Raw genomic sequence first — 230686 nt, 5'->3', positions numbered from 1 at the left:
GCGGTCTATGGGCAGTAGCCTATACGGAAATTGTTCAGGGGCTCTTTGCCATGATCGGAATTCTGGGAATTGCCGGCGTTGTATTGCTTAATTACGGAGATGTCACCTTCAACCCGGACTGGTGGAATGTAAACAAGCTGTTCAGCAAAGGAGGCGTAGAATTTTGGGCTCTTTATCTCGTCCTTGCATTAGGGGATATTCCTGCCGCCGATCTTGGACAGCGGGTGGCGGGGGCTAAAAATCCGCGAGTGGCTTACCTGAGCATGATTATCGCCGGCTGTGTGATTATTGCGATCAGTTGGATTCCGGGGATGCTTGGTGAAGCTTTTAGAACGATTTTTCCCAACAGCGAGAATCCCGAAAAGTTGATGCTGACCTTCGCGGAAGGGTATTTCCATCCGATCATCGCAGGTGTTTTTCTAACCGCCATGGCTGCAATGGGAATGTCTACTTTGGCCGCTTGTTATGTTGCCTCTGCAGGGATTTGGACAAAAAATATTTATCTTGATTTTATCAACTCACATTTCGCACCCTAACAAGGTCAAAACAAAGGATTTTTTATTTAGTTTTTCAGAATAACTTTTTGACCAACACGACGAGCGATGGCTATCCTTTTTTTACCATCGCTGGTCGTTCCGTATGACGTTACACGTAAATGCTCTCATCCAGCCCCAACCCCTGCAGAATCCTTCGTTGTTCAGGGGTGAGGGAGCGATCCAGTGAGCGTTGGATGCGTCCATCCGGCAGCTCCAGGAGGACGACGTTCACATATTGAAACAGCTGGAAAATCGCCTGCCCCGTCGGTCGGGTCAGCTTGCGGCCTCCGGCGCCCTTTAATGGGTGTTCGGGTGTGATGAACTGGCGCACCCGGCGCTGAAAGACGCGGTAAATGGCCAAGGCCAAGAGAAACAAATAGCCCAATACCGCAACTCGTTCTGGCTTTTTGACATAGATCTCATCCGTGAAAAAAGGGTCTTTCAAAAAAGCGAAGTTCATTTCCACCGAGATCTGCCCTTTATACAGCTTCAAGATCTCTTGGGCATCCATTTGTTGGCCCTTCCATTCCTCCGGAACGGTCGTGACGAGGACAAACCGGGACGCTTTCCGTCTTGCCTGTTCCCACGCGTTTTGGTCGAATTCGACGTCAAGGCGCAAGAGATACCGCGTCTCCATCTCGGGTTCCGCCCCTTTTTTCGGCCGTCCGCGCCGTTTTTTCGGGCGTACGATCTCTTCGACCGCGGCCTCAACCCGATGAAACCGTGGGCGAAGGGACGTCTTGAGGGACGCCAAGGCTTGTTCAGCGTCTTCCCGGCACGAGAAAGGGTGGCGCTCCCAATGGGCTTGTTCCTCGCGAAGAAGCTCCGCTTCTTTGGTTCGTTCTTTTTCAAGCGTCTTTCCTTTTCGCTGGTCGAGCGCGCTCGATTCAACAACGATCAGCCGAACGGGGTGGCCTTCATAGGTGGAGGATGTTTCCCATACCCGGTACGTGGCGCCGTTTCTCTCCGCCAACGTAAAGGGATCGCTCCACGTCGTGTCCTCAGCATCCGCTTCGGCCAGCGCGGTTTTCACGATCCGGAGCGACGAAGGGCCTCTGGTGATCAAAAAGGCGTTGGCCGCTTTGGTTTGCGCCAGGGTCTCTTTCGTCATCGCGGCGGAATCGGCCACGTAAATCCATTCGTCTTCGATTTTGGCCTGCTTCAGCTGTTCATGGACACGAGACAGCACCTCGGGATTCCATGTTTTATCGGGCAGGTTGCCGTCGTGCACATCGCCGTAAAACGGGATGCCGTCCTCGTTGCCGACCAGTCCGAAGCCGATCTGTTTTTGCCAACGATGATGGCGGTTATAGCCATGTGTGATCTGCAAAGCCTCTAATGAGGCCGATTCATACGCGCCGTAAACCGTCTTGTCCGTCGTATCGGCGTGAAAGGCTCGGAGGGAAAGGCCTTCTTTGCGATAAATGTGAATCAAGCAAGTGCTGATCACCTTGTGAATGTCGGCCTCATACAAGCGGTCGAGATGACGAGCCAAGGCATCGTCGTTCAACCAGGAAGGATGGAGACCGGGACGGATGAGTTTCTCTAGATCGATCTCCTGAGCCCATCGTTCCACGTGAACGAGGGCTTGCCGGCCGTCAAACAGATTGTAGATGATGGCCTGAACGGCATCGCTGACTCGAGTCTGGCACTGTGGATCAACGGGAACGAGATGGTCAATCAATTGGGGCAGGCCCAGTTTCTTGAATAGGGCACTTATTATATTCAAATAATCATTACGATAGACCTTTTTGACTTGAACGTTCATGAGAGAAAAACTCCTTCACTTTCCTTGTGTGTCAAGGATTCATTCGACGATGGACACAAAAAATCCTCCCGATTTTCGTTGGGAGGGTGCGAAATGTGAGTTATCAATCCAAATCCAGACCCCAAAAAGCTGCTGCGCATATCCCGCATGGCTATTGCTGCCAGTGCGCTGATTGGGTTGCTGCTCGCTTTGGGTTTCCAAAAAGGTGATCGATCTTGCGTATCTGGCATGGGATATCGTCTTTGTTACTTTGTTTTGGCCTCTTGTTCTCGGACCTTTCTGGAAGCGAATTAGCACTCCGGCGGTTTGGGCAAGCGTATCCGTTGGGATTCTTTATTACGTCATTACTTCGATTGTCGGCGTTCCCGGACCGGTTTCCTCTTCCGAAGGCTTTTTGGGATTGCTGTCCGAGCTTTGGCACATGCCGGTATTCTCGGGCACGATCATTTCGGGTATCACGATTGTTTTGGTCAGCTACCTTATCCCACCGTCTCACGAAGTTGTGGAAATTCATAAGAGAGAAAGAAGGCCTACGGACGAAGAGTTAGAACAAAGAAAAACAGAAAATAATTTATCGAATTAATAAAAATTTTGTTAATTATTTTATATAGTTAAGGAGTGGTTGTATGTTAACAATTCTAGATTTTGTAATTATCTTTACGTACTTTGCGGTTCTAATAGGTATCGGTTATTTGAGCGCAAAGAAAATTAATAATGAGGCCGATTTTCTTGTCGCCGGCAGAAGATTAGGTCATGGTTTATATGTTCCTGCGATGGCAGCAGTAGTCTTAGGCGGCGCCTCCACTCTTGGAAGTGCATCTTTAGGGTATAAACACGGAATTTCTGGTATGTGGTTAGTCTTTATGATTGGTTTGGGGATAATGGGAATGGGATTTCTATTTTCAAAAAAAATTAATCAATTTAGAAGTCTTTAGTGTTAGTGAATTGCTGGGAGTTAGATTTGGGCCAAACAGTCGCTATATTAGCGGTTTTATCATGGCGGTATATGACATGATGGTTGCTGTTACAACCGTTATAGCGATTGGAGTTTTGTTTTCATCCCTGTTTGATTGGAACAACTTTATATCAATGATAGTAGGCGGAGTCGTTGTGATCCTATACACTCTATTAGGAGGGATGTGGGCAGTCACATTAACGGATGTGATTCAATTCTGGATTATGACAATTGGTTTGATCGTATTACTCCTTCCCCTTGGTATTTATAAAGCTGGAGGTATTTCGGAGGTCGCAAGCAAGTTAGACCCACAATTTCTATCCTTGACGAATATCGGAGGAAAAACGATTTTTGCCTTTTTCTTGTTATATTTCTTCGGTATGATGATTGGACAAGATATATGGCAAAGAGCGTTTACTGCTAAAAATGAAAAAGTACTGAGAAATGGTACCGTCTTAGCTGGAGTGTATTGTATAATCTATGGAATTACGATGGCTGTTATTGGTATGATAGCCAATATTCTTATTCCAGATCTTGAAGATTCTCAACAAGCCCTTCCTCAACTCATTCTAAATATTCTTCCGTCTGGATTAATCGGTTTGCTAATCGCAGCGGTTGCTTCTGCGATTATGTCTACCGCATCGGGAACAATTATGGCTACATCAACAATTATTGTAAATGACTTCATTTTGCCTAAAAATAATAAGATGAGTTCAGAAAAAGAAAAGATTCGGTTAACGAGAATTGTAACATTGCTGGTGGGTGTTGTGATCATCGTTATCTCATTGTGGCTACAGGATGTTGTGGTTGCACTGGATATAGCGTATGCGCTGTTATCTGGAAGTATATTTCTACCTGTTATCGCTGCTCTGTTTTGGAAAAGTGTTACTTCCAAAGTAACGATGATTTCCATGTTGGTTAGTGCAATTGTTGTTATTTTGGATTTAATTGTGGAAGGAGTATCATCGCTTAATGCAATTATTTATGGATTAATATCTAGCATCATCACGATGTATATAGGAACAAAGATGCATTCGCAGAGAAAATGGAAGAATCATGAAAACAATATAAACTTGTAACTGTAGATGAGCAAATTCGCTAACATAAATTGACAATCAAACAAAAAAGGAGACATGAACCGGACTCCTTGGTTAGAATAGATGTGCTACCAACTACCCACAAGGAGGTTCATGTCTCATGAATAGATTAGCACATCACCAAGGAATCTACAAGTTTTTCTTAGCGTTGGGATTGGCGCTGTATTTCTCGAAACCGGTTCTGAAGCCTCTCGTTCACATTGTCGATGCCTTGACCACCAAGGGATTTTCGGGAACGTTGACCGATGTCCATCACTGGAGTTTTCATCCGAATCATCGAACCACGTTGAGCCACTTTTTCACGAAAAGCCCTTGGAACGAGGAAAGACTGCTTGAGAAGCTTCAAGAGTGGATCCTTTGCCGGGTCGAACGCCTAACCAAACGGAAGAATCAGCCCCTTTTCATTTCGATCGATGATACGATTTGCCAAAAAACGAAGCCTTCGTCACGGGCAACGCACGCCATGCAAGGGTGCGACTGGCACTACTCGCACAAGGATCATCAATCGGTCTGGGGGCATTCGCTCGTTTGGCTGATGGTGCACACCTTCACGCAAGCGTTTCCGTTCGCGTTCCGCTTGTATGACAAGAAGGCGAGAAGAAGCAAAATCGACCTAGCGATCGAGATGCTTTCCTCGATCAAGGTGAAGCTGGCTCAGCCGGTGTATGTGCTTATGGACTCTTGGTATCCGTCCAAAAAGTTCATCGAAGCCTGTCTGAAAAAGGGATTCCATGTCATCGCGATGCTCAAGACGAACCGGATTCTCTACCCGAAAGGCATCGCGGTCCAAGCAAAGCAGTTTGCCCGCTATATCGAGTCCAAAGACACCCGCCTCGTCACGGTGGGTCAGGAGCGTTACCGCGTGTATCGCTATGAGGGGGCGATCCATGGCCTCGATGATGCGGTGGTGCTGCTGGCTTGGAAAGCGGATCATCCAATGACACCCGAACATCTTCATTGCGTCTTGAGCATCGACCGGGAGCTGAGCGAAGAAGACATCTTGCGTTACTACGCCCAGCGTTGGACGATCGAATGCTTTTTCCGGCAGGCGAAAGACCAGCTGAAGCTCGATGGATATCGGGTTCGCCACATTCGGGCGGTGAAACGGTATTGGGCGGTGGTGCTGTTGGCCTGCGTGTACAGCATCGCCGAATCCCAACAAAACCTTTCCGCTGGACTGGAGCTTCTTCGATCGCGGAAAGGCCACAGCGTCGTAGAGTTCATTTATGACGCCGCAAAGCAAGATATTCCCATTGATGTGATCAAAAAACAGCTCCATGTCGCCTAAGGGGTACCCTGTTTGTCTCTTAGAACATGGAAATTATTGTAATTAAAAATGCTCATCTACAGTTAAGATGATGGATTGTTTATGTGCATTATGCATTCGCTATGCGTTTGTGAACATGCTCTTAATGCATTGCAAAAGCAGTCTATATAAGTTGAATTAAAGATTTACAACTGAACACACAAACGATCGATCGTTTGTTCTGGTTTCTGGTTGATTCGCTGAATAAAGGCTTGGACATTCTTTCTAATTTCTTGCACACTCGAATAGAACACGTTGTAAATCACGTCTGATTTCAGCCATTTCCATAGCCCTTCAATCAAGTTCAATTGCGGACTGTATGGTGGCAAAAAGACGAGCTCTAACCGATCTTCGTGTTCTTTTAAAAATGGCTGAATGAGTTTGGCATGGTGAATTCGAGCGTTATCTAAAATCATCACTATTTTGCCTGTGGGATAGCGTTCTAACACAAGTTGAAGAAATCGAAGAAATGTTTCCGCGTCATAGCGTTCTTCTTCGATGCAAAACACTTCCCCTGTTTCGTAGTTCAACGTGCCAATCAGCTTCAGCCCTTGATGTTTTCCAAACGTCGGAATGATTCGTTGTTTTCCTTTGACAAACCATGTTTTTTGAATCGCTTGGTAATCACGAATCATCGACTCATCTTGAAAGAGGACATGGGCGATGTTCCCATCTACCAGTTTTTTTTTACTTCAGGGAAGGTGATTTCGACGAATTCTTTTTGTTTCTCTTCATCGGCATTGGCTAGTGTATAGGTCGGTTTCGTATAGCTTAGCCCTAACCGATGCAGAATGTCACTTGTTCCGCGAAGCGTGTATGTTGGCCCCCACTTTTGTTGAATGAGTTCAGCGATTATCGCAAGCGTCCAATTATATTTTGCTTCGAATCCCACATCTACGGGGAGCTGATGTTCAATGATCAAAGCCAGCTCTTTTTCCTGCTCAGGGGTCAATCGACGTGGGGCGCCAGGTGAGTATTTCATCTCCAGTCCATCAAGACCGCGCTGGGCGTAGGCATGAATATAGTTATAAATAGTTTTCTTGGATCGACCAATAATCGTTGCGATTTCTCCTTTGGTATATCCCTGCAAATGAAGATAAATCGCTTGGTAGCGTTCATATGCTCGTTTACTTTTTGCTTCTTTCATGGCAGTGGACAACTTTTCGATCTCGTCTTTGTGATTTGGCATCATATTTTCTCTCCGTTCCCCTATTTTCTCTTTGTATTTATTCGCCGTGGAACGGGAGAAAACCTTTATTTCAATTTATATAGTATCTTGTTCATGATCTAAAAAAACCACCCACTTATTTTCGTTCTGAATTTTATATGCAACTGCTTCTAAGTCAACATTGTTCTCATAATATCCTAAATGAAGATGCTGATTTGGATCAAATTTCACGTTGATCCACTCCCGTCTCTTAATGCACCAACCAAATTTTTCGATTCTGCATCCCTAAACTTGATTTGATTATAATATCCTTCCACAAAATTCAACAATGCTTCCCGCCTTTTGAATAACTTGCTACTAGCTTCTAGCACGATTAACCTGGAACATAACAAAGAGAGAGCTGCGCGGCATTCCACTCATATTCAAGAGACTAGCCAGAAAACATCAATAAAGCAGAACTTCTTGATAATGGCAAAAAAGAGAGCCGCATCATGTTCGTTTTGCCGACGGCTCTCTTTTTATGCAATCGATTCACCTCTTAAAATGGAAACATTGTCATGTGCCAAACTTATTTTTATCCTCTCAGCGAGGACATCCTTTTAAAAGAGCACCTTCATTTTACCATTGATTCCCTTAGGCAGCAAGGGGCGGTTTTGCCCCCCCACGAACCCTGCAAAAAATAAATTGCTGTTATGCAAACTAGACGTATGGAACAAAATCGTCAAACGTCCAAACCATTGATATATCAACATCGTACTTTAGTTTGTGAAAGTAAAATAACGCTACACACCTATGGCCATTTTTGGCTGGTTTTGGACTGTGCAAAAATAAAAGGAAGACTTGTCCGCCTATTGTCAATATGCTGGAATGATTGATGAAATATGATCCCCTGCATATATATCTTTTCCCTTTTTAATCAGCTCTAACATAAACGGCTAAGTAACGAAACTCTCCGTGTTTTTCATTGCTAATGGTTGAATAATGATGCCATTGCATTTTATACATCCCTTTTATGACAATCGGTTCTTCACGGTTTTTTGTCGTTCCTGCTGACGCACGTTCCAGCCATTTCAACTTCCCAGTGATGATCCGATTTTCATGGATGCGAAACTCGCAGTCCACCGTATTGGATCGCATCGGCTCAGTCCAGTACAAGTGGTCATTCGTTAGCAGCACAACGATCCCGTAGACATTCCTTCTCCCCATCGTTATTCGCTCTAACTTTTCCACTTGCGCCAAAAAATCATAACGCCCTTGATCCTCAGCGCCGTGATGCTTCAATTCAATCGTTTGCGCGTTTTGTCTTATCGTGGCCCGAGCGAGCTTGTTCATTAAACAAATCGCGTATTGGCACCCACTTTCCGGTTCTTCAACCCACAAATCGATCAAATAATCATGAAAACGTTTGTTCTCTTCGACGCGGAATTTTTCTTGAAACTGAAATTTTAATGACTGTTTAAACGCTTCTTTTGAAGCAAAAAATGGATGCTTTTGCGATAGACGTTTCAATTCCTCGTGAATAGAAAACATCATTCTTCTCCTTCCCTTATCTATAGTTGCTGCCCAAGCGCCATGTTACAAGTTCAGCCAATCGACTGCGTAAACTTGCATTTCGGGTAATTACTGCAACCTTTGAATGTCCCGTATTTTCCTTTCCGAACGATCAGAACACCGCCACATTTCGGACAACGGTTTTGCTGTATCTGTTGTTGCAGCTGTTCCTGCTTTGTCCGAATCGTCTGCACGTGCCGCTTTTTCATCTTTTTTTCCTGCTGCTTGTTTTTAACAAGCGCCCAGTCCGAGTTGTAAGAGCCGATCGGCGTATCAATTTTAAACCAGCTTAGCCGCTTAACATACAATTTTTCAAAATGTTCTTCCCCATTCGAATCATCGTCGACAACATCACAATTGATAGGCATCGTGTTCAAACATATAATGGTGAATAGCGTAGATAAGCAAACTACAGAACTATCCATCCTTCATTTATCATACATCTCGCAGCATTTCTTATCCCCTTATAACTAATTCTTCCATTACCAAAAAAAGGAGTGGAAAGTATCAAAATAGATCGTTCATTGCTAAATGTAATTTTATAAAGTGTATATTGCTCATGTTTAAAATTCCACGTACTAACAATTTCAATCGTTGAAGAGAAATAGTTTAGCATCATTTCAGTGAGCGTTCGATCATAAGATACAATGAGCTTTACATTTTGATTTTCAATGATTGTTTTACGAATAAGGGAAAGTCTGTTGTTGGCCACTTCATCATAATAATCATTTACAGAACTCCAAATAGATTCATAAGGTTTTATGCTTTTTTTAGACGGCTTGGGCAATGGCATCATTTCACCAAGAAAATGATTGGAACTTTCTCTCCCTAATTGCTTTGCATAAAAAATGTAATCATTAATATTTTCAACAGTTACATCTCTTCCTTCGAATTCCAAAATAAAAGCCGCTATATAGCGCCAAACATTAGGGCCTATCCATGATGATAACGGTATATGGTACAAATCTTCCCAAACATGCCGAAAATCCATTTGAAGATGAAACTTTGAGCGAATCTCTAAACTTTGTTCAAGCGTTTTCGTACGGTGTCTCCATATTTCTGCCCCACCTTCTTCAACCCCAAGAAACCAAACCGGGGCATTGACATTTCCGTAGCCAATCCAATTATACAAACATGAACGAACCAGTCTCTCAAAAGAAGTTGAAGTTTCCAGCCTTATTTCTTGCTGCTTCATTTCGTTGCTGTCATGGTTCAAATTTGCGCCAGTTTGTATCATTTCAGCACTTTTCCCTGACATAGACATCATGGCAATCTCAATCGCTTCCCTTAACCGTTGCTCAGAAAAATTGGCAATGTTTATCCATCCTCGTGGATCAACGTTATATCCTTTTTTCTTTATGATTTCACTATCCATATACTTGCCATTTACATATCCGTTTCCACTAGGGGATAACTCTCTAGCTAATATTTTCCCCTTTTGTAAGCTTTCTGGATAAACATAATTTACTCGATTATTGCTTATAGGCTTTTCTTGTAATTGCTTAAATGATCGAAAAATAGCTTTCTTATGCTCAAAACTCAGCATGTTCATTCCTCTCCCCCTATATCTTTATACAATGCTTCTTGGCCAGCGCGATTCCCGATTCACGGGAAAAAGCAGGACTCGCCACACCTTCGCCGTAAGCAGTGTGAAATGGTAATGATACTCTATCGGCTTCGTTTTAAACCTCCCAAATAACCAAATCCTTTCGTACCAGGCAGTTTTCTGCAATAAAAATCTTTACCGTTTTCTCTTTCGCCGTTTCTCCATTTATCCAACTCCGCTAGACGGAATATTGCCATCCGAATAGGCATTTCTATTTTGATCCCCACGCACCGCCCCTCCTCAGTCCGTCAACTGTTTTGATTCCCTAATTCCAGTTTATCTGTCACAAACGCTTCAACTCATCAAACACCCTATCCTTAATGTTCGTTGATGTAATGGGTAATAAGTCAATTTCCTTTGAAATAACTTCTTGAATTTTACCATATTTTTCCGAAGTTTTTTCGTCATTTGGAACGGTTCTAAACACTCCATTTTCAGATTCATGATTAGTAAAGTTATTGCCATCATATAAAGGCCAATAGAAAAACCAATGTTCAGAAACGCTCGGCGGTTTATCCCAATGTTCAAGGGTTGAATATACGTATTTGCATAACGTCATCCGTGGTTCTTCTTCAAATGAGATTTCAACTGCATAGATTGGGTCGTTTTTCAACCCATTCCCCGACTGACAAGGAGGGGCGGAATCTCTCTGATATATATAAGTTGCAATTTTGTTTTACATGGCATTGTTCGCTCTTCTTGTCACCGTGCCAGCTTGTTAGGTGATAAAGTAAAGACGGGACATGGAGGTCGGAAATTCTTTATTACAACCTATATAGCTTGATAAAAGATTGAATGAACCAGCCTCGATACTCGCGGTCAGATTTCTGACGTAAAAATTGTGGGATCACCGGAACAAATCCACATTCAACCGATTGACGGTCCAATTCCGCCAACAGTTTATCGACACTCTCGTACGTTTTTCGCACAACCTCAAAAGCGTTTTTTATGTTCTCTCGTATACTAACGGAATTCATAATACCACTCCTTTTCAATACGATTGGCACTTAAATGAAAAAATTGTTCATCTGTATAAAAATGAAAGTAGGAGCAGTGGTCAACTAAAGGACAAGCAAGGCTTTGAAAGTTTTGAAAACGATCAAATCCCTTTTTTCTCAATAAAGCAGTCAAATCTTTCAGCATTAACCTTTCAAACTCATTCAATGTTTCATTTTTTTGCACGTACACCAATTGATGGAACACTTCTTGCCACGATAAATATCCGAAATGAACACCGCTTGGCAGTTTTCTGTCTTCCATCACCTTTTTAGCAATCATATTCACTTCTGGTTCCGTTCCTAATAAGAGCAAAAACTTTGGCGTCTGTCCTTTACCCTTTAATAAATCACTCGCTTCTCGCTCCAATTGATCGTCTGATGATAAAGGACTATGGTATTTCACTTCGATTCCTATGATCAAATGATCAAATTCAAGTAAAACATCGATTTCACTTCTTTCTCCCTTGACCCAAAACTTAACCTTATCCCCTATAAACTCGTCTTTTTGCATCTCCAAACCATTTATGAACACCGTTTGATCAGTTTGAGAAAAAAATACAGCCTTGCTTAAAATCGGCTGAATCCCTTTGTGAAAAGGGAGATAACGCGACGTACCAAATACGTTCGCTGTCAGCTGATCTTCAAGCCGCTCGCTTAAATTCGAACCGTCTGATGATATTTTTCCATGTATTTCCGCTAACAAACTTTCTCCTCCTGTCTCCATTCATACATCATCACTTACTGAGTCAATTCTGAATAATCGGCGCGCAAATAAATTTTATAGTCGCTTATTTTCAAATTGTATTCTTTTAAAAAAATATTGGATCGAAACCCGTGGTGCTAGTTGAGCGTCAGCGCTCAACCAGCCCTAGTGTGACCAAGGAATAAGCCAACAAGATGCCATCGAGTGCCACTTCAAACCCGGCAATGGAATTCGCTCGAATGTCGGTGATCCGGTATTGGTCTACGAGAATCGAAAACACCGTCTCGATGACTTTGCGTTTTTTCCTGATCCATTCTTCCCATGCCTTGGATGGGCCGTGCTTTTGATTGTGTCGAGACGGTGTCCAGAACGCGGCTTGGTGTTCTTCGTACAGCTTTTCTCGAAGAGCGTGGCTGATGTACCCTTTGTCCCCAAAGTTGTAGGGATGAGGGATTTGAGTCATCACCGTTTCAGCGGCTTTGACGTCGTGGCAGGACGCTTCCGTCACGACATAGCCCATGGCCAGCCCTTGATTGGTCACTTGAAGATGCAGCTTGAAACCGTAGTACCATTGCTTTTTGGAAGCACAATACCCCATATCCGCGATCCCTCGAAATCGCTTGACGCGCTGCATTCTTGCGGGATGGCACAACGGAAGAGGCAAGCTGTCGACGACCGCATAAGCATGGTGTTGGCCACGTTTCGCCAGCTCATGACGGATCCATTTGATGGCGAAACCAAGCGCCCGGCAGCGGCGGTTGTATCGGGAGCGTTCAAGAAACGAGCCGTTTGTGAACAAATTTCCCGTGACAAAACGATGCCAGGCTCGTTCGGAAGAAAAGCCCAGCAGCTTCCCCAAAAGGTGAACCGCCATGACCACTTCGTCTTCTTGCTTGACCAAGTGACGGTTGCGGCGATGAAGATACATTTGAATCAACGACAGTTGGGCAGAAACAAAACAGAAAATAGCGGCATATTGTTTTTGAAGTTTGGCTGGATCTGTAGTAAAATGAAAGTGCTCTTGCATGGGGGATCTCTCCTTTCGAATGTTGGGTGACACTTTCATTCTACTGGAGATCCGCCAGCAAGGGCTATTTTTATGCTTGTCTGAGTTTTATCTAGCACCACGGGTTGGATCGAAGTATTCGCACTTAAGTGCTGCCCACGGCTGTGTGCACATGCGGCGAAACGAGCCTCCTCCCCCTGCCCCAGAGTGTACTTTTTACTGACCTTCTAGCGATCACAAATATATAAAAACAGTTGTCCCAATTCCCCTTCCTCTAACTTTCGGATTAGGCTGCCCAACTCCCTATAGAATGAAGGATAAATGCTGCTAATGCTTTCTATTTCGTATTGCAACGCTTCTTCAGATGATGCCGATTGTATCCCCGTTAGTAATTGCCTTTGCTTCTCGACAGGGTATCCTTTTTCGTTCATAAATATTAGTACATTCTTGATTTGTTGAATAAATAACGGGGAGTTCTCGGTCCATTCATCAATTCGTTTCCGCCAATCCCCATTTTGTATGCTAGAGTTTTCAGATGAATTCTTTTCAAACAGCTGTTTTAAGGCATAATATAACTCTTTCGCTTCCGCTTCTGAAAGGGTAACTCCCTTGCCCATTTTCGCATGTGAGGCATCCCAATCCCGTATATCATATTTCGGAGGATATCCATTCCAACTCACAAGATTTAGTTCCTTATTCCATCCTTTAGGTGAACTAGACAACGTCGCAATTCGTTTTTTGATTTCAAACTGAATCGTTGCCAAACAAACCGCTCCTTTATTTGGAATATATACTTGAATCAAAGCCAAAGGCATCGTAATCTTCTTTATAGAAATTTCTTACAAAAGGACAAATACTTCTAAAGTTGCGGCCAGTATACATCAACTGCACTTCTTTTTTCGCTCTAGTAATTGCAACATAAAGAACTTTCTTTTCATCATTCAGTATAGCTTCCAAATCCGCCCTGTAGCCGTCACTATTTTTATTGTCTCCGGCTCGTTTATCCAGTTCCTCAATCCTCTTTTTATTCGGATAATGATCACGGTCAAAATGAATCAAAAATACATAATCAAACTCAAGACCTTTGACGCTATATGCATCTGTAAACAAAATCGGCTTTTTTTGTTTGTTCAAGTCAAATCTTCTTCCATATTGGGATGAGGTGATGACATCAAAGTGTTTCTTTAATTCCATAAGAACCGAGCATTGACTAATCGCGTATGTATCTCCATCATGGCGGTGGATAACAGCAATTGTCGCATCCGGATCGTTTTTCTGAATCACTTTTACTTGGTTTACTAGATGACAACTCAGTTCTTTCGAGCTCTGGAAAAAGTAAATCGACGGTTTTTTTCCTTCCCTTACAAAACGTTGGTCATCCAAACGGTCGTTTTCTGCATCAATGAACTCCAAACTGCTCGCCAGTTTCATGATTTGTTTTGTTGATCGGTAGTTTGTTCGCAAGTTTCTCGTTTTTCTCCCCTCGATGTGCAACCCTAAATCCCGATAAGAGAACGGGCTTCGTCTGTAAATACGTTGCTTCGGATCACCGGAGACAACAATTGATTTTTTGGCCAATCCGACCAATGCTTTTAATTGCATCGCCTGCAAATCCTGAACTTCATCGACAAAAATATAGTCGTACTTCAATGAATCGGGAATATCGTCAAAATATTTCAGCAGCAACAAAGCATAATCTTCTAAATCTAAATGATCGTGAAACTGTTTTTTTAACATTTTCTCATATTCCTTATACAAATAGAAAATCGTTCGGCGCTGCTCTTTTGTTAATCGCGGGATATTCCCCCTTCCCGCCCGTTCACAATGATAATACAATTCCTCTGTGACAAAACCGTTCGCTTTCATCCAAAGAATTTCATCCATTAAAAACGTCCCCGCATGGGTTTTGTAAAGTTTTTGTTCCAACGGCAACTTTTTATATTCTTCGCTTTCCATAAACGTATCTACAAGCGCTATCGTACGGCGTGTAATGGCGTCCTCGTAGCGCCGCAAGTTTTCAAGGTTGATCCGTAAAAACTCTGCGTTTGGAAAACCTATTTCCCTTAAAATCCTCGCTGCCATATAGTGAAAAGTTTCCATATGCAAGGTATGTTTGTCTTTGATCTCATGAAACTTGCTTGATTGCTCGATTCGTTTTCTGGCATCTTCAACAAGCGTCGTATTAAACGAACAATATAAAATGCGCTTCGGTTCATTTTCCTGTTCCATGACTTTTATCAACTTATAAATCAATGTAAGACTTTTTCCAGTTCCTGCTGAACCGTTGATCAACATTTGGTCTTCGTCTTGCTGGACAACGGAAATTTGTTCAGGGCTTAGTGTAATATTAGGCAACAGGCCATGAGCATCGAAGTAATTTTGCCAAGCCCGCGCCGATCGTCTGGCAAAGTCTAGGCGCTTCTTACGGAGATCAGCTGTCGTTTGCATCGATGACATACTCACCGTCCTTACAAACGTGGAGGAATGGACACATGCGGCAATGTTGTCCGCTTCTTGCTTCGATTTCCTTTGTTTGAACACTTGCAAGAAATTCCTTTATATGCTCGTCAATTCGGAAGGTGTCATGGTCATATTGATATTTCGCTTTCCAATTTTTTGTGACCATATATTTGCTTCCCAAGCGTTGAAGCCGTTTCATTGCCTTTGGATAGTAAATATTTTGATATGATTTATACGTTCTCAGACTGGATGGATAGGTTGTATCCAACAAGTTCTGCTTGTGCGCATTTGTCCATTGCGGAAATAAAGGGAATATGGTCTCCCGCACCAACGCTTCTCCATCCCCTTGTTCAGCAAGAAGTTTGCCGATGATCGCAAAAGCTTGCTGCTGATGAAAATCGCTTTCGTAAATTGGATGATGTTCAACAAACGCATTGAAAAAGAATTTCCGTTGGCAAAAATCGCTGTCTAGCCATAGCAAATCGGGAATAGCCTGCAACGGTTCTTTCGGTATCTCCTCTTGGACAACAGTCTCTTCTTCCCATTTCCACTCCTCAGGTTGCTCCTGTGCAACTTCTGCTGTTCCCCCATACAATTCCTGTAAGATAGTGAAATAAACGCTTGGTCTGTTATGTTCGTACAAATCTTTAATATAGCTAAAAGTAATTTGTCCCTTGCCGTACGCTAGAAGATGATAAATGGAATATAGTGCAGTATTTCTTGTAACATTCCGTGAATAATAATCAACTACAAGCGCATTCATCCGCATGATTCGATTCCCAGCAACAAATGAACGGCGAATGCATTCTTTCAACCAACTATGCGTCAATAAGTGGGGCATTTCAGACTGTTCCCAAGGAAACGTTCGCAACGATAAGTCTGTTACGTGAATATTATGTGCAATCAACGTTTTGCCAATCAACTGATCAATGTTTACAATTTGTGGACTGTCTTGGTCGTCTTCTTCCTCATCCTGCACTGCACCTAAGTGCAATGTAATAAATTGGTACAACTCTTCCATCGTAAACTCCCAGTCGGCAGGAATCAAAATGGAAAATAACTTTTCCATCTTTTGTTTAGCACTAGGTTCCCATTGGCCGCTTACAGCCACATAGATGTCGTTCAGTTCTTTAATATACACCCTCACATTTCTCTTTTCCCTTTCCCCCAATAGCAGGCGGTTCACTTTTCGAGCCAAATCTTTTGTGCATTCGATCAACTGCTTGACTGTAATTTTGTATCGAGACTGATGCACATATGGAAAACAGCGAAACGGATTGCTTAAATAACGCTTCAGTCGGTGGCTCCCCGCCTGTTCCTTCGCTGTTTCATCAAATACGCGGCTGACTTCCTGAAGATCAACAAGCGCTTGCAGACGCTCCATGATATCTTGAAAACTTTTCACACCGTCCATATAACTGCGCAAATCAATCAGCAACGTCAATGCTTGCGTGCCGTTTACATGTCCAGACTGCACCCACCCTGACGTCATCATATTCACATAATCGTCATAAGTTAAGAAAATGCCATTATTTGTTTTTCTGCAGTTTTGCAAAGACAAGAAAAATTGTCCATAGCGGCTGGCGTAAAAATGATCATTTCTAGCGCAATTTGTGTATATGTTTAAATCTTCTTCAAATTTAGCCACCACTTCATGATGGTTTTTTACAATTGGATGTTTTTGCAAATACTCTTTAAATTCCGTCGTATGATCAAAAGTGAGAAAACGAACGTGGTGCAATGGATCTTCCTGATCTAGAAAACGATCGCCCAAATAGCGAGCAAATTTGGCGCCTCGGCGCGGCTGGGAATTCTCGACGCATTCCCAACGGCTATACTCGCTTCCGCTCACCCGCTCATAAATTTTACGCCATGTTTGATAAACATTTGGAGCATGGGGATTAAATGGAATATAAAATATGACATGCAATCCTATTTGTTGCAATTGATAAAACATCATCATCCGTACAGCATCAATGTAATCGAAATGATGAACACATACGGTATGAATGTCAGTATCAATATTCAATGTCTCCGCCATTTTTTTCTTGGTCAGATGGGCTCGTTCTTGCCGATAGCTGACGACGATAGGGTCATGTCTGAGCTGCTCGAACATGCCAATCAGAAATTTTTGTTCTTCCTTCAGCTGCATGCTCGGAAAGTCAAACAACCGCGTCATCCCCATTTCGATTAAAAAACGGAGAGATAAATAAAAATCGCGAACCTTCTTCTCTAAATAGTTCATCGATTCTTCCGAAGCATGTTGATGAATGTATTGGCGTATCATCGACCGCAAATAGATTTCAGTATGTGGATGATTCCAATGAGGAAACAGCTTCCTTACAAACGAATGATATGCCAGTACTTGGCTTTTCGATGCCCCGGTGACACTTCTCAAATACTGTGCCAACGCAGTACTTTGCGTAAGATGGATTTCGCCTTCGCGGATTCTGAACCGTTCGTAAAAATGTGTTGTATGCTGGTAGTACTTGACTTCAAACAACCAACATCTCCCCGCTTTCTAACAAGTCACTCCAACACTGCGCTTGATATGGATTCATTGGGGAAGAGCTGTTTACATAAACCGCCTTTCGCGCCCGCGTCAACGCTACGTACAGCAGCCGAGCTTCTTCGCCGATCAATTCTTTCTTTTCTGATCTGGCGTATTCATTGTAATAATTATTTTCAAACTCCATATCATCCCAACGAATGCTGTATCCGAGTTTCCACTGCGCTCGATCAGAAATTAACATCACATCCGTTTCCCCTTGCTTAATAAACGGATGGCGCGTCAAGGGCATGAGCACATAGTCAAACTCCAATCCTTTTGCCTTGTGGACGGTCATCACTTTGATCCGGTGATTGACACCCCTCGTTATTTTCAGCTCATTCTCCGAAGCATCTGTTGCCATTTTGATTGCTAAAAATTTCTCCAGATCATAGAAAGATGCGCGAAAATCGCCAAATTCCTTTTTGATGAAAAAAATAAGGCGGTCCAAGTTCATTTTGTATTCCTTCATTTTCGCAATGGCTTCTTTCCGATGCATCTCCACATCTCCATCAGGAAACCGGGATCTCAACTGGTTATAGTAGCGCAGCCGAAAGACTTCATGCGGCCGAACTTCATCAATGATGTTTTGCAACACAGCAAGGGCGGATGATGTGTTCCATTGGCATTCCCACCGTTCCATATTGTCAAATGTCTGCAATAAATCAAGAATAAAAGACGTTTCCGGCGTATAAGCTGATAACACTCTGGCGATAGTCAGTTCATTCTCTCCATAAGAGCTTTGGTGAAAGAGATAACGATCCTTCGGAACATACGGGTGGGTAAACCTCCGGATCAACAGGTAAAATTCCCTTACTGGCAATGAACGGTAAAAAGTTCCTGACATAGTTGCTTCACAAAAGAACCCCATATTCTCAACTCTATCCACCATTTCCAAAACTTCACGGTTTGAGCGGACTAAGATGGCAACATCTTCGCGATACAAACGGTGAAGCAAGCATTTTAGAGCGGGATCACCCATATCTAACGCAACTAATCCTTCTTCTCCCTCTTTGCAACCTTCCTCTTTCGCCGGAAGCAGCTTGTCCGTATCATCAAAAGGAAACTTTTCAACGACTTTTGTCCATTTCCGAAATAAGGCATTCAATTGTGTTAATAATGTCGGTGATGATCGGTAATTTTTCTGCAGCGAATACTCTTTATACACTTGATTGGCTGTTTTCAGCTGCTGTTGCAACTGAAGAAACGCTGTATAGTCCGCGCCCCGGAACCGATAAATGCTTTGCTTCACATCCCCAACCACAAACAACTGACAACCATACTTCTCTGCCAACCAACTGATGAATGCTGTCTGTGATTCATCCGTATCCTGGAATTCATCGACAAACAAATAACGGATCGGCAAATCGAGTTGATCGGAAGAAAGATTCTTAAGCGACGCTAGACGGCTGATTAGATCACTAATTTCCAACGTTTCCTCCTTCTTTTTCTGTTCATCAAGCTCCTGAATAACACGTTTCATGACATAATCGGCAAATTCATGAAACCCACAGCTGTCTGTCCCGAAATCAAGCTGCCCAATCGCTTCAACAGAAAGCGATTTGTTATGCAACTGCTCAATCATAACGATAAAAGAACGAATGATTTGATAGTGGGGAATATGCCGAAAACGTTCGTATATCTCCGGGTATTCAACCGAGAACTGGTCAATATACTTCTCGATCAGCCTTCTCCGCTCATGTTTATAACTCCTCACTTCCATCGACCGCGAAAAACCTAGCGTTTGCCCTTCTGTCACGAGAAACTCCCTAGCAAACGAGTGAATGGTGCCGATAAACATCCGTCCTGCTTCTTCCATCCACTCTAAATATTTTTTATCCTTCGTCAAATCGTAATAGTTTTTTATCTTTTCTAACAACTTTGAACGTAGATTGGATGCAGCTTCGTTTGTAAACGTGATCATGACAACTGAACGCAAATCGAGATCCCCTTGCATATGCTTAAGAAACATGATCCGGTTGATCATCGTCGTTGTTTTTCCCGTCCCTGCTCCTGCCTTCACAATATAATGCCCGTGGCCATAGGCATGTTCGAGTTCATACTGTCCTTTATTAAAAGCACTGTTTTGATCAAGATAATCCAATAATTGAGAGTCATTAACTTTGCCATCTTCAATCACTGCCCATACCCGTTCCCATTCTGGTGCATAGCGAACAATAGAAACTTGGAGCAATTCTTTCTTATATGCTTCATGCAAAATCGGATCCTCTAATAATTCGTACGGATCATCAAACGCAAGCAAATACACCTTGCGGCCGCTTTGGATATATTGCCGAAGTTCACTTGCTCGTATTTGCCGAATATCAGATGAAAATAGCAGGACAGAATATTTGGCCTCATTCATGGTATACACTCCTAATATTTATAGACAGTAACTTGCATCCCTATTTTATACTAAAATAGCGGTTTAGTTACAGAATTTATATACTAATGCATCTGTTCTGAACAATGGCCAGGTGAATCAATCGCCCCTCAGTCCCCCCTGACACATGAGGAGACGAGAGGCGACTAAAACAAATAAAAATTTTCCCAACAGAACTGGCTTTCAAAAGCTCGATACTAGAACGAAAAAGGTTGTAAAAAATCGTAATGCTTGCTTATAGTGAAATCTACACCTGTACTAGCCGACTGCATAACTTTTAGACCCCATTCATCAAATAGACCATTTATTGCATGATTACGCATTCATCGGCCAGTCTTTATATTGCCGTTCCGCTTGCTCCATGAACTTATTTGTTAAGAACTGCAATTGTTGTCCCGTAATTTTCTCTTTCATGAGCACTTGCTTGACAGCTAATTTCACTTTGGCATAGACATCGCGGCGGTGAGGACTCGTCCAGTCTACGGCTAATTGTTTCTTTAAGGCGTTGACCACCTTATGGATTAAACTCGCAAGAAACTCGTTTGAGAACGCTTCCTGCTCCATAGCCGTGATCGCTTTGTAAAATTCAATTTCTTCCTCTGACAGTCCTAAGTCGTGCCGCTTGCGTATTTCTTCTTCCATTTCTTTGCGCATGTTAATCATGACTCTGACCACATCGGCCGCCTGGATGACTCGATTATGATAATCTCTCAACGTTTTCTCTAACAGTTCGCTTAACGCCTTTGACTGTGGGCTTCCTTGGCTAAATGTCACTTTGATTTGGTCCTCTAAAAGTTTTTTCAGCAACTTTAAGCGCAAGTCTACATGCTCTTTTTTCGTTAAATCTGCCAAGAACGCATCGTCCAATATGCTGATATCTGGGCGTTCAATTCCTGCTATTTGGAAAATGTCAACGGTTTCTTTCGCTAATAGACTATTGTCAATCAGTTCTGATAATCGCTCTTCTAATGTTTTGTTTTCCTTAGATCCCCCAGTTGACGGGCGTAAATGTTTGCGAAGCTGCGCTTTCATCATGCAATAAAGCATGACCTCATCTGCTAGTTCAAGCACTTCTGGTTGATGTTTCACCAACTGATACGATTTTTCCAGTTTGGTGGCTGCTTGGATATATTCCTCGGGATCTCGGTTTAAAAGAATGTTAACAAGAGCTGCAATGAAGTCTTCGCGCTCTATCTTTGGTTTTGCCCGCCAGTTTTGCACATCAATCTCGCTAGGAATAAATCCTCTTACTGCCTTCAGATGTTCCATAAAGATGCTAACGGCCTCAGAAATATCGTAAGTAGGACTTCCCGTTCCGCCGCTTTGCGTATATTTATGAGTTGCTTCTTTCAGAGAAGTGGCGATGCCAATATAATCAACGACGACTCCGCCTTCTTTTCCCGGAAACACACGGTTTACACGGGCAATGGCTTGCATAAGATTGTGTCCCCTCATTGGCTTATCGACATAAAGGTAAGAAAGCGGTTTTGCGTCCATTCCTGTTAACCACATATCGACGACAATGACAAATTTCAAAGGGTCTTCTGGGTCACGAAGTTTGGCTTTCACTTCTTCTTGCTCTTTTTTCGACTTAATATGCGCATATTTGCTTCCCGGCTGGACTTCGCGCCACTCTTTAGGATCCTTTGATACATCCCCTGTCATAATCACTTCAACAGGAGGGCATTCCGGAATTTCTCTTAGATAGTTATACAAATCCACCGCAATGCGCCGGCTCATGCAGACAATCATCGCTTTTTGAAATGGATTGGCGACTTGGTTAAAATGTGATACGATATCTTTGGCTAAACGACGGAGCCGTTTTGGAGTACCGACGACTTTTTCCAGAGCGGCCCATTTTCTTTTATAGTTCTCTGACTCTTCATCGTCTCCCCCTGCTTCTTCGATAATTTCTCTGTATTTTTCATCAATGTCCTCAGTAGATAAATCAAGAGGAATTAGGCGGCTCTCATAGTAAATAGGCAATGTCGCTTTGTCTTCGACCGCCTGAGCCATATCGTAGCGGTGGATAATATGTCCGAAAATTTCTTCTGTATTGTTATCAACAAAATCGACCGGGGTTCCCGTAAATCCAATATAGGAAGCGTTCGGCAAAGCATAACGCAACTGAGCGGCAAATCCGCCCGCAAAACCGGCTTGGGTACGGTGTGCTTCATCGGCAATCACAACAATGTTTCGTCTTTCCGATAAAACAGGGTGTCGGGTTTCTCCTTCTTTTTTACGGAATTTTTCAATAGTGGAGAAAATAATTTGCCCCGCTTCCCCTCTCAGTAATGTTCGCAACTGTTCGGTATTTTCCGCGTGATGCACATGGCCGATGTATGATTTCCCTTGCACAAACGTATCATGCAACTGTTCGTCTAGGTCATTACGATCCACTTGAATGACAATAGATGGATTTTCCATTTCCGGGTGGCGAGACAAAATTCCTGCGAAAAATAACATGCTTAGCGATTTACCCGAACCCGTTGTATGATACATTACCCCGATTTTCCGATCCCCATCCGGACGTGTTGCACGGATCGCTTCATTGACAGCGAAGTTTACGCCAAAAAATTGGTGATATTTCGCGCCAATTTTTGTAATTTTACTTCCTTCCTCCAAAAAGACAATAAAATTACGAATGTAGTTTAATAGACGGTCTTTTGGAAATAATCCTTCAATCAGCGTGCGCATCGTATTGGCGCGGTTGTTATCGACATTTCGCCCATCAATCGATTTCCATGAGGCAAAGAAATCGTAATCGGCAAACGGCATTCCATGCTTCGTTTCCACGTTATCGGAAATGACAACAAAAGCGTTGTAGTTAAATAATTGCGAGATATCATACGTATAGTTTTGGATTTGGGTATATGCATCATAAACAGTCGCCTGCTCGCTGTTCGGGTTTTTTAACTCAAATACAATCAGCGGCAAACCATTAATATATATAACGATATCTGGACGGCGGGACATGCGTCCTTCAATCGGCAATTGATTGACCACTAAAAAGTCATTGTTCTCCGGATGTTCCCAATCGATCGGGAAAACGTGAGGCGTGTACGTTTCGTCGTTTACCTCATAAGAAAACTCAAGTCCTTTCGTCAACATTTGGTGAAAATGCATATTTCGGTTAATCAGTTTTACCCCATCCGGCGCCGTTAAAATTTGAGCAAGCCTTTTGATTTCTTGATCCGGTATGACCGGATAAGCCTTCTTTAAGAAGGCTTCCAACCGACCGTAAAGAACTACTTCGTGAAGACTGTCCCGCTCTCCGCGCTGAAACAATTCCTGCGCATGAAGATAGTCATAACCTAACCGTTTTAAACGTTCAATCGTCGTCTCTTCAAATTCCGTTTCACCCAGAGGTCTCGTTGCCATGCTGCTTGCACCTCCTAGTCGAATTTAAGTTTGTTTAAAGTACTTCTTCTACTTGTTTTTCTGCTTTAGATACATCAATTTCACCTGATAAAAGGCGAGGGAGGAGATAGTCTCTTAACTCCTGTAATTCTTCAATTTCTTTTGTATTACCTTCTATTAATGCATCAAACTTCGACACATGGTTTTCAAAATTATCAAGAACTTCTTGAGGTGGCCGGATAAATTTGAGTTGTTCAATATCCTTTTTGCTAATGGAATTAAATACTGTACCTGAACCGTATTGATCTTCAAAAGCAAATATTCTTTTAAGTGTGTACAGTAAAAACGAGTTATGCCCACTTTTGGAATTAAGCGCAGATAAACCTCGACCGATTACCAATTTACTATTAGCAATATTTATCCGTCCAACTGGAGCGCGTACACTCAAAAGGATGTCTCCCTTATTTGCAACTCGTAATTCTTGTGTGCAGTAAACCGTATGAACTGGAAAACGAGTACCAAAGTCTTTGACCCCTTGATGAAATGGCAATCCTTTTCTTTCTCGATTGTAGAATTCAGACTTTGGAGACTGTCCCATTAGGATATTAGCAAATTCTTTAAGACTGCTTACTTTCCATCCACCCGGAATCATCCCTAATTCCGACTCCACAAACTCCCCATCTTGAAACGGTCCAAAATCAACAAACCAATGCTTGTAAAGTGTCATGGCCATTTCTTCGAGGGTTTGGTTCATCTTTAAGTTGAGTTCGATTTTGTCGTCCAGTCCGCTTAATATTGAAATTATTCTTTTTTGCGTTTTTAGATCTGGTATAGGTATTTCCAAAGATCTAAGAGTTGTGGAAGGACTTGCTATAGCAGGGACACCTGTACTATTTGTATTCTTTAGTAATTCATACTGACCTTTTGGCGATTTAAAATAATAGTAAACATATAATGGTTCCACTATCTCTTTATTACATGTTAATTTCATTTGACTTTGTGAAATAATATACTTCTTATATTTCCCGTTTTTTGGGATAATTCCAACCTGTCCTAAAGTACCTCGGTGTGTAAAGATTATGTCATCAGGATAAACTAGGCTACTTTTTAGTTCTTGTGCCTTTTCTTCGGTAAGAAAAACAAATTCAGATTCATCGAACCTTCCATTCTTTAAATTCACACCTCTAATTACTGGGACTCCGCTATCCACAAAATTATCTGATTTTATCCTAGAACCAAAAGGCCCCATTGCGATCGCATTACTTATATTAGCCTTAATATCATCGATCTTTAGAATCTTCCACTCGCTCACATCAAGCCCTCCAAGTCTTTCTTAATCTTTTCTTGAAGGCGATTCGATTCTTCAAACTGTTCTAAAAGACGCTGAGTTAATTCAGCCATTTTTTCTTCAAACGGTACATCGTCTTCATTGGATACTTCCGTCCCAACATAAATCCCCGGTGTTAATTTGTAGTCATTGGCTCGTACTTCATCAATTGTTGCAACTTTACAAAAACCAGCAACATCCTCATATTGTTCTGCTTCTTCGTATTTATAAGCATGATAAACAGCTGCGATTTTATCAATTTCCTCTTTAGACAGCGCTTTTTGCTTGCGGCTGACGAGCGTTCCCATTTTACGGGCATCGATAAACAAAATCTCATTTTTTCTTGCCCGATAGCCGTTTTTGCCGTCACGGTTTTTGCTTAAAAAGAATAAGCAACATGGAATGCCTGTGGTAAAGAACAGTTTTTCAGGCAATTGAACAATGCAGTCAATATATCCTTCATCCACTAATTTTTGACGGACCTCTTTTTCCTCTTTCACATTCGTGGTCATCGCTCCGTTTGCCATGACAAAGCCTGCTGTACCTGTATCATTTAAATGATATAGGAAGTGTTGCATCCACATATAGTTCGCATTGCTGTTTGTGACTGGTCCGATTAAGCGAGGGTCATTTTTTGATAAACGGTCTGCTCCCCAGTCTTTTTGGTTAAACGGCGGATTGGCAATCACGTAATCGGCCTTTAAATCAGGGAACTGATCGTTTAACAGCGAGTCTCCTAAACGAATTTCCGCATTGATGCCATGCAATAAAACGTTCATTTTTCCAAGACGTACGGTCGTTACCACATTTTCTTGCCCATAAAACGAAAGAGCATGTTTGTTCGGCGCATATTCTTCACTTTGTATAAACATCCCGCCGCTTCCGCACGCGGGGTCAAACACAATCCCGCTTTTCGGCTCCAGCATGGCAACAAGCAATTTAACGATACTTGACGGTGTAAAGAATTCTCCGCCTCTGTTGCCTTCGGAAGCGGCAAACGAACTAATAAAATACTCATATGTACGGCCCAGTATATCGACACTGTCATCCGTATTGGCGCTAAATACATCACGGGAAAAAATTTCGATTAATCCCGCCACGTTTTCAGGCGGCAAGTTCGAACCTTGGTAAATTCGCGGCAATATGCCTTCCAGTTCTGGGTTTTCCTCTTCAAGACGCTTCATCGCGTTATCAAGAATCTCTTTAATATTCGGCTGTTTGGCGTTTTTCATAATATAAGACCAACTTGCTTCTTCAGGCACTACAAAGACGTTTTCTGCCTTATATTGGTCCGGGTCAGTGATGATGACTTGTCGCATTTCATCATCTTCCGTATACCAATCGCTGCTTGGATCTTTGACGATTTGCTCCAATTCTTTTCGACGCTGTTCGTATTTATTAGAAAGGTAGCGTAAAAAGATCAACGGAAGTACATAGTGTTTATAATCTGCAGGAGCTACACTCCCGCGCATTTTATTGGCTGCTTCAAACAAATCCTTCTGAAAATCAATGTCTGCTTTTACAGTCATATTCTGTTCACCCCTGTTAGTTTCAAAATATAGAAAGAACCGTTCTTTTCAACGCAGTTGAAACAATCCAAGCATGTTTGACCATGGGCTCAGATCTATTTTACTAAAACATTCCGGAAAACAATATCGAAATTTGTCGAAACAAAAATTGATCATCATGCACACCACTTGTTCATGGAGGTGCGACCTTGTTTTTCGGTCATACCTGCATGGTCATGCATCATTCACTCCCCCATCATCCCCACCACTTCGCGAAACACGGCCGATGGCTGCCTGCGGAGCAGGTCGGCGGGGATTGTTTTGTGCTTTGCGCCGTTTGTGATGATGAGTCGGCCGCTTTCCAGGCGGATGGACACGTTTTTGACGCGGTACGCGATGATCTTGGACGCCTGATCCAAGTAGCGGGCGTCAAGGTCGAAGCGGATGCGGTCGGACAGCCGCCGCAGTATGCGCCAAAGGGCGATTTCCTCGCTTGATTTCATGAACAGTTCCGGCAGTTCTTTCGCCTGTTTGAGCGTGTTGAGCGTCGTCATCGCATAGACGGCGACGCCGTAGCCGACGGGACGGATGACGTGCTGGAGAAAGTGCCAGCTTTCGACTTCAAAGCGAACGTATTCGTCATCACTTCGTTTCGGCAGTTCGGCGACGGCCGAGCGTTTGACGATGTTCACGGCAGTGATTTTGCCAAAGCACGTGACCCCGTTTTGCGGGGCGGCTCCTTGTTTCGGGTAAAGGGCGATGTAGCGCGCATTTTGCCAGCCTTTTTTCAGCTGCTTCACCGGGATATGGTAGAAGCGGTGTTTTCGGTAGACTTCGTAATGCCGCGCGCTTGGAACCATGCCGACAAGCACATGCTCGTCGAACGCCGACCGCCATTCTTCGATGATCCCTTGCGGAAGGATGCCTTCTTGTTGCAGTTCTTCGGGATTCTTTTCAATCAGCCGCTCGATGAACTGCTCGACGAGGCGGGTGGCGTTTGGCAAAAACGGCAGGCCGCCGATGTTGACGTCGTTGATGCTTTTGTACAGCGGGTGCGCTTGGTAGCTGTCCTCGTCATGCCACGGGAACAGCACGTAGGCGCCAAAGGCGGTGCGCTCGTATGGGCCGCCGCGGCGGGCGACAAGGGAATCGCGGTAGCGGTGCATCGTGTTGATGTCGTCTTCCATCGGGCCCGGCATTCCGTACCGTTTTTCATACGCGCTGCCGGAAACGGCGAAATCGAGGCGGTATTTGGCGTCGAAAATGGTAGTTGAACTCACATTTCACACCTTAACAAGGTCAAAACAAAGGATTTTTTATTTAGTTTTTCAGAATAACTTTTTGGTCAACACGACGAGCGATGGTAATCCTTTTTTTACCATCGCTCGTCGTTCCGTATAACGTTACACGTAGATGCTCTCATCCATGCCCAATCCCTGCAGAATCCTTCGCTGATCCGGGTTGAGGGAGAGATCCAGTGAGCGTTGGATGCGTCCATCCGGCAGCTTGAGCAGGACGACGTTCACATATTGAAACAGCTGAAAAATTGCCTGCCCCGTCGGCCGGGTCAGCTTGCGGCCTCCAGGACCCTTCAAACGGGTGTTCTGGTGTAATGAACTGACGCACCCGGCGCTGAAAAACGCGGTAAATGGCCAAGGCCAACAGAAACAAATAGCCTAATACCGCCACTCGTTCTGATTTTTTGACGTAAATCTCATCCGTGAAAAACGGATCTTTCAAAAACGCGAAGTTCATTTCCACCGAGATTTGCCCTTTATACAGCTTCAAGATCTCTTGGGCATCCATTTGTTGGCCCTTCCATTCCTTCGGAACGGTCGTGACAAGGACAAAGCGGGACGCTCTTTCCGTCTCGCCTGTTCCCGCGTATTTTGGTCGAACTCGACGTCAAGGAGCAAGAGATCCAGCCTCTTCATCGACGATGGGCGCAAAAAATCCTCCCGATTTTCGTCGGGAGGGTGCAAAAAGTGAGTGATTAAGCTTTTCCTTGCATCCTACAAAATTTAGTAAATAGTCGCCTCCCTGCATAATACCCCATTGCCCCAATATAAATGGGAATCATAAAGACAACAGACGGATAAAAAGGAAGCGACGTAACCATTGCAATTCCTAAAACAACTGTCCAACCCCACTTCACTCCCCATCTTCTCTCAAAATAAGAAACAAACACTTCTGTCACTGCGCATATAAGAAAAATAGCCAATGCCGCAAACGGTAAAATGGCAATGACAAAGGCAAAATCACTAAACAAAGAGAGAGAAAACGTGAACATGACAAACGCCCACAAAACCTCTACAAAAAATTTTTTCACTCATACTATCCCCTTATTATATAAATATAAAGTTGCAATCTTGCTTTACATGGCATTGTTTGCCCTTCTTGTCAACGTGCCCGCTTGTCAGGTGATAAAAACGGGACATCAATATCGAAAATTCTTTATTTAAATGCAAAATTACTTGCCCACTGCGATTTTTTTATTGGGGTACCAAGGAAATAAATAATTGACATTTGTACCTGCAACATCAGGATCAAATTGATACAGAGTTTTCCACGTTCCCCCGTTATCTGATCTATAAATTTCATGCCAAGGATACTGATCATGGCTACCACTAATATAAGTAACTCCACTCTTTTGAATATTTAAACTATAACTGTAATCAATATTTGGTGGAGCCCCCATGTAAAATGGTAATCCAACAGAATGAGAAATTTGAAACTGTGCTTCGCCCGGTGTAATCCATTCCTTTACAGCCGTTATACCTGATGTCCCAGCATTTTGCCTTGCCAATTCATTTGAACCGCATGTGCCATTATCGTTTTTATTATAACGGATAGAATCTCTTGTATATTTTGAAAATCCATAGGACCCATCCCGCCAATAAATCGAAAGATCAATTCGAGTACGATATGTGCTAGCAGACGCGGAAAAATTACGATTATCTCCTCCATAGCAGTAACCGTCTGGCGCAGATATTTTAGCCGGCTTAATGAATGTGGTATTGCGATAAGAAGTTACGGGGTCAACTGCAAATGTTGAGAATGACTTAGAGAATTCCTGAAAATGCGTATTACGCTTATCAATTACTTGCTTCAAAGGGATTAGGATAACATGATTTTTTTCATCTTCAACTACTTTGCCTTTTGCTTCGTCAAATTTTTTTACTTTTTCGATTCCTTCAATGGTATACATATATTCTCGACCAAAAGACACATTAAAGTCTTTAAACTCACTCTGTGAAACAATCATTATTGGCTCACCATCACGGTAAACTGTATAATTTTGAATATGTGGTATATCTGACCAATCAATTTTTATCATTCTTTCGTTCAAAAACATATCTACCTTCACACTATCATTCGATAGAGGATGTAATGTGTTTGTAATAATATTCATTTTAGTCAATAAACGATCGTCTTTATCAAATGCAGCTAAAACATACTCATACATTTCACCCATTACTAGGTTTTTGTGAATAAACTCCCTTTCATTTCCCTCATACAAAACTGCTCCATTTTTATCATATAAAACATATTTCTTAGCATTAGAAATTTGTTTCCAGGTTAAACGCAAGCTATCCTTGTGTTTTTCAATTGAATACACCTCAATATAATCCGAGAAACCGTTAGTAACAGTGCCAAGAGATAATAATAAAATAATAATGGTTGCTAACGAAATCGTTTTCTTCATAAAAGAAATCCCACTCCAATCTCATTTCGGGATATCATCCAAGCGACTGAGCGGTTCCTAGAGCATATCCATGAGCGTCTGGAGGAATTGTTGCAATGTTTAGAGTTTGTAATGAATGGAAAGTTCACTCTTGGTGTTGCATGTATATGAGGGCAGGTAAACGTCGCAGCATCTTTCACATTGGTTGAGGGATCATCGCTTGTTCGAATTCCAAATCAACTTCCCGTAAATGAACAATGAACATCCCTTGTTCAATGGTCCCAACTTATTAAACAAGCCAAACCATTATTACAGCTATCCCCTTTGTCGAACTATAATTTTTCCGCTCATGAAAATACACCTCCTCTAATGCTTTTTAACAATTATATTTTCCAAAAAAAAAAGTCAAGAAGAATCGCTACTAAAAATTCAACATTACTCGACAAACAAGTTGAACCCGTGGTGCTAGATAAAACTCAGACAAGTATAAAAATAGCCCTTGCTGGCAGATCTCCTGTAGAATGAAAGTGTGACCCATCATTCGAAAGGAGGAATCCCCCATGCAAGAGCACTTTCATTTTACTACAGATCCAACCAAACTGCCAAAACAATATGCCGCCATTTTCTGTTTTGTTTCTGCCCAACTGTCGTTGATTCAAATGTATCTTCATCGTCGCAATCGTCACTTGGATCAAAACGTTTGCTTCCGTAAAAGCGATATTCATAAACGCCCAGAGGAAATGCTACAATGCTTGAGGTGTGCAATGTCATCGCAAAGTTGACTTTTCAAGGTTCATTTTCTGGTCGCACCCCTCCCCCATCATCCCCACCACTTCGCGAAACACGGCCGACGGCTGCCTGCGGAGCAGGTCGGCGGGGATTGTTTTGTGCTTTGCGCCGTTTGTGATGATGAGACGGCCGCTTTCCAGGCGGATGGACACGTTTTTGACGCGGTATGCGGTGATTTTGGACGCCTGATCCAAGTAGCGGGCGTCAAGGTCGAAGCGGATGCGGTCGGACAGCCGCCGCAGGATGCGCCAAAGGGCGATTTCGTCGCTTGATTTCATGAACAGTTCGGGCAGTTCTTTCGCCTGCTTGAGCGTGTTGAGCGTCGTCATCGCATAAACGGCGATGCCGTAGCCGACAGGGCGAATGACGTGTTGGAGAAAGTTCCAGCTTTCGACTTCGAAGCGAACGTATTCGTCATCGCTTCGTTTTGGCAGTTCGGCGATGGCCGAGCGTTTGACGATGTTCACAGCGGTGATTTTGCCAAAGCACGTGACCCCGTTTTGCGGGGCGGCTCCTTGTTTCGGGTAAAGAGCGATGTAGCGCGCGTTTTGCCAGCCTTTTTTCAGCTGCTTGACTGGGATGTGGTAGAAGCGGTGCTTCACGTAGGCTTCGTAATGCCGCGCGCTTGGCACCATGCCGACAAGCACATGCTCGTCGAACGCCGACCGCCATTCTTCGATGATCCCTTGCGGCAGGATGCCTTCTTGTTGCAGTTCTTCAGGATTGTTTTCGATCAACCGCTCGATGAACTGCTCGACGAGGCGGGTGGCGTTCGGCAAAAACGGCAGGCCGCCGATGTTGACGTCGTTGATGCTTTTGTACAGCGGGTGCGCTTGGTAGCTGTCTTCGTCATGCCACGGGAACAGCACGTAGGCGCCAAAGGCGGTGCGCTCGTACGGGCCGCCGCGGCGGGCGACAAGGGAATCACGGTAGCGGTGCATCGTGTTGATGTCGTCTTCCATCGGGCCCGGCATTCCGTACCGTTTTTCGTATGAGCTGCCGGAAACGGCGAAATCAAGGCGGTATTTGGCGTCGAAAATGTAGTTGAACGTATAGTCTTTTCCCTTCTTTTCAATCGCCAAAACCGTGTCGGGCATTTGCGGGACGGTCGGCAGCCTCCCTTCGTACAGCTGGTACGTGAGCGTGATTCGCTCGCCCGTGTGCGGATGTTCGTACACTTGCTTGGCGGAGCGGGTTTTGTCGAGATGGACGAACAATCCCAAGCGGTTCACTTGGATGACGTTTTGACTGATGAGTCTGTATTTTTTCCCGAGAAGCTGCCCGAGTTTTAGAAACGTCCAGTACTCGTACAGCGTCGCCACGTCTTTGACGGACATTCGGTACAGCGTTCCCTGCAAGGCGAGGCCGCGGGTGATGAGGAGAAACAGCTGATAAGCGTCGCGGTATCCAGGCGCCATTTGCAGGACGAGGCTCGCAACAGAGCGGTCAAGCCGCCCGATCGGCCGCCAAAAGGAGTGGCGGAGACGGGTTTCGAGGGCGCGGATCATCGATTGGATGCGCTCCAGCAAATCCGGATCCGGTTCTGTTTCGTACCGCTTTTGTTTCCCTTGCACGTGTTCGAACAAATCGCGCAGCTTCTCGGCAAGGCGCGTCATCATCCATTTGACGAACCGGTTTTCGAGCGTGTCGTACGTCAGTTCTTGTTTCGCTTTGAGCCCCGATTGCGGCATGACGGTTCGACTTCCAATGTCGATGCCGCGTTTGACATCGCGGAACACATGCGGCCGCTTGCGCAAATCGTTTCTTCCTGCCGCATCCAAACGGCCGAGCTGGTCGCCGCGCACCCTCACATGGACGGTCGACAGTTGATGGTGCGGCTGCCGCTCGATATGGCGAATGGCCTGCAAAAAATCGCCGATATGCGCCTCCATAAGCCGGAAAAACTCGCTTCGGGACGGCGCGCCGTCCCTCTTCGCCTTCGCTCGCTGGTACGTGCGCTTGATGAAGTGAAAGGCCAAGTTGTAGATTTCTTCGCTTACTTCGTCAAGAAGGATTTGGTAGTCTTGTTTATATGTCAGCTTCGTCGGAAAAATTTCGATCGTCACGTCCAAAATGGAACGGCTGCCGTCGCGGATTTCAAATGTCGACAGCCCGACTTCATTCGGGAAGTGAAGATTTCCCATCAACACCGCCTGTCCGCCGATGTCAACACGGCTGATGGCGTTTCTCAGCGCTGGCGACTCATGGTAAAAGGAGAGCACTCGGTCGGTTTTCGGAACGACAAGCAGCTGATAGACGCCGTTTTCAAAGAAAATCGGGCGGTGGCCGCCCGACCAGTCGACAAGCGCCCCCGCGTCAACGTCGAACAGTTTGACGTCGAGCACCCCTTCGCCGCTCGCGAAAAACTCCATCGTCTCGTGGAAATCGAGGCGGCGGTACTGCTGAAGCCCTTCGTATTGTTCGTGGTACGGCTTTCCTTTGATTACGAGCGTGAGATGGTTCGTTTCGATATGGACGAGCTCATAGTCGTCACGCCCCAAGCCAGAACGAAGTGAAGCCATCGTCCTCTAACCTCCGCAGCATGCGCCAAATTTTCTCCGCGCTTTTTGGATAGCGGGCGTACGACACATCAAGCGCACCGCTGTAGTCCCCGTCCGGTTCAAAGCCGGCGCAAAGGACAAACAGTGCTTTGAGCGCCCGCTCGAGCCGCGCGTCGCTTCCTGAAAGGCGCGGCAACATTTTTTGCATGAGGCAATAGTCGAACGCCTTGTCAAATTCCATCAGCTTTCCTTCTTCGTTGTAAGCAAGGTAGAAGCAAATTTCGTCGCGGACGCGGTAGCCGATGTGCGCCCCGAGCGGCTCAAGGATGCGGTTGATGTCCACGAGCTGTTTCGTCGCGTCTTCTACCAGCTTTGGATAATCGGCATATACATCTTTCAAATGCAAATACCGCGCCGCGAACAGCTCCTGCCCGACAGGTTGGGGTGCAACGGTCGGCACATCGCGCAAAAAGTCGAGATGGTCGAGACGGACACGGTTGAACTCGATCGTGTTCGCGCGGTCGAGCACTTTTTTGCTGAAGGGATGGGTCGTCTCGTCCATGTTGACCGTGCCGATGATGTAGACGTTCGGTGGGAGAAAAAGGTCGCGCCCCGCCATTTCTCTCGGCAGCAGCCGCGACGACGTGATGTGCCCATTTTCCCAGCGGCGGCTTTCCATGACGCTCAGCACATCGCTGAAGTAATGCTCGACGCGGGCGAGGTTCATCTCGTCCAACACGACGAAATACGGTTTGTCGGGATGGTTCTCGGCTTCGATGATGACGTTCGCAAGCGGCCCAGGCTTGAACTCGCCTTTAATGTCGACATAGCCAAGCAAATCGGAGCCGTCGTTCCAGTCCGGGCGGACGGGGATCAAGGCGAAGCGGCCGTTGTCTTCCGTGGCGCCGACGCTCTCGGCGAGCCATTGAACGATTTTCGTTTTCCCCGTTCCGGAAATGCCGGATAAGATGACAAACGGTTTCGTTTTTAATGAAAGAAAGAGGTTGGCCACTTCCTCTTTTGTGTAATAAAAACCTTTGGCGGATATGTATGAATGAATATGCTCAACCGCCTCCCGATAGGAAAAGGCCTGCTCGGGCGGTGTCATTGGTTCTGTTCGCTCTACATACTGTCGGTAATAATCGATCATCGTTTCGAGGTCGCGCGCGAGTTGTTCATCGGATGGCATATCCCCAAACGAATAGGCGATATACGCCGCCACCGACCGTTCGTAGTCTTTCGCCCGTTTGCTTTCGCCAAGACGGATGTCATCATCGGTCCGCACGCGCTCTTCGGCAGGAATGAGTTGGCGGATGCCGCGCTTCACCCGCTCCATTTCGTCTTTCGGCGTCTCCGTCACTCCTTGGGCAAGCGTCAAATAGAGACGGCGCATATCTTCGCTGAACAAGTAGACGATATAATAGCCGCGCTGCGTCGAATCCGTCACTTCTTGGTCCATCACCGCCACCCACGGCACGTCGGTCCAATTCCCTTGACCGACCGACCCTTTCACCATATACCGGTCAGGCAGCAGAAACGGCAGCGCTTTCAACACCTCTGGAATCGCCCGCGTCACTAACTGAAACGTCCGCCGCTCTTTCGACAGTTTTTCCTGCTTGTCTTGCTCGTAGATGGCCATCACTTCACGGAACAGATCGTGCAATGACATTGGAAATAGCTCCTCCGTGTAGAATTTTCATTCTTCTTTTCTATTTTTCTTCTATTCTACTAAAAAATCAGCTCTCTTAACTAGTAGGAGAGCCGCTTTTTCGAGCATTCACGGAGGAGAAGCGCGTTGAAGGGACACATTCGTCTTGGTGATATCTCTCTTTCATCTCCCCAAACGCCCGATCGGGTTGGGCGGCGATGAATATGGCGGGAGGCAAGGAAAAGCTCCTCATCGTAAGGGAGACAGAAACGCCTACGAGAAGATTCAAACCTCCATCGCACGGTTTAAGAAAGCGTGTGCATAGAAGAGCAAAAGATGTTTATGCTACACTAGGGATGAGAAATTCCGGCGCCGTTTTTCGGCGAATCGTTTGGAGGCGGCATTAGGCCGCAAGCGGATTTGTCAATATGGTTCAAGGGAGGAATGGAACGATGAGATCCCCCGCCCTATTTCTCGCTCACGGTTCGCCGATATTGGCGATCGAGGACAATGCGTACACGGCGTTTTTGGGCAAACTCGGGGAAGGAATTCGCCCGCAGGCGGTCGTCGTCTTTACCGCGCATTGGATGACGCGCCAACCGACGGTTTCGGCGGTTAAGGGAACGTATGACATGATTTATGATTTTTCCGGGTTTCCGCGCGAGCTGTATGAAGTGGTTTATCTGGCGCGCGGGTCGGTCGAGTGGGCGGAGCGCGTGCGCAGCCATTTGGCGGGCGTAACGGCGGAAGTGGCGGTTGATTCCACGCGCGGGCTGGATCACGGTTCTTGGGTGTTGTTGCACCGTCTATTTCCCAACGCTGACATCCCAGTCGTGCAAGCGTCGGTCGTGCCGTGGTGGACGCCAAAACAATTGTTCCAGCTCGGGGAAGCGCTGCGCCCGCTGCGGGATGAGGGCGTGATGATCATCGGCAGCGGCGGGACGGTGCACAATTTGATGGCGCTCCGTTGGGAAGGTCACGCTGAAGCGGACGCGTGGGCCATGGCGTTTGATGATTGGCTCCTCAGCCAATCCGCCGCCCATAGTGAAGAGGTGTTCGAGTATGAGAACAAAGCGCCGTACGCCAAGCAAGCTGTGCCCACACCCGAACACCTCGCGCCGTATTGGATCGCCTACGGGGCAGGCGATCGCGGCGGGGCGCCGCGCGTGTTGTTCCGTGAATACCAACACGGAAACTTAAGCCTAATGGCCGTGACATTTTAAAAGGAAAACCCGCTCCCCCGTTTCAACGCATGGGGGCGGGCTGTTTCCTAGGCCGAAAGCAACGCTGTTACTTCCCGCAGCACTTTTTATACTTTTTCCCGCTGCCGCACGGACATGGGTCGTTGCGGCCGATTTTTCGCTCTTTTCGGCGGTATGGGATGTTGGTCGGCCGCGGAGGTGTTTGCAGCACGGCTTGAAAATGGCGATACCGCTGCTCGGCAATGGCTTTCCACGTTTCCAACTTCGGGTGATCGATCTCTAGAATCGTATAATAGGCGTACGCGTTCTGTTCGACATCAATCATCCAAGAACGCCCTCGTTTTTCCGCTCTTTTTACATACTGCTCTACTTCTGGGAACGCCTCTTTATCCAGCTGATGGCAAAGTGCCTCAAAGCAAAATGCTTGGAGGTCATCATCGCGCTGCTTGGAAAAGACTTCTCGCAATACACGCACGGCCTGTTTAGATTTGATGTTGGCGAGCACATGAATAGCGGACAGCGCCGTGTCTTCCTGAAACGCATATGGGCGCACCGCTTCGATCGTTTCTTCACGTTGGAACATCGATAAGGTGGAAACGGCTTGATCAACAAGCACATCTCCGTCTTGTTGTTCCAACAGTCGGGCGAGGCGGGGAATATATTCAGCGGCGCCGATGAGCGAGATCGCATACACCGCCAAAATGCCGTCATACGAAAACCAAGGCTGTTGCTCGTTTTTCATCCATGTCAGACCGATATCTTCCTTCGTCATCCATCCGCGTTCAACGAGAATGCGCACGGCTTGTTTGGCTACTAAAAACCAATCGTGATTGTGAAACTCTTCCTCGTGCAAATGCGAAAGCACTGAAAAATAGTGTTCCCATACGTCATCTTCCGTTCCTTCTAAAGCAAGGCGGACGGCTCGCTGCCAAGACCGCGGGAAGTGAGGGAGCAGCTGTTCTCCGTATTTTTCGAGCTGGGCGGCTGGAAACGGGAAAAACCAACGGATGTACTTCGTTGCGTCTTTCATGGTCAACAACTGCTCAAGCGCTCGGTCGGTCAACGGCTGTTTGGAGATGCCGTACAAAATCATCCTCCGTGTTTCTTCGTTGTCCGCCGTTACAGCCTCATCCACCAAACGCTCCACAAGCGCGGCTGGAATATCCGGATACTCTTCGATTGCGTCAAACGCAAACTGGCGGAGGACAGGATGGTCGCTAAACAAATGCGGCTCGATTGTTTGAATAAAGGACATGATCACACCTTCTTTTTTTCTGAAATTTCACCCCGTCGCTGACAGAATATCGACATTCAACCTCCTTGCGACGGGTTTGCGGGTTCTTCCTTCATACATGGAACACAAGCAGCGGCCGATGCGATGGAAATGGGCAGCCAATGGAGCTCTTGGTCATTTCAAACATCACAGCATCTCCTCCTCTATCATCATAGACAAAATCCGCTTGATTTGAAACCGTTTTTCCTTCTCGCAAACTCGCTTGTTTGATATACTAGAAGTGGAAGGAGGTGAAGAGGGTGGAAGAAAAAACGATATTGGCGCAAATTTTGCAAGTGCTTGATTTGTACGCGGCGGATATGCGCAAGCAGTTCGAAGCGCTCCATGAGAAATTCGACTCGCTCCAACGCCAAGTCCAAGCGTTGAATGAAAAAACGGATGAAATGGACAAGCGCATCGAGGAGATGGATGGACGGTTTGAGCGGCAGATCGCCCAGTTGGAGCGCACCGTGAACGAACGGTTCGAACGGCTCGAAGCGAAACTCGGCCACATCCGCGTCGAACTAGTTGAAACACAAGAAACGGTCGACTTCCACTCCGTCAAAATCGCCCAGCACGATCGAAAAATCCGCCATTTGCTTCACGCTCGATAAATCCTCCACTGCCATCATGCCCCCGCCCTGATGGAAGGGCGGGGGCGTTCGCATCAAGAAAGCTCTCGGGCAAGGTCGGCCGCCAAGGCGGCGTTGTTTTTCACTAAGGCGATGTTTGCTTTTAAGCTTTTCCCTTCGGTTAACGTTTTCACACGGTCAAGCAAAAACGGGGTGACCGCTTTGCCGGTGATGTGCTTTTCTTCTGCTTCCTTGAGCGCTTGTTCGATGATGGCGGTGATATACGACTCCTCGAGCTCCTCTTCTTTTGGGACGGGATTGGCGATCACAACACCGCCGTTTAACCCAAGCTTCCATTTCGTTTCGAGGAACTGGGCGATCTCTTCCACGCTGTCGAGGCGATAGTCGACGCGAAACGGGCTCGTCCGCGAATAGAACGCCGGCAGGACGTCCGTCTGATAGCCGATGACCGGAACGCCGTGCGTCTCGAGGTATTCAAGCGTCAAGCCTAAATCCAAAATCGATTTCGCCCCGGCGCAGACGACCGCGACGTTGGTGCGCGAGAGTTCCTGCAAGTCAGCCGAGATGTCCATCGTCTGTTCGGCACCGCGGTGCACGCCGCCGATGCCGCCGGTCGCAAACACGCGGATGCCCGCCATCTGGGCGCAAATCATCGTCCCCGCCACGGTCGTCGCCCCGTGTTTCTTCATGGCGACGACATACGGCAAGTCGCGGCGGCTCACTTTTTCAATATCGCGGCTTGTACCTAACTGTTCAAGTTCGTCTTCAGTCAATCCAATTTTGATGTTTCCGTTTAAAATGGCGATCGTCGCCGGCACAGCGCCGCGGTCGCGGATGATCCGTTCGACGTCTTTCGCCGTCTGCACGTTTTCCGGATACGGCATGCCGTGCGAGATGATCGTTGATTCCAAGGCGACGATCGGTTTTTGTTCTGCTTTAGCTTGAGCGACTTCTTCGGAAAAGACGAGAAAATCATGCATATCACTTCGTTCTCCCTTCGCAAAAATACCGCGCATAGGCGGCTTGCAACAGGTGTTCATTCAAAGCGGGATGCACCGTTTCGGCCGTTTGCAGCGTAAGCGCCGCGCTGCTCATCCCAAAGCGGCAGGCGTCTTCCACCGTATGTCCGCCTAAGACGCCGTACAAAAATCCAGCCGCAAAGGCGTCGCCCGCTCCGGTGGCGTCGGTGACCTCAACCTTCGGCGCCGCAATCGCTTCTGTTTCCCCTTGCTTGGTGGCGTACGCGACGCCGTTTGCGCCGCGCGTGATGACAACATTCTGGGCGCCGGCGTGAAGGATCGCTTTCATGATGTCGCCCGTATGCCCATCTTTTCCCACAAATGCCTTCGCCTCCGCTTCATTCGTGACAAACCACGTCACACCAGACAAATCGCTGGGCAATCGCTTCACTTTTGGAACCGACACCGTCACAACACAAAGCGGGATGTCCTCTTGGCGGCATTGTGCAATCACCGAACGAATGACAGCCTTCGGGAAATTCGTGTCAAGCACGACCGCAGAAATCGGACCGAGCCGAGTCCATTGCTGCTTTAGCCATTCTTCCCCCACTGTATCATAAATGGCCATATCCGCCAAGGCGAGAACCATCTCGCCGCGTTCATCGAGCACCGCTGTATACGTCCCGGTGTTCGCTTTTGGCGTTCGCACGATGAAGCTCGTATTGACATATCGGCTCGTCACGTCAACGAGCCACTGTCCATCGCGATCATCGCCAACGGTGCTGACGAGCGAAACAGATTGAGCAAGCCGCCCTAAGTTTTCGGCGATGTTTCTCGCCACCCCGCCCGCGGTTTGCGTCGTGGTGACGGGATGAGACGTGCCGAGCCGAAACGAAGTGAGCAACCGCGCCTTTCGGTCGACGTTCGCCCCGCCAATGCAGACGATCGAGGCCGCTTGCCGCATGCCTTTTCCCTCCTCTCCCAATGAACACCGCTGTCCTCCTTCCGCTCTCCCAAAACAAGGAAAACGATTTCAAACAAGCAGGCAGCTGCTCTTGTCGAAGCCTCACTGCCCATTGTACCATATGCCGTCCTGCATAAAGAAAGCACCCCGCCAAAACGACGGGATGCCGACTTTCGGACATTTAGTTTTTGTACGCGCAATACGGACGCAGTTTGACGCCGATCAGGCTGCCGAGGAAAGCAAAGACAAACCATGCCCAGCCGTGGGCGCTGAACGAGGCAATGCCGCCGAAATACGCGCCGATATTGCAGCCGAACGCCAGCCGGGCGCCGTATCCCATCATCAGCCCGCCGATCAGCGCACCGATCGTCATGCGCGTCGGACGCTTCCATTGCACGGGCTTCGTATAGCGGCCCGCGAGCGCTGCCGCCAATAAGGCGCCGACCATCAAGCTGATGTCCATCACGGTCGTTGTATCGTAGTAGAGGGGATTTGCGAGCGCCTGCCGTTTCGCTTCATCTTGCCAGTACGCCCAAGCGGTCGGATCGACGCCAAATAGCTGCACGAACTTCGCTCCCCAAAGGGCGAAGGCGGATGTAATGCCCCACGGCTTGCCGCTAATCATCAGCACAAGCGCGTTCGTTACAGCCAAGAGCAACGCCCCGACCAGAAGCGACCATGGCCCTTTGTAAATCGCTTTCCAGCCATGACGGTTCTCAAGCGATGTAGCAACGAGTTGGCCATAGCGCCGTTTTTCCACCACGGTCACCACATAGTAGACCGCTGCCAACAAAACCAACTGAAGCAAAAACCCTCCCAAGGGGCCGAACTCGCCAATGAACGAGAACGGCTTCCATTGCGGCATCTTCGCCCACACGTCAAAGTGGGTCGTCGCAATGACGGAGCCAGCGATGAACCCGATGAGCGTCACGATGCCGTTCGCATCGCCCCCGCCGATATGGTACAACGTCCCGGACGCGCAGCCGTCGCCAAGCTGCATGCCGATGCCAAACAGGAAGGCGCCGACGATGACTGATACCCCCACGCCAAATACATACCCTGACACCGGGTGGCCGAGCGCTGAGCCTTTCACGAGCAGCGGCAAAAACAACGCGCTGGCTGCCGCCATCATGATCATCTGTGCCCGAATGCCTTCCCCTTGGCGGTATAGAATAAACTTTCGCCATGCGGATGTAAAGCCAAAATGCGCCTGGTACAATACAAATCCACCAAACGCTCCCAGCACATACAAAAGCGCCTGTTGCCAGGAAACACGGCTATATAAGAACAACGTTCCACCGATCAATATGAGGCAGGAAACAGCAATAATCCACGCAGTCGGATGTTTCGGGGCGTTCGCTGCTTGTTTCGCGCGAACGTCTCGTTGTTGTGCGGTCATTTCCACGATGCGTTCCCCCTTTTGTTTTGGTTGATGAACGTATTCTATAATACTATAAAACCAATTGATTTGCTACGATTTAAACTAAAAAGTTTCAATGTTGCGGCCGGTCGGGTATAATAGCAGACGAACATTTTCTTCGGAAGGAGATGACCATGTGGAACGAGTTTAAAAAATTCGCCGTCCGCGGCAATGTCATCGACTTGGCCGTCGGGGTCATTATCGGCGGGGCATTTGGCAAAATCGTGTCTTCGCTCGTCAATGACATCATCATGCCGCTCGTCGGCTTATTGTTGGGAGGCATCAATTTCAGCGGCCTGTCGTGGAAAGTCGGCAAAGCGGAAGTGAAATATGGGGCGTTTATCCAAACGGTCGTCGACTTTTTGATCATCGCGTTTTCGATTTTCCTGTTTGTGAAATTGATCAACACGCTGTATGAACGGGTGAAAAAGCAGGAAGAGGTGAAGGAAACCGCGCCGACGCTGACGAAAGAGGAGGAGCTATTGACAGAGATTCGCGATTTGTTAAAGCAGCAGCGGGAAACGCTGTGAAAGCCTGTCTCGGAGGTGGACAGGCTTTCATGGCGCTGAAACTTCTCAATCGGGTTGATGGAATGGCGGCGAACCTGAAAATCGCAGCCACCCCATCGATGTCCGTTTTCATCGAAGCGCCGCGCTCCCGTCAAAGCAGCCAATATGCGAGCGGCGCGGTGAGGATGAGCGTCAAGACGGTGCGTTCGAACCAGATGACCAGCAGCCTCGGCAAGCTGAGCGGAATTTCTGTAGATAAAATGCATGGAATGACAGCGGAAAAGAATAGGATCGCCGAGACGGATACAACAGCAATAATGAATTTTGTGACAAGCGGAGCTTCGGTGACAAGCAAAGCGGGCAAAAACATTTCCGCGATTTCAATGGCCGAAGCTTTCGCAGCCAACAGCGGTTCAGGGATTTGCAACAGAAGGGTGAATGGGTAGAACAGGTAGCCCAACCAGTCAAACAACGGCGTATATTCAGCGAGCAACAGCCCGATCAGTCCGACTGACATAATGGACGGCAAAATGCCCATCGTCATGATGAAGCCATCTCGCAAGTTCTCCCATATGTTTGTCCCAATCCCTTTTGACTGTCCTACCGCTTTCATCGCCTCGGACCAAGCTTGCTTCATATAGCTTCCCGTCACTTTTTGTTCGGGATCTCCTTTGCCATCGTAATACTCGTCGCTCATGCGGCTCAGCGGCCAAAGCCGGGCGGTAAGCGCTGTGACGGCAAACGTCACGAGAAAGGTCACCCAAAAATACGTGTTCCAGATTGGCATGAGCCCCAATGTTTTCGCGACAACAACCATGAACGTCACCGATACGGTGGAAAAGCCGGTAGCGATGATCGCTGCTTCTTTCACGGTGTATTTGCCTTCTTTGAACACTTTATTGGTGATCAATAGACCGATCGAGTAGCTGCCGACAAAGGAGGCGACGGCGTCGATCGCCGAACGGCCCGGCGTTTTCCAAATCGGACGCATGATGGGCTGCATCCATACGCCGACAAATTCTAAAAGCCCGTAGCCAACGAGCATGGCGAGAAAGACGGAGCCAATCGGCACAAGAAGTCCGACGGAAATGACGAGCTTGTCATATAAGAACGGGCCCATATTCGGCTGAAACAACCATGACGGACCGATGCGAAACACCAACATGACAGCCACGATCAATCCAAGTACTTTGAGAATGGAAAAAACAGCGGTGACAATGTCTTTGTTCCACGTCTTATTATAGAATGGATAAACCGCTCCAAGGGCAATAACCATAAGTGCATAATACGGAACGAGTCCTGGAAAATGCTCGCGAATCCATGTCACAATATGATCGAGCAAAATCGATGATGTGCCGCCGATGGACACCGGGACGAAAAATACGAAAATGCCGATGGCGCTAAAGACGAAAAACTTCCATGCCCCGCTGGCCGGCGTTGGCGTCGGCACGGATGGCGCTATATTTGTATCCGCTTTCATCTTTCTCCACCCCCATTGTCCTTTTTACCCCAACTTGCGCGGCCGGAAGCATAGCCGCTTCCGGTCGCCAAACGCTTCGACGAAAGAACGTTTCCCTTTTAGATGCACACCTTGCCTTCTTTCACCACCACCCCCCCGCCTTTGATCACCGTCTCAATATGGTTGACTCCGTAATGGTACATGATCTGCACATAATTCGGAACGTTGAACATGACCAAATCCGCCTTCTTCCCCGGCTCGAGGCTGCCGACAAGATGCGCGCGGCCGATGGCGTGGGCGGCATTGATCGTGGCGGCGGCCATCGCTTCAGCGTGAGTCATGCCCATATGCAGGCAGGCCAGGCTCATGACAAGCGGGAGCGAGACGGTCGGCGACGAACCAGGGTTGCAGTCGGTCGCCAAAGCGACGGGAACGCCGGCGTCGATCAAACGGCGGGCATCGGCGGCTTTTGTCATTAAGAAAAAGGCGGTGCCGGGCAAAAGGACGCCGATGACGCCACGATCGGCCATGCGGCGGATTCCTTCGTCTGACGCGCGAAGCAGGTGGTCCGCGGATATCGCGCCGACTTCGGCGGCCAGTTCCGCCCCGCCGTACGGTTCGATTTCATCAGCGTGAATTTTCGGCGTCAAGCCGTGCGCTTTCCCTGCTTCCAAAATGAGGCGGGCTTGTTCGGGCGTAAACACGCCGCGCTCACAAAAGACGTCGTTGAACTCGGCGAGCCCAAGGCGGGCCACTTCGGGAATCATCTCGTCGATGATCAGGCGGACGTATTCATCCGGATCGTGCTTCCACTCCGGCGGAACGGCGTGGGCGCCAAGAAACGTGGAGACGACATCGACCGGGTGGGTGTCATCGAGACGCTTTGCGACGTTAAGCTGCTTGATTTCGTGCTCAAGGCTTAACCCATAGCCGCTTTTTGCTTCGACGGTCGTGACCCCATGAAGCAAAAACTGATCGAGCCGCCGCTTGCTTTCCTCATACAACATCTCTTCCGACGCCTCGCGCGTCGCTTTTGTCGTGGCATGAATGCCGCCGCCGGCGTTCATGATTTCCATGTACGTCGCCCCGCCGAGCCGCATCGTCCATTCGTGTTCGCGGCTGCCGGCGTAAACGAGATGGGTGTGCGGGTCGATGAGCCCAGGCGTCACCGTTTTGTCCTTGGCGTCGATGACGTCAGCTTCGGCGAGCCGATCGGCAAATTGGCGGGCCAGTTCATCGTCCGTCCCAACCGCCATGATCACTCCGTTTTCGATCCAGACGCTGCCGTTTTCGATGATGCCTAGATCGCTCATCTTCTCCTTGACGAGCGGAGCCGCGGAGCTTCCCGCCAGCGTCACGAGCTGGCGGGCGCGGCGGACAAAAAGCGGGCGCATATGGATCCCCCTTTCTACTTGAGCATCGGCATATCGATGCCTTTTTCTTTCGCCGTCCGGATGGCGAGCTCATAGCCGGCATCGGCGTGGCGGACCACACCAAGCCCCGGGTCGGTCGTCAACACCCGTTCCAACCGTTTTTCCGCCTCTTTCGTGCCGTCGGCGACGATGACCATGCCGGCGTGAATCGAGTAGCCCATGCCGACGCCGCCGCCGTGGTGAACCGACACCCAGCTCGCGCCCCCAACCGCATTCAACAGCGCGTTTAAAATCGGCCAGTCGGCGATGGCGTCGCTTCCGTCTTTCATTCCTTCCGTCTCCCGGTTCGGCGAAGCGACGGAGCCCGAATCCAAATGATCGCGGCCGATGACGATCGGCGCTTTCAGCTCGCCTTTGGCCACCATGTCGTTGATGATTTTGCCAAATTTCGCCCGCTCGCCGTAGCCGAGCCAACAAATGCGCGCCGGCAGCCCTTGGAATTGAATGCGTTTTTGCGCCATGCGAATCCAATGGCAAAGCCGCTCATTGTCGCGAAATTCACGCAAAATGACTTCATCGGTTTTGTAAATATCCTCAGGGTCGCCCGAGAGCGCCACCCAGCGGAACGGCCCTTTTCCTTCGCAAAAGAGCGGGCGGATGTAGGCCGGCACAAAGCCCGGGAAGGAAAAGGCGTCGTCCACCCCTTCGTCTTTTGCCACTTGGCGGATGTTGTTGCCGTAATCAAACGTCACCGCCCCTTGCTTTTGCATCGCCAGCATCGCCCGCACATGCGCGGCGATCGACTGTTTTGCACGGGCGATGTACTGCTTCGGATCGCGCGCCCTGAGTTCGGCGGCCTCATCAAGCGTAAGGCCAGCCGGGATGTAGCCGTTTAACGGATCATGGGCGGACGTTTGATCGGTCAAGACGTCCGGAACAAAGCCCATTTCGACGAGACGCGGCAACACTTCAGCCGCATTGCCGACAAGGCCGATTGACAGCGCTTTTTTCTCTTCCTTCGCTCGTTTCGCCATCGCAAGCGCCGCCTCCAAGCTGTCGGTCATCGTGTCGAGGTATTTCGTATCAAGGCGGCGCTGAATGCGGGCCGGATCGATTTCGACAGCGAGGCAGACGCCGCCGTTCATCGTCACCGCGAGCGGCTGCGCCCCGCCCATGCCGCCAAGGCCGGCGGTTAGCGTGATCGTCCCGGCGAGCGTGCCGCCAAAGTGCTGGCGTGCCACTTCGGCAAACGTTTCATACGTTCCTTGAACGATTCCTTGGCTGCCGATGTAAATCCAGCTGCCAGCCGTCATTTGTCCGTACATGATCAATCCTTTTTTGTCGAGCTCATGGAAATGATCCCACGTCGCCCATGCGGGCACGAGGTTGGAGTTGGCGATCAGCACGCGCGGGGCGTCCGGATGCGTGCGAAATACCGCCACCGGCTTGCCGGATTGAATGAGCAACGTTTCATCGTTTTCTAAACGAAGAAGGGTGTCCACAATCGCCTCGTAACATTCCCAGTTGCGCGCCGCCTTGCCGATGCCGCCGTAGACGATCAATTCATCCGGCCGCTCGGCGACATCGGGATGCAAATTGTTGTTCAGCATCCGCAGCGCCGCTTCTTGAATCCATCCTTTCGCCCACCGCTCAGTTCCCGCGGGCGGGCTGACGGTCCGTTTTTCTGCCATCGTCATCCTCTCCTTTTTCCTCTTTGCTTTTGATTGTAAGGGAGCAAAGAAGGAGAAGATAGGCGCACGTCTTTTAAAAGTGATCACATTTTTTTGAATTTTCTATTTCCTCTCCGTTTTATTTGTTCATTTTTTTCGATATCGATCCATTTCTTTTGAAATAGACGCCGCCCCCTCTCGCCCGCGATCCGGCAAGACTGCGCTTTGTCACAGACAAAACCGCCTACCGCGGCGATGGCGGTTTCGGCCGTTGTTCGTCGCGGTAGGCGGTCGGCGTCTCATTCAGTTCGGCTTTGAAGACGCGCGTCAAATAATGGGCGGTGCGAAACCCGGTTTGTTCGGCGATTTCTTTGATCGACAAGTCCGTCTGCCGAAGCAGCCGCTTCGCTTCCTCAAGCCGCCGATTCGTCAGCCACTGGCGAAACGTCACGCCCCGCTTTTTCGACAACAAATGGCTGAAATACGCGGGACTGCGCCCGGCAGCGGCCGCGACCCGCTCAAGCGTGAGCGACGGATCGCGAAAATGCGCCTCCATATAGCGGAGGCCGCGCTCCACGGCGTCGACGCGCGCATCTTCCTCGGCCTGCTTGGCCTCGTGGAACAACCGATATAAAAATAAAATCAATTCTTGAACGATGCGATACAAGACGGGATTGTACAAAATGTCTTGAAAGATGCGCATATATTCCCGCTCGGTTCCGCCGCGGTCAAGGCCGTATGTTTTCATAAACCGGCGGATTTGCGCCAAGATGCTTGTCAGCCGCGTCCGCACCATCTCCGGACTCGGAAACGGCGGCGACCAGTGCCAAAACTCGCGCTGCAGCCACCGTTTCACCGCTTCGTGGTCGAACCGCTCGAGCATTTCGATCCATTGCCGCTGCTCCTCGGGCGTCAAAAACGGATCGAGCTCACGCCACTGTTCGTATTCCGAAGCGGGAGCGATCACTTGGCGATAGCCAATGAAAAACGTCGTCTCGAGCAACCGGCGCGCCGCTTGGTATTGCGCGCGCACCGTCCTCCGGCCATCAGGCGGCATCACGACAACCGCGAGCGGCTCATGATGATCTTCCTCCCAATCGCGCAGCAGCTTCCACGCCTCTTCTTTCCCGTCGCCCGGCAAATCGGGAAGCAGGCAAACCGCCATACGGGTGAGCGGCAATACACGCGCCCGTCCGCGAAACGGGTAATCCATCAAGAAACGGATCACTTCTTGAGACAAAGCGGGCTGTTCCGCCTGCACAAGCCATACATGCGCGGAGGCCGCGGAAGGAACATCGCAAAATAAGGAGCGGTAATCGTCGTGATGGGCGTCCAACCCCGTCGGCAAGCCTAGGCGCCCCGGGGAACGCGACGCCGCCGTCCGCAGCGCCTGCTTCAGCTTGGCGGGCTCAAGCGGCTTCACAAGCAAATCGACGCATTGCCAGTCGATGGCTTGTTTCGCCCGCGCGAACGTCGCCTCGGCCGTTGCGGCAATCACCCGTTGGCAAAACAAGCGGACGTGGGCGGTCGCCTGCGGCCATCGTTCATACGGAATCATGTCGAGTTCGACGTACAACAGCTCCGGCGCCTCCCGCTCCAAGACGGCCATCATCTCCTCCACGGTGGCTGCCGTATACACCCGCTCAATCGGCAAGGAATACGCGGACACGAGCCAGCGGATCGCTTCCCGTTCTTTGTCGTCCCGTTCGGCAATGACCAATTTCACGTTCTCACCGCCTTGGCTGCAAGCGTTGAAAATGAAGGAGCGCTTCCATGCAAAAGGCGGCGGCCAACGCCACCGTTTTTCCGCCTTCATCCAAGAGTGGATTGACTTCGCAAAGGTCGACGCTGATCGTTTTCGGATGGGAAACGATTCGGCGGATGAGCGCGCGCGCCAGAGACGGGGCGAGCCCAAACGGCGACGGCGCGCTCACCCCCGGCGCGGCGGCTGCGCTGATGGCGTCCATGCAAAAGGTGAGCATCACCGCATCATGATCGGCGGCAAACTTCTCGATTTGTTCATAGGCAGCCTCGATCGGCCCTGCGGTCAGCTCGTCTTCCAGCATGTAACGGCACCGATACGTCTCGGCGTCCGCAAACAGCGCCGCCGTGTTGCCGAGCCGCTGAATGCCAAGGCAGAAGTAGCTCACTCGATCGTCTTGATCCAATATTTGCCGAAACATCGTCCCCGATGTCGGGCCGTCATCGTACGGGCGCAAGTCGAAATGGGCGTCAATGTTGAGGATGCCAAGGCGGGCATCCGTCCCAAGCGCTTCCCGGACGCCCAAGTAATGCCCATACGCCGTCTCATGGCCGCCGCCGATCACGATAGGCGCCATGTTGTGTTGCAGCAGGCGGGCGACCGCCTTCCCAAGTTCCGTCTGGCTTTGTTCGAGCCGTTCATCGACGCAAACGACATCGCCTGCGTCATAGACAACGACCCCTTCCGGAAGATGCCAAGGCAGCCGGGCCAGCGCGGCTTTGACGGCGGCAGGCGCCTCTTTCGCCCCTTGGCGTCCTTGGTTGCGGCGCACGCCTTCGTCGCACGCAAACCCGATGAACGCGGCCGCCCGTTCTGCCGCTGTCTCCAATGGTTGGGACAAGTCGAGCAGGCGAATGCGCTGATGAAGGCGAAACGCCCGTTCATCGCTCACGCTGTCAACCCGCCCGGTCCAACGGCCGGCGTCTGGCGGTTGATACATAAGACCCTCTCCTTTCCATCATCCGCTGTTTGTTTCTTTCGCCGCCGCTTTGCCGTACTCCTCCCTTGCGCACGAAAAAGAGGAAATCGCCGCCGTTTGGCGAATAAAACATCCATGAGCTCATTTCGCTCACCACCCGATGAAAATCGCTGCTTTAGGATCCATGATGTTCACCGAAACGATCCGCGGGCGGCGTTTTGCCCTCCATCCGGGCATGAAAATGACCCCATTTTCATGGAAACGCAATGGATGACAGAAAGGATGTTCGAGATGAAGCCAATTACCAACTTGCATGACGTCATTGCCGGAAAAAGCGCGCCGCCGCCGTGCGATGAGACGCTCGGCGTCCGCCTGGCGGAAGCCCGTGACGGCTATGCGAAAGGGGTATGGACGATCCATGAATCGCTCCTCAACGGCAACGGGGTGATCATGGGCGGGTTCGTCGGAGCGGCGGCGGATATTCTCATGGCGTATGCGGTGACCACCTTGCTTCGCGATGACCAGCTGCACGCGTCCATCAACTTGCAGACGACGTTTCACCGCCCCGCGGCGGCAGGGGAAGCTGAAGTGGAAGCGCGAGTGGAAAAGTTCGGGAAAACTGTCGCCTACGTGACTGCCGTCGTCCGGCAAAACGGCAAAGAAGTGGCGAGCGCGACCTCCTCGGTGCTGATTATGGATAAACCGTAAAAAAGCGCTTTCGTTTATGGAAGGGAAGTGAAACGCTGGCGCCGAGGCAGACGCCAAACCGGTCCAACTGAATCGGGCTGTTGGCAGCAGCCATGCCTAGAAGCGTTCGATCGGCAACCTGTTTCGCCCCGCCATCCAAGGATGAACATGTCACTTGTGAAGATGTCCGCTTTTTCCCAAGCGGGATCGAGCGCAACGAGCGAAGCGCCGGAGAAAGCGCTGTCAAAAACAGCCGCCCTCCGGCGCTTTTCGTTTGCTTGTCATCCCTGGACAAACGTTTTCGGCATGACGACCGCGACGACTTGACCGCGGGCGCACAGTTCGCCGTTGGCGAACACCTCGGTGTCCACTTGCCATTTTTTCGGGTGAATCTCCGTCACCGTTCCGACGGCGACAAGCGGCACGCCATGCGGCGTCGGCTTGACAAAGTCGACATGAAGCGACGCGGTGACAAAGCGCGGCGGCGTTTCCCCGCTTCCCGGCTCATGGCCGTTTTTCCGATGCAAGGCGAGCGCCGCCGACCCGGTGCCATGGCAGTCGATGAGCGAGGCGATCAGCCCGCCGTACACAAACCCGGGGATCGCCGTATGTTCCGGGCGCGGCGTATAGACGGTCACCGTTTTGTCTCCGTCCCAGCCGGTGCGGAAATGATGGCCTTGCTCATTCAACCGTCCGCAGCCGTAGCACCAGGCGAATTCATCCGGGTAGTCGTCTTGAATGGCGCGAATGACTTGCGGCTCCATCTGTTCTCCTCCTCTCCCCTTTACCTATACGCGGTGCACTCCCTATTTTCCTTCTTGCACGGCAAAAGGCGGCCATCGGTATGGCCACCTTCCCCTTCGTTCATTGCGCCGGCTCGTAAAACTCGATCCATTCGCCGTCCGGACCAAGGAAAAATAAGTATTTCGCCCCGTTTGGGAGCGTTGTAATTTCATCCCACACTAGCGGGACGCCGAGCGACTGAAGCCGTTCTTTTTCCTGCTCGATGCCTTCGACCGTAAACGCCACGTGGTGCACTTTTCCTTCCGTCGGCAAATCCGGGTTGTATCCTTCGATCAGCTCGACGACGATCGAGCCGTCAATCCCTAAAAACGCCAATTTCATCGTTCCGTTCGTATGAATCATTTCGTCGAGCAGCTCCAGGCCGACGACGTTTTGGTAAAATGCCTTTGATGTCTCGATGTCTTTCACTTGAATGCCGACATGCTCAAATTTTTTGACTGCCATTCGTCCTCTTCCTTTCTATGACTCCATTAACCATACAGCTTGTAAATACGGCGTCATCCGCATTGGAAAAACCCCTTTTTTCCCAAGCTCTGTCCATATGTAGCGATCAAGGGCGTACGGTCCGTCCGCCTTCCATTCGTCCGCCTCGCTGTCGGTCAACAACACTGAAAAGGTTGTCCCTTGCGCTTTCCCATACAAGTGGGTATATCCGCCCCCGCGGTCGACATAAACCGCCGCTTCAGGGTCAAACCGAATCAGCTCCGCCTGCACGCAGCGCATGACATGAACGGCGAACGCAGCGGCACGGAGATGAGCGGCCATGCAAGCTCGGATCGACATGTCCCTCTCCACTATTTCCCCCTTCACCCCCTATCGACAAAAACCCCTTTCGCCTCGGAATGATGCGAAAGGGGACAGCCGTTCTTATCATCCAAAGCGAGACCGCTTTGCGGGTGTTAGCACCTTGCCGGCGGCAGGTTGCTGTGGGGTCATCAAGCCCGTTCTCTCGCCCACTCTTGATAAGACGTATGATCATTTGTCTTTCATGTTACCATATCGAATCCCATAGAAGCAATCGCTTTTTTGTTTATTCCGCCACTTCCGGCTGCTCGGCCGTGACGCCGACATCTTTCCACGTCAGCTTCGAGCTCGGGTCAACCGTAAAGTTGGCGACGCGGTTGTTGACTGCGTAGATGGCGGAACGATACAACGTTGGGATGACCGGCACTTCTTCGTTCATTAGCTTTTGCCACTCGCTGTAAATTTTCCGGCGATACTCCTTGTCAAACGCCTGCTCGGAATGGCCTTTTTCTAGCAGCTCATCATTTTTCTCGTTCACCCAACGCGAGTAGTTGAACATGACGTTGCGGCCGTACAATCCGTACGGGTCGACGTCCGTTCCCGTTGCCCAAGCGGCAGCGTAAACATCCACTTTCGGGTCATCTTTTTCAACCATGTCATAGAACGAGTTGAACTCCGCCAGACGGCCGTCCACCAATTGGACATCCAAGCCAACGTCTTTCCAGCATTGCATGTAAAACTTCGCCAACGGCTCGGCAATATCGCCGCCGCTCATCGCCAAAAAGTTGATCGTAAACTTTTTGCCGTTCGGATCTTCGCGCAAGCCGTCGCCGTCCACATCTTTATAGCCGGCCTCATCAAGCAGCTGTTTTGCTTTTTCCGGATTATACGTGTACCCTTTGATCGAGCTGTCATGGTATCCCGGGAACGACGGCGGGATCAGCGTGGTCGCCGGGAAGCGCAAGCCGTGGTACAAGCGATCAGCCACTTCTTGGTTGTTGATGGCGTACGCCATGGCTTGGCGCAGCTTTTTGTTCTGGAATTTCGGATTGTCCATCACATTTTCTTGCTTTTTCGCATCCCAATGGCCGAGTTTAAAGCCGATATAGTTGTACGCCAAATCCACTCTACCGATAAACTGAATGTTTTTCGTCCCTTTCGCGTTCAAATATTGGTCAGTCGGGAACTCAGCGACGTCAATTTCGCCTTTTTTCAGCGCTTGCAGGACGACTTGCGGGCTGACGACTTTCAAAATGACGCCTTCCAAGTTCGGTTTGCCAGCCCAGTAGTCATCATTGCGAACAAACTCTACCGACTCGCCCGGAACGATTTTCTTCACTTTAAACGGACCGAACCCGATCGGGTTTTTCCGGATTTTATCCGATTTCGCCAAGTCTTTGATCGGAATGTCTTTCAAGTAATGCTTCGGCAGCGGATACGCCCAAATGCCAGTCAACACCGACGGATTGGCCTGTTTCCATGTGATCGTCAACGTCTTTTTGTCGATGACTTTAATGCCGGAAATTTTATCCGCTTTGCCGCTGTGATATTCTTCCATCCCGACGATCCCTTGGATGAGCGCATCGCCATAGCGGACGCCGGTGTAATCTTTATGGCCGATGACCAAATACGCATACTCCAAGTCTTCAGCGGTCACCGGCTGGCCGTCATGCCAATTCACATTGTCTTTAATATGGATTGTCATCGTCTTTTTATCATCCGACAACTCATACGTGGCAGCCCCATCATTTGTAATTTCATAGTCACCGTTCGTCCGAAAAAGCGACTCGTCAAAAAATTACAAAATCTCTGCGTCGGGCGCTCCGGTGTAGAATGCATAGCTGAGCGTCCCTTCAAACGGCGTATCGGACACAAGGCCGTATTTCAACACGCCGCCATCGATGATTTTCCCGTCGTTTTTCACCGTCATCGGGAATTTGCTGATGTCTTCCTTCTGAGCCGCCGGTTTTTCGTTATTGTTGCCCTTTCCGCTCGTTGTGTCGGATTTGCCCGTGCACCCGGCGAGCACGAGCAAGAGCGCGGCGAGAGCCGCCAGCCATTTTCTCTTCACATTTTCTTCCCCCTTATCCTAGTCGTTGTCTTGCATCAGCCGCACGTTTCACCGCTTGGCCGATGAAATTTATGCACAGCATCATCACCAAAATGAGCAATGATGCAGGCAGCCATACCCACCATTTGTTTTGCAGCACATCGGGATTGGTCGCATAGCTGACCAGCGTCCCAAGGCTTGGCGTGCTTTCCGGCAGCCCGAACCCCAAGTATGTAAGACCTGACTCAATGCCGATGTTGCCAGCTAAGTTCAACGTCAAATTGACGATGATAATGGAGCTTAAGTTCGGCAAAATTTGAAACAAAATGATTTTCCAATCCGGCGTCCCGAGCGTCTTGGATGCGCTGACATAGTCCAATTCCCGCTCGGCAAGCGTCTTGGCGCGAATGAGCCGGGCTTTGCCCGTCCATAAAAACGCGCTCATAATCAAAATGAACGTCGCCACATTGTATTTCGGGACGATGGCTACAAAGACGATCACCAGCATTAAAAACGGCAAGACGAGAATAAAATCGATGATGCGCATGATGACGTTGTCGATCCAGCCGCCGAAATAGCCGGCCACAAGCCCCACCACAAGGCCGATCGCACCTGTGATTAGCGTAATCGCCAGGCCGATCGTAAAGGAATTGCGGGCTCCAATGATCAGCTGGCCGAACACATCGCGGCCGCCATAATCGGTGCCAAGCCAATGTTCCGCCGATGGCGGTGAATAAATGGCCAAAAAGTCTACCTTTACAATTTCCTCTTGGTCTAAAAAAATGGAAGCGCCGTAGACAATCAGCAAAATGACGGACAATATAATGAGCGAAACAAGAGCCAGCCGATCGCGGACGAGCTCCCGCCACATAATCGAAAGAGCGGAAGGGCTTTTCTCACAGGCTATTTCAACTGGAGCAGGACGGTTCACCTCAATTTTCATATTCCACGCCCCTCCCTTACTCAATGCGAATGCGCGGATCGACCGCACTTAAAATAATGTCAGAAAGCAAGGTCCCCACAAGCGTCGCGACCCCGGAAATCATCACAAGCGCCGTTACGACGCTGTAGTCGCGCTGCATAATCGACTGCAAAAACAGTTGTCCAAGCCCTGGATAACTGTAAATGGACTCTAAAAACACGGAACCGCCGATGAGACCCGTAATTTCATAGCCTAAAAACGCTGCGATCGGCAAAAACGAATTGCGCAAAATGTGCCGCCAGTAAATCTGGCGTTCTGGAACGCCCTTGGCGCGCGCTGTTTTCACGAAATCTTTCACTTTCGTATCAATGATTTCGCTTCGCAAATATTGAATGGTGACGACCGTGTTGATGAGCGCGCCCGATAAAGCCGGAAGCATGAGATGATTCAACTTGCTTCAACATTTTTTGTAATTTGATCCTTATCATATATGATTATTTAGAACATAAATTTGTTTGACTATATTAATGTTTCAAACGCTCAGCTTTTTTTGCTTTGTTGAATGCGCATCGAAAAAAATCGCCTTTACTCGACAAACAAAGGAGGGCGATGCCGTTTCATTTTTCTTCCGCTCCGTAATGTGTAAGCCAAAATACAAAAACGCAGATGCCCATGACGAGACATCTGCGTTTTTTCTTATTTAAACGCCCGCGCCGCCTGCACCGCTTTTTTCCATCCTTCATAGAGCGCGGTCCGCTTGGCGTCGTCCATCTTCGGTTCAAAGCGGCGATCCAGCTGCCATTGGGCGGCGATGTCGTCCCGGCTGTTCCAATAGCCGACGGCCAATCCGGCCAAATACGCCGCACCCAAGGCCGTCGTTTCATTCACGACCGGCCGTTCGACCGGAACGGCCAGCAAATCGCTCTGGAACTGCATGAGGAAGTTGTTTTTCACCGCCCCGCCGTCAACGCGCAGCGTCGTCAGCGAGATGCCGGAATCGGCTTCCATGGCGGCGAGCACATCTTTTGTCTGGTAGGCGAGCGATTCCAAGGTGGCCCGGATGAAATGCTCCTTCGTCGTGCCGCGCGTGAGGCCAAACACCGCCCCGCGCACCTCGCTGTCCCAATACGGCGTGCCAAGACCGACGAACGCTGGGACGACATACACCCCGTCGGTCGACTCGACTTTTTCAGCGTACGCTTCGCTGTCCGCTGCCGTTTTGATCATCCGCAAGCCGTCGCGCAGCCATTGAATGGCCGAACCGGCGACGAAAATGCTGCCTTCAAGGGCGTATTCAACCTTGCCGTCAATTCCCCAGGCGATCGTCGTGAGCAGCCCGTGTTTCGACGCGACCGCCTTCGAACCGGTGTTCATGAGCATAAAGCAACCGGTGCCGTACGTATTTTTCGCCATCCCTTCCGCAAAGCACGCCTGGCCGAACAAAGCTGCCTGCTGGTCGCCCGCGGCTCCCGCGATCGGCACCTCCACGCCGAAGAAATGGTAGGGGACGGTTTTCGCGTACACTTCCGACGACGGCCGAACCTCAGGAAGCATCGCCTTCGGTACGCCTAGGATATCAAGCAGCTCGTCATCCCACTCGAGCGTATGAATGTTGAACATTAATGTGCGCGACGCGTTCGAGTAGTCGGTCACATGGGCGCGGCCGCCGGACAGCTTCCAAATGAGCCACGTATCGATCGTGCCGAAAAGCAATTCGCCGCGCTCCGCCCGTTCGCGCGCTCCGTCGACATGATCCAAAATCCATTTCACTTTTGTCCCGGAAAAATAGGCGTCAATAAGCAAGCCGGTTTTTTTGCGAAACAACGGGTCATACCCTTTCGCCTTCAGTTCATCGCAAATATCGGCCGTCTGCCGCGACTGCCAGACGATGGCGTTGTAAATCGGGTTGCCGGTGTCTTTCTCCCACACCACCGTCGTCTCCCGCTGGTTTGTAATCCCGATCCCTGCCACTTGTTCCGGCTTCACTTGCGCCTCGGACAAAACGCTCGCAATGACAGCAAGCACCGATCCCCAAATTTCATTGGCGTTGTGCTCGACCCAGCCGGGCTGCGGAAAATATTGCGTAAACTCTTTTTGCGCCATATGGACGATTTCGCCCTTTTGATTGAACAAAATCGCGCGCGAGCTCGTTGTGCCTTGGTCGATGGCTAACATGTATTGATTCATGACATTCTTCTCCCTTCTCCTTGATTTGTTTGCAACCCCCGTACGCCAACTAGAGAGAACGGCGGCTTGCGGCGCTCACTGTCTTTCCTTTTGTCATCTTCGGCGCCGCCAAAACGACTGCGGTTGCCGCCAGCACTCCCCATAATGCGGCTGACGGTTTTCCCAAGAAAACGGCTTTATAGACCAAACTGCCTAACGCACCCCCAAGCAGCGGCCCGATGATCGGCACCCACGCATACGCCCAATTCGATGACCCTTTCCCTGGGATTGGCAACAAAAAGTGAGCTAACCGAGGCCCAAAGTCTCGAGCGGGATTAATGGCGTATCCCGTCGTACCGCCGAGCGACAGTCCAATCGCCACGATCAAAAAACCAACGATAAATGGATTGAGCCCATCAGCGAATTTGTTGGCGCCAATGGCCAAGATGGCCAAAACCAACACAAACGTTCCGATGATCTCGCTAAGCAAGTTGGCAGCCGTATTCGGCACGGCCGGACCCGTCGCAAACACGCCAAGCTTGACACCCGGGTCGTCTGTTTCCTTCCAATGCGGCCAATAGTGGAGATAGACGACGGCAGCCCCAACCATAGCGCCAAGTACTTGTGCCAACACATAGCCAGGGACATCTTTCCATGGAAAATCGCCGCTTATGGCCAATGCCACTGTCAGCGCTGGATTGAGATGGGCGCCACTATACCGGCCGACAGCGTATACGGCCACGGCCACCGCCAGCCCCCACCCCATCGTAATGACAATCCAGCCCGAATTGGCCGCATATGATTTCTTTAAATTGACCCCGGCGCACACACCAGCGCCGAAAATGATGAGCAGTGCCGTACCGATGAATTCCCCTAAAAATGGCGACATTTGTTCTCTTCCCCCTTTTCATTCGTGATTTCCTCTGCTATTTCCTGCTTGGGCGGCCCCTCCGGAGGGTTAGCCGTTGGGTGGAAAAACAAAAACCCACACACTTCCCCGCTCATCAACGAGGAATATGTGTGGGTCTCCGCTTCTCCACCACAACATTATTAACTTGCTTTTAGCATATCATCTGTTGAAAACGCTGTCAACCTATTTCTTCGGCAAAATTTGCACGTAATCGAAGTCGAGCGTATCGACCGCGTCTTCGATATGAAGGCGGGTGATGAACCGGTACGACCGGCCGGGGCGCGATGGCGGCAAGGTTTCCGGAATCGTGTAGGAAAACGGGATCTCCTTTTTCTCGCCCGGCTTGATCGAAAACGCTCCGGCCGCCGGAATGACGGCGACAATGTCATCCAGTTCCTTGCCGTTTTCGATCGTTTTTTGCACGAGCTCCACATCGAGCCGCTCGATCATTTGTTCCACCGTTCCGCCGTAAATGTGGACGATCCCTTGAATCATTTCCCCCTGGCGCCATAACGATTTATTTAAGATCAAGTCGACGTGCGCCGACCCGACTCCGACTCTTGACATCATTTTGCGCAATAACACCGCAGTCACCTCTTTGTCTCTCTTGTCATATCATCATACGAAAAAACGAAGCCGCCTGTTTCAACGCGAGCCAAAAAAGAAACAGACGATGCTGGCGCGGCACGTCTGCCCCTGGGAGAAACAGGGACGAATGCGGCTTATTTTGTTACCGCTTACATTCGAGATTACCGCATTCGCCTTCCGCTGTCAATTGGTTATTCGTACACATTTTCGTTTTCGATAATGTAATCGATCCGAATGACCGGGACGTCCTGTTGCTCGACTTCCGCAACAATCAAGCCGACGCGGTCATTATAGATGCAAAACATATCCTGCCCTTTGCGAAACGCCGACTCTCCGTACGAAAGAACCATGTGGTAAATTTTATTGTCGCTGAAATAGCGGCGGCTGACCCGGTTGCCCAATCGAACGATCACTTCTTTTCCCGCGATTTTTCCGCGGTACATCCGCTTCTCCCCCTTTTCGTCGTTCCTATTCCAATGTATGGCCGTTGTTGCCTGCTCATGACTTTTTTCTCCCCAGCGGCCCGCTTTCCTTTTCAACGCATTGTTTTTCGGGCCGGCAAACAATTTTTTTCGGAAATTTCCTTTCTTTTGCTTGACGCGGCCACCCGCGGTAGTGTATAGTAAAGTCATCACATAACAGAATATATTTCAGGCATTCAACATGAAGATGCATCTTGGATGGCTGTGAAGTATATTTTGTTATTTGATAAAAATCTTGAGGTTAGCCGAACAGGCTAAAGGTATTAGGAGGAATTCAGTATTATGCAACGTGGTAAAGTAAAATGGTTTAACAACGAAAAAGGTTACGGTTTCATCGAAGTGGAAGGCGGTTCCGACGTATTCGTCCACTTCACGGCGATCCAAGGTGAAGGGTTCAAAACGTTAGAAGAAGGCCAAGAAGTTTCGTTTGAAATCGTCCAAGGAAACCGCGGACCGCAAGCAGCGAACGTTGTCAAATTATAAGACTTCGTTGACATAGACGAGAGAACGGGAGCGGAACGAGAGGCACTCTGTTTAAGCAGGGTGCCTTTTTCATTACGATTTGCATAGATTCCATCAAACGGCAAACAATAAAGAAAGGGAGGTGTTCATATGGCCAGACGCGATGCCGACATACATACGGGATACAACGACGTAAAGCAAGTGGAAATGTTCGTCGAGACGGCGGAGAAAATGGTCGGCCAGGCGACGATGCAGCTCGACCCCGAGATGCTTCGCCACGCCGAACAAGCGGTGAAAAACGCCCGCGACCAACTTGCGCGCGCCCGCCAAGAAGCAACGGGCGTCGACGGTGATTTTCTCGCCCGTTGCGAACAAACATTGGCCCGCGCCGAACACCAGCTTCGCGAGGCGCAGCAATAACAGCAAAACGGAGCTTCGCTTGGCGAAGCTCTTTTTGCACCATCTATAAGGCGGAGGACAAACAGCGATTTCCTTTTGGAGTGAAAAGAAGAACAGCTTTTGAGGTTTCTCCATGTTAAAACGTATGTTCTGTCAATCACCGGCCTTCGCAGCGCATCCGCTTCCTCCGTTCAAACGCCAAAGCTTGCCTGGTCGCAGCCGGCACCGCCCCAGGCTCGCGAAAGCGCAGATTGGGGCTCCTATCGCCCGCACCAACCGCCTCTTGAAAAAAATTCCTTCATTACCGACGCGGACGCGGCGGCGCTGATAGAAGCATCTCCCCGTACTGCCGCATTTGTTCCCCGACCGTGCATTGCTGGATGCAAAACGATTGGGCGTACGTTTTGCCGTACTCTTTCCGGAACGTGCTTTTTAAAAAGCAGCCATCGCAGTACGTTTCCTCCAGCCAAGCGATTTGGTCCAATATTTCTTTGCGTCGGTTCCGCTTCTTTCCCATACGACCTTACCCTTTCCCTGTCAATTCCGTTCGGCTTGTGATGATCTGCCCTTCAAGCGCCTGGCGAGCGAGCGAATCCGCCTCTTTATTTTGTTTGCGCGAAATCGGCTCGTACGCCGGTTCGATGTGAAGTTCGCGCATTTTCGCTTCAATGCGGTCAAGCCAGATGTTGAAATCGTCCTCAAAACACGGCCAATCGCCGGACAGCTGCTTTAACACGACGTGGGAGTCGCCGCGGAACGTCACCGGCAAATGATGAACACCAAGTTCCTCGAGCAGCTGCATGACAAACCAAAACGCCGCATACTCTGCCTCATTATTGGATTTGATTTCGCCGAGCCGGCGGTTGGCGCGCAACCGGTAGCGATGATCGTTTTGCTTATAGTATACGACCGCGCCGGCGCCGCCTTGGGACGTCTCATGGTCAAAGCCGCCGTCGAAATACACAACGATCTCATGCGGCTCGCCGGCGATCTCCTCAAGCAGCTTTTGCAGCTCTTTTTTTGACCACACCGTGCCGTTTCGATCGATGAACTCCACTGTTTTCGTCCGCCCGGTTTTTTCAAAATCATCCGCCAAAGCGAGCGCCTTTTTGGCATCGACCCAATCGGAGACAAGAAACGCCTCTTGTTTTTTCGGCGTGATATACGTCCAGTGGATTTGTACGTCCAACGCATTGTCACCCTTCCGCGTGGCGATGATCGGAGCTGGTTTTTATTTTACCACACTTGCGCCCTTGTTCATTACCTAATATTATGCGCAAATTCTTCTTGTATCAACCATTTTGCCGCAGGCGCCCATCTTTTTTCCAAAATATCTATCTTTTTCGGCCTACTTGTGGTACACTAGCGGCTAGCACCCAAAATGAGATGGGGCGCAAGCATATGAAGAGGGAGGATTCGAATTGAAGCGTCAAACCATAGCCGATCTGAGTCTGCTCATGGTGACGTTCGTCTGGGGGGCGACGTTCGTCGTCGTCCAAAATGCCATTTCGTTTTTGGAGCCGTTGTCGTTTAACGCCGTTCGCTTCAGTTTGGCCGGCTTGTTGCTTCTCACCTGGATCGCTGCCGCTTCCCGCCCACTCTTCGGCCAGTTGTCATGGCGAGTCATCGGCGCTGGAGCGTGGATGGGGCTATGGCTGTTTTGTGGCTACGCATTCCAAACGATCGGACTGTTGTATACCACTTCCTCGAAAGCCGGCTTTATTACCGGACTGAGCGTTGTGCTCGTTCCATTGTTTTCCTTTTTGATTTTAAAGCAAAAACCGTCTGTGAATGCGGTCGTTGGAGCGGCACTTGCCGCGTTCGGCCTGTATTGGCTGACAGGGGGAGCGGAGCTGTCGTTCAATCAGGGCGATTTCTTTGTCTTTCTTTGTGCTGTTTCCTTTGCCATGCACATTATCGTCACCGGCCGCTATTCCTCTCAGCATTCGACGATGCTGTTGACCATGGTGCAAATTTTTACCGTCGGCATCCTCTGTTTCTTCTTTGCCTTTTGGTTTGAAGACGCCGCGCAAATGTGGAATATGGCGGTGCTCCGCCGTCCGGAAGTATGGGGGGCGCTCGCTGTGACATCGTTGTTGGCGACGACCGCGGCGTTTCTCATCCAAACGGCGGTGCAAAAATATACGACTCCCGCCCATGTCGCGCTGATTTTCGCCATGGAGCCGGTGTTCGCCGCTTTGACCGCCTACCTTTGGGCTGGAGAGCGGCTGTCGCCATCGGCCTGGCTTGGCGGCGCTGCGATTTTGGCCGGCATGATTTTCGCCGAACTGCCAAGCATGCGCCTCTGGGGCAGACGGTGGCGGGAAAAGCGGAACATCCCATCGTAGCCGCAACGATTGCTCTTAGCGAAAAACAGTGAAGCTTTCCTCCTTTGCTTATATTTTGACCAAGGGCGGCCATACTATCCGTAAAGAGCGGAGGTGAGAGCAATGACCAAAAACGGCGGCCGAAACCGCGGCACGAAGGCGCCGGGCGTCAACCCGCAAGGCTTTGGCCAAGACGGAACGTTCACCCCGGATCCAAAAAGCAAGCTTGAGAACGCAGCGAAAAAGCTCAACACAAAATAAAAGCAGGCTTCCCGATATGGGAGCCTGCTTTTTGTCGTTATTATTTCACTTTCGCCAATTTTTCGCGCAACACCATTTGCAAAATGCCGCCGTGGCGATAGTAGTCGATTTCGACTTCACTGTCAAAGCGGACGATGACCTCAAATTCTTTCTTCTCACCCGTATCCGGGTTCGTCGCCGTCACTTTGACGAGATCGCGCGGTTTGACGTTTTCATCGATGTGAATGTCGAACACTTCTTTACCCGTCAAGCCGAGCGTCTCCGCATTTTCGCCTTCTTTGAATTGCAGCGGCAGGACGCCCATCAAAACGAGGTTCGAGCGGTGGATGCGCTCAAAGCTTTCGGCGATGACCGTTTTAATGCCGAGCAAGAACGTCCCTTTCGCCGCCCAGTCGCGCGAGCTGCCCATGCCGTAGTCTTTGCCGGCGATGACGACAAGCCCAGTGCCGTCTTGTTTGTATCTCATGCACGCATCGTACATCGACATCACTTCGCCGGTCGGCCAGTACGTCGTATAGCCGCCTTCCGTGCCCGGCGCGATTTGGTTGCGGATGCGGATGTTGGCGAACGTGCCGCGCATCATCACTTCATGGTTGCCGCGCCGCGAACCGTACGAGTTGAAATCTTTCGGCTCGACGCCTTTCGAGATCAAGTATTGGCCTGCCGGCGTGTTTTTGCCGATCGACCCAGCTGGCGAAATATGGTCAGTCGTGACCGAATCGCCGAACTTGCCGACGACGCGCAAGCCGGTGAGAGGTTCGACTTTGCGCACTTCCGGCGACAAGCCTTCAAAGAACGGCGGATTTTGAATGTACGTCGAGTTTTCATCCCATTGGTACAGCGGCTCATCCGTCGTTTCGATGGCGTTCCAGCGCGGATTGCCGTCGAACACGCGCTCATATTCTTTGCGGAACAGTTCCGGATCGACCGCTTGCTTGACGACATTCTTCACTTCTTCCATCGACGGCCAAATGTCGCGGAAATAGACGTCGTTGCCGTCTTTGTCTTTGCCAATCGGCTCGTTAAGCAAGTCAATGTCGACCGTGCCGGCGAGCGCATAGGCGACAACAAGCGGCGGCGATGCCAAATAGTTGCCTTTGACAAGCGGGTGGATGCGGCCTTCAAAGTTCCGGTTGCCGGACAGGACGCTTGTCACGAGCAGATCGCTTTCCGCGAGCGCTTTTTCGAGCTCCGGCGCAAGCGGACCTGAGTTGCCGATGCATGTCGTGCAGCCGTAGCCGACAATGTTGAAACCGAGCTGCTCAAGATACGGCAACAAGCCCGAATCGCGCAAATAGCCGGTGACGACTTTCGAGCCCGGCGCGAGCGACGTTTTCACGTATTTCGGCACTTGCAAGCCTTTTTCGACCGCTTTTTTCGCCACTAAACCAGCGGCGACAAGCACGTACGGGTTCGACGTGTTCGTACAGCTTGTGATGGCCGCGATGACGACAGCGCCCGTTTTCAATTTCACTTGTTCGCCGTTCAGCTCGACCGTAATTTCCCGCTCCAAGTCCGCTTCCGTCAAGCCAAAGCCTTGGTTGCCTTGCGGCGCTTTCACCGCGTCGCGGAACGACTGTTTCATTTTCGAGAGCGGGATCAAGTCTTGCGGCCGTTTCGGGCCAGACAAGTTCGTTTCAATTTCCGACAAGTTGATTTCCACCACATCCGTAAACACCGGCTCCGGTGCATCCGGCGTGTAGAACAAACCGTTCGCTTTGCAATACGCTTCGACGACTTGAACGTGATGTTCGTCGCGGCCGGTCAAGCGCAAATAGTCAAGCGCTTCAGCGTCGACCGGGAAGAAGCCGCACGTTGCCCCGTATTCCGGCGCCATGTTGGCAATCGTCGCCCGGTCGGCAAGCGGCAAAGTCGCTACTCCTGGTCCGAAAAATTCAACGAATTTGCCGACGACGCCTTTTTTCCGGAGCACTTGCGTCACCTTAAGCGCCAAGTCCGTGGCCGTCGCTCCGTCCGGCAGCTTGCCTGTCAGGCGGACGCCGATGACTTCCGGCACCGGGAAGTACGACGGTTGGCCGAGCATGCCGGCTTCCGCTTCAATGCCGCCGACCCCCCAACCGAGGACGCCGAGGCCGTTGATCATCGTCGTATGCGAGTCCGTGCCGACAAGCGTATCCGGGAACGCTTCGTACTCGCCGTTTTCCCCTTCGACCGCGTGAACGACGCTGGCCAAATATTCCAAGTTCACTTGGTGGACGATCCCCGTTGCCGGCGGAACGGCACGATAGTTGTTAAACGCTTTTTGCGCCCATTTCAAAAACTTGTACCGTTCGGCGTTCCGTTTGAATTCCAAATCCATGTTGTACTCCAGCGCATCGTCTGACCCGTAGCGGTCGACTTGCACCGAGTGGTCGATAACGAGATCGACCGGAATTTCCGGGTTGATTTCGTACGGGTCGCCGCCTAGATCCGCCATCGCTTTGCGCATCGAAGCCAAATCGACGACGGCCGGCACGCCGGTGAAGTCTTGCAAAATGACGCGCGACGGCTTAAACGGCACGTCGATGTCTTTCATTTCCGGCGTTCCCCATTTCGCCAAGTTTTCGACGTGCTCTTTCGTGATGACGCGGCCGTCGACTTGGCGAAGCACCGATTCAAGCAATACTTTGATCGAGTACGGCAGGCGGCTCACCTGGCCGATGCCCGCTTCTTCAAGCGCTTGCAAACGGTAGTAGTTGTACGTTTTGCCGTTTACAACAAACGAAGAGCGGGCGTTGAACACATCTTGTTTCGCCATATGTATAACCCCCTTCACTTCACAATAATACTATACTATTTTTTCGCACAAAAGTCGAAAAAATAGCATGAATTCTCCCAATCCCCATAAAGTTCGGCACGACTTTATCTTATTATAGAACAGCACAAGTTGTAAATAATGATTTCCAATGTCTCGCCATATTACTTCCTTACCGCGGCAAAAGAGGAATAAGGCGCCCGTTTCGTCGCAAACTAGAAGCGGAGGTGAAACGAATGGCAAAGCGAAAAGCAAACCACGTGATCCCTGGCATGAACGCCGCCAAAGCGCAAGGAATGGGAGCCGGCTACAATGAAGAGTTTTCCAATGAACCACTGACAGAAGCCCAGCGCCAAAACAACAAAAAACGAAAAAAGAACCAATAGCATGGCGGCCATTTCGCCATCCCGGACTGCCATAGCATGCAAAAAGGGAATGACCGCCGCCGGCATTCCCTTACTCGTTCTCATTGACTTCGTCAACGATCGCCTGCAAATCGCTGCGGAATTTCTCAAGCTGCATGCGCTGCGTTTCCGAGGCGACTTCAAGCGCGTTTTCAATTTGTGCAAACGCTTCGTTCACTTCCTGCCGCAAATGGGCTAACTGATGGCCGTAATCGGCTTGATCGCGGACGAGATGGTCATGCCACTCTTTTGCCTCCATCGTCGCCTTTTGCGCCGCCTGAAACGCGTCTTGCTTCGTTTTATGATAAACCATGGCTCGTTCCTCCTTCGCAGTCATCGCGGTCATCCACTACTTATCGTTTCAAACCGGGCGCAAATTATGCGCCGAATAAGCAAAAGCACAACGCCGCATGCTAACGGACAAAGGAGGGACAACAAATGACGAACAAAAACGACGGCAAAGATATGCGCAAAAACGCCCCAAAAGGCGACAATCCTGGGCAGCCGGAGCCGCTTGACGGTTCGAAAAAAGTGAAGAACCGCAATCACACGCGGCAAAAGCACAACACAAGCCACGATATGTGACGAAAACAAGCGGAGTTTCCTTATCTCCGTTTAGCCGCGCCCGGCGGCAGCCGGGCGGGCTGAACGGCTGGTGTCATTATGTTTACATAATAAAATTATTGTAAAATCAACAAAGAAGGCGGTCGCTAGAACAGCCCGTTGCCGCCCGCCTTGGGTTCATTCCCGTTGAAGCGAATCATCCTCACCCGGTCAACAAGCCGGCCGACGGCGATTATGATTCGGCTGTTTGCCGCTTGAGCGCTTCATACAGCTCCACGAATTCAGCGGCTAAGTCCTTGACCGTGATCGCCGTCATGAAATGATCTTGGGCATGCACCACAAGAATCGTCACCACCGGCTGCCGCTATGCACAAAACAAAAGAACGAGGCCTTATTCGACCCCGTTCATCTCGTGAAGACATGGTGCCCGATGCGAATCGTCACCGGACGCGACAACATCCATTTGTCTTTTGTGATTTTCGGATTGTAGAAATAAAGCGAGCCGCGGCGATCGTTTGGGAATAAGGCCAGCGCCTTGTCGACCGCCTCGTAATCCTGCTTGGTCGGCTGAATGCGGGTCAATTTCCCCGTTTTGGCTGGTACAAACGCATAGCCGGATTTCGTTTTTTGATAAATGACGCCGCGCACCGTCTTTGGAAACTCCGGATGCTTTGTGCGGTTTAAAACCACAAGCGCCACTTCCACCTTGCCGACAAACGGCTCGCTCGAACCGGTCTCCGCTTGCACAAGCTGGGCGAGAAGCTTCCGGTCAGCGGCGCTTAATGAGATCGATTTCTTCTTTGCCGGCGCCGAAGCCGATCGCTTCGCCGCAGCCGGCACTTTCAGCCTTTCTCCGGCATAAATGGCATCGCTTTTTAAGTGATTTAACAACTTTAACGAAGCAACCGTAGTATGATATTGTTTGGCGATCTTCGACAACGTATCGCCTTTTTTCACTTGATAGTATGTATACGAGCCAGCCGCTTCCGCCGACAGCCCATGAGAGCTTAACGCCATACAGCAAGTGATCGCGAGCGCTGCAATCGTCTTTTTCACTCTGCGCATCCCCCTCATCGTTGCCTTTTGGCTTTTTTCTGTTTACTAGATTAGCAGGCAAAGAAGGGAACGTCACTGTATATCTTTTCCATACAAAGCGGCCGGCGGCTTTCCATCCATTGGCGCTGTAAGGCGGGACAAGCTTTTTTACAGTTGCATTACAGTTGCGTTACACTTCATAACAAGCCGCCGTTTGAAACTTGCCAAACAGCAAGCTTTTCGACATAATAGTAGACGAATCTTGCCTATGGCAAAACAGTTGATCATCATGTTGGGGTGGGGATCGTGCTGACCGGATGGTTTCTTTGGTTTATTTTGCTTTGGGTCGTCTTTTTGCTTGTCATGATGTCGATCGGCGGCTTTTTCATGTTCCGCAAGTTTTTGAAGCGGCTGCCGAAAGAAGATGGGAAATCGGAGCTCGACTGGCAGGAATATTACATTGAACAGACGCGTCATCTATGGGGGGAAGAAGAAAAAGCGCTGCTTGAGGAATTGGTTCGCCCTGTGCCGGAATTGTTCCGCGACGTCGCGCGGCAAAAGATCGCCGGCAAAATCGGCGAGCTTGCGCTCAAGGAACAGGCGCCGCGCATCACACGCGACTTGCTCATCCGCGGGTATATTATCGCGACGCCAAAGCGCGACCATAAGTTTTTGATCCGGACATTGCAGGCGAAGAACATCGATCTCGCCCCTTATAAACATTTATTGGAAAGCCGCTGACGTTCCGCCTTTCGTCTAAGGCTGACCGGCAGCTTTCGTCTGTTTCAGCATGAAAAAAGCGGCCCAAACAAGCAGCTTTTTAGGCCGGGACCGACGACTTCAGCTCCGTCTGCGGGACAATTCCAGGGAAGCGAAGTGAAGTGGCTTGGCGCAACAAAAAAGGGAGCTGTCCATCAGCGGGACAGCTCTTTATGTCAGCACTGGCGGTTTCAGCTGCGCCGCCAGCTTTCTATACGAAACGTACATCGCAATCCGCCATGGGACGATCATCGAAAACGCGAGCAAATAAAACATGCCGCTTAACTGGCGGTAGTCGATCGTTCGTCCTAAATACGTTTTCAAGCCAAGACGAATGACAATCAACCCGAGCAAAATCCAAATAAAGGATTTTGAGCGTTTCAAATAAATCTCATTGCCGCGGATTTCAAATTTCGACGTTTTAATGAGAAACAGCGAGAAAAACAGGCCGAGAATGACCGCCTCGATCAGTTCCCCGCGCGTAACGCGAAAGACCGGATCGATGAACATCAGCGCTCCGGTGCTCATAAACAGCGGTGGCAAAATAATTTTTTTGGCATTCGTCGGCTTTTCCGACGCCTTCATGCGCACAAAAAAGATGAAAAACGCCATCACAACGGCGATGAGCGATGTAACAAGCGCCAAAGCCATCACCTTCTTCCGACAAAATTCACGGACAACGCCATTATAGCAAAAAGCACTTCGCTTGCCTATCGTGCTCTAAAGCCGCCTCCGGCCAACATCGCGCCAGCGCCCCTCCTCTTCCTTGCCATGAGAAGCGCCCCCAGCTGTCTTCGGTCATAAGCCGGCGCCTTCCTATGCCGTACGGAGCCGAAGCCCGCTTACAAAAGACGGGCAATCGCCTCGAGCACGCGGGTTTCTTCAAACGGCTTGACGATGAAGTCGGCCGCTCCGGCTTCAATGGCCTCAACGACCATACGCTGCTGCCCGAGCGCCGAGCAGATGATGATTTTCGCCCCGGGATCGATCTCCCTAATCGCCCGCACCGCTTCAATCCCATTCATGACCGGCATCGTAATGTCCATGATGACAAGATCGGGGCGCAGCCGGCGATACAGCTCGACCGCCTCTTTGCCGTTTTCCGCCTCACCGGCTACGGTGTGATCCGTTTTTTCCAATATGCGCGCCAGCGTTACCCGCATAAACTTCGCATCGTCAGCAATTAAAATGGCAGCCATCTTTCCATCGCCCTCTCCTCAACGATATTCCTCCAACAACAGCCGCACAAAGGGCGGCTCCATCGCCGCTAAAAACCAGTAAATCCGCCAAACAAGCTTGTCGTATAAGCAATCAGCTTTGTCATCCAGTCAAAGTACAAAACGACGCCCATCGCCACCATGACATAGCCGCCCGCCTTCATGATGGATGCGCTATGGCGGCGGATCCATTGCAGCTTGCCGATAAAAAACGACAACATGAAAAACGGAACGGCAAATCCGAGCGTATAAGCAAGCATATACATCATTCCTGAGCCCGGGTTGGTGGCGGCTAGAGCGACAACCGCCACCAAAATCGGCCCCATGCACGGCGTCCAACCGGCGGCAAACGCCATGCCGATCAGCACGGAGCCGACATATCCCGATGGCCGTTCACGAAACGAAATGCGCCGGTCTTTCAGCAAAAACGCCGGCTTCCACAGCCCGGCGACGACGAGGCCGAGAGCGACGATCACGACCGCGCCGATTTGCCGGATCGCATCTTGATAATCAACAAACAGCCTTCCAAGAAGCGAGGTGCCAAAGCCAAGCGAGATAAAAATGAGCGAGAAGCCGAGCAAAAAGCAAAGCGTATGCCATAAGCTGCGGCGGTTCAGCATCGCGTTTTCCTCTTTCAACTCGCTGACCGACACGCCGGTGATATACGATAAAAACGCCGGATAAAGCGGCAAGCAGCACGGGGAAATAAACGACAAAAACCCGGCGCCGAACGCTAAAAATAGATTGAGATCATTCATTGGTGAACCAGCCCCTGCTTTTTTACTTTTTATTTTAGCAGAATTCCTTCTTCCCGTAACATGTTTCTCATTGTTCCTGGTCAATTTTTCTATTTTCCATTTTTGCGTTCACTGATAAAATAGTATAAAGCACCATACACAATACTTCAAGCAAAGGACGGTCGATTCGTGCCGAAATGCAAATTGTTGACCTTGATTGAACAAAAGCGGATGGAGCTTGTCGACACGGTGGCCAAAACGGGGTTAAACTCGGCGGCGGCCATGAAAATCAGCAAAGAACTTGACACGTTGCTCAATGCCTATCAACGCGAACAAACCAAGCGGCGAAAGCAAAGCGCCTCCCGCTAGGCGGGACATGGCGCTTTCTTCTTTTTGTTCCAAGCAGGGGCGGCAAAACGCCGCCATTTACGCATGGACGTCGACGAGGCCGTTTTGCAGCAAGTACATTTGGTAGTAAAGCCCTTTTTGCGCCAGCAGTTGCTGATGCGTACCGCGCTCGATGATTTCGCCGCGGTGGAGGACGAAAATTTGATCGGCGTCTTGAATCGTTGATAGACGGTGGGCGATGACGATCGTCGTCCGCCCTTTCCGCATGCGCATGAGCGCATCTTGAATCGCTTCCTCTGTTTCGGTGTCAATATGGGCGGTCGCCTCATCGAGCACCAAAATTTTCGGATCAGCAGCGATCGTGCGAGCAAAGGAAAGAAGCTGGCGCTGACCGCTTGATAACGTCGCCCCGCGCTCGGCGAGCACATGGTCGTAACGATCGGGCAATTGCTCAATAAACGCATCGGCCTGCACGAGCCGAGCGGCCTCCTGAATGGCTTCGTCGTCCAGTTCCTGATTATACATGCGAATGTTCTCTTTGACCGTCCCGTAAAACAAAAACGGATCTTGCAAGACAAGGCCGAGGCGGCGGCGCAGCTCGGCGCGCGAGTAATCGCGGATCGACCGGCCGTCAAGCAAAATATCGCCGCGGTCAAACTCATAAAAGCGCATGAGCAAGTTGATGATCGAACTTTTGCCGCTGCCGGTATGGCCGACAAACGCGACCGTCTGACCTGGACGGATGACAAACGACAGCCGTTTCAGCACATCCCGTTTGCCATCGTAGGAAAAGCTGACATCCCGAAATTCGATTTCCCCGCGCTCGATCGCATGCGGCGACCAGTTTGGATTGGCCGGCGCCTCTTCTTGATGATCAAGAAGGGCAAACACGCGAGAGGCGGAAACGATCGCCTGCTGGTAAAGAGACAGGCGCATCATCATTTGCGTCACCGGTTCGAAAAAGCGCTCCAAATAGTTGACAAACGCATACAGCACGCCGATCTCAACTGGGCCATCAAGCGCCGTGATGCCAAAAAAGCTGAGAACCACTATGATTGACAACATATACACCACATCGATCGCCGGTCGAAGCAGCAGTCCATCGAGGTGGATGTTTTTCATCCCCGCCTTGTAATGCGCTTCATTGACGGCGGCAAACTCTTGATATAAACGGCGCTGCTGGCGGAACGCTTGAATGACGGCCATTCCTTGCAGCGATTCGTTCAATTTGGCGTTCAGTTCGCTCAGCCGTTCGCGCATCTCTTGATAAAACACCGAGCTGTAGCGTCGGTATGTGTGCATGATGAACGCGATCGCCGGGAGGATGAACAGGCAAAACAACGCAAGCTTAGCATCAAGCGAAAACATGGCGACAAACACGCCGATGACAAACAAGCCGTTTTGCACAAAGGCCGCTAGGACGCTGATGAACATGTCCTTGATCGCTTCTGTATCGTTCGTCACCCGCGAAACGATGCTTCCGCCCGGCGTCCGGTCAAAATAGCTCATCCCGAGCCGGTGCACTTTCGCAAACACATCCATCCGCAGCGCTTGAATGACGTGCAAAGCGAGCCGCTGAAACTCGACAAGCTGGAAGTAGGAAATGATCGTTTTCAAGACGAGCACGCCGAGATAGGCGGCGGCCAGCGCCGCCACCGGTCCAAAAGCAAGGCGGCCCGGCACCAAATAGTCGTCAATGAACACTTTCACCAAATACGGGCCGGAAAGCTCCCCGGCCGTTGCCAACAGAAGAAGCGTAAACGCAAGCGCAGTTTCTTTTTTGTATCTTCCCATATAAGCGAGCAGCCGCCATAAAACGCGCCGCTGCTCTTTTGTTGTCAACCATCGGTCGTTCATCCACTTCCCCCTATCTCCACAAACAACTTGTGTTTTCATGTTTTTCGATCCGCTCGTTTTTGGCGGGAGCTCGAACGTTCAGGTCTGTTGTTACTCCGCAAGCGCCTCAAGCTGCTGGCGTCGGTGCATGTCACGATACCAGCCGTCTTCTGCCATCAGCTGCTCGTGCGTTCCGGCCTGCACAATTCGCCCCCCGTCAAAGACGAGAATCCAATCGGCATGCTCAACCGCGCTTAAACGATGAGCGGCGATGATCGTCGTTTTTCCGCGCCGCTCCTGTTTGAGCGCCGCTAAAATCCGCGCCTCGGTCTTCGCATCCACGGCCGACAACGCATCATCAAAAATGAGCACTTCCGGGTCAATGAGAAGCGCCCGGGCGATGGACAGCCGCTGTTTTTGCCCACCGGATAGGGAAACGCCGCGCTCGCCGATGACCGTCTCATACCCGTCGGGAAACTGCAAAATGTCCTCATGAATGTCGGCCAGCCGCGCCGCCCGGACGACCTCGTCCTCTCTGGCTTCCGGCTTGGCAAAGGCAATGTTGTCGCGGACAGAGGCAGAAAACAAGAAATGGTCTTGCGGCACGTAGCCGATCGCCGAACGGAGCGCGAAAAGCGTATAATCGCGGATGTCGCGGCCGCCGAAGCGAATCTCGCCGTCATAGCCGTCAAACTCGCGCAGCAGCAGGCGAAGCAGCGTCGTTTTGCCCGCCCCGGTTTTGCCGACGACGCCAAGCGTCGCCCCGCGCTCCAGCGAAAAACGAATGTCCGCGAGCGCCGGCTTTGTCTCTCCCGGATAGACGAACCGGCGAACACGGTATTCAATGTCCCCTTTCGGCGGGACATCTACGGCATCGGGGTGCTCGATGATTTCATCTTGTTCAGCCAACAGCGCCCGCACCCGGTCGTACGAAGCGCGCCCTCGCTCAACAATGTTAAACAGCCAGCCGAACGCCAACATCGGCCAAATGAGCAGGCCAAGGTAGGTCGTAAACGACACAAGCTCGCCGATCGTCAATTCGCCCGCCAAAACCATTTGGCTGCCAAACGCCACAGCGAGAAAAAACGACAGCCCAACAAGCAGCCCGATCGTCGGATCAAACAAGGCGTCAATTTTGGCGACGGCAACGTTTTTCGCCACGACGTCTTCCGATTGACGGCGAAACGCCTCGACATCGTGTTCCTCATAGCCGAACGCCTTGATGACGCGGATGCCGCTGACGCTTTCCTGCACCTTGTCGTTCAGCGACGAAAACGCCGCTTGCGCCGTTAAAAACCGACGATGGAGCATCGTCCCATAGCGGCTCGTCGCCGCCGCCATCACGGGCATCGGCAATAGGCTGATGAGCGTCAGCTTCCAGCTGATCGAAAACGCCATCGTCGCCAACACGAACCCGCCAAGCGTCACTGAGTCAACAAGCGTCAAAATGCCGCTTCCGGCCGTCTGCTGAATCGCCTGCAAATCGTTGGTCGCATGGGCCATCAAATCGCCGATCCGCTTCCGCTGGTAAAACGACGGCGACATGTTCGTAAAATGCTGATACAGCTCGTTGCGCAGCTGGCGGGCAAGCTTGACCGCCGAACCGAAAATGAAAATGCGCCAAGCGTAGCGGAGCCCGTAAAGCGCCGCCGCAACGGCGGCGAGGACGGCGATCCAGCGGATGAGCACTTCTTTTGTCATCGTGCCGTTTTTCATATGATCGACCAACAGGCCGAGCACTTTCGGCGGGACGGTCTCCAAAAACGCCACGATGACAAGCACGAAAATGCCGGTGATATACGCCTTCTTTTCTTGACGGAAAAACCAAAACAAATCGCGAAACACGCGCATAAGGCCCGCCCTCCTTTCATTTGGCTGACGAACAATCGCCATATTATTGTAACAAAACTAGAAAAATTTTGAAAGAACATTTTGGCAAAATAAAAAGACACTCTCGATCGAGTGTCCGTTTCGCTTATTTCAGTTGATTGTTCATCATTTTCATCATCTGATTGATTTTCTTCTGGGATGGCGTCATTCCCATTTGCATCATCATCATGCGAATCATTTGTTCATTGATCGGCGGGTTTTTCTTCAAATAATTGATCATCGTTTTGCGGGCGACGAAAAATCCGATCGCCACCCCGGCGATGAGCGCCAGCACGCCAACGAGAATCGTACCCCACATAACAGCGATTTTCCTCCTTCTTGTTGTCTCCCTAACAGTGTACTAAACGATGCGTCATTAGACAATATTTCGCGGCAAAAATCTTTTCATTACGCAAATTTTCTTCCTTGTCGAGGCGCAGACAGCCAGTAGTAATCGACAAAATCGGCGTCGACCGCCAAAAACGTCGGCGAAATCCGAGCGAGCGCCCGTCCGATGTCCGCGGCAAGCGGCGCGCTGTCAGCGACAAGAAGCAAGCGGCGCTTTTGCACGACAAGCAACGCTTCCTCGCCGGAATCGTTTTGCAAAACAAACATATTGCGCTCCAAATTTTTGCCGACGCGGCCGGCAAAATATTGCTTTAAGCCAAGTTCCAGGCGCGAAAATGACAGCCGTTCGGTGATAAATTCGACTTGCTTGCGGCAAATCGCCTTCAGCGGCGCTTTCGCGTATTGATGCTCACGAAGCAGTTCGACAATTTTTTCTGCCCGATGGCGGTAATGCGACGCCACATCGTCATTCAACAAATAAATCCAATAGCGGACCATGCCCCATCCCCCATTTCTGTTCAATCTATTTTCTATTATAGAAAATGAAAGGGGAAAAATATGTCTATTAACGGCAAGTTTTTTCACTAACATTGTCGATTTTTGTTTGCGATGGCCATGCGGCCGCAAACAGGCCAACAAACAAGCCTTTGTCCTCGATTCAACCCCGAAAATACTTGACCAAAGCGCAGCCATCTTTCACAAAAACAAGCTGCCCCTGCAACAACGCAAGGGCAGCTTTTCCGGTTACTTGCCGAGCAGCGCTTTTGTGCGGCGGACGACGTTGTCAACCGTAAAGCCATACTCGGCCATGATTTTCTCTCCCGGAGCGGAAGCACCGAATCGGTCGATGGCCAAAATGTCGCCCTCGGCGCCGACGTAGCGCTCCCAACCGAGCGACGCGCCCATTTCAATGGCGAGCCGCTTCGTCACGGCCGGCGGAAGCACTTCATCGCGGTACGATTTTGGCTGCGCTTCGAAGCGGTCCCACGATGGCATGCTGATGACGGAGACATGGATGCCCTCAGCGGCAAGCGCTTCTTGCGCTTTGACGGCCAGACCGACTTCCGAGCCAGTCGCCAACAACAGCGCCTCCGGAGCACCGTTTTTCGCCGGTGAAACGACGTACGCACCTTTTTTCACGCCTTCATACGCCAACTCAGCTGTTGCCGCCAACGTCGGCACATCTTGACGCGTCAAGACGAGCGCAGTCGGCTTGTCCGTCGATTCGAGCGCCAGCCGCCATGCGGCCGCCGTTTCGTTTGCGTCAGCCGGACGGATGACCGACAAGTTCGGCATCGCCCGAAGCGAAGCGAGATGTTCGATCGGCTCGTGCGTCGGGCCGTCTTCGCCGACGGCGATGCTGTCGTGCGTCAAGACGTAGATGACCGGCAAGCCCATCAGCGCCGCCAAGCGGATCGCCGGACGCAAATAGTCAGAGAACACGAAGAACGTGCCGCCGAACACTTTCAATCCGCCGTGAAGCGCCATGCCATTGAGCGCCGCCCCCATGGCAAACTCGCGCACGCCAAACCAAATGTTGCGCCCTTCGTAGCTGTCCGGCAAGAAGTTGCCGCCGCCTTTGATGAGCGTTTTATTCGAGCTTGCCAAGTCCGCCGAACCGCCAAACAATTGCGGCACCGCTTTGGCGATGGCGTTGATCACGTCCCCGGACGATGAGCGGGTCGCCAGGCTTTTGCCTGCTTCGTATACCGGCAAAGAAGCTTCCCATCCATCTGGCAGTTTGCCTTCGATCGCTCGCTTCAATTGGGCGGCCAGTTCCGGATGGGCCTGTTCATAGGCGGCGAGCTGCTCATTCCATTCCGCCTCTTTTTTCGCTCCCGGCTCTTGCACCGTCGCACGGAAGTGGGCGTACACTTCTTCTGGCACGTAAAAATCTTCCGCAAATGTCCAACGATACGCCTCTTTCGTCAGCTTCGCCTCTTGGGCGCCGAGCGGAGCGCCGTGGACGCCGGACGTGCCCGCTTTATTTGGCGCGCCGTAGCCAATCGTCGTTTTGACTTCAATGAGCGTCGGCCGGCTGAGGTCCGCCCGCGCCTCCTCGAGCGCTTTGGCGATTTCTTCAATATTGTTGCCGTCCTCAACGCGCAAATATTGCCAACCGTACGCTTGGAAACGTTGGGCGACGTTTTCCGAGAACGACAGGTTGAGCTCCCCGTCCAGCGAAATGTCGTTCGAGTCATACAGGACGATCAGACGGCCGAGCTTCAAGTGGCCGGCGAGTGACGCCGCTTCGCTCGCCACTCCTTCCATCAAATCGCCATCGCCGCAAATGGCGTACGTATAATGATTGATAATCTCAAACCCGTCGCGGTTGTATGTAGCGGCCAAATGCCGCTCCGCCATCGCCATGCCGACCGCCATCGCGATCCCTTGGCCAAGCGGTCCCGTCGTCGCTTCCACGCCCGGCGTATGGCCGTATTCCGGATGGCCCGGCGTTTTGCTTCCCCATTGACGGAATTGTTTCAAATCATCCATCGATACGTCGTAGCCGCTTAAATGAAGCAAGCTGTACAATAACATCGACCCGTGCCCGGCTGACAAGACAAACCGGTCGCGGTTGAACCAGTTTGGATTCGCCGGGTTATGATTCATAAATTTCGTCCAAAGCGTGTACGCCATCGGCGCCGCGCCCATCGGCATGCCCGGGTGCCCGGATTTCGCTTTTTCGATCGCGTCAATCGACAGCGTTCGAATCGTCGTAATCGCCAACTCCTCGATTGAATGCGCCATCGTCTTCCTCCCTTTCATCAACATGGTGTCATTTACTATCATATAGAAAATCGATCGGCTTGTACAACGTTATTTTCCGAGCCACCCCTCTTTCGACCGTTTAATGGAAGCGCCGCCGCTGGCTTTCCTTTAATTTTTTCGGCGTCACGTCGTTGCCGTTCGGGTCAATGACGGTCACTGTATGGAGCATATCGGTCATCGCCTTGCGGAACGCTTGAATGTACTCACGGCGCAGCTTCGCTTGCTCGAAGGCCTCTTCGGCCGACAAGCCGGCCGTTTTCGCTTTTTTCGCCAGTTCATTGATGCGGGCTAATTTATGTTTGGCAAGCATTGATCATCTTCTCCTATCTGCCATATTCTCACTCTGTTTTATCTTATCTGATCAACCGGGAAGATGGCAACGATGGCATCTTGGCTTCCTTTGCCCGCTCGCCGCTTTAGGGTCAGGCGCAGTACACGATCAACGCCGCCTTTGTTGCTCGTCCATATATTCCTGGTAACGCCGATGGACGGTCGCCTTGGACGCCTCGTAACCGAAGCTTCGCATCGTCGCGGCGATATCGGCAAACGTCAGTCCGCGCTCGCGCAAGCGGACGATCTCCTCAACCGGCAGATCAATTCGATCGCGCCCGGCGTTTTCGCCCCGGCGCCTTAGGTTCCGCTCCGGTCGGTAGCCGCTGGCGATGGCTCGCTGCATGCCACGCTTAATTTTGGCGTTATGTATTTTTCTTTGGTACTCCTCGACAATCGCGATGATGGATAACACCATCTCATCGGCCTCCGACAGCGGCATCTCCCCGCGGTGGCTGGCGCTGTATATTTTCACCCCTTGCTTTTTCAAGCAATGCAGCACCGCCATGCGCGCATGGCCGCGCCCAAGCCGCGTTTCATCTTGAATGAGCAGCACATCGACCTCGCCTTCCTCGCAAAGCGAAAGCAGCTCCAACACGCCGTCGCGGTCGGCTTCATAACCGCTCGCCTGCTCGGCGATCACTTTAACGACTTCAAATCCACACTCGGCCGCCAGTCGCTCGAGCTCATCTCGTTGCCTCGCGAGCGACGTTTCCTGTTCAGCTTTGTCCGTGCTGACTCGGCAGTAAATGACCGCCCTCATGGCCAATCCCTTCTTTCCATCACTGATTGACGGCCACCGAGCCGCCCTGCTTTGATTTTAACACAGGAATGACAATTTGTTCACCGGCGGCAAGACGCGGGCTCGGCAAATGGTTGACATCGACGACCCAGCGGATGAACTCATCAGGCGGCATATGGTGTTCCTGTTCGTACTGTTTTGCCAGCCCCCAAAGCGTATCGCCGGGAGCGACCGTGATCGTCACGTATTCTTTTTTATCGACCGGGCTGCTGGCGTAAACGAACCCTGCCAACACGAGCGCAAACAAAAATGAAAACAAAACATAGTGCAGCAACGTTTTCCCCATTCTCCCCACCCTTTCTAGAATGTTTGTTCGCTTTCCTTCATTATAGTCAAGAACATTTGTTTGTGTCAATAAAAAACTCGAACTTATGTTTGTTTTTTCGTCTTCCGCATGGTATAATGAAGGCAAATGATGTGGCGAGAGGTGTGAAACCATGACGAAACTGTCAAAACGACAACAGCAAATTTTAGAGTTTATTAAACAGGAAGTAAAAACAAAAGGCTATCCTCCGTCGGTGCGGGAAATTGGGGAAGCGGTTGGACTGGCGTCAAGTTCGACGGTCCACGGGCATCTCGCGCGCCTAGAAAGCAAAGGGTACATCCGCCGCGACCCGACAAAGCCGCGCGCCATTGAAATTTTGGACAACGATATGGCCAAGGAGAGAGAAAAAGAGGAGATCATCTCGGTGCCGATCATCGGCAAGGTGACGGCCGGTCAACCGATTACAGCGGTGGAAAACATCGAAGGCTACTTTCCGCTGCCGAAGCGGCTCGCCGCTGGCGAGGAGCAGCTGTTTATGCTTGAAGTGATGGGCGACAGCATGATCGAAGCCGGCATTCTCGACGGCGACTACGTCATCGTCCGCCAGCAGTCATCGGCCAACAACGGCGACATCGTCGTCGCCATGACGGAAGACAACGAGGCGACGGTGAAGCGGTTTTTCAAGGAAAAAGACCACATCCGCCTGCAGCCGGAAAACGCCCATCTTGAGCCGATCATCGTCCGCGACTGCACGATTCTCGGCAAAGTGATCGGCGTCTATCGCCTGTTCGACTGACTCGTGCCGGCCTGCGCCCATAAAAAAGCTGCCCTGAAAAAAAACGGGGCAGCTTTTTTATGAATCAGTAGAGTTCCATATATTGGTCCAATTCCCATTGATGAACCGTTGTCCGATACATATCCCACTCAATTTCTTTCGCCTCGACGAAATGCTCGAACAAATGTTTGCCGAGCGCTTGGACGATCACTTCGTCCGATTTCAAATTTTCGAGCGCTTCGATGAGCGTGGCCGGCAAATCGACAATGCCTTCTTCGAGCCGTTCTTCTTTCGTCATGACGTAAATGTTTCGGTCGACCGGCGCCGGAGGAGTCAGTTTGTTGCGAATGCCGTCGAGCCCCGCGGCAAGGAGGACCGCCATCGCCAAATACGGGTTCGCCGACGGGTCGACGCTGCGCACTTCGATGCGCGTGCTCATGCCGCGCGAAGCCGGAATGCGGATGAGCGGGCTGCGGTTGCGCGCTGACCAAGCGACGTAGCACGGCGCTTCATAGCCTGGAACAAGCCGCTTGTACGAGTTGACGGTCGGGTTCGTCACCGCCGTAAAGTTCGGCGCATGCTTCAGCACACCGGCGATAAACTGCCGCGCCGTATCGCTCAACTGCAAATCGCCGTTCGGATCGAAAAAGGCGTTTTCGTTGTTGCGGAACAACGACAAGTTGCAATGCATCCCGGAACCGTTAATGCCAAAAATCGGCTTCGGCATAAACGTCGCGTGCAGCCCGTGTTTGCGGGCGATCGTTTTGACAACGAGCTTAAACGTTTGAATGTCGTCGCACGCTTTGATGGCATGGGCGTATTTAAAATCGATCTCGTGCTGGCCCGGGGCAACTTCATGGTGCGATGCTTCAATTTCAAAGCCCATTTCCTCAAGCTCGAGCACGATGTCGCGCCGGCAGTTTTCCCCGAGATCGGTCGGCGCCAAGTCGAAATAGCCGCCGCGGTCGTTCAGTTCCATCGTCGGCCGGCCATTTTCATCGAGCTTAAAGAGGAAAAACTCCGGCTCCGCCCCTAAGTTGAACGCCGTAAAACCGAGCGCTTCCATCTCTTTCAGCACCCGCTTCAAGTTGTAGCGTGGGCAGCCTTCAAACGGCGTGCCGTCCGGATTGTAAATATCGCAGATGAAGCGGGCCACTTTTCCTTTTTCCGATGTCCACGGGAAGATAACGAACGTGTCCAAGTCCGGATACAAATACATGTCCGATTCTTCGATGCGGACGAATCCTTCGATCGAGGAGCCGTCGAACATCATTTTGTTGTTGAGCGCTTTTTCGATTTGGCTGACCGGAATTTCGACGTTTTTGATCGTGCCTAAAATATCCGTAAATTGCAGGCGGATGTATTTGACGTTTTCTTCTTTGACGATGCGCATAATGTCTTCGCGCGTATATTTTGCCATGATTGAAACTCCTCCCCGGCTCCGAAATCATTTCTCAATCCTTAGTGAAAGAAGCGAGCGAGATCTCCTTGGCGAAGCGATGCGCGCTGGAACCGCCCGGCCTGCAGCAATTCATTCCGCAAAATTTCCCGCAGCTCTTCGTCGGACAACTTCGGTTTTCCGACCTTCTCGATTTTTTCGCGCTGCTCTTGGCGTCCTTCCTCCCGCGCGGCAAAAAGTTGCTTAATGCCGGCCAAGTTGACGCCTTGGTCGATTAAATCTTTAATTTCAAGCAAACGGTCAATGTCATTGAGCGAAAACAGCCGCCGGTTGCCTTCCGTGCGCGCCGGCGTGACAAGGCCATGCTCTTCGTAATAACGGATTTGGCGGGCGGATAAGTCAGTCAGCTGCATCACGATCCCAATCGGAAACAATGGCATGGAACGACGAATATGACTGCTCATGCCAATTCCTCCTCGCTTTTGATACCTTCATTTTACCATAATGTCAAGAAACGAGTCAATGAAGCGTTACATTTTCTCACAAACAAATCAACTGCTGTTCAAGCAAACGGTGGACGGCTGAACAAATGGCGATTTTGACGTGTGAATACGTCAGCCCGCCTTGCACGTAGGCGACATATGGCGGCCGCAGCGGCCCGTCTGCCGTTAGCTCGATGCTCGCGCCCTGCACGAACGTGCCTGCCGCCATGATGACTTTGTCCTCATAGCCGGGCATCTCGCTTGGATACGGGGTGAAATGGGCGTTGACGGGAGAAGCGGCTTGGATGGCTTGGCAAAAAGCGACCATTTGTTCTGGATCGTCAAAGCGGACCGATTGCACGAGGTCTGTGCGCTTCTCCTTCCACGACGGCGATGTCGAAAGCCCGATGCGCTCGAGCATCGCCGCCGTAAACACCGCCCCCTTGAGCGCCTGGCCCACGGTGTGCGGCGCAAGGAAAAAGCCTTGATACATATCCGGCAAGTTGTAAAGCGACGGACCGACTTCCGCCCCGATGCCCGGCGAGGTCATCCGGTAAGCGCACGCTTCGACGTATTTTTGCCTCCCAACGATATAGCCGCCTGTTTTCGCCAAGCCCCCGCCCGGGTTTTTAATGAGGGAGCCGGCCATCAAATCGGCGCCGACATGACACGGCTCTTTCTCCTCCACAAACTCGCCGTAGCAGTTGTCGACAAACACGACGACGTCGGGCTTAATCGCTTTGACAAAAGCGATCATCTCCGCGATTTCGTCGACCGTAAACGACGGGCGTGTCGCATAGCCGCGCGAACGTTGAATGCCGATCATTTTCGTCCGCTCGTTCATCGCCCCGCGCACCGCCGGAAAATCAACGGCCCCGTCCGCCGTAAGCGGCACGCTTCGGTAGCGGATGCCAAACTCTTTCAGCGAGCCGACGCCGCGGCCGCGGACGCCGACGATTTCCTCAAGCGTATCGTACGGAGCGCCGGTGATGTAAAGCAGTTCATCGCCCGGGCGCAACACGCCAAACAGCGCGATGGCAATCGCGTGCGTGCCGGAGATGATTTGCGGGCGCACAAGCCCCGCTTCCGCCCCGAATACATCGGCGTAAATGCGGTCAAGCGTATCGCGGCCGATATCGTCATAGCCATACCCGGTCGATGGGATGAAATGCCCGTCGCTCACTTGATGGCGGCGGAAACTGTCGAGCACGCGATATTGGTTCGCATCGACCATCCGGTCGATGCGCCGGTGGATCGGCGCAATTTGCTGTTCAACTTCCTCAACAAGTGCAGCGATCGTTTCTCCATGTTTCCATTGTGTCCAAAACATCGATGAACCCTTTCTACCGTTGGAATGATTGCAATTCCCCATACAAGGGATGCGCTGGCAGCACGTACCCTTGGCAGTCGTACGTGCCCCTTTGTTCATTATAATGCCATTCGTGCAAAATGGTGTCCGATTTTAGCTGGGCGAGCAGTTTTCCTTCCCCGCTCGGGATCGATACGTCATAATGAACCATTTGCCGTTTCACCGCTTCTTCAATAAAGCGGCGGAGCCGGTCGACATCGGCAGCCGAGAGCGCGCTCATCACGATCGCATCGGTTGTCGTCGGGAGAAATTCCAGCGTTTGCCGGTCGCTTTTATTGTAAACGGTGACGGCCGGAATGGAAGAAGCCCCTAGTTCCGCCAAGAGCCGCGATACCGTCCGCTCATGCTCGGCGTAGTCCGGATGCGACGAATCGACGACGTGAAGCAATAAATCCGCTTCCTTCACTTCTTCAAGCGTCGAGCGAAACGCAGCGACAAGCGTCGTCGGCAAGTTTTGGATGAACCCGACCGTATCGGTGAGAAGCACCGTATAGCCGCATGGCAAGACGCATTTGCGCGTCAACGGGTCGAGCGTGGCAAACAGCAAGTTTTCCTCGAACGAATCGGCGGCGGTCAGCCGGTTGAAAATCGTCGACTTGCCGGCGTTCGTATAGCCGACAAGCGCCACTTGAAAGGCGCGGTTTTTTTGCCGGCGCTCGCGGTAGCGTTCGCGATGCTCAGCCACCCGGCGAAGTTCGCCTTTAATATCGTCAATGCGGCGGCGAATGTGACGGCGGTCGGTCTCCAGCTTCGTCTCCCCCGGACCGCGCGTGCCGATGCCGCCGCCCAAGCGGGACAGCGCCTCCCCTTGGCCGCTAAGGCGCGGCAGCATATACTCCAGCTGGGCGAGCTCGACTTGCAGCTTTCCTTCTTTTGAGCGGGCGCGCCTTGCAAAAATGTCTAAAATGAGCTGCGTCCGGTCAATCACTTTCACCTCGCCAAGCATGTTCGTCAAATTGCGCGCTTGGCTTGGAGAGAGCTCGCTGTTGAAAATAACCACGTCCGGTTCCAGCTGCTTGACTATGGCGGCGAGCTCTTCCGTTTTCCCTTTTCCGATATACGTCGCCGGGTGCGGCGCTTCACGTTTTTGCGTCACCTCTGCCACAACCTCGCCGTTCGCCGTCGCAACGAGCGAAGCGAGCTCCTCCATCGAATAGCGAAACCGTTCATCATCGACACCAGCGAGCTGGCAGCCGACAAGGATCGCTTGTTCACGGCTCATGGCATCCCCCTTCCTTTCCCTCGCGGCGAACATGTTCTCTACGTTCATGATACCAAATCCCACCGTCGGTCTGCTAGTTCGTTCCAAAAAAACGATTGATTTTCCGCCGCTTTTGCCTCTACAATGATACAAGAACACGACACGGAAAGGAACAGCACGAATGACGTGGGAAGTATTGAGCATCATCGGCACGATCGCCTTTGCCATCAGCGGGGCGATCGTCGCGATGGAAGAGGAGTACGATTTGCTTGGGGTGTACATTTTAGGGATTGTCACCGCTTTTGGCGGCGGGGCGGTGCGCAATTTGTTGATCGGGGTCCCCGTGTCGGCGTTATGGGAACAGCAGCCGCTCTTTCTTGTCGCTTTGGCGGCCATGACAGTTGTGTATTTGTTCCCAAAGCAAATGCTGCCGCCGTGGAAGCGGTGGGGCAACTTTTTTGACGCCCTTGGGTTGTCCGCGTTCGCCATTCAAGGGGCGCTGCATGCCGTCAACATGGGGCATCCATTAAGCGCGGTCATCGTCGCCGCGGTGTTGACCGGAAGCGGCGGCGGCATGATCCGTGACGTGTTGGCGGGAAGAAAGCCGCTCGTGTTGCGCGCAGAAATTTATGCCGCCTGGGCCATTCTCGCCGGTCTCGCCGTTGGGCTGAAATGGGCCGAATCGCCCATGGAGCTGTATGTGCTGTTGATTGTCGTCGCCGCCCTCCGCATTTTGTCGTACACATACGGTTGGAAGCTGCCGCGGCGGGCGGTTGGAGAAAAAGCGGGCGAGCAATGATCAAACGGCAAAAACAACATCTACTCATTGATTCGTACGAAAAGATAGACGGCTCCTCGCTTTTATATAGATGCAATTTAAAGCTTTGCCATTTTTCTTTTTTACCGGTCATTTCATCCGACTGTCGAGTGACCGAACAACGCTGCTTAAAGACCCATATATGGGTCTGTGAAGCAGGCGGTTGTTCGGTCCTCCGTCACGCCAAGGCGTGACGGAGAAGCCTGTGGCTTTCCTCCGACAGTCGAAAAGGGGAAAACCGCTTTTCCGTCAAGGATATGTTAAACTTCTTCGTTGCATCTATATAGTTTGCTGACGCTTTCCTTTACGCGCTTTGCCCGCTTCGCACCGCCACGACCACCCCAGCAACGATCAGCGCCCCACCAAGCCAAAACGAGGCGGTGAGCTCCTCATGCAACAGCAGCCAGCCAAAGAGCGAGCCGACAAGCGGCTGGAAAAAGAAAAAGAGCGAGCCGACGCCGGCGTCGATCATTTCCATCCCTTTGTTCCAAAGAAAAAATGCCCCCGCCGTCGATACAACGCCAAGATACAACACTCCAAGGGCGACGGGAACGCTCCAATGGCTCGCGGCAAGCCCTGGCCCTTCGGCGAACATCATCGGGGTCATGCCAATGAATGCCACAAAAATGGCATACGTAGTGACCGAAAACACGGACAGGCGAGCTGACGCCATTTTCACCAGCACCGACAACAGCGCCCAAGTGATCGCCGCGCCGACTAACGCCATATTTCCAGCGAACGTCGACTCCCCGCTGCCCCCGAGGCCAACGATGACGATGACACCCGCTGTCGCCAGTAGCAGCGCGGCCATTTTCCGCCATGTAAGCGCCTCGCCAAGCAGCCAGCGGGCAAACAAGACGACAAACGCCGGCGTTGAGGCGGTAATGAGCGAAGCAGTATGGGCGTTCGACCATTTCGTGCCGACAAACTGCAAGGAAATAGAAACGACGTAGCCGATGATTCCGATCGCGATGACCATTCCCCAATCACGCCCGTTTTTCGGCGGGCGCTCGCGTTTCACCGCGGCGATGGCACCGAGCACAATCAAGGCAACGGCGTAGCGCAGCCAGACGAGCGTAAACGACGGAATGTAGTCCAACACGTATTTGCTCACGACGTACATCCCGCCCCAAATGCTGGCAGCAAGCGATAAACACAAGGAAGCGAGAACAGGTTGTTTCATGGCATCGATCCCCCTATGCGTTCTTCTTTCTGCTGCTGACATCAAAGGCGAAGCCGTTATTTCCAGAGATGGCAGTCAAACAAGGCTGTTCTCCATCAGCTACACATCGCTTTCTTCCGGAGGAAACACAGGGGCGAGTGGAACCGTCAAATCCGGTTGCCAAAACGAAACCAGCTCATCGCTTGGCCCGAAAACCGCTCGCTGTTGAAATCGTCCATCTTGCCAGCTGAGCACTTCGATCGTTCGATTGCTGGGGTCTACCATCCAATATTCATGCACCCCATATTTTTCGTATAAATAGTATTTCTGGTTTCGATCGCGCAGGGCGGTGCTTGGCGACAGCACTTCCACAACGAGATCGGGAGCCCCTTTCATTCGCCGATTCCCGATTTGCTCAACCCGACAAACGACTGATAAATCCGGCTGAACAACCGTTTTCGCCATCCGTTCCGGCTCTTCAGGATCAAGCTGAACATTAAACGGGGCAAGAATAACATGACAGCCGCGCGCCTGAAAATACGAAGCCAATGCAAGGTGCAGTTGTCCGACCACATACTGGTGCTCAAACGACGGAGACGCCAATAAATAGGGAACGCCATCGATCAGTTCCCAATTTCCTTCCCAATGTTCAATGTCGCCATACGTGTAAAACGGCTTCTCCTTCTGCACTGCGCTTCCCCTTTCACTTTCTTTTCTTTCATCTTATCACACGGCACTGGCTCCGTCCCATACTTTTATGTTCCCGTCACGAAAGAAAAAACAGCGGGCGCCCCCGCTGTCGAGCGTGTGTCAAACAAATGTTTTTTCCACGCGTTGCTCTTACTCCCGCTCGATGATCGTGGCCGTCGCCATCCCGTGGCCGATGCAAATCGTCAATAGCCCATAGCGGCCGCCGCGCCGTTCAAGTTCATGAACAAGCGACGTCATGAGCTTCGCACCGGTGGCGCCGAGCGGATGGCCAAGCGCAATGGCGCCGCCGTTGACATTCACCTTCTCAAGCGGAGCGCCGATTTCTTTTTGCCAGGCGAGCACGACCGGGGCGAACGCTTCGTTGATTTCAATGAGGTCGATGTCATCGATCGAGAGGCCGGCTTTTTTCAGCACTTGCCTCGTCGCCGGAATGACGCCATCCAGCATGTACATTGGGTCGGAGCCGACGACCGTTTGCGCGACAATGCGCGCTTTCGGCTTCAGTCCGAACCGCCTCGCCGCCTCCCGTTCCATCAAAAGCACAGCGGCCGCCCCGTCGCTCATTTGGCTCGCATTGCCGGCGGTGATGACGCCGTCTTCTTGAAACACCGGCTTGAGCGCGGCGAGCGCTTCCGGTGATGTATCGGCCCGCGGCCCTTCATCATCGGTGACAAGGATTTCGCGGCCATCGCGGTCAAGCCCTTTCACCGGAACGATTTCGGCGCGAAATTTCCCCTCGCGCAAGGCGGCCAAGGCGCGCCGATGGCTTTCGTAGGCATAGGCATCCAGCTCCGCGCGCGTCAGGCCGTATTTTTTGGCGATCCGCTCAGCCGAGACGCCCTGGTGGATGAATTCGTATTTTTCATGAAGCGACGGCGGAATCGTCTGCTCGTTGCCATCGCTTAAAATCGGCACTTTCGTCATGCTTTCGACTCCGGCGGCGATCGTGACATCCATATCGCCAGAGCGGATTTCCTGGGCGGCGAAATGAATCGCCTGCTGCCCCGAGCCGCACATTCGGTTGATTTGCACGGCCGGCACTTCGATCGGGAATCCGGCCTCGAGCGCCGCCAGCCGGCCGATGTTGTACCCTTGTTCGGCGATCGGCGTCACGCAGCCCATGACGATGTCTTCGACCATCCGTTTCTCAATGCCCGCCCGGCGCACGACTTCATCGAGCACCACCGCGGCAAGATGCACCGGATGAACATCCCGGAAGACGCCGTTTCGCTTGCCGACCGGCGTCCTGACGGCTTCCACAATCACCGCTTCACGCACCATTTTCTCCTCCTTGTTGATGTTGTCAACGCCACGCCTTGACGGCGCAGCCGCACCGTTGTATCCAACGATGCACCGCGGCGCCGCCAAACGAGCCCGTTTCTGTCCACCTCTCCGTGAGAGGCGCTTGTTCATTTTGCATACGTATAGAACCCTTTCCCTGTTTTCCGCCCTAAATGCCCGGCTTCAACGAGCTTGCGCAAAAGCTGCGGCGCCCGGAACCGGTCGCCGTATGCTTCCGTCATGTTTTCACTCACAAACAGGAGCGTATCAAGCCCGACCATGTCGGCGAGCTCAAAGGGACCCATCGGATAATTGAGGCCAAGCCGCACCGCTTTGTCGATATCCTCAGCGGAAGCAACTCCTTCTTCGTACATGCGGATGCATTCAATCATATGGGCGGCAAGCGCCCGTGTCGTCACAAACCCTTGCCGGTCTTTCACGACGACCGTTTCTTTGCCAAGCTCCACAGACAGCCGACGGATGGCGTCGACTGTGTCGTCGGAAGTCGTCTCACCTTTCACAATTTCGATCAACTTCATCACTGGCGCCGGATTGAACCAATGCATGCCGATGACGTTCTCCGGCCGGTTGGTCGCGGCGGCAAGCGCCGTGACGCTCAGCTCGGATGTGTTGGTCGCTAAAATGGCGTCCGGCTTCGCCAGTTGATCAAGCTGCTGAAACACGTCTTTTTTCAGCGCCAAGTTTTCCGGCACGGCTTCGATGACGACATCCGCCCCGCGCACCGCTTCGGCCAAATCGACGGTCGAGCGGATGCGCCCGAGCGCCGCTCGCGCTTCCGGCTCGGACAGCCCGCCGGTTTTGACAAAGCGGCGCAAGCTTTTTTCCGCCGAAGCGAGCCCATTTTGCAAGGCCGCTTCGGACACGTCATATAAATACACCGTTTTTCCCGCCATCGCCGCCGTTTGCGCGATGCCGCTTCCCATCACCCCGGCGCCGATGACCGCAATGGTGTCTGCCACGGTGTCCGCCTCCTTTACTCCTTCGCCGCATCGGCATAGCGCGCTGCCATCTCATCGCGCAGTTTCCGCTTCAAAAACTTGCCGACGCTCGTTTTCGGAATTTCATCGAGAAACACAATGTCATCCGGCAGCCACCATTTTGTAAATTGCGGGCGCAAAAAGTCGTACAGCTCTTCTTTTGTCACGCTTTTGCCTTCTTTCAGCACGACGCAGGCAATCGGGCGCTCTTGCCATTTCGGATGCGGCACAGCGACGACCGCCGCTTCGAACACCGCCTCATGGGCCATAAGCGCATTCTCCAAATCAACCGATGAAATCCATTCGCCGCCGCTTTTAATGACATCCTTCGTCCGGTCGACAATTTTCACAAACCCTTCTTCGTCCACGGTGACGACATCGCCGGTATGGAGCCAGCCATCGCGAAATGCTTCGTTCGTTCTCTCATCGTTGTAATACTCGGCCGCAATCCACGGACCGCGCAAGCAAAGCTCGCCCATTTCCTGGCCGTCCCAGCGAACCGGCCCGTTTTGGCCGATCACTTTCATCTCAAGCCCCGGCGCAAGCAGCCCTTGCTTGGCGCGAATGTCCAGTTTCTCCTCGTACGACAGCCCGTCTTGATAGCTTTTCGGGCGTGAAACAAGCACAAGCGGGCTCGTTTCCGTCATGCCGTACGCGTGAATGAACGGAATGCCGTATTTTTCTTCAAACGCGCGGATGATCCCTTTCGGCGCGGCTGAACCGCCGCAAATGACGCGCGTCAGGCTGCTGACGTCATAGTTTCCTTTCTCCAACTCTTGCAACAGCCCGAGCCAAATCGTCGGCACGCCGGCGGTGATCGTCACTCGTTCGGCGTCAATCAGCTCGGCAAGCACTTTCGGTGTAAACGCCGGGCCCGGCATAACGATCGTCGAACCGAACCAAGTGGCGGCAAACGGCAGCCCCCACGCGTTGACATGGAACATCGGTACGACCGGCATGACGACATCGCGCTCGCACAGCCCTTGCGTATCAGCCAGCCCTAACGCCATCGCGTGCAAGACGGTGCTGCGGTGCGTATACACAACCCCTTTCGGATTACCCGTTGTCGCCGACGTATAACACATACCAGCCGGTTGGTATTCATCGAGGTCTTTTAAGAACGGAAACGCTGGGTCGCCCTCGGCAAGCAGTTTCTCGTAATGATACACTGGCGACAACGTTGTTTCCGGCAGCTCGTCGGCATCGGTCATGACGATGAAAGCGCGTACGTTCGGGATCTCGTCCTTGATCGCTTCAATTGCCGGCAGCAAATCATCATCGATCAGCAGCACACGGTCATCGGCGTGGTTGATGATGTAAGAGATATGCTGCGGCGAGAGGCGGATGTTGATCGTATGGAGCACCGCCCCGATGCCGGGAATGGCAAAATACGCTTCCAAATGGCGGTGATGATTCCAAGCGAACGTGCCAACGCGGTCGCCGACTTCAACCCCGATCCGCTTCAACACGCTTGACAGCCTGCGCGTCCGCTCGCCGATCTCCTTGTATGTATGGCGGACGATGCCGCCTTTCATGCGCGAAACGACTTGTTTTTTCGGGAAAAACAACTCCGCCCGCTCGAGCATCATGGAAATGTTTAACGGTGTTTTCATCTCGGTCATTCCTCCCCCTTTACCAAATGCGCATGTTCATTGACTTTAGGCGGCTCCCCGCCGCCCCATTGGCCATCCGGCCCATGCGCAGCCGTCCACACGCCGCCCGGCTGCAGCCGAACGAGATGGCGGAGCCGGCCGTCAGCAAACAGCGCCTTCGCCTCACCCGTCTCCAGCACCGGGGCAAGGCAGACGTCGACCGCTTCGGCGAACGCGCTCCACTCATCCAATGTCTTTTCACGGAACAAGGCGGCGAGCTCGTCATATACGGCTTCCCCCGATCGCGCCGGCGCCCATTGCGCCTCCGTCCATTCCGGATGGCCGACCGCCTCGCAAAACCGCCGCCAAAAGTGCGGCTCGAGCGCCGCTAAACTCATATAACGGCCGTCTTTTGTCTCGTACAGCTGATAGCACACCACCTCCCCGGAAAGCTCGACAAGGCCGTTGCCCGGCCCGCCGCCGTGCTCAATGGCAAAATGGCCAGCCATCATCGCGACCAATCCGTCCACAAGCGAGACGTCAAGATAAGCCCCCTTGCCGGTCCGCTCGCGGGCAAACAGCGCCGCCAACACGCGCTCGGCCGCCGCCATGCCGCCGATAAAATCGGCAAGCGTGATCTTCGGATGAACCGGTCGGCCGCGTTCATCGGCCAGCTGCGCCAATAAGCCGGAGAGCGCCATATAGTTTAAATCATGGCTGCCAAGCAATGAGCGGCCGCTCTGTTGACCGAAGCCGCTGATCGAGCAATAGATGATTTGTTCGTTCATGCGGCACATATCGTCATAACCGAGCCCAAGCCGCGCCATCACCCCGGGGCGGAAGCTTTCGATCACCACATCGGCGCGGGCGGCGAGCCGCCGGGCTTGCTCGCGCCCCGCCTCCGTCTTTAAATCAAGAGCGACGCTTTGTTTACCGGCGTTATAGGCGGCAAACAACCGGCCCTCGGCGAACGGGCGCAGCCGGTCGCCGGACGGCGGCTCGATTTTGATGACGTCCGCTCCGAGCTGCGCGAGGCGCCAGCTCGCAAACGGGCCGGGCAAGTAATGGGAAAAATCAACGACTACAATGCCATGAAGCATATCTTTCCCTCTCTCTACAAATCTAGCTGCCGGGCGATGATCGTTTTCATCATCTCGTTCGTCCCGGCGTAGATGGCGCTTACGGGAATGTCGCGATAGCGCCGGGCAATCTCGTATTCTTCCATATAGCCGTAGCCGCCGTGCAGCTGCATCGCCTCGGCGGCGACGCGTTTCGCCATCTCGGTGATCCACCATTTCGCCATCGACACTTCCGTGACGATCTGTTTTCCCGCCATATGCTCCTCGATGACACGATCGACAAACGTGCGCCCGAGGGCGATGTCGGTCGCCATTTCGGCAAGGCGGAACTGGACGGTCTGAAACTCGCTCACCCGTTTGCCGAACGCCGTGCGCTGTTTGACATATTGCTTCGTCAAGGAAAACATCACTTCCGCCGCCGTTTGGGCGGCAATGGCGACAACGAGCCGCTCCTGCTGGAGCTTTTCCATCAAGTAGTAAAATCCTTTTCCTTCTTCGCCGAGCAAGTTATGCGCCGGTACTTTCGCATCCTGGAAAAACAGCTCAGCGGTATCTTGGGCGTGCAGTCCGACTTTCTCAAGCTTCCGGCCGCGCGTAAACCCCGGCGTGTCGCGCTCGACGACAAGCAGGCTGATGCCGCGGTGCGGCGGCTTTGCCTGCGGATCGGTTTTGCAGGCGACGACGATCAAGTCGGCATGAATGCCGTTCGTGATAAACGTTTTTTGTCCGTTGACGATGTAGTAGTCACCGTCTTTTACTGCCGTTGTCGAAATGTTGGCCAAATCCGAACCCGCCCCCGGCTCGGTCATGGCGATCGCCGTGATGAGCTCGCCGGTGACGCATTTTGGCAGCCATTTTTGTTTTTGCTCCTCCGTTCCGTACGATGCGATATACGGCGTGACAATGTCGTTGTGCAAGCCGATGCCGACGAGGCTCGATCCAACTTTTTCTAGTTCTTCGTTAATGACAACCGAATAGGCAAAATCGGCGTTTAGACCCCCATACTTCTCATCGACCCAGGGGCAAAGAAAGCCGTTCTCGCCCATCTTCGCCCAAAACGAACGCGGAATGATGCCGCGCTTCTCCCAATCGTTATAATGCGGGTACGCTTCTTTTTCCAAAAACTTGCGAAACGCCGCGCGGAACATATGGTGCTCCTCACGCAAATAGCGAGCCGTCACCCGTTCATCCCTCTCTTCTGTTCGGTCACTTTTTCTCTGTTCCGCCCGCCGCCTGTTTTTTCAGCTGTTCGCGCAACAAAAACTTTTGGATTTTCCCGCTCGCGTTGCGGGGCAGAGCATCGATGAAATAGTAGGCGCGCGGACGTTTGTACGGAGCAAGGCGGTCGCTCGTTTTGCAAAACTGCTCGAGCTCATCGGCGGTCAGGAGGTCATCTTTTTTGACGACGAAGGCGACGACTTTTTCGCCCCACAGCTCATCCGGCTCGCCGAGCACAGCGACATCAAGCACTTTCGGATGCTCGTACAACACGTCCTCGACTTCGCGCGGATAGACGTTTTCCCCGCCGCTGATCACCATGTCATCGACTCGGTCGGCGACATACAAGTAGCCGTCTTCATCAAGGTAGCCGAGATCGCCCGAATGATACCAGCCTTTGTACAACGCTTTTTCCGTCGCTTCCTCGCGCTTGTAGTAGCCGGCCATCATGCACGGCCCGCGCATCACAATTTCACCGACTTCATATGGCGGCAGCACATCGTCTGGGTCGGACGGCCCGTCTTCACGCGCGCGGACGACGCGGATCTCATGGTTCAGGCAGGCGCGTCCAGCGGAACCGGCTTTTTTCAGCTGCTCGTCTTCCAGCAAAAACGTCACCGCCGGCCCCATCTCGGTCATGCCGTACGCTTGAATCAGCTCGATGCCGAGCCGCTCTTGGCACTGCCTGACAAGCGCTGGCGCCATCGGGGCGGCGCCGTATAGGCCGAGGCGAAGCGAAGATAAATCGTAACCGCTTACATTCTCCTGCAAGATCATGTTCCACATCGTCGGGGCTCCGAATAGGATCGTAATCCGCTCCCGTTCGATCGTTTCAAGCACCAGCTTGGCGTCAAAATGGTGCAAAATGACGCTCGCCGCTCCGGCATGCACGCGCGGCAGCAAGCAGCAATGCAGCTCGGCGCAATGGAACAGCGGCGCTGCCGCCAGCCCGCGATCCGTCTCGCGGATGCGCATGACGCCATGGCAAATGACGCTTTGCTCGATCATGTCGCGGTGACGGTGCATCACTCCTTTTGGACGTCCCGTTGTGCCGCTTGTATACATAATGGCATAAAGATCGCTCTCATCCACATGAACACGCGGCGCTTCCCCTAGGGCCCGCGCGGCCTGCTCGTGAGCGTTTTTGGCAAACGGCGGCGGATCGCGGTCGATCGACCAAAATGACACGTGCGGGAAACGGCTGTGAATCGCGGCAAGTTCCGGTTCCACCGCCCGTTCAAACAGCACGATTTTCGGCTCGGCGTCCGTCAAAATATAGGCGATTTCTTCCGCCCTCAGCCGAAAGTTGATCGGATTGAACACCGCGCCGATTTTGGAGCAGGCAAACAAGGCGGTCGCGAGCTCAAGCGTATTGTACAGCACCGTCGAAACGCGGTCTCCTTTGCGGACGCCCGCTTCCAAAAACGCGTTCGCCCACCGGTTCACTTCCCTCTCCCATTCGGCGTACGTATAGCGGCGTCCGGTCGCCGCGTCGACGACCGCCTCCCGGTTTGGAAACTTTCGCACTGTCTGGGAAAACATCTCCCCAATCGTCATGTACAAGCGCCTTTCCCCCTTTTCTCCGAATGGACGCAGGGCGTGCAGATCCACTAGACAGATCATTCAGATAAATAGGTGTATGATGCCCCCGCTGTTTATGTATTCGCTCTTTTTGATCGCATTCCTCTTTTTTGCGGCACAAAAAAGAAAGGAAGACCTCTTTCTTTCGACAAGAAAAAGAAAGAGGCGCCTCCTTTGCTTTTTTTCATCTCGCGCCGAGAAGACCCCCACTTCCACGCGTGAGCGTAGGTGGGAGAGCGTTCAAGCATGAATCACTAAATCGCGGTCACGGATCGTCATCAGCTCTTTTTTGTCGTAGCGCCCTTCATGAAGAAGGCGGACCGCCTGCTTGCGGATCGCTTTTTCGATTAAGTTGCGCACATAGCGGCCGTTGCTGAACTTGAGGCGGCCGGTCGCTTCCAGCGTCCCTTCGAGATGAATGTACAGTTTCCGCTCCGCTTCCGGCGTCATTTCATACTCGCGTTCGCGCAGCATTTGCTTGGCGATTTGCACAAGCTCCTCGACCGTATAATCGGGAAACTCGATCGTGAGAGGAAAGCGCGACGGCAAGCCGGGATTTAGCGACAAAAAGTAGTCCATTTCTTTCGGATAGCCGGCCAAAATCACAACCAAGTCGTCGCAATAGTCTTCCATCCCTTTGACAAGCGTGTCAATCGCTTCTTTGCCGAAATCTTTTTCGCCCCCGCGGGCGAGCGAATACGCTTCATCGATGAACAAAATTCCGCCGCGCGCTTTTTTGATCAAATCGCGCGTTTTGCTCGCCGTATGCCCGATGTACTCTCCGACCAAATCGGCCCGCTCCGCCTCGATGAAATGCCCTTTGGACAGCACGTTCATCTCAAAAAACAGCTTGCCGAGCAAGCGCGCCACCGTCGTTTTGCCGGTGCCGGGATTGCCTTTGAAAATCATATGGAGCGCCTGGCGGTTGGCCTTTAAGCCGTTCTCCTTGCGCAGCCGGTTGATGTACAGCCAGGCGTAAATTTCCTTGATGATTTTTTTGACATGATCAAGGCCGATCAGTTGATCAAGCTCCTTTTGAATATTGCGGAGCGCCTGATGCTCTTCGCCATCGAGCCAGTCGTTTCTCTCTTCTTTCACTAAATGGTTTACCGTTTTGGAGTTCAACACGATGTTGATTTGCCCTTTCGCCTTGTTCATCGTCAATTCTGACAAGGGGCGTCACCTCGCTTCCCGTTTTCTGCCATCCGCACCCGTTCCGACTTGGCTTTTGACGCCTTGCCTTTTCGTTACTAGTATACGTACGCCACCGCCGATCCGTGACAATCGCCCAAACGAACAGCGGGTCGGCTATAGCGGAAAAAGTTTGTATATGTTTATTCACAAAAGCGGCGGTTTACGCATCTGAATTCACCTCGTCCCTCACTTCCCTTCGGGTGACGCAGGAGCTTGTCGATCAAATAGCGGGCGCGGAAGGAAAACGGAAAATGGCAAAAGGCGCCCTCCGCGAAGGAAGGCGCCTTTTTTTCGGCGGCGTATGTACCGTCGGTCTTACTGTTCGGTTTCAAAATGGATGTTCCGCTCCGGCGCAAACGTCGAAATGGCGTGCTTGTAAATGAGCTGTTGTTTTCCTTGCACTTCCAAAAGTACGGTGAAGTTGTCAAACCCTTTAATGTACCCGCGCAGTTGGAAGCCGTTCAATAAGAAGACGGTCACTTGAATGCCCTCTTTGCGCAGCTGGTTTAAAAACTGGTCTTGAATATTGATCGCATTTTTCATCAAACGTCCTCCTCTTTTCTCTCTAAGGATATACTTATATATTCGCTTCAAGTTGAAGCTTTCCTGCTACATAGCGAGAAATTTCCTGCACCTTGGCGGCGAACTGCCCGGCGTCGGTCATGTCAAACCATTTCACCGGCATTTGGTTGCGAAACCAAGTGAGCTGCCGTTTCGCATAGCGGCGCGAATTTTGTTTCAGCTGCTCGATCGCTTCATCAAGGGAAACGCGGCCGTCAAAATAGTCGTACAGCTCCTTGTAGCCGATGGCTTGCACCGCCTGGCAGTCGCGCAGGCCGCGGTCATAAAGCGCTCTCGCCTCTTCGATCAACCCTGCGGCGATCATCTCATCGACCCGCTCGTTGATGCGGCGGTAAAGCGCCTCCCGCTCCGCCGTCAAGCCAACGATGGCCGCCTCATACAAAAGCCGCTTTGACTGCCCTTGCTGCCACTCGCTGAACGGCTTCCCGGTGCAATGATACACTTCTAAGGCGCGGATGACGCGGCGGATGTTGTGCGGATGAATGCGGGCCGCACTTATTGGATCAACCGCCTCAAGCCGCCGGTGAAGCGCTTCGGCTCCTTGCTCGGCCGCCAGCTGTTTGAGCGCCCGGCGGTACGCTTCGTCGGAAGGGGCGGCGGAAAATTGGTAATCGTAAAGGGCTGCCTGAATGTACAGCCCGGTGCCGCCGACGATGATCGGCAGCCGGCCGCGCGCCGAAATCTCGGTGATGAGCGCACGGCAAAGCCGCTGAAATTCGACGACGGAAAACGGTTCGCACGGCTCTTTGATGTCCAGCAAATGATGCGGGATTCCTTCCATCTCATCGGGCTTCACTTTCGCCGTGCCAATGTCCATCCCTTTATAAATTTGCATCGAATCGCCGCTGATGACCTCTCCGCCCAGCTTTTTCGCCAACGCGATGCCGAGCTTCGTTTTGCCGACCGCCGTCGGCCCGACGATGACGGCGACTTTTTCAGCCATAGCGTGTCACTGCTTTCTGTTGTGGGACTTGTGTCAACCATCATTATACATAAAAACAGCTGTGCATGGAACCATTTCTTTCATACGTTTTCGCCATCCACAAATCGTTTTATACATGGCAGCGCGAAAAATCGCCTTTCTTCCCTTTCGCCATAACCATATGGAAAAAAATGAACGCCATAAAAGGCGCTCATCATAATGAAAACTTGTTGACAATCGCCTGCAAATCGTCCGCCATTTTCGAGAGCGACGCGGCCGAAGCTGAAATTTCCTCCATCGAGGCCAGCTGTTCCTCGGTCGCCGCCGACACCTCCTGCGCACCGGCCGATGTCGACTCGGCCACGTCGGCGACAAGCCGGACGGAGCGCACCATTTGCTCCGAAGAAGAGACCATGTCGCTGACCGCGGTGGATACGTCGCGGATTTGCGCCGCAACTTCGTCCACGGCGGCGCGAATGCGGGCGAACATTTCTCCCGAGGCGCGAATGACGTTCGTTCCGGCCGTCACTTCGTTGACGACCGACTCCATCGATTGGACGGCATGGACCGTTTCTTCTTGAATGGCAGCGATCAATTCCGCGATTTGCTGGGCCGATTGGGCCGATTGCTCGGCGAGCTTCCGCACTTCGTCAGCGACGACGGCAAAGCCGCGCCCGTGCTCGCCGGCGCGCGCCGCCTCAATGGCGGCGTTTAAGGCGAGCAAGTTCGTCTGCGCCGCGATGCTGCGGATTGCTTCGATGATCGAGCCGATTTGCTCGGAACGGTGGCCAAGCCCTTTAATGAGGTCAGCCAGCCGCTCGACCGTATCGTTCACTTTGTTCATTTGCGCGACGCCCGCCTCGATCGTTTGCCCGCCCTCAGCCGCTTGTCTCGACGCCTCACTAGCGATGGCGGACACGCTTTGCGCCCGTCCGGAAATTTGCTCGATTCTCTCAGACATCGAATCGACGGCGGCGGACGTTTCTTCCACGCTTTGCATTTGCTTGTCCATGCCGGAAGCAACGCCCTGAATCGTCATGGCGATTTGCTCGGTCGCCTTGCTCGTCTGTTCGGCGCTCGCTGCCAGCTCCTCCGACGAAGCGGCGACTTGCTCGGCGTTTTGCGCCACTTCTTGGAGCACTTCGCGCAAGTTTTTCGCCATTTGCTCAAACGAAGCGGCGAGTGCGCCAATTTCATCGCGGTTGCGAACCGAGAGCCGCCCGTCCGTCAAATCGCCGGCAGCGATCCGCTTCGCCGCTTCCGACAGCGCCAATAGCGGGCGGGAAAGCGAGCGGCTGATCCAATAGTTGGCAATCGCGCCGACCGCCACGGTCAATATGCCCACAACGATAATGAACTTCTGCACATCTGAAGCTTCATCATCCGCTTTTTTGCTTGCTTTGTTCATCTCCGACTGCTGGCTGGAAATAAGCCGGGAAACGACGTCATCGAACTGATTTGTAATGTCTCGACCCGTCGTCACAATGAGTGCATTGTATTCCGCCGTTTTGTTTTGATCTTTTAAATCAAACGTTTTTTGCCCCAGTTCGTAAAACTGCTGCTCCAATAAATCAAGCTGAGCCAGCCATTGTTTTGTTTGGGCTTGCGTCAACTCCGCCGCAAGTTTTTCGCTTATTTTCTTGTACTCCTCATGCGCTTTTTCAAAGTTTTTCCTTGACGTCTCATCGCCAGTCAACAAATAGCCGCGCATGCTGCCGACTTGGCGGCGGATGAGCACCTCCAGCTCCTTGACGTTGACGAGCTTCGGCACCCGTTTGTCAATGACATCGGTATATGTACCGTTCAGTTTGGAAATTTCGTAATAAGAAAAGCCGACTAGCCATACAATCAATACGTAGACAAGGCCAAACCCAGCCAGCAGTTTTTTGCGCACGGTCATTTTCATGTTCATTGGCAAATCCTCCGTCTGTGAATCAGTATGTTGTTCCATCTACATTATCGGATGATCACAGACAATGTTTAGGGTTTTTTTGGCTCTTTCGCCATCTTTGATGAAAAGGCCTGCTTCATTGAGAAAATCAACTGGATTTTCTCAATGAGCCTCCTCTTTCACCGTAAACTCGCAAGGAGAGCAAACCGGCCGCCCCCATGCCGCTTCCCCGCCTTACGCCGTTCCTTCCGGCTGCCACGTGTTTCGGCCGGTTTCGGCTTCATCATGAATGAAAAGCGAGGTGACAAGCGCGGCGATGCTGCCAATGAGGCCGAATAAAAACAAATGATGGATGCCGGTCATAAACGTCGGCGCCTTCGTCAAAAACGCTCCCATGACGGTCACGCCGATCGCCGTGCCGATATTGCGGCAAAACATAAAAAAGGACGTCGCGATTCCTTTTTCATGGACGTCCGCAAGCTGCTGCGAGCCGATGACGCCGACGGTCGAGGTCAACCCAAACGACAGCCCTTGGACAAACATGACGAAAAACACATACCAAAACCCGTGACTTTCGTTCAGCAGCGCCAGAAGCAAGCCGGACGCAACCAGCAGCACATTGCCGATGATGAGAAGCGGACGGTAGCCATAGCGCAAAATCCATTTCCCGGCCGGCACGGCGGCGATCATCCAACCAACGGACGAGCCGAGCAAAGCGACGCCGCTGATAAATACCGATAAATGAGCAACATTTTGCAAAAAGAGCGGAATGTAGCTTGACGTGCCAAACAGCGCGACGCAGCTGACAAAGCCGTTAATGTTCATCCATTTGAGCGTGCGGTGATGAACAAGTGAAAGCGGCACGAGCGGAGACGGCTGCCGTTTTTCGAAAAAGTAAAACACCATGAGCAAGAGCGCACCGGCCGCCCCGTACCACCATTGTCCGCGCTTCGCAACAGTGACGAGCAAAAGCAGGCTGACTGCGGCGGCAAATAACACCGCCCCCATATAGTCAACCGCCGCCCGCTTCGGTTCATATACTTCTTTATATGGAAACAACGTCACAAGCGAGAGCAGGCAAATGGGAATGTTGACATAAAAAATCCAGCGCCATGTCGCGTATTCGACAAACAGCGAGCCTAAAAGCGGCGCCAAGACGGCGGAAATCCCCCACATGGCGGTAAAAAACGCCTGGATCTTTCCGCGCCTTTCCACCGGAAACAAATCGCCGGCGATAATGGCCGGAAACGGCATCATAAACCCGGCGCCGACCCCTTGTACGGCGCGGAACAGGACGAGTTGCACCATATTTTGCGACAAACCGCAAAGAAGCGAGCCAATCAAAAATACAATGATGCCAAAGCTGAATACGTTTTTGCGGCCAAACAGGTCGGACAGACGGCCGGCAATCGGTGACAGGACGGTTGTCGTAATCATGTATGACGCAAACGCCCATGCATAAAGGGAGAATCCCCCAAGTTCTTTGGCGATGATCGGCATCGTCGTGTTCATGATCGTCGTATCCATCGAGGCGACGAGCATGGCCAGCACAATGCTCACCATCACGGACAGACGGCTGTTCATACCAATGCCCTCCTTTTTGATCATCTATGAATATCTTATTTTACATGATGAATCATCATGGCACCAAATGATACGCGCCAGAAAGCCGGACTATTTGTACTTGTTGCTGTTTTTTGTTGCCTTAAAGCAGAAAGCCTCAAAACCGCTAACCCGTTTTTCCGCGGCATCATCCTGCATCTTTTTTGGATTCGGCTTTCACTCGCACGAACAACAAAAAAGCTGTTCACCGAAGCGCCTAAGGCTTCGCACGAACAGCTGCGTTAATCGTCTTTCATTTAGTTGATGACCCGAACCGCTTTTACATACCGCGTTTTCCAATAGGATGACGTCAGCGACGAATACGCAACACCCAACGAAACGGTCGCGTTGATCATTTGCCCGTTGCCAGCGTAAATGCCGACATGGTTGATCGTCCCATTTGAATCGGTGTCAAAAAAGACGAGATCGCCTTTTTGCAATTGGTTAAACGACACCGTTCTTCCGGCTTGCGCTTGAGCGGTGGATGTGCGCGGCAGCGAAATGCCGGCTTCGCTGAAGACGCGCATCGTAAACGATGAGCAGTCAAACACATCGGTGCGCGACGGGCTTGCTCCGTACAAATAACGCGCCCCTAAATATTTTTCCGCAATATCGATGATTCGGTCGGCAAGCGATGCGGACGACTCAGTGGCAGCCGAGTTGGCGGCCGATACTTGCTGCTTGGCCTCCCGGACATCAGTCGTTCCGCCCGCCACTTTAATGGCTTGGCCAATGCGGATGGTGTTCGGGTTTGTAATTTGCGGATTCAGTGCCAATAGACGGTCGACCGTCGTTTGAAACTTGTTCGCAATCTCAAGCAGCGTATCCCCCGCCTGCACGATATACCGGCCGCTTGTCGGCACGGCTGCCGGCTGCACATTGTATGTATTGGAACGTTCCTGTTCCCCTGCTACTTGCAGCTTCTGCCCGGCGCGAATGAAGTCTGGGTTCGTAATGCTTGGATTAAGCTTGAGCAACGCATCCACAGTCGTGCTAAACTTGCGGGCGATTCCGCTTAGCGTATCACCAGGCTCGACCGTATATGTATTCGAAGAAGTTTCGTTTGATTTATTTGGTTCATTGACGCGCAATACTTGTCCGGGAAAAATCAAATCCGAAGACAAACCGTTTTCTTGCTTTAACGCTGCGACCGTCGTGCCGGATTGCCGGGCAATCTTCCAAAGCGTATCGCCTTTTTGCACCGTATAGCTCGCCGCCGATGCCGCGTGGCCGGCCAACAGCGAGCCGATCAACGTGCTTGTCAATACAACCGTCTTTTTCATGCTGCATCCCCCTATGACGTCGATATGGATCTTTATCTATCCAGCCGCTTAGCCAAAATTCGCTATCACTCTACAAAATTCACCACGTATTCCTACACATGAGCCATTATAGTAAAATCAAAGCAATCCGTCTGTAACAGAAAGAATAAAAGTAGATTACAAAACGATTACAAAAAGCGCCCCCTTTGTCGCGCAAAGGGGGCGCAGGCTACATCACCCGTTTAAATAGTTTTTCAATTTCATATGTCGAAAAATGAACGATGATCGGCCGGCCGTGGGGACAAGTAAATGGGTCCGTTGTCTGCCGCAGCGCCTCAAGCAAAGCGAACAGTTCATCCTGGCGCAAATGTTGGTTTGCTTTAATGGCGCGCTTGCAGCTCATTAAGATCGCCGCTTGTTCGCGCAATTGCTTGATGTCGACCGTTTTGGCCGCCAACACTTGTTCGATCATTTCCTCGATGATTTCCTTTTCTCTCCCTTTCGGAAACCACGTCGGATGGGAGCGAACGAGAAACGCCCGCGGCCCAAACGGCTCAAGAAACACGCCGCAGCGCGCCAACTCATTGCGGCAGGCGGCGATCCGCTCGTACTCGTCGGCTGGATATTCAAACATCAACGGAACGAGCAGCTCCTGCACTTCCTTCGTGGCTTCGCCAAGTTTTTCCCGGAAATATTCATAGTTGATCCGCTCTTGAGCCGCATGCTGATCGATCATATACAGCCCATGTTCGTTCTCCGCCAAAATGTACGTCCCATGCAATTGTCCGATCGGATAAAGCGGCGGCAGGCGATCGGCCGCCGCTTTATCCTCCGCTTGCCCATCTGTCGGCAAGCGGAGGGCGCGCCGCTCTTCTCCCACCTCTTCCTCCTGCTTTCGCTCGAAAGCGGGCCCATGTTCGTCCGGTATTCCCCATTCATCCGTCTGCACAGCCGCGGATGGCCGCTCAGCCGGTGCGTCACCGGTTAGCGGCGCAAAAGGGGCGGTCGCATCTTCCCCGCCGCCGATGTCGCTCGATAAGACAGACGGCTCGCGGACGCGATGAGTGAACGTCCAAGCCGCCTGCTCCGCCTTTGGTTTTGCCATCTTGCTGTCGGCAGATACGGACGGAATGAGCGTCCGCTCGCGAAATGCCTGGCGGATGGCGTCTGTGACGAGCTCATTCAGCTCTGCTTCCTTGCTAAAGCGGACTTCGAGCTTTGCCGGATGGACGTTGACGTCGACAAGCACCGGATCCATTTCAATGGATAAAAACACAATCGGATAGCGGCCAATCGGCAAGAGCGTATGGTAGCCGGCTTCAATCGCTTTCATGAGCGGCACGCTGCGCACATAGCGGCCATTGACAACAAGCGAGATGTAGTTGCGCGAGGCGCGCGTCACGTCCGGCGGCGAAATGTAGCCGCGAACGGTAAAATCGAGCGATTCCGCTTCGATGGGGATCATTTGTCTCGCCGTCTCGGCGCCGTAAATAGCGGCGAGCACGTGCCGGACATCGCCGCTGCCATTGGTGGCAAGCAATGTTTTGCCCTGGTGGCGGAGGCGAAATGATACGTCCGGATGGGCGAGCGCTAGCCGGTTGACGACGTCGGCCGCATGGCCGAGCTCGGTGTGGATCGTTTTCATATATTTCAAGCGCGCTGGGGTGTTGAAAAACAAGTTCGATACGGTAATATCCGTTCCTTTGCGCCCCGCCGCCCGCTCGCGGGAGACGAGTGCGCCGCCTTGAAGCACAAGCTTCGTTCCCGGTCCGCTGCCCGTGCCGGTCGTCAGCTCCACTTCGGATACAGAAGCGATGCTCGGCAGCGCCTCACCGCGGAACCCGAGCGTGCGGATGCGGAACAAATCGTGCTCGTTGTGAATTTTGCTTGTCGCATGGCGTTCAAAAGCGAGCAAGCAGTCGTCTTCCTCCATGCCGTCGCCGTTGTCGATGACGCGGATTTTCGCCATTCCCGCCTCTTCAAGCTCGATGTTGATGACCGTACTATGGGCATCAATGGCGTTTTCCACCAACTCCTTGACGACCGAAGCCGGCCGCTCGACGACCTCGCCGGCGGCGATTTTGTTTGCCAGCAGGTCATCGAGCTTGCGGATGCGTCCCATCGGGCCTCCCTCCTTTACTTGAGGAGCTTTTGCAGTTCATACAGTTTGTTGAGCGCCTCAAGCGGCGTCATCTCGAGCAAATTGATCTCTTTCAGCGCCGCGAGCGCCTTTTTCTCTTTGCTTGAAAGAGGCGGCTCCACAGGCGCCGGGGCAAGGTCAGGAAACATGCTCAGCTGCTCAAACGCCGCTTCCGCCAAAACGCCCTCCCGCGCCGCGCCGGCTGACGGACGGGAGGCCTTCTCGCGCTCAACCTTGCTGCCGACGTCTAACGCTTCGTTCCCCTGAAAAGCCAAACCCGCTTCCGCCAAAGCGCCATCGTCCATCCTGCCTGCGGCGGCTTCCTGTTTTCCCGCCGCTTTCTCCAGTTCCGCTAAAATGGCCCGCGCGCGTTCAATGAGCGAAGCCGGCAGCCCGGCCAGTTCGGCGACGTGAATGCCGTAGCTCTTGTCGGCCGGCCCGTCGGCGATTTGATGCAAAAAGACGACTTTGCCGTTTTCCTCGATGGCGCGGGCATGGACGTTCGAAAGCCGCGGGAGCGAACGCTCCAAGGCGGTGAGTTCATGGTAGTGGGTGCTAAATAGTGTTTTCGCGCCGATATGGTCGTGAATGTACTCAATGATCGCCTGGGCGAGCGCCATGCCGTCGTACGTCGATGTGCCGCGCCCGATTTCATCAAACAAAATGAGGCTGTTTTGCGTCGCATGAGCGATGGCGTGGCGCGCCTCCAACATTTCGACCATAAACGTGCTTTGTCCTGCCGACAGGTCGTCAGCAGCGCCGATGCGGGTGAACACTTGGTCAAAAATGGGCAGCACCGCCCGCTCGGCGGGAACGAAACAGCCGATTTGCGCCATGACGGCGGTGAGCGCCACTTGCCGCATGTACGTGCTTTTTCCAGCCATGTTCGGTCCAGTGATGAGCAGCATTTCCCGCTCGCGGTTCATGTAGCAGTCATTCGGCACGTACATTTGCGCGCCGAGCACTTTTTCGACAACCGGGTGGCGGCCGCCTTGAATCACCAAGACGCGCTCCGTGGAAAACTGCGGACGCACGTAGCGATACTCGTCGCTGATCGTTGCGAATGATTGAAGCACATCAAGCTCGGCAATGGCTTTCGCCAACGTCTGCAGGCGCGGGATGTATTGCTTCACCTGCTCGCGAATGGCGACAAACAGTTCATATTCGAGTTCGATGCTTTTTTCTTCCGCCTCCAAAATGAGCGCCTCTTTTTCCTTCAACTCCGGGGTGATAAACCGCTCGGCGTTGGCGAGCGTCTGCTTCCGCTCGTAACGTCCTTCCGGAACAAGGGGGAGATTGGGCTTTGTCACTTCAATATAGTAGCCAAACACTCGGTTGTAGCCGACTTTGAGCGATTTGATGCCGGTCGCTTCCCGCTCCTTCGCCTCAAGTTCAGCGATCCACGCTTTGCCGTTGCGGCTCGCATCGCGGTAGCGGTCGAGCTGCTTGTCATATCCGTCTTTGATGAGGTTCCCTTCTTTGACGGAAAGCGGCGGCTGTTCTTGAATCGAGCGCTCGAGCAAATCGACGAGCTCTTCGCACGGGTCAAGGCGCTCGCACAGCTTGTCCGCTTCAGCGAGCGGCAGTGCGCCGACCGTCTGGCGGAGCGCCGGCACTTGAAGAAGCGACTTTTTCAGCTGCACGAGATCGCGGGCATTGGCGTTGCCGTAGGAGACACGGCCGACAAGGCGCTCAATGTCGTAAACACCGCGCAGCCTGTCGCGCAGCTCCTGCCGTTCAAAATAGCTCGTTTTCAACGTTTCCACAAAATCGAGGCGCCGTTCGATTTCGCGCCGATCAATGAGCGGCCGGTCCAGCCATTGTTTTAAGAGCCGCCCGCCCATCGCTGTCACCGTTTCATCCAAAAGCCATAACAACGAGCCTTTCCTTCCTTTTGACCGCACCGTTTCGACCAATTCCAAATGCAGCTTGGAATGTCGGTCCATTTTCATATAGTGGTCAACTTGATACAACTCAGCCGGCTGCAAATGATCGAGCCGCCGCTTTTGCGTGCGGACGAGGTAATGAAGCAAGCGGGCTGCGGCCTGCCGCAGCTTTTCTTGCGCCACATGGCCGATGACGCCGTTCCATTCGTCGCATAGAGATGTGTCGTCCTCATAAGAGACCGCCGCCCCGTACCGCTCTTTCAGCTCGCGCACCCACTCTTCGCCGCTGTCTGTGGCAACGATGATCTCCCGCGCTCCAACGGCGTGCAATTCGTTTGCCGCTTCCTCCCACGAAGAAAGAAGCGTCAACCGGACCTCGCCGGTCGACAAATCGGCGTAAGCCAATCCGTATGTACCATCAGCAAACGGCGTGAGCGCCGCCAAGTAGTGGTTTTCCTTCTCGGTGAGCCCTTTGCCTTCCATGAGCGTCCCTGGGGTGATGAGCTGCACCACTTCGCGGCGAACGACGCCTTTGGCCGTTTTCGGGTCTTCGACTTGTTCGCAAATGGCGACTTTATATCCCTTTTCGATTAACTGTTCAATATATCCTTGCGCCGAATGGTACGGCACCCCGCACATCGGCACCCGTTCATCGCCGCCGCCATCGCGGCTTGTGAGCGTAATTTCCAGCTCTTGCGCCGCCTTGATGGCGTCGTCAAAAAACAGTTCGTAAAAATCGCCAAGCCGGAAAAATAAAAACGCGTCCGGATATTGCGCTTTAATGTGCAAATATTGCTGAATCATCGGTGTGTACGATGGCATCGCTTCTCCCCAACCTTTTCGGCCCGAAGGCTCGTTGATTGCGCTACTATTATAACAAGCGGCAAAAGAAAAAACTAGGAAAGAAATTTCCTAGTTTTATTCTTCTTCGCCAAGCAGCAAATCTGGGCTTAAATCTTCTAATTCTTCATCAAGGTCATCCTCGTCGCAAAAATCGTCGTCCTTGCCGCAGCCTTCCGGATTGATGGCAACGCACACCTTCGTTTCGCCGATCACTTCGGCGACAAACTCCCGCTCAACATCGACGACGATTTTATTGCCGTTTGGCGAAATCGTGCATTCGAGGCAGTTCGGCTGCTGGATGACGCGGACGATGACATCGGTGTCATCGCTGATTAAATGATCTTTGTCGCGATATTTTAATTTGACGACGTCCGTATACGACACCGTTTCGGTGACGACTTCGGTTTTTGTATTGTGGTTGTACGAATACCAGACGTTGATGTCATAATGGCCGTGAATTTCGACCGTTTTATCGCATTTTTTCGCTTCATAACGGTGGTTGATGATCCAGCAGCCGAGAATGCTTGACGGGCGGTTCGGCGCCGTCACCGTATGGGTCGATTGTGTAAACTTGCGGCCTTTGCCGACAACAGCTTTCGTAATAATTTCTCTGTATTCAGACATCGAACGGAACCCTCCTCAAATGAATCTTCATTTCATCCTATGCGCCATCTCCGCTAATGTGCACAGCAAATGAATCATTATTCCGTATAGTTCATTGTATGCGCCTGCTCCGTTCGATGTGCCTTCTTTTTTGCCGCCAGATAGCCGCCCGCGGTTCGGGGAAAGGGAGAGCGCGCCCATAAGAAAAAAAGCGCCCCAAAGGACGCTTTTGAGCCGCATGCCATTAATGGCAGCCGCCGTGTTTGTTGTAGCGAAGCGCGGCGCCGGTTTCGCCGCGCAGCACGTCGCCGCCCGTCGAAGCGAGAATTTCATCGGTCACCGTATTCGAAATCGTCGAGGCGACGAGCTGAAGCAGGTCGTTCACATCGGATTGGGACTGCTGGAATTCGCTGACGATCGGGATTTGCGACAACTCTTCGTAAATGGCGTCAATTTTGGCCTCAACCTGTTTCAGCGCTTCATGTTTTCCGTAATGCTGAAGGTTGACCGCTTGCTTTTGCAGCGATTTCAGCTCGTTGATCAACGTGCGCACTTTTTCGTTTTGGTGGATTTTTTCTTCCGCTCGTTTGAAAAAGTCGACTTCTTCCGTTTCGGCGATCATTTTCGCCAGCTGCTTCGCCTGGGCCAAGATATCATCCCGCGTATATTTTGCCATGTTCGTTCACCTCGATCGCTTCATTGACTAGCTCGCCCGTCAGCGTCCACGTCTTTGCCTGCGTAATGCGCACGTTGACCAATTGGCCAATGAGCGATTTGGGGCCGACGAAGTGGACGAGCTTGTTTTTGCGCGTATAACCCGCCAATACATCCGGATTCGTTTTGCTTTCGCCTTCCACAAGCACTTCGACGACTTGCCCTTCGTATTGCTTCATTTTCTTGGCCGCGATTTCTTGAACAAGGTCGTTGAGACGCTTGAGCCGCTCTTTTTTCACTTCCATCGGCACGTTGTCCTTCATGTTCGCCGCCGGCGTGCCTTCGCGCGGTGAATAGATGAACGTGTAGGCAGAGTCAAATTCGACTTCACGGTAAAGCGACAGCGTTTCTTCAAACTGCTCGTCCGTCTCGTTCGGGAAGCCGACGATAATATCCGTCGTCAACGCGACATCCGGAATGGCGGCTTTGATTTTGCGAACGAGCTCCAAGTACTCCTCGCGCGTATATTTGCGGCCCATCATTTTTAAAATTTCCGTGCTGCCCGATTGCACCGGCAAATGGATATGCTCAACCAAGTTGCCGCGTTTGGCGAGCACTTCGATGAGCCGGTCGTCAAAGTCGCGCGGATGGCTCGTTGTGAAGCGGATGCGCGCAATGTCAATTTTGCGCAGCTCATCCATTAAATCGCCAAGGCCGTACTGGATGTCGGTGAAATCTTTTCCGTAAGCGTTGACGTTTTGCCCAAGGAGCGTAATTTCTTTATAGCCTTGGGCGGCGAGCTGGCGCACTTCTTGGATGATGTCTTCCGGACGGCGGCTTCGCTCTTTGCCGCGCGTGTACGGAACGATGCAGTACGTGCAAAACTTGTCACAGCCGTACATAATGTTGACCCATGCTTTAATCTTCCCTTTGCGCACTTTCGGCAAGTTTTCAACAACGTCGCCCTCTTTCGACCATACTTCGACGACCATTTCTTTCGACATGTACGCCTCATGCAAAATGTACGGCAGGCGATGGATGTTGTGCGTGCCGAAAATAAGGTCGACGTATTGGTATTGCTTTAAAATTTTCTTGACAACCGATTCTTCTTGCGACATACAGCCGCACACGCCGAGCAATAAGTCCGGGTTCGTCGTTTTGAGCGGCTTTAAGTAGCCGAGCTCGCCAAACACTTTGTTTTCCGCGTTTTCACGGATCGCGCACGTGTTGAGCAAAATGACGTTTGCCTCTTCCGGACGGTCGGTCGGCTCATAGCCGAGCGCCATGAAAATGCCGGCCATCACTTCCGTATCGTGCTCGTTCATTTGACAGCCATACGTGCGGATGTAAAACTTCCGTCCGCGCCCCATGCCGCGAAACTCTTCAGGAATCGCAAAGTCTTTGACGTACTTGACTTCCTCTTTGCCGCGTTTCTTCGCCTCTTTTAAATTCGGCGGGAGAAACACGCTCGTGAAATATTTCTCATAGTCTTTCGTCGTTTTTTCTTTCAGCCGGTCCAAGGCGGATTTTCTGTCCGCTGGATGGCTTTCGGTTTTGATTTGTCCCGTTTGCTCCAAACGTTGTTTTTCGTTCATAGCAATCTCCTTTCTTCACAAAATCATTCGATCATCCGGGACGAGCGGCCGCCTTTTCCTGTGCAGCCGGCCTCGCCTCGGCAAATTTCTTCCAACCACACACTACCATAGTATATCGCGAGCGGCAAGGAAACACAATGGGGTTTGTTCCGGAGGACCGGAACATGTCATGATAACAAAAAACACCCAATGAGGCAAGCCTCCATCGGGTGCAAATGGTTTCCATTTTTACATAAACTCTGCTACGAGTTCGGCGAACTTTTCTTTGCTCATTTTCAGCTCCGCCTCGGCAAGCGGCGCCTCGCTGTAGCCTGGCACAAGCTCTTGGTACGACTTTTGTTCTTTGTTTTGATAAATGATCCCGGTGACGAGCCCATCGTATTTCATGACCGTCTGCATCGCCATCTCCCGGTCGGACGGGTCGTATCCTTCGATGTCGCTCACCTTGATGAGCCGCTCTTTGAACCACTCGTACGTATTCACTTTGTTGTACGTCACGCACGGGCTGAAGACGTTGATGAGCGCAAAGCCTTTATGCTTGACGCCTTCCTCAATCAAGCTCGTCAATTCTTTTAAATCGCTTGAGAAACCTTGCGCGACAAACGTCGCTCCGGCGCTTAACGCGATCTCGAGCGGCGACAAAGCCGGCTCGATCGACCCGTGCGGCGTGCTTTTTGTTTGGAAGCCGGCAGCACTGCGCGGCGATGTTTGTCCTTTCGTCAACCCGTAAATTTGGTTGTCCATGACGATGTATGTGATGTCGATGTTGCGGCGAATGGCATGAACCGTGTGCCCCATGCCGATCGCGAATCCGTCGCCATCCCCGCCGGCGGCGATGACCGTCAAATCGCGGTTCGCCATTTTCACTCCTTGCGCCAGCGGCAAAACGCGGCCGTGCGTGCCGTGAAAGCCGTAAGAGTGAATGTAGCCGGAAATGCGGCCCGAGCAGCCGATCCCGGAAATGACCGCGAGTTCGTGCGGCTCCAACCCGAGATTGGCGGCCGCGCGCTGGATGGCGGCCTGCACGGAAAAGTCGCCGCACCCCGGACACCAGTTCGGTTTCACATCATTGCGGAAATCTTTAAAGGTGGCCATTGCGCTAACAACTCCTTGCATTTAGTATAGACGTCGCCCGGCAAGAACGGATTGCCGTCGAATTTTAAGACGCTGGCGATTTTATCAGCGTGCCCGACGTTCATTTTCAACAAGTTCGCCAGCTGCCCGGTGGCGTTTTGCTCGACGACGACGACTCGTTTCGCTTTCTCGACAAGCGGCCGCACGTCGTCAACCGGGAACGGATGAAGCAGACGGATGTGCGCATGGTTGACTTTGACGCCATCTTGCTCGAGCCGCTCCATCGCTTCTTCAATGGCTCCGCGCGTCGATAAAAAGCCAACAAGGAGCAAATCCGGTTCTTCGTGGCGGAGTTGTTTGTGCACCGGCGTCGGGAAGTGGATGTGCTCGAGTTTGCGCATCCGTTTTTCCATTTGCGCCCGGCGGTTTGCCGCCGTCTCTGACGGGCGGCCTGTTTCGGCGTGTTCGACCCCGGTGACATGGTGGATGCCGTATTTTGTTCCCGGCAGCACCCGCGGCGAAACACCGTCCGGCGTGATTTCATACCGTTTGAAGTTGTCTTTGTCCGGAAGCGGCGGCAGCTCACCATTCATCAGCTTGCCGCGGCGGATCTCGATCCGATCGTAATCAAGCGGCTCAACCGTCTGCTTGCCGAGCGACAGCTGCAAATCCGACAGGAAAATGACCGGGCATTGGTATTCCTCGGCTAAGTTGAACGCTTCCGCCATATCGTAAAACGCTTCTTCGACCGTGCTTGGCGCCATGACAATTTTGGGAATTTCCCCGTGCGTGCCATAGATCATCGCGAGCAAATCCGACTGCTCTTGCTTTGTCGGCAAGCCGGTGCTTGGACCGCCCCGCTGCGTATCGACGACAACAAGCGGTGTTTCCGTCATCCCGGCCAGCCCAATCGCTTCGGCCATAAGCGACAACCCGGGTCCGGCCGAAGCGGTGAACGCCCGCACGCCCGCATAGTTGGCGCCGATCGCCATCGTACAGGCGGCGATTTCATCTTCTGTCTGGATGACCGCGCCCCCAAAATCCGGCAGCTTTTTAATCAAATACTCCATAATCTCCGAAGCTGGGGTGATCGGATAGGCGGCCATAAAGCGCGCCCCGCCGGCAATGGCGCCCAAGGCGATGGCATCGTTGCCAATCATGAACATTCGCCGTTTGCCGTCGGCTTTGGCTAGTTTCATCGTTTTCGTCGAACCATCGAGCTGCTCTTTCATATATTGCGCTCCAGCGCGAATCGCTTCCATGTTTTTCTCAACGACTTGCGCCCCTTTGCGCCCAAATGTATCAACGACAACACTTTCGAACACGGCGGCGTCCAAATCGAGCACCGCACTTGTCGCGCCGATGGCAACCATGTTTTTCATCAGCGGATTGCCAAGCTGTGTGGCGATATCGGTGAACGGAACGGCGTAAAGCGCCACTCCTTTTCCTTCCGGAATCACCGGATTGAATTTGGCGTCCGCCATGACGATGCCGCCGTCACGCAGCTCGTGGAAGTTGAAGTCGATCGTCTCTTGGTCGAACGCCACCAAGATGTCCAAATCATCAGCGACCGCCCGCACCGGTTTTGTGCTGACGCGAATTTTGTTGTTCGTATGACCCCCTTTGATGCGTGAAGAAAAATGGCGGTATCCATATAAGTAATATCCGAGGCGGTTCAGCGCTGTGGAGAAAATTTCCCCTGTACTTTCAATTCCTTCCCCTTGCTGGCCGCCCACCTTCCATGACAGCTGTTCGATCATGCATTACACCCCTTTATATTCACTCCAGCCTTTCGCTACTATTGTACCACTTTTCTGACAAGGAAACTACCATTTTGGACGCCTTTTTCAGCCGGCGCCGCCGATGCCCTGTCTTCTATTCTAGGATACGCAGAGCCGATACTCAGTGATATTCGTCACTCCGGCAAATGGGCGTAGAAGTTGCCGAATAAAAAGCGGGATACTTGCTCGGTGGAGTAATGCTTGTACAACTCGTTGACAAGCCGCGCATATTCCCTTACCGTTCCAAGGCCGGCGACCGTCTCCGTGATGCCATCGAAGTCAGAACCAAACCCGACGTTGTTTTCCCCCCCGAGCGCGCATATATGGTCGAGATGGCGAAGCACATCAGCGATCATCGCCTCGTTTTTCTTCGCCGTCAAAAAATACGGAACGAAATTAATGCCGATCATGCCGTCTTTTTCGATCAACGCTTTAATCTGCTCGTCGGTTAAGTTGCGTGGATGCGGGCATAGACGATGCACGTTGGAATGGGAAGCGATGGGGAACCGAGCCATCTCGATGACATCCCAAAACGCTTTCTCCGATAAGTGGGACACATCGACCCATCGTTTTGCTTCATTAAGAAGCGCAACGACTTGCCGGCCAAACGCCGTCAGCCCGGCGCCGCGCTTCTCCCACGCTCCGTCAGCGACAGCGTTCGGGAAGTTCCATGTCAACCCTACGGAAGCGACGCCGAGGCGAAGGAGCGTCTTTAGCTTGACAAGGTTGGCGCCGATGGCGTCGCACCCTTCCAGCGTCAACATGGCGCCGACTTCCTCTTTTTTAAGGGCGGCGATATCCCGTCTCGTCCGCACGAACTTCACAGACGGAAACGCCTCGATCACATGGGTAAAGAAGATATCCACCATCTCCAGCGCAACAGTGAACCGGGCTTCCTCCGGCACCGTTTCCGGTATGTAGATGGCAAAGCATTGCACTTTCACCCCTGCTTCCGCCATCCCGGAAAGAGTGACGTGAAGCGAAGCTCCGTCGTAAAACGACAGAGACCGATCTTGCCATAACTTCATCAACACATCGCAATGGGCATCGAAGATCATTCCGTTCCCCCCTTGAAAAAGCAAAAATAACCTGCCTGCCTTCGCAGCCGAAGGCGCCAACAGGTTATAGCCGCCATTGTCTGATCATCCAGTTAACGAGGTTCGACAATCAATTTGATCGCTGTCCGCTCTTCTCCATCGATGATAATATCCGTAAACGCCGGAATGCAAATCAAGTCCATGCCGCTCGGTGCCACAAACCCTCGTGCGATCGCTACTGCTTTAACGGCTTGGTTCAATGCACCTGCGCCAATCGCTTGAATTTCCGCCGCGCCGCGCTCGCGCAGCACCCCGGCAAGTGCACCAGCTACAGAGTTCGGATTCGATTTTGCTGAAACTTTTAATATTTCCATTCCTAGCTCCTCCCTCGTTTCCTTGGAAAATGATTTCGGTAAAAGGTCTTCATTGTAACTATATTCACTGTTTCGACAACTATTCCTGCATGGGAGGAGGACATTTTAAAAAATTTTTAAAAGATGGACTATTCAAAATAAGGGTGGTCATCGTTAATGATCAACCGTTCAATGCGAAACGCCCGTCCGCTTTTTTCGTCGACATCAACAAAGACGGCATTCAATTGGCTTCGTCCTTCCTTGACGTCGAAACGAACTGGCAGGCCGGTTAAAAATTTGCGCAGCACCGCCTCTCGATCGACGCCTAAAATGCCGTCGTATGGACCGGTCATGCCAACGTCGGTAATGTACGCCGTCCCTCTTGGCAAAATGCGGTTATCGGCCGTCTGGACGTGTGTATGCGTGCCGATGACCGCGGATACGCGGCCGTCTAAGTACCAGCCCATCGCCTGTTTTTCACTCGTCGCCTCGGCATGGAAATCGACGATGATGACCGGCGTGCGCGCGGAGGCGGCGGCGATCAGCTCGTCCGCCTTTTGAAATGGGCAGTCAATCGCCGGCAAAAACGCTCGCCCTTGCAAATTGATGACCGCCGCTTCGCCATGCTCGGTCGGCACAAAGACGATGCCTTTTCCCGGCGTGCCGGGCGGGTAATTCGCCGGGCGGATCAGCGCCTTCGCCTGATCGATAAACTCAAAAATATCGCGTTTGTCCCATGCGTGATTGCCCAACGTGATCACATGAGCCCCCCAAGCGAGAAGCGCCCGGTAAATCGGTTCGGTGATTCCTTTCCCGCCGGCGGCGTTTTCGCCGTTGATCACAACAACGTCCGGCCGATGTTTTTCCTTCAGCCTTGGCAAATAGTGCTCCACCATTTTTTGCCCCGGCAAACCGACGACGTCGCCGATAAATAAAATTCTCATCCTTGATCCCTTTCTAAACGAAACATATCGCCTTGCATCTATCTCCGCATCGCTATACCCTCCTATTTTACGCACAAAAAAAGAAAGTGGCAATAGCCACTTTATTTCGCGTATTCGACCGCCCGCGTTTCGCGGATGACCGTCACTTTAATATGGCCCGGGTAATCGAGCTCTTCTTCGATTCGTTTGCGGATGTCACGCGCCAGCCGGTGCGCTTCCAAATCGTCGATCATATCTGGTTTGACCATAATGCGCACTTCACGTCCAGCTTGAATGGCGTACGATTTTTCCACGCCTTCGTACGATTCGGCGATTTCTTCAAGCTTCTCTAGACGACGGATATAGTTTTCCAGCGTTTCGCTGCGCGCTCCCGGCCGCGCCGCCGACAGCGCATCGGCCGCCGCGACGAGCACAGCGATGACCGACGTCGGTTCCGTATCGCCATGGTGGGAAGCGATGCTGTTGATGACGACCGGATGTTCTTTATACTTCGTCGCCAGCTCAACGCCGATTTCCACATGGCTTCCTTCCACTTCGTGGTCGATCGCTTTGCCAATGTCATGAAGCAAGCCGGCCCGGCGCGCCAGCATTTCGTCCTCCCCAAGCTCGGCCGCCATCAGTCCGGCTAAAAACGCCACTTCCACCGAATGTTTCAGCACGTTTTGTCCGTAGCTCGTTCGGAACTTGAGCCGCCCTAAAATTTTGATCAAATCCGGATGCAAGCCGTGAACACCGACTTCAAACGTCGTCTGTTCGCCGACTTCGCGGATATGCTCATCCACTTCGCGGCGCGCCTTTTCGACCATTTCCTCAATGCGCGCTGGATGGATGCGGCCATCTTGCACAAGCTTATCGAGCGCGATGCGCGCCGTCTCGCGGCGAATCGGGTCAAATCCGGACAAAATGACCGCTTCCGGCGTATCGTCGATGATCAAATCGATGCCGGTCAACGTCTCGAGCGTGCGGATGTTCCGCCCTTCGCGCCCGATGATCCGCCCTTTCATTTCGTCGTTTGGCAAATTGACGACGGAAACCGTCGTTTCGGCGACATGGTCGGCGGCGCAACGTTGGATGGCAAGCGACAAAATCGCCTTTGCCCGTTTGTCTGCCTCCTCTTTCGCCCGCGTTTCCGCCTCTTTGATCATCATCGCAATCTCATGCGACAGCTCTTTCTCAACGCGCTCTAAAATGAGCTGGCGGGCATCGTCGCGCGTCAGGCCGGAAATGCGTTCAAGTTCGGCTTGTTGTTGTTTGACGAGCGCTTCCACTTTGCTTTCCATTTGTTCAATATGCTGTTGTCTTTCGTTCAACGCTTCTTCCTTTGCCTCAAGCAACGCCTCACGTTTGTTGAGCGCTTCATCTTTGCGGTCGAGATTTTCCTCCTTTTGCATCAGGCGGTTTTCTTGTTTTTGGAGCTCGCTTCTCCGGTCGCGGATATCACGCTCCGCCTCCGTACGCAGTTTATGAATCTCGTCTTTCGCTTCGAGAAGCGCTTCTTTTTTCAAGGCGTCCGCCTCGCGTTTCGCCTCCTCAATCAGCTGTTCGGCAGCGGCTTTCGCCCCGCCGATTTTCGCTTCGGCAATCGATTTGCGAACAAAAAAGCCAACAACGGCACCAATGACTAAGGCAAGCAAAGCGGAGATGATGATCGAACCCATCGTTTCACCTCCTCTTGCTGTTCGGTTTCCTTTCGTTCTCTCTTCTCACCGCCATGACCGGCGCAGATGGACATTCCCGTTTTCAATCCATTAGCTCAGTCGCTTGGCATCACAATCGACCCGCGCAGCCTTCCGCACGAAGGCGGTCCGCCGCAGCGGGCGGGCGTATGGCCCTGCCGCGCGTATGGACAAATATACATGTTCATTGTAAAGGCGGCAATAGGAATTGTCAAGATATTACACCGACGCGCCTAGAGGATGACAACGGAACAAGACCGTTCCGCCCGCCGTCCTTTTTAGGCTTATCGCTCTCCTTGGCAGGCCGGACGGATGGAAAAAGGCGCCCCAGCCACTTGCCAGGACGCCTTGTGCCGTTATTCTTCAAGCAATCCGAACCCGTCTTGCTGCGGTTCGCTCGTTCCCTCTTCAACGTCGATGCCGTAATGCTGGCGGATGGCGCGGGCGATCTCATCGGCGATGTGCGGGTTTTCCTTCAAAAATTGCTTCGCGTTTTCCCGCCCTTGGCCAAGCCGCTCGTCTTTGTACGAATACCACGAACCGCTTTTTTGCACGATGTCCAATTCGGACGCCATGTCGAGAATTTCCCCTTCGCGGGAAATGCCTTCGCCGTACATAATGTCGACGTCAGCCGTTTTAAATGGCGGCGCAACTTTGTTTTTGACGACTTTAATTTTTGTCTTGTTGCCGACCATATCATTGCCTTGCTTAATTTGCTCGGCGCGGCGCACCTCTAGGCGGACGGAAGCGTAAAACTTGAGCGCCCGCCCGCCCGGCGTCGTTTCCGGATTGCCAAACATGACGCCGACTTTTTCGCGAATTTGGTTGATGAAGATGGCGATCGTTTTCGATTTGTTAATGGCGCCAGACAGCTTGCGAAGCGCCTGGGACATAAGCCGCGCTTGCAAGCCGACATGGGCGTCGCCCATCTCCCCTTCAATTTCCGCTTTCGGCACAAGCGCCGCCACCGAGTCGATGACGATAATATCGACCGCGCCGCTTCGCACGAGCGCTTCCGCGATTTCGAGCGCCTGCTCGCCCGTGTCAGGCTGGGAAAGCAGCAATTCATCGATATTGACCCCTAATTTTTGTGCATAGATGGGGTCGAGCGATAGCGATAGGTAATAGTCACCCTCGGCATTACCCGGAGGGGCTATTTTCCCCCGCTTCACACCGTGCGTGCGAGTTTCCCCGCACACGGCGTTCCATCGAGTACCCCGGTTACTAATCCGCTCTAGACTTTACTAGTGTACGCACTTTCTGTATTCCTCGAGTTTCCTTATTGTGTAATGGCGTACATCTTGTCTTGTAGGTCGCGGAATTCCTGCTCCGACCTAGGAATGATTAGTTCTTGAAACGTTTGGTTGATAGTATCAAATCCTTTCTAGCGGATTTGTACCATACACGTTTTTAGTCAGTTTTGCTCACCGAAACCCTTACGGATTTCCTCATGGCTTCCTAATCATTGTCTGGGTTAGTAACCTAGGGTACTCGACTATGCCCCTTCGCTCCGCAGGAGTTACCCTGCTTCATCACTACTACGGGCTGCTGCCCCACCCCTTCAGCAGTCATTTCCTCCTGCTTAGCGGCATCGGGATGCGCATCCCTTGGCATCCGCTGGGGTGGTTCACCTGTACCGCATCACCTATCCTTGCATGCTCCCTTAGGCTCCACCTCTGACCCGTCAGCCGCCTTTCTGCCCATGGTTGGAGGGCTCAAGGCAAAGATCCTCTACGGGATCAATCCAGACTCGGCAAACACGAATACCTCATCCAGGGCTGAACCTCACTTAGGAGGTGAGCGCCTTCTTTTTTCGGCGCCCCACGCCTTACGAGCCGTACTTCCGGTGGTTCGTTCCAACGCTATGCGTTCTCTAGCCATAGGAGCTTTATGGACCCCCGGCTACTTCGCTAACCGCTTCTCAGGTCTGCTTTTCGCCGTCCTCTCCGAGCTTCGTACAGCCATGTTGCGCACCATGACCGCACGTCGGGGTATTAGGGCGGGAATGCCAACCTTCATTCCCGTCTCGGATTTTCACCGAGCTCTCGGTGATGCAGTTAGGACCTACTCATGCTCAGTCCCGCTGACTTTTCGCACGGCGTTTCCGCCATACTTCAGTCAGCAACAGGTCGCACCGTGCTCTGCGTCGATGAAAGCTGCTTGCCCGCCCCGCTTTTGCACTTCCGCGATCGCGTGAAGGGCAACGGTCGTTTTCCCGGACGATTCCGGGCCGTAAATTTCCACAATCCGCCCGCGCGGATAGCCGCCGACGCCTAACGCGATGTCGAGCGCCAGCGAACCGCTCGGCACGACCGACACTTTGCGGTCGACTTGCTCGCCGAGCTTCATGATGGCCCCCTTGCCAAACTGTCGTTCAATTTGTTTTAATGCCTGCTCCAATGCAGCTTGACGATCTTGGTTCACTAACCTACTCCTCCTTATTCTAGGACTACTTATACTATACCGCGTTTTGCGGCCATTGCCAAGCAAAAAACGAACGTCCATTCGTTTTTTCGGTGGAGAAACTAGCAACAATCGCCATACTCATGCGGTGGAAAAAACGATGTGCGGTGGAGAATGGAGAAGGAAGGGGGCGGCCGATCAGCAGTCGGCCGCGAGCATCTCAAGCAGAAAAAAACAGCCGTATTTGGCGGTGCGGATGCGAATGGCATCACGCGTGCCGGACAGCGTCAGACGGTGGACAGTTGCATCGCGCCCGCGGACGGCGATGCCGATATACACGGTGCCGGGCGGGTGGCCCTCAAGCGGATCGGGTCCGGCGACGCCGGTGAAGCTGATGCCGATATCCGCATCGCACATCGCGCGGACGTTTTCAGCAAGCAAACGGGCGCACGGCTCGCTCACCGCCCCTTCTGCCTCAAGTAGCGTGCGCGGTATGCCAAGCACCTGTTCTTTGACGCCGTTTGTGTAGCAGACGACACCGCCCTGCACGACTTGAGACGCGCCGGGGATGGCGGTGAGCTGTTCGAGGAAAAGGCCGCCGGTCAAACTTTCGGCCGACGCGATCGTCCATCCTCTTTCTTTTAACCGCTCGAGCGTCTTTGTAAACAACGTTTCATCGTTATATCCGTAGCAGTGGCGGCCGACGCGCGCCAAAATGGCCGCTTCCACTTCGTCAAGAAGCCGCTTCGCCTCCGCCTCATCCTGATGCTTCGCTGTCAGACGAAGCGTCACTTCACCGTCGCCGGCCAGCGGCGCGATCGTCGGATTCGACTGGGCGTCGATCAAATCCGCAATCGCCGTCTCGAGCGCTGATTCACCGATGCCAAAAAAGCGGAGCACGCGCGACTCGATGCGCTCGGAAAGCGAAAACGTACGGCGCAAAAAGGCGTTTCCGTATTTTTTGAACATCGGCCGCATTTCTTTCGGCGGCCCGGGCAGCAACATGTACGTAATGCCGTCTGCCACAAGCGCCATCCCTGGCGCCATGCCGTGCTCGTTTTTCAGCACCGTCGATCCTTCCAAGACGAGCGCCTGCTTTTTATTGTTTTCTGTCATCGGCCGGTTTGTGCGGGCAAAATACGCCTCAATCGCTCGGAGCGCTTCCTCGTCGATCACGAGTCGGCGGCCAAGCAAACGGGCGATCGTCTCCTTCGTTAAATCGTCTTTCGTCGGGCCGAGACCGCCGGTGAAAATGATGAGGTTCGCTCTCGTTTGCGCCGTTTTCACCGCCTGTTCGAGGCGGCCGGCGTTGTCGCCGACGACGGTATGGAAATAGACGTTAATGCCAAGCATCGCCAGCTGCTGCGACAAAAACTGGGCGTTCGTATTGGCGATTTGCCCAAGCAACAGCTCGGAGCCAACGGCAATGATCTCCGCGTTCAACAGACTTTCTCCCCCTTTGCGGCCGGCTATTTCGAATGGGAAAACGCATGTCTGTTTTTCGCAAAATAATCCCAGCCAGACCAAATCGTGAAAATGACCGCCACCCACAGCGCCAATTCAGCGAACGGAAACGAAATGAGCGAGAAAGGGAAGTTATGTAACAATAAAGCGGAAATGGCGACAATTTGCGTCCATGTCTTGATTTTGCCAAGCATGTTGGCAGCGACGACTTCCCCCTCGCCGGCAAGCACGAGCCGCAAGCCGGTGACGGCAAACTCGCGGCTGATGATGACAATCACCATCCACGCCGGAACGGCCCCGAGCTCGACAAGCACGATCAGCGCCGCCGACACAAGCAATTTATCGGCAAGCGGATCTAAAAATTTTCCTAAATTCGTCACCAACCCGTATTTGCGGGCATAGTAGCCATCGATCCAGTCCGTCGCTGAGGCGATGATGAAAATGAGCGCGCCGGCAAGATGGGCCACCGGAAGCTCTGTCCCGCCGATTTGGATGCTTCCCCACCCGAACGGAACGAGCATCACGATCAAGAAAAACGGGATGAGCATAATGCGCGCTACCGTAATTTTATTCGGCAAGTTCACCACAAATACCTCCGCTCATTCAACATCGTTCAGTCCGTGCGAAAAGCAGGCGCCTTCCTGCGGAAAAGCGCCCTGTTCCATCATTTCTTCAACACGAAATGCAGCTTTTGGTATACTTCCTCTTTCGGGGCAAACGGATAGGCAAACGGCTGGCCGTTTACCTTCATGTCGACGTCCAGCGTACGCCCGATTTTCACCCATACTTCGCTTTCGGCCGACAGATCGAACGTTTTCGTCTGCCCGCTTGTCAAGTTTCCGCGGTAAAACGTATGGCCTTTCGTATTGTATACTTCGACCCATGACGTTCCTTTGGATGAAAGCTCGATGGAAAACGCGCCGGAGCTTTCGACTTCAATCGTCGCCGTGTTGCCGCGCTTTTCCGTCACATTCATCGCCGCAGCCGGCTGTTCTTCTTCGCCAGTCGGCGCTGGCTGTTCATTTTGCTGTCCGTTTTCATTCGTTGCCTTCTCGTCCGTTTCCTTCGCCGGCTGCTTTTGTTTCGCTTGCTCAAGCGGCGAATGTTTCGGCTTTTCGACCTCCGCTGTTTTTGGGCTTGTCTTTGTCGGCGGCTCATTTGCGGCGCCGTGCTGGAGCAGCACCCAAACGAGGACTGCCGCCCCGATGACGACCGCCGCGACAACCACTTTCGGCAGCCAATCGAGCCATTTCGTCCCCTCGGCAGACAGTTGCTGGTGCGTCTTCACGCGCGACAGCGTCTGCGGAATGTCATCTTGATAAGACTGGGGAATGTCCTGTTTATACTGTTCAAACAGCTCATCCGGATCAAGCCCGACCGCTTCAGCATATTGCCGGATGAAGGCACGCACATAAAAATTTCCAGGCATGATGGCATAGTTGCCTTCTTCGATGCCGATCAAATACCGCTTTTGAATTTTCGTCATCTCCTGCAGCTCGTCCAAACTCATCTTTTTTTCTTCCCGTGCTTCCCGCAAACGTTTTCCTAGTTCCGTCAACGGCCAACACCTTCCACTTTTTTTAAATTAAAACCCAAATTCGGAAAACCCGTCATCGCCCAACAATGACGGGCGGTCAATCGCTTCGTAGGAAATATCTTCGTCCGGTTCATGGCGCAGCTCAATCATATAATCAAAATCATCGAGCGTGTATTCCGTATGGCGAACAAACATGTCCGGATGCTCGACGACTTTCGTCGCCTCAAGGCGCATGAGCTCACGGATGAGCTGCCAGTGCTGCTCGTTCCCGCGGCGCGTTGAGACGATGCCGTCGATAATGAAAATGTTGTCCTCGCTATACTCATCTTCCATCAACTGCGTGCGAACCGTCTGTTTAATCAGCGTCGATGAAACAAACAGCCATCGTTTGTTGGCGCACACGCTGGCGGCGACGATCGATTCTGTCTTGCCGACGCGCGGCATCCCGCGGATGCCGATGAGCTTATGCCCTTTTTCTTTAAAAAGTTCCGCCATAAAATCGACAAGCAGTCCAAGTTCATCACGGACGAAGCGGAACGTTTTTTTGTCATCGGCATCGCGCTGGATATAACGGCCGTGGCGGACGGCGAGGCGGTCGAGCAGCTTCGGCTGGCGCAGCTTCGTCACCGTAATGTTGTCCATCGTCCGCAAGATCGTCGCCAACCGTTCAATTTGCTCGTTATTGTCGCACAAAAGCAACATGCCGCGGCGCGAATCCCGGACACCGTTGATCGTCACGATGTTAATGGACAACATACCGAGCAGCGAAGCAACGTCGCCGAGCAACCCCGGGCGGTTGACATGAATTTCATATTCCAAATACCATTCCTGCTTGCCCATCCCGTCTCCTCCCTTGCCGGTGTCCGCACGAACGCCTTATGCTAAGTTCATACTACTATAATTATAAATGGAAAAGCAACCGAAAAGGAGGAAGAAAAAAGAGAGGGAGGCCCCTCTCTTTTACCGGGTGATTATTTTTGTTGGACCAGCTTGACCATCATGTTGGCAAGGGCGTGCTGCTCTTTTTCATCCGCAACGCTCCAAAGATCAGCGAGCACCCGTTCTTCCGGGTTTTTCGGGTCGACGTGTTTCGCCAAATAATCCCCGATTTGGTAAGCGACATCTGTGATCACTTGCTGGGTCAATCCTTGCTGTTGCGCTTGTTCTAAACGTTCCGCCAAAAAGTCTTTCCATTGTTCAAAGTTATCCAGTACCGACATGTCAATCCCTCCTTGTTGAATGTTTCAAGGATAGTTTGCCTGCCGAACCGGAAAATATACGTTCAACAATACCAGCCGCCGTTGACGGAAATGACTTGGCCGGTGATATACGAAGCGCCATCAGACAGCAAAAACGCCACCGTTTCCGCCACCTCATCCGGGGTGCCGAGCCGGCCGGCTGGAATTTCGTCAGTGAGCGCTTCCAGCTCCTCAGGACGAAACACCCGCAGCATATCGGTATCAATCGCCCCCGGTGCAACAGCGTTGACGCGAATGCCGCTTGGGGCAAGCTCCTTGGCCAGCGCCTTGGCAAACGCGTTCTGCCCTCCCTTTGTCATCGAGTACACCGCCTCGCATGAAGCGCCGCACAATCCCCAAATCGAGGAAATGAACACAATATGACCGCGCTTTCTCGCCACCATTGATGGGATCAGCCTTTTGATGAGCAACACCGGGCTTGTCATGTGAAGCCGCACCATCCGCTCGATTAATTCATCGTTCATGTCGGTCAACAATCCGTAATAGCTTGCACCGCTGTTGTAAACGATGGCATCAACCGGGCGATCGATTTGCGAAACGAGCTTTTCCACCCCATCCGGTGCCGACAAATCGGCCTCAATCGGCACAATATGCACATCGTTAAGCTCTTCTTTCAGCGCTTCAACAGGCGCCCGTCGCCGATAGTAATGGAGAAAAAGTCCGTACCCCTCCCGAGCGAGCACACGGGCGATGCTTTGTCCGATGCCTCCAGAGGCTCCCGTAATCAAGGCGTAGCGCATGAAACCATCCTCTCCTTTTTGCCGCAAAAAAGCATCCTTCTCAGGAAGGATGCCTTATTGCCCTTTTGGAACGACTTCGCAAACCGCGATTTGCGAATCGCGGAAGCAAGAAGAGGCAACCGCCGAGATATCGTCCATGGCAAGGGATGAAAGCGCCGGCAAAATGTCAAACAAGTTGGATCCGTAAAACGCGTAGCGCGTAAACTGGTTGGCGATGTATTCCGGCGAGTTGAGCGCGCGCAAAAAGGCGCCGATTTTTTTCTTTTTCACCCGTTCAAACTCTTCCTTTTTGACTGCTTCCGACGAAAACGACAGCAGCACCGTTTGAATTTCCGAAGCGAGCCGTTCAGCGTCCCTTGTATCGCCGCCGATCAACGCGAAGCCGAACCCGCGCTCTTCTGTATAATCGTACATAAATGTATCATCGATCAATCCTTCGCGGTACAGCCGTTCATAATGCGGCGAGCTTTTTCCAAACAAATAGTCCAATGCGACGTGGAAGGCAAGCTCATGCCGAAGTTTTTGTTCGCCGGCTTCAGGAACGGACGGCGCTTTGATGCCGACAAAGCACTTGTTCGTCTGCACATGCATCGGAATCACTTTTTTCTTTTCCGCTACTGCGCTCGGTTCTTCATACGCAAATCGCTTCACTTCCGGAGCTTGCGGGAACGACTTTTTCGCCTGGTTGTCGCGGATTTGCTGCATGATTTTTTGTTCATCGACCGGGCCGACGACAAACAAAAGCATGTTGCTCGGGTGGTAAAACGTTTCGTAGCACTCATACAGCAACTCTTTCGTAATTTGGGCGATCGATTCAACTGTGCCGGCGATGTCGATTTTGACCGGATGGTTGTGATACATGCTTTCGATGGCGCCGAAATAGACGCGCCAGTCTGGGTTATCGTCGTACATCCGGATTTCCTGGCCGATGATCCCTTTTTCTTTTTCCACTGTCTTGTCGGAAAAGTACGGGCTTTGCACAAAATCGATCAACGTTTCCAAGTTTTTCTCGACGTTGTCGGTGCTTGAGAACAAATAGGCGGTGCGGGTGAACGTCGTAAAGGCGTTCGCCGAGGCGCCTTGTTTGCTGAACTGCTGAAACACGTCGCCGTCTTCTTTTTCAAACAGCTTATGCTCCAAAAAATGGGCGATGCCGTCCGGAACGCGCTTCATCTCCGTTTTACCGAGCGGGACGAACTGGTTGTCGACCGAACCGTAGTTCGTGGTGAATGTCGCATACGTTTTGTTGAATCCTTTTTTCGGCAAAATGTACACGTCAAGGCCGTTGTCCATTTTTTCATAAAACAGCTCTTCGTGCAGCGTCTCATACACCCGTTTTTCCATCTTCCGTCGCCTCCATTCCGGTCAAAAAGTACACCGTATCAAGCTTCACCTTGTCAGCGACGCGCACCACATCCTCGCGTGTCACTTGATCGGTGCCGGCCATCCATTCATCGATCGGGCGCTTTCGCGTTGAGACGACGTTATGGTACAACACCTCCACAAGCCCGCGCGGCGTATCGAGCGTCTCAAGCAGCTGGTTGCGGATGACCGCTTTCGTCTGCGCCATTTCTTCATCTGTGAAATCGCCGTTTTTCATCGCCTGCATTTGCTCATCGATGATGCGGCGCGCCTTCTCATAGTTGGCCGGTTCAATGCCGGACATGACCATCAAAAGCCCTTTATGGCTCTCAAGCCTTGAGGCGGCATAATAGGCAAGGCTTGCCTTCTCGCGGACGTTGATGAACAGCTTCGAATGGGAAAAACCGCCAAAAATGCCGTTAAACATTTGCAAGGCGTAATAATCGTCATCTTCATACGTCACATTTGTCCGATAGCCGATGTTGAGCTTTCCTTGCTTCACGTCTTGCCGCTCGATGACTTCGCGAACTTCCCCTTGCGGCTTGACAGAAACCGACGATGCGCGCTCCCGCTTTGGACGATCCGGCAGAGAAAAACGCTGCTTCACCGCATTGAGCACCGCCTCTTCAGCCACGTCGCCAATGACATATAGATCCAGCTCATCCTCGGCCAGCGCTCGTTCATAATAGCGATACAGCCCTTCCGCCGTGATGCCGTCCACGTCTTCAAGCTCGCCGTTTGGAGAGAGGGCGTACGGTTCGCCTTTGCACATTTCTTCTACAAGGCGCATGTTCGCATAGCGCATTTTGTCATCATACACCGCCTGAATGCGTTGACGGAGCGCCCGCTTTTCCTGCTCAACAATGTCAGTGACAAACCGGCCGCCATCAAGCGCCGGGCGGAACAGAAGATCGGCCAAGAACTGAAACGCTTTCGCAAGAAGCGGCGTTTGCTCCGGCAAAAATCGTTCATTGGCGACATCGATGCGAATCGTCATGATATGATGTTCGCCTTTTTTCGTTAAATCGACGTTCAGCGTCGCCCCATACAGTTCATCCAAATAGGTGCGCAGCGCCTTAACGCTCGGATAGTCGGCCGTGCCGCTTTGCAAGACGTATGGCAAAAGCGCGCGCAGCGTGACCGTCTCTTTAGCAAGAGGGGCCTTCATTTTCCAAACGATCGTGTTCGTTTTGTACTTATCGGTCGAAATCGTATGGACGCGAACCGGTCCGACCGCTGTGACTTTTTCGTCGACCAATCCAACTCCTCCTTACTTTTTCTCTTTGCAGATATGCACTATCTTTCATTTATTGTAAAGCGTCTTATCAACAATATACCTTTTGCCAATGGAAAAATGCAAATCATTCCATTCAGCAAAAACGGCCGTCCGTTTTTCGGACAGCCGCTTTCATCACCGTTTTCCTTTGATGTATGGCGTGCCAGCCGCTTTCGGCGCCTCAGCGCGGCCGATGAAGCCCGCCAGCGCCAAAATCGTGAGTGCATACGGGGCGATGAGCAAGTAAACGGTCGGGACGTTTTTCAAGAACGGAATCGTTTGCCCGACGATGCTTAAGCTTTGCGCCAACCCGAAAAAGAGCGCCGCTCCCATCGCGCCGATCGGATGCCACTTGCCGAAAATCATCGCCGCAAGCGCCATAAATCCGTGCCCGGAAATCGTCGCATGGCTGAAATCGCGGGAAATGATCGTCGCGTATACCGCACCGCCCAAGCCGCCGAGCGCGCCGCTGATCATGACGGCGATGTAGCGCATTTTGGCGACATGAATCCCCATCGTATCCGCCGCCATCGGATGTTCGCCGACGGCGCGCAGCCGCAAGCCAAACGGCGTTTTGTAAATGACATACCATGATACAAACGCCAGCGCAATGGCGATATACGACGGCGCGTACGCGTTGGAAAACAACAGCGGCCCGATGACGGGAATGTCGCTTAACACTGGCACGTCAATTTTGTCAAACCCAACTTGAATTTGGTCCGTCTGCCCCTTGCCGTACATTTTCTTCACTAAAAACAGCGACAGGCCAAGCGCCAAAAAGTTGATCGCCACCCCGCTGACGACTTGGTCGGCGCGAAAGGTGACCGACGCGACAGCGTGCAGCAGGGAAAATACAGCGCCGACCACCATGGCAGCCAATAAGGCAAGCCACGGCGTCCATTCGCCAAACCGATCGGCAAACGTCAAATTAAAGACGATGCCGACAAACGCGCCGATGGTCATCAATCCTTCAAGCCCGATGTTGACGACGCCGGACCGTTCGCTGAACACGCCGCCAAGCGCCGTGAAAATGAGGGGAGCCGCAAAGAAAATCGCTGTCGGGATAATCGTCTGCAACACGTCATACACGCTCACTTACTCCGCCCCCTTTTGCCAGCGAGATAACAGCCAGCGAATCATATAGCTCGATGCCACAAAGAAAATAATGAGCGCGATAATAATGTCAACGAGTTCGGTCGGCACGCCGGCGCTTGACGGCATTTCCAACGCCCCGACTTTTAAGGCGCCAAACAACAAGGCGGAGAGCAAAATGCCAAACGCGTTGTTGCCGCCGATCAGGGCGACGGCGATGCCGTCAAACCCGAGGCCGGTAAAGCCGGCTTTCGTCGAGATGTTTCCAAATGTGCCAAGCCCCTCCATCGCCCCGGCGACGCCGGCAAAAGCGCCGGAGATGACCATCGCTAAAATGATGTTGGCGCGCACGTTCATGCCGGCATACTGGGAGGCATGCTGGTTGAACCCGACCGCCCGCAGCTCAAACCCTTTCGTCGTCCGCTCAAGCAAAAACCACATGACAAATGCGGCGGCGACAGCGATGAAAATGCCGTAATGCATGGTGGAATGATACGTAATGGCATCAAAAAAGTCGGAGTGAAGCGATGCGCTTTCTTTCACCGGCTTTGATTTAAATCCCTCATCGGACAAAACGGAACGGATGATGGCGTTCGTTACATGCAAAGCAATATAGTTCATCATAATCGTAATAATGACTTCATGCACTTTTAAATACGCCTTTAGCACGCCCGGGATCAGCCCCCAAAGCGCTCCGGCGAGGGCGGCCGCCAAAATGGCGAGCGGCAAATGGATGATTTTCGGCAAGTCGAACGACACGCCGACCCAGACGGACGCCAGCCAGCCGACGATCAGCTGCCCTTCAACCCCGATGTTAAACAAGCCGGTGCGAAAAGCAAACGCCACCGCCAACCCGGTTAAAATGTACGGCGTCGTCTGGCGGATCGTTTCGCCGATATAGTACGTATCGCCAAACGCCCCGTACACGAGAGCGTAAAACCCAGCGATCGGGTTGTAGCCGCTTGCAAGCATCACGATCGAACCGGCGATCATGCCAAGAAGAACGGCCAACAATGGTATCAAAAATTGCTGGAGACGATTCGACTTCATCACGACACACCTGCTTCCTTCCGTTTGCTTCCAGCCATCAACAGCCCGAGCTCCTGTTCGGTTGTTTCTTTCGGATCAACGATGGCGACGATGTTTCCTTCATAAATGACAGCGATCCGGTCGCTGACGTTCATCACTTCGTCAAGCTCAAACGAGACGAGCAGCACCGCTTTCCCGCGGTCTCGCTGTTCAATGAGCCGCTTATGAATAAATTCGATCGCTCCAACATCAAGCCCCCTCGTCGGCTGGGCGGCGATCAACAAGTCCGGGTCGCGGTCGACTTCACGGCCGATGATCGCTTTTTGCTGGTTTCCGCCCGATAGCGCCCGCGCCTTCGTATATTCATCCGGCGTGCGCACGTCAAATTCGCGGATGAGCTGGCGCGCTTTTTCGTAAATGGCTTGAAAATTCAACAGACCCCGTTTCGAGTACGGCGGCTGATAGTACGTTTGCAGCACCATGTTTTCGCCGATCGGAAAGTCAAGGACAAGCCCGTGCTTATGCCGATCTTGCGGAATATGGCCGACGCCGGCTTCGATGATTTTGCGCGGCGGCAAATTCGTAATGTCTCGGCCGTTGAGGCGGATTGTCCCTGATTCAGCTTTGATCAAGCCGGTTATGGCTTCAATGAGCTCGGTCTGGCCGTTGCCGTCGACTCCAGCAATGCCGACGATCTCGCCGGCGTGCACCGTCAAGTTCAAACCGTTGACCGCTTTGATCCCGCGCGCGTCCTTGACGACTAAGTCTTTAATTTCCAACACCGGTTTTCCCGGCTCAGCCGGTTTCTTAGCGGTCGTAAACTGCACCTCGCGGCCGACCATGAGCGCCGCCAGTTCGTTCGGATTCGTCTCCGCCACATTGAGCGTCGCAATTCCTTTGCCGCGGCGGATGACGGTGACGCGGTCGCACACTTCCATAATTTCTTTAAGTTTGTGTGTAATTAAAATGATGGATTTTCCTTCGCGGACGAGCGTGCGCATAATTTGCATGAGCTCGCGAATTTCCTGCGGCGTCAACACCGCTGTCGGTTCGTCAAAAATCAAAATATCGGCGCCGCGGTAAAGCGTCTTTAAAATTTCCACGCGCTGCTGCATGCCGACGGAAATGTCGGCGATCTTCGCTGTCGGATCGACCGCGAGTCCATATCGTTCCGACAATTCGCGCACTTCCCGCTCCGCCCGCTTCATATCGATCGTTCCGGCCCGCGTCGGCTCGCTGCCTAAGATGATGTTTTCCGTCACGGTGAACGTATCGACGAGCATAAAGTGCTGATGCACCATGCCGATGCCAAGATCATTGGCGACGTTCGGGTCGGTGATGCGCACCGGCTTTCCTTTCACGCGGATTTCGCCGCCGTCCGGCTGGTATAAACCGAACAGCACGTTCATGAGCGTCGATTTGCCGGCCCCGTTTTCGCCAAGCAGAGCGTGTATCTCCCCCTTTTTCACTTGCAGCGTAATGTTGTCATTGGCGACAAACGTGCCAAACACCTTGCGGATATTGAGCATTTCAATCACGTATTCCAAGCCATTCACTCCTTACTCAAGCAAGGTCAAAATCACAAAATGAAAGGCGACAGCGAAACAGCCGCCCTTCATCCTATTTCGCGCAGGAGACTCCCACTTCAACGACCAAAGGGAGTAAGTGGGAGAGGAATGCGCGTTCCCCCTTTCTTTTGTGTATGATCGAATAAAGGCGTGGAGAAAACTGTTCAATAAAGGCACTCCCATAACGGCTGCTCGATGGATGGAGTTGGTTGCAGGAAACGCTGCAACCGTCAAACATCGAGCGTAGGTCCGTCTGTTGTGTGTGGAAGCCAAGTACTGCCAACAGACACACCGAGAGAATCGGTAACGATGCAGGCATGACCTGCGTCGTTGGGTAGTCGTCAACCTGCCCCCTGATGCAACCCCAAGTCAAGGAAGGAGGACGAAGTCCGTTTGCACTTCTGGGGAGTTGCAAGCCCCCACTTCAAGCGTTCGCGAAGTGGGGGTAGTTGACGATTTTGAAGAAGGCTAGCGGCTCGCGCTAGCCTTCTTCGCCGTTATTCGTCACTTGATCGTCGCAGCGAATTGCTCGTACTCTTTCCGGTTTGTCGGAACTTTCACTTCGCCTTTGATGATTTTTTGCTTCCATTCGTCAACAGTTTTTAACACGTTCTCCGGAATGTTGTCTTGCGTCGGGGCAATGCCAACCCCATTTTCCGGCAACCCGTACTCAATCGTTTTGCCGCCCGGGAAGTCGCCCTCTTTCGCCCGTTTCGCCGTGTCATAGACAGCGACGTCGACGCGCTTCACCATCGAAGTGAGCGTTACGTTGTACGTTTTGCCGCCGACTTTCACTTCTCCCTCCGGCGCTTGGTCTTTGTCAACACCGATGACCCAAATTTCGCGGTTCGGATCTTTCTTCTTCAAATCTTTCGCTTCCGAGAAGACGCCGCTCCCAGTCGCTCCAGCTGCATGGTAGATGATGTCGATGCCAGACGCGTACATGCTCGAGGCGATCGCTTTCCCTTTATCCGCTTGGTCGAACGCCCCGGCGTATTGCACTTCCACAGTCGCCTTCGGATTGACCGCTTTCACGCCAGCGCGGAATCCGCTTTCGAATTTTTCGATCAACGGAATCTCCATCCCACCGACAAAGCCGATTTTATTCGTTTTCGTCATTAGCCCGGCGACAACACCGACAAGGAACGAGCCTTCATGCTCCTTGAACGTGATGCTGGCGACATTTGGCTCGTCAACAACCGTGTCGACGATGGCGAAATGTTTTTTCGGGTTTTGCTTCGCGACTTCTTTCACCGCGTCGCCCATCAAATACCCGATGCCGAAAATCAAGTCAAAGTCGCTGCGCACAAGCTTGTTTAAGTTCGTGGCATAGTCAGCGTCGCTCGATGACTGCAAGTAGTCGTAGCCGCCGCGGCCTTTTTCAAGCCCGTTGTCTTTGCCGAACTTTTGCAGCCCTTCCCAAGCCGACTGGTTGAACGATTTGTCGTCAATGCCGCCGACGTCGGTGACCATGGCGACGCTGAACGTGTCTTTTCCGCCCCCGGCATTATTTCCCCCTTGACCGCCACAAGCGGCAAGCAGCGTGCTGGCGGCGAACAAAGTGGACAAAAGCAATCCCATTCGCTTTTTCATCCATCACTACCCCCTGCTTTGAAAATTGGTTCCTTTATTTAGTATGAAACTTCCGGCTTCTTTCTTGTACCCTTTTCACCCCCTTAAAAGCTGAACCGCTTCCGCATGACATGGAAGCTGAACTTGTCGGAGCGGAAGTAGTTGACGGAATAAAAAATCGGCTCATCGTTTTTATCGAAATGCATTTGCTTGAGCACAAGCAGCGCCGTTTCCGGGTCGCATTGCAAAATCGGCGACACTTTTTCATGATAGCCGAGCGGCACGATGCGCGCGACCGCATAGGCGATGTCGCGATGCGTTTGGTTGTGCAAGTTTTCAAACAACGACTCTTGCTCATAAGAGATCCCTTTGGGCAAATATTTGCATAAAATTTTATCCAAGCAATAAACGACCGGCTCTCCATCAGCGGTGCGCACCCGCTCGATGAGCAGCAAATTCTCGTCCGGCCGGCATTGGAAACGGCGCATATCGTCTTCCGTCGGCTGTTGGATGGAGGAAGACAAAAAAATCGTTCCTGGCTTGCGCCCCGCTTGACGAATCATATCCGTGACGCTTGAGAGCTGCTCGATGCCGGACGTAAACAGCGGACGGGCGTTGACAAACGTTCCGACGCCGTGGCGGCGGATGATAATGTTTTCTTCTTCAAGCACCCTGAGCGCTTCCCTCAATGTCGCCCGGCTGACGCCAAGCTGTTTGGCGAGTTCAAACTCGGACGGCAGTTTTTGCTTTTCTTTGTACACTCCCGTTTCAATATCGCGCTTGATGCGATCAATCACTTGCAAGTAAAGGTGGCGGCTGTCTGATTTGATTGACATGACAACGTCCTCCGTGTTACGCATTTGCGTTAAGATCAGACCTCTGACATTAGACATATAACCTTTTTGAGATTACTATATCATTTTTTACTGGGCAAATAAATAGGTGATATCAAATTTTGTCGAAGAAAAAGAAATAGGATTAGCAACGCTTCCAATAAGATGTATGATTGAGCGGGCAGGCTTTTTTCGCCCGCCCTTTTTTTTCATTTATGATGTCTTTTTTAAATCTTCCTTCGACCAAAGAACAGCGCGCGGCTTGCTTCCTTCATACGGGCCGACGACGCCGCGCTCCTCCATGGCATCAATGAGCCGAGCGGCGCGATTGTAACCGATGCGGAAGCGGCGTTGCAGCATCGAGACGGAGGCGCTTTGCATTTCAACGACAAGACGGACCGCCTCATCGTACAACTCGTCTTCAAGGGCTGAGGAAGAGGGTTCGCTGTCTTCGACGAACATCTCCTCATAATATTGCGCCTGCTGCTGTCCGATGACAAACCGAACGACGTCTTCCACCTCTTGGTCGGAGACAAACGCCCCTTGGACGCGCACTGGTTTTGAGGCCCCCATCGGCAAAAACAGCATATCGCCGCGGCCGAGCAGTTTTTCCGCCCCGCCCATATCCAAAATGGTGCGCGAGTCGATTTGCGATGATACACTGAAGGCGATGCGCGACGGAATGTTCGCTTTGATGACGCCGGTGATGACGTCCACCGACGGGCGCTGGGTGGCGATGATCAAATGGATGCCAGCGGCGCGCGCCATTTGCGCCAAACGGGTGATCGCCTCTTCCACATCCGAGGAAGCCACCATCATCAAGTCGGCCAATTCGTCGATGATCACGACGATGTATGGCAAAAGCGGCTGCTGTTCCGACGCCGTTTCGTTATGGTGGCGGATATGCTCGTTATATCCTTCAATGTTGCGCGTGCCGGTATGCGAGAACAGCTCGTAGCGCCGCTCCATTTCTTGGACGACTTTTTTCAGCGCCTGGGCCGCTTTTTTCGCGTCGGTGACGACCGGTGTCAACAAATGAGGAACACCGTTGTACACACTTAACTCCACCATTTTCGGATCGATCATCATCAGCTTCACCTCATGCGGCTTCGTGCGCATGAGCAGGCTGACGATAATGCCGTTGATGCAGACGCTTTTGCCGCTGCCGGTCGCGCCGGCGATCAACAAATGCGGCATTTTGTTTAGTTCTGCAGCGACGACTTCACCGGAGATGTCGCGCCCAAGCGGAATCAAAAGCTTCGCCTTGTCCCGTGTATGCTCAATGGCTTCCAGCACTTCGCGCAGCGAAACAGTGGCGATCTCTTCATTTGGCACTTCGATGCCGATCGCGGACTTGCCGGGGATCGGTGCTTCAATGCGGATGTCTTTCGCCGCCAAAGCGAGCGCCAAATCGTCGCTTAAGCTGACAATTTTGCTCACTTTCACCCCGACGTCCGGATACACTTCATATTTCGTCACCGCCGGACCGAGGTGCACTTGCGTCACTTTCGCCTTGACGCCGAAGCTTTGGAACGTTTTCTCCAGTTTTCGCGCGTTGGCGTAAATGTTCGCATGATCGGCCGATTGCCCGGCCGGCTTCGGCAGGCGAAGCAAATCAAGCGGCGGCAGGTCGTAATTGGTGTTTTCATGCTCGGAAAACGCAAGCGGCGGCGCCGGTTTGTCCTCCTCCCCCCCACTGTCGCCTTCCACCAGTGGATTCTTCTCTTCTTCCGGCTCAGCGGCCGACCGGACTGCGGCAAAATCGGAAATGATCGGCGGCGGGGAAAGCAATTCCTCATCCGGCTCGACGCTGCTTGCTTCAGCCGGCTCGTCTTCCCGCTTTGCGGCCGCCCGCCGCGAGCGTCGGCTTCGGCCGCCGCTTTCCTTGCGCTTCCTCCCCGCCCGCCATTGCTTGATATCTTCGACAAACGCCAACCATTCTTTTCGCACAAACGCTGCGGCAAAAGCAACCCATTTGCCGGCCGTCTCGCGCAGCGATTTCCCGGTCAGCACGACAAAGCCGACGATGAACAGAAGGAAACAAATCCATTTCGTCCCGGGCGAATCGAACAGCTGGTAGCTGGCGGCAAATAACAGGGCGCCGACCATTCCGCCCCCTAAATCCACATCGGCCGCCTTGCCGCTTGCTTCGTTCCAAAACAGCCCCCACGTCGTCCGAATGATGCTCGGATCAAGCTCGCCGCGCCGCGACATGAGTTCAAACAGCTTGTCATGGCTCAAAAGCAGAAGCGCCGCGGCGATGGACGAAGCGCCGACAAACGGGCGGCCCGTCCATGACGGCCACTCCCGCCGCCACATGACGATGAGCGATAATAGGAAAAGTCCGCCTACTAATAGCATGTACCATTCGCCGAAAAAAAAGCGGCCCACAAGCACGAGCGTCTCCCCGACAAGCCCGAGGCGGGCCATCGCAACGACAGCGACCGCGAGCAAGCCAAGTCCGATCAATTCAAAGCGGATGGTTTCCGTCCATGGCTGTGTTTTTGACGGTTTCCCTTTTCTTCTTCGCTTTCGTTTCGCCATGATCGTTCACTCCAGCATGAATGAATTGGCAAGCCGGAAAAAAGCAGCCAACAATGGCTGCTTTTTTCCGTTTGTTTACTATTATATCATGAACGGCTGAACAATTCATTACGATGTTGCCAGAGAAGCCGGAAATCGCGCCCCAGGCGCATATTTGGCGTTTAAAAAATGGAACGGATTCGTGCTTAAGTTTTGTACGATTTCATATTCTCCCGTTTCGACAGATTGGACGAGAAACGGAATGCCATCGTAATACACCATTTTCCGCTTCTCATAAACAGCGGCATCGACCGGAAAAATCAAATGTTCGGGCATGATCGTATACAAAATCATTGGATCATCTTCCCTTCCCCGTTTTTCCTCATCGCGATCAGCTCGCGCAGCTTCGCCATCGCTTGGGACACGCCCCCGACTTCATCGATGAGCCCGTACCGAACGGCGTCAGGCCCAACGACGTTCGTGCCGATGTCGCGCGTCAAATTGCCTTTGGAAAACATGAGCTCTTTAAACTTTTCCTCGCTGATCTTCGAATGTTTCGTCACGAAGCGGACGACGCGCTCCTGCATTTTATCCAAGTACTCAAACGTCTGCGGCACGCCGATGACAAGCCCCGTCAAACGGATCGGATGAATCGTCATCGTCGCCGTCTCGGTGATGAACGAATAGTTGCACGACACAGCGATCGGCACGCCGATCGAATGGCCGCCGCCAAGCACAACGGAAACAGTCGGTTTCGAGAGCGAGGCGAGCATTTCGGCAATGGCGAGCCCTGCTTCCACATCGCCGCCGACCGTATTTAAAATGACGAGTAGCCCTTCAATTTTCGGGTTTTGCTCGATGGCCACAATCTGTGGAATGACGTGCTCGTATTTCGTCGCCTTATTTTGCGGAGGCAGCTGAATATGCCCTTCAATCTGTCCGACGATCGTCAAACAATGAATGTTCGTATCGGGATCCATTTGCGGGACGTTCGTCTGCCCAAGCTGGGTGATGGCCGCAGTCGCTTCCTCGGCCTTTGTTTCCGGCTGTTCGCCCTCGGTTTCCGCTTGAAAATAACGTTCCTTCTCCATCCATTTCGTCTCCTTTCTTGTCGATCATACGCTTAGTATGGCCGAAAGAAAAAAGAAAAATGCCGGCAACGACTGACCGTTTCCGGCATTTTCCAGTTGACTTTGAGCATGATTGCATTATACTTCCATAATAATAGGCAAAATCATGGGTCTGCGCTTCGTTTTTTCAAATAAAAACTGGCTTAACGCTTCACGGATGTTCGCTTTCAACGACGACCATTCGAGCATGTATGATTCCAGGCAATGTTTGATGATCTCCGCCACCATTTGTTCGGCCTCTTCGAGCAGCGTCTCCGACTCACGCATGTAGACGAATCCGCGCGAGATGATTTCCGGCCCCGCGGCGATCGTTTTCGCTTCTTTATTCAGCGTGACGACGGCGATCAAAATGCCGTCCTGGGACAATAAGCGGCGGTCACGCAACACAATGTTGCCGACATCGCCAATGCCGAGGCCATCAATTAAAATGTTGCCGTACGGCACTTTGCCGCCGGGGCGGGCGGCACCGCCGCGGAACTCGATCACTTCGCCTTTGTCGATTAAAAACGTCCGCTCCTCCGAGATGCCGACCGCCTTCGCCAACCGGGCGTGCGCTTTTTGCATCCGATATTCCCCATGCACCGGAATAAAGTATTTTGGCTTCATTAAATTGAGCATCAACTTTAATTCTTCTTGGCAACCGTGCCCAGATACGTGCACTTGCCGGTCGCGGTAAATCACGTTGGCGCCGGCCCGATACAAGGCGTCGATCGTTTTCGCGAACCCAAGCTCATAGCCCGGCATGACGGATGCGGCGACGATGACGGTATCCCCTTCTTTGATGTTCACTTGTTTGTTCGCTTGACGCGCCATGCGCCAAAGCGCGCTCATCGGCTCGCCATGCCCGCCGGTTGTCAAAATGACGAGCTCGCGGTCATGGTAGCGATCGATATCGTGCGCAGAAATCGTCACCTTGTCTGGAACGTGCAAATAGCCAAGGCGCACGGCGATGTCCATTACTTTATGCAGCGTTTTGCCGATGACTGCCACTTTACGCCCGGATTGGCGGGCGGCGTACAGCACTTGCTGGATGCGGGTGATGTTGGAAGCGTAGCAGGCAACAAACACGCGTCCTTTCGCATGGCCGATCACGTCAGCGATCTCATAGGCGACTACCGTATCGGAGCCGCTGTAGCCGGGGCGTTCGGCGTTTGTGCTGTCCGACAAAAGACACAGCACCCCTTCTTCGCCGATTTGCGCCATTTTCCCTAAGTCGGTGCGGTTGTTGCCGTACGGGGTTTGGTCAAATTTAAAATCGCTCGTGTACACGATCGCACCTTGCGATGTATGCAGACTGATGCCGATCGAATCGGGGATGCTGTGGATCGTGCGGAAAAACGTCACTTTCGCCTTGTCAAACACGAGCTCCGCATCCGGATGAACTTCATTGAGCTTTGCGCCCGACACCCCTTGTTCTTTTAACAGCGCCTCCGCCAACCCGAGCGTCAGCTTCGTTCCGTATACCGGCACAGACAGCTGCTTGAGCACGTAGGCGATCGCCCCCATATGCTCCTCGTGCCCGTGGGTGAGAAAAATGGCCTGAATGCGATGCTGCCGTTCAATCAAATAGGTGATGTCCGGGATCACTTTGTCGATGCCGAGCATTTCGTCTTCCGGAAACATCACCCCGGCGTCGATGACAAAAATGTCCTCGTCCAATTCGACAACATACATGTTTTTGCCGATTTCTCCGACTCCCCCAAGGGCAAAAATGCGTATTTTCTCTACCGGCTTTATTTTCGATTTCAAGGCTGCGTCCTCCCAATTGTGATGCTAACCCGCTCAAAGTCACTTGCTTTTATTATAACGAATCGATGCTGAAAAACACAAGATGGTTCATTCACCAGCCAATGGATTTCACAGCCAAGGCAAAAAAAGGCCCCAACGCGCAAGCAAAGCGTTGGGGAATCGTTTCGTTACGACAGCGCATCGAGCAGGCGGCTTAGCTCCTTCCGCTCTTGTTCGGCAAGCGGCACAAGCGGAAGGCGCACCGAACCAACGTCCAGCCCGCGCAGCTGCAGCGCCGTTTTCACCGGCACCGGGCTTGGGGCGGCAAACAAGCCTTTCATGAGCGGCAGCCATTTTCGATGCAGCGCCGCCGCCTTCTGATGATCGCCCGCTAAAAAGGAACGAATCATTTCCTGCATTTCATTGCCAATGATGTGCGAAGCGACCGAGACGACGCCATTGCCGCCGATCGCTAGCACTGGAAGCGTCAAGCTGTCGTCGCCGCTGTAGAGCAAAAAGTCGTCCGGCGTACGCTCAATGATTTCCGCCATGGCGTCCAAATTGCCGCCCGCTTCCTTGACAGCGACAATGTTCGGAACTTCGGACAGCCGGATGACCGTCTCCGGAGCAAGACTCACCGACGTGCGCCCTGGAACGTTATACAGCATCACCGGCAGCGATGTGCTTTCGGCAATCGCTTTGAAATGTTGATACAGCCCTTCTTGGTTCGGCTTGTTGTAATACGGCGCCACAAGCATGACAGCATCGACGCCCGCCTCTTCCGCCTTTTTCGTCAGCTCGATCGACGCGCGCGTATCGTTCGTGCCCGTTCCAGCAATGACCGGCGCCCGGCCGTTGACGACGGAGACGACATGGCGAAAAAGCGCGATTTTTTCCTCGGTCGTCAACGTCGGCGACTCGCCGGTCGTGCCGGCGACAACGAGCGCATCTGTGCCATTGTCAAGCAAATAGTTGACAAGCTCCGTTGTTTTTGCCAAGTCGAGATTCCCTTTTCGGTCAAATGGCGTAACCATCGCCGTTATGATGTTCCCGAACTGAACCACGGTTTTCACTCCTCGCTCCAAATCGCTTCATCTTCGCCCGCATCCGCCTCGGATAAACAGAAGGCGTCATGCAGAGCGTTGACCGCCTTTTCCATATCGTCTTGCTTCACTAGCACCCAAATCGTCGTATGGCTGTCGGCGGACTGCAAAATTTGAATGCCTTGCTCCGACAAGGCAGTGACGATTTTCGCCGTCACCCCCGGTACGCCGGCAATGCCGGCGCCGACGACCGACACTTTGGCGCATCGGGGCGTCACGGCCGGTTCGTAGCCGATGCGGCGCAGGGCGGCCACCGCTTTTTCCGTCATGTCGCCGCTCACGGTGTACACAACACCGTACGGGGAAATGTTGATAAAGTCCACGCTGATCCCTTCATGGGCCATCGCTTGAAACACGTCAGACTGCAGCTCATAGTGGCCTTCTTTCGCCAGCACTTTGATTTGTGTGACGTCGGCGACGTACGTAATGCCGGTGACAAGCCGCTCTTTCACATCGCTTCCTTTTCGGCCGCGCACCGATGAAGTGACGAGCGTCCCGGGGGCATCGGAGTACGTCGAGCGAATGCGCAGCGGCACTTTCGCCTGCATGGCGATCTCCACCGCGCGCGGATGGATCACTTTCGCCCCTTGGTACGCCATGTTGCAAATTTCCGTATACGTCACGACGTCAAGCGGCCGGGCGCTCTCAACGATGCGCGGGTCGGCGGTCATGACGCCGTCGACATCGGTGAAAATATCAACCCACTCCGCGTTTAACGCCGCGCCGAGCGCTGCCGCCGACGTGTCGCTCCCGCCGCGGCCGAGCGTTGTTATGTCGCCGTTTTCCGCCATGCCTTGAAAGCCGGCGACAACGACGACGTCGTATTGCCGAAGCGCCTCAAGGAGGCGGTCGCAGCGCATTTCGAGAATTTTCGCGTTCGTATGATCGCTGTTCGTGCAAAATCCTGCCTGGGCGCCGGTGAACGCCGTCGCTTTGATGCCGTGTTCGTTCAACAAGTTGCTGAACACAACGCTTGAGATGATTTCTCCGCACGCCATAAGCATATCTTGCTCTCGTTTTGTGACATGGTGATGAACGCCGCCGATCAAACTAAGCAGCGTATCGGTCGCATATGGATCGCCGCAACGTCCCATAGCCGATACGACGGCCACGACTTTATAGCCATCTTCCAACGCCCGTTCAATATGGCGGCGCGCCAAGTTCCGCCCGCGCTCGTCGCGGACGGACGTGCCGCCGAACTTTTGAACAATGAGTTTCATGCTAACACCTCGATGCTTTTTCAAATGAGCCCGAGCTTCAACAAACTTTCTGCGATTTGCACCGAGTTCGAGGCTGCACCTTTTAGCAAGTTGTCAGCGACAATCCATAGATGGAAGCCGCGGCGGTTGTCCAAATCGCGGCGGATGCGGCCGACAAACACGTCGTACTTGCCGACGCAATGGGCCGGCATCGGATACAACTGTTCGCTCGGATCATCTTGAAGCACGACGCCCGGCGCTTCGCGGAGCACCGCCTGCAAGTCAGAGGCGGTGACGCCGTCTTGTTCAATTTCGATGTACACCGATTCCGAATGGCCGCTCGCCACCGGAATGCGCACGCACGTCGCCGCCACTTTCAGCTCAGGCATATGCATGATTTTTTTTGTTTCATTGATCATTTTCATCTCTTCAAACGTGAATCCATTGTCTTGAAACTTATCGATTTGCGGAATGGCGTTGAACGCAATTGGGTAATGCTTCCGGTCCGATTTCACTGGCAAAATGTTCGCCTCAACCGGCTTGCCTTCGAGCACGGCTTTCGTCTGCTCGTTGAGCTCTTCAATGGCCTGCGCTCCCGCCCCGGAGACGGCCTGGTACGTCGAGACGATGACGCGCTCTAAGCCAAACGCTTTTCGAATCGGCTCCAACGCCACGACCATTTGAATCGTCGAGCAGTTCGGATTGGCGATAATGCCGTTATGCCACGTCAAATCGCTTTCGTTCACTTCCGGAACGACAAGCGGCACGTTTTCCTCCATCCGAAACGCGCTCGTATTGTCGATCACGATCGCCCCGCGCCGCACCGCTTCCGGCGCCAGCGCTTTCGATACGGCGCCGCCGGCGCTGAACAAGGCGATGTCGACCCCGTTAAAGCGCTCGGGCGATGCCGCCTGCACTTCGATCTCCTCGCTGCGAAAGCGCATTTTTTTGCCGGCTGACCGCTCCGATGACAACAAAGTCAATTTTCCAACCGGGAAGTTCCGGTCTTCAAGCGTCCGCACCATTTGCTGCCCAACTGCCCCCGTTGCTCCGACGACAGCGACATGATATTGTTTTTGAGCCATCAACCATTCTCCTTCCACATCGTCACTCTAAGAAGTGAATTCATAGTCTTTATTTTATCACATTCCGCTGTGGACGAGAGAACATTTTTATGCGGAACATTGATTTTTGATTCAGTTGTAGCGGAACCGCTCGATAATGACCGGCTGCAGCTGCTTCCCTTCAAGCGCGGCGAGAATCGTATCGCGCAAAAGCGGCATGTAGGCGACCATGGAGTTCGGCTTCGCCTGCGGGGCGTCTTGGCCGAACGGGATGAAATAAATGTTTTTTGCTGCCATAAGCCGCATTAGATTGACGCCGTTTAAGCCGAGCGCATCGTTCGTGGAGATGCCAAGCACGACCGGGCGGTGGTTGCGCATCGTCGCTTTCGCTGCCATCAGCACGGGGGAATCCGTCATGGCATTGGCCAGCTTGCTCATCGAGTTGCCGGTGAGCGGGGCGATCACCATGCAGTCGAGCGGGATTTTCGGTCCGAGAGGTTCTGCTTTGACGATCGTATCGATCACCTCGTTTCCGGTCAGTTGCTCCAGTTTTTTCACCCATTCTTCCCCTTCCCCGAAGCGGGTGTTCGTCGTTTTCACCGTATAGGTGACGATCGGCAGCACCTCCGCTCCTTCGTTGACAAGCTTCTCGATCTCCGGGAACACCGCATCATATGTGCAATGCGACCCGGTGAGGCCAAAGCCGATCCGTTTTCCTTTCAAGCTGTTTCCGCTCATGCATGATTCTCCTCCCGTTTTTGTAAATCTGCATATAACAGCTGCGCCAAGACGTTGGCGATGATTTGCCCAGCTGTCTTCGGCGCGACGATCCCCGGCAGCCCGGGCGCCAAAATGGCTTTCACTCCGCGTTTTTCGGCATAGCGGAAGTCAGTGCCGCCCGGTTTTGACGCCAAATCGATAATCAGCGTATGGGGCGGCATTTTGGCGATGACGCTCGCCGTCACGATGAGATGAGGCACGGTGTTGATGCAGACGTCAATGTCACGCACTTCTTTTTCCAAATCGTTTAAGTGAAACGGCACGAGCCCCATTTCTGTAATGCGGGCGAGATGCTCCGACCGGCGCGCCCCGACTTTCACTTTCGCCCCCAACGCGGCGAACGTCCGGGCGACGGTCATGCCAACGCGTCCAAGCCCCAAGACGGCAACGCATGAGCCGTGGATCGTAAAATCCGTATGCTGAATGACCATCATCACCGTGCCTTCCGCGGTCGGAATGGAGTTGTAAATGGCGACATCGTCGCGCTCAAACAACTGCACGTGCTTGCGCCCTGTTTTTTTCACCAATTCGTCCAAATACGCGTTGCTGATGCCGGAATAAATCGTGCATTGCCGCGCCGTTTTTTGCACCATCTCTTCTGTAAACGGAATCGGTTCGTGGGCAAACACGCTGTTGACGTTTCCGTCCAGCGTCGTGCCGTGAACCGGCAAAATGATCGCATCCAAATCGGCAAAATCGACTTCGCCAATCGGCAGCTTCATCGCCCCGGTGAAATGATGGGCGAGCTGGTCGAAGCCGACAAGCGACAACTTCGCGTCGAGTTCAACGAGTTTGCGGATGACTTCAAGCTGCCTAGCATCGCCGCCGATGATGGCGATATGCATTCCTGTCAGCATCATGTTGTACGCTCACCTTCTTTTCTGGCAAACTGCTCCGTTTCCTTTCCCATCTTATGTTGGAGGGAAAATATAGGTGAATATCCTTGCAGGAAAAAATGGGCGATATGCGCCCAAAGCTGACAAGAGGCAGTCATTTTTTCTGTTTTTGTTCCTTACATATAAAGTAAAGAAGCGAAAAAGGAGGAAACCAGCATGAGGCTGAGCGAATTAAGCGGAAAAGAAATTGTCGATGTAAGCCGAGCCGAGCGGCTCGGGGTGCTCGGGCAGACCGATTTGGAAATCAACGAGCAAACGGGGCAGATCGAGGCGCTGCTCATCCCAACGGGAAAATGGTTCGGGTTTCGCAAAGACGGACAGGAAATTCGCGTGCCGTGGAAATATATTCGCAAAATCGGCGCCGATATGGTGATGATCGACGTCCCCGAGGAAGGGTGAAAGAGGCGGAAACGAAAAAGCTAACAACCTAGCGAAAGGTCGTTAGCTTTTTTGAGCTCGGTCTATGAACGGAGCGGGCGCGGCAGCACGCCGTCCGGGCTGATTAAGGCGAGCGCGTAATCGTCCGTGAAAACCGTGCGCGCCAGTTCGTTTACTTTTTCCACCGTGACACTTTCAATCTCTTCAATGATCTCATCAAGCGAGCGGTGGCGGCCGAGAAGGAGTTCATTTTTGCCGTTGCGGCTCATCCGGCTGTTCGTGCTCTCGAGCCCAAGCATCAGGCTTCCTTTCATCTGCTCTTTGCTGTTATGCAACTCTTTTTCGGTCACTCCGTCCTCCTTCAGCTGGCGAATGGTCTGCTGGATCGTTTCGAACAGCACATCAAGCTGGCTGCTTCCTGTGCCGGCGTAAATGGCGAGCAGGCCGCTGTCTTGGTAGGCGGAATGGTACGAGAACACCGAATACGCCAATCCGCGCTGTTCGCGCACTTCCTGAAACAGCCGGCTGCTCATGCTGCCGCCTAAAATATTGTTCAAGATGAGGAGCGGGTACGCGTCCGGATGGCCGATCGGCAACCCGTTGAATCCGATGCATACGTGCGCCTGCTCAGTGTCCTTTTTGCGCGCGATCTTTTGCGGCACAAACGCCGGCGTCCCTGAAGAAGGCGGCTTGCTCTCTGCGGCGAACGAGCCGAAATAGCGCTCAACCTCATCAATAAACCGTTCGTCGACGTTGCCGGCGACCGAAATGACGACGCGATCCGGTGTATAGTAGTCCGCCATATATTGGCGCAGCGTGTCGCCAGTAAACGTGCGCAGCGTCTCTTCCGTGCCCAAAATCGGATAGCCGAGCGGATGACCCGCATAGCACGCTTTGCCGAGCAAATCGTGGACGATGTCATCCGGTGTATCTTCATACATTTTGATTTCCTCGAGCACGACGTTGCGCTCCTTTTGCAGCTCATCCTCCACAAATGTCGAGTGGAAAAACATATCGGCGAGCATTTCAAGCGCCAGCGGCGCGTGTTCATCCAACACTTTGGCGTAGTAACACGTATACTCCTTCGATGTAAAGGCGTTTACTTGCCCGCCGATGCTGTCGAATGCTTCCGCAATGTCCCGGGCCGTGCGCGTCGTTGTCCCCTTGAAAAACATATGCTCTAAAAAATGGGAAATGCCATTGGTTTGCTCCGTTTCATTGCGCGAGCCGGTCCCGATCCATATGCCGATGGCCACCGACCTTACAGTCGGAATTTGCTCGAGCACGATTCGCACACCGTTTTTGCACGTATATTTGTTAATCAACTCCATGTTCCTCCTGTTTGTTTGCCAGTCTTTTCTCATCGAATAAGGCCGTCAAGCTGCCTAGGGCGTAGCCTTTTTGCTTAATCGAGGTGATCAGCTCGTCAAGTGCAGCCGCCGTCGGCATCGTTGGGTGCATCAAAATGATGGCGCCAGGATGAACTTTCGATGTCACCCGTTTCACTATAACAGATGGCGACGGTTTTTGCCAATCAATTGTATCGACGCTCCATAGAATCGTTTTCATGCCGAGTTCCGCGGCGACCTCGACGACCTCGTCGCGGTAGCTGCCGCTTGGCGGGGCAAACCATTTGCATTTCACCGATGTCGCCGCCTTAATCACTTCGTTTGTTTTCTCGAGCTCGCGGCGGATGTCATCGACAGCGAGCGTTTTCATATCGGGATGGCTGTAGGAATGGTTGCCGATTTCATGGCCGGCGTCTGCTATCATTTTTGCCATCTCCGGGTGTTTTTTTACCCATCGTCCTTCCAAGAAGAACGTCGCCTTGACATTGTATTTTTTCATCGTCTCAAGCATGTCGGGGAGGTATTCTTCCCCCCAAGCGACATTGACCGCAAACGCCACCATCGGCTTGTCAGGATGGCCGCGGTAAATCGGCGCCGGCGGCAAATCGTCCAAATGGACGCGCGGGGGCACTTGACGGAACACGAGTTTTCGCTCATCAAACATCCCCGTTTTCTTCATGTTTTGATAGGAGGCGTCAATGTCGACGGCGAGCCCGTTGTAGCCGGGCGTCGCCTTCCATACTTTATCGATGACCGCATCTTGGGCGGGAATTTCATATTGCTTCGCTTGTTTGACGATCGTGTCGTACAGCTTGTCGCGCTCTTTCATCGCGGTTGTTTCCATCGGACGCCAGCTCGCGATGTAATCGCCAACCGGAGGCCAATGAACCGCCGCCCAGGCGGCAAGAAACATGACCGCTAGCGCCATATAGCGGGCAATTCCGTTGTTCACCCTTGTCCCCCTCCTTTTTTACTACTACAACATATGTCTTAGGGGGACAGGATAGAACATAACAAAAGAGCCTTAAGAAACAAATTCCTAAGGCTTCATGCGATGGCGCTCCGGCCGTCTTCCTCGTTTTTCCCTAGATTCCCGCGGCAGTTCCCCTCCAATGTTGCGGGCATCGCGCAACACCGCTTTGCGCGACAGGTTGACGCGCCCTTGCTTATCGATTTCCGTTACTTTCACTAAAATTTCATCGCCAATCGAAACGACGTCTTCGACTTTGCCGACCCGCCCTTCAGCGAGCTCGGAAATATGGACAAGCCCGTCTTTGCCGTTGAACAACTCAACGAAGGCGCCGAATTTTTCAATCCGTTTCACTTTGCCTAAGTACACTTGGCCGACTTCGACTTCACGGACGATGTCTTCGATGATTTGCTTCGCTTTTTGGTTGGCTGCTTCATCCACAGACGAGATGAAAATCGTGCCGTCTTGTTCGATGTCGATTTTGACGCCGGTTTCGTCGATGATTTTGTTGATCTGCTTGCCGCTTGGTCCGATCACCTCCCGGATTTTGTCCGGGTTGATGTGCATGATCAAAATTTTCGGTGCATATTTGGACAGCTCTTTGCGCGGTTCGCTGAGCGTTTGCATCATATGATCCAAAATCTCGAGCCGCCCTTTGCGCGCTTGCATGAGCGCCTCTTCCAAAATCTCGCGCGTCAATCCTTTTATTTTAATGTCCATTTGCAATGCCGTCACGCCTTTTCTCGTGCCGGCGACTTTAAAGTCCATATCGCCAAGATGGTCTTCGATGCCTTGAATGTCCGTCAAAATCGTGTAATGGTCGTCGTTTTTCACAAGCCCCATGGCAATGCCGGCGACCGGTGCTTTAATCGGCACCCCAGCATCCATCATCGCCAGCGTGCTGGCGCAAATGCTGGCCTGCGATGTCGAGCCGTTCGACTCAAGCACTTCTGAAACGAGGCGGATCGTATACGGGAATTCGCGCTCCGACGGCACGACCGGCTCGAGCGCCCGTTCGCCAAGCGCCCCGTGTCCGATTTCACGACGCCCCGGCCCGCGCATCGGCCCGGTTTCCCCGACGGAAAACGGCGGGAAGTTGTAATGGTGCATAAACCGCTTCGATTCTTCAAGGTCAAGCCCGTCCAAAATTTGCACGTCGCCAAGCGCCCCAAGCGTACAAATGCTCAACACTTGCGTCTGCCCGCGCGTAAACAAACCGGAGCCGTGCGTGCGCGGCAGGACGCCGACCGCCGATGAAAGCGGACGGATTTCATCGACTTTGCGCCCGTCCGGACGGATTTTCTCGACCGTGATCAAACGGCGCACTTCCTCTTTTACGAGTTTATGCAAAATTTCCTGTACTTGCTTGAGCTTCTCCTCATCCGCTTCTTCCGCCTCATATTTGGCGATGACGCCAGCTTTCACATCTTCAATGGCAGCATCGCGCGCCAGTTTCTCCGGCACTTGCACCGCTCGCTTAATGTCCGCTTCAGCAAGCTGGCGGATTTCCGCCTCCAGCGCTGGATCCGGCTCGTAAAGGACGACTTCCATTTTTTCTTTGCCGACTTGGGCGGCGATTTCCTCTTGGAAGGCGATGAGCCGCTTCACTTCCTCATGGCCGAACATGATCGCTTCCAAAATCACTTCTTCCGGCACCTCATCTGCCCCGGCTTCCACCATGTTGATCGCATCTTTTGTGCCGGCGACGACAAGATGCAGATCGCTTTTTTCCATTTGCTCGACCGTCGGATTGATGACAAACTGGCCGTCGACGCGGCCGACGATGACACCGGCGATCGGCCCTTCAAACGGAATGTCGGAAATCGTCAGCGCCACCGACGAACCGATTAAGGCCGCTACTTCCGGCGCGCAGTCTTGATCAACGCTCATGACCATCGAGACGACTTGCACTTCGTTGCGGAATCCTTCGGCAAACAGCGGGCGAATCGGTCGGTCGATGAGACGGCTCACCAAAATGGCTTTCTCGCTCGGGCGACCTTCGCGCTTAATAAACCCGCCAGGAATTTTTCCAACCGCATACAACCGTTCCTCGTAGTTGACGGTGAGCGGGAAAAAGTCAACGTTTTTCGCCTCTCGCGACGCGGTGGCTGTGCTCAACACGACCGTATCGCCGTAGCGGACGAGCGCCGCGCCATTCGCCTGTTTCGCCAGCTCGCCGGTCTCAATGATGAGCGGCCGCCCGGCCACATCGATGGAAAACACGCGTTTCTCTTGTTCCATACAGACGAGTACTCCTCTCTATGTACAGATGAAATTATAGATCCGCTGATGATTAGTATAGACGAATTGGCACCATTGTTATCATCGCCGTGTCAATCACGCCTATAAACTAGCAAAAAAGCGGGAATGCTCCCGCTTTTTTATCGACGTAATCCAAGTTTCTCAATCAATTCACGGTAGCGCGCCACATCTTTCTTGCGCAAGTAGGCCAATAAGTTGCGGCGCTTCCCGACCATTTTCAGCAAGCCGCGCCGTGAATGATGGTCTTTTTTATGAATGCGCAAATGCTCGTTCAAGTTGTTGATTTGCTCCGTCAGGATCGCAACTTGCACTTCCGGAGAACCGGTGTCGTTCTCATGGATTTTAAACTGCTCGATGATTTCGCGTTTGCGCTCCTGCGTCAATGCCATCCTTGTTCACCTCCCTAGTCCTAGATCCCCGATTGCCGAGCGGGCGTCGGTGACTCGCCTAGCCAAGCAATGGTTCGCATACATTGATTAGAATACCTCTTTTTCCGGCAAAATGCAAGTCTTTTCGCTGAAACAGCGGAAATACTGCTCCGCCTCTTTCTTGTCGCGGGCGATTTGCGCCGTCAGTTCATCGACACTGGTAAACTTCTGCTCGCTCCGCAGACGGCGGTGCCACTCAATGGTCATCGTTTGTCCATAAAGATCGCCGGAAAACTCGAATAAGTGCACCTCAATATTCGGCAATCCTTCGCGCGTTTTATGGAACGTCGGTTTGTAGCCGACGTTCGCCACCCCTTCATATACTTGCCCGCCGATCACCGCCTTGACTGCATAGACGCCGACTGCCGGCAAGGCATAATCGCTGTTTAAAGCGATGTTCGCCGTTGGAAAGCCGATCATCCGCCCGCGCCGTTCCCCGGCAACGACCGTTCCTTCAAGCTCATAAAAGCGGCCGAGCAGGCGGGGAAGCTGTTCGACCGCCCCGTCTTCGAGCAGTTTCCGCACCCGGGACGAGCTCACTTTTTCCCCGTCGACCGCGAGCTTCGGAATGACCGTCTGTCCAAAGCGGCCGCGCGCATGAATCGGCATCGTCTCCATCGTTCCTTTTCCGAACCGCCCATAAGTGAAATCGAAGCCGGCGACGACATGTTTCACGTGCAACCCGTCCAAATATTGGTCAACGAACGCTTCTGGCGACAGCGCAGCAAACGTCGGCGTAAATTCAACGATGTACAGCCGGTTGACGCCAAGTGATGCAATCAGCTGCTCCTTTTTGCCAAGCGGCGTGATCGAGCGCAGCTCGGACTGTTTGCCAAGCACAACGAACGGATGAGGATGAAACGTCATCACCGCGCTTTCGTACCCACGCTCGTTGGCGATCTCGACCGCGGTACGGATCACTTTTTGATGGCCGAGGTGGATGCCGTCGAAATAGCCCAGCGCCATCACCGTCGGAGGGAGCGCCTGGCGTTCGAGACGGTGGGGATGCGAAAGAAACAGCGTTTCCATGTCCATGACCTACCTTCTTTATTTCCGCGCTGCACCCGCGGCGTTAACGAAACACTTTGAGCGGTTTCATCAAGCCGGGGCGCGCCGGATGCTTCACGTACAGGGCCAGCGCTTCCCGCTCGGGCGAAACAAGCACGACCGGCCCGTCAAGCTTCTCTAAAAAAGCGGGAAGCCGGAGCAGCGCCCCGTTTTTTACCTTCTCTGCTACTTTATCATTGATTTCATATTTCGGCAAATGAAAAAGCGCCCGCTCGATCGGGATGAGCAAGGCATCAGCCGTCCCGTCGGCCGCCCGGCGCTCAACGTCTTCAAACGTTACGCAATCTTCAAGCCGAAACGGCCCGGACGCCGTACGGATGAGGTCGGACATATGCGCCGGATAGCCGAGCCGCTCGCCGATCATCACCGCCAGCGTACGCACGTACGTGCCTTTGCTGCACGTGACGCGAAAGCGAAATGACACCGTTTCCCCAAAGAATTGTTCACGTTCATCAAGCAGTTCGAGCTCATAAATGGTCACGCGCCGCGTCGGACGTTCGACTTCGATGCCGGCGCGCGCGTATTCATACAGTTTTTTGCCGCCCACTTTCACCGCGGAGTACATCGGCGGCGTTTGCTCAATTTCTCCGGTCAAGCTGTCAAACACCGCTTCGATTTCCGCGCGCGCAATCGGCCGGTCAACCGGACGGGCGGCGATGATGTCGCCGTCCGCATCTTCGGTTGTCGTCGCGGCGCCAAGCGTCACTTTTCCTTCATACGTTTTCGTCGTCCCGGTCAAAAACTCGGCGATGCGCGTCGCCTTGCCAAGGCAAATGGGCAGCACACCGGACACGTTTGGGTCAAGCGTGCCGGTGTGTCCCGCTTTTTTTACGCCAAGCAGACGGCGCACTTTGGCCACGCAGTCGTGAGACGTCATCCCTTTCGGTTTATTCAGCAGCAATACCCCGTCCATCGACGCACCCTTTCCGTTTCCATGATCATGAATGGAAATGGATAGACGGTTCGTCTATCCATTGTTCGGCTCCCCATCCGCCTCTTTCGCCGGGTGGTCATCGCTTGAAATTTGCCGGATCAGCTGTTCGATGCGGCTGCCGTATTCCATCGTTTCATCGATTTCAAAGAAAATTTCCGGCGTCTTGCGAAGGCGGATGCGCTGCCCGATTTCCGAACGGATAAACCCTTTCGCTTTCTCGAGCGCCTTCAACGTCTCTTCCCGCTGCTTGTCATCGCCAAGGATGCTGATGTACACTTTCGCCTGCTGCAAATCACCGGTGACCCGCACATCGGTCACCGTGACAAAGCCGATGCGCGGGTCTTTCAGCCTGCGGCTGATGATGTCGCTCAACTCTTTTTTCATTTGCTCGCCAACGCGAGTTGCCCGTATATTCATCACCCATCACCTCGGTTACAACCACTCGAATGATGTGGCCGCCCGCTCCAGCTCAGGGAACGAGTCGATCAAAGCAAGCGCCCGCTCGAGCTCCCGTTCGGTCGCCCGGCGGCTGGACGTAATGGCAACAAGGCCGATTTTGGCCCGCTGCCATGCGTCTTGATGATCAATTTCGGCCACAGAGACGTTATATTTTTGCCGGATTCTTGTCATGACCCGCTGCAGGACGGCCCGTTTATCCTTGAGAGAGCGGGCGTTGTAGATGATGCATTCGCACGCGGCGAAGCCGATCATGCCCGGGCCACTTCCTGCATGATGTATGCTTCGATGACATCTCCTTCTTTGATATCATTGAAGTTTTTGATCGTCAACCCGCATTCATACCCTTGCGCCACTTCGCGCACATCGTCTTTATACCGCTTGAGCGAATCGATTTCCCCTTCGTAGACGACGATGCCTTGGCGAATGAGGCGCACCTTGCTGTCGCGGGTAATTTTGCCGTCCGTGACATAGCAACCGGCGATCGTGCCGACTTTCGATACTTTGAACGTTTGCCGCACTTCCGCCTGACCGATCACTTTCTCTTCGTACTCCGGATCGAGCATCCCTTTCATCGCCGCTTCAATTTCCTCGATGACATTGTAAATGATGCGATGGAGGCGGATGTCGACTTTTTCCGATTCAGCGGCGCGCTTTGCGTTTGCATCCGGACGGACGTTAAATCCAATGACGATGGCGTTCGATGCCGTCGCCAGCGAAATATCCGATTCGGTGATGGCGCCGACAGCCGCGTGGATGATTTTCACCCGCACGCCTTCCACATCGATTTTTTGCAAGGCGGCGACAAGCGCCTCAACCGATCCTTGAACATCGGCTTTGACGATCAAATTCAGCTCTTTCATTTCGCCTTGCTTAATTTGTTCAAACAAATCATCCAAGCTGACGCGCGTTTTGGCGCTTCGCTGCTCCTGCAGCTGCCGCTGCGCCCGCGCCTCCGCGATTTGCCGCGCCTTTTTCTCATCCTCAAACACCATGAAGCGGTCGCCGGCTTGCGGCACTTCATGCAGCCCCGTAATTTCGACTGGCATGGACGGAGTCGCCTCTTTGACGCGCCGGCCGCTGTCGTTCACCATCGCGCGCACGCGCCCGTATGTTGTGCCGACGACAATCGGATCGCCGACACGCAACGTTCCCGCTTGAATCAAAAGCGTTGCCACCGGGCCACGCCCTTTATCAAGCTTCGCTTCGATCACCGTACCGACCGCACGCCGGTTCGGGTTGGCTTTTAATTCTTCCATCTCACTGACAAGCAAAATCATTTCCAAAAGATGATCAAGGCCCTCTTTCGTTTTCGCCGACAACTTGCAGAAAATCGTATCGCCGCCCCATTCCTCCGGAACGAGGTTGTATTCCATCAATTCTTGCATGACGCGGTCCGGGTTCGCTTCCGGCTTATCGATTTTGTTGATGGCGACAATAATCGGCACGTTTGCCGCCTTGGCGTGGTTGATCGCTTCCACCGTCTGCGGCATCACCCCGTCATCCGCGGCAACGACAAGAATGACGATATCGGTCACTTGCGCGCCGCGCGCCCGCATCGTTGTAAACGCTTCATGCCCCGGCGTATCGAGGAACGTAATTTTTTTGTCATTGACCGTCACTTGATACGCACCGATGTGTTGCGTAATACCGCCGGCTTCTTGCTCCGTCACTTTGGAGTGGCGGATCGCATCAAGCAACGTCGTTTTCCCGTGGTCGACGTGCCCCATGATCGTCACGACCGGCGGCCGTTCAACCAAATCTTCCGGCGCATCGACAATTTCGATCGCTTCAAAGTTCGTCTCATCGATCGTCACTTTTTCTTCGACTTCAACGCCGTAATCCGAGCAGATGAGCTCGATGGCGTCTTTGTCTAAATCTTGGTTGATTGTCGCCATCACGCCGAGCATAAACAGCTTCTTAATAATTTCCGACGGTTCGCGGCCAAGCTTTTTCGCCAGTTCGGCCACGGTAAGCGAGCCTTCAAACGTAATTTTTTTCGGCAGCTCTTTTTCTTTTTTCGCCGGCTGCGGCGCTTGTTTGGCGGCTGGTGCTGCCTGCTTTTTCCCTTTCGCCGGCCCTTTTCCTTTCTTTTTCGCCGCTTGGAGCAGTTTCTTTTCTTGCTGTTGCGCCTCGGTTTTTTTCGTTTCCTTCCCTTTTGGCGCTCCCTTTTTCTTCGCCGGTTTCATTTTCGCCTCTTCTTTGCTGTCGTCAAACATTTCCTCATCAGCAAAATCGGCCGCTTTCGCCGGCGTCGGCCGTTTCGGCTTCTCCGTTTTCTTTTCCGCTTTTTTCTCTTCTTTTTTCCCGGTGTTCGGGCGATATTGATGGTCGAGTTTTTCGACGACATCAGCCTCCAGCATCGCCATATGGTTGTTCACTTCAATGTTCATTTCTTTCAATTTATGAATGACGTCCTTGCTTGGAACGTTCTGTTTTTTCGCGTATTCATACACACGCATTTTCGACATACATTCACCCCCATTAAGATCAGTCGAGCATCGTTTGCAATTGGCGCGCAAACCCTTCGTCGATGACAGCGACAACGACGCGGGCGTCCTTGCCGATCGCGCCGCCAAGCACATACCGGTCCGGCACTTTGCAAAGCGGGACGCCATAAAACGTGCATTTGTCCGTCACTTTTTTTTCGGTGTTGACCGATGCGTCTTGCGAAAGCAAGACGAGCCGCGCCCGACCCCGCTGCACTTCTTTGACGACAAGCTCCTCGCCGGAGACGACTTTGCCCGCCCGCTGCGCCAATCCAAGCAGCGATGCCCAACGGTTATGCTTCATGTCCGGCCTGTTTCTCCTTTTCCGCCAAGGCGAGCAATTCGTCATAAATCGCATCATCGATGTCTGCTTTTAAATGGCGGGCCAAAATGTTTTTCTTTTTCGCCTGCAAAATGCATTCCGGATCAAGGGTAATATACGCGCCGCGCCCCGCCTTTTTGCCGGTTGGGTCGATCGACACTTCCCCCTCTTTCGAGCGGACGATGCGCACCATCTCCCGTTTCGGCTTCATCTCTCCAGTGACGACGCATTTGCGCAACGGAATTTTCTTTTGCGCTGCCATTTTTCATTCCCCCTCACTCGATTTCCGCCGATTGATCAAACGATGGGCCGTTTTCTTCGCTATTTTCATTATCGGCCGCCGCATCGCTGAAATCAAGCGAAGTGGATGGCGCATGCGGATCAATGCCCATCTCCCGCGCTTCCGATTCGCTTTTAATATCAATTTTCCAGCCGGTCAATTTCGCCGCCAGCCGCGCGTTTTGCCCGCGTTTGCCGATGGCGAGCGACAGCTGATAGTCCGGAACGATGACCGTCGTCGCCTTTTGCTCCTCGTTGACAATGACGCGCAACACTTTCGCCGGGCTTAACGCGTTGGCGACAAACTCCACCGGATCGGCCGACCAGCGGACGATATCGATTTTTTCTCCGTTCAGCTCATCAACAATGGCCTGCACGCGTTGCCCTCTCGGTCCGACGCATGCGCCGACCGGATCGACTTCCGGGTTGTCGGAGTGGACGGAAATTTTCGAACGGTCGCCGGCTTCGCGGGCGATCGATTTAATCTCGACCGTTCCGTCGTAAATTTCCGGCACTTCGAGCTCAAACAGCCGTTTCAACAGTCCCGGGTGGGTGCGGGAGACGAAAATTTGCGGCCCTTTTGTCGTTTTTTCCACTTTCGTAATGTATACTTTCAACCGGTCGTGCGGCTTATATGTTTCATTCGGCATTTGTTCGTTTGCCGGCAGGAGCGCCTCCGCCTTGCCGAGGCTGACGTAGACAAAGCGCGGGTCGACGCGCTGAACGATGCCGGTCATAATGTCCTCTTCACGGTCGACAAATTCGGCGTAGATGATGCTCCGCTCTGCCTCGCGCACGCGCTGGGTGACGACTTGCTTCGCCGTCTGTGCGGCGATGCGCCCGAAATCGCGCGGCGTCACTTCGAGCTCGACGACGTCGCCGATTTGATAATTCGGATTGATCCGCTGCGCCTCCTCAAGCGAAATTTCAAGGCGCGGATCGGCCACCTCTTCGACGACATCTTTGCGCGCGAACACGCGGATCGTGCCGGTGTCCATATTGAGATCGACGCGCACGTTTTGCGCCTGCCCGAAATTGCGTTTATACGCCGAAACGATCGCCGCTTCGATCGCTTCCATCACGACTTCTTTGCTGATGCCTTTTTCCCGCATCAGATCGGCTAACGCCTCAAGCAATTGCGTGTTCATGCAACAAAAATCCCCCTTTTGCGATTAGAAAAAAATGACGGCTAATCGGGCGCTTGCCACTTTTTCATACGGAATGGCGACCGTTTTTTGCCGTCCGCGGTCTTTGACCAACAGCGTCACGGTCGTTCCGTCAAAAGCGGTTAGTTCGCCTTCAAACTGCTTTTCTCCTTCAATGGGCTCATACGTTTTGATATATACATGTTTCCCAATGGCCTTGGCAAAATCTTTTGCCTTTTTCAGCGGCCGCTCCGCTCCGGGCGATGATACTTCCAAAAAATAGTTATGCGGAATCGGATCGACTTCATCGAGCTTTTCGCTCAATTTTTCGCTGACAGCACCGCATTGTTCAATATCGACGCCATCGTCAGAGTCAATGAAGACGCGCAAAAACCAATTTTTCCCTTCCTTCACATATTCAATATCGACGAGTTCAAGCCCCATTTCGTCTAAGATCGGTGTGACGAGTTGTTCGACCGTTTCTGTCACCTTTTTGCTCATTGTGTTCCTCCTTACCGAGCAAACGTGCATGCGTGGCATAATGAGAAAATCCCCTGCACAAGGCGGGGAATGAACGAGAGATGGGTGCCCATTCAAGACGAAAGAGTGGGTTTCCCCACTCTCTGCTTGCCATTATCTTTGCCAATTCCACTAAAACTATAACACATTGGGAAATATATTGCAACGGGAAACTGCCGCTCGGGCGAAAGAGCGCTGTCCGCTTCCTTCAGCGGCGGCGTTTCCACTAAAACAGCGACAGCTGGTTATGGTCTGGAAGCGAGTCAAGGCAGCCGCGGCTTTCTAGATACTCGAGCAGCGTTTTCGACAATTTGCCGCGCTGTTGCAAATCCTCCTTCGACAAAAACTCGCCTTCCTCGCGGGCGCGCACGATCGCCTGCGCCACGTTCGTCCCAAGCCCCGGAATGGCGTTGAACGGCGGAATGAGAGAATTGCCGTCAATGACGAATTCCGTCGCCTGCGAGCGGTACAAATCGATATTTTTAAAGGAAAAGCCGCGCTCGCACATCTCTAAGGCCACCTCAAGAACCGTGAGCAAGCTTTTTTCTTTCGCCGTCGCCTGAATGCCTTTGGCGTTGATTTCCTCAATCCGCTTGCGAATGGCGGCTGATCCTTTGATCATGGCGTCAAGGTCAAAGTCCTCCGCCCGCACCGTAAAGTACGACGCGTAATACAAAAGCGGATGGTGCACCTTAAAGTAGGCGATGCGCACCGCCATTAACACGTAGGCGGCGGCGTGCGCTTTCGGGAACATGTACTTGATTTTTTTGCATGAATCGATGTACCACTCCGGCACATCATGTTTGCGCATTTCTGCTTCAAACTCCGGCGTTAAGCCTTTTCCTTTGCGCACGGATTCCATGATTTTAAAAGCGAGCGACGGCTCGAGCCCGCGGTAAATCAAATAGACCATAATGTCGTCGCGGCAGCCGATGACTTCCGATAACGTACACGTGCCGTTTTGAATGAGCTCTTGCGCGTTGCCGAGCCACACATCGGTGCCGTGCGACAAGCCGGAAATTTGCACGAGTTCGGAAAACGTTTTTGGCCTTGTCTCTTCCAACATTTGCCGAACGAAGCGCGTGCCAAACTCCGGAATGCCGATCGTGCCGACATTGCACATGATTTGCTCCGGCGTAACGCCAAGCGGCTCGGTGCTGCTGAAAATGCCCATCACATCCGGGTCGTCGGTCGGGATCGTTTTCGGATCGATGCCGCTTAAATCTTGCAGCATGCGAATGACCGTCGGATCGTCGTGCCCGAGAATATCGAGCTTCAACAAATTGTCGTGGATCGAATGGAAGTCGAAATGAGTCGTCCGCCATTCAGAGGACGTGTCATCGGCCGGATATTGAATCGGCGTAAAATCGTAAATTTCCATATAATCCGGGACGACGATGATGCCGCCCGGATGCTGCCCGGTCGTCCGCTTCACCCCGGTGCAGCCAGCCGCGAGCCGGTCGATTTCCGCGCCGCGCAGCTCTAAGTTATGGTCGCTCGCATACGCTTTGACAAATCCGTACGCCGTTTTGTCAGCGACCGTGCCAATCGTCCCGGCGCGGTAGACGTTGTCTTCGCCAAACAGCACTTTCGTATAGTTGTGGGCGCGCGGCTGGTATTCGCCGGAAAAGTTCAAGTCGATATCCGGCACTTTGTCGCCTTTAAAGCCGAGAAACGTCTCAAACGGGATGTCGTGCCCGTCTTTCTTGTATTTCGTCCCACATCGCGGGCAGTTTTTATCCGGCAAATCAAACCCTGAGCCGACTGAACCGTCGTTAAAGAACTCCGAATGCTTGCAGTTCGGGCAAACGTAATGCGGCGGCAGCGGATTGACCTCGGTGATTTCCGTCATCGTCGCGACAAACGACGAGCCGACCGATCCGCGCGACCCGACAAGGTAGCCGTCATCGAGCGATTTTTTCACAAGCTTGTGCGAGATCAAATAAATGACCGCAAAGCCATGGCCGATGATGCTTTTTAGCTCCTTCTCAAGCCGCTCTTCAACAAGTTTCGGCAACGGGTCGCCGTAAATTTCCTTCGCCCGCCGGTAGCTCATTTCCCTGATTTCCTCGTCCGCCCCTTCAATGCGCGGCGTATACAGCTCATCTTTGATCGGCTTGACATCGCCGATTAACGAAGCGATTTTTTGCGTGTTGTCAACGACGATTTCCTTCGCTTTTTCCGGCCCTAAAAACGAGAAGCAGTCAAGCATTTCATTCGTCGTACGGAAATATACATCCGGCAGTTCATGGCGGTTGAGCGGATTCGCCCCGCCTTGCGAATGGATTAAGATTTTCCGGTAAATTTTATCTTCTGGGTTCAAGTAATGGACGTTGCCAGTGGCGACAACCGGGATGTCAAGCTTCTCACCAAGGGCGACGATGCTGCGGATGATGTTTTTGATCATCTCTTCGTCTTTCACATAATCCATCTCGATGAGCGGCTTGTACACGTCCGGCGGATGCACTTCAAGAAAATCGTAAAAACGGGCGATGTCTTCGACTTCTTCCGGCGCCTTTTGGATCAAGTTGTCAAACAGCTCTCCTTTGTCGCAGCCCGAGCCGACAAGCAGGCCGTCGCGGTGCTTGACGAGCACGGAGCGCGGGATGCGCGGCACACGGTGAAAATATTGAATGTGCGACAATGACACAAGCTTGAACAAATTTTTCAATCCAGTCTCGTTTTGCGCCAACAGCGTCACATGGAACGGGCGCGCAAGCCGATAGGACGCTTCGCTGTGCGTGCGGCTGTTTAATTCGTCATGAAACAGTATGCCGCGCTCTTCCGCTTCCTTCAACAGCCGCATAAGCAAATGCCCGGTCGCCTCCGCGTCGTAGATGGCGCGGTGATGCTGCGTCAATTCAATGTCAAATTTTTTGCACAATGTATTGAGCCGATGGTTTTTCAAATCCGGGTATAAAAAACGGGCCAGCTCGAGCGTATCGATGACTGGATTCGCGATTTTGCCGCGCCCCATGCGAGCGAGGCCCGCGTTTAAAAAACCGATGTCAAAGCTGGCGTTGTGGGCAACAAGCGTCGCATCGCCGGCCCAGTCAACAAAACGGGCTAGCACCTCGTCCGGCTTCGGGGCGTCTTTCACCATCTCATCGGTGATCCCAGTCAGCTCCATCGTTGTCACTGACAACGGATGTCCAGGGTTGGCAAACGACATGAACCGGTCGATGATCTCGCCGTCTTTCACTTTCACCGCCGCCAGCTCAATGATCGTATTGTACACAGCCGACAGGCCCGTCGTCTCGACGTCAAAGACGACGTACGTTTCCTCCGAAAGACGGCGGTGCGTTTCATTGTAGGCGATCGGCACGCCATCGTCGACGATGTTCGCCTCAAGGCCGTAAATGACCTTCATGCCGTGTTTTTTCGCCGCGCTGTAGGCCTCCGGAAACGACTGAACAACGGCATGGTCGGTGACGGCGATCGCCGGATGCCCCCATTTTTTCGCTTGCTCAATGAGTTTTGTCACCGAGGTGACCGCGTCCATTTGGCTCATCGGGGTATGCAAATGGAGCTCGACCCTCTTTTCCCCTTCCGGCGCCGTATCTTGCCGTTCGTTTGCGGCGATTTCGTTCAAATCGTTGGCGATGATGACCAAATCACGGACGAACGTATCGTTTTGCACGCTGCCGCGCACTTTCACCCACATGCCTTTTTTGACGCCGCTCATGAGCTCGGCGTCCTCTTTGTCGCGCGAAAACATTTTGACTAAAATCGAGTTCGTGTAATCGGTGATTTTCATGGTCAACAGCGTGCGGCCGCTTTTTAATTCGCTCACTTCGACGTCAAATACATAGCCTTGCACCACGACGCGCCGCTCTTCTTCGACGATCGTTTCAAGCCGCCGCACCGGCTCCTCGTCGCGGATCGGATAGCCGATGACAAGCGGACCGGACGGCGGCGCAGACGCGGCCTTTTCTTCTTCCCTCGCTAAATCGGTCAGTACAGCAAGCGCTCGCTCTTCGTCCTCTTGCTGTTTTTGCGCCAAAAACTGTTCCATTTCTTGCTTGGACGGCTCGACGCTGACGTCAAGCTGAAGGGGGGGAAACCCAAACGAAGCGTACACATCAGCGATTTTTTTGGCGAACCGCCGTTTGATCGCCAGCGCTTCCGCTTCATGGCGGGCAACGACAAGCAGCTTGTTTCCTTTCAGCTCAGGCGTCTGCCGGCTGAGCCAATCGACAAGCGGCGACATGCCTTCTTGCAGCTCGGCAAGGCAAAGCGGCCAATACGCCTGCACATCCGCCTCAGTTACGCGCGGCGCTTCGACCTCCATCGTATGGCGGACGGCGGCGATATGGCGGAACGCCGTCTGCAGCCGATCGGCAAACGTTTTGTATACATGAACCGGCAGCACGTTGTCGAACTGAAAATAAAAATGCCAGCTTTTCTCCTCTTTATCGATCACGACTTTGCGAATGGCTGCCTCACGAAAATGCGGCATCCATTCGTCCGACGTCATCTTCAGCTGCTCAAGCAGGATGAGAAACCGCTCTTTTTGCTCTTTTGTCACCATGACGTCCGTTTGTTCCCCTCTCAACATCATTCTCTTTCTATATCATACCATAACAAAAGCGCCGGCGAAAAAGACAGAATTCTTTTTCGAAAGCGCCGGCACTCATGATTGAAGGAGACGGCGCGCAGTGTCGACAAGCTCGCTGACCGGCACATCGAACGTCTCGCCCGTTTTCCGCACTTTTACTTCCACAACGCCTTCGCCCGCTCGCTTGCCGACGGTGACGCGGAGCGGAATGCCGATCAAATCGCTGTCGGCAAACTTCACTCCGGCCCGTTCGGGGCGGTCGTCATACAACACTTCAAACCCAGCCTGTCCGAGCTTTTCATACCACTCTTCCGCCAACGCGCGCTGTTCATCGCTTTTTGCGTTCGCTGTAAGCAAATGGATGTGAAACGGTGCGACCGAAGCCGGCCACACAAGCCCGTGTTCGTCAGCAAACTGTTCGGCGATTGCGGCCACCAATCTTGATACGCCGATGCCGTAGCAACCCATGATCATCGTCTGCGTTTGGCCGTTTTCATCCAAATAGACGGCGTTCATCGCTTCGCTGTATTTTGTCCCCAGCTTAAACACATGCCCGACTTCAATGCCGCGGGCAAAGCGGATCGTCCCTTTGCCATCCGGCGACGGGTCGCCTTCTTTTACGAAGCGCAAATCGGCGTATTGACTGACGGCAAAATCGCGGCCCGGGTTGACTCCGATGTAATGGTATCCTTCCTCGTTCGCGCCGCAGACGCCGTTCGTGATGGCGGCGACAGCATGGTCCGCGATCACCGTGACGTCTTCGCTGACGCCGATCGGGCCGAGCGAACCGATTGGAGCGTTCATCACCCGCTCCGTTTCTTCCGGCGTCGCCAATTCGACGACCGTCGCGTCGAGTGCGTTTTTCACCTTCACCTCGTTCGCTTCATGATCGCCGCGGACGAGAACGAGCACATAGCGGCCGTCCACATTGAACAAGAGCGATTTAATGCAACGCTCCGGCGAGACTTGCAAATAGGACGTGACTTCATTGATCGTTTTTTGCCCCGGCGTCGCCACTTTTTTCAATTCGGCTGGCGGCTCATCGCTTTTTTCGTACGTGGCCACGACCGGCGCCATCTCGATGTTGGCGGCATAGTCAGACGCATCGGAGTAGGCGATCGTATCTTCGCCGATGTCAGATAACACCATAAACTCATGCGTATCTTTGCCGCCAATCGCCCCCGAGTCGGCGATGACGGCGCGGAAGTTCAATCCGCAGCGGCGGAAAATGTTCGCATACGCCTCATACATGTTGTTGTACGTTTCATCCAAGCTTTCTTTCGACGTATGGAACGAGTAGGCGTCTTTCATCATGAACTCGCGGCCGCGCAACAGCCCAAAACGCGGACGCTTTTCATCGCGGAATTTCGTTTGGATTTGGTACAAGACAAGCGGCAGCCGCTTGTACGTTTTCACTTCGTCGCGGACGATCGCCGTGATCATTTCCTCATGCGTCGGCCCGAGGGCGAAATCGCGCTCGTGCCGGTCTTTTAAGCGCATCAGTTCCGGCCCGTACGAGTACCAGCGGCCGGACTGCTGCCAAAGCTCAGCTGGCTGCAAGGCCGGCATGAAGAGCTCCATCGCTCCAATTCGGTTCATTTCCTCGCGAATGATGGCTTCCACTTTTTGCAAAACACGCTGCCCAAGCGGCAAAAACGTATAGACGCCGCTTGCGCTTTGACGAATGAAGCCGGCCCGCAGCAGGAGCTGATGGCTTTTCACTTCCGCATCCGCCGGCACTTCACGCAACGTCGGAATAAATGCTTGACTTTGTCTCATCCATTAGCCACCTCGTTTTCTCTCTATAGGAAAAATTTTTGAATGTCATTCCATGTCACCACAAGCATCAGCAACATCAGCAAGGCAAAGCCGATAAAATGAACCATTCCTTCTTTTTGCCGGTCGACCGGCTTGCCGCGCACCGCTTCAATGGCGAAAAAGAGGAGCCGCCCGCCGTCTAGCGCCGGCAATGGCAACAAGTTGACAATCCCCAGGTTGATGCTTAAAATCGCGCCCCATTTCATCAAGTAGTAGATCCCAGACTCCGCCACTTTGCCGGTCGATACAGCGATGCCGACCGGTCCGGACAGCATGTCAAGCTGAAACTGGCCGGTGATCAATTGGCCGAGCCCCGTTACAATTTCCCGCGTCCAGTAATACGTCTCAACCAGCCCCTGCTTGATCGAGCCCAACACCGATTTTTCCATCGGCTGATAGACGCCGATCAAGCCGATCGTCTCCCCTTGCACCGTTTTCGCCTCCGGAGTGACCGTCACACTCCGTTCTTTCCCATTCCGCTCAATTTGAAACTGAAGCGGTTCTCCCGGATGGGCGCGAATCGTGTTGACGATTTCCGTCCATGTTTCCATCCGTTCGCCGTTAATGGCGATCACTTTATCCCCTTGCTTCAAGCCGGCGGCGCGCGCCGCTCCTTCCGGCGTCAGCTCGCCGATCACCGGCTTGTCGACCGGATAGCCTTGCAAAAGACCGATGATGATAAAGACAACGAGCGACAAGAGAAAGTTGGCGAGCGGTCCGGCCAAAATCGTCATCGTTCGCTGCCCGAGCGTTTTTGCCGCAAATTGGCGATGGTACGGAGCAATTTGAATCTCTTGGCGGTCGACGACGAAAAACGCCGGCTCCTTGACCGTAAACCGCTCGAACCGCTCGCCGTCCGTATAGCCGGTCACATACATGCCATGCTCTAAATCGGCCTCTTCCACTTCCACTACGCGGATATTCAGATAATCGTCCTTATGGTTGAGGACGATTTTTTCCACTTGGCCGCTCTCATCAAGCAAAAGACCGACGACTTGCCCACGCTTCAATTCAATCGTCTCCGGGTCTTCACCGGCCATGCGGACGAAGCCGCCAAGCGGGAGCAGGCGGATCGTGTACACCGTTTCGTTTTTCTTGAACGAAAACACTTTCGGCCCGAAGCCGATGGCAAATTCGCGGCACAAAATGCCGGCCCGTTTTGCTAGCAGCAAGTGGCCGAGCTCGTGAAAAAAGACGAGGGCACCAAAGACGACGATAAATGAAATGATCGATTCCAACGTTTCAACCACCTTTATGATAGTAGTGAGCGGACGTAGGCGCGCGCGTCCGCATCGATTTCACGAATGTCCTCAAGCTGCGGATTGCTCACTGGCCGATGGCGCTCGAGCGCGCGTTCAATCCACTCCTCGATGGCCAAAAACGGTATGCGCCCGGCTAAAAACGCCGCCACCGCCTCCTCATTGGCCGCATTCAACACCGTCGGCAGCGAGCCGCCGCGCTTGCCAGCCTCATAGGCGAGACGCAAACAGCGATAGCGGTCGAAATCAACCGGGGCGAAATGGAGCGCCCCAAGCGAGATGAAATCAAGCGGCTTGGCGGATGGGAGCGGCAACCGCTTTGGATACGCAAGCGCATATTGGATCGGAACGCGCATATCCGGCGTTCCAAGCTGCGCCAATACACTTGTGTCACGGAACTGAACGAGCGAATGGATGATGCTTTCTCGATGCAAAACAACCTCAATCCGCTCATACGGCAGCCCGAACAGCCAATGAGCCTCAATGACCTCAAATCCTTTATTCATCATGGTCGCCGAATCAATCGTAATTTTTGCCCCCATCGACCAGTTCGGATGGCAAAGCGCCTCCTCAACCGTCACATGAGCGAGCTCTCGGCGCGTCTTGTCGCGGAAGCTGCCGCCGGATGCGGTCAGAATGAGTTTGTCAACGTGTTCCATCCTTTCCCCTTGCAGACATTGAAAAATGGCGGAATGTTCACTGTCAACTGGCAACAGCGGCACACCGCGCCGCTTGGCTGCAGCCATGACGAGATGTCCGGCGACAACGAGCGTCTCTTTGTTGGCGAGGGCGATCGCTTTTCCCGCTTCAATCGCCTTCAGCGTCGGCACAAGGCCGACGCTGCCGACGACAGCGGTGACGACAACATCGGCTTGTGGGCAAACGGCTGCTTCAATCAATCCTTCCTCTCCGTACACGATCGTCGTCCGCCCGCGGTACTCGCGATAAAGAACTTTATACGCATCACGGTCAGCGACGGCGACAAGACTTGGGGAAAATTCAGCGATCAGCCGCCTCGCCGCCTCGATATTTTTCCCGACCGATGCGGCGGCCAAGCGGAATTCGTCCGGATGGGCGCGGATGACATCGAGCGTCTGTGTGCCGATCGATCCGCTCGCCCCTAATATACTAATATATTTCAATCGTTTCACTCCTCACCCGCTTATCGTGCGATTTCAAGCAATATGTACAATATCGGCAGCACGAACAGCAAGCTGTCAAACCGGTCTAAAATGCCGCCATGTCCCGGCAAAATCGCCCCGGAATCTTTGACGCCGTAATGGCGCTTAAATGCCGATTCGATCAAATCGCCGAGCTGACCGAACACCGACAGCAGCAGCGCGACGCCAAGCGCGGCCGCCAAACTGCCAAACGGCGCCGCCGCCCACTCGTAAATCGCGGCGACAACAGCCGCGGAAGCGATGCCGCCGATGGCGCCTTCCACTGTTTTTTTTGGGCTGATCTCCGGCCATAGCTTGCGCCGGCCAAACGCGCGGCCAAAGAAATACGCCCCAATGTCAGTCGCCCAAATGACAAACAAGGCATAAACGAAGTACACGAACCCAACCAAACGAACAGCGCCGAAACAGAAAAACCCTACGCCGACATAGACGACCGCCAAAACGACAAACGCCGCCTCATCGAACGAGAGCGCATTTTTCGTCACGACCGTACCGACAAGCAACAAAAAAGCCAAAGCGGCGAGCACGCCAAATTTGGCGGTCCCAGACGCCAACCACTCGCCGCCGTAACGGGCGGGAACGAGCAACAGCCAAAGGGCGATCAATCCAGCCGCCCCGACAAACGACAACGGGTGCATCCCTTTCATCCGCAACAATTCAAACAGCCCAATCGTGGCCAATATATATGTTACTATTATAAACGGAAATCCGCCAAAAATAACAATCGGCAAAAAGAGCGCCGCCGCTATGACTCCGGTGATGATTCGCTGCTTCATCGCGCTGACACTCCTCCAAATCGGCGGTCGCGCCGCTGGTAAGCGGCAATCGCCTCTAAGAAATGTTGCTCCGTAAAATCCGGCCATAAGACATCCGTAAACCAAAGTTCCGTATACGCCAACTGCCAAAGCATGAAATTGCTCAAGCGAATCTCCCCGCTCGTACGGATGAGCAAGTCAGGGTCAGCGAGCCCGCTCGTCATCAAGTACGAGGAAATGAGCGGCTCGGTGATGTCTTCCGGCGCGAGCATCCCGCGTTCGACGTCTTTGGCGATCTGCTTTACGGCGGCAGCGATTTCCGCCCGGCTTCCATAATTAAGGGCAAAGTTTAACACAAGGCCGGTGTTGCCGCTTGTTTCCTTCACGGCTTTCTCGACCGCCCGGCGCGTATGATCGGGCAGCGCCTCCGTATGACCGATCACTTGGACTTTGACATTTTCGGCGACGAGCTCGGGAAGAAACGTCGTCAAAAACTGTTCCGGCAGCTTCATCAAATAATCGACTTCACTTTTCGGACGTTTCCAGTTTTCTGTCGAAAACGCGTAAAGCGACAAAATCTGAATCCCCAGCTCATTCGCAAAACGAGTGATTTTGCGCACAACTTGCATGCCTTCGTAATGGCCGGCCGCCCTCGGCAGCGCCCGCTTTTTCGCCCATCTCCCGTTTCCGTCCATAATGATGGCGACGTGGTTCGGCATCGGATGCCTGAGCACCTCTTCTTTCGTCACCGGGACGTCTTTCTCTTTTGTTTTTCGCATTTTATTGAACATACGAGTCCTCCGGGATCGTGTTTTGCCTTTCCATTATAGCAAAAAAACCCTCCATCAACATAGAGGGTTTGCATCGTTTTGCCTATACTTCCATCACTTCTTTTTCTTTTTCTTTTGTGATGGCGTCAATTTTGGCGATGTGGTCATCGGTCAGCTTTTGCACTTCGTCCGTGTAGCTGCGGAGCTCATCTTCCGTAATCTCGCCGTTTTTCTCGAGCTTTTTCAATTCATCGTTCGCATCGCGGCGGATGTTGCGCACCGCGACTTTCGCGTCTTCTGAATACTTTTTGACAAGCTTCGCGAGCTCGCGGCGCCGTTCCTCGGTGAGCGGCGGAATGACAAGACGAATGACGGATCCATCATTCGATGGCGTCAGCCCTAAATCCGATGCTAAAATCGCTTTTTCCATTTCTTTAATGGCCGATTTGTCGTACGGCTGAATGACAAGCAGCCGCGCTTCCGGCACGCTGATGGAGGCCAGTTGGTTGATTGGCGTCGGCACGCCGTAATAGTCAACGGTTACTTTCTCAAGCAGCCCTGCGTTCGCCCGTCCGGCGCGAATGCTTGCCAGCTCGCGGGTGAACGCTTGCACCGCTTTATCCATCTTTTCTTTCGCCTGTTGGATCACTTGCTTTGCCATCATTATTTCCCCCTTACGATCGTTCCGATGTTTTCACCTAACACAGCGCGTTTAATATTGCCTTCTTCCATAATCGAGAAGACGATGAGCGGAATGTTGTTGTCCATGCAAAGCGAGGAAGCAGTCGAATCCATGACGCCGAGCCCTTGCTTAATGACGTCCAAGTACGACAGCTCATCGTATTTGACCGCATTGGCGTCGACGTTCGGGTCGGCGCTGTAGACGCCATCGACGTTGTTTTTCGCCATTAAAATGACGTCCGCCTCGATTTCCGCCGCCCTGAGCGCCGCGGTCGTATCGGTCGAAAAGTACGGGTTGCCTGTGCCGGCGGCGAAAATGACAACTCGTTTTTTCTCAAGATGGCGAATCGCCCGGCGGCGAATGTACGGTTCGGCCACTTGCCGCATTTCAATCGATGTTTGCACCCGCGTTTCCACACCGAGCTGCTCAAGGCTGTCCTGCAAGGCGAGGGCATTCATCACCGTCGCCAACATGCCCATGTAATCAGCCGTCGCCCGGTCCATGCCCATTTCGCTTCCCGTTTTTCCACGCCAAATGTTGCCGCCGCCGACGACGATGGCGACCTCGACGCCCAGTTCAACAACTTCTTTCACTTGTTTGGCGATCGACTGAATGACCGCCGGTTGAATGCCAAACCCTTGCTTTCCGGCGAGCGCTTCCCCGCTCAACTTTAACACGACGCGTTTGTATTTTGGCTGTTCCATGTCCAACCTCCATGATGCGAATCACTTTGAAAAACAGGGAACACGCGCGTGTTCCCTGTTGCGGTCCGTCATTGTTTTCTGACTTGGCTCATGACTTCTTCTGCAAAATTGTCTTGGCGTTTTTCGAGCCCTTCGCCGACTTCGTAACGGATGAACTGCTTGACTGTTGCTCCGTTCGATTCGACGTATTGGCGCACCGTCACATCCGGGTTTTTCACGAACGCTTGCTCGAGCAGGCAGACGTCTTCGTAAAACTTGTTCAGCCGGCCTTCGACCATTTTTTCAACGATTTTCTCCGGCTTGCCTTCGTTTAAGGCTTGCTGCTTCAACACTTCACGCTCATGCGCAATCTCTTCCTGCGGCACGTCGTCGCGCGAGACGTATTTCGGATGAAGTGCGGCAATGTGCATGGCCACATCTTTGGCGACGTCTTCGCTCGCATTGCCGGCTAATAACGTTAATACGCCGATGCGCCCGCCCATGTGCAAGTACGCACCGAACGTTTCGCCGTCCGCTTTATTGACGACGGCAAAGCGGCGAAGCGTAATTTTTTCACCAATTTTAGCGATCGCTTCGTTGATGTAGTCTTGGACGGTCGAGCCGTTGTCCATCGTTTGACCGAGCGCTTCATCAAGCGAAGCCGGCTTTTGTTTCAGCAAGTGGGCGGCCAGCTCTTTGACAAGCGTTTGGAATGCTTCGTTTTTCGCAACGAAGTCCGTTTCCGAGTTCACTTCCAAAATGACGGCGGTATTGCCTTCCACCGCGATGTACGCCATCCCTTCGGCCGCGATGCGGTCCGCTTTTTTCGCCGCTTTGGCAATTCCTTTTTCGCGCAGCCAGTCGATCGCTTTCTCCATGTCACCGTTTGTTTCGGTGAGCGCCTTTTTGCAGTCCATCATGCCTGCGCCTGTTTTTTCGCGCAGTTCTTTCACCATTTGTGCTGTAATCGCCATAAAAAAATCCTCCTTCTCATTGTCCCGTATATGTATCGGTGCCGGCAGCGGCTTCCCGTTTTGCCCTTATTCGTTAGTATAGCCAAAAGTTGCTCATTTCTGTCTCAAAAAAAGGTGATAAAAGGCTTTCCCCTCTTATCACCTTTCTTGTGCATCGTTACTCTGCTGCGACGGCCGCTTCTTCGCCTTGTTTCGCCTCAAGCACGGCGTCGGCGATTTTCGAAGTCAACAGCTTAACAGCGCGGATGGCGTCGTCGTTGGCCGGAATGACATAGTCAATTTCATCCGGATCGCAGTTCGTGTCGACGATGCCGATGATCGGGATGTTCAGCTTGCGCGCTTCCGCCACCGCGATCCGCTCTTTGCGCGGGTCAATGACAAACAACGCATCCGGCAGCTCTTTCATGTCTTTGATGCCGCCCAAAAACTTCTCAAGACGCTCTTTTTCTTTTTTCAAGCGAATGACTTCTTTTTTCGGCAGAACGTCAAATATCCCATCTTCTTCCATTTTTTCAATTTCACGCAGCCGTTTGATCCGCTTTTGGATCGTAGCGAAGTTCGTCAGCGTGCCGCCGAGCCAGCGTTGGTTGACATAAAACATGCCGCAGCGTTCCGCTTCTTCCTTCACCGACTCTTGCGCTTGTTTTTTCGTGCCGACGAACAAAATTTTGCCGCCATTCGCCGCCAATTCGCGAACGAAGTTGTAGGCTTCCTCGACTTTTTTCACCGTTTTTTGCAAGTCGATGATATAGATGCCGTTGCGCTCCGTGAAAATGTATTTTTTCATCTTCGGATTCCAACGGCGCGTCTGATGTCCAAAGTGGACGCCAGCTTCAAGCAGTTGTTTCATCGAAATAACCGACATGTATGCTCCTCCTGTTTCCTTAGTGGTTTTTGGTCCTCCGCCTGCCTCATCTTTCAGCAAGACTGGCGTTGCCAGCACCGTTGCTGAAATCACCAGGCGTGTGTATTCACACCATGAAAAAATATATCACAACTGCAAGCGGCAAATCAAGCTGTTATTCGCCTATTGATTCGTTTTTTGCGCAAATTTGAGCCATAGCTCGACTTCCGTTTTCCCTTTGCCGAGCTGTTTGGCAATTTCCTCGACTGTCTCTCCTTCCGCATATAGGCGGCGAGCAAGCTCACTCGCGTCGGCCGGTCGGGCGTGTGAAAGTTCGAGCACATCCTTGACCGCTTCGATGTCTGGGAAATAGCCCGGAGCGGCGCTTGGACGGCTTGTTTTGGCGCGTTTTTCGGTTTCTCCCCGCTCCGCCGGCTCGTTTTCCCCCTTTTTTGCTTCCGCTGTTCGCTTTTCGAACCCCGCTCCGATTTCACCGCCTCCTGCCCCCGGCATGGACGCCGTCTCTTTCCCGTTCGCGCCCCGTTGCCCACTGGGCGCATCGTTCGTTTCCGGTGCAGAAACGAATGGAGCCGCGCCGCTATTAAGCAACGAGTCAAGTTCAGCCAAAAAGCGCTCGTTTTCTTCCTTCCAGGCAGCGAGATAAGCGGTCATGGCTTCCTCGAGCTCCTCGGCCCGCCTCTCCGCCTCGCCAAGCCGCGACAGGCGAAGGAAAAGCACAATGATCAACCAAAACGACAAGGCGTGCAACAGCAAACTGATCGTTAGCCAAAATGCCATCATGATGTTCACTATCCTTGAATGTCGATCGTTTTTCCTTTATAAGGGTGTCCTCCAAAACGGGACGCCTCCTGCTCAAGACGGGCGCTCGTTCGTTTATCCGTCACCCGACGACGCGCACGCTCCGCCCGCTTTTGGCCGGCAGCTGCCATTTGCGCCTGCACGGCATAGGAATGTTGTTGCGTTGAGGTTTGAAGCCTTTCCGCGTCGGGCGCTTTCGGCATGACGCTTTGCAACGCTGGAAGCTGGATGTCCATCGCGTTTTCTCTCCCCTCATGGCTCTTTTTCAAAGAAGCGGCGCAGTTTCCAAAGCGCTTTCGCATGAATTTGCGAAATTCTTGATGTCGACAAATGCAAAAGGCTCCCGATTTCTGTAAACGTCAGCTCCTCTTTGTAAAACAAACTGATGACGAGCTGCTCTTTTTCATTCAGCTGTCCGATGGCTTCAGCCAGCTTTTCGATCATTTCCTGCTTAACGATTTGCTCCTCGGGAAGCGGAGCGCGGTCGTCGCGAACCGAAAGCAGTCCTTCATCTTCGTCGACGGTCGTCTGCCCGAGCGGCAGCCAATGGGAAAAAAACGTTTCACTCGCCGCCGCCTGCACTTCCTCTTCCGTCATCCCGAGCTCAGCGGCGATCTCTTTCGCCGTCACCGATCGCATGTGCCGCTGTTCAAGCCGCTCGATCGCTTCCTCAATTTTTTTGGCCTTATCGCGCATGCTGCGCGGCAGCCAGTCTTCTTTGCGCAAACCGTCTAAGATGGCGCCGCGGATGCGGAACGAGGCGTACGTGTCGAACTTCAAATCACGCGATGGATCAAATTTCTCCAACGCATCGTATAAGCCGACGAGTCCAAGGCTGACGAGCTCATCCTTCGGCACGGAGCTCGGCAGCGTCGCCGAAAGCCGCTGCACGTGGTAGAAAACAAGCGGCATATAGCGCTGCACCAGCTCCTCGGCCGCGCGACGGTCGCGGCCATGGATCCATTCATCCCAATATTTCCGTTCTTCTCCTTTTAGCGCGCTTCCCATTATTCTCCCCCTTGCCTTGCGGAAACGGCGCATCCCGGTCATATTTCCTTGATTTCTTGAGCGGCGGTGCGGATGGAGAGCACGCCCGTCTGCGGATTAAATTCGATCGTGCGGCCGCTATGGCCCCCGACATCTTCGGCGACGACCGGAATGTGAAGCCGCTCGAGCTGCTTTTTCACTTCCTCCACATTGCGCGCGCCAATGCGCATCATATCGCCGCCAACTGTCGAAAACGAAAACATTTGCGCCCCGCCGGCCAGCTTCGCTTTCAGCATCCCTTTCCGCCCGCCAGCGGCAATGACAAGCTGAACGAGCGCCTCGACCGCCGTATCAGCGTATTTAGCCGCATTGATGACTCCGCCGCGCGCCATCGAGGAATGCGGAAGCATGACATGCGCCATGCCGGCAACCGCCTTGCCTGCATCGTAAATGACGACGCCGACGCACGACCCAAGCCCGCATGTGCGGATGACATTCGGCGCTATGACGACCTCCATTTCCGCAATGCCGATTTTGACAGCCTGCGCTGTGCTCATAGACCATCCACACCTAGTGCTCGAAAGATAGTGGAAAACGACTCGGGGTCAGGCAGAAGAAAGAAATGGCCGTTGATGCTTTCGTCCGGGCGCCGTTCATCGTAAATGGCTGTGTCAATCAAAATGGCGTAATCGCCAACGCGCGACAGCTCAAGCAACCCAAACGACAGCACAGCTCCGATCATGTCAATGGCCAATGCCGGCACAGACGGGTGCAAGTTGAGCCGCGTAAAGTCAGCCAATGCCGACAAATACGAACCGGCTAAAATATTGCCGAGCTCCTGAAGCGCCGAGCAGCCAAGCTCATGGGCTTCTCCTTGAAACGAAAATGAGTCATCGCCAATCATCCGGCGGACAAACCGCTCAGCCTGTTCCGGCGGCAGCACGAAAAACATGTTTCCCGGCGCTTCTCCTTCGATGCGCAAATAGACGCACGCCACTACTTGTTCCGGTCCACCGATTGATTCCATCATTTCGGCAAACGTCGCAATTTGAACGCGCGGCACCGCCATTTCAATTTTCTTGTTCAGCAACGTCGACAAAGCCGTCGCCGCGTTGCCGGCGCCAATGTTGCCGATTTCGCGCAAAATGTCAATATGCATCCCCGTCAAGTTGCGAATATCGTCCAAGGTCAATGCTCCTCTCTACAGGTTATCGGTCGAGCACTTTCGCCAAATCGAGCAAAATGAGGAGCCGATTCTCCACTTTCGCCACGCCGTCGATGTAACTTGCCTCAACGGAGCCAATGGCCTCTGGCGGCGGTTCGATGCTTTCCGTCGGCAGATCAAGGACATCATTCGCAGCATCGACGATAAGCCCGACTTCCATATCTTCAAGAGCGGCGATAATGATCCGCGTCTGCTCCCCATATGGTTCGGGGGCAAATCCAAACCGCTCGCGCAAATCGATGATCGGCGTCACAACACCGCGCAAGTTGATGACCCCTTTTACATAATGGGCTGTCCCCGGCACGCGCGTGATCGGCTGCATTTTCTCGATGGAACGGACATGCTGCACCGGCAGAGCATATTCTTCATCTTTCAGGCGAAACGCAATCACTTTCCAGTCTGCTTGCACACTGGCCGTCATCCAATCCTCCCCTTTTTTTCGACATGCCACTGAAAACGGCAGATCAACACTATAGTCTCCCTCGCACCGACACGGCCGTCCCCTACTTCACGAGCGCGTTGCAGTCGATAATCAGCGCCACTCGGCCGTCTCCTAAAATCGTCGCCCCCGAGATGGCAAAAACGGAAGATAAATAGTTTCCAAGCGATTTCAACACGACTTCTTGCTGCCCGATAAACGAGTCAACCGCCAGCGCCGCCAGTTTTTCTCCTTTCCGGACGATCACGACCGCCACCGCATCTCCGTCATCGGCCGCTCCGGGAACAGCAAAGACGTCTTTCAGGCGGACGAGCGGCACAATTTTGCCGCGAAAATCGATGACCGGCTGGTTGTGGGCGGAAAAAATCTCTTCTTTTTTCACCAGCGCCGTCTCAATGATCGATGACAGCGGAATCGCGTACGTTTCCTCAGCGATTTGAACGAGCAACACCGAAATGATCGACAATGTGAGCGGCAGCTGAATGGAAAAGAGCGACCCTTTTCCAGGCTGCGAATCGACCGAAACGGTGCCGCCGAGCGATTCAATCGTGCTTTTGACGACATCCAAACCGACGCCGCGGCCGGAAATGTCCGAAACTTTTTCAGCGGTCGAAAAGCCGGGAGCGAAAATAAGCTCGTAAATTTGCTGATCGTTCAAATGCTCCGCCGCCTGCGGCGAGACAATGCCGCGGCTTTTCGCCTTTTGCAGCACCTTCTCCCGGGAAATGCCGGCGCCGTCATCTTCGATTTCAATAAAGACATGGTTGCCGCTATGGTACGCTCGCAATTGAATGATCCCTTCTTCTGGCTTTCCGCGCGCCGCCCGGACGTCCGGCGCTTCGATGCCGTGGTCGAGCGCATTGCGGATCAAATGGACAAGCGGGTCGCCGATTTCATCGATCACCGTCCGGTCAAGCTCGGTATCCGCGCCGATGATGTCAAGACGCACCTTTTTGCCGAGCTCGCGGGCGAGTTGGCGCACCATGCGCGGAAAGCGGTTGAACACCGTTTCGACCGGCACCATGCGCATATTTAAAATGATCGTCTGCAAATCGCTCGAGATGCGAGACATCCGCTCGACCGTTTCCGTCAATTCGGCATGGTTCAGCTCGCGGGAAATTTGCTCAAGCCGACCGCGATCAACAACCAATTCTTCAAATAAGTTCATCAACCGATCGAGCCGTTCAATGTTGACGCGGATCGTTTTCGTCGCCTGTTTTACTGTTTGTTTTTCCGGCGCCTCTGCTTCGGCTTGAACGGCCGCGGCCTGCTCCATAGCGGCCGGTTGTTGGGGCGCAGCCGCTTTCTCACTTTCTGCCGACGGTTCATCGCTCGATAGCCTAGACACCTTGACGTCATCAATTTCCGAAATGCCCATCAGCCGCTTTTGCAACTCATCGGCTGGCGCTTTGGATACGACCGTAACGAGAAACTCCCGGTCAAACTGTTCTTCCTCCAGCATCTCGACCGGCGGCGTTGCTTTCACAATTTCTCCGACTTCATTCAGCTGTTCAAACACCATATAGACGCGCGCTGCTTTCAACAAGCAGTCATCGCGAAGCCGAACGCGGATTTCGTAGACGGAAAATCCCTGCTCCTTCGCCTGCTCGAGCACATGGTATTCAAATTCCCCATACGCATGTTCAAGGGGCGGTTCTTCCCTTGCTGCCTGCTTGTTGGGCATCTCCCCTTGCTCGATTCGTTTCAGCTGTTCGACTGTTCTCCTTACATCGCGCGTTCCGTCGCCGCCTGCAGCGATGGAACTGATCATCGCCTCCAAATGGTCGACGGCCTCAAAAATGACGTCAAGCAATTCCGGGGTAACGGAAAGCCGCCGATTGCGTATGCCATCGAGCACGTTTTCCATTTGGTGCGTCAAATTGGCCAAATCTTCAAACCCCATCGTGGCGGACATGCCTTTCAACGTATGGGCCGAACGGAAAATATCATTCACCACAGACATGTCCTCCGGCGTTTTTTCAAGTTCCAACAGCCGCTCGTTGATCGCCTGCAAATGCTCTTTGCTTTCATCAATAAATAAATCCAAATATTGGCTCATGTCCATGCCGTTTCCCCCTCACTCCCCGATCGATTGGACGATGGCAGCGGCGATGCTGTCAAGCGGTGCGATGACATCAACGACGCCAGCCTCGATCGCCGCTCTTGGCATCCCAAAGACAACGGCTGTCTCGCGCGCTTCCGCGATCGCTTTTGTGTTCCCGCTTTCCTTCAGGATTTTCAACCCTACTGTTCCGTCGCTTCCCATGCCGGTCATAATCACCGCGATTTTCCGACAGCGGCGAATGGCAGCAAGCGACTCAAATAATACGTCAACAGCCGGACGATGGCCGGCGCGCGGCGGCGATTCGTCGAAACGGGCTTTAAGCGCGCCGCCTTCTTCACGAACGATGAGATGGACGCCGCCTGGCGCGATATAGGCGGTGCCATTTTGCAGCACTTCCCCGTCTTCCGCCTCCTTGACCGTGATCGCGGCAAGCGCATCAAGCCGATTGGCGAGCGACGCCGTAAACCCTTTGGGCATATGCTGGACAGCGACGACCGGAGCGGCTAGATCGGGCGGAAGCTGCGTCAGCACCGTCTCGAGCGCGCGCGGGCCGCCGGTGGAAGTGCCGATCGCAACGATGGCCTGTTGCGGGCGCGCCGCCGCTTTGAACGATGGGCGCCAAGACGGACGTTGGCGGCGCGGAGCAGTCAAGGCAGCCACGTTCGCTTCGCTCGCGTGCAGCACTTTGCCAATCAGCTCGTCTTTCACTTTGTACAAATCGAGCGAAATCGGTCCGGACGGCTTGGCGACAAAGTCGACCGCCCCGTACTGCATGGCGGCGATCGTGTTTTCCGCCCCTTCGGTCGTCGTGCTTGACACCATGACGACCGGCACGGGATGATCCCGCATGATGCGCTGCAACGTTTCGAGCCCGTTCATGACCGGCATTTCCACATCAAGCGTCACGACATCCGGCCTTAGGGCAGCGATTTTCTCGAGCGCCTCCCGGCCGTTGCGAGCTGTTCCGATGACTTCGAGGCGCGGATGCTCGGACAAAAAATCACTGATCCATTTGCGCATAAACGCCGAGTCATCGACGACAAGCACCTTGATCGTCTTCATGTTCCGTCTCTACCTTTCTAGCAAAAGTTGACGCAGCTTCGCAAAAAAGCGGGGAGCCCGCTCCGGCTCTTTTTCTCCTCCCGCCGCATAGCGGCACGCCATTTGACGCACTGCCCGGCTCGCCTTCGCCGCCGGATCAAAGAGAACAAACGGCGTTTGCCGGACGACACAGCGCGCCACAGTCCGGTCTTCAGGAACGACGCCAAGCAAGGCGATGTCTTTATGGAAAAACCGACTGGCGGCATGCTGCAGGCGCGAAAAGACGCCATATCCTTCCCGCTCGCTGCCGGCGCGGTTGACGATGACGGAAAACGGAGCCTCGCTGCCGGCGGTGTGCATATATTTCATCATGGCGTACGCATCCATCATCGCGGTCGGCTCCGGCGTCGTGACAATAAACACATCGTCGACGGACTTTAAAAAATACAATCGTTCTTCTGAGGCACCCGCCCCCATATCGAAAATGAGATAATCATATCGCGACGCCACCGTCTGCAGCTCGGCCAACAAATAGTCGATAGCGGATCGATCGACACTCAACCATTGCGCGGCGCCCGTCCCCCCAGCAATATACGATAGATGCTCCGGTCCGCTTTTTACCAGCTCGGAAAGCGGCAACCGCGCGGAAAACCAATCCGAAAGCGTCAATGGCGACGACTGGCCGAGCAAAATGTCGATGTTGCCCATGCCGATGTCCATATCAAGCAGCAAGACGCGAAACCCGAGCTTCGAGAGCGACAGCGAAAAATTGAGCGAAAGGTTTGACTTGCCGACTCCGCCTTTCCCGCTCGTCACCGCGATGGTCCGCGGCCCCGCCGCCGGCGTCAGCCGGCGGCCCAGCTCATAGCGCAGCCGTTCTGCTTGATCGCTCACCATCGCTCCGCCCCAAACAGCAGATGAACGAGCCGGTCTGCGGACGCTTCCACCATGTCGTCCGGCACATTTTGCCCGTTCGTGAAATAGGCGGCGGCAAGCCGGCTGTCAAGCAACACATTGACGATCGTTCCAAACGAGTCCGTCTCATCGAGCTTCGTCACGATCAGCCGATCGATCGGCAGGTGGGAAAAGTGGTTGTAAATCGTTTTCATATCGTCATACTTTCCCGTGGCGGCGAATACAAGAAACGTTTCCGTTTCGCTGTCAAACTCGAGCGTTTGCTGCAGTTCATCCACGTATTGCGGATTGCGGAAGTTGCGGCCAGCCGTATCGACGAACACGAGATCGCAGCCGGCCAATTTCCGCTTCGCCGTCCGAAAATCGTCGGCATTGTAGCATACTTCCAACGGAGCGTGCAAAATGTCGGCATACGTCTTCAGTTGGTCGATGGCGGCGATCCGGTACGTGTCGACCGTGATGAACCCGACTTTTTTCCCTTGCTCGAGGACGGCGCGCCCTGCCATTTTGGCGAGCGTCGTCGTTTTTCCAACCCCGGTCGGACCAAGCAAAATCATATACTTTTTTTGCTCCGCCGTTTTGACAAACGGAAGCGTCGACAATAGATCGCGCACCGCTTCTTTCGTCCAGGCGGAGACCGCAGCGGGCGACCGGCCGTCTTTGTCGGCATACCACCGTTCAAGCAGGCGATCCATCACTTGGCGGACGTACACATCCGCCATCCCTTGCCGAACGAGGCGCCGTTCCGCTTCCGCAAGCGGTGGAGGATACAAAAGCGAAGACGAGCGGGCGTTGAACTGACGGATGAGCGCCTTGACTTCCTCGATCTCACGGGCAAGCGAGCCGTCTTCCTCCCGCTCGGCCGCCGGCAAAGGGGCAAAGGACGCAGCAGCACTCAGCTGACGCGTCAAAGACGCGGCGGCATCCGGCTGACGCAGCGGCAGTGGATCCGGATCAACGCCGGCCAACACTTCGATCTTTTTTTTCGCAAACAGACCGAAAAATCCGCCGGTCTGCACGACTTTCGAGTGCAAAATGACGGCGTCGCGGCCAAGTTCGGCGCGAACCATTTTCATCGCTTCGTTCATGGACGGGGCGACAAATTTTTTCACTTTCATTCGATTTCCACCATCCCCACGCTTTGAACTTCGACATCCGTTTCAAGCTCGTTGTACGACAGCACCGGAACAGTCGGAAAATGGCGCTCGGTCAGCTGTCGGACGTACATGCGCACCGCCGGGGAGCAGAGCAAAATCGGCGTCTGGCCGGCGAACGGATAGCGTTCAAGCGCCGCGGCGACCGCTTCCACAAATGCCTGCGCCCGCGCCGGCTCGAGCGCCAAATAGCGGCCGTGTTCGGTTTGCTGCACGGCGTCGGCGATCGTTTTTTCCGCCCTGCCCGACAGCGTAATGACGCGCAGCGGCTCGCCCGGCACGGCGTACTGCGAGGTGATTTGCCGCGCCAACGCTTGGCGGACGTATTCCGTCAACAAATCGGTGTCGCTGGTCAGGCGGGCAAAATCGGCAAGCGCCTCAAAAATGAGCGGCAAGTTGCGGATCGACACTTTCTCTTTCAGCAGCTTGGCGAGCACTTTTTGCACGTCGCCGACAGACAACGGATTCGGCGTCACATCGTCGACAAGCACCGGATACGATTCTTTTAAATGATCGATCAGCTGTTTTGTTTCCTGACGCCCCAGCAGTTCGTGGGCATGGGCTTTCAGCACCTCCGTTAAGTGTGTCGAGACGACCGATGGCGGGTCGACGACTGTATAGCCAAGCATTTCCGCCCGGTCTTTGACGGTCTCGGAAATCCATTTCGCCGGCAGACCAAACGCCGGCTCGATGGTGTCAATGCCATCAATCGAATCATCGTCAACTCCGGGGCTCATCGCCAAATAATGGTCAAGCAGCAGCTCGCCGCGCGCCACTTCCTCTCCTTTCACTTTGATCCGGTATTCATTCGGCTGCAACTGGATGTTGTCGCGAATGCGCACAACCGGGATGACAATGCCAAGCTCGAGCGCGAGCTGACGGCGAATCATGACGATCCGGTCAAGCAAATCCCCGCCTTGATTGGCATCAGCGAGCGGAATGAGCGCATAGCCGAACTCAAATTCAATCGGATCAATATGCAGCAGTTGGATGACGCTTTCCGGGCTTTTCAATTCGTCGGCGGCCGCCGCCTCCTCTTCCGGAGCGGCCAATGCCGCTTCTTCTTGCTTTTGCCGCTCGATAAATCGGTAGCCGCCAAGCGCCAGCAGCCCGGCAATCGGCATCGTCAACAAGTCGTTGATCGGCGTAAACAAGCCGAGCAGGAAAATCGTTCCTGCCGTGACGTACAACATTTTCGGAAACGCGAACAGCTGGCGCATAATATCGCCGCTCAAGTTGCTGTCCGACGCCGCCCGGGTGACGATGATGCCGGTCGCCGTGGAAATCAACAGCGCCGGAATTTGGCTGACGATGCCGTCGCCGACCGTCAAAAGCGTGTAGCGCTTTGCCGCCTCCCCTATATCCATTCCTTTCTCCACAACGCCGATCACCATGCCAAACAACATGTTGATGACGACGATAATGATGCCGGCGATGGCGTCGCCTTTCACAAATTTGCTTGCCCCGTCCATCGCTCCGTAAAAGTCGGCTTCTTGCGCCACTTTTTCCCGCCGCTTTCGGGCTTCTTGCTCCGAAATCATGCCGGCGTTCAAATCGGCGTCAATGCTCATCTGTTTGCCGGGCATCGCATCGAGCGTAAAGCGGGCCGCCACTTCCGAGACGCGCTCCGCCCCTTTGGTGATGACAACAAACTGGATGATGACCAAAATCAAAAACACGACAAACCCAACGACAACATCGCCGCCAACGACGAACGTTCCGAACGTTTCAACGACGCCGCCCGCCTCCCCTTTGCTTAAAATCGAGCGGGTGGTTGACACATTCAGCCCGAGCCGAAACAGCGTCAGCACTAAAAGCAATGACGGAAAAATGGAAAACTCAAGCGGCTCTTTCGTGTTCATCGCCGTCAGCAATACAAGCAAGGCAAGGGAAATATTGATGATGATCAAGACGCTCAACAGCCATGTCTGCAGCGGGATGACGAGCATGGCGACGATGAGCACGACAAGAAACAATACGGATAAATCTTTGATTTGCGCTTGCATGGTTTTCTCTCCTTGTTGCTACACGTTTCCTTTGAGCCGATAGACGTACGCCAAAATTTCCGCCACTGCCTTAAAAAACGCCTCTGGAATCATGTCGCCGACTTCCGTCTGGCGGTAGAGCGCCTGCGCAAGCGGGCGATTTTCGACCGTCACGACGCCATGGGTTTTCGCCACTTCCTTGATTTTCAACGCCATATAATCCGCCCCTTTCGCGACGACGACTGGCGCTTCCATCTTGCCGTCTTCATACTTGAGGGCAACGGCGTAATGCGTCGGGTTGGTAATGACGACATCCGCGTTCGGCACTTCCTGCATCATCCGCCTCATCGCCATCTCACGCTGTTTTTGCTTGATGCGCGATTTGATGAGTGGATCGCCTTCCGTCTTTTTGTATTCATCTTTAATGTCCTGTTTGGACATGCGGATGCTTTTTTCAAATTCAAACCGCTGATACAAGTAATCAAACAGCGCTAAAAACAAGAGCGCCCCCGCGGCGTACAGCCCCATTTTCACCGTCAAGCCGCCGACGACAGTCAAAGCCTCACCCGGCGTCTTGGAAACGAGCGCCGCAAGCTCGCTTCGTTCGGCCAACAGCGCCGCAAACACGACCGCACCGATGATTCCAGCTTTTAACACGGATTTCAACAGCTCGACCAAGGCGCGCAACGAAAACAGCCGTTTCATTCCTTGCACGGGATTGAGGCGGTTCCCATCCATTTTTAACGGTTCAACGGTGAACAAGGCGCCGATTTGCAAAAAGTTGGCCAACCCAGCCGCCAGCACTGCGGCGGCGAACAGCGGCGCCAAAAGCAAGGATGCATGGGAAAGCCAGTCAAGAAACAGCCGGTGAAGCGAGTCAACCGTCAACGAAGGGGAGGCAGAATCGGACAAGGCGCGGGCGAACAACCGCAGCAGACCGTCCCGCTCGTACGCCCCCGCCAAGGACAAAGCAAGAAATGAAGCAAGCAACACGGAAGCGGAGACGACATCACCGCTTTTGGCCACCTGTCCTTTTTCCCGCACTTCTTGCCGTTTGCGAGGCGTCGCCTTTTCCGTTTTTTCCCCAGCGAAAAATTGCAAATCGAGCCGCCACTCGCCCATCTTATCCGCCCCCCAACAGCCGCATCAACTCGCGCAACGAGGCAAACATGAAGTGAAATACACTGCGCGCCGCAAGCAATATCGTCCCAATCCCCGCCAACAGGAGCAAAAACGCCGCTGCCGTTTTGGCGGAAAAGCCGACCGCAAAAATGTTCATTTGCGGCACCGCGCGGGCGATGATGCCAAGCGCCACGTCGACTAAAAAGAGCGATCCGACAAGCGGGGCCGCCATTTGGAAAGCGGCGGCGAACATCGCAGCAAACGCCCGCACCGCGTATTCCACCGCCCGACCGTCAGCAACGTGCGGCAGGCGGTCAAGCGGCAACCAATGATAGCTGTAAAACATGCCGTCAAGCAGCAAATGGTGGCCATCGAGAGCGAGCAAAAGCAGCAGGGCGAGCAAATGAAGATATTCGCCAAGCAGCGGGCTTTGCGCTCCAGTTTGCGGGTCGATGACGTTGGCGATGGCAAACCCGATTTGAAAATCGATCAAGCCGCCGGCGATTTGCATCGCCGCCATGAGGATCGCTGCCAGCAGCCCGAGCGCCAATCCGACGAGCGCTTCTTTTACGACAAGCAATACATACACACCGTCAAGCGCCAACACCGGTTTGGGCATCGCCAAAAACAACAGCCAGCTGAACAAAAACGCCAATCCGGCTTTATACGAAGCCGGCACGGTCCGATAGGAAAACAACGGCATCGCCGCGAAAAACGAAGCGGCGCGGACAAAGACGAGCAAAAACGCCGGAAAATAAGTCCATGCTTGTTCCATCGCCGATCAGCCTATAAACGAAGCAAGATTGTTGAAAATATCGTGCGCGTACGACACCATTTTCGAGAGCATCCACGGCCCAAAAAACACAAGTCCAAGCAAGACGGCGACGATTTTCGGCACAAACGCGAGCGTCTGCTCTTGAATTTGCGTCGCCGCCTGGAAAATGCTGACGACAAGCCCGACGGCAAGGGACAACAACAAGAGCGGCCCGCAGACGACAAGCACGATATACACGCCTTGTTCAGCAAGGCGGATGATGAAATCGGCACTCATAAACGCCACCTATCTTTATTGAAAACTTTGCAACAATGATTTGACGACCAAATGCCAGCCATCAACAAGGACAAACAATAAAATTTTAAACGGCAGCGAAATCATCACGGGCGGCAGCATCATCATCCCCATCGACATTAAGACGCTGGCGACGATCATGTCGATGACTAAAAACGGAATAAAAATCATAAAGCCCATTTGAAACGCCGTTTTCAACTCACTGATGGCAAACGCCGGCACGAGCGCGGTCATCGGGATGTCGTTGACCGTTTTCGGCTGTTTGGCGCCGCTGTATGATAAAAACAGCGCCAAATCTTCCTGCCTGGTGTATTGGCTCATAAACTGCTTCAGCGGAACAGCCGCCCGTTCATACGCCTCCTCCAAGTCAATTTTGTCGGCAAACAGCGGCTGCAATGCCTGATCGTTGATTTCTTTCCAAGTCGGCGCCATAATGAAAAACGTTAAAAACAAGGCGAGCCCGACGAGCACTTGGTTCGGCGGCATCTGCTGCGTGCCGAGCGCCGTGCGCACAAACGACAAAACGATGACGATGCGGGTAAAACATGTCATCATAATGAGAATGCCGGGTGCGATCGACAACACGGTGAGCAACAGAAGAAGCTTCACCGCTGTCGACACGTGCTCGGGAGCCATCGAATCAAACATATGGACAAATTCACTCATCGTCCGCCGTCCCTTTCTTCTTCAACCGATTGAGCCACTCGTTTCGCTTTTCGGCCATTTGCTTCATCTCCTCCGCCAACAGCGCCGAAAACGACGGCGGCAAACCGTTTTTCCGCTTTGATTTCCCCGTCCACTCGCCTCGAAGGAAGGAGCCAAGCCGGCCCAACTCCGCCATTCGCTCCAACCGTGCGCGATGTTGCTCCAACAGTTCATTCATTTCTTGTTCGTCTTCAATTTCTTTCAGAAGCTGAATCGAATCACCGACACCGATGACGAGCAGCCGACGGCCGACTTTAATGAGCTGTACAGAGCGGTTCGTCCCGACGCTCGTCCCGCCGAGATGCTCGATGACGCCCTTTTGGCTTGAAACAAACGACTGACGGCGGGACATCCACCTTAACACCGCATAAAGGAGAATGAGGACAAAGGCGGTCGCGCCGATGAGCCGAAGCACATCGGAAGCGGAAACCGCATCAGCGGCTTGATTCGCTGTTTGGTTTGTCTGCTGCCCGGAAGGAGCTGACGGCCCGCATGAATCGGGATGCTGCAGGCAGTCGGCGACCGTGGGGCTTTGGGCGGCCGATGCCGGCGTCGGCCCCAAAGCAATGGCTGCTGCCAGCAAAACGGCCGCCCAGCGCCAAATTGCCATCGTTTCCACCTCTGATCGCTCACCCGATCGTTTTGTTGATCGCTTCGATGACGCGGTCCGCTTGGAACGGCTTGACCACAAAATCTTTCGCTCCGGCTTGAATGGCATCAATCACCATTGCCTGCTGCCCCATCGCGGAGCACATAATGACTTTGGCATTGCTGTCGATTTTTTTAATTTCCTTGAGCGCCGCAATCCCATCCATCTCCGGCATCGTAATATCCATTGTCACGACATCGGGCCGCGTTTCCTTGTATTTCTCGATCGCCTGCCGTCCATCGGCCGCTTCGGCGACGACTTCATGTCCGTTTTTCGTCAAAATGTCTTTAATCATCATGCGCATAAATGCCGCATCATCAACGACAAGCACTCTTGCCATGTCCCCTAACCTCCCAAACGCCTGTTTATTTTAACTTTGTCAGCCGATCGCTTTGGCTGATGATGTCCGTGATGCGGACGCCGAAATTTTCATCGATGACGACAACCTCGCCTTTCGCGATCAGCTTGTTGTTGACAAACACATCGACCGGTTCGCCGGCCAGTTTATCGAGCTCAATGATCGATCCAGTCGACAGCTGCAAAATTTCCTGCACCGACCGCTTCGTCCGTCCGAGTTCAACCGTCACCTGCAGCGGCACATCAAACAGCAGCTCCAAATTGCGCGCCTCCGTTGCCGCAAGCGGCGGGGCATCGAACTCGACGAAATCGGCGGTTTGAATATGCCGAGCGGCTGCACCATCCCTCTCCTTGTCCGCGCGCCCAGCCGGCGGTCCATCCGTCGAACGGCTCGCCGCTTCTGAAGCGGCCGCACCGCCGTTCGCCTGAACGTCAATTGGAACAGGCTGCGGCTCGCGAAACGGCCGGTCGTCCGCCGACGACTTAAGGCTCACTTCCGCTGCCCCCGGCTCCTCAAGCGGCGAGCCGAGCAATTGGGCAACCAATTCTTTCGCGAAATCGATCGGCAACAGCTGCATAATGCTTGAGTCGATCAACTCGCCGATTTTCAGCCGAAATGACACTTTAATGAGAAAATCTTCGTCCGGCAAATATTCCATCCCTTTTCCTTCCGCCAAATCAAGCAGGTGGAGCGTCGGCGGGGAAATATCAACCCGCTTGCCAAAGACGGTCGACATCGACGTCGCCGCTGAACCCATCATTTGGTTCATCGCTTCTTGAACAGCGCTCAGCTGAATCTCTCCGAGCGGACCATCGGCCGCCGTTCCGTCGCCGCCAAGCATTAAATCAGCGATAATCGCCGCGTCTTGCTGTTTAATGACCAACAAGTTTGTCCCGAGCAGCCCTTCCGTATAGTTGACTTGGATGGCGACATATGGCTGCGGAAATTCATCCGCGACGCTTGTGCGCTCGATAATGGACACGCTTGGCGTCGTAATTTCCACCTTTTGGTTCAATAACATCGACAGGGCAGTGGCCGAACTGCCGAAAGAAATATTGCCGATTTCCCCAAGGGCGTCCTGCTCAAGCGGAGAGAGAAGATCATGAAGCGCCGGAATAGGTCCGTCGCTGTCCATTCCGCGCAACAAAGCATCAATTTCATCCTGCGACAACATTCCATCATTCATCATGGTCGTCTTCGTCCCCCTCGATCATCGCTAAAATTTGCACCGCCAGCTTTTTGTTCCGCTTCCCCGGCTGGCCGATAAACTTTGGAATATGGCCGATTTTGACCACGAGCGGCTCATGAATCGACTGCTCGAGCTGAATGACATCGCCGGCCTCGAGTTGAAGAAATTCATTGACCGTGATGACCGCCGTTCCCAGTTCAGCGATAATCGGCAATTTTGCCGCGCGGATGCGCTGTTCGATCCGTTTCGCTTCCTCGGGGGAACGCTCCTTTTTTTGCGCCTGCATCCAGTAATGCACCGACAGCCGCGGCATAATCGGCTCCAAGACGACATGCGGAATGCACACATTCATCATGCCGCGCGCTTCGCCGATTTGCGTGTTGAGCGAAATGACGACAACGGTGTCGTTCGGCGCAATCATGCGCAAAAACTGCGGATTGACTTCAAAATCGACAAAGAGCGGGTCGACTTCCGCCACCGATTCCCAAGCGTCGCGCCAATGGACAAACGCCTTGTCAAACAAATTGGACATGATGCGTGTTTCAATCTCCGTCAAATGCTCCACTTTATCCATCCCGACGCCGCGCCCGCCCATCACCCGGTCAAGCATGGCGTAAGCGATGTTCGGGTTGACTTCCAAAAGGACATGCCCGCCGAGCGGCGGCACCTCAAAGACATTGATGATCGTCATTTTTGGGATGGAGCGGACAAATTCTTCGTATGGAATTTGGTCGGCCGATGCGACCGAAATTTGCACATATGTTCGCAGCTGGGCGGAAAAAAACGTTGTCAGCAGACGGGCGAAATTTTCATGAATGCGCGTCAGGCTGCGGATTTGATCTTTGGAAAACCGGAGCGCCCGCCGAAAATCATACGTTTTGACGCGTCGGCCTTCCTCCTCTTTTTTCAGCTCCTCCGCGCTCATCTCCCCTGCAGAAAGCGCCGCGAGCAACGCGTCAATTTCGCTTTGCGACAATACTTCCCCGGCCGTCATTTCATCTTCCCCCCTTCCAATGACAGGGCTACTGGAGGATAAAAGAGGTAATGTAGACGTTCTCCACTCTCCCTTCTTGCATCAATCCGTTGATCTCGCGCTTCAGCCTCTCTTTCAGCGCCGTCAGCCCTTCTTTTCCTTTAAAGTCGGCCGCTTTCATCTGCGAAAGTTGCTCGATGATCACGTCTTTCATCTGAAAATCGCGTTTCTCCGCCTCTTCTTTTCCTTGATCGCTGTCTGTTTCAATTTTAAATGAGATTTTAATATAACGTCCGTCTGCTAAATTGGTGGTCATTTCCGGAATATCGATCGATCGTTCCGCCAGTTCGTCAGCGCTTGGCGCCCCTTGTTTTTCCGCATGCCCCATCTTCATCACCGCGACAAGCGCCGCCGTTCCAGCCAAAGCGATGACCGCCAGCACAATGATCATCGTTTTGATTGCTTTATTCCCTTTCACGGTCCAATCCTCCTGCTTTCGGTAAGCGAAACACACCAAGCTGCTGGTAAAATTCGCTCGCTCGCGCCGCCACTTGCTCGACCGTTTCGCGCACGACGAATTTTTTTCCGTTCGTCAGCGTCACGGTCGTATCAGGAAACGCTTCAATTTGTTCGATGTACAACGCATTGAGCACAAACCGTTTGCCGTTGAGCTTCGTTAACGAAATCATCGGGCAACAGGCGCAAGACGCCGCTCACGCCCTACCTCCTATTCTATTTTTTCAAGTTGACAAGCTCTTGCAAAATTTCATCCGATGTCGTAATGATGCGCGTATTCGCCTGGAAGCCGCGCTGGGCGACGATCATCTCCGTGAATTCCTCAGCAAGGTCGACGTTGGACATCTCAAGCGCGCCGGAGACGATTGAGCCCGCTCCGCTTTCTTGAGGCGAGTAGGCAATCCATTCGTTTTGATTATTTGGATTGATGATTGTGCCTGAGTTGGCTGTTTCTCTAAATAAATTTCCTCCTACTTTTTCTAAACCATCATTGTTGGGGAACTTGGCCAGTCGAATTCTCCCTGCCACTTGCAAGTTTCCAACCGCATCTACATAGTTCACAACCCCATCAGCGCCGATGCTGACGCTTTTCGCATTAGTTGGAATTTGAATTCGAGCCCGTTTTCCCGTAAATGCCCCGTTCTCATATCCTTCACCAACTAAATATAAGCCATCGGTATTGACAATATATCCCTCTTTATCTAAATAAAAATTTCCTGCTCTCGTAAACAACGGATTTATAAGATTTCCATTATTCAACTCGCCGAGAATAAAGAATCCATCTCCTGAAATCGCCAAATCGAGCACGCGGCCGGTCGTTTGCAAGCTGCCTTGCGTATGGACGGTGTCGATCGCCGCCAGCTGCGAACCGAGCCCGACCTGCTTTGGATTCGTCCCGCCGCGGCCGGCACCGGCATTGGGTCCGCTTGCTCCCGAAATCGTCTGGCTCATCAAATCTTTGAAAATCGTTCGTCCTTTTTTAAACCCGTACGTATTGACATTGGCAATGTTGTTGCCGATGACATCCAACTTCGTTTGAAAGTTGCGCATGGCGCCGATTCCGGAATACATGGAACGAAGCATCGGTTTCCTCTCCCCTTTTTATCCTTTTTGTTCGACTTTCACGACCGCATCCGCGGCAATCGTTGTCCCGTTATCAAGCCCAAGAGTCACTTGGCCGTCTTTTTGCATGACCGATTGAACGACGGCGCTCATCGTCGTCTCGCCGTCTTGCCAGTGCACCGTTTTGCCGATCCATTCGCTGTAGCGCAAAAGCGCATCGCGGCTTGACGCTTGCATCCATTGCTGCATCAAATTGGCGATGTTCATCATTTGCTCAAGCGAAGAGAAGCTCGCCATTTGCGCGATAAAGTCTTTATCTTCCATCGGATTGAGCGGGTCTTGGTTTTCGAGCTGAGCGAGCAAAATTTTGAGAAAATCGTCTTTTCCTAAAATTTGATTGCCCGTTTTCCGTTCCGGCTGAACCGCGTTTGTCAGCCATAAGCTCCCGTCAATCGCATTCGTTGTCATCCTCGTTCTTTTCCCCCTTATGCGTCAGCTTCGATCCCGTCTAGCGCAAACGGGAAGGAAGATGATGGCTCCCGCTTTTGTTTTTGCCGCGATTCGCCCTGCTGCTGCCCTCCTTGGCGGTTTCCGGAATATGGCGGCATCGCGGGGCTGTCATAATCCGACCAAACGGTCCATTTTTCGACCGTGATGGAACTCGCATCAAGCTGCTGAGCAAGCTGCGGCAAATGAGCGTAGAGCAACTCTTTCACCGCGTCGTTCGCCACGAGCAGCTTGGCGGCGAGCTTTCCACCTTCCTCTGTCATTTTCACCGTCACCGTCCCGAGATGTTCCGGATGCAGACGGATGACAAGCTGCATGACACCGTTTGGAAGCTTCATCCACCGCGCCGACCTTAGCGCGTGGGCGACTTGATCAGCGACGCTTCCGCCAGCTGACGCCGGCATCTCGCCGACCAACCCGACAGATGAAAAGGAGGGTGATAAAAGCGCAGGAGGAGTAGTGAACGAAGGAGCGGCCTCGCCGCCCTGCCCCTTGTCCCCCCTTTTTGGCAGCGAAACGTCTTTTTCGCCAGCCGGTCGCACAGAAGAAACTCCGTTCGGCAGCGCGACAACCGCCCTGTTGCCTCCCTGCTCACGGAACGGGCGCTGGTCGCCGTCGCTCAGGAGCAGTGGAAACATCCCGGTTTTTCCGCTGGAAGGCGAACCCGATTCAGCATCGATATGACCACGTTTTTGTCCGTCGGTTATGAACGCACGTTCCAATCCCGCTTCATCGGCCGCCGGCTGAGCGGCAATCTTTTCTTCACCATTCATCGCACCGACAAACGGAAATGTCCCATGATCACTCGTTTTCCCTTCCGCCTGCTGATCCGCCGCTAAAAGCGGCGCGCCTGCAGCTGCCGAAATTGGAGCGACAGCCCAAGCAGCCACGAGGGAAGGGGCAAACCACAATGATTCGATTTGCGCCGGCTTCTTTTCCGCTGAAGATGGTTGTCCGGCTGCGCCCGTTTCCATTCCGCCATTTTGCCAATCTGGCTCTTTGTTTTTGCTCGACTCCTCTTGAAGCAAGCTAGTCTCTGCCCCAGCGGGCAATAACTCTTGTTGCTTATCAGCAAGCAACGCCGCAAACACGTTTGCGTTTTCCGCCTCTTTTTTCACCGCCATAGCGCCTGCCGATAGCGGCGCGTTTGCTGTGATCGTTACTTTCATTCGGCCGCCTCCTTCCCCATCGCCCTTTTACTTAACGATGCCAACAGTTTCGCCGCCTGCCCAGCCGGCATTTGTTCCAAAATGGCTGCCGCTTTGTCGCCGTCAATCTGGCTCAGTACACGGAGCGCTTCGCTCTCAGGCAGTTCCGCTAAAATCGCCGCCGCCTGTTTTTCCGACATGGCGTCATACATGCCGACGACATCTTCTTCCGTCAAGGCCGGCTCGTCAACAGGCTCAGCCTGAGCGTCCGTTTTCCCGCTTGGCGCAGACAGCTGGGCGATTTCCTTTTCCTTTGCCGCCAATTCGTTTTTCAACTGCTTGATTTGCTTTTGTTGGTCGGCGATCGTTCGTTTTTGCTGGTTGATCGTCTGCTGCTGAGCTTCAATCGTTTTTTGCAAAGCTTTCTCCCTTTTGCTCCAGTTGATCCACTCGGAGACAAACGGCGCCTTTATGGTCCACTGCTTTGCCGCCTTGGCCACATCAACGCCGGCAATGTTTAAAATCAACAACAGAAAGGAGGCGGCAAACGCACTCGGAATGACAATGACAAACAACAGCCATTGCCACCAACTCGCCTGCATTTCCTGTTCAACTTTGCTCTCCGCCATCTATACCTCTCCTTGCCTTGCAAAACGTTGAACCGCCATTTCATCGAGCAGGCGGCGTTCCGCTTCCCTCTCAAGCTGCTCGGCCCACCGCTTCATGCGCTCGCGCATTTTTTCGTATTTTTTCACTTCGATATTCAATTCCATCAAACGCTGCTGCCGGCGCTGCATCTGCTCGCGCGCCTGCATGACGACGAGCTGATAATGGTCGATCATCCGCTCTAAATTCGCCATATATTGCAGCCTAAGGCGAATGTCTCCAACGGACAGGCCGGCTTGAAGCTGTTCATCCCGAGCCGCCGCGCATTCTTCTTTTTCCTTGAGCAGGCGGTAAAGCGTTTCGGCTGCCTGCTCAAACCGGCGGACCGCCTCCTCGTATTCGCCAAGCGCCTTTTCTTTTTCTTTTTCTTTCATCGCCAGCACTTTTTGCAGCCGAAACGTCGGCGTCACATTTGTTCACCCTTTCATCGTCTGAACATGGCGCGCGATTTCTCACCGAACCGACAGCAAGCGCAACAACCTATCAATGCTTTCGGCGCGCGTCGTTTTTTCATCGATGTTTTGGCGGCAAAACGCCATCATTTGCGGATAAAATTCGATCGCCTCATCAATTTCTTGGGACGACCCCCGTTTGTACGCCCCGATTTGAATCAAATCCTCCGAATCGATATAAGTGGACAGAAGGCGGCGGAACCGGTTTGCCGCTTCGCGGTGCTCTGCGCTGATCATGTGGGGCATGACGCGGCTGACGCTTTTGAGCACGTTGATCGCCGGGTAATGCCCTTTGTTCGCCAGCTGGCGTTCCAACACAAAATGGCCATCCAAAATGCCGCGCACCGCATCAGCGATCGGCTCATTCATGTCATCGCCGTCAACAAGCACCGTATAAAACGCGGTGATCGTGCCGGAAGCGTTCGTTCCAGCCCGTTCAAGCAGCTTTGGCAGGAGGGCGAAGACCGATGGCGTATAGCCTTTCGTCGTCGGCGGCTCACCGACGGCAAGGCCAATCTCCCGCTGCGCCATCGCGACGCGGGTGACCGAGTCCATCATGAGCATGACATCCGCCCCTTGGTCGCGAAAATATTCGGCGATCGCCGTTGCCGTATAGGCGCCTTTGACGCGCATCAGCGCCGGCTGGTCGGACGTGGCGACGACGACGACCGAGCGGGCCAAGCCGTCTGGGCCAAGGTCGCGCTCTAAAAACTCGCGCACTTCGCGGCCACGCTCGCCGATTAAGGCGATGACGTTCACATCAGCCGACGTATGGCGGGCAATCATTCCCATGAGCGTGCTTTTGCCGACGCCCGAGCCAGCAAAAATGCCGACGCGCTGCCCCTTGCCGACGGCAAGCAGGCTGTCGATGACGCGGATGCCGACTTCAAGCGGTTCGACAATCGGCGGCCGAACGAGCGGATTGGGCGGATCGCGTTCGACCGAAACCGGCTTCAGCCCGGGCGGCAACGGGCTCCCGTCAAGCGGTTGGCCGAGCGGATCCAGAACCATGCCAATGAGCGCATCGCCGACGTGCACTTCAAGCGGTCGGCCGGTCGCTTCGACAAAACAGCCGGGAGCGATATGGGTCGTGGCGGAAAACGGCATAAGCAAGACGTGCTGTTCATGAAAGCCGACGACTTCGGCGGGAATTTTCCGGCATCCGCTCTGTTCATGGATGTAACAAAGATCCCCAATCGAGCTTTTCGGTCCTTTCGATTCCATCATCAAGCCGATGACGCGCGACACTTTGCCAAACCGTTTATACAAGTCGACAGTGTTGATTTCATCAAGAAGCGCCTGCCAGTTCAGAAAACGCCCCCTCCTTCAATCGCCGGTAGAGCGCCTCGCGCAGCCGCTCAAGCTGTACATCGACGCCCGCCTCGATGCGTCCAAACGGCGTCTCCACGACACATCCATATTCAGGAAGCGCATCGTCCGGGTAGATGAATAGATCAACGCGATGCGGAAACAGAGATTTCAGCAGCTCTTTTTGTTCTGCCACGATTTCGTAGCCGTGCGGATGCACATAAACGGCCACTTCCGTTTGCTGGCGCACTTCCTGCAACGCTTGGTGCACGAGCGGCAAAAAAGCGTTTCGATCGCCCTCAAGCGCGGCGCCGAGAATGCGTTCGGCCGCTTTTAACGCCACCTCCAGCATCGCCTCAGCCGTCGATTCGATGCGAGCGTAAAATTCGGTGTTCGCTCGCTCCGCCAAGCGGCGGGCTTGCTCAATCAACGCGCGGTGCTCGCTCAAAGCCTCCTCGCGCCCAGCCGCATAGCCGTCTTCATACCCGCGGGCGCGCGCTTCCTCGATGAGGCGCTCTTTCTCACGCTGCCATTCCTCTTTGTCGCGGGCCAACTGCTCGCGCACCGATTCGTAATATTGCTCTGCCTGGCGGCGAAGCTCGGCTGCTTCTTCCTTGGCGGCGGCGACCGCTTCCATCTCCCGTTGCCGATCGTCGCCGGACGATGGAAGATCGGAAACATGGCGCTGCACGACGATCGTCTTTTTCCCAGAGCGCACCGCCAATTTTGGCGCTTTAATGACGTTAGACAATAATATCATCTCCTCCCCCGCGCGCGATGACGATTTCTCCAGCCTCTTCGAGACGTCGGATCACGGCGACGATGCGCGATTGCGCCTCCTCGACATCACGCAGCCGGACTGGCCCCATATATTCCATTTCTTCTTTGAACGTCTCCGCCATTCTTGTCGACATGTTGCGGAAGACGATGTCTTTCACTTCATCGCTCGCCACCTTAAGCGCCAGCATCAAGTCATTGTTATCCACTTCGCGGATGACGCGCTGAATGGCGCGGTGATCGAGCGTCACGATATCTTCAAAGACAAACATCCGTTTTTTGATTTCCTCGGCCAGTTCCGGATCTTGGATTTCCAAGGCATCCAAAATCGTCCGCTCCGTGCTCCGATCGACTTGGTTCAGCACTTCCACGACCGCCTCAATGCCGCCGGCTTGCGTGTAATCTTGCACGACGGTCGCAGACAGCCGCCGCTCCAAAATTTGCTCGACTTCGTTGATAATCTCCGGCGATGTGCTGTCCATCAGCGCGATGCGCCGGGCGACATCCGCCTGCATTTCCTGCGGCAGCGCCGATAAAATTTGCCCTGCCTGCGCCGGCTCCAAATACGAAAGAATCAGAGCGATCGTTTGTGGATGTTCATTTTGGATGAAGTTTAACAGCTGCATCGGGTCGGCTTTGCGGGCGAAATCAAACGGCCGCACCATCAGCGCTGATGTCAGGCGGTTGATGATCTGCATTGCCTTATCCGGGCCGAGCGCTTTTTCAAGCACTTCTTTCGCATAGGCGATGCCGCCTTGGGCGATGTAATCTTGCGCCAGGGCGAGCTGTCGAAACTCTTCAAGCACTTCCTCTTTTTGTTCCGTCGTCACTTGACGGACGTTGGAAATTTCCAGCGTCAGCTTCTCGATCTCTTCCTCGGATAAATGTTTATAGACAGAGGCCGACACATCCGGGCCGAGGGAGATAAGCAGGATGGCTGCTTTTTGCCTGCCCGACAGCCCGCCTTTTCGTTCGCGCTTTGCCATACGCCGTTCCCCCTACTCTTCCGATAGCCACGTTTTTAATAGTTTGGCAAACTCATCCGGCTTTTCTTTCGCCAGACGCTCAAGCTGTCGACGGCGCAACGCTGCCTCCGTCTCCGGCGGCTCCGGCAAATCCGGCTCCGTCGAAAGCGGCGGAGCAAACAAGCGTTCTTCTTCCTCTTCCTCGTCTTCACGGCGGCGGCGCAGCCAGAGGAACAACAGCAAGGCGACGAGCAACAGCGCTCCTGCGCCGGCCGCATACCACCACCACACCGGCCGGTCCGGCGTCGATTGGGTGAATGTCGGCTTGCCGTTGAATTTTTGCACCGAAACGACGATGCGGTTGTTGATGTCTTGATCCGTGAGCGTTTGCGCCTCGCTTTTGTCAATTGACGTCCGAACGATTGTGCCTAGCAGTTTTTGAATATCATTGACCGTCTCGGGCGGCAGCGAGTTCGGATCATTAGGGTCAGGCGGCTCGACCATCACTTGGATGCCTAGGTCGCGGATTTTATATGGGCTTTCGACGATTTGCTTTTTGATTTTGTTTACCTCGTTGTTGATCGTCTCTTCGGTTCGTTCATAGTTGCCGTTTGTTGCGCCGTTTGCGTTTTGGTAGCCCGGCACTTCGTTCGCGCCTGTTCCAGCGGCGCCTCCGGGCGGCGCACCGCTCCCGGAGTACGTCTCTTTAATGCGCTGAACGCTGACGGCAATACCTTGCTTCGTTTTCTCGTCCACTGGAGAAACCAAATTTTCTTCTCGTTTCTCCTGCGTAAAGTCGACATCCGCCGTCACGGAGACGACGACTTTATCCTGCCCCATCATCGTGCCGAGCAGTTGCTGCACTTGGCGTTGAATGTCGCGCTCGATCTGCTTTTTGATTTGCTGCTGTGAGGCGAATGTCGCCCCTGTCGAATTTTCCCCATCATTTTTTAGGTCATAATACTCAAAAAACTGATTCATAATGACGATATTATCTGTAGAGAGATTCGGAACACTTTTGGCAACGAGATGATACAAGGCCCGAATTTGCTCGTCGCTGAATTGATAGCCCGGCTTCGTCTTCAGCACGATCGAAGCCGAGGCTTCACCTTTTCCATCGGAAACAAATACGCTTGGCTGCGGAAGGTTGATCATGACTTTGGCGTCCTCGACGCCGTCGATCGTCTTGATCAAGTTGGCGAGTTCCGTTTGCATCGCCTTCAGCTTCACCATATTGAACTCATTGTCCGTCATGCCGAAGCTCGCGTTTTGGCCGAAAAATGAATAGTCAATGACTCCACTGTTCGGGATGCCTTCCGCAGCGAGCTCGACTTTCAGCGCGTCCACTTGCTCTTTCGGCACTTTAATCGTCGTCCCGCCGTCCGCCACTTCGGCCGGAACGCCGCGCTGGTCAAGCGTTGCTTTAATTTGCCCCGCTTCTTGCGGCGACAAATTGCTGTAGAGGGGCACCATTTCCGTCCTTGTGGCGAAAAAGACGCCGACGCCAACGGCCAAAAGCACGGCCGCTGCCGCAGTGAGCACGAGCCATTTCTGCTTTTTTGTCCGTTCCTGCCAAAACGCGCGAGCGCGGCTCCACCACTCTTTCCATTTCCTTCTCATACAATTCCCCCGATGATCCAATACCTGCCGCCATAGCGCAACAATGGCGGCGGCTTCCGTATGTATTGCGATTCATTGCTGCTACAATGGCATGCGCATCATTTCCTGATACGCTTCGATCGCTTTGTTGCGGATCTCCAGCGTCAGCTGCAACGTGATGCTCGCTTTTTGCGCGGCGATCATCACATCATGCAACTGAACGTTCTCCCCGCGAACGAGCTTTTCCGTCAGCGCATCGGCTTGAATTTGCGCTTCGTTCACGCGGTTGAGCGCCTCTTTGAAAAATGCGGCGAATTGCTTTTGCGCCTCAGCCGGCTTCGCTGGGGGCGAAACGGCGGAAGACATCGTCAGCCCAATGCGGCTTGCTCCATCAATCATCGTTTATCCCCCTCGCATGCTATTTCCCGATCTCGAGCGCCTTCATGAGCATTCCTTTCGAAGCATTCAACACCGTAACGTTCGCCTCATACGAACGCGTCGCCCCGATCAAGTCCACCATTTCTTTCAGCGGGTCGACGTTTGGCAGACGCACATAGCCGTCGGCGCCCGCATCCGGGTGATTCGGGTCGTAGACGAGTTTAAACGGCGCCGGATCATCGACAATTTCGCGCACCCGCACTCCGCCGTCCACCGCGTCGGCACGGCCGAGCGCAGCCTGCAAATAGCCCGAAAACGACCCGCTCTGCGGTTCGATGATGACCATTTTGCGACGGTACGGCTCCCATTCGCCGTTGACAAGGCGGGCGCGCGTCGTATCGACGTTAGCGATGTTGGAGGCAATCACGTCCATGCGCAACCGTTGGGCGGTCAACGCCGAAGCCGAAATGTTTAGACTTTGAAACAAAGACACCCGTTATTTCCCTCCTTTAATCACGGTTTTCAACGTGGTAAATTTGCCGTTGAGCCGCTCGATTAAGGCATTGTAATAAATTTGGTTTTCTGCTAGTTTTGACATTTCTTGATCAATATCGACACTGTTTCCATTATGATTGTAACTCACCGTTGTGTCCGTCGTCACGATGATTTTTCCATTTTGTTCGTTTGGAAACGAAAAATGCTTCGGATTCGTCCGTTTGGCCTCAAGCCGAAACGCCCGTTCCAATTCAGCCTGAAAGCGCACATCTTTCGCCTTATAGCCCGGCGTATCGGCGTTGGCGATGTTGTCGGCGATCGCCTGTTGGCGAAGCGCAGCGTAGCGAAGCCCTTGTTCAAGCCAACCGATCGTCGCTGAAAAGAGCGCCAATGGAATCCCCTCTTTTCTCCTATTTTTCGACAATTTCTGCTAATTTTCATTTTACGGGAAAGAAAACCTAATGTATAGACGGAACTTGGTACTATTTTTCGACGATGCCATTACAGAAAAACGATGCCAAAGATGTTTGCCAACAACAAAAAACCCGCCGGGCCAAAATACCCAGCGGGCTTAGGCGACTACGCCGTTCAGCTCGATTTCAATTTTTCCAGTTCGCTTAAAAACTTGTCGTTCAATACTTTAATGTACGTTCCTTTCATGCCGAGCGAGCGCGATTCGATCACGCCGGCGCTTTCTAGTTTGCGCAGAGCATTGACAATGACCGAGCGGGTGATGCCGACGCGGTCGGCGATTTTGCTCGCGACAAGCAGCCCTTCCGTTCCGTCAAGCTCTTCAAAAATATGTTCAATCGCCTCAAGCTCGCTGTAAGAAAGGGAGCTGATCGCCATTTGCACGACCGCCTTGCTGCGCGCTTCCTCTTCAATTTCTTCCGCCTTTTCACGCAGAATTTCCATGCCGACGACCGTCGCACCGTATTCAGCCAAAATGAGATCGTCATTGTCAAACTCGCGGTCAAGGCGCGATAAAATGAGCGTGCCGAGCCGCTCGCCTCCGCCGTTGATCGGAACAATCGTCGTCAAGCCGGTTTTGAACAAGTCACGATTTTCCACTGGAAACGCCGTATATTCGCTATTAATATCAATATTAGGAGACGTTTCCGTAATGTTGAACAAGTTTTTCGTGTATTCTTCCGGAAACTGGCGCTCCTCCAGCATCCGCTTCATCCGTTCGTTTTCAATCGATTGTTTAATGGCGAATCCAAGCAGTTTGCCGCGGCGGCTGACGACAAACACATTGGCTTCAATCACTTCGCAAAGCGTTTCTGCCATTTCTTTAAAATTGACCGGCCGCCCGGCCGCCTTTTGCAACATGGCGTTGATTTTCCGCGTTTTCTCTAGCAAGTTCATGGATTTCATCTCCTCCTCATAAAATAAACTCGCTTAAATCTTTGTTTTTGACGATGCTGCCGAGTTTTTGCTCGACATATTGCGGTGTGATGACGACCTTGTCGATTCCGATGTCCGGCGCCTCAAACAGCAAGTCTTCCAGCAGTTTTTCCAAAATCGTGTGCAACCGGCGCGCACCGATGTTGTCGGTCGTCTGGTTTACTTCAAACGCCACCTCGGCAATCTTACGAATAGCATCGTCAGAAAATTCAAGACTTATACCTTCTGTTGCCAAAAGAGCTTGATATTGTTTAATGAGCGCGTTATTCGGCTCGACTAATATTCTTACGAAATCGTCGACCGAAAGTTTCGCAAGCTCGACGCGGATCGGGAAACGGCCTTGCAGCTCAGGGATCAAATCCGACGGCTTCGCCATATGGAACGCGCCGGCGGCGATGAATAAAATATGGTCTGTTTTCACCGGTCCGTACTTCGTCATGACGGTCGACCCTTCGACAATTGGCAAAATGTCGCGCTGCACCCCTTCGCGCGAGACGTCGGCCGAGCCGGACACCGCTCCGCTGCGGGCGATTTTGTCGATTTCATCGATAAAAATGATGCCGGACTGCTCAGCCAGGCGGACGGCCTCTTGCGTCACTTCATCCATGTCGATCAGCTTTTGCGCTTCCTCGTTGATGAGCACTTTGCGCGCTTCACTCACTTTGAGACGCCGCTTTTTGCGCCGCTTCGGCATGAGGCTGCTCAAGGCGTCCTGCATGTTCATCCCCATCTGCTCAATGCCTGCCCCTTGCAAAAAGTCAAACCATAACGGCGTCTGTTCCTCGATTTCAATCGTCACCATCTCGTTTTCCAACTGCCCGTTTGCCAGCTGCCAAGCAACTTGGCGCCGCTTTTGTTCCACCTGTTCATCCTCATGGCTGTAGCTGTTGTCCGCTTGGGCTCCTTGGCCGCCAAACAGCAGCTCAAGCGGATTTTTGATTGTCTGCTTTGGCTTGCCCGGAACGAGCAGTTCAACAAGCCGCTTGTTCGCCTGCTGTTCAGCCCTGTCTTTCACTTCGTTCATTTTTCGTTCTTTCACGATCCGAACTGACGTTTCCACCAAATCGCGCACCATCGATTCGACGTCGCGCCCGACATAACCGACTTCGGTGAATTTCGTCGCTTCGACTTTGATGAACGGGGCGCCGACGAGTTTGGCGAGCCGGCGGGCGATCTCCGTCTTCCCGACCCCGGTCGGGCCGATCATTAAAATGTTTTTCGGCATCACTTCATCGCGCAATTTTTCATCGAGCAAACTGCGGCGGTACCGGTTGCGAAGCGCGATCGCCACCGCCTTTTTTGCCTCTTTTTGCCCGACGATGAACTGATCGAGCTTTTCGACAATCTGCCGTGGAGTCAACGTTTCCGCCATCATCGGCCTCCTCCTTTTTACAGCTCTTCAACAATAATATGGCCGTTCGTATAAACGCAAATGTCAGCGGCGATCTCGAGCGCCGCCTTGGCAATCTCTTTCGCGGTCATCGAGCCGCCGGCGTACTTCTTCAACGCACGCCCAGCAGCCAACGCATACTGACCGCCCGAGCCGATGGCAAGCATGCCATCATCCGGCTCAATCACTTCGCCCGTGCCGGAGACAAGCAACAAATGCTGTTTGTCCATAACAATGAGCATCGCCTCGAGGCGGCGCAACACTTTATCGCTCCGCCACTCTTTCGCCAGCTCAACCGCCGCGCGCGGCAAGTTGCCATTCCATTGTTCGAGCTTGCCTTCAAACATTTCAAACAGCGTAAACGCGTCAGCGACGGAGCCGGCAAAACCGGCGAGCACGTTTCCTTGGAACAGCCGCCGCACTTTTTTCGCTGTATGCTTCATGACGACCGCATTGCCGAACGTCACTTGGCCGTCTCCAGCCATGGCGGATGCGCCGTTATGGCGGATGGCAAAAATTGTCGTCGCATGAAAGGCTCCCATCATTTCCCCTCCTTGCCTGCGGGTTACGCCCGCGGATGCGCCTGCAAATAAATATGCCGCAGCCGGTCTTTCGTTACATGTGTATACACTTGCGTCGATGACAAATGCGCATGACCGAGCAGTTCCTGCACCGAACGGAGATCGGCCCCTTCGTTGAGCAAATGAGTCGCAAACGTATGCCGAAGCACGTGCGGGCTGATGTTTTGCGTCAGCGCAGCGGCTTCGACAATCCGATCCAAAATATGGCGCACTCCCCGAGGCGTGAGCGGATTGCCTCGGGCGTTGACAAATAAATAGCGGTGGTCCGCCGGCAGCTTTCTTGTCAGTTCGCGTCGGCCCCTATGGATATACCGTTCAAGCGCTTCGCGGGCCGGACGGCCGAACGGAACGTAGCGCTGCTTGTTTCCTTTGCCGTGAATGAGCACGGTTTCCGCAACAAAATCGACATCAGACAGCTGTATGTGACAACATTCACTAACCCGAGCGCCAGTCGCGTACAACAACTCAACCAGCGCCGCATTGCGCTGGCCTAGGGCCGTATTTTCATCATTGACAAGAAACAATGCTTCTAATTCTTTTGGGTATAAAAAATTAGGAATTTTTTGCTCTTTTTTCGGCAGTGTCGCGAGCGCAAACGGATTTTCGGCCGCCCGCCCTTCGCGCAACAAAAACTTGTAAAAGCTGCGCAGACTCGAAATTTTGCGGGCGACCGAACGGCTGGCCAACTGTTGCTCGTATAGTTTCGTCAAATATAAACGAACGTCGCTGTAGGACACTTCATTGAGCGCGCCGATTCCTTCCTCATCCATAAACCGGAAAAACTGCTCAATGTCACGCCGGTAACACACAATAGTATATTGTGAATAATTTTTCTCGATTTGTAAATATTCCATGAATAATTGTAACGCAAGTTTCGAATTCTCCATCGCCTCACCCCGCAACGGCTACTACATCGTACCATATTCATCCGCATGAACGCAACTGTTTTTTTATAAAATTCTGAATTGTATCCGATGCCTTTTCAAGCTTCTAGCCGCTCTTCATAGTCGCACGCCGTGCATTGCACTTGCACACCTTTTTTCAGCTCTTTCTCCACAAGCAGCCCCGCGCATTTCGGACACGGGCGGGCGAGCGGTTTATCCCACGAGACGAAGTCGCAATCCGGGAAACGGTCGCAGCCGTAAAACACCCGCTTTCTTTTCGTGCTGCGCTCGACGATGTTGCCCTCGCGGCATTTCGGGCACTTGACGCCGATTTCTTTGACAATCGGCTTCGTATGGCGGCATTCCGGAAAATTCGAGCAGGCGATAAACTTGCCGAAACGGCCCATTTTGTACACCATCGGACTGCCGCACACCTCGCAGTCAATGCCGGCCGGCTCATCCTTAATCTCAACTGCGCGCATTTCTTTTTCCGCCACTTTCAACCGTTTTTCAAATTCGCGGTAAAACTCGTCGACGACTTTGATCCATTCCACTTTCCCTTCTTCAATTTCGTCCAATTCTTTTTCCATTTTCGCCGTAAACTCGACATCGATAATTTCCGGGAAAAATTCGAGCATCAGCTCGACAACGATTTCGCCGAGCTCGGTCGGGACAAACCGCTTGTTCTCAAGGACGACATAGTTGCGTTTTTGGATCGTATCAAGCGTCGGGGCATACGTCGACGGGCGGCCGATGCCGAGTTCCTCCAACGTTTTGACGAGGCGGGCTTCCGTGTAGCGCGGCGGCGGCTGCGTAAAGTGCTGCTTCGATTCGATCGTTTCGCTCTCAACTGTTTCCTCTTCTTCCAAATCCGGGAGGATACGGTCCTGCTCTTCCGCTTGATCGTCCGTTCCTTCAATATACACTTTCATAAACCCTGGAAATTTCACCTTCGAGCCGCTGGCGCGGAACACGACACCGTTGTTTTCCAACTCGACGCTCATGGTGTCAAGCACGGCGGCCGCCATTTGACTGGCGATGAACCGTTCCCAAATGAGTTTATACAACCGAAACTGGTCGCGCGTCAAATACGGTTTCACTTTGTCCGGATCGCGAAATGCCGATGTCGGGCGGATCGCTTCATGGGCGTCTTGGGCGTTCGTGCTTTTCTTCTCTTTCCGCTTTTCCTGGTTGACATACATAGCGCCGAACGTCGCCTCGATATATGCCGCCGCCTCTTGCTGCGCCGTCTCGGCGACGCGCGTTGAATCGGTGCGCATATACGTGATCAAACCGACCGTCCCTTCGCTGCCAAGATCGATTCCTTCGTACAGCTGCTGGGCGATCATCATCGTCTTTTTCGTCCGGAAATTCAGTTTGCGCGCCGCTTCCTGCTGAAGCGACGACGTCGTAAACGGCGGCACGGGGCTGCGCTTGCGCTCTCGTTTTGTCACCGTTTTCACCGCAAATGCCGTTCCGTTTAAGCGGTCCAGCACGGCTTTCACATCCGCCTCCGTCTTTAAATCGCGCTTTTGTCCGTCAATACTGTAAAACGAGGCGGCAAACGTCTCTCCTTCTTTTTGAAACGTCGCTTGAATCGTCCAATATTCTTCCGGCTGAAATTCGCGAATTTCTCGTTCCCGATCGATGATGAGGCGCAGCGCCACCGATTGGACGCGGCCGGCGCTTAATCCTTTTTTCACCTTTTTCCATAAGAGCGGGCTGATGTTATAGCCGACGAGGCGGTCGAGCACGCGCCGCGCCTGCTGGGCGTCAACAAGATTCATATTGATCGCGCGCGGCTTTTGAAACGATTGCTGAATCGCATCCTTCGTGATCTCATGAAAGACAACGCGGCAATCAGAGTGAATGTCCAGATCGAGCATGTGGGCCAAATGCCAGGCAATCGCCTCTCCTTCGCGATCGGGGTCGGCGGCAAGAAACACTTTTTTCGCTTTTTTCGCCGCCGTTTTCAACTCTTTGATCACCTGGCCTTTGCCGCGGATCGTAATGTATTTCGGCTCGTAGCCGTGGTCTATATCAACGCCCATTTGGCTTTTTGGCAAATCGCGGACGTGGCCCATCGACGCTTTGACTGTATATTTTTTTCCCAAGTATCGTTCGATCGTCTTCGCTTTCGTTGGCGATTCGACGATAACTAAGTAGTCTGACATCCATCTTCCACCCCTAGGAGGTAAATTGAAATCTTCATTATTATTAATGATTATTGCCGCATTTGTCAAACATGTGCATTACACGTACGGGAATTCATCCAAAATGTCCGCCGCTTCTTGCACTAGTTTTGCCCCGTGCTGAATGAGCGTATTCGGCCCAGCGGATTCCGCCAAACCGATCGGGCCGGGGACGGCGAACACTTCCCGCCCTTGCTCAAGCGCATACGCGGCGGTAATGAGCGAACCGCTTTTTCGCTTCGCCTGCACGACAAGCGTGCCGAGCGACAGCCCGCTGATGATGCGATTGCGCGCGGGAAACTGCCATGCCTGTGGGCGCGTTGCCGGCGGATGCTCAGCGATGACCAACTGTTCGTTCATCAGCAGGGCGGCGAACGGTCGATGTTCTTTCGGATAAATGTGGTCAAGTCCCCCAGCGATGACGGCGATCGTCGACCCGCCATGCTGGACGGCGAGTTGGTGGGCGCACACGTCAATCCCAAACGCGAGCCCGCTGACGATCGTAAAGCCGGCGGCAACAAGCGGCGGCACCAATTTGTTCAACGCTTCGATTCCTTCTTTCGTCGGCCGCCTCGTGCCGACGATGCTGATCAGTTTCCGCTCCTGAAGCAAAGCGGGGGCCCCCTTTGCATACAGCACCCACGGCGGGGCATAAATATGCCGAAGCAACGGCGGATAGTCATGATCAAACACGGTGACCACATGAATGCACCGGTCCATATATGTTTTTATCACACGTTGCACATCGATGGAATGCAAATCATGGAAAAAAGCGGTCCATTGAGCGTCGGAAAGCGGAACGAGCGGGCGGAGATCATGAGGAGGCAGAGAAAATGGAGCGGTGAGCGTCGGATCAACCTTCAGCAAGGAATGAATCGTCTTCCATCCTGCCCCGCGGCAATGATGGAGATGGATAAGTCGGTCGCGGACCGTATCGTACATACTGATCCCCTTTCTTTTTTCACCTTCAGCATGGATCGATCGGTGCAACGAAAACGTTTAACATATCCTTGACGGAAAAGTCGCCTGTCTATTTTTTCGACTGTCGGAGGCAAGCCGCAGGCTTCCCCGTCACGCCTTGGCGTGACGGAAGACCGAACAGCCACCCGCTTCACAGACCCATACATGGGTCTTTAAGCGGCGTTGTTCGGTCGCCCGACAGCCGATCCAATTGCTCTGTAAAAGCGGCAAATGGGAAAGCTTCAAATTGCATCTATAGACATGATATGCAACACCCCGCACGGCAACGTGCGGGGCCAAACCATTAGTGCGTTTTGCATTTCTCGTACAAGCCGCGTTCTTTCAGCACAGAAATGAGCGTTTCGCCGATCACGGCCGGCGTTTCCGCCACTTTAATGCCGCATTCGGTCATTTTTTTGATTTTCTCTGCGGCCGTGCCTTTGCCGCCGGAAATGATCGCGCCCGCATGGCCCATCCGTTTGCCCGGAGGCGCCGTTTGCCCGCCGATAAAGCCGACGACCGGTTTCGTCATGTTCGCTTTCACCCATTCGGCCGCTTCTTCTTCCGCCGTGCCGCCGATTTCGCCGATCATAATGACCGCGTACGTCTCCTCGTCTTCGTTAAACGCCTTCAGTACATCGATGAAGTTTGTGCCGTTGACCGGGTCGCCGCCGATGCCGACCGCCGTCGACTGGCCGATGCCGGCTTGCGTCAGTTGGTGAACGGCTTCGTACGTCAGCGTGCCGGAACGGGAAACAATGCCGACATGTCCTTTTTTATGGATGTAGCCCGGCATAATGCCGATTTTGCACTCTTCCGGCGTAATGACGCCCGGGCAGTTCGGACCGATGAGGCGCGTCTTTTTGCCCTCCATGTACCGTTTCACTTTCACCATATCAAGCACCGGAATGCCTTCGGTGATGCAAACAACAAGGTCGAGTCCCGCGTCGACCGCTTCCATGATGGCATCCGCAGCGAAGGCCGGCGGAACGTAAATGACCGAGGCGTTCGCGCCTGTTTTTTCGACCGCTTCGGAAACGGTGTCAAACACCGGCACGCCTTCGACTTCCGTGCCGCCTTTGCCCGGCGTGACGCCGCCGACGATGTTCGTCCCGTACTCGATCATCTGCTTTGTATGGAACAGCCCTTGCGAACCGGTAATCCCTTGTACGATCACTTTCGTATCTTTATTGACAAAAACGCTCACGTGTCTCCCTCGCTTTCTTAACGTACTAGCTCGACGATTTTTTGTGCTCCGTCCGCCATCGATTCGGCCGCAATAATGTTTAAGCCCGACTCTTGCAAAATCTTTTTCCCAAGCTCAACGTTCGTTCCTTCAAGTCGGACGACAAGCGGAAGCGTCAAACCGACTTGCTTCGTCGCCGCGACGATGCCGCTCGCGATGACATCGCATTTCATAATGCCGCCGAAAATGTTGACGAAAATGCCTTTGACGTTCGGGTCGGACAAAATGATTTTGAACGCTTCCCTTACTTTTTCCTCGCTGGCGCCGCCGCCGACATCGAGGAAGTTGGCCGGCTCGCCTCCGTAATATTTGATGATGTCCATTGTCGCCATCGCCAAGCCGGCGCCGTTGACCATGCAGCCGATGTTGCCGTCAAGAGCGATGTAGTTCAAGTCGTATTTCGACGCTTCGACTTCTTTCGGGTCTTCTTCATCCAAGTCGCGGTATTCAAGGATGTCCGGATGGCGGTATAAGGCGTTTGAATCGAAATTCAGCTTCGCATCAAGCGCCATCACTTTGCCGTCGCCGGTGACGACAAGCGGGTTGATTTCGGCGATCGAGCAGTCTTTATCGACAAACACTTGGTACAAGCCCATCATAAATTTGACCGCTTGGTTGACGAGATGCTTCGGAATGTTGATGTTGAAAGCCAATCGGCGCGCTTGGAACGCTTGGAGCCCGACGGCTGGATCGATGTATTCTTTAAAAATTTTCTCCGGCGTTTTCGCCGCCACTTCTTCGATTTCCGTTCCGCCTTCTTCCGACCCCATTAACACGACGCGCGAGGTGGCGCGGTCGACGACAAGGCCGATGTAGTATTCTTTTTGGATGTCGCACCCTTCTTCAATCAACAGCCGTTTCACTTCTTTTCCTTCCGGGCCGGTTTGATGGGTGACGAGCACTTTGCCGAGCAATTCGCTGGCGTATGTACGGACTTCCTCGAGGCTTTTTGCCACTTTCACCCCGCCCGCTTTGCCGCGCCCGCCGGCATGAATTTGCGCTTTGACGACACACACCGGCGCGCCGAGCTCTTTCGCCGCTTCGACCGCTTCATCCACCGTGAACGCGACGCGGCCGTTCGGCACGCTCACACCATAGCTTCGCAAAATTTCTTTTGCTTGGTATTCATGAATGTTCATGCGCCAACCTCCTATGTATAAAATCAAAAAAGTCTTAGCGCTTTCATTTTATACCTAACATTTCGCGCTTGTCCACCGTTTCGCCGCAAAATTAAGAAAGCGGGGAATAGGAAAATTACCCCTTCCCCGCTCTTTCTCCTTTCGCTTCCTGATCAAGCTGATACAAAAACGCGAACAATTCAGCCACTAAGGCGTACAGCTCCTCCGGGATCATTTCGTTGATCTCCACTTTCCCCAGCAGCTCAACAAGCGTCGGATCTTGGCGAATCGGCACGCCGTGCTGCCGGGCGGCGGCGATGATCGCTTCGGCGACCTTGCCAACCCCTTTCGCCTTGACGATCGGAGCTGCGTCAAGTGCCGCATCGTAAGACAAGGCGACTGCTTTTTTCCGCTCCTCGTTCATGCTTGGCAATCCACCTCGCTGCAACTGTCGGCAAACAGAAAAACGGAAGGCGGAGGAGGGGCGGAACGCGTTGCCTTTACATCAATGCCTGAAAGCGCATAGCCGTGCGCCTGAAACCGCTCTTTGACAAGCGGAGCCATCCGAGCGGCAGCAACCGCCAACCGCGGATCATCGTGAAAAATGGAGATGTGGACGATCCGTCGTTGCACGCGCATATCAACGATCACCTCTCCCAGCTCTTCAAGCGTCAGGCAACAAACAATGCGGTTGTAATCGGCATCAAGCGGCCCGCCTTGTTTCCTCCTTCCTTGCCAGCACACAGCAAAATCGCTGCTGCGGCCGCCAAGCGGCAATGGAAACGAAATCCATACGTGCTCAATGAGCCCATCGCCGCCAGCAGCGATGGCCATGCCATCGAGCTGGTCGAGAATCGCTTCGGCCGCCCTCTTGGCCCCTTCGCTCCCCGATTCATGAAGAAAGCGAAGAAGCAGCCGTTTCAACGACGGGGCGGAAGGCAAATCCTCGATTTTCCCAACACGGACGAGCGCCGCCTCGTCCTCAAGCCCAAGCCGCACGGCCGCTCGCCTCAGCCAGCAAAACAGCGACAGCGCCGGATCTCTCGTCGCTCGAGCGGCCGCCCACAACTTCGCTTCCGCGGCGGGCAGCGCTCCGCTTTGATAGGCAGCATCAAGAGCGGCCCACTGTTCCAAAAACGCCTCCTCGTCCGTCAAGCCGAGCTGCCGAATGATATCGACAAACCGGCGGCATTGCACCGCCTCCCGAAGCGCCAAGCGGCGGTCCTCCGGCAACGGGGCGAGCCCAAGGCGGGCAAGAAGCGCGCGGGCCGTTTCGGCCTCTTCCTCCCCTGACAGCAACAAACGCACGGCCGCCTCGTAAGCGGACAGCGGCGGTGAAAGAAACTTCTCCATCGCCCGGCTGAGCTCAAGCGCCGCCGGATGGGCGGAAAGGGCGGCAATGGCCGCTTTCAGTTTCCCCAACCCCTCAGCGAGCGGCACCCCGGTTTTGGCTGCCCATAGCGCGCGAAACACGGCTGAAGAGAACGGCAGCCGGCGGCGAAACAAATGGGCGAGCACGTCTTCGGCCGCGTCCGGCTGGCCGGTCTCTTTCACCGCTTCAGTCAGTGCGGCAATTTCCTCTTTCGTTGCAGCCGCGCCAGCTTTCAGCGCTTGGCGGAGCACCGGCAGCGCCGCATCCGGCAGTTTCCACGCTTTTTGCCACCGGCGCACCGCCTCTTCACCTGACGGAGCAGACGCCGGTTCGGAAAGGGGAATGGCTTTCCAATAAATTGTTCCTTGTCGTTCGTGAATTTCAAACAAATACAAACGTCCGACGGCAAGCGGCGCCTCCAAACGGGCGCGCACAAGCTGTCCGCCAGCGCGGACGAGCGCCGCCCGCTCCCCGGTTTCCATCTCCTCGACCCGCTCCACTCGGCCGACGACGGCCTGCCCCGGCTGAAACCGCCGGCTGGATGTCGCGTCGCGGACAGCGGTCGTTGGCATTGTCCGCTCCATGCGCTCGACCATTTCGTCCCATCCCTTCTTCTAGAGCTGCTCGCTCGCCTTCAGCACCTCCCTCACCGGTGCGAACGAACGACGGTGCTCAGGCGTAACGCCGTAGCGGCGGATCGCCTCGAAATGTTCCGGCGTTCCGTAGCCCATATGGCGCGCGAACCCGTATTGTGGATAGCGGCGATCCAGTTCTTTCATCCACCGGTCGCGCGTCACTTTGGCGATGACCGACGCAGCGGCGATTGAAGCGCTGTTGGCGTCTCCTTTTATGAGGCGCTGTTGCGGCAGTGGGCACGGCACCGCCATCGCATCAACAAGCAAATGTTCAGGCGGCGGGGAAAGGGCGTTCACCGCTTTCGCCATCGCTTGCCTTGTCGCTTCGTAAATATTCCTTTCATCGATCTCCGCCGCGCTGACGATGCCGATGCCGATGGCGACGGCGCACGCTTCAATTTGCGCAAACAATGCCTCGCGCTTTTCCGGCGTCAGCCGCTTCGAGTCGTCAAGCCCCGGCAAATAGGCGTCTTTCGGCAAGATGACCGCGGCGGCGACGACCGGGCCGGCCAGCGGGCCGCGCCCGGCCTCATCAATGCCGGCGATCCGTCTAACGCCAGCGGCGTATAGTTCCCTCTCATAACGCATTAGTTCTTCCCACCGCTGCTCGATGGCGTGCCGGCGCGCTTTCTGCCTTTCAAAACGGGCAAGAAGCGCCTGCACGCTTTTTCGCTCATCCTGCCGCAGCATCTCCCAGCGCGGGTCGTCCTCGCCAAGCTTCGGAAGCAGCGCTTCAATGTCTTTCACCGTATACCGCTTCATGCTCCTCTCCCTCTTCTACTTATACTATCGGCTCTGTTTGGCCGACCGTAAAGCGCCGCCGGCAAAAAACGCCCGCCGGACGCGCTACGTCCGTGAAGCGGGCGTTTCAAAGCTTAAGCGGCCTAATTTTTCCGTGCGGATGTCATACAAAACGATGTCAGCCACTTTATCGTAGTCAACAGCGCCGCCTGACGTCAAGCAGCCGCGCCGCCTTCCGATGGCGTCAAACAAGGCGACAATGTCATCCGGAATGTCATCAAGGCCGTAGCGCTCCGCAAGCCGGTTGGGATAGTGGGTCGACAAAAAGCGGAGCGCATAGACGGCGACATCCTGCAAGTTTAAAATTTCGTCCTTAATGGCCCCGGTCACCGCCAACTTGTAGCCCACGTCCTCATCCTCAAATTTCGGCCATAGGATGCCTGGGGTATCAAGCAGCTCCATTTCTTTGCCGACTTTAATCCATTGCTGCGCTTTTGTCACCCCCGGCTTGTCGCCGGTTTTCGCGATATGGCGGCCGGCGAGCCGGTTGATCAGCGTCGACTTGCCGACGTTCGGGATGCCGACGATGAGCGCCCGAACCGGGCGCGGGTTTTTAATCCCTTTCGCCCGCATTTTCTCGAATTTGTCTTTCACCATCTCTTTCGCTGCCGCCGCGATTTGCCGGACTCCTGTTCCGCTTTGAGCATCGATGGGCAAAGCCAGCCGCCCTTGATCGTGGAAATAGCGGATCCACTGTTCGGTCACCGCCTCATCGGCCATATCAGCCTTATTGAGCAAAATGAGGCGCGGCTTTTGTCCGAGAATCTCGTCGATCATCGGGTTGCGCGAGGACATCGGCACACGGGCGTCAAGCAGCTCAAACGCTACGTCGATCAACTTTAATTTTTCTTGCACTTCCCGCTTGGCCTTCGCCATATGGCCGGGGAACCATTGAATCACTGTCATTGGCATCACCTGCCTCGTTTATTTCACAATCCGGGCGTCAGAAAGCGGCCAATACACAAGATTCGCCTTGCCAACGACTTTTGACATCGGAATGAAGCCGATATGGCGGCTGTCTTTGCTGAAACGGCGATTGTCGCCCATGACAAACAAATGCCCCGGCGGCACCGTGCTTCGCCCGGTCAGTTCCTCCAAAGTGAACGATTCCGTCAGTGGACCGCCGTCGGACAACTGCTTTTTATACTCGTCCAAATACGGCTCTTCATACGGCTTGCCATTGATATAGAGCGTATCATTTTTGTATTCAATTCGGTCGCCCGGCAGGCCGATGACTCGCTTAATATAGTCTCTCCCTTCTTCAGCGTGAAAAACAATGATATCGAAACGGTGCGGCATGCCGATTTTATACGCCAGTTTATTGACGATCATCCGCTCATGGTTATGTAATGTCGGCATCATCGAATAACCGTCGACGATGATCGGAGCGAAAATAAAGTAGCGGATGCCCCCGGCGAGCAAGACGGCAACGACGATCGCTTTCATCCATTCGCGCCATTCGCTTTTTTTCTGTTCCATTGTCCACCCACCTAAATCAAAGTTTGCAGTCGTGGATCACGACCGTAATCATCATTGGCGGTAGTGAAAAAAGGAGCTTGAAAGCAAGCTCCTTTTCCGCTGTGATCCACCGTTGTCCATTATTGCGCTGCGTTCGTATTTTCCTTGATGCGCGCCGCTTTGCCGCGAAGTTCGCGCAAGTAGTACAATTTCGCGCGGCGGACTTTCCCGCGGCGGATGACTTCCAGCTTGGCGATTTTCGGCGTATGCACCGGGAATGTGCGCTCAACGCCGACGCCATAGGACACTTTGCGGACCGTGAACGTTTCGCTGATGCCCGCTCCGCGCCGTTTAATGACGACACCTTCAAACACTTGGATGCGTTCGCGGTTGCCTTCGACGACTTTCACATGAACGCGCACCGTGTCGCCCGGGCGGAAATCCGGCAAATCCGTCCGCAGTTGTTCTTTCGTAATCTCTTGGATTAAATGATGCATCATGATCCACTCCTTCCACAGATGTTCATGCCAATGATCTCTTCATTGCAGCGGAACATCGTTTTCCATCCTCAAGCCAATCGCTTAAGGTCACACAAAAGACATGATAGCATAAACGGTTGACTCAGGCAATAGCTATTCGCGCTCCTTTTCCCACTCTTTCAGCCATTGCTTTTGCTTGTCTGTAAGCGGATATTCATCGAGCAAGTCCGGACGGCGCAAAAACGTGCGCCGGAGCGATTCCTTCTCGCGCCACTCGGCGATGAGCTGATGGTTGCCAGAAAGCAGAATATCCGGCACTTTCATGCCGCGGAAATCGGCCGGTCTTGTGTATTGCGGATACTCAAGCAGCCCGGAGCTGAACGAGTCATCGACCGGCGACGCCTCATTGCCGAGCACCCCGGGGAGAAGACGGACGACGCTGTCGACAATGACCATGGCGCCGAGTTCCCCGCCTGTTAAAATATAGTCGCCGATCGAAATTTCATCGGTTGCTAAATATTGGCGGATGCGTTCGTCATACCCTTCGTAATGGCCGCAAATGAGCACCAAATGCGTTTCTTTCGCCAGCTCTTCCGCCTTTTTTTGCGTGTAGCGCTCGCCTTGCGGGCAAAGCAAAATGATGCGGGCGCCAGGCGATCCAGCCGTCACGTGTTCCACCGCGTCAAAAATCGGCTGCGGCTTGAGCACCATGCCGGCGCCGCCGCCATACGGATAATCGTCGACCGTTTTATGCTTGTTGTCGGCAAACTCGCGAAAATCAATAAGGCGGATGTCGACGGCCCCTTTTTCTTGCGCCTTCTTTAAAATCGACTCGCTCAACACCCCGGAAAACATGCCGGGAAACAACGTTAAAATATCGATCCGCATCACTCGAGCAGCCCTTCCATCGGCCGGATGATGATCGTTTTCCGATCCGGATCGACGTGCAAAACGACCTCGTCAATGTACGGAATGAGCGCTTCCGATCCGTCTTCGCGCCGGACGACCCAGACGTCGTTCGCCCCTGGAGTCAAAATTTCCTTTACCGCGCCGATGGTCTCCCCGCCTTCTGTCACGACAGTGCAGCCGATGATCTCATGGAAATAATATTCCCCTTCCGCGAGTTCGCCGAGCTGGCTTTCCGGCACCTTCAGCATCGCTCCCTTAAACCGTTCCACATCGTTGATGCTGTCATAGCCTTCAAACGACAACAAGTCAAACGATTTATGGACGCGGTGGCTTTTCACCGTGACTTCAATCGGTTCCGTGTCCCGTTCGCGGAAAATGTACAGCTTGTTTCCTTTTTTATACCGTTCTTCAGGAAAGTCGGTGCGCGAAATGACGCGCACTTCGCCGCGAATGCCGTGCGTATTGACAATTTTTCCGACATTAAACCATCGTTCCATCGCTTTCATCCCTTCTTAGCGAATCTCTTTGACGACGCCGTCTTCAATGATGATGGCGCGCGTTTTTGTCACCTCTTCCCAACGGTCGCCGACGTTCACCTCAACGAGCGCCTCGACTTCCCGCTCTTTCAATTCGCTCCCTAACGGTAGCATATGTAATTGTTCGAGCTGAAACTCAAGCAGTTTCATTTTCTCCATCCGCTCGTCGATCTCTTTGGCAAAATATTGTTTCACTAAAGCGGGCGGATAGTTTCCGCTTTTCTCCATTCGTTTCTGTTCAAAACGAAGCTGGTCGCACTCGCGCTCGAGCTGCTGCTTGCGCGCCAAAAACGCGGCGGCAAGCTCTTGTTTGCTCCGTTCGGTGACGATTTGCCGCACCTCAACCGTTTGAATGAGCTTCATCCTCTTCCCCCTTTTGACACGGAATGAACGGCACCCGGGTCATTTTTGCGCCCTTTGGCATCATATCAAAAAAGGGAGAGGAACATCCTCACCCTTTGTCTTTCACTTGCACAACAACCCGCTTTGGCGATCCGGCCGCGGCGGCGGCAACGACCGTGCGAATCGCCTGGATCGTCCGCCCTTGTTTGCCGATCACTTTGCCAGTGTCGTCTTCATGCACGGACAGCTCATAGATGACGGCCGTCTCTTCTTCGCGGCGCTCAACCGCCACCGCCTCCGGATGATCGACAAGCGCCTTGACGATCGTTTCAATGAGCGGCTTCATGTGCATCTCGCTTATTTGCCGTATTTCAAGTTATGGAACTTCTCTAAAATGCCTTGCTTCGACAGCAAGCTGCGCACCGTATCCGATGGTTTGGCGCCGTTTTGCAGCCATTTGAGCGCCAATTCCTCATCAATTTTCACTTGCGCCGGCTCAGCGACCGGATCGTACGTGCCGATCGTTTCGATAAAACGACCGTCGCGCGGCGAGCGCGAATCAGCTACCACGATGCGATAGAATGGTTTTTTCTTTGTTCCCATGCGTTTTAAACGAATTTTTACTGCCATAGTCAGTACGCACCTCCGTATAGAGTTCACACAAGATAGTATATTAACAATTCTTTTTCCGTTTGTAAAGGTTTTTCGCTTAACAGATCTTCATTTACATAAATGGAAAACGGAATCCTTTCTTTTTCCCTTTTGGCATATTCGTCATCATTTTCATCATTTTTTTCATCTCGTCAAATTGCTTCAAAAGCCGGTTTACTTCCTGCACCGTCGTGCCGCTTCCTTTGGCGATCCGCTTTTTGCGGCTAGCGTTGATGATTTCCGGATGCGTTTTCTCTTCTTTCGTCATCGAGCGGATGATCGCCTCAACGCGGGCGATTTGCTTTTCATCGACTTGGATGTTGGCGAGCCCTTTGATTTTGTTGGCGCCCGGCAGCATTTTAATCAGTTCGTCAAGCGGTCCGAGCTTGCGCACTTGGCCGAGCTGCTCCAAAAAGTCGTCAAGCGTGAAGGTGGCCGTGCGCATTTTTTGTTCGAGCTCCTTCGCCTTCTCTTCGTCGACGGCCGCCTGCGCTTTTTCGATGAGCGTCAGGACATCGCCCATGCCTAAAATGCGCGACGCCATTCGCTCCGGATGGAACGGCTCCAAAGCGTCAAGTTTTTCGCCCATCCCAGCAAACTTGATCGGCGCTCCGGTGACGGCGCGAATCGACAGCGCCGCCCCGCCGCGCGTGTCGCCGTCCAGCTTCGTCAAAATCACCCCGGTGATGCCGAGCTGCTCATGGAAGCTTTGTGCGACATTGACGGCATCTTGCCCGGTCATGGCGTCAACGACGAGGAAAATTTCATCCGGCTTGACCGCTTCTTTCATTTGCTTCAGTTCATCCATGAGCGCTTCATCAATGTGGAGGCGGCCGGCTGTGTCGATGAGCACGTAATCATAATGCTCTTCTTTCGCCCGCTCGAGCGCCTGTTTCGCGATTTCAACCGGATTGGCGTGCTCGCCTAACGAAAAGACAGGCATGTCGAGCTGCTTGCCAAGCGTCTCAAGCTGTTTGATCGCCGCCGGGCGGTAAACGTCGGCAGCCACCAGAAGCGGCTTCCGGTTATGCCGTTTGCGCAGCAAGTTGGCCAGCTTCCCGGTGGTCGTCGTTTTCCCGGCCCCTTGCAACCCGACCATCATCACAACGGTCGGCGGTTTCTTCGCGACAGCGATTTGGCTTTGCTCACCGCCCATTAACGCCGTCAGCTCTTCCTTGACGATTTTGATCACTTGCTGGCCCGGCGTTAAGCTTTTCATCACTTCCTGCCCGACAGCCCGCTCGCTCACCTGTCTGATGAAATCTTTGACGACTTTAAAGTTGACGTCAGCTTCCAAAAGCGCAAGGCGCACTTCGCGCATCATCTCTTTGACATCCGCTTCGGTGACTTTCCCTTTGCCGCGGATGCGGTTCATCACCTGCTGCAAACGTTCAGACAGTCCTTCAAACGCCATGGCGGCCACCCCCTTTTTTAATCAAGTTCGTCAAGCTCGCGGACTAGCGCCGCCAATTCGGCGTCAGCACCGTAGTGCCGGCTGATGTAGTCTTTCAGCCGCTCGATGATCTGCCGCCGCCGTTCATATTTTCGCAGCAGCCCGAGCTTCTCTTCATACTGCTCCAGCATCGCTTCTGTACGCCGGATGTTATCGTACACCGCCTGGCGGCTCACCTCATATTGTTCGGCAATTTCCCCGAGGGAGTAGTCGTCCAAGTAGTAAAGCGCCATATAGTTGCGCTGTTTCGGCGTCAACAGCGCTTGGTAAAAATCGTATAAATAGTTCATGCGCATCGTTTTTTCCAGCACCGGACTCTCCCTCCCTCATTGTTAAGTAAAATACCTTTACAAAAATGTAGTGTACCGTCTTTTCGGCAAGGTGTCAAGGGATGGAACGAACAAAGGGCTTATCGGTTACACTCCCGTGGACGTAACAACAAAGGGCGCTCCATTGTTTTGGGAGCACCCTCTGTTGGCTTGTTTATGATTCCAGCAAATCAGCAAACAATCCGTAGACGTACTGTTCTGGATCGAACACTTGCAAATCGTCCATCTTCTCGCCGAGGCCGACGAGTTTCACCGGGATGGCCATCTCGTTGCGAATGGCAAGCACGATGCCGCCTTTCGCCGTGCCGTCAAGCTTCGTCAACACGATGCCGGTCACATCGGTCGCTTCTTTAAACAGCTTGGCTTGGCTCATCGCGTTTTGCCCGGTCGTCGCATCCAACACAAGCAGTACTTCATGCGGAGCGCCCGGAATTTCGCGGCTGATGACGCGTTTCACTTTTTCGAGCTCTTTCATTAAATTCACTTTGTTTTGCAGCCGCCCGGCCGTGTCGCATAACAATACGTCAACGCCGCGCGCTTTCGCCGCTTGAATCGCATCATACATGACCGCCGCTGGATCGGAGCCGGCCGCCTGCTTAATGACGTCGACCCCAACGCGCTCGCCCCACGCTTCGAGCTGCTCGATCGCCCCGGCGCGGAACGTGTCGCCAGCTGCCAACAAGACGGATTTCCCTTCCGATTTCAGCTTATGGGCGAGCTTGCCGATCGTTGTCGTTTTGCCGACGCCGTTGACACCGACGAACAAAATGACCGTCAGCCCGCCTTCTTGTATATTCAAAGCGGAAAGTTCTTTGTCATCGGCGCCGGCGCGGTAAATGTCAACGAGCTTTTCGGCGATGACGTCGCGCATTTGCGCCGGGTCTTGAATGTTGCGGCGCTTCACTTCCATTTTCAGCTCATCGACAAGTTCCATGACGGTCGTGACGCCCACATCCGCGGCGATCAAAATTTCCTCAAGCTCTTCAAAAAACTCTTCATCCACTTTCCGATAACGGGCGATGAGGTCGTTCACTTTCCCGGCGAGCGAATTTCGCGTTTTTGACAGCCCTTCTTTAAACTTTTCGGTTACGGCATCCGCTTGCTTTGTCCATTTTTCTTTCCATTTTTGAAAAAAACCCATCCAAAGCGCCTCCTTTCCATTATGACCGCACGAGCTCCTTCGAATCTTCCAAACGGACAGAAACAAGCTTTGAGACGCCCGATTCTTGCATCGTGACGCCGTACAGCACGTCCGCTTCTTCCATCGTCCCTTTTCGATGGGTGATGACGATAAACTGCGTGTCGCGGCTGAACCGTTTTAAATATTGGGCATACCGCTGCACGTTCGCTTCATCAAGCGCCGCTTCGACTTCATCAAGGACGCAAAACGGCACCGGGCGCACCTTTAAAATCGAAAACAAGAGGGCGATCGCCGTCAGCGCCCGTTCGCCGCCGGAAAGCAAGCTTAAATGTTGCAGCTTTTTCCCCGGAGGCTGAGCGACGATGTCGATCCCAGTCTCAAGCAAGTCGTTCGGATCGGTCAGCCGCAAATCGGCGCGCCCGCCGCCGAACAGCTCGCCAAATACCTCGCCAAAATGGGCGCGGATTTGTTCAAACGTCGCGAAAAATCGTTTTTTCATTTCATCGTCCATTTCATCAATGACTTGGTGGAGCGTCGCCTTCGCCTCTTCCAAATCGGTTTTTTGCTCGCTTAAAAAGCGGTGCCGTTCGGAAACTCGTTCGTATTCATCGATCGCCCCCAAGTTGACGGTGCCGAGCTCCTCCATGGCGCGCTTGATCAGCTTCACCCGCTTGCGCGCCTCATCGGCGCCGATCTCAAGCGGGTACGCGGAGCGAGCCGCTTCAAACGACAGCCCATACTCTTCGCGCAGACGGACAAGCAAATTCTCAAGCTCCACATCAAGCCGGTTCAACTTTACTTCTTCGTCTTTCACGACATCGGCGAGCTGTTTATGCTGCCGCTTCGTCTCTTTCCATTCCTGTTCCAAATGTTCAAGACGGCGTTGGAAATCGAGCCGCTGTTCGCGACGGCTCGCGATCAGCTCCAATGTCTTTTGCTTGTCCTCAAGCTTTTGCTTTCGCAGCTGCTCAATCTCTTCCTCGTTCCATTCCGGCGCCTCCATTTCCGCATCCAAAGCGGCTCGTTCGCGCTCTGCTTCTTTGAGCCCACGGATCGTTTCGGCAAGCTCCGCTTCCCATTCTTCCACTTTCCGGCGTGCATGTTTCACGCGCTCTTTCGTTTCCGCCAAGGCGATTTTTTGCTCCGTGATCGCTGCCTGGAGCGCCTCTTTCGTCGTTTGCTCCGTCTGTTTTTGCGCCTGCAGCCGGCTGATGTCGTCATCGATCGCCTGCAGTTTCTCGGCAAGCTGCTCAAGCTGCCTGTCAATGGCGCCGAGGCGGCGGTTGAGCTCTGCCATTTCGCGCTCGTCGTTCGCCTTTTCTTCATCATACAGTGCGAGCCGCTCGTCGATCCGTTTTTTCTGCCATTCGAGCTCGCGTTGCTCGTCCTTTTGTCTTTGCAGGGCCTCCCGAAGCGCCGCAACCTCTTCTTGCAGCGCGGCCGCCTGCGCTTCCTGCTCCGCCAGCTCGTGTCGTTTTGCGGCAACAGCCCGCTCAAGCCGAGCGATCGTTTCATCCATTTCCTGCAGTTTGGCCGAAAGCGTCTCAAGCTCGCGGTTTCGACTTAATAGCGACGCGGTCTTTTTCGCCGCCCCGCCGCCGGTCATCGCCCCGCCAGGGCTGACGACATCACCGTCCAATGTCACGAGGCGATAGCGATAGTGAAGAAGCTTGGCCAGCTCATTCGCGCCTTTTAAATCGGCTGTCACGATGACATGGCCGAGCAAATGAGCGATCGCCGCCCTATAGGCGCGGTCGTATTCGACGAGCTCGCTCGCAATGCCGACAAACGCCGGATGGCGGTCAATCGCCGCCCGCTCCCGTTCGGAAAGCGCGCGCGCTTTTATGACGTCAAGCGGCAAAAACGTCGCGCGCCCGTAGCCGTTCGTTTTCAAATAGTGAATCGCTTGCCGCGCCGCCTGTTCGCTGTCAACGACGATATGCTGCATCGCCCCGCCGAGCGCCGTTTCAATCGCCGTCTCATAGCGGTCCGGCACGCGGATGAGCTCAACAATGGCGCCATGAATGCCGGGCAGAAGGTCGCGCGCCTTTAATACTTCCTTTACTCCTTGGACAAAACCGGAATAATCATGTTGCATCTCTTCCAACCATTGCTGGCGCGCTTTGGTTTGCTGCCGGTATTGGCGCGCCTGATGCAGCAACGCTTCATGCTGCTCGAGCTCCGTTTTTTGCGCTGCGAGCGCCGCGGCGAGAGCGGCTTGTCTGTTATGCGCTTCCGTCAGCGCCTGTTCGAGGCGGGTCTGCTCGGCCCATAAGGCCGCCCGCTTCTGCTCGAGCTGTTCACGTTCGGCGAGATGGCGGCGGTTCGCTTCATCGAGCGCCGTCCGTTTGGCATGCAGCTTGCTGATGGCCTGCTCCACATGTGCGCGTTCGTTTTTCAACGCCGCCTGTTCATGAACAAGGTCGATGTAATCACCTTTTCGCCGCTCGATTTCTTCCTCAATGTCGGCTTCATGCGCCGAAAACAAAGCCTGTTTTTCTTTCAGCTCCCGCTCGAGCGCTGCGGCGCCCGCCTCAAGACGGGCGAGTTCCTCCCGCTCGGCATGCAGCTGCTCCGTCAAGCGGCGCCGTTTCGCAGCCAGTGCAGCCGTTATGTCGTCCAGCTGCGCTTTTCGCCTCGCGGCATGCTTTTTTCTCTCTTTCAATACTTCTTTCCGCCCTTCGAGCTTCTCAAGCTCTTCGCTGGCTAAAAGCAGCACTTGCTGCAAACCGTCGATCGATTCGTCAATGGCGGTCATTTGATCGCGCAGCTGTTCGATTTGGGCTTCCATTTTCTGCAACGCCGCCGCCAGCGCCACTTCGTCCCGTTGGTGCCCATCAAGCGCTTCCTTCAACTCATTCCATTGCCCGCGCAACTGCTCGATGTCGTGAACCATCAGCGCCACTTCAAATCGCTCGAGCTCTTCGCGTTTTTCCAAAAACTCTTTGGCGAGCGACGCCTGCATGCGGAGCGGCTCAAGCTGCTGTTCGAGCTCGTGCAAAATATCGTTGACGCGGTGCAAGTTGTCTTGCGTCTCCGCTAGCTTCGCCTCCGCCTTTTTTTTCCGCAGCTTGTACTTCAACACGCCGGCCGCTTCTTCAAAAATCGTGCGCCGCTCTTCCGGTTTGCTGCTTAAAATCTCTTCGACCCGGCCTTGGCCGATGATGGAAAACGCCTCCTTGCCGAGCCCGGAATCGAGAAACAAATCGACGATGTCTTTCAAACGGCACGGCTGGCGGTTGATGAAAAACTCGCTCTCCCCCGAGCGATAGACGCGCCGGGTCACGCTCACTTCCTGGTACTCAAGCGGCAAAAAGCCGTCTTCATTGTCGAGTGTGATCGTCACTTCAGCCACATTGAGCGGCTTGCGCGATTCGCTGCCGGCGAAGATGACGTCTTCCATTTTCGCCCCGCGCAACGATTTTGCTGATTGCTCACCGAGCACCCAACGGATCGCATCGGTAATGTTGCTTTTGCCGCTCCCGTTCGGACCGACGACCGCCGTCACACCAGGGACAAACTCGATCGATACACGGTCGGCGAACGATTTAAAGCCGATCACATCCAATCGTTTCAGGAACATGGTATGACGCCTCACCATCTTTCCACTGTGATCCAACACAAACACCCCGGAGCCCTTTTGGGAAACCGAGACGTTCGATCTTTTCATCCTACCATATGAGCTATCGAAAAAAACGCCTTTCTTCCCCCGCTCAAGGCGCGCATGTTCATCGAAACACCCATGAGCAGCGTTTGCTCTCCATCCCTTCGCACGTTCACAGAAAAAAGACTGACGTAACAGCGCCAACCTTCACTGCTGATCGGCAGCCCGCAACGTTTCGAGCGCCATTTGCGCCGCATGCTGTTCAGCTTCCTTTTTCGAGCGGCCGACGCCGATGCCAAGCTCTTGGCCGTTTAACGCTACGCGGGCGACAAACTCCTTGTTGTGGGCCGGACCTTTTTCCTCCAAAATGGCGTATTCAAGCGTTCCGCTGCCGTCCCGCTGCACCAATTCCTGCAGCTGGCTTTTAAAATCCATCACATGAGAAAAAGCACCTTCATCAATTTTCGGAAACATCGTTTTCTCCAAAAAGCGGATGACCGCGTCCATTCCTTGATCCAAATACAAAGCGCCGATGAACGCCTCAAAGACGTCTGCCAAGAGCGCCGGACGCGTCCGCCCGCCGGTCAGCTCCTCGCCTTTGCCGAGCAAGACGAGCTCGCCGAACGACAGGGCGTTGGCAAATTTCACAAGCGACGGCTCGCAGACGATGGCCGCCCTCAGCTTCGTCAATTGCCCCTCGCTCATATGCGGGAACTTTTGAAATAAATATTGAGAAACGGTCAGCTCCAGCACGGCATCGCCTAAAAACTCAAGCCGTTCATTGTCTTCGTGAAGCCGCCGCCGATGCTCATTCACATACGATGAATGGGTGAACGCTTGAATCAACAGCTTTTCGTTTCGAAAGGTGATGCCGATTTTTTTTTGCAGCTCTTGAAACTTCGCCCGCCTCTTTTCATGGATGCGCTCTTTATCTTTTTGTTTTGACATAAAAATGCCCTCCGACTTCGTTCCAGAACAAAATGGCCGTGTCTTCTTCTATTATATCCGTTCTCCGGTCCGCTACGCGAGCGGGAATCGTGCGCTTTTTTCCGCAAGACCCGCCGAGCATCCCTGAAAAAGCAGAGAAAGCCCCGTTCGAAGCAACGGGACTTTGCAAAAAAGCGGCATTACAGACGACTTTTTATGTAGTTCACAGCGTCTCCGACTGTGACGATTTTTTCCGCCTCTTCATCGGAAATTTCCATGTTGAATTCGTCTTCAAGTTCCATGACGAGTTCGACGATGTCGAGCGAGTCAGCGCCCAGGTCGTCCTTAAACGACGCCTCGAGCGTCACTTGCGATTCGTCAACCCCCAGCCGGTCAACGATGATTTTCGTTACACGTTCCAATACATCGGCCATTGCGTTCACCTCCCTTCATGATTATAGTCGATTGGCAGAAAAAATACTAGCGCTGTTTTTCTTACGGCATCACCATGCCGCCGTCAACATGAAGCGTCTGTCCGGTCATGTAGCTCGCGGCGTCGGAAGCGAGGAAAGCGACGACGCGGGCGACATCATCCGGCTCGCCAAAGCGGGCGAGCGGAATTTGCTTTAACATTTCCGCCTTCAGCTCCGGGCTGAGCGCTTCGGTCATATCGGTCGTAATGAATCCTGGTGCGACGGCGTTAACGGTGATGTTGCGGCTGGCGAGTTCGCGCGCCGCCGTCTTCGTCAGCCCGATGACGCCGGCCTTGGCGGCGACATAGTTCGCCTGCCCCGGATTGCCGATCACGCCGACGACCGAAGCAATGTTGACGATCCGCCCATAGCGCTGCTTCATCATCGGGCGCGTTGCCGCCTTCGTACAAAGAAATACCCCTTTTAAATTCGTGTTAATCACGGCATCCCATTCTTCTTCTTTCATCCGCATCAATAAATTGTCGCGTGTAATGCCGGCGTTGTTGACCAAAATATCGAGGCGGCCAAAATGGTCAATCGTCGTTTTCACCATGCGCTCAACATCTTCAGCGCGGGCGACGTCCGCCTGCACGGCGATCGCTTCGCGGCCGAGCGAGCGGATGGCCTCGACAACTTCATTCGCTTTCGCCTCGCTGCCGGCGTAATTGACGGCAACGTTCGCCCCTTGGCGGGCAAGCTCCAGAGCGACCGCCCGGCCAATGCCGCGCGACGCCCCGGTCACAAGAGCAATTTTTCCTTCGAGCATCGCTTTATTCCCCTTTCAGCGCCGCAACGGTCGCTTCGAAGGAAGCAAGATCGTTCACCGCATAAACGCGGGCGTTGCGGTCGATTTTTTTCACAAGGCCGGACAACACTTTTCCCGGACCGATTTCGACAAACGTGTCGACGCCAAGCGAAAGAAGCGTGCGCACCGACTGCTCCCAACGCACCGGCGAGTACAGTTGTTCAATGAGAAGGCGGGCGATGTCCTCTTTTTTCGTCACCGGCTCAGCCGTCACATTGGCGACGACCGGAATGACGGCGTCACGAATCACCAAACTGTCAAGAACCGCTTTCAGTTTTTCTGCCGCCGGCTTCATGAGAGCGGAGTGGAACGGACCGCTCACCTCAAGCGGAATGACGCGTTTGGCGCCGCGTTCTTTCAAAAGCTGCGCCGCTTTTTCCACTCCGGCTTTCGAGCCGGAGATGACAATTTGCCCCGGGCAGTTGAAGTTGGCCGGCTCGACCGGATCGCCTTGGGCGGCGATTTCATTTGTCACTGCTTCAAGCGCATCAGCGTCCATCCCAAGCACCGCCGCCATCGTCCCTTCACCGGCCGGCACCGCTTCATCCATCAGCTCACCGCGGCGGCGCACCGCGTAGACGGCATCGGCAAACGACATGGCGCCGGCGGCGACAAGCGCCGTATATTCGCCCAAACTATGGCCAGCGACATAGTCCGCTTTCAGCCCAGCGCCGTCGACAAGCTGGAGCAAGGCGATGCTGGCGGTCAAGAGCGCCGGCTGGGCGTTATATGTCAACGTCAGCTCTTCTTGCGGTCCGTTGAACATGAGCTTGGAAAGCGCGAATCCAAGCCGCTCGTCAGCCTCCGCGATGACGGCGCGGGCGCGGGCGTCATGCTCGGCAGCGTCTTTCGCCATGCCGACCGTCTGCGATCCTTGGCCAGGAAATAAAAAGGCGATTTTCCCCATTTTTGATTCCTCCTTTACCGATTATGCCCGTTCCAGCTCCGCTCTGATCGTGCCGATGACATCATGAACCACCATCTCTCGTGCCTGGCGGATGGCGTGGAAGATGGCGTTCGCATCGGACGACCCGTGCGCTTTAATGACCGGAGCATTTAAGCCAAACAGCGCCGCGCCGCCATACTCCGAGTAGTCCATCATTTTTTTCAGCCCGGCGAGCTTTGGCTTGAGGACGGCGGCGGCCAGCTTCGCCGCGACGCCGCTTGTCAGCGTCTGCTTGAGCAAGGAAAAGAGCGCCAGCGCCGTCCCTTCAATCGTTTTTAACGCAACATTGCCGGCAAAGCCGTCGGCGACGACAACATCAGCCACTCCTTGCAGCAGATCGCGCGCTTCGACATTGCCGATGAAATGAAGGTTCGTTTCCTTGAGCAAGGCAAACGCCCGTTTCGTTGTTTCGTTTCCTTTTTGGTCTTCCGTTCCGACGTTCAGCAAGCCGATGCGCGGTTTTTCGACGCCGCGCACGTTCTTTGCGTACGCATGTCCCATCAAAGCGTATTGCTGCAAATGTTCCGGCTTTGCATCGACGTTGGCGCCGACATCCAGAAAGACAAAGCCGCGCCCATCCAACGTCGGCAGCGTCGGGGCGAGCGCCGGGCGGTCGATGCCGGCTGCCCGCCCGACGACAAACAGTCCGGCTGCCATGAGCGCCCCGGTATTGCCGGCGGAAATGCACGCCTCGGCGCGCCCTTCTTTCACTTCTTCCGCCATGCGCACCATCGACGAGTTCTTTTTGCGCCGCACCGCCCGCACCGGCTCATCATCTGCTTCGATCACTTCGTCGGTGTGGATGATCGAAATGCGCTCTTCACCCGCCACATGCGGGCGAATTTTCGCTTCATCGCCAATCAGCGTAATCTCGATGTCAGGGAAATGGGCGGCGGCCATAAGCGCCCCGCGCACGATTTCGCCCGGGGCATGGTCTCCGCCCATGGCATCAACCGCGATATTCATTGCTGTCCCCATCCTTTTTCTCTATGTTTGAACGATACATTTCAAACGTACCAGAAAAGACGAGCTCCTGGCCGACGTAGCTGTTCACCTCGACGATTGTGCGCCCGTGCGCCGTTTTTCCGGTCACTTTCGCTTTGGCTACGACCCGCTCCCCTTCTTTCACTTGACGCACAAAACGAATGGTCGCTTTCGCTGTCAGCGCCAGTTCATCATGGATGACAGCGACGGCAAGCGAGTTGGCCTGAGCGAACAAATGATGGCCGCGGGCGATGCGGGTGCGCCGAAAGACGTGCTCCTCTTTCACATCGAAAATCGAAATGGCGCTCGCATCCGGCTCGATGTCAATAATGTCGCCGATTACTTCTTCAAGCGGCAACGCCCGCACTTTATCAGCGAACGACTGGCGGGCGACATTCTTGATGCGCTCACGCAGTTCGGGAATCGACAGCTCAAGCCGATCAAGGCGGATCGTCTGCACGCTGACCGAAAATTTTTCGGCGAGCTCTTCATCGGTGATAAACGGGTTTTCCCGGATCGTCTCCTGCAACAACCGTTGCCGTTCGCGTTTGCTTTTTCTCATCGATTCGTGACACCGTCCGATTTTATGACTAGGTACTAAAAGTAATATATAATATCAAAAAACGAAATGCAAGCACAAAAAATGAACAGCGCCACAGGCTGTCGGCCGCTGTGGATCCGACGCCCCCTCGCCAAACGGCTTTCTGCTTCATCCTCGAGGCCCACAAACGAAATAGTGGGACAGGCATCTCCTGCCTCCTCCGTCCGAGCAATGAAAATATAGGCTTCCACTGGCCAAAAAATCAATTACCATAAAAAACAGCGGGGCGCGAATGCGCCGGCCGCCTCCTCCCTGTCTATTAATCTAGCTTTTCCCCGTCGAGTAGGCCGGACGCTTCCAGCTCGGCGCGCAGCCCGGCGTACGCCTCATCGCGCCAAAACGCGGCCGAGGAAACGAGCTTGGCGGCATCGCGGCGGGCGACTTCCAAAATGCGGTAATCATGCACTGGATCGCCGTAGCGGAATTCCGGGAGCCCGCTTTGTTTTGTACCGAAAAAATCGCCCGGACCGCGCAGCTCCAAATCTTTTTCGGCCAACACAAACCCATCGGCCGTTTCCGTCATGATGCGCATTCGTTCTTTGCCGACTTCCGATTTCGGGTCGGCGATCAAAATGCAGTACGACTGGGCGTCGCCGCGCCCGACCCGCCCGCGCAGCTGATGGAGCTGGGCGAGGCCAAACCGTTCGGCGTCGTAAATGACCATCACCGTCGCATTCGGTACATTCACGCCGACTTCAACGACCGTCGTCGAGACGAGCACATGGATGCGGTTTTCGCTGAACGCCCGCATGACGCGTTCTTTTTCGTCGGCCGACAGCCGGCCGTGCATCAAGCCGATCTCATATTTCCCGCGATAATAATGGACAAGCTGGCTATGGACATCGATGGCGTTTTGCACATCCAATTTGTCCGACTCCTCAATGAGCGGACAGATGACATACGCCTGATGACCACGGCGCAATTCCTTTTCGATAAAATCGAGCACGCGGGAGAACTGATGATGCTTCACCCAATACGTCTCGACTTTTTTTCGTCCGGCCGGCATTTCATCGAGCACCGATACGTCCATGTCGCCGAACGCTGTAATGGCGAGTGTGCGCGGAATCGGCGTCGCCGTCATCATCAATACATCCGGTGCATGCCCTTTCTCACGCAAAACGCGGCGCTGTTCGACGCCAAACCGGTGCTGCTCGTCCGTAATCACGAGGCCGAGCCTGTGAAACTGCACTCCTTCTTGAATCAAGGCGTGCGTGCCTACGACGATATCAATTGTTCCTTCTTCCAGTTCGGCAAGCACCGCTTTGCGCTGCTTTCCCTTCACTGAGCTTGTCAAGAGCGCAATCGTCACATCCGTATCGGCAAACAGCTCGGCGAGCGAGCGGGCGTGCTGTTCAGCCAGAATTTCCGTCGGCACCATCAGCGCTCCTTGAAATCCGGACAAAGCGGCGGCGTAAAGAGCGACAGCGGCAACGACCGTCTTGCCAGAACCGACGTCGCCTTGCAAAAGCCGGTTCATTTGCCGCGGCGAGCGCATGTCCGCCAAAATTTCGCCGATGACGCGGCGCTGGGCGTTCGTCAAGACAAACGGCAATCCGGAAAGAAAGGACGAAAGCCGCTCTTCAGAAAACGAATGAACGACGCCGCGCCGCTCATCGCGCATCAATCGACGGAGCGCCTGCATTTTCAGCTGGTACAACAAAAACTCCTCATAGATGAGCCGGCGCCGCGCCTGATGCAACTCTTCGCGCGTGCGCGGAAAATGAAGGGCGCGGAGCGCTTCTTGTTTGTCGACAAGGCGATAAGCACGGCGCAAAGCGGGCGGCAGCGGGTCGGGGATGTGCTCGCCAAACTGTTCGAACGCCGCTTTCATCAACCGGCGCATCGTTTTCACCGTCAGCGGGCTGCGAACGGAGTAAACCGGCTCGATGCCGGTGGTCTCCGGAGCCGGTCCGAACCGAAGTTCGTAGGCGTTGATCGTTTGCCGATGCCGGTCCCATTTGCCGATCACCGTCACCGTCTCGTTCAGGGCGATTTTTTCCTTCAAATAGGGACGGTTGAAACAAACAACGGTGATCAAGTAGCGATCGGCCAGCATGCGGAAGGAAAGGCGCGATTTTTTCTTTCCGTAATACGTCAACAGCGGGGCGCTGTATACTTTTCCTTCCACTGTCACTTTTTCTTCATGGCGGACGACGGCCAAATCTTTTTGTTCGTAATCATCATAGCGGTACGGGGCGTACGCAAGCAGCTCACCGACCGTCGCGATGCCGATGTCGGCAAGCGCGGCCGCCGTCTCTTCACCGATGCCTTTGACCGCCGTCACCGGCTGCTGCATCGCTTCGTTCACTTCGATGCCGCAGAAGCGCCGAAAATGCGAGCCGCAATGGCGCGGCCAGTCGGCGTCGCGGCCACCCCCCCTTGCGCCGTTTCTTTGAGCGCCACCGGCATGGCTGCACCGATGCGATACATCGCTTCAATCACTTCATCGCACGGGATGCGGCTTTTAATGCCGGCTAGCGCCATATCCGCAGCGATCATGGCGTTCGCCGCCCCCATCGCGTTCCGCTTGACGCACGGCACTTCGACCAGGCCAGCAACCGGGTCGCATACTAATCCCAACATATTTTTTAGGGCGATGGCCATCGCTTCGGCCGCTTGGCTCGGCGTCCCACCGGCCAGCTCCACCAACGCCGCGGCCGCCATGCCGGCCGCCGACCCGACCTCGGCCTGACAGCCGCCGGCGGCGCCGGAAATCGAGGCGTTGTTCGCGACGACGTAGCCAAACGCCCCGGCTGTAAACAAAAACTCGATCATTTCCATCCTTGTCGGCCGCAGCTTCTCTTTCACGGCAAACAACGTCCCTGGAACGACGCCGGCCGCCCCTGCCGTCGGGGTGGCGCAAATAACGCCCATCGCCGCGTTCACTTCGTTCGTCGCCATGGCTTTGCTGACGGCGTCCAAAATCGTCTCCCCAGACAAAAAACGGCCGCCCTCAATATAACACTGCATCCGCACCGCATCGCCGCCCGTCAGCCCGGAGCGGGACACAACCCCTTCGAGTCCCCTCTCGACGGCGCGCTCCATGACCGACAAATGGTGATCCATTTGCGCGATCACCTCTTCTCGACTTCTTCCGCTTACCTCCACTTCTTGGCGAATCATCACTTCAGCGATTTTGATGTTGTCCTTTTCTGCCATCTCCACGAGTTCAGCTACATTGCGAAACATATCATTTCCCACCTATCCTCTCTCTATCATGGTGCATCTGAAACCGATTTCTTTTTAATCCACAAGCTTCGCCACTTGAATGATGTTCGGCAGCTGCTCTAATTCTTGAATCAGATCATCGGTCAACGGCTGGTCGACTTCGATCGCCATGAGCGCCTCTTTCCCTTTCTCCTTGCGCGACACTTCCATGTGGCCGATGTTGATCTTCCACTTCGCCAACACGGAAGCCACCGCTCCAATCGTCCCGTACCGGTCGTTATGCATAATGAGCAGCGCTGGATGATGGCCGGACAGCTTCAAGGCAAACCCATTCAATTCGACGATTTCGATTTTGCCGCCGCCGATCGAAATGCCGACGAGCTCAAGCTCGCCTTCATCATCGCCAATCCGCAGGCGTGCCGTATTCGGATGATGCGGAACCGCCTCCTCAGCGGAAAACGACACATCCACACCTTCCGCTTGGGCGATCTCAAGCGCACTCGGAAGACGTTCATCGAACGTGTCAAACCCAAGCAACCCGGCGACAATGGCAACATCGGTGCCATGCCCCCGATACGTTTCGGCAAATGAACCGTAAAACGAAATGCGCGCCCACGTCGGCTTTCGGCCAAACAACTTGCGCGCGACTAAACCGATGCGCACCGCCCCGGCCGTATGTGAACTTGACGGCCCGACCATCACCGGGCCAATGATATCAAAGACGCTTTTGTATTTCATCTCCGCTATTCCTCCACAAAACAGAAAAATAAGAAAAATAGAAGGGAATGCTCCCTTCTATTATTCTAACATATTATTCGACGGAAATGATAAATGGATACAGCGGCTGCTTTCCGTTATGCACTTCCACTTCGACCCCGTCATGTTTCGTTTCCAAATAGGCAACGACTGTTTCCACATCGATCTCCGTTGCGTCTTCGCCGTACAAAATGGTCACGATTTCGCTTTCTTCATCAATGAGCGCATCAAGCAGCCGCTTCGTTACGGTGAGTTTGTCTTTGTCAGCGGCAATAATGCGGTCATCCCATAACCCCATGTAATCGCCCTTTTGAATCTCGATGCCGTCAATCGTCGTATCGCGCACGGAAAATGTCACTTGCCCCGTTTTCACTCGCGACAGCGCCGCCGTCATCGCCCGCTCATTTTGCTCGGCCGATTGCGCCGGATTGAACGCCAAGAGCGCCGCCAGACCTTGCGGAACCGTTTTCGACGGGATGACGACAACCCGCTGTTCGGAAAGCTCCGCCGCTTGTTTTGCCGCCATTACAATGTTTTTGTTGTTTGGCAGCACAAACACCGTTTCCGCGTTGGCGAGGCGGATGGCGTCAGCGATTTCTTCCGTGCTCGGGTTCATCGTTTGCCCACCTTCAATGATGGCGTGGGCACCGATGCTCCGAAACAGTTCAGCCACGCCAGCGCCCATGGCGACGGCGACGATGCCGTACGGCTTTGCTTCCTCTTTGGCAACACCAGTCAGCGTTTTGGCCTCCTTGCCGACGATGTTGGCATGTTGTTCGCGCATGTTTTCAATTTTAATATTGATCAAGCTGCCGTAGCGTTGACCGTATGTCAGCACCTCACCCGGCGTTTCCGAATGGATGTGCACCTTAACAAGCTCGTCATCCGCGACAACAAGCAACGAGTCGCCGAACTGGCTTAACTCGCGGCGGAACGTTTCTTCGGAAAACGGGTGCTCGGCCAGCTTTTCCGGCTCAAAACGGACCATGAACTCCGTGCAGTAGCCAAACTCGATCTCATCGGTATGAATATGACTTTGCGCGCTTTGATGGTGCACCATTTTCACTAAATCGTCCATCCGCGCCTCAGCGCGTGCGGCGCTCACGATTTCTCCTTTCAGAGCAGCAAGAAACCCTTCATAGATGTATACGAGCCCTTGACCGCCGCTGTCGACGACACCGACTTCCTTTAAGATCGGGAGCAATTCGGGTGTGCGCTTAAGCGCCGCTTTCGCCTCGGCGAGCGCCGCTTCCATCACGGCGATCACGTCGCGTTCTTTTTTTGCCGCCTCCACCGCCTTGCGCGCCGCTTCTTTGGCAACGGTGAGGATCGTCCCCTCAACCGGCTTCATCACCGCCTTATAGGCTGTGTCCACCCCCGCCTGCAAAGCGGCGGCGAATTCGAAGCTGTTCACCGCTTGTTTGCCTTCGACTGCCTTGGCAAATCCGCGGAACAGCTGCGACAAAATGACGCCGGAATTGCCGCGCGCCCCCATCAACAGCCCTTTCGCCAGCGCCGCGGCGACGTTGCCGATATGGTCGGAGGCATTCGCCTTCACTTCTTTCGCCCCGGACGTCATCGACAAGTTCATGTTCGTTCCTGTATCGCCATCTGGAACCGGAAAGACGTTCAGCGCATCGACCGTCTTGGCGTTGTTCGCCAAATGTGCGGCCCCTTGCTGCACCATATCGGCAAATCGTCTTCCGTCAAGCGTCCTCATTGTCACCGGCTAACTCCTCCTTACTACGGGTTTGACACCCGAACCCCTTGAACGTAAATATTGATCGACTGAACCGCCAGCCCGAGCGTCTGATCGAGCGTGTACTTCACTTTCGACTGCACGTTATGGGCAACTTCGGAAATTTTCGTTCCGTAGCTGACGATGATGTACATATCGATATGTATCTCGCCGTTTTCTTCGCGGACAATAACCCCTTTGGAAAAATTCTCCCGGCGCAAAATTTCCGACAGCCCATCGCGAATTTGGTTTTTCGACGCCATTCCGACAATGCCGTAACAATCGACGGCTGCTCCCCCCGCGATCATCGCAATGACTTCATTGGCGACTTCGATGCGCCCGTATTTCGTTTGCCATTCAATCGACATGCTCGTTCCCCCTTTGCGTATCTCGCACAGCTACCCCTATTGTACTATAACGCTTTCTGTTTTCAAAGCGCTTCCCGTCCGCCCACTAGTATTATTTAGCCGAAAACTGAAATAGATGTCAAGGACAGTTTCTTGAAAGAAAACCGCACGTCTATTGCAATCCCTACGGTTGTATGGTAAATTATAATAGTGTTTTTAGAGGGATGTGAAAGCAAGGAGGGAAAAACGATGGCGAAGTGCTTCATTACCGGCAAGAAGAAATCGTTCGGCAACTCGCGTTCGCATGCCATGAACGCCAGCCGCCGCACATGGAAAGCCAACTTGCAAAAAGTGCGCATTTTAGTTGACGGCAAACCGAAACGCGTCTGGGTTTCGGCGCGCGCGCTGAAATCTGGAAAAGTGAAACGCGTCTAACGGCCTAACGAAAAGAAGCCGCCCCAAAAGGTTGCAACCCTCCTTTTGTTCGGCGGCAACAAAAAAGCACCAAAAATGGTGCTTTTTTCTTATCCTTTTTTAAATGCGTTCAACACCGCCCGCACGATTCCGCCTAAAAATCTCGGCAGCTTGATCGTATAAAACTTCATCCCGATTCCCTCCTCACACCGATCATCACGAGCTTCCCGCCATTTCCTTATCCATTATATTCCGTCATAAGCCAAGCGCGACTACGGGCAGCCGGCAAAATCGCTGCTCCTTATCATCATTAATATGCCTTCTGAAAACGAAAAAGTACCGGAAGATTGGATAAGTTCATTACTAATACATAATGTCGAACCGCGGGAAATATGACAGTTTGTTAACGGATATTTAAATCCCATCAGCGTAAGTTCTGCCACCGTTTCGGAAATCGGGATGTATGACACATAACGGTATCGATCGTCGCGCGCGACCGTATGCACGCCGGGCAGATGGACGGTGAGCACGTTTTGCCGGTCGATGAGTTCAATGGGCCGCCCGGCGTACTTTAACAGCAGCTCAACGTTGCCAAACAAATGGTCAAGCCGCCCGCCGGTCGCCCCAAACAGACGGATGGCCCCATCTGTCTGCCTAACCGCCCAGTCAAGGGCGATCTCCATATCCGTTTTGTCTTTTTCCGCCGGCCAAATGTCAAGCTCCGGCAGCATCTCCCTTAGCCGCTTGACCTCCTCAGCCGGCAAGGAATCAAAATCGCCAAACGCCCGCACCGGGCGGAGTCCGAAATCCAAGAGCGCTTTCGTGCCGCGGTCGACGCCGACCCACTGCACATCGCTCCCATCATACGAGCGCAAATCGGGAAGAAGGTGGGGCGGACCGCCGCCGACAATATGAATCAACACATGCGTTTCCCCCTTTCGGCAAGGGCCGAGGCAGCCATCTTCCGTTCTTTTCTTTGCTCTCATCACCCTGCGGCTCAATAAGATGGCAAAAGCGGCGCTGCCTTTTGGCTAGTTGGCGCACGCTTTGCGAAGCGTGCGAATAGCGGCGGCTCGATCCCGTTCATTGTAGATGGCCGAGCCGGCGACAAGCACGTTCGCTCCGGCTTCCACGCAAAGCCGCGCCGTTTCCGCATTGATGCCGCCGTCGACCTCAATATCGACCTCTTTGTTTTGTTCACTGGCCATCCGGGCGACCTCACGGATTTTTGGCACGA

222 protein-coding genes, 7 pseudogenes and 1 riboswitch (2 of these 230 running past the window's edge) are annotated in these 230686 nt (G+C 53.2%); of the genes and pseudogenes, 23 read left to right on the top strand and 206 right to left on the bottom strand.

Annotation, left to right across the window (positions count from 1 at the left end; all coding sequences use genetic code 11):
* Positions 1-536, top strand: partial view of a sodium:solute symporter gene (locus GHH_RS06575; protein WP_015374529.1) — the 3' portion only. It extends 505 nt beyond the left edge of the window; the window shows 536 of its 1041 coding nt (coding positions 506-1041); its start codon lies beyond the left edge, outside the window; the stop codon is at positions 534-536.
* 109 nt (positions 537-645) lie between these two features.
* Here GHH_RS06575 and GHH_RS06570 read toward each other — a convergent pair whose 3' ends face one another.
* Positions 646-2304, bottom strand: a complete 1659-nt coding sequence (locus GHH_RS06570; protein ID WP_015374528.1) for an IS1634 family transposase — start codon at positions 2302-2304, stop codon at positions 646-648.
* A 205-nt stretch (positions 2305-2509) separates the two neighbouring features.
* Here GHH_RS06570 and GHH_RS18815 point away from each other — a divergent pair, with 205 nt between their 5' ends.
* The 4 genes from GHH_RS18815 to GHH_RS06560 all read left to right on the top strand — a co-directional run bounded on the left by GHH_RS18815 (position 2510) and on the right by GHH_RS06560 (position 5644).
* Positions 2510-2887, top strand: a complete 378-nt coding sequence (locus GHH_RS18815; RefSeq protein ID WP_201764083.1) for a hypothetical protein — start codon at positions 2510-2512, stop codon at positions 2885-2887.
* A 43-nt stretch (positions 2888-2930) separates the two neighbouring features.
* The gene (locus GHH_RS19430) at positions 2931-3239 is read left to right on the top strand and encodes a hypothetical protein (protein WP_015374527.1); all 309 of its coding nucleotides are present in this window, start codon (positions 2931-2933) and stop codon (positions 3237-3239) included.
* A 10-nt stretch (positions 3240-3249) separates the two neighbouring features.
* Entirely contained in the window at positions 3250-4338 is a 1089-nt protein-coding gene (locus GHH_RS06565; RefSeq protein WP_236612593.1) for a sodium:solute symporter, read from the top strand.
* Positions 4339-4456: 118 nt separating this feature from the next.
* The gene (locus GHH_RS06560; protein WP_015374525.1) at positions 4457-5644 is read left to right on the top strand and encodes an IS701 family transposase; all 1188 of its coding nucleotides are present in this window, start codon (positions 4457-4459) and stop codon (positions 5642-5644) included.
* Positions 5645-5808: 164 nt separating this feature from the next.
* Here GHH_RS06560 and GHH_RS18045 read toward each other — a convergent pair.
* The 20 genes and pseudogenes from GHH_RS18045 to GHH_RS06460 form a co-directional block, all read right to left on the bottom strand.
* Positions 5809-6854 (bottom strand): IS630-like element ISBs2 family transposase gene (locus GHH_RS18045; RefSeq protein WP_015374552.1). Its coding sequence is split into 2 segments (ribosomal slippage): positions 5809-6348 and positions 6351-6854, totalling 1044 coding nucleotides; the frame shifts between segments, so codons are not numbered across the junction.
* Between the two features lie 72 nt (positions 6855-6926).
* Positions 6927-7061: a DUF3986 family protein gene (locus GHH_RS18040; RefSeq protein ID WP_081601526.1), complete on the bottom strand. Its 135-nt coding sequence runs from the start codon at positions 7059-7061 to the stop codon at positions 6927-6929.
* A 681-nt stretch (positions 7062-7742) separates the two neighbouring features.
* Positions 7743-8360 (bottom strand): hypothetical protein, encoded by a 618-nt coding sequence (locus GHH_RS18035; protein ID WP_015374523.1) that lies wholly within the window; start codon positions 8358-8360, stop codon positions 7743-7745.
* Positions 8361-8413: 53 nt separating this feature from the next.
* The gene (locus tag GHH_RS19425) at positions 8414-8749 is read right to left on the bottom strand and encodes a topoisomerase DNA-binding C4 zinc finger domain-containing protein (protein WP_041470451.1); all 336 of its coding nucleotides are present in this window, start codon (positions 8747-8749) and stop codon (positions 8414-8416) included.
* 41 nt (positions 8750-8790) lie between these two features.
* The gene (locus GHH_RS06535; RefSeq protein ID WP_015374521.1) at positions 8791-9933 is read right to left on the bottom strand and encodes a hypothetical protein; all 1143 of its coding nucleotides are present in this window, start codon (positions 9931-9933) and stop codon (positions 8791-8793) included.
* A 116-nt stretch (positions 9934-10049) separates the two neighbouring features.
* Positions 10050-10214: a hypothetical protein gene (locus GHH_RS19125; protein ID WP_015374520.1), complete on the bottom strand. Its 165-nt coding sequence runs from the start codon at positions 10212-10214 to the stop codon at positions 10050-10052.
* A gap of 56 nt (positions 10215-10270) precedes the next feature.
* Positions 10271-10600 carry a hypothetical protein gene (locus GHH_RS06530; protein WP_144052006.1) on the bottom strand — a complete coding sequence of 110 codons (330 nt, stop codon included), beginning with the start codon at positions 10598-10600 and terminating at the stop codon, positions 10271-10273.
* A 350-nt stretch (positions 10601-10950) separates the two neighbouring features.
* Positions 10951-11688: a hypothetical protein gene (locus tag GHH_RS06520; protein WP_015374518.1), complete on the bottom strand. Its 738-nt coding sequence runs from the start codon at positions 11686-11688 to the stop codon at positions 10951-10953.
* 148 nt (positions 11689-11836) lie between these two features.
* Positions 11837-12715 carry an IS982-like element ISGsp1 family transposase gene (locus GHH_RS06515; RefSeq protein ID WP_011231214.1) on the bottom strand — a complete coding sequence of 293 codons (879 nt, stop codon included), beginning with the start codon at positions 12713-12715 and terminating at the stop codon, positions 11837-11839.
* 539 nt (positions 12716-13254) lie between these two features.
* Positions 13255-13458, bottom strand: a pseudogene (locus GHH_RS19420) (YdbC family protein); the annotation flags it as partial.
* Between the two features lie 13 nt (positions 13459-13471).
* On the bottom strand, positions 13472-15151 hold the full coding sequence (locus tag GHH_RS06505; RefSeq protein WP_236612592.1) for a UvrD-helicase domain-containing protein: 1680 nt from the start codon (positions 15149-15151) through the stop codon (positions 13472-13474).
* Complete coding sequence (locus GHH_RS06500; protein WP_015374515.1) at positions 15126-17657, bottom strand: hypothetical protein; 2532 nt, start codon at positions 17655-17657, stop codon at positions 15126-15128. The genes GHH_RS06505 and GHH_RS06500 overlap by 26 nt, the downstream gene beginning before the upstream one ends.
* Positions 17650-20067 carry an exodeoxyribonuclease V subunit beta gene (locus GHH_RS06495; protein ID WP_015374514.1) on the bottom strand — a complete coding sequence of 806 codons (2418 nt, stop codon included), beginning with the start codon at positions 20065-20067 and terminating at the stop codon, positions 17650-17652. Before GHH_RS06495 ends, GHH_RS06500 begins: the two co-directional genes overlap by 8 nt.
* Positions 20068-20400: 333 nt before the next feature.
* Positions 20401-23466, bottom strand: a complete 3066-nt coding sequence (locus GHH_RS06490; protein WP_015374513.1) for a type I restriction endonuclease subunit R — start codon at positions 23464-23466, stop codon at positions 20401-20403.
* Positions 23467-23500: 34 nt separating this feature from the next.
* Positions 23501-24757, bottom strand: coding sequence for a restriction endonuclease subunit S (locus GHH_RS17735; protein ID WP_015374512.1), 1257 nt, complete (start codon positions 24755-24757; stop codon positions 23501-23503).
* A complete protein-coding gene (locus tag GHH_RS06480; protein WP_015374511.1) occupies positions 24754-26301 on the bottom strand; it encodes a class I SAM-dependent DNA methyltransferase in 1548 nt (515 codons plus the stop codon). Before GHH_RS06480 ends, GHH_RS17735 begins: the two co-directional genes overlap by 4 nt.
* Positions 26302-26525: 224 nt before the next feature.
* On the bottom strand, positions 26526-27560 hold the full coding sequence (locus GHH_RS06475) for a nuclease domain-containing protein (RefSeq protein ID WP_015374510.1): 1035 nt from the start codon (positions 27558-27560) through the stop codon (positions 26526-26528).
* A gap of 123 nt (positions 27561-27683) precedes the next feature.
* A pseudogene (locus GHH_RS18800) lies at positions 27684-28199 on the bottom strand (transposase); the annotation flags it as partial.
* Between the two features lie 74 nt (positions 28200-28273).
* Positions 28274-28609, bottom strand: coding sequence for a hypothetical protein (locus GHH_RS06465; protein ID WP_015374508.1), 336 nt, complete (start codon positions 28607-28609; stop codon positions 28274-28276).
* A 141-nt stretch (positions 28610-28750) separates the two neighbouring features.
* The gene (locus GHH_RS06460; RefSeq protein ID WP_015374507.1) at positions 28751-29986 is read right to left on the bottom strand and encodes a DUF3238 domain-containing protein; all 1236 of its coding nucleotides are present in this window, start codon (positions 29984-29986) and stop codon (positions 28751-28753) included.
* Positions 29987-30525: 539 nt separating this feature from the next.
* On the opposite strand from GHH_RS06460, the pseudogene GHH_RS18795 reads away from it, so the two are divergent.
* A pseudogene (locus GHH_RS18795) lies at positions 30526-30654 on the top strand (IS982 family transposase); the annotation flags it as partial.
* A gap of 78 nt (positions 30655-30732) precedes the next feature.
* On the opposite strand, the gene GHH_RS06455 reads toward GHH_RS18795, so the two are convergent.
* Entirely contained in the window at positions 30733-33276 is a 2544-nt protein-coding gene (locus GHH_RS06455) for a restriction endonuclease-like protein (protein ID WP_015374505.1), read from the bottom strand.
* Complete coding sequence (locus GHH_RS06450) at positions 33245-34924, bottom strand: MrcB family domain-containing protein (protein WP_015374504.1); 1680 nt, start codon at positions 34922-34924, stop codon at positions 33245-33247. Before GHH_RS06450 ends, GHH_RS06455 begins: the two co-directional genes overlap by 32 nt.
* A gap of 431 nt (positions 34925-35355) precedes the next feature.
* Between GHH_RS06450 and GHH_RS06445 the strand changes: the two genes are divergently transcribed.
* Positions 35356-36126: a class III extradiol ring-cleavage dioxygenase gene (locus GHH_RS06445; protein ID WP_015374503.1), complete on the top strand. Its 771-nt coding sequence runs from the start codon at positions 35356-35358 to the stop codon at positions 36124-36126.
* A gap of 67 nt (positions 36127-36193) precedes the next feature.
* Here the strand turns inward: GHH_RS06445 and GHH_RS06440 are convergent, their stop codons facing one another.
* On the bottom strand, positions 36194-37360 hold the full coding sequence (locus GHH_RS06440) for a HEAT repeat domain-containing protein (RefSeq protein WP_015374502.1): 1167 nt from the start codon (positions 37358-37360) through the stop codon (positions 36194-36196).
* 278 nt (positions 37361-37638) lie between these two features.
* Here GHH_RS06440 and GHH_RS06435 point away from each other — a divergent pair, with 278 nt between their 5' ends.
* Positions 37639-37992, top strand: a complete 354-nt coding sequence (locus GHH_RS06435) for a hypothetical protein (RefSeq protein WP_011230871.1) — start codon at positions 37639-37641, stop codon at positions 37990-37992.
* A 53-nt stretch (positions 37993-38045) separates the two neighbouring features.
* Here GHH_RS06435 and GHH_RS06430 read toward each other — a convergent pair whose 3' ends face one another.
* The 3 genes from GHH_RS06430 to GHH_RS06420 form a co-directional block, all read right to left on the bottom strand.
* Entirely contained in the window at positions 38046-38951 is a 906-nt protein-coding gene (locus GHH_RS06430) for a pseudouridine-5'-phosphate glycosidase (protein WP_015374501.1), read from the bottom strand.
* Between the two features lies 1 nt (position 38952).
* Positions 38953-39894 (bottom strand): carbohydrate kinase family protein, encoded by a 942-nt coding sequence (locus tag GHH_RS06425; protein WP_015374500.1) that lies wholly within the window; start codon positions 39892-39894, stop codon positions 38953-38955.
* A 181-nt stretch (positions 39895-40075) separates the two neighbouring features.
* Positions 40076-41299 (bottom strand): YeeE/YedE family protein, encoded by a 1224-nt coding sequence (locus GHH_RS06420; protein WP_015374499.1) that lies wholly within the window; start codon positions 41297-41299, stop codon positions 40076-40078.
* 149 nt (positions 41300-41448) lie between these two features.
* On the opposite strand from GHH_RS06420, the gene mscL reads away from it, so the two are divergent.
* The gene (mscL, locus tag GHH_RS06415; RefSeq protein ID WP_015374498.1) at positions 41449-41844 is read left to right on the top strand and encodes a large conductance mechanosensitive channel protein MscL; all 396 of its coding nucleotides are present in this window, start codon (positions 41449-41451) and stop codon (positions 41842-41844) included.
* A gap of 130 nt (positions 41845-41974) precedes the next feature.
* Here the strand turns inward: mscL and GHH_RS06410 are convergent, their stop codons facing one another.
* The 5 genes from GHH_RS06410 to hutG all read right to left on the bottom strand — a co-directional run bounded on the left by GHH_RS06410 (position 41975) and on the right by hutG (position 49027).
* Positions 41975-43303 (bottom strand): YjiH family protein, encoded by a 1329-nt coding sequence (locus GHH_RS06410; protein WP_015374497.1) that lies wholly within the window; start codon positions 43301-43303, stop codon positions 41975-41977.
* A gap of 98 nt (positions 43304-43401) precedes the next feature.
* The gene (gene hutI, locus GHH_RS06405) at positions 43402-44676 is read right to left on the bottom strand and encodes an imidazolonepropionase (RefSeq protein WP_015374496.1); all 1275 of its coding nucleotides are present in this window, start codon (positions 44674-44676) and stop codon (positions 43402-43404) included.
* A gap of 14 nt (positions 44677-44690) precedes the next feature.
* A complete protein-coding gene (gene hutU, locus GHH_RS06400) occupies positions 44691-46346 on the bottom strand; it encodes a urocanate hydratase (RefSeq protein ID WP_015374495.1) in 1656 nt (551 codons plus the stop codon).
* Between the two features lie 223 nt (positions 46347-46569).
* Entirely contained in the window at positions 46570-48051 is a 1482-nt protein-coding gene (locus GHH_RS06395; protein WP_015374494.1) for a response regulator transcription factor, read from the bottom strand.
* A gap of 4 nt (positions 48052-48055) precedes the next feature.
* Positions 48056-49027: a formimidoylglutamase gene (gene hutG / locus GHH_RS06390; protein WP_015374493.1), complete on the bottom strand. Its 972-nt coding sequence runs from the start codon at positions 49025-49027 to the stop codon at positions 48056-48058.
* Positions 49028-49297: 270 nt separating this feature from the next.
* Here hutG and GHH_RS06385 point away from each other — a divergent pair, with 270 nt between their 5' ends.
* Entirely contained in the window at positions 49298-49714 is a 417-nt protein-coding gene (locus GHH_RS06385; protein ID WP_015374492.1) for a PaaI family thioesterase, read from the top strand.
* On the opposite strand, the gene GHH_RS06380 is transcribed toward GHH_RS06385, so the two are convergent.
* The 11 genes and pseudogenes from GHH_RS06380 to GHH_RS06330 form a co-directional block, all read right to left on the bottom strand.
* Complete coding sequence (locus tag GHH_RS06380; RefSeq protein WP_015374491.1) at positions 49698-49940, bottom strand: hypothetical protein; 243 nt, start codon at positions 49938-49940, stop codon at positions 49698-49700. The two genes, GHH_RS06385 and GHH_RS06380, sit on opposite strands and share 17 nt — an antisense overlap.
* Before the next feature lie 34 nt (positions 49941-49974).
* Positions 49975-50457 carry a PaaI family thioesterase gene (locus tag GHH_RS06375; RefSeq protein ID WP_015374490.1) on the bottom strand — a complete coding sequence of 161 codons (483 nt, stop codon included), beginning with the start codon at positions 50455-50457 and terminating at the stop codon, positions 49975-49977.
* A 100-nt stretch (positions 50458-50557) separates the two neighbouring features.
* The gene (locus tag GHH_RS06370) at positions 50558-50941 is read right to left on the bottom strand and encodes a VOC family protein (RefSeq protein ID WP_015374489.1); all 384 of its coding nucleotides are present in this window, start codon (positions 50939-50941) and stop codon (positions 50558-50560) included.
* Positions 50942-50956: 15 nt separating this feature from the next.
* Positions 50957-51280 carry a hypothetical protein gene (locus tag GHH_RS06365; protein ID WP_015374488.1) on the bottom strand — a complete coding sequence of 108 codons (324 nt, stop codon included), beginning with the start codon at positions 51278-51280 and terminating at the stop codon, positions 50957-50959.
* 81 nt (positions 51281-51361) lie between these two features.
* Positions 51362-51466, bottom strand: a riboswitch (SAM riboswitch).
* 61 nt (positions 51467-51527) lie between these two features.
* A pseudogene (opp4A, locus tag GHH_RS06360) lies at positions 51528-53312 on the bottom strand (oligopeptide ABC transporter substrate-binding protein).
* A gap of 13 nt (positions 53313-53325) precedes the next feature.
* Entirely contained in the window at positions 53326-54234 is a 909-nt protein-coding gene (locus GHH_RS06355; RefSeq protein ID WP_015374487.1) for an ABC transporter permease, read from the bottom strand.
* A gap of 16 nt (positions 54235-54250) precedes the next feature.
* Positions 54251-54670 (bottom strand): annotated as a pseudogene (locus GHH_RS06350) (ABC transporter permease); the annotation flags it as partial.
* 239 nt (positions 54671-54909) lie between these two features.
* On the bottom strand, positions 54910-56400 hold the full coding sequence (gene glpK / locus GHH_RS06345) for a glycerol kinase GlpK (RefSeq protein ID WP_015374485.1): 1491 nt from the start codon (positions 56398-56400) through the stop codon (positions 54910-54912).
* A 49-nt stretch (positions 56401-56449) separates the two neighbouring features.
* On the bottom strand, positions 56450-57268 hold the full coding sequence (locus tag GHH_RS06340; RefSeq protein ID WP_015374484.1) for an MIP/aquaporin family protein: 819 nt from the start codon (positions 57266-57268) through the stop codon (positions 56450-56452).
* Positions 57269-57472: 204 nt separating this feature from the next.
* Complete coding sequence (locus tag GHH_RS06335) at positions 57473-57874, bottom strand: sporulation protein (protein WP_013145663.1); 402 nt, start codon at positions 57872-57874, stop codon at positions 57473-57475.
* A 194-nt stretch (positions 57875-58068) separates the two neighbouring features.
* Entirely contained in the window at positions 58069-58320 is a 252-nt protein-coding gene (locus GHH_RS06330; RefSeq protein ID WP_013145664.1) for a hypothetical protein, read from the bottom strand.
* 321 nt (positions 58321-58641) lie between these two features.
* On the opposite strand from GHH_RS06330, the gene cspD reads away from it, so the two are divergent.
* Together cspD and GHH_RS06320 are read left to right on the top strand one after the other, a co-directional pair.
* Complete coding sequence (gene cspD / locus GHH_RS06325) at positions 58642-58842, top strand: cold-shock protein CspD (protein WP_003251474.1); 201 nt, start codon at positions 58642-58644, stop codon at positions 58840-58842.
* Positions 58843-58971: 129 nt separating this feature from the next.
* Positions 58972-59241, top strand: a complete 270-nt coding sequence (locus GHH_RS06320) for a DUF2564 family protein (RefSeq protein ID WP_015374483.1) — start codon at positions 58972-58974, stop codon at positions 59239-59241.
* 280 nt (positions 59242-59521) lie between these two features.
* Here the strand turns inward: GHH_RS06320 and GHH_RS06315 are convergent, their stop codons facing one another.
* Complete coding sequence (locus tag GHH_RS06315; RefSeq protein WP_013145666.1) at positions 59522-59737, bottom strand: zinc-finger domain-containing protein; 216 nt, start codon at positions 59735-59737, stop codon at positions 59522-59524.
* 6 nt (positions 59738-59743) lie between these two features.
* Entirely contained in the window at positions 59744-60409 is a 666-nt protein-coding gene (locus tag GHH_RS06310; protein WP_015374482.1) for a ribonuclease H family protein, read from the bottom strand.
* A 232-nt stretch (positions 60410-60641) separates the two neighbouring features.
* On the opposite strand from GHH_RS06310, the gene GHH_RS06305 reads away from it, so the two are divergent.
* Both GHH_RS06305 and sspL read left to right on the top strand, forming a co-directional pair.
* Positions 60642-61568: a DMT family transporter gene (locus tag GHH_RS06305; RefSeq protein ID WP_015374481.1), complete on the top strand. Its 927-nt coding sequence runs from the start codon at positions 60642-60644 to the stop codon at positions 61566-61568.
* A gap of 102 nt (positions 61569-61670) precedes the next feature.
* Positions 61671-61808, top strand: a complete 138-nt coding sequence (sspL, locus tag GHH_RS06300; RefSeq protein ID WP_011230846.1) for a small, acid-soluble spore protein L — start codon at positions 61671-61673, stop codon at positions 61806-61808.
* A gap of 40 nt (positions 61809-61848) precedes the next feature.
* Here the strand turns inward: sspL and acnA are convergent, their stop codons facing one another.
* Positions 61849-64566, bottom strand: coding sequence for an aconitate hydratase AcnA (gene acnA / locus GHH_RS06295; protein WP_015374480.1), 2718 nt, complete (start codon positions 64564-64566; stop codon positions 61849-61851).
* 233 nt (positions 64567-64799) lie between these two features.
* Here acnA and sspO point away from each other — a divergent pair, with 233 nt between their 5' ends.
* Positions 64800-64949 carry a small acid-soluble spore protein O gene (gene sspO, locus GHH_RS06290; RefSeq protein ID WP_008879509.1) on the top strand — a complete coding sequence of 50 codons (150 nt, stop codon included), beginning with the start codon at positions 64800-64802 and terminating at the stop codon, positions 64947-64949.
* A gap of 70 nt (positions 64950-65019) precedes the next feature.
* On the opposite strand, the gene GHH_RS06285 is transcribed toward sspO, so the two are convergent.
* Positions 65020-65280, bottom strand: a complete 261-nt coding sequence (locus GHH_RS06285; RefSeq protein ID WP_015374479.1) for a hypothetical protein — start codon at positions 65278-65280, stop codon at positions 65020-65022.
* A 125-nt stretch (positions 65281-65405) separates the two neighbouring features.
* Between GHH_RS06285 and GHH_RS06280 the strand changes: the two genes are divergently transcribed.
* Positions 65406-65552 (top strand): small acid-soluble spore protein P, encoded by a 147-nt coding sequence (locus tag GHH_RS06280; RefSeq protein WP_011230843.1) that lies wholly within the window; start codon positions 65406-65408, stop codon positions 65550-65552.
* Between the two features lie 211 nt (positions 65553-65763).
* Here GHH_RS06280 and GHH_RS06275 read toward each other — a convergent pair.
* Positions 65764-65883 (bottom strand): annotated as a pseudogene (locus GHH_RS06275) (PTS lactose/cellobiose transporter subunit IIA); the annotation flags it as partial.
* 53 nt (positions 65884-65936) lie between these two features.
* The gene (locus GHH_RS06270; RefSeq protein WP_201764082.1) at positions 65937-66605 is read right to left on the bottom strand and encodes a cell wall hydrolase; all 669 of its coding nucleotides are present in this window, start codon (positions 66603-66605) and stop codon (positions 65937-65939) included.
* A gap of 267 nt (positions 66606-66872) precedes the next feature.
* On the opposite strand from GHH_RS06270, the gene GHH_RS06265 reads away from it, so the two are divergent.
* Complete coding sequence (locus tag GHH_RS06265) at positions 66873-67307, top strand: DUF2621 domain-containing protein (protein ID WP_011230841.1); 435 nt, start codon at positions 66873-66875, stop codon at positions 67305-67307.
* Positions 67308-67496: 189 nt separating this feature from the next.
* On the opposite strand, the gene GHH_RS06260 is transcribed toward GHH_RS06265, so the two are convergent.
* The 3 genes from GHH_RS06260 to GHH_RS06250 all read right to left on the bottom strand — a co-directional run bounded on the left by GHH_RS06260 (position 67497) and on the right by GHH_RS06250 (position 69300).
* The gene (locus GHH_RS06260; RefSeq protein ID WP_371198483.1) at positions 67497-67976 is read right to left on the bottom strand and encodes a CcdC family protein; all 480 of its coding nucleotides are present in this window, start codon (positions 67974-67976) and stop codon (positions 67497-67499) included.
* Positions 67977-68167: 191 nt separating this feature from the next.
* The gene (locus tag GHH_RS06255; protein WP_015374476.1) at positions 68168-68524 is read right to left on the bottom strand and encodes a response regulator; all 357 of its coding nucleotides are present in this window, start codon (positions 68522-68524) and stop codon (positions 68168-68170) included.
* Positions 68525-68592: 68 nt separating this feature from the next.
* A complete protein-coding gene (locus tag GHH_RS06250) occupies positions 68593-69300 on the bottom strand; it encodes a cytochrome c biogenesis protein CcdA (protein ID WP_011230838.1) in 708 nt (235 codons plus the stop codon).
* A gap of 168 nt (positions 69301-69468) precedes the next feature.
* Here GHH_RS06250 and GHH_RS06245 point away from each other — a divergent pair, with 168 nt between their 5' ends.
* Positions 69469-69648: an aspartyl-phosphate phosphatase Spo0E family protein gene (locus tag GHH_RS06245; protein WP_011230836.1), complete on the top strand. Its 180-nt coding sequence runs from the start codon at positions 69469-69471 to the stop codon at positions 69646-69648.
* A gap of 57 nt (positions 69649-69705) precedes the next feature.
* Here GHH_RS06245 and GHH_RS06240 read toward each other — a convergent pair whose 3' ends face one another.
* From GHH_RS06240 to yneA, 8 genes are all read right to left on the bottom strand, one after another.
* Complete coding sequence (locus GHH_RS06240) at positions 69706-71484, bottom strand: ABC transporter ATP-binding protein (RefSeq protein ID WP_015374475.1); 1779 nt, start codon at positions 71482-71484, stop codon at positions 69706-69708.
* Between the two features lie 90 nt (positions 71485-71574).
* Positions 71575-73314 carry an ABC transporter transmembrane domain-containing protein gene (locus tag GHH_RS06235; protein ID WP_015374474.1) on the bottom strand — a complete coding sequence of 580 codons (1740 nt, stop codon included), beginning with the start codon at positions 73312-73314 and terminating at the stop codon, positions 71575-71577.
* A gap of 124 nt (positions 73315-73438) precedes the next feature.
* Positions 73439-73651, bottom strand: a complete 213-nt coding sequence (locus GHH_RS06230; RefSeq protein WP_011230833.1) for a YneF family protein — start codon at positions 73649-73651, stop codon at positions 73439-73441.
* A gap of 89 nt (positions 73652-73740) precedes the next feature.
* Positions 73741-74178, bottom strand: a complete 438-nt coding sequence (sirA, locus tag GHH_RS06225) for a sporulation inhibitor of replication protein SirA (RefSeq protein WP_015374473.1) — start codon at positions 74176-74178, stop codon at positions 73741-73743.
* Positions 74179-74424: 246 nt separating this feature from the next.
* Entirely contained in the window at positions 74425-76431 is a 2007-nt protein-coding gene (tkt, locus tag GHH_RS06220) for a transketolase (protein WP_015374472.1), read from the bottom strand.
* A gap of 100 nt (positions 76432-76531) precedes the next feature.
* A complete protein-coding gene (locus GHH_RS06215) occupies positions 76532-76762 on the bottom strand; it encodes a DUF896 domain-containing protein (RefSeq protein WP_013145682.1) in 231 nt (76 codons plus the stop codon).
* 129 nt (positions 76763-76891) lie between these two features.
* Entirely contained in the window at positions 76892-77545 is a 654-nt protein-coding gene (locus GHH_RS06210) for a recombinase family protein (RefSeq protein WP_015374471.1), read from the bottom strand.
* 19 nt (positions 77546-77564) lie between these two features.
* A complete protein-coding gene (gene yneA / locus GHH_RS06205) occupies positions 77565-77870 on the bottom strand; it encodes a cell division suppressor protein YneA (protein WP_015374470.1) in 306 nt (101 codons plus the stop codon).
* A gap of 151 nt (positions 77871-78021) precedes the next feature.
* On the opposite strand from yneA, the gene lexA reads away from it, so the two are divergent.
* A complete protein-coding gene (lexA, locus tag GHH_RS06200) occupies positions 78022-78645 on the top strand; it encodes a transcriptional repressor LexA (RefSeq protein WP_011230827.1) in 624 nt (207 codons plus the stop codon).
* A 64-nt stretch (positions 78646-78709) separates the two neighbouring features.
* Here the strand turns inward: lexA and glnA are convergent, their stop codons facing one another.
* The 4 genes from glnA to hflX form a co-directional block, all read right to left on the bottom strand.
* A complete protein-coding gene (gene glnA / locus GHH_RS06195; RefSeq protein ID WP_015374469.1) occupies positions 78710-80044 on the bottom strand; it encodes a type I glutamate--ammonia ligase in 1335 nt (444 codons plus the stop codon).
* Between the two features lie 41 nt (positions 80045-80085).
* The gene (locus tag GHH_RS06190) at positions 80086-80487 is read right to left on the bottom strand and encodes a MerR family transcriptional regulator (RefSeq protein ID WP_015374468.1); all 402 of its coding nucleotides are present in this window, start codon (positions 80485-80487) and stop codon (positions 80086-80088) included.
* Between the two features lie 76 nt (positions 80488-80563).
* Positions 80564-81835 carry a methionine gamma-lyase family protein gene (locus GHH_RS06185; protein WP_015374467.1) on the bottom strand — a complete coding sequence of 424 codons (1272 nt, stop codon included), beginning with the start codon at positions 81833-81835 and terminating at the stop codon, positions 80564-80566.
* Positions 81836-81848: 13 nt separating this feature from the next.
* Entirely contained in the window at positions 81849-83096 is a 1248-nt protein-coding gene (gene hflX, locus GHH_RS06180) for a GTPase HflX (RefSeq protein ID WP_015374466.1), read from the bottom strand.
* Positions 83097-83256: 160 nt separating this feature from the next.
* Between hflX and GHH_RS06175 the strand changes: the two genes are divergently transcribed.
* The gene (locus GHH_RS06175) at positions 83257-83874 is read left to right on the top strand and encodes a trimeric intracellular cation channel family protein (protein WP_015374465.1); all 618 of its coding nucleotides are present in this window, start codon (positions 83257-83259) and stop codon (positions 83872-83874) included.
* Between the two features lie 322 nt (positions 83875-84196).
* Here GHH_RS06175 and GHH_RS06170 read toward each other — a convergent pair whose 3' ends face one another.
* The 13 genes from GHH_RS06170 to GHH_RS06110 form a co-directional block, all read right to left on the bottom strand.
* Positions 84197-85075: a DMT family transporter gene (locus tag GHH_RS06170; protein WP_015374464.1), complete on the bottom strand. Its 879-nt coding sequence runs from the start codon at positions 85073-85075 to the stop codon at positions 84197-84199.
* A gap of 99 nt (positions 85076-85174) precedes the next feature.
* Entirely contained in the window at positions 85175-85744 is a 570-nt protein-coding gene (locus GHH_RS06165) for a Uma2 family endonuclease (protein ID WP_015374463.1), read from the bottom strand.
* Between the two features lie 150 nt (positions 85745-85894).
* Positions 85895-87046, bottom strand: a complete 1152-nt coding sequence (locus GHH_RS06160) for a thiolase family protein (protein WP_015374462.1) — start codon at positions 87044-87046, stop codon at positions 85895-85897.
* A 128-nt stretch (positions 87047-87174) separates the two neighbouring features.
* A complete protein-coding gene (locus tag GHH_RS06155; protein ID WP_015374461.1) occupies positions 87175-88026 on the bottom strand; it encodes a 3-hydroxyacyl-CoA dehydrogenase family protein in 852 nt (283 codons plus the stop codon).
* Positions 88027-88040: 14 nt separating this feature from the next.
* Positions 88041-89657, bottom strand: coding sequence for a long-chain fatty acid--CoA ligase (locus tag GHH_RS06150; protein WP_015374460.1), 1617 nt, complete (start codon positions 89655-89657; stop codon positions 88041-88043).
* Positions 89658-89662: 5 nt separating this feature from the next.
* A complete protein-coding gene (locus GHH_RS06145) occupies positions 89663-90736 on the bottom strand; it encodes a CaiB/BaiF CoA-transferase family protein (protein ID WP_015374459.1) in 1074 nt (357 codons plus the stop codon).
* Positions 90737-90750: 14 nt separating this feature from the next.
* On the bottom strand, positions 90751-91896 hold the full coding sequence (locus tag GHH_RS06140; protein ID WP_015374458.1) for an acyl-CoA dehydrogenase family protein: 1146 nt from the start codon (positions 91894-91896) through the stop codon (positions 90751-90753).
* A gap of 25 nt (positions 91897-91921) precedes the next feature.
* Positions 91922-93496, bottom strand: coding sequence for a fatty acid--CoA ligase (locus tag GHH_RS06135; RefSeq protein ID WP_015374457.1), 1575 nt, complete (start codon positions 93494-93496; stop codon positions 91922-91924).
* Positions 93497-93754: 258 nt separating this feature from the next.
* Positions 93755-94687: a stage V sporulation protein K gene (gene spoVK / locus GHH_RS06130; RefSeq protein ID WP_011230813.1), complete on the bottom strand. Its 933-nt coding sequence runs from the start codon at positions 94685-94687 to the stop codon at positions 93755-93757.
* A 336-nt stretch (positions 94688-95023) separates the two neighbouring features.
* Positions 95024-95251: an RNA chaperone Hfq gene (gene hfq / locus GHH_RS06125; RefSeq protein WP_015374456.1), complete on the bottom strand. Its 228-nt coding sequence runs from the start codon at positions 95249-95251 to the stop codon at positions 95024-95026.
* Between the two features lie 34 nt (positions 95252-95285).
* A complete protein-coding gene (miaA, locus tag GHH_RS06120) occupies positions 95286-96233 on the bottom strand; it encodes a tRNA (adenosine(37)-N6)-dimethylallyltransferase MiaA (RefSeq protein ID WP_013145694.1) in 948 nt (315 codons plus the stop codon).
* 193 nt (positions 96234-96426) lie between these two features.
* Positions 96427-98124 carry a methyl-accepting chemotaxis protein gene (locus tag GHH_RS06115; RefSeq protein ID WP_015374455.1) on the bottom strand — a complete coding sequence of 566 codons (1698 nt, stop codon included), beginning with the start codon at positions 98122-98124 and terminating at the stop codon, positions 96427-96429.
* A gap of 213 nt (positions 98125-98337) precedes the next feature.
* Positions 98338-99687, bottom strand: a complete 1350-nt coding sequence (locus GHH_RS06110; protein ID WP_015374454.1) for an MDR family MFS transporter — start codon at positions 99685-99687, stop codon at positions 98338-98340.
* 57 nt (positions 99688-99744) lie between these two features.
* On the opposite strand from GHH_RS06110, the gene GHH_RS18020 reads away from it, so the two are divergent.
* A complete protein-coding gene (locus GHH_RS18020; RefSeq protein ID WP_236612591.1) occupies positions 99745-99951 on the top strand; it encodes a hypothetical protein in 207 nt (68 codons plus the stop codon).
* A gap of 11 nt (positions 99952-99962) precedes the next feature.
* Here GHH_RS18020 and GHH_RS06105 read toward each other — a convergent pair whose 3' ends face one another.
* The 36 genes and pseudogenes from GHH_RS06105 to dpaA form a co-directional block, all read right to left on the bottom strand.
* Positions 99963-100988, bottom strand: coding sequence for a LysM peptidoglycan-binding domain-containing protein (locus GHH_RS06105; RefSeq protein ID WP_011230807.1), 1026 nt, complete (start codon positions 100986-100988; stop codon positions 99963-99965).
* Positions 100989-101196: 208 nt separating this feature from the next.
* Complete coding sequence (mutL, locus tag GHH_RS06100) at positions 101197-103089, bottom strand: DNA mismatch repair endonuclease MutL (RefSeq protein WP_015374453.1); 1893 nt, start codon at positions 103087-103089, stop codon at positions 101197-101199.
* Between the two features lie 14 nt (positions 103090-103103).
* On the bottom strand, positions 103104-105815 hold the full coding sequence (gene mutS / locus GHH_RS06095; protein ID WP_013523438.1) for a DNA mismatch repair protein MutS: 2712 nt from the start codon (positions 105813-105815) through the stop codon (positions 103104-103106).
* 96 nt (positions 105816-105911) lie between these two features.
* Positions 105912-106460 (bottom strand): outer spore coat protein CotE, encoded by a 549-nt coding sequence (locus GHH_RS06090; RefSeq protein WP_015374452.1) that lies wholly within the window; start codon positions 106458-106460, stop codon positions 105912-105914.
* A gap of 223 nt (positions 106461-106683) precedes the next feature.
* On the bottom strand, positions 106684-107115 hold the full coding sequence (locus tag GHH_RS06085; protein WP_011230803.1) for a RicAFT regulatory complex protein RicA family protein: 432 nt from the start codon (positions 107113-107115) through the stop codon (positions 106684-106686).
* Positions 107093-108688 carry a tRNA (N6-isopentenyl adenosine(37)-C2)-methylthiotransferase MiaB gene (miaB, locus tag GHH_RS06080; protein ID WP_013145701.1) on the bottom strand — a complete coding sequence of 532 codons (1596 nt, stop codon included), beginning with the start codon at positions 108686-108688 and terminating at the stop codon, positions 107093-107095. Before miaB ends, GHH_RS06085 begins: the two co-directional genes overlap by 23 nt.
* 228 nt (positions 108689-108916) lie before the next feature.
* On the bottom strand, positions 108917-109783 hold the full coding sequence (locus tag GHH_RS06075; protein WP_011230801.1) for a 2-oxoacid:ferredoxin oxidoreductase subunit beta: 867 nt from the start codon (positions 109781-109783) through the stop codon (positions 108917-108919).
* Positions 109750-111522, bottom strand: coding sequence for a 2-oxoacid:acceptor oxidoreductase subunit alpha (locus tag GHH_RS06070; RefSeq protein WP_015374451.1), 1773 nt, complete (start codon positions 111520-111522; stop codon positions 109750-109752). The genes GHH_RS06075 and GHH_RS06070 overlap by 34 nt, the downstream gene beginning before the upstream one ends.
* A 155-nt stretch (positions 111523-111677) precedes the next feature.
* Complete coding sequence (locus tag GHH_RS06065) at positions 111678-112601, bottom strand: dipeptidase (RefSeq protein ID WP_015374450.1); 924 nt, start codon at positions 112599-112601, stop codon at positions 111678-111680.
* Positions 112602-112693: 92 nt separating this feature from the next.
* Positions 112694-112954: a stage V sporulation protein SpoVS gene (spoVS, locus tag GHH_RS06060; RefSeq protein WP_003251598.1), complete on the bottom strand. Its 261-nt coding sequence runs from the start codon at positions 112952-112954 to the stop codon at positions 112694-112696.
* A 128-nt stretch (positions 112955-113082) separates the two neighbouring features.
* Positions 113083-113877 (bottom strand): TIGR00282 family metallophosphoesterase, encoded by a 795-nt coding sequence (locus tag GHH_RS06055; protein ID WP_011230798.1) that lies wholly within the window; start codon positions 113875-113877, stop codon positions 113083-113085.
* 101 nt (positions 113878-113978) lie between these two features.
* Positions 113979-115535, bottom strand: a complete 1557-nt coding sequence (gene rny / locus GHH_RS06050; protein WP_011230797.1) for a ribonuclease Y — start codon at positions 115533-115535, stop codon at positions 113979-113981.
* Between the two features lie 374 nt (positions 115536-115909).
* Complete coding sequence (recA, locus tag GHH_RS06045; protein WP_021322290.1) at positions 115910-116725, bottom strand: recombinase RecA; 816 nt, start codon at positions 116723-116725, stop codon at positions 115910-115912.
* 964 nt (positions 116726-117689) lie between these two features.
* Positions 117690-117977 (bottom strand): annotated as a pseudogene (locus tag GHH_RS06040) (DNA recombination/repair protein RecA); the annotation flags it as partial.
* Positions 117978-118154: 177 nt separating this feature from the next.
* A complete protein-coding gene (locus GHH_RS06035; RefSeq protein WP_015374449.1) occupies positions 118155-119399 on the bottom strand; it encodes a competence/damage-inducible protein A in 1245 nt (414 codons plus the stop codon).
* A 26-nt stretch (positions 119400-119425) separates the two neighbouring features.
* On the bottom strand, positions 119426-120004 hold the full coding sequence (gene pgsA / locus GHH_RS06030; RefSeq protein ID WP_011230793.1) for a CDP-diacylglycerol--glycerol-3-phosphate 3-phosphatidyltransferase: 579 nt from the start codon (positions 120002-120004) through the stop codon (positions 119426-119428).
* An 80-nt stretch (positions 120005-120084) separates the two neighbouring features.
* Positions 120085-120978, bottom strand: coding sequence for a RodZ domain-containing protein (locus GHH_RS06025; protein ID WP_015374448.1), 894 nt, complete (start codon positions 120976-120978; stop codon positions 120085-120087).
* A 27-nt stretch (positions 120979-121005) separates the two neighbouring features.
* Positions 121006-121797 carry a DUF3388 domain-containing protein gene (locus tag GHH_RS06020; RefSeq protein ID WP_015374447.1) on the bottom strand — a complete coding sequence of 264 codons (792 nt, stop codon included), beginning with the start codon at positions 121795-121797 and terminating at the stop codon, positions 121006-121008.
* 131 nt (positions 121798-121928) lie between these two features.
* Entirely contained in the window at positions 121929-122177 is a 249-nt protein-coding gene (locus tag GHH_RS06015; RefSeq protein WP_011230790.1) for a DUF3243 domain-containing protein, read from the bottom strand.
* A gap of 62 nt (positions 122178-122239) precedes the next feature.
* Positions 122240-122956: an elongation factor P 5-aminopentanone reductase gene (gene ymfI, locus GHH_RS06010; protein ID WP_015374446.1), complete on the bottom strand. Its 717-nt coding sequence runs from the start codon at positions 122954-122956 to the stop codon at positions 122240-122242.
* A gap of 54 nt (positions 122957-123010) precedes the next feature.
* Positions 123011-124300, bottom strand: a complete 1290-nt coding sequence (gene yfmH / locus GHH_RS06005) for an EF-P 5-aminopentanol modification-associated protein YfmH (protein ID WP_015374445.1) — start codon at positions 124298-124300, stop codon at positions 123011-123013.
* The gene (gene yfmF, locus GHH_RS06000; protein WP_015374444.1) at positions 124281-125576 is read right to left on the bottom strand and encodes an EF-P 5-aminopentanol modification-associated protein YfmF; all 1296 of its coding nucleotides are present in this window, start codon (positions 125574-125576) and stop codon (positions 124281-124283) included. Before yfmF ends, yfmH begins: the two co-directional genes overlap by 20 nt.
* Positions 125577-125729: 153 nt before the next feature.
* Entirely contained in the window at positions 125730-126689 is a 960-nt protein-coding gene (locus GHH_RS05995) for an ABC transporter permease (RefSeq protein WP_015374443.1), read from the bottom strand.
* Positions 126690-127736, bottom strand: a complete 1047-nt coding sequence (locus tag GHH_RS05990; protein WP_015374442.1) for an ABC transporter permease — start codon at positions 127734-127736, stop codon at positions 126690-126692.
* Positions 127736-129262, bottom strand: a complete 1527-nt coding sequence (locus GHH_RS05985) for an ABC transporter ATP-binding protein (RefSeq protein WP_011230784.1) — start codon at positions 129260-129262, stop codon at positions 127736-127738. The genes GHH_RS05990 and GHH_RS05985 overlap by 1 nt, the downstream gene beginning before the upstream one ends.
* 525 nt (positions 129263-129787) lie before the next feature.
* The gene (locus GHH_RS05980) at positions 129788-130876 is read right to left on the bottom strand and encodes a BMP family protein (protein WP_015374441.1); all 1089 of its coding nucleotides are present in this window, start codon (positions 130874-130876) and stop codon (positions 129788-129790) included.
* Positions 130877-130959: 83 nt separating this feature from the next.
* A complete protein-coding gene (locus tag GHH_RS05975) occupies positions 130960-131691 on the bottom strand; it encodes a GntR family transcriptional regulator (protein ID WP_011230782.1) in 732 nt (243 codons plus the stop codon).
* A gap of 210 nt (positions 131692-131901) precedes the next feature.
* Positions 131902-134232 (bottom strand): DNA translocase FtsK, encoded by a 2331-nt coding sequence (locus GHH_RS05970; RefSeq protein ID WP_015374440.1) that lies wholly within the window; start codon positions 134230-134232, stop codon positions 131902-131904.
* A gap of 108 nt (positions 134233-134340) precedes the next feature.
* Positions 134341-134565, bottom strand: a complete 225-nt coding sequence (locus GHH_RS05965) for a YlzJ-like family protein (RefSeq protein ID WP_013145716.1) — start codon at positions 134563-134565, stop codon at positions 134341-134343.
* A complete protein-coding gene (locus GHH_RS05960) occupies positions 134562-135302 on the bottom strand; it encodes a ClpP family protease (RefSeq protein ID WP_015374439.1) in 741 nt (246 codons plus the stop codon). The genes GHH_RS05965 and GHH_RS05960 overlap by 4 nt, the downstream gene beginning before the upstream one ends.
* Before the next feature lie 117 nt (positions 135303-135419).
* On the bottom strand, positions 135420-137090 hold the full coding sequence (locus GHH_RS05955; RefSeq protein WP_015374438.1) for a ribonuclease J: 1671 nt from the start codon (positions 137088-137090) through the stop codon (positions 135420-135422).
* A 167-nt stretch (positions 137091-137257) separates the two neighbouring features.
* Positions 137258-138133: a 4-hydroxy-tetrahydrodipicolinate synthase gene (gene dapA, locus GHH_RS05950; protein ID WP_015374437.1), complete on the bottom strand. Its 876-nt coding sequence runs from the start codon at positions 138131-138133 to the stop codon at positions 137258-137260.
* Positions 138134-138138: 5 nt separating this feature from the next.
* Positions 138139-139392, bottom strand: coding sequence for an aspartate kinase (gene dapG / locus GHH_RS05945; protein WP_011230776.1), 1254 nt, complete (start codon positions 139390-139392; stop codon positions 138139-138141).
* Positions 139393-139412: 20 nt separating this feature from the next.
* Positions 139413-140456: an aspartate-semialdehyde dehydrogenase gene (asd, locus tag GHH_RS05940; RefSeq protein WP_015374436.1), complete on the bottom strand. Its 1044-nt coding sequence runs from the start codon at positions 140454-140456 to the stop codon at positions 139413-139415.
* Positions 140457-140567: 111 nt separating this feature from the next.
* Positions 140568-141173, bottom strand: a complete 606-nt coding sequence (locus GHH_RS05935) for a dipicolinate synthase subunit B (protein WP_013145721.1) — start codon at positions 141171-141173, stop codon at positions 140568-140570.
* Entirely contained in the window at positions 141170-142075 is a 906-nt protein-coding gene (gene dpaA, locus GHH_RS05930) for a dipicolinic acid synthetase subunit A (protein ID WP_013145722.1), read from the bottom strand. Before dpaA ends, GHH_RS05935 begins: the two co-directional genes overlap by 4 nt.
* Positions 142076-142267: 192 nt before the next feature.
* On the opposite strand from dpaA, the gene GHH_RS05925 reads away from it, so the two are divergent.
* Complete coding sequence (locus tag GHH_RS05925) at positions 142268-142510, top strand: YlmC/YmxH family sporulation protein (RefSeq protein WP_011230772.1); 243 nt, start codon at positions 142268-142270, stop codon at positions 142508-142510.
* 62 nt (positions 142511-142572) lie between these two features.
* On the opposite strand, the gene GHH_RS05920 is transcribed toward GHH_RS05925, so the two are convergent.
* From GHH_RS05920 to GHH_RS05475, 90 genes are all read right to left on the bottom strand, one after another.
* Positions 142573-143820 (bottom strand): pitrilysin family protein, encoded by a 1248-nt coding sequence (locus GHH_RS05920; RefSeq protein WP_013145723.1) that lies wholly within the window; start codon positions 143818-143820, stop codon positions 142573-142575.
* The gene (locus GHH_RS05915) at positions 143807-144790 is read right to left on the bottom strand and encodes a polysaccharide deacetylase family protein (protein WP_015374435.1); all 984 of its coding nucleotides are present in this window, start codon (positions 144788-144790) and stop codon (positions 143807-143809) included. The genes GHH_RS05920 and GHH_RS05915 overlap by 14 nt, the downstream gene beginning before the upstream one ends.
* An 87-nt stretch (positions 144791-144877) precedes the next feature.
* A complete protein-coding gene (gene pnp, locus GHH_RS05910; RefSeq protein ID WP_015374434.1) occupies positions 144878-147049 on the bottom strand; it encodes a polyribonucleotide nucleotidyltransferase in 2172 nt (723 codons plus the stop codon).
* Positions 147050-147189: 140 nt separating this feature from the next.
* A complete protein-coding gene (gene rpsO / locus GHH_RS05905; RefSeq protein ID WP_011230768.1) occupies positions 147190-147459 on the bottom strand; it encodes a 30S ribosomal protein S15 in 270 nt (89 codons plus the stop codon).
* Between the two features lie 87 nt (positions 147460-147546).
* Positions 147547-148527 (bottom strand): bifunctional riboflavin kinase/FAD synthetase, encoded by a 981-nt coding sequence (ribF, locus tag GHH_RS05900; RefSeq protein ID WP_033006431.1) that lies wholly within the window; start codon positions 148525-148527, stop codon positions 147547-147549.
* A 43-nt stretch (positions 148528-148570) separates the two neighbouring features.
* Complete coding sequence (truB, locus tag GHH_RS05895; protein ID WP_013523418.1) at positions 148571-149479, bottom strand: tRNA pseudouridine(55) synthase TruB; 909 nt, start codon at positions 149477-149479, stop codon at positions 148571-148573.
* 54 nt (positions 149480-149533) lie between these two features.
* Positions 149534-149917 (bottom strand): 30S ribosome-binding factor RbfA, encoded by a 384-nt coding sequence (gene rbfA, locus GHH_RS05890; protein WP_015374432.1) that lies wholly within the window; start codon positions 149915-149917, stop codon positions 149534-149536.
* A 15-nt stretch (positions 149918-149932) separates the two neighbouring features.
* A complete protein-coding gene (locus GHH_RS05885; RefSeq protein ID WP_015374431.1) occupies positions 149933-150211 on the bottom strand; it encodes a DUF503 domain-containing protein in 279 nt (92 codons plus the stop codon).
* Positions 150208-152427 carry a translation initiation factor IF-2 gene (gene infB, locus GHH_RS05880; RefSeq protein WP_015374430.1) on the bottom strand — a complete coding sequence of 740 codons (2220 nt, stop codon included), beginning with the start codon at positions 152425-152427 and terminating at the stop codon, positions 150208-150210. Before infB ends, GHH_RS05885 begins: the two co-directional genes overlap by 4 nt.
* Before the next feature lie 19 nt (positions 152428-152446).
* Positions 152447-152749: a YlxQ family RNA-binding protein gene (locus tag GHH_RS05875; protein ID WP_015374429.1), complete on the bottom strand. Its 303-nt coding sequence runs from the start codon at positions 152747-152749 to the stop codon at positions 152447-152449.
* Complete coding sequence (rnpM, locus tag GHH_RS05870; protein ID WP_011230761.1) at positions 152739-153029, bottom strand: RNase P modulator RnpM; 291 nt, start codon at positions 153027-153029, stop codon at positions 152739-152741. Before rnpM ends, GHH_RS05875 begins: the two co-directional genes overlap by 11 nt.
* Before the next feature lie 13 nt (positions 153030-153042).
* The gene (gene nusA, locus GHH_RS05865; RefSeq protein WP_015374428.1) at positions 153043-154194 is read right to left on the bottom strand and encodes a transcription termination factor NusA; all 1152 of its coding nucleotides are present in this window, start codon (positions 154192-154194) and stop codon (positions 153043-153045) included.
* Positions 154195-154218: 24 nt separating this feature from the next.
* Positions 154219-154692 (bottom strand): ribosome maturation factor RimP, encoded by a 474-nt coding sequence (gene rimP, locus GHH_RS05860; protein WP_015374427.1) that lies wholly within the window; start codon positions 154690-154692, stop codon positions 154219-154221.
* A gap of 244 nt (positions 154693-154936) precedes the next feature.
* Positions 154937-159241 carry a PolC-type DNA polymerase III gene (locus GHH_RS05855; protein WP_041470657.1) on the bottom strand — a complete coding sequence of 1435 codons (4305 nt, stop codon included), beginning with the start codon at positions 159239-159241 and terminating at the stop codon, positions 154937-154939.
* A gap of 102 nt (positions 159242-159343) precedes the next feature.
* Positions 159344-161047 carry a proline--tRNA ligase gene (locus GHH_RS05850; protein ID WP_015374425.1) on the bottom strand — a complete coding sequence of 568 codons (1704 nt, stop codon included), beginning with the start codon at positions 161045-161047 and terminating at the stop codon, positions 159344-159346.
* A 23-nt stretch (positions 161048-161070) separates the two neighbouring features.
* A complete protein-coding gene (rseP, locus tag GHH_RS05845) occupies positions 161071-162336 on the bottom strand; it encodes an RIP metalloprotease RseP (RefSeq protein WP_201764081.1) in 1266 nt (421 codons plus the stop codon).
* A gap of 2 nt (positions 162337-162338) precedes the next feature.
* Complete coding sequence (gene dxr / locus GHH_RS05840; protein WP_011230755.1) at positions 162339-163487, bottom strand: 1-deoxy-D-xylulose-5-phosphate reductoisomerase; 1149 nt, start codon at positions 163485-163487, stop codon at positions 162339-162341.
* A 20-nt stretch (positions 163488-163507) separates the two neighbouring features.
* Complete coding sequence (locus GHH_RS05835) at positions 163508-164302, bottom strand: phosphatidate cytidylyltransferase (protein ID WP_011230754.1); 795 nt, start codon at positions 164300-164302, stop codon at positions 163508-163510.
* Positions 164299-165072 carry an isoprenyl transferase gene (locus GHH_RS05830; RefSeq protein WP_011230753.1) on the bottom strand — a complete coding sequence of 258 codons (774 nt, stop codon included), beginning with the start codon at positions 165070-165072 and terminating at the stop codon, positions 164299-164301. Before GHH_RS05830 ends, GHH_RS05835 begins: the two co-directional genes overlap by 4 nt.
* 82 nt (positions 165073-165154) lie before the next feature.
* A complete protein-coding gene (gene frr / locus GHH_RS05825; protein ID WP_011230752.1) occupies positions 165155-165712 on the bottom strand; it encodes a ribosome recycling factor in 558 nt (185 codons plus the stop codon).
* 2 nt (positions 165713-165714) lie between these two features.
* Positions 165715-166437: a UMP kinase gene (gene pyrH / locus GHH_RS05820; protein ID WP_011230751.1), complete on the bottom strand. Its 723-nt coding sequence runs from the start codon at positions 166435-166437 to the stop codon at positions 165715-165717.
* A gap of 68 nt (positions 166438-166505) precedes the next feature.
* The gene (gene tsf / locus GHH_RS05815) at positions 166506-167390 is read right to left on the bottom strand and encodes a translation elongation factor Ts (RefSeq protein ID WP_011230750.1); all 885 of its coding nucleotides are present in this window, start codon (positions 167388-167390) and stop codon (positions 166506-166508) included.
* A gap of 157 nt (positions 167391-167547) precedes the next feature.
* On the bottom strand, positions 167548-168255 hold the full coding sequence (rpsB, locus tag GHH_RS05810; protein WP_013145737.1) for a 30S ribosomal protein S2: 708 nt from the start codon (positions 168253-168255) through the stop codon (positions 167548-167550).
* A 162-nt stretch (positions 168256-168417) separates the two neighbouring features.
* The gene (locus tag GHH_RS05805) at positions 168418-169035 is read right to left on the bottom strand and encodes a hypothetical protein (RefSeq protein ID WP_015374423.1); all 618 of its coding nucleotides are present in this window, start codon (positions 169033-169035) and stop codon (positions 168418-168420) included.
* An 8-nt stretch (positions 169036-169043) separates the two neighbouring features.
* Positions 169044-169289 (bottom strand): hypothetical protein, encoded by a 246-nt coding sequence (locus GHH_RS05800; RefSeq protein ID WP_015374422.1) that lies wholly within the window; start codon positions 169287-169289, stop codon positions 169044-169046.
* A gap of 16 nt (positions 169290-169305) precedes the next feature.
* Positions 169306-170061, bottom strand: a complete 756-nt coding sequence (locus GHH_RS05795) for a FliA/WhiG family RNA polymerase sigma factor (RefSeq protein ID WP_015374421.1) — start codon at positions 170059-170061, stop codon at positions 169306-169308.
* A 38-nt stretch (positions 170062-170099) separates the two neighbouring features.
* Positions 170100-170597, bottom strand: coding sequence for a chemotaxis protein CheD (locus GHH_RS05790; protein ID WP_011230745.1), 498 nt, complete (start codon positions 170595-170597; stop codon positions 170100-170102).
* Entirely contained in the window at positions 170594-171226 is a 633-nt protein-coding gene (locus GHH_RS05785) for a chemotaxis protein CheC (RefSeq protein ID WP_011230744.1), read from the bottom strand. Before GHH_RS05785 ends, GHH_RS05790 begins: the two co-directional genes overlap by 4 nt.
* Before the next feature lie 22 nt (positions 171227-171248).
* Complete coding sequence (locus tag GHH_RS05780; protein WP_015374420.1) at positions 171249-171686, bottom strand: chemotaxis protein CheW; 438 nt, start codon at positions 171684-171686, stop codon at positions 171249-171251.
* An 82-nt stretch (positions 171687-171768) separates the two neighbouring features.
* The gene (locus GHH_RS05775; protein WP_015374419.1) at positions 171769-173769 is read right to left on the bottom strand and encodes a chemotaxis protein CheA; all 2001 of its coding nucleotides are present in this window, start codon (positions 173767-173769) and stop codon (positions 171769-171771) included.
* A 12-nt stretch (positions 173770-173781) separates the two neighbouring features.
* Positions 173782-174831, bottom strand: a complete 1050-nt coding sequence (locus GHH_RS05770; RefSeq protein WP_015374418.1) for a chemotaxis response regulator protein-glutamate methylesterase — start codon at positions 174829-174831, stop codon at positions 173782-173784.
* 9 nt (positions 174832-174840) lie between these two features.
* Positions 174841-175707, bottom strand: a complete 867-nt coding sequence (locus GHH_RS05765) for a MinD/ParA family protein (protein ID WP_020754634.1) — start codon at positions 175705-175707, stop codon at positions 174841-174843.
* Entirely contained in the window at positions 175701-176843 is a 1143-nt protein-coding gene (gene flhF, locus GHH_RS05760) for a flagellar biosynthesis protein FlhF (RefSeq protein WP_015374416.1), read from the bottom strand. The genes GHH_RS05765 and flhF overlap by 7 nt, the downstream gene beginning before the upstream one ends.
* Positions 176840-178885, bottom strand: a complete 2046-nt coding sequence (gene flhA, locus GHH_RS05755) for a flagellar biosynthesis protein FlhA (RefSeq protein WP_015374415.1) — start codon at positions 178883-178885, stop codon at positions 176840-176842. Before flhA ends, flhF begins: the two co-directional genes overlap by 4 nt.
* 18 nt (positions 178886-178903) lie before the next feature.
* Positions 178904-179986, bottom strand: a complete 1083-nt coding sequence (flhB, locus tag GHH_RS05750) for a flagellar biosynthesis protein FlhB (RefSeq protein ID WP_013523406.1) — start codon at positions 179984-179986, stop codon at positions 178904-178906.
* A 1-nt stretch (position 179987) separates the two neighbouring features.
* Positions 179988-180761 (bottom strand): flagellar biosynthetic protein FliR, encoded by a 774-nt coding sequence (gene fliR, locus GHH_RS05745; RefSeq protein WP_013523405.1) that lies wholly within the window; start codon positions 180759-180761, stop codon positions 179988-179990.
* A gap of 6 nt (positions 180762-180767) precedes the next feature.
* The gene (gene fliQ, locus GHH_RS05740) at positions 180768-181037 is read right to left on the bottom strand and encodes a flagellar biosynthesis protein FliQ (RefSeq protein WP_011230735.1); all 270 of its coding nucleotides are present in this window, start codon (positions 181035-181037) and stop codon (positions 180768-180770) included.
* Positions 181038-181052: 15 nt separating this feature from the next.
* The gene (gene fliP, locus GHH_RS05735) at positions 181053-181721 is read right to left on the bottom strand and encodes a flagellar type III secretion system pore protein FliP (protein WP_015374414.1); all 669 of its coding nucleotides are present in this window, start codon (positions 181719-181721) and stop codon (positions 181053-181055) included.
* Entirely contained in the window at positions 181714-182370 is a 657-nt protein-coding gene (gene fliZ / locus GHH_RS05730; protein ID WP_015374413.1) for a flagella biosynthesis regulatory protein FliZ, read from the bottom strand. The genes fliP and fliZ overlap by 8 nt, the downstream gene beginning before the upstream one ends.
* A 19-nt stretch (positions 182371-182389) precedes the next feature.
* Positions 182390-182749 carry a response regulator gene (locus tag GHH_RS05725; RefSeq protein WP_013145750.1) on the bottom strand — a complete coding sequence of 120 codons (360 nt, stop codon included), beginning with the start codon at positions 182747-182749 and terminating at the stop codon, positions 182390-182392.
* Positions 182750-182774: 25 nt separating this feature from the next.
* Positions 182775-183956 carry a flagellar motor switch phosphatase FliY gene (fliY, locus tag GHH_RS05720; RefSeq protein ID WP_015374412.1) on the bottom strand — a complete coding sequence of 394 codons (1182 nt, stop codon included), beginning with the start codon at positions 183954-183956 and terminating at the stop codon, positions 182775-182777.
* Positions 183946-184950 (bottom strand): flagellar motor switch protein FliM, encoded by a 1005-nt coding sequence (fliM, locus tag GHH_RS05715; RefSeq protein ID WP_011230730.1) that lies wholly within the window; start codon positions 184948-184950, stop codon positions 183946-183948. The genes fliY and fliM overlap by 11 nt, the downstream gene beginning before the upstream one ends.
* A gap of 28 nt (positions 184951-184978) precedes the next feature.
* Complete coding sequence (gene fliL / locus GHH_RS05710; RefSeq protein ID WP_011230729.1) at positions 184979-185407, bottom strand: flagellar basal body-associated protein FliL; 429 nt, start codon at positions 185405-185407, stop codon at positions 184979-184981.
* Positions 185394-185618 carry a flagellar FlbD family protein gene (locus tag GHH_RS05705; protein ID WP_014195456.1) on the bottom strand — a complete coding sequence of 75 codons (225 nt, stop codon included), beginning with the start codon at positions 185616-185618 and terminating at the stop codon, positions 185394-185396. Before GHH_RS05705 ends, fliL begins: the two co-directional genes overlap by 14 nt.
* A gap of 43 nt (positions 185619-185661) precedes the next feature.
* Positions 185662-186528, bottom strand: coding sequence for a flagellar basal body rod protein FlgG (flgG, locus tag GHH_RS05700; protein WP_014195455.1), 867 nt, complete (start codon positions 186526-186528; stop codon positions 185662-185664).
* An 18-nt stretch (positions 186529-186546) separates the two neighbouring features.
* Positions 186547-186975 (bottom strand): flagellar hook assembly protein FlgD, encoded by a 429-nt coding sequence (flgD, locus tag GHH_RS05695; RefSeq protein ID WP_014195454.1) that lies wholly within the window; start codon positions 186973-186975, stop codon positions 186547-186549.
* Positions 186976-186992: 17 nt separating this feature from the next.
* On the bottom strand, positions 186993-188183 hold the full coding sequence (locus tag GHH_RS05690) for a flagellar hook-length control protein FliK (RefSeq protein WP_015374411.1): 1191 nt from the start codon (positions 188181-188183) through the stop codon (positions 186993-186995).
* Entirely contained in the window at positions 188180-188791 is a 612-nt protein-coding gene (locus GHH_RS05685) for a MotE family protein (RefSeq protein WP_015374410.1), read from the bottom strand. Before GHH_RS05685 ends, GHH_RS05690 begins: the two co-directional genes overlap by 4 nt.
* Positions 188792-189238: a flagellar export protein FliJ gene (gene fliJ, locus GHH_RS05680; protein ID WP_014195451.1), complete on the bottom strand. Its 447-nt coding sequence runs from the start codon at positions 189236-189238 to the stop codon at positions 188792-188794.
* Between the two features lie 42 nt (positions 189239-189280).
* Positions 189281-190591: a flagellar protein export ATPase FliI gene (gene fliI / locus GHH_RS05675; RefSeq protein ID WP_081601522.1), complete on the bottom strand. Its 1311-nt coding sequence runs from the start codon at positions 190589-190591 to the stop codon at positions 189281-189283.
* Positions 190569-191348 (bottom strand): flagellar assembly protein FliH, encoded by a 780-nt coding sequence (gene fliH, locus GHH_RS05670; protein WP_015374408.1) that lies wholly within the window; start codon positions 191346-191348, stop codon positions 190569-190571. Before fliH ends, fliI begins: the two co-directional genes overlap by 23 nt.
* Positions 191332-192351, bottom strand: a complete 1020-nt coding sequence (gene fliG, locus GHH_RS05665; protein ID WP_015374407.1) for a flagellar motor switch protein FliG — start codon at positions 192349-192351, stop codon at positions 191332-191334. The genes fliH and fliG overlap by 17 nt, the downstream gene beginning before the upstream one ends.
* Before the next feature lie 12 nt (positions 192352-192363).
* Positions 192364-193950: a flagellar basal-body MS-ring/collar protein FliF gene (gene fliF, locus GHH_RS05660; protein WP_015374406.1), complete on the bottom strand. Its 1587-nt coding sequence runs from the start codon at positions 193948-193950 to the stop codon at positions 192364-192366.
* 81 nt (positions 193951-194031) lie between these two features.
* The gene (fliE, locus tag GHH_RS05655) at positions 194032-194328 is read right to left on the bottom strand and encodes a flagellar hook-basal body complex protein FliE (protein WP_011230718.1); all 297 of its coding nucleotides are present in this window, start codon (positions 194326-194328) and stop codon (positions 194032-194034) included.
* Between the two features lie 19 nt (positions 194329-194347).
* Positions 194348-194800 (bottom strand): flagellar basal body rod protein FlgC, encoded by a 453-nt coding sequence (flgC, locus tag GHH_RS05650; protein WP_013145762.1) that lies wholly within the window; start codon positions 194798-194800, stop codon positions 194348-194350.
* A 3-nt stretch (positions 194801-194803) separates the two neighbouring features.
* A complete protein-coding gene (flgB, locus tag GHH_RS05645) occupies positions 194804-195193 on the bottom strand; it encodes a flagellar basal body rod protein FlgB (protein WP_011230716.1) in 390 nt (129 codons plus the stop codon).
* 197 nt (positions 195194-195390) lie between these two features.
* Entirely contained in the window at positions 195391-196170 is a 780-nt protein-coding gene (codY, locus tag GHH_RS05640; protein WP_011230715.1) for a GTP-sensing pleiotropic transcriptional regulator CodY, read from the bottom strand.
* Positions 196171-196186: 16 nt separating this feature from the next.
* Complete coding sequence (gene hslU, locus GHH_RS05635) at positions 196187-197581, bottom strand: HslU--HslV peptidase ATPase subunit (RefSeq protein WP_015374405.1); 1395 nt, start codon at positions 197579-197581, stop codon at positions 196187-196189.
* 17 nt (positions 197582-197598) lie between these two features.
* The gene (gene hslV, locus GHH_RS05630; protein WP_011230713.1) at positions 197599-198141 is read right to left on the bottom strand and encodes an ATP-dependent protease subunit HslV; all 543 of its coding nucleotides are present in this window, start codon (positions 198139-198141) and stop codon (positions 197599-197601) included.
* Between the two features lie 23 nt (positions 198142-198164).
* On the bottom strand, positions 198165-199067 hold the full coding sequence (gene xerC / locus GHH_RS05625) for a tyrosine recombinase XerC (RefSeq protein ID WP_015374404.1): 903 nt from the start codon (positions 199065-199067) through the stop codon (positions 198165-198167).
* 95 nt (positions 199068-199162) lie between these two features.
* Positions 199163-201238 carry a type I DNA topoisomerase gene (gene topA, locus GHH_RS05620; RefSeq protein ID WP_015374403.1) on the bottom strand — a complete coding sequence of 692 codons (2076 nt, stop codon included), beginning with the start codon at positions 201236-201238 and terminating at the stop codon, positions 199163-199165.
* 78 nt (positions 201239-201316) lie between these two features.
* Positions 201317-202198 carry a DNA-processing protein DprA gene (gene dprA / locus GHH_RS05615; protein ID WP_015374402.1) on the bottom strand — a complete coding sequence of 294 codons (882 nt, stop codon included), beginning with the start codon at positions 202196-202198 and terminating at the stop codon, positions 201317-201319.
* A gap of 322 nt (positions 202199-202520) precedes the next feature.
* A complete protein-coding gene (gene sucD, locus GHH_RS05610) occupies positions 202521-203423 on the bottom strand; it encodes a succinate--CoA ligase subunit alpha (RefSeq protein WP_015374401.1) in 903 nt (300 codons plus the stop codon).
* Between the two features lie 17 nt (positions 203424-203440).
* Complete coding sequence (gene sucC, locus GHH_RS05605; RefSeq protein WP_011230708.1) at positions 203441-204601, bottom strand: ADP-forming succinate--CoA ligase subunit beta; 1161 nt, start codon at positions 204599-204601, stop codon at positions 203441-203443.
* Between the two features lie 115 nt (positions 204602-204716).
* Positions 204717-205004, bottom strand: coding sequence for an EscU/YscU/HrcU family type III secretion system export apparatus switch protein (locus tag GHH_RS05600; RefSeq protein WP_011230707.1), 288 nt, complete (start codon positions 205002-205004; stop codon positions 204717-204719).
* Positions 205001-206548: a flagellar hook-length control protein FliK gene (locus tag GHH_RS05595; protein WP_011230706.1), complete on the bottom strand. Its 1548-nt coding sequence runs from the start codon at positions 206546-206548 to the stop codon at positions 205001-205003. Before GHH_RS05595 ends, GHH_RS05600 begins: the two co-directional genes overlap by 4 nt.
* A gap of 18 nt (positions 206549-206566) precedes the next feature.
* Positions 206567-207349, bottom strand: coding sequence for a ribonuclease HII (locus GHH_RS05590; protein ID WP_015374400.1), 783 nt, complete (start codon positions 207347-207349; stop codon positions 206567-206569).
* A gap of 84 nt (positions 207350-207433) precedes the next feature.
* Positions 207434-208300, bottom strand: coding sequence for a ribosome biogenesis GTPase YlqF (ylqF, locus tag GHH_RS05585; RefSeq protein WP_013145770.1), 867 nt, complete (start codon positions 208298-208300; stop codon positions 207434-207436).
* Between the two features lie 12 nt (positions 208301-208312).
* On the bottom strand, positions 208313-208867 hold the full coding sequence (lepB, locus tag GHH_RS05580; protein ID WP_013145771.1) for a signal peptidase I: 555 nt from the start codon (positions 208865-208867) through the stop codon (positions 208313-208315).
* A 119-nt stretch (positions 208868-208986) separates the two neighbouring features.
* Positions 208987-209343 carry a 50S ribosomal protein L19 gene (rplS, locus tag GHH_RS05575; RefSeq protein ID WP_013145772.1) on the bottom strand — a complete coding sequence of 119 codons (357 nt, stop codon included), beginning with the start codon at positions 209341-209343 and terminating at the stop codon, positions 208987-208989.
* Positions 209344-209478: 135 nt separating this feature from the next.
* Entirely contained in the window at positions 209479-210213 is a 735-nt protein-coding gene (trmD, locus tag GHH_RS05570) for a tRNA (guanosine(37)-N1)-methyltransferase TrmD (protein ID WP_011230701.1), read from the bottom strand.
* Positions 210213-210731, bottom strand: coding sequence for a ribosome maturation factor RimM (gene rimM / locus GHH_RS05565; protein WP_015374399.1), 519 nt, complete (start codon positions 210729-210731; stop codon positions 210213-210215). The genes trmD and rimM overlap by 1 nt, the downstream gene beginning before the upstream one ends.
* Positions 210732-210746: 15 nt before the next feature.
* On the bottom strand, positions 210747-211133 hold the full coding sequence (locus GHH_RS05560; protein ID WP_011230699.1) for a YlqD family protein: 387 nt from the start codon (positions 211131-211133) through the stop codon (positions 210747-210749).
* A gap of 88 nt (positions 211134-211221) precedes the next feature.
* A complete protein-coding gene (locus GHH_RS05555; protein WP_011230698.1) occupies positions 211222-211458 on the bottom strand; it encodes a KH domain-containing protein in 237 nt (78 codons plus the stop codon).
* 11 nt (positions 211459-211469) lie between these two features.
* The gene (gene rpsP, locus GHH_RS05550) at positions 211470-211742 is read right to left on the bottom strand and encodes a 30S ribosomal protein S16 (protein ID WP_011230697.1); all 273 of its coding nucleotides are present in this window, start codon (positions 211740-211742) and stop codon (positions 211470-211472) included.
* Between the two features lie 94 nt (positions 211743-211836).
* The gene (gene ffh, locus GHH_RS05545; protein ID WP_011230696.1) at positions 211837-213177 is read right to left on the bottom strand and encodes a signal recognition particle protein; all 1341 of its coding nucleotides are present in this window, start codon (positions 213175-213177) and stop codon (positions 211837-211839) included.
* Positions 213178-213194: 17 nt separating this feature from the next.
* Positions 213195-213527: a putative DNA-binding protein gene (locus GHH_RS05540; protein WP_013523384.1), complete on the bottom strand. Its 333-nt coding sequence runs from the start codon at positions 213525-213527 to the stop codon at positions 213195-213197.
* Between the two features lie 172 nt (positions 213528-213699).
* Complete coding sequence (ftsY, locus tag GHH_RS05535; protein WP_013523383.1) at positions 213700-214686, bottom strand: signal recognition particle-docking protein FtsY; 987 nt, start codon at positions 214684-214686, stop codon at positions 213700-213702.
* Positions 214687-214705: 19 nt separating this feature from the next.
* On the bottom strand, positions 214706-218269 hold the full coding sequence (gene smc / locus GHH_RS05530; protein ID WP_015374398.1) for a chromosome segregation protein SMC: 3564 nt from the start codon (positions 218267-218269) through the stop codon (positions 214706-214708).
* 228 nt (positions 218270-218497) lie between these two features.
* The gene (gene rnc, locus GHH_RS05525; protein ID WP_013523381.1) at positions 218498-219238 is read right to left on the bottom strand and encodes a ribonuclease III; all 741 of its coding nucleotides are present in this window, start codon (positions 219236-219238) and stop codon (positions 218498-218500) included.
* A 179-nt stretch (positions 219239-219417) separates the two neighbouring features.
* The gene (locus GHH_RS05520) at positions 219418-219651 is read right to left on the bottom strand and encodes an acyl carrier protein (RefSeq protein ID WP_011230691.1); all 234 of its coding nucleotides are present in this window, start codon (positions 219649-219651) and stop codon (positions 219418-219420) included.
* Positions 219652-219712: 61 nt separating this feature from the next.
* Positions 219713-220456, bottom strand: a complete 744-nt coding sequence (gene fabG, locus GHH_RS05515) for a 3-oxoacyl-[acyl-carrier-protein] reductase (RefSeq protein ID WP_013523380.1) — start codon at positions 220454-220456, stop codon at positions 219713-219715.
* Positions 220457-220460: 4 nt separating this feature from the next.
* Positions 220461-221402 (bottom strand): ACP S-malonyltransferase, encoded by a 942-nt coding sequence (gene fabD, locus GHH_RS05510; RefSeq protein ID WP_013523379.1) that lies wholly within the window; start codon positions 221400-221402, stop codon positions 220461-220463.
* 21 nt (positions 221403-221423) lie between these two features.
* On the bottom strand, positions 221424-222407 hold the full coding sequence (gene plsX, locus GHH_RS05505; RefSeq protein WP_015374397.1) for a phosphate acyltransferase PlsX: 984 nt from the start codon (positions 222405-222407) through the stop codon (positions 221424-221426).
* Positions 222391-222987: a transcription factor FapR gene (fapR, locus tag GHH_RS05500; RefSeq protein WP_011230687.1), complete on the bottom strand. Its 597-nt coding sequence runs from the start codon at positions 222985-222987 to the stop codon at positions 222391-222393. The genes plsX and fapR overlap by 17 nt, the downstream gene beginning before the upstream one ends.
* Positions 222988-223285: 298 nt before the next feature.
* Complete coding sequence (recG, locus tag GHH_RS05495; RefSeq protein WP_015374396.1) at positions 223286-225334, bottom strand: ATP-dependent DNA helicase RecG; 2049 nt, start codon at positions 225332-225334, stop codon at positions 223286-223288.
* On the bottom strand, positions 225331-226215 hold the full coding sequence (gene sdaAA, locus GHH_RS05490; RefSeq protein ID WP_015374395.1) for an L-serine ammonia-lyase, iron-sulfur-dependent, subunit alpha: 885 nt from the start codon (positions 226213-226215) through the stop codon (positions 225331-225333). The genes recG and sdaAA overlap by 4 nt, the downstream gene beginning before the upstream one ends.
* A 54-nt stretch (positions 226216-226269) precedes the next feature.
* Positions 226270-226932, bottom strand: coding sequence for an L-serine ammonia-lyase, iron-sulfur-dependent subunit beta (gene sdaAB, locus GHH_RS05485; RefSeq protein ID WP_015374394.1), 663 nt, complete (start codon positions 226930-226932; stop codon positions 226270-226272).
* 73 nt (positions 226933-227005) lie between these two features.
* Positions 227006-228676, bottom strand: a complete 1671-nt coding sequence (locus tag GHH_RS05480; RefSeq protein WP_015374393.1) for a DAK2 domain-containing protein — start codon at positions 228674-228676, stop codon at positions 227006-227008.
* 17 nt (positions 228677-228693) lie between these two features.
* Positions 228694-229056, bottom strand: coding sequence for an Asp23/Gls24 family envelope stress response protein (locus GHH_RS05475; RefSeq protein WP_015374392.1), 363 nt, complete (start codon positions 229054-229056; stop codon positions 228694-228696).
* A gap of 228 nt (positions 229057-229284) precedes the next feature.
* Here GHH_RS05475 and rpmB point away from each other — a divergent pair, with 228 nt between their 5' ends.
* Positions 229285-229470, top strand: coding sequence for a 50S ribosomal protein L28 (gene rpmB, locus GHH_RS05470; protein WP_011230681.1), 186 nt, complete (start codon positions 229285-229287; stop codon positions 229468-229470).
* 89 nt (positions 229471-229559) lie between these two features.
* On the opposite strand, the gene spoVM is transcribed toward rpmB, so the two are convergent.
* The 3 genes from spoVM to rpe all read right to left on the bottom strand — a co-directional run.
* A complete protein-coding gene (gene spoVM / locus GHH_RS05465) occupies positions 229560-229640 on the bottom strand; it encodes a stage V sporulation protein SpoVM (protein ID WP_011230680.1) in 81 nt (26 codons plus the stop codon).
* A gap of 81 nt (positions 229641-229721) precedes the next feature.
* Entirely contained in the window at positions 229722-230372 is a 651-nt protein-coding gene (locus GHH_RS05460; protein ID WP_013145787.1) for a thiamine diphosphokinase, read from the bottom strand.
* 108 nt (positions 230373-230480) lie between these two features.
* A protein-coding gene (gene rpe, locus GHH_RS05455; protein WP_013145788.1) for a ribulose-phosphate 3-epimerase crosses the window boundary here: on the bottom strand, positions 230481-230686 show its 3' portion. It continues 451 nt past the right edge of the window; 206 of the gene's 657 nt are visible here — the last part of the coding sequence; the start codon falls outside the window, past its right edge; the stop codon is at positions 230481-230483.

This window comes from Geobacillus sp. GHH01 (assembly GCF_000336445.1).
Taxonomy (GTDB): domain Bacteria; phylum Bacillota; class Bacilli; order Bacillales; family Anoxybacillaceae; genus Geobacillus; species Geobacillus zalihae.
Note: the sequence above shows the minus strand (reverse complement) of the source record. Positions and strands in the feature narration are given on the sequence as shown.

Coding starts and splice junctions, on each gene's coding strand:
- GHH_RS06570 (WP_015374528.1), bottom strand. CDS start 2,304: ATGAACGTTCAAGTCAAAAAGGTCTATCGTAATGATTATTTGAATATA.
- GHH_RS19430 (WP_015374527.1), top strand. CDS start 2,931: ATGTTAACAATTCTAGATTTTGTAATTATCTTTACGTACTTTGCGGTT.
- GHH_RS06560 (WP_015374525.1), top strand. CDS start 4,457: ATGAATAGATTAGCACATCACCAAGGAATCTACAAGTTTTTCTTAGCG.
- GHH_RS18035 (WP_015374523.1), bottom strand. CDS start 8,360: ATGTTTTCTATTCACGAGGAATTGAAACGTCTATCGCAAAAGCATCCA.
- GHH_RS19425 (WP_041470451.1), bottom strand. CDS start 8,749: ATGCCTATCAATTGTGATGTTGTCGACGATGATTCGAATGGGGAAGAA.
- GHH_RS06535 (WP_015374521.1), bottom strand. CDS start 9,933: ATGAACATGCTGAGTTTTGAGCATAAGAAAGCTATTTTTCGATCATTT.
- GHH_RS06515 (WP_011231214.1), bottom strand. CDS start 12,715: ATGCAAGAGCACTTTCATTTTACTACAGATCCAGCCAAACTTCAAAAA.
- GHH_RS06505 (WP_236612592.1), bottom strand. CDS start 15,151: ATGTCATCGATGCAAACGACAGCTGATCTCCGTAAGAAGCGCCTAGAC.
- GHH_RS06495 (WP_015374514.1), bottom strand. CDS start 20,067: ATGAATGAGGCCAAATATTCTGTCCTGCTATTTTCATCTGATATTCGG.
- GHH_RS06490 (WP_015374513.1), bottom strand. CDS start 23,466: ATGGCAACGAGACCTCTGGGTGAAACGGAATTTGAAGAGACGACGATT.
- GHH_RS06480 (WP_015374511.1), bottom strand. CDS start 26,301: ATGACTGTAAAAGCAGACATTGATTTTCAGAAGGATTTGTTTGAAGCA.
- GHH_RS06460 (WP_015374507.1), bottom strand. CDS start 29,986: ATGAAGAAAACGATTTCGTTAGCAACCATTATTATTTTATTATTATCT.
- GHH_RS06455 (WP_015374505.1), bottom strand. CDS start 33,276: ATGGCTTCACTTCGTTCTGGCTTGGGGCGTGACGACTATGAGCTCGTC.
- GHH_RS06450 (WP_015374504.1), bottom strand. CDS start 34,924: ATGTCATTGCACGATCTGTTCCGTGAAGTGATGGCCATCTACGAGCAA.
- GHH_RS06445 (WP_015374503.1), top strand. CDS start 35,356: ATGAGATCCCCCGCCCTATTTCTCGCTCACGGTTCGCCGATATTGGCG.
- GHH_RS06440 (WP_015374502.1), bottom strand. CDS start 37,360: ATGTCCTTTATTCAAACAATCGAGCCGCATTTGTTTAGCGACCATCCT.
- GHH_RS06430 (WP_015374501.1), bottom strand. CDS start 38,951: ATGCATGATTTTCTCGTCTTTTCCGAAGAAGTCGCTCAAGCTAAAGCA.
- GHH_RS06425 (WP_015374500.1), bottom strand. CDS start 39,894: ATGCGGCAAGCGGCCTCGATCGTCTGCATTGGCGGGGCGAACGTCGAC.
- mscL (WP_015374498.1), top strand. CDS start 41,449: ATGTGGAACGAGTTTAAAAAATTCGCCGTCCGCGGCAATGTCATCGAC.
- GHH_RS06410 (WP_015374497.1), bottom strand. CDS start 43,303: ATGAAAGCGGATACAAATATAGCGCCATCCGTGCCGACGCCAACGCCG.
- hutI (WP_015374496.1), bottom strand. CDS start 44,676: ATGCGCCCGCTTTTTGTCCGCCGCGCCCGCCAGCTCGTGACGCTGGCG.
- hutU (WP_015374495.1), bottom strand. CDS start 46,346: ATGGCAGAAAAACGGACCGTCAGCCCGCCCGCGGGAACTGAGCGGTGG.
- hutG (WP_015374493.1), bottom strand. CDS start 49,027: ATGTATCAACCGCCAGACGCCGGCCGTTGGACCGGGCGGGTTGACAGC.
- GHH_RS06385 (WP_015374492.1), top strand. CDS start 49,298: ATGAAGCCAATTACCAACTTGCATGACGTCATTGCCGGAAAAAGCGCG.
- GHH_RS06375 (WP_015374490.1), bottom strand. CDS start 50,457: ATGGAGCCGCAAGTCATTCGCGCCATTCAAGACGACTACCCGGATGAA.
- GHH_RS06370 (WP_015374489.1), bottom strand. CDS start 50,941: ATGGCAGTCAAAAAATTTGAGCATGTCGGCATTCAAGTGAAAGACATC.
- GHH_RS06365 (WP_015374488.1), bottom strand. CDS start 51,280: ATGTCGATCCGAGCTTGCATGGCCGCTCATCTCCGTGCCGCTGCGTTC.
- GHH_RS06355 (WP_015374487.1), bottom strand. CDS start 54,234: ATGAAAATTGAGGTGAACCGTCCTGCTCCAGTTGAAATAGCCTGTGAG.
- glpK (WP_015374485.1), bottom strand. CDS start 56,400: ATGAATCAATACATGTTAGCCATCGACCAAGGCACAACGAGCTCGCGC.
- GHH_RS06340 (WP_015374484.1), bottom strand. CDS start 57,268: ATGTCGCCATTTTTAGGGGAATTCATCGGTACGGCACTGCTCATCATT.
- GHH_RS06330 (WP_013145664.1), bottom strand. CDS start 58,320: ATGTACCGCGGAAAAATCGCGGGAAAAGAAGTGATCGTTCGATTGGGC.
- cspD (WP_003251474.1), top strand. CDS start 58,642: ATGCAACGTGGTAAAGTAAAATGGTTTAACAACGAAAAAGGTTACGGT.
- GHH_RS06320 (WP_015374483.1), top strand. CDS start 58,972: ATGGCCAGACGCGATGCCGACATACATACGGGATACAACGACGTAAAG.
- GHH_RS06315 (WP_013145666.1), bottom strand. CDS start 59,737: ATGGGAAAGAAGCGGAACCGACGCAAAGAAATATTGGACCAAATCGCT.
- sspL (WP_011230846.1), top strand. CDS start 61,671: ATGACCAAAAACGGCGGCCGAAACCGCGGCACGAAGGCGCCGGGCGTC.
- acnA (WP_015374480.1), bottom strand. CDS start 64,566: ATGGCGAAACAAGATGTGTTCAACGCCCGCTCTTCGTTTGTTGTAAAC.
- sspO (WP_008879509.1), top strand. CDS start 64,800: ATGGCAAAGCGAAAAGCAAACCACGTGATCCCTGGCATGAACGCCGCC.
- GHH_RS06285 (WP_015374479.1), bottom strand. CDS start 65,280: ATGGTTTATCATAAAACGAAGCAAGACGCGTTTCAGGCGGCGCAAAAG.
- GHH_RS06280 (WP_011230843.1), top strand. CDS start 65,406: ATGACGAACAAAAACGACGGCAAAGATATGCGCAAAAACGCCCCAAAA.
- GHH_RS06270 (WP_201764082.1), bottom strand. CDS start 66,605: ATGAGGGGGATGCGCAGAGTGAAAAAGACGATTGCAGCGCTCGCGATC.
- GHH_RS06260 (WP_371198483.1), bottom strand. CDS start 67,976: ATGGCTTTGGCGCTTGTTACATCGCTCATCGCCGTTGTGATGGCGTTT.
- GHH_RS06255 (WP_015374476.1), bottom strand. CDS start 68,524: ATGGCTGCCATTTTAATTGCTGACGATGCGAAGTTTATGCGGGTAACG.
- GHH_RS06250 (WP_011230838.1), bottom strand. CDS start 69,300: ATGAATGATCTCAATCTATTTTTAGCGTTCGGCGCCGGGTTTTTGTCG.
- GHH_RS06240 (WP_015374475.1), bottom strand. CDS start 71,484: ATGAACGACCGATGGTTGACAACAAAAGAGCAGCGGCGCGTTTTATGG.
- GHH_RS06235 (WP_015374474.1), bottom strand. CDS start 73,314: ATGCGCGTGTTTCGCGATTTGTTTTGGTTTTTCCGTCAAGAAAAGAAG.
- GHH_RS06230 (WP_011230833.1), bottom strand. CDS start 73,651: ATGTGGGGTACGATTCTCGTTGGCGTGCTGGCGCTCATCGCCGGGGTG.
- sirA (WP_015374473.1), bottom strand. CDS start 74,178: ATGGTCCGCTATTGGATTTATTTGTTGAATGACGATGTGGCGTCGCAT.
- tkt (WP_015374472.1), bottom strand. CDS start 76,431: ATGGCGCATTCAATCGAGGAGTTGGCGATTACGACGATTCGAACGCTG.
- GHH_RS06215 (WP_013145682.1), bottom strand. CDS start 76,762: ATGCTTGCCAAACATAAATTAGCCCGCATCAATGAACTGGCGAAAAAA.
- GHH_RS06210 (WP_015374471.1), bottom strand. CDS start 77,545: ATGAGGGCGGTCATTTACTGCCGAGTCAGCACGGACAAAGCTGAACAG.
- yneA (WP_015374470.1), bottom strand. CDS start 77,870: ATGGGGAAAACGTTGCTGCACTATGTTTTGTTTTCATTTTTGTTTGCG.
- lexA (WP_011230827.1), top strand. CDS start 78,022: ATGACGAAACTGTCAAAACGACAACAGCAAATTTTAGAGTTTATTAAA.
- glnA (WP_015374469.1), bottom strand. CDS start 80,044: ATGGCAAAATATACGCGCGAAGACATTATGCGCATCGTCAAAGAAGAA.
- GHH_RS06190 (WP_015374468.1), bottom strand. CDS start 80,487: ATGAGCAGTCATATTCGTCGTTCCATGCCATTGTTTCCGATTGGGATC.
- GHH_RS06185 (WP_015374467.1), bottom strand. CDS start 81,835: ATGTTTTGGACACAATGGAAACATGGAGAAACGATCGCTGCACTTGTT.
- hflX (WP_015374466.1), bottom strand. CDS start 83,096: ATGAGCCGTGAACAAGCGATCCTTGTCGGCTGCCAGCTCGCTGGTGTC.
- GHH_RS06175 (WP_015374465.1), top strand. CDS start 83,257: ATGACGTGGGAAGTATTGAGCATCATCGGCACGATCGCCTTTGCCATC.
- GHH_RS06170 (WP_015374464.1), bottom strand. CDS start 85,075: ATGAAACAACCTGTTCTCGCTTCCTTGTGTTTATCGCTTGCTGCCAGC.
- GHH_RS06160 (WP_015374462.1), bottom strand. CDS start 87,046: ATGGTGCGTGAAGCGGTGATTGTGGAAGCCGTCAGGACGCCGGTCGGC.
- GHH_RS06150 (WP_015374460.1), bottom strand. CDS start 89,657: ATGAAAACACCGTTAAACATTTCCATGATGCTCGAGCGGGCGGAGTTG.
- GHH_RS06145 (WP_015374459.1), bottom strand. CDS start 90,736: ATGCTTCATGGCATTGTAGTCGTTGATTTTTCCCATTACTTGCCCGGC.
- hfq (WP_015374456.1), bottom strand. CDS start 95,251: ATGAAAAATGCGATCAATATTCAAGACCAGTTTTTAAACCAGCTGCGC.
- miaA (WP_013145694.1), bottom strand. CDS start 96,233: ATGGCTGAAAAAGTCGCCGTCATCGTCGGGCCGACGGCGGTCGGCAAA.
- GHH_RS06115 (WP_015374455.1), bottom strand. CDS start 98,124: ATGAACATGAAAATGACCGTGCGCAAAAAACTGCTGGCTGGGTTTGGC.
- GHH_RS06110 (WP_015374454.1), bottom strand. CDS start 99,687: ATGAACAGCCGTCTGTCCGTGATGGTGAGCATTGTGCTGGCCATGCTC.
- GHH_RS18020 (WP_236612591.1), top strand. CDS start 99,745: ATGGCACCAAATGATACGCGCCAGAAAGCCGGACTATTTGTACTTGTT.
- GHH_RS06105 (WP_011230807.1), bottom strand. CDS start 100,988: ATGAAAAAGACGGTTGTATTGACAAGCACGTTGATCGGCTCGCTGTTG.
- mutL (WP_015374453.1), bottom strand. CDS start 103,089: ATGGGACGCATCCGCAAGCTCGATGACCTGCTGGCAAACAAAATCGCC.
- mutS (WP_013523438.1), bottom strand. CDS start 105,815: ATGCCATCGTACACACCGATGATTCAGCAATATTTGCACATTAAAGCG.
- GHH_RS06090 (WP_015374452.1), bottom strand. CDS start 106,460: ATGTCTGAATACAGAGAAATTATTACGAAAGCTGTTGTCGGCAAAGGC.
- GHH_RS06085 (WP_011230803.1), bottom strand. CDS start 107,115: ATGGCAAAATATACGCGGGATGATATCTTGGCCCAGGCGAAGCAGCTG.
- miaB (WP_013145701.1), bottom strand. CDS start 108,688: ATGAACGAAAAACAACGTTTGGAGCAAACGGGACAAATCAAAACCGAA.
- GHH_RS06075 (WP_011230801.1), bottom strand. CDS start 109,783: ATGGCCACCTTTAAAGATTTCCGCAATGATGTGAAACCGAACTGGTGT.
- GHH_RS06070 (WP_015374451.1), bottom strand. CDS start 111,522: ATGATCGAACAGCTGTCATGGAAGGTGGGCGGCCAGCAAGGGGAAGGA.
- GHH_RS06065 (WP_015374450.1), bottom strand. CDS start 112,601: ATGATCTTCGATGCCCATTGCGATGTGTTGATGAAGTTATGGCAAGAT.
- spoVS (WP_003251598.1), bottom strand. CDS start 112,954: ATGGAAATATTAAAAGTTTCAGCAAAATCGAATCCGAACTCTGTAGCT.
- GHH_RS06055 (WP_011230798.1), bottom strand. CDS start 113,877: ATGAGAATTTTATTTATCGGCGACGTCGTCGGTTTGCCGGGGCAAAAA.
- rny (WP_011230797.1), bottom strand. CDS start 115,535: ATGGGTTCGATCATCATCTCCGCTTTGCTTGCCTTAGTCATTGGTGCC.
- GHH_RS06020 (WP_015374447.1), bottom strand. CDS start 121,797: ATGGGCAAGCAGGAATGGTATTTGGAATATGAAATTCATGTCAACCGC.
- GHH_RS06015 (WP_011230790.1), bottom strand. CDS start 122,177: ATGTCGGTACTGGATAACTTTGAACAATGGAAAGACTTTTTGGCGGAA.
- ymfI (WP_015374446.1), bottom strand. CDS start 122,956: ATGCGCTACGCCTTGATTACGGGAGCCTCTGGAGGCATCGGACAAAGC.
- yfmH (WP_015374445.1), bottom strand. CDS start 124,300: ATGGAAAAACGGGTGTATGAGACGCTGCACGAAGAGCTGTTTTATGAA.
- GHH_RS05990 (WP_015374442.1), bottom strand. CDS start 127,736: ATGAAGTCGAATCGTCTCCAGCAATTTTTGATACCATTGTTGGCCGTT.
- GHH_RS05980 (WP_015374441.1), bottom strand. CDS start 130,876: ATGAAAAAGCGAATGGGATTGCTTTTGTCCACTTTGTTCGCCGCCAGC.
- GHH_RS05975 (WP_011230782.1), bottom strand. CDS start 131,691: ATGTCAATCAAATCAGACAGCCGCCACCTTTACTTGCAAGTGATTGAT.
- GHH_RS05970 (WP_015374440.1), bottom strand. CDS start 134,232: ATGGCGAAACGAAAGCGAAGAAGAAAAGGGAAACCGTCAAAAACACAG.
- GHH_RS05965 (WP_013145716.1), bottom strand. CDS start 134,565: ATGATTTTGTATACGATCATGCCCGAACATTTGATTTTTCCGGTCGAT.
- GHH_RS05960 (WP_015374439.1), bottom strand. CDS start 135,302: ATGGAGAAGGAACGTTATTTTCAAGCGGAAACCGAGGGCGAACAGCCG.
- dapG (WP_011230776.1), bottom strand. CDS start 139,392: ATGAAACTCATTGTTCAAAAGTTCGGCGGCACGTCCGTCCGCGACGAG.
- asd (WP_015374436.1), bottom strand. CDS start 140,456: ATGGCTCAAAAACAATATCATGTCGCTGTCGTCGGAGCAACGGGGGCA.
- GHH_RS05935 (WP_013145721.1), bottom strand. CDS start 141,173: ATGAGCGGAAACAGCTTGAAAGGAAAACGGATCGGCTTTGGCCTCACC.
- dpaA (WP_013145722.1), bottom strand. CDS start 142,075: ATGATGCTGACAGGAATGCATATCGCCATCATCGGCGGCGATGCTAGG.
- GHH_RS05925 (WP_011230772.1), top strand. CDS start 142,268: ATGAGGCTGAGCGAATTAAGCGGAAAAGAAATTGTCGATGTAAGCCGA.
- GHH_RS05920 (WP_013145723.1), bottom strand. CDS start 143,820: ATGGAGTTGATTAACAAATATACGTGCAAAAACGGTGTGCGAATCGTG.
- pnp (WP_015374434.1), bottom strand. CDS start 147,049: ATGGAACAAGAGAAACGCGTGTTTTCCATCGATGTGGCCGGGCGGCCG.
- rpsO (WP_011230768.1), bottom strand. CDS start 147,459: ATGGCATTGACGCAGGAGCGCAAACGCGAAATCATCGAGCAGTTTAAA.
- ribF (WP_033006431.1), bottom strand. CDS start 148,527: ATGGAAACGCTGTTTCTTTCGCATCCCCACCGTCTCGAACGCCAGGCG.
- truB (WP_013523418.1), bottom strand. CDS start 149,479: ATGGACGGGGTATTGCTGCTGAATAAACCGAAAGGGATGACGTCTCAC.
- rbfA (WP_015374432.1), bottom strand. CDS start 149,917: ATGAATATACGGGCAACTCGCGTTGGCGAGCAAATGAAAAAAGAGTTG.
- GHH_RS05885 (WP_015374431.1), bottom strand. CDS start 150,211: ATGATCGGCTTCGCCGCGTGCGAATGCATCATCTACAACGCCCGCTCT.
- infB (WP_015374430.1), bottom strand. CDS start 152,427: ATGTCGAAAATGCGTGTGTATGAATACGCGAAAAAACAGAACGTTCCA.
- GHH_RS05875 (WP_015374429.1), bottom strand. CDS start 152,749: ATGAAGCATAACCGTTGGGCATCGCTGCTTGGATTGGCGCAGCGGGCG.
- rnpM (WP_011230761.1), bottom strand. CDS start 153,029: ATGGCAGCGCAAAAGAAAATTCCGTTGCGCAAATGCGTCGTCACTGGA.
- nusA (WP_015374428.1), bottom strand. CDS start 154,194: ATGAACACGCAATTGCTTGAGGCGTTAGCCGATCTGATGCGGGAAAAA.
- rimP (WP_015374427.1), bottom strand. CDS start 154,692: ATGAGCAAAAAGGTGACAGAAACGGTCGAACAACTCGTCACACCGATC.
- GHH_RS05855 (WP_041470657.1), bottom strand. CDS start 159,241: ATGGTGACAAAAGAGCAAAAAGAGCGGTTTCTCATCCTGCTTGAGCAG.
- GHH_RS05850 (WP_015374425.1), bottom strand. CDS start 161,047: ATGAGACAAAGTCAAGCATTTATTCCGACGTTGCGTGAAGTGCCGGCG.
- GHH_RS05835 (WP_011230754.1), bottom strand. CDS start 164,302: ATGAAGCAGCGAATCATCACCGGAGTCATAGCGGCGGCGCTCTTTTTG.
- GHH_RS05830 (WP_011230753.1), bottom strand. CDS start 165,072: ATGTTCAATAAAATGCGAAAAACAAAAGAGAAAGACGTCCCGGTGACG.
- frr (WP_011230752.1), bottom strand. CDS start 165,712: ATGGCAAAGCAAGTGATCCAACAGGCGAAAGAAAAGATGGATAAAGCG.
- pyrH (WP_011230751.1), bottom strand. CDS start 166,437: ATGGAACAGCCAAAATACAAACGCGTCGTGTTAAAGTTGAGCGGGGAA.
- tsf (WP_011230750.1), bottom strand. CDS start 167,390: ATGGCGATTACAGCACAAATGGTGAAAGAACTGCGCGAAAAAACAGGC.
- rpsB (WP_013145737.1), bottom strand. CDS start 168,255: ATGTCGGTTATTTCGATGAAACAACTGCTTGAAGCTGGCGTCCACTTT.
- GHH_RS05805 (WP_015374423.1), bottom strand. CDS start 169,035: ATGATGGCATTTTGGCTAACGATCAGTTTGCTGTTGCACGCCTTGTCG.
- GHH_RS05800 (WP_015374422.1), bottom strand. CDS start 169,289: ATGGACATCCAGCTTCCAGCGTTGCAAAGCGTCATGCCGAAAGCGCCC.
- GHH_RS05795 (WP_015374421.1), bottom strand. CDS start 170,061: ATGGGAAGCGCGCTAAAAGGAGAAGAACGGAAATATTGGGATGAATGG.
- GHH_RS05790 (WP_011230745.1), bottom strand. CDS start 170,597: ATGAGCACAGCGCAGGCTGTCAAAATCGGCATTGCGGAAATGGAGGTC.
- GHH_RS05780 (WP_015374420.1), bottom strand. CDS start 171,686: ATGACGGCCAGTGTGCAAGCAGACTGGAAAGTGATTGCGTTTCGCCTG.
- GHH_RS05775 (WP_015374419.1), bottom strand. CDS start 173,769: ATGGACATGAGCCAATATTTGGATTTATTTATTGATGAAAGCAAAGAG.
- GHH_RS05770 (WP_015374418.1), bottom strand. CDS start 174,831: ATGAAGACGATCAAGGTGCTTGTCGTCGATGACTCGGCGTTTATGCGC.
- GHH_RS05765 (WP_020754634.1), bottom strand. CDS start 175,707: ATGGTGAGCGATCAAGCAGAACGGCTGCGCTATGAGCTGGGCCGCCGG.
- flhF (WP_015374416.1), bottom strand. CDS start 176,843: ATGAAAGTGAAAAAATTTGTCGCCCCGTCCATGAACGAAGCGATGAAA.
- flhA (WP_015374415.1), bottom strand. CDS start 178,885: ATGCAAGCGCAAATCAAAGATTTATCCGTATTGTTTCTTGTCGTGCTC.
- flhB (WP_013523406.1), bottom strand. CDS start 179,986: ATGGGCGAGTGGCGGCTCGATTTGCAATTTTTCGCTGGGGAAAAAACG.
- fliR (WP_013523405.1), bottom strand. CDS start 180,761: ATGGAACAAGCATGGACTTATTTTCCGGCGTTTTTGCTCGTCTTTGTC.
- fliQ (WP_011230735.1), bottom strand. CDS start 181,037: ATGAGTGCCGATTTCATCATCCGCCTTGCTGAACAAGGCGTGTATATC.
- fliP (WP_015374414.1), bottom strand. CDS start 181,721: ATGAGTGAATTTGTCCATATGTTTGATTCGATGGCTCCCGAGCACGTG.
- fliZ (WP_015374413.1), bottom strand. CDS start 182,370: ATGGCAATTTGGCGCTGGGCGGCCGTTTTGCTGGCAGCAGCCATTGCT.
- GHH_RS05725 (WP_013145750.1), bottom strand. CDS start 182,749: ATGGCAAGAGTGCTTGTCGTTGATGATGCGGCATTTATGCGCATGATG.
- fliY (WP_015374412.1), bottom strand. CDS start 183,956: ATGATGAATGATGGAATGTTGTCGCAGGATGAAATTGATGCTTTGTTG.
- fliM (WP_011230730.1), bottom strand. CDS start 184,950: ATGACGGCCGGGGAAGTATTGTCGCAAAGCGAAATTGACGCGTTGCTC.
- GHH_RS05705 (WP_014195456.1), bottom strand. CDS start 185,618: ATGATTTCGTTAACGAAGCTCAACGGCAAACGGTTTGTGCTCAATGCG.
- flgG (WP_014195455.1), bottom strand. CDS start 186,528: ATGCTTCGTTCCATGTATTCCGGAATCGGCGCCATGCGCAACTTTCAA.
- flgD (WP_014195454.1), bottom strand. CDS start 186,975: ATGACAACGAATGCGATTGACGGGAGCTTATGGCTGACAAACGCGGTT.
- GHH_RS05690 (WP_015374411.1), bottom strand. CDS start 188,183: ATGAAAGTAACGATCACAGCAAACGCGCCGCTATCGGCAGGCGCTATG.
- GHH_RS05685 (WP_015374410.1), bottom strand. CDS start 188,791: ATGGCGGAGAGCAAAGTTGAACAGGAAATGCAGGCGAGTTGGTGGCAA.
- fliH (WP_015374408.1), bottom strand. CDS start 191,348: ATGATATTATTGTCTAACGTCATTAAAGCGCCAAAATTGGCGGTGCGC.
- fliG (WP_015374407.1), bottom strand. CDS start 192,351: ATGGCAAAGCGCGAACGAAAAGGCGGGCTGTCGGGCAGGCAAAAAGCA.
- fliF (WP_015374406.1), bottom strand. CDS start 193,950: ATGAGAAGGAAATGGAAAGAGTGGTGGAGCCGCGCTCGCGCGTTTTGG.
- fliE (WP_011230718.1), bottom strand. CDS start 194,328: ATGATTGATGGAGCAAGCCGCATTGGGCTGACGATGTCTTCCGCCGTT.
- codY (WP_011230715.1), bottom strand. CDS start 196,170: ATGAACTTGCTAGAGAAAACGCGGAAAATCAACGCCATGTTGCAAAAG.
- hslU (WP_015374405.1), bottom strand. CDS start 197,581: ATGGCGGAAACGTTGACTCCACGGCAGATTGTCGAAAAGCTCGATCAG.
- hslV (WP_011230713.1), bottom strand. CDS start 198,141: ATGGGAGCCTTTCATGCGACGACAATTTTTGCCATCCGCCATAACGGC.
- xerC (WP_015374404.1), bottom strand. CDS start 199,067: ATGGAGAATTCGAAACTTGCGTTACAATTATTCATGGAATATTTACAA.
- topA (WP_015374403.1), bottom strand. CDS start 201,238: ATGTCAGACTACTTAGTTATCGTCGAATCGCCAACGAAAGCGAAGACG.
- dprA (WP_015374402.1), bottom strand. CDS start 202,198: ATGTACGATACGGTCCGCGACCGACTTATCCATCTCCATCATTGCCGC.
- sucC (WP_011230708.1), bottom strand. CDS start 204,601: ATGAACATTCATGAATACCAAGCAAAAGAAATTTTGCGAAGCTATGGT.
- GHH_RS05600 (WP_011230707.1), bottom strand. CDS start 205,004: ATGAACGAGGAGCGGAAAAAAGCAGTCGCCTTGTCTTACGATGCGGCA.
- GHH_RS05595 (WP_011230706.1), bottom strand. CDS start 206,548: ATGGTCGAGCGCATGGAGCGGACAATGCCAACGACCGCTGTCCGCGAC.
- GHH_RS05590 (WP_015374400.1), bottom strand. CDS start 207,349: ATGAAGCGGTATACGGTGAAAGACATTGAAGCGCTGCTTCCGAAGCTT.
- ylqF (WP_013145770.1), bottom strand. CDS start 208,300: ATGCCAATGACAGTGATTCAATGGTTCCCCGGCCATATGGCGAAGGCC.
- lepB (WP_013145771.1), bottom strand. CDS start 208,867: ATGGAACAGAAAAAAAGCGAATGGCGCGAATGGATGAAAGCGATCGTC.
- rplS (WP_013145772.1), bottom strand. CDS start 209,343: ATGCATCATTTAATCCAAGAGATTACGAAAGAACAACTGCGGACGGAT.
- trmD (WP_011230701.1), bottom strand. CDS start 210,213: ATGCGGATCGATATTTTAACGTTGTTTCCCGGCATGTTTTCCGGGGTG.
- rimM (WP_015374399.1), bottom strand. CDS start 210,731: ATGGAACGATGGTTTAATGTCGGAAAAATTGTCAATACGCACGGCATT.
- GHH_RS05560 (WP_011230699.1), bottom strand. CDS start 211,133: ATGAAGCTCATTCAAACGGTTGAGGTGCGGCAAATCGTCACCGAACGG.
- GHH_RS05555 (WP_011230698.1), bottom strand. CDS start 211,458: ATGAAGCCGCTCATTGAAACGATCGTCAAGGCGCTTGTCGATCATCCG.
- rpsP (WP_011230697.1), bottom strand. CDS start 211,742: ATGGCAGTAAAAATTCGTTTAAAACGCATGGGAACAAAGAAAAAACCA.
- ffh (WP_011230696.1), bottom strand. CDS start 213,177: ATGGCGTTTGAAGGACTGTCTGAACGTTTGCAGCAGGTGATGAACCGC.
- ftsY (WP_013523383.1), bottom strand. CDS start 214,686: ATGGGTTTTTTTCAAAAATGGAAAGAAAAATGGACAAAGCAAGCGGAT.
- smc (WP_015374398.1), bottom strand. CDS start 218,269: ATGTTCCTGAAACGATTGGATGTGATCGGCTTTAAATCGTTCGCCGAC.
- rnc (WP_013523381.1), bottom strand. CDS start 219,238: ATGTCAAAACAAAAAGATAAAGAGCGCATCCATGAAAAGAGGCGGGCG.
- GHH_RS05520 (WP_011230691.1), bottom strand. CDS start 219,651: ATGGCCGATGTATTGGAACGTGTAACGAAAATCATCGTTGACCGGCTG.
- fabG (WP_013523380.1), bottom strand. CDS start 220,456: ATGCTCGAAGGAAAAATTGCTCTTGTGACCGGGGCGTCGCGCGGCATT.
- fabD (WP_013523379.1), bottom strand. CDS start 221,402: ATGGGGAAAATCGCCTTTTTATTTCCTGGCCAAGGATCGCAGACGGTC.
- plsX (WP_015374397.1), bottom strand. CDS start 222,407: ATGAATATCGCGGTTGATGCCATGGGCGGAGACCATGCCCCGGGCGAA.
- fapR (WP_011230687.1), bottom strand. CDS start 222,987: ATGAGAAAAAGCAAACGCGAACGGCAACGGTTGTTGCAGGAGACGATC.
- sdaAA (WP_015374395.1), bottom strand. CDS start 226,215: ATGTTTCGCAATGTAGCTGAACTCGTGGAGATGGCAGAAAAGGACAAC.
- sdaAB (WP_015374394.1), bottom strand. CDS start 226,932: ATGAAATACAAAAGCGTCTTTGATATCATTGGCCCGGTGATGGTCGGG.
- GHH_RS05475 (WP_015374392.1), bottom strand. CDS start 229,056: ATGTCGATTGAATGGCAAACGAAATACGGGCGCATCGAAGTCGCCAAT.
- rpmB (WP_011230681.1), top strand. CDS start 229,285: ATGGCGAAGTGCTTCATTACCGGCAAGAAGAAATCGTTCGGCAACTCG.
- spoVM (WP_011230680.1), bottom strand. CDS start 229,640: ATGAAGTTTTATACGATCAAGCTGCCGAGATTTTTAGGCGGAATCGTG.